Source organism: Lederbergia citrea (assembly GCF_018343525.1).
Taxonomy (GTDB): Bacteria; Bacillota; Bacilli; order Bacillales; family Bacillaceae_C; genus Lederbergia; species Lederbergia citrea.
In genome coordinates this window covers 1459148-1689833 of sequence record NZ_JAGYPH010000001.1, presented here as the reverse complement: position 1 = coordinate 1689833, position 230686 = coordinate 1459148, and the positions used below count along the sequence as shown (strand labels likewise).

Below are 230686 nucleotides of genomic sequence, written 5' to 3'. Positions count from 1 at the left end.
CACTAATAGCTGTTGTCATTATGCTTTTCGGACTTGGAATTGAGGTTCAAAGCGTACCGTTATTTATTTTGACGACGATTGTTACGAGTCTATCATTTATCGCTTTAATTCAATTCTTAGTTACTATGTTCGGAGATCCGGGAAGATTTATAGCTATCATCATATTAATCTTGCAGTTAACAACGAGCGCAGGGACATTCCCACTTGAGTTGATTCCACAGCAACTGCAGCCATTTAATACAGCATTGCCGATGACTTACTCTGTTCGGGCATATAAATCGGTCATTTCTAGTGGAGATTTCACTTTTATGTGGAAAAACCTAGGAATCCTAAGTGCGTATTTGGTTGGATTTATGATGATGACTGTTGGATTTTTTCATTATAAACATAAAAAACAATTCCAATTAGTAAATGAAATGTAAAAGAGGAGAAATTGAGCTGTCAGAGAAAGTCAATTAAGTTTCTGACAGCTTGCTTTCTTTTTTGATTCTCAACTGATAGATTTACCTTAAAGAAGAAAAAAAGATGTTCATGGTAAATGGAGTACATTTCGATTGCCCTTGAAGAAGAACAAATGTTGTTTTCGGTAAATGGAGTTCAATTCGATTTACCTTAAAGAAGACAAAATGATGTTCACGGTAAATGGAGTACATTTCGATTGCCCTCAAAGAAGAAAAAATGATGTTCACGGTAAATGGAGTACATTTCGATTGCCCTTAAAGAAGAAAAAATGATGTTCACGGTAAATGGAGTACATTTCGATTTACCCTAAAGACGAAAAAATGATGTTCACGGTAAATGGAGTACATTTCGATTTACCTTAAAGAAGAAAAAATGTTGTCCACGGTAAATGGAGTGCAGTTCGATTGCCCTTCAAGGAGAAAAAATGTGGTTCACGGGAAATGGAGTGCAGTTCGATTTACCTTCAAGAAGAAAAAATGCTGTTCACGGTAAATCGAGCACGGTTCCATTGCCTGTAAAAGTTAAAAAAGTGTTGTTCTCAAGAGAGGAAAAGCGGAAATCTGAAAAGGTCTGTCCAGAAAGTCAGTAAAAGGTGACGTACTGGACAGACCCCTAATTTTATTGTTTTAAAGCTGATTTAATGTCTTTAATAATTTGCTTGAATGGTACATCTGTGTTGCCGGGGTAGTCCGCGATGATTTCGCCTTTTTTATTTAATAGGTAAAAGCTGACTCCATGAATGACCTGATCATCATCTCTTGGTTTTTTAACAATGGTTTTGAAGTTCTTTGGAACATAATCTTCTATTTCTTCCTGAGTATAGCCCGTTAAGAAATGCCATGTGGAAAAATCGGCCGCAAATGCTTCCCCGTACTCTTTCAATACCTCTGGTGTATCAATTGCTGGATCAATGCTAAATGAAACAAAATGAACATCTTTAAGACCTGCATCTTTCACGTCCTGCTGGAGTTGACTCATATTAGAAGACATGGGCGGACAAACAGTCGTGCAATTCGTAAAAACAAAATCCGCCACCCATACCTTACCCTTTAAATCTTTAAGGCCGAATGGTTTCCCGTCTTGATCCGTATAATTGAAATCCTTAATAGGCGAGCCACTTTTGGCAGCAGAAGAACAAGCACTTAAAATAAGAATGGTAGAAAGTAAAATAAGTAAAGAAAATTTTCTCAAAAGATACAAACCTCCTATAATACTGCTACCACCATTATAACCGATAATAAAAGGACTTAAGACAAATCCGGTCAATGTTCAGAGAATAGCCAAATATATTCGACATAATTCGGGCCGTGCCTGTCACTTGTCGAATGAAGTTTACAAAAAAAGGAAGCCGTCATTCCGGCTTCCTAACCTTTTGTGAATTTTATGCTTTAACCATTTTTGTTTTTTTGGCTGGCATTTCTATTCGTTCTTTGCTCATCAAGAAGATGAAGATGAAGGCCAGCACTGCGGGAACTAGCGCCCACATAAATGTTTGTGCAATAGAAGAGGACAAGGAGTCCGTAATCTTTTCAAGGATAGGAGCAGGAATTTTCTCGCGTGTCTCAGGAGACAGAAGCGCACGTGAATCACCAAAGCTTCCGCCATTTCCCATTCCTGCGAACTCATCTGCCAATTTATTTTGAAAAAGATTTCTTTGAATAATTCCAAAGATCGTTATGCCAAGTGTCATTCCTAAGGAGCGAAAAAATGTTACCGATGACGTTGCTGCTCCGCGCTGTCTCATATCGAAGTTATGAATGGCTGACATACTTAATGTGGAGAATGAAAAACCGACGCCAAAACCTGTAATAATCATGAAAAGGGTAACGACAGACCTGGCAGTTTCCGGTGATAATGTACTTAATAGGAATACACCAGTGATGAAAAAGGCCCCAGAGCAAAGCATAATATTTCTATAGCTTGTTTTTGTCGTTAACAAACCGCCTAATTGACTCCCAAAAACCGAACCAAGCATCATTGGGGTTAAAATGAGCCCGGAATTTGTTGCGGTACCACCAAAAACACCTTGAACAAAAATTGGGATGTAAATCGTCGCGATAATAAAGGTAGTCCCATAAAAAAAGGCGATCGCATTACTAGTAGCAAATAATCGTTTTTTAAACATTTTAAAGGAGATAATCGGTTCCGCTACTTTTGTTTCAACATAGAGAAACAAAATAAAGAATACTGCGAACCCGGTAAACAAGCTAATAATGACACTAGAAGCCCAATCATATTGGTTTCCGCCAAGCTCAAGGGCGAACATTAAACAAACGACCGCTCCGACAAGGGTAAAAGCCCCCAACCAATCAATTCTTTGCTCCTTATGTTCAAGAGATTCCTTATAATAGAAAAAGACAAAAACAAATGAAAGAATACCTAAAGGAATATTTATGAAAAAAATCCAATGCCAGCCAATATTATCTGAAATATAGGCGCCTAGTAGAGGACCAAAAAGACTTGATAATCCAAATACCGCACCAAATAGTCCAGTCATTTTCCCGCGTTTCTCAGGAGGGAAAATATCAAAAATAATCGTAAACGCAATGGGCATCAATGCGCCGCCACCTACACCTTGAATGGCACGATAAATGCTGAGTTGTGTCATGCTTCCTGCAGTTCCGCAAAGAATAGACCCAAATAAGAAAACGGTTAATCCGAAAATAAAGAATCGTTTCCTTCCATACATATCGGATAATTTCCCGAAAATCGGTGTCCCTGCCATCACGGTCACTAAATATGCGGAAGTTACCCACACAAACTTATCAAAGCCGCCAAGATCAGCCACTATTGTTCCCATTGATGTCGCAACAATCGTATTATCCATTGCTGCCATCAAAATTGCCAGTAATAAGCCAGCGACGACAAAACCTAATTTACTCTCTTTTCCTACCATAATTTTCTTCCCTTCAATGGATTACCACACACATTCTATATGCTGTAGCGTACAGCAAATTCCCATTTTCTGCAACTTAATAAAATGTTAGAAGTTATGGTTGAATAAACGCGCATTTAGGTTAGATGAAATTATTTCTAGCAGCGCATTTTTACCAATATTTACATTCTATCTTTCAAATATTATTTCCATTATATTAAAAAAGTAAATTAATATTTTGGAGGAAACCAACTTGAAACGTATATTATCGATGATGTTAGCAGTTACTTTATTATTTGGCCTTTTTCCGGTTATGTCATTTGCATTAACCTCGGATGAAGTAGCTCCGGTTCTTGAAGACACCGGATTGACTGAAGAAGAACTTGAAGTATTTTTGTGGCATTATAATGATTCAAGCATTGAAGAAATTGGGAGAGTCATTGAGATTTACGATGCTTTAGGTGAACGCATCAATTCCAAAAATATTCAACAGCTGCTTACAGACTATGATTTTGCTTCTAAAGACGAGCTAGAAGAGTTTTTGATTGAAAACGATGAGCTTGAAAAAGGTCAGAAAATTGAAGATGTGTTTACATATATCAACTATCTGGACTTTATAATTTCTTTTTACTCTGACTACTCCACGCCAATCACAAATGAAAACCTTAATCAATTTCTAAATGATTACGAATTAACTATGGCAGAGCTGAAGGCACTTCTAAAAACAAATAATGATGCTATTGAAAATTATGAATCTATCGAAGACCTTGAGTTAGCTGTTATTGGCTACCTTGCCCAGCAAACGCTTGATCAATTTGGTATTACTGAAGAAGAAATGATGAATTTATTCAATCATTTTCTCAACCTGCAAATTGATGAGACTAAGGCTGAGGAGCAAATGAACAGCATTATGACTCGTTTAGAAGGTTATGTTAATTTTGAAAGCGCGAAAGATCTAACTGACGCCCAACTAGCGGAATTAGCCGATATTATGAAGGAAGTAATGTCATTCTTGCAGATTGAAGCCAAATATTATCTTTATAAAGATGGTAAAAAAATAAAAGAGGTTTCCTATCAAGATTTAATTAAACTTGAAACAACAAATGGTGCTGATCTGTTAATTGAGCTGTATAACTATGATGGGGTACTTTTAGCCGATATTATTTTGACAGCAGATTTATTCGGTTCGAAGGTAATTGACCACATTAAAGAAGTGGAAAAAGTGATTACTAAGCCGATTGCTAGACTTGCGCCAAAAGCTCCAAAAACAATTAAAGGTGCAAAAATGCCGAACACTGCGGGAAATTATGTTGAAGGTGCGGCAGCAGGGCTCGTTTTAATTCTTGGAGGATTGTTCTTAATCAGCAGACGGTTTGTGAAACATTCATGAGTCACAAAAAATGGCTGTTAACAATCACGGGCATCACCATGATGGCAGCTGGGCTTTACTTATTTGTCCAAAATACAAGTCCTTTATTGAAGGGAAATATAATAGAACCATCAGAGAAATCAAAAGTTGCCAGCGTCGCGAGTAAGCCTGTTGCAAAACAGTCTGAGAAAGATGATGTGCTCTATCCGAACCGACCTAAAAAAGGAGAGGAAATCGGTACATTATTCATCCCGAAGCTAGACGCAACATTGCCTATCATTCATGGAACAGATGAAGATGAATTGGAAAAAGGAGTTGGTCATTTTGCAGGTAGCGTACTTCCAGGAGAAAAAGATAACTCCGTGCTTTCAGGTCATCGAGATACCGTGTTCCGGAAACTTGGTGATGTAGGTGAGGGAGAATTATTAATTGTCTCTACATCTGCTGGTGAGTTTACGTACAAAGTAAGGAAAGTCCAGATTGTTGATGCCGACGATCGGACTGTCATTGTCCCTAAACCACGAGCCACCCTAACTGTGACAACTTGCTATCCTTTTTACTTCATCGGAGATGCACCACAACGTTATATTCTAGTTGCAGATTTAGTAGATAAAAAGACTTTGTGAAATAAGAGGAGCCCGTCATGATGGCTCTTCTTTTTTGAAAAGAAGAGCTATGCTTCCAATTAACAATAGAATTATAGTAGTTCAGCCCCATATTGCTCAAAGAGTTTTTTCATTGTTTCGGGATCTCGTTGCTCTGTGCTATGAATAGCATCGATCAAATCCCTAATTTGGGCAGTCATAATAATAAGATAACGAGCGGGTATTTCTTTTGGGTTCCAAAAGGTATGCGGTGTCCCACGTGGCACTACGACTCCATCATTAGCATGAGCCTCGATCGTTTCTTCTCCAATTTGGAATCCAAGTGTGCCCTCTAATACATACCATGCTTCATCATCCTCGTGATGAATATGTAGTGGGGCAATCCATATAGGTTCACTGCCTGGTGGTGTTCCGTCAGCAGTCCACTCTGCAAGGGCAATATTTGCTCCTTCTGGCATAAGAGTTTGTCCATTAACCGGAGCTCCCACGAAATCAGATACTGAAAGCTTAAACATCAAATATACCTCCTTATTGTTTCATTTTTCTAAATTAATAATATCCTAAACGGAAGTATCTTTCATCATTATTTTGTTTTTTAGTAATGTCAGTTTTTCTTTAATTTTTCTTCGCTCTTTCGTAGACCTAAAAAAGGTGCGGTTAATGATGAAATAAATCATTTCTTCAATAATGGCAAAAACAATTATTGGAATGATTAATATGAAAATCCATTTCCACATAAACAGTCTCCTCTCAAATTCCTCATGGTATGTATATTCATTTAAATACCCACTATTATCATTTTAGTATCATAAATTGTCCATAAAAAAATTAGAAAGCCAGCTGGATTATTGTAATGAATATTTACAGGAGAAGGAGTTAAGGGCATTGATACTGAACCGTCTTGGGTTAACTTTTCAAAAATCTCATCAATTAAATAATTTTCACCATTTGTACTATACTACCCTTGAGGTGAAAATGATGTACAAACTATTATCACATAATGATCTGGATGGTGTGGGGTGCGGTATTTTAGCCAAGCTTGCTTTTGGAAAACAGGTGAGAGTGCGGTACAATTCTGTTTCAAGTCTTGACCGTGAAGTAGAATGGTTTTTTGAAAATGATAACAAGGATACATTTTTATTTATTACGGATTTGTCTGTAAATGAAGAAAATGAAAAAAGGCTTGATGAATTTTATCAAGACGGGGGCAAGGTACAGTTGCTCGATCACCATAAGACTTCTTTGCATTTCAACGATTATGAATGGGGACACGTTGTAGTTGAAGATGAAGAGGGTAAATTAACTTCAGCGACTTCTTTATTTTATGAATACTTGATGACCCAACAACTAATCGAATCATCAGACGCCATTGCGGAGTTTGTTGAGCTCGTTAGACAGTATGATACATGGGAATGGAAGAAAAATGACAACCATGAAGCCGGACGGCTCAATGCTCTCTTTTTCCTAGTATCGATTGAGGAATTCGAAGAAAAAATGATCGACAGACTTAAAACAAGCGATCATTTCAGTTTTGATGAATTTGAAAAAAAGATTCTGGATATGGAAGAAAATAAAATCGAACGCTATATCCGCAGAAAAAGGCGAGAACTCGTTCAGACTGAAGTAGGTGATCACTTTGCGGGCGTTGTTTACGCGGAATCGTATCACTCAGAGCTTGGAAATGAACTCGGTAAAGAATATCCCCATCTCGATTATATCGCTATTTTAAATATTGGCGGAAAAAGGGTAGGATTTCGCACTATCCATGATCATATTGATGTGTCTGAAGTGGCGGGCCATTTCGGCGGAGGCGGACATGCGAAAGCGTCTGGTTGTTCTTTAACGAAAGAAGCTTACAAGCAGTTTGTCGTTGAAACCTTTCACCTTGAACCATTGCATGAGGATGCGAAGCGAAATCGTTATAATTTGAAAGGAGCAGCCTTCGGCTCACTGTATAAAAATCGAAAAGAAGAAAATTTTCTAATTTTCGAAGCTAATGAAGATGAATGGGTAATTGAAAAAAATAAAACAAAAATGGAACGGACCTTTTCTAGTTTTGATAAAGCTGAAAAATTTTTAAAAAGAAATTACGCAGCTTGGCTTGTTAGAGATGATGCTTTTGTTAATTACTTAATGGAAGAATTAAGAAATGCGAGGCGAAAACTGAATGAGGAATATTAGGACATAAGATTAAAACATCAATTATCTCATTGCAGGTCATGCCTGTCATCGTAACAAAGTGTTATAATTAAAAGAAAAATGGGTGGTGATCTAATGACCATGCCCCATGACTTTACAGATAAAAAAATCACTTATCAGGATTATCTTCATTGGAATCAAGATATCATTTGTGAGGCTATTGACGGTGTCATTTATAATATGACACCAGCTCCAACTCCGAGACACCAAGAAATAATAGTAAACTTAATTTTCGAATTTAAGACTTACTTGAAGGACAAAAAATGCAAAGTGTATACTGCACCTATTGATGTATGCTTATTTGCAAAAAAAGAGACCCCTCACGATAAAATAAGCAATTGGGTGCAACCAGATTTTCTTGTCGTCTGTGATAAAAACAAAATAGATGAAAAACGAATAATTGGTCCACCAGAATTTATTATTGAAATATTATCACCCTCTACTGCGAGAGCTGATCGGTTACTGAAATATAATAAATATGAGCAAGCCGGTGTTAAAGAATATTGGATTGTTGATCCCTTGAATGAAACAATTGAAATTTTCTTGCTTGAAAATGGCTCATTTCTACGAAGTGATGTCCTTACAAAAGAAGACACCGCTAAGGTTAGAATCTTTGATGACTATGAAATTCAGTTGAAAAATATATTTGCAGGCGATGAATACTAGAACCAGATTATAAAAAAATCAGTGTAGAGCATGTCTTTACATTGATTTTTTTTGTTAAGTGGTACACATTGGAAAGACTGTATTTGCGACAGTTTAGAAAGTAAGAAGCTCGATTTGGCGAGTTGGCCAGCGGAACTGGAAAGTTGAAAAGAATTTTGCAATGAAGGATAAAAAGGTTTCTGAAAAGTCCGTTTATAATTATAATTGATTAGTAGTTTATTGCAAAATTAGTTAATAGGATAATAACAAGAGGAGGGCATAATGCAAATTAGAAAGTTAAAGTTAAATGAAAAGCCGCCAATGGAGCTGTTGTTATTGGCAGATCCTTCTCGAAAATTTGTCAAAGATTATCTGGAAAGGGGAGAGTGTTTTATAGCCGAATACGAGAATGAAATAAAAGGTGCATTTGTTCTACTCCCGACAAGACCTGATACGGTGGAATTGGTGAATATCGCAGTTATCGAAAATCAACAGGGAAAAGGGGTAGGGAAACAGTTAATAATGAAGGCAATACAGATTGCCAAATTAAAAGGATATAAGATTATGGAGATTGGCACTGGAAATTCCAGTATAGGGCAATTAGCTCTTTATCAAAAATGCGGATTTAGAATCATAGGGGTGGATAGAGACTTTTTTATCAAACATTATTCGGAAGAAATTTTCGAAAACGGTATACAGTGTCGGGATATGGTTCGTTTAGCTCAAGATATATGAGATATAGTAAAAATTTGAAAATATAAAAATGATTTTAATAGAGAGGGACCATTCAATGCAGAAAATACAAGAAGATTATCAGAGCTTTGTTGAGGAAATGGGATGGGATGAATATGATTTAAAGGATTATCAAGGAAATCAAGTCTTTCTTTTATATATACATATGCTGCTAACTACTGAAGTCGCCGAGGTTGCAGAAGAGTTTAGGACTATGTTTTATGAAACAGAAAAAAATATAGCTGAAGGATACAATGAATTGGAAGCTATGGAGTTGGCAAAATGGTCAGTAAGAGACAATTTGGGTAAGGAGCTAGCTGATTGTCTAGCTTATTTACTGAAATTTGCTAATTATTTTGATTATGATTTAGAGAAGGAATTATATTCGAAATTAGACGAGATGAGAAGTACACGGAAATGACCACCTTTAGTTAAGCGATCGGTGATTTTTTTAGCTAAAATGTTGCCAAAACAAAGCACAAAATGACAGGATTAATTTAAAAAACATTGCTAGTATGTAGCTAGGGGAGTGAGTGGTATGGCATGGGTTGAATCTTTGCAGAAGGCAATCGAGTATATGGAGGATCATTTACTGGATAATATAACAATCGAAAATATAGCCAAGCAAGCGAATTCGTCGGCATTTCATTTTCAACGTACATTTTCAATATTGACCGATATGTCTGTCGGTGAATATATAAGACGTCGACGGCTAACGCTAGCAGCCGAGGAGCTAACAAGAACAAATGAAAAAATTATTGATATCGCCCACAAATATGGCTACGACACTCCCGAGGCTTTCTCCAAAGCTTTTCGTAGACAACATGGCATAACACCAACTGAAGCACGAAGAAATATTGGCAAGCTGAAATCTTATAACCGCCTGGTTATCCAGGTGAGTCTGAAAGGAGCGGAACCAATGCAATACAAAATTGTTGAAAAAGAAAATTTTCAAGTAGTTGGAGTTAAAGAAGAGTTTTCATGTAACAACGGAGAAAACTTTGTCGGTATTCCAAAAATGTGGGAAGAGGTTCACGAGAAGGGAACAGTTGATTTATTATCTAAGGTAAACAATGGTCAACTTAAAGGCATACTAGGTGTATGTGTTGATAAAGGTGCTTCCGAATCTGGGCAGTCAATCGATTATTGGATAGCTGCAGCATCTGAAGGTGATGTGCCAGAAGGGTTCCAAAGTTTAAATATCCCCGCTTCCAAATGGGTTATATTTGAAGTTCACGGTCCAATGCCAGATGCTATTCAGAACGTATGGAAACAAATACTTTCAGAATGGTTTCCATCAAGTGGCTATAAACATGCAGGAACACCAGACTTAGAGGTATATCCAGACGGAGACCCCTCTAGCCCTGATTATTATTCAGAAATTTGGATTCCGATAAAATAGATTGGTTTCATTAAAGTTGGCCGCGCCCATTTATTTGGTCGCGGATTTTTGTGCTTTTGACATACAATAGACGCCAAGTTTGCGTAAAAACTATGAAATTATAAAAATATGTAATTTTATTCCTAAAAATGGTAGAAAAGACACTATTGGTTTATGCTTAATGTTATAAACTATAAAAACATACTATAGATATAGGGGGATAATATGAAAAAATTACAAGGTAAACATGTCACACTGCTACTTATTTTTGCATTATTTATTAGCCTATTACAGCCGATTACTTCGAAAGCTGACTTTGAAGGGATCAATGATGCGATTCAGTTAGAGAAAGGTAATAAGAATAAGAGAGCAGGACTATTTGATGAGCCTGGACAAGTTCATTGGTATAAAATTATTCCAAGTAATAATGAAATCAGCAACGATACACATATGAGAATTAAACTAACAGGCAATTTTGAAGGAAATGTTTCGGTTTACCCTGATTTGGATAGGGCGAAAAAAGATGAAACATTTGATGCATACAGGGCTTATATAAGCAGTGAGACCCCTGCACAAATTGATATGCCACATGCGTGGGTTGGTCCGTATTATATTAGAGTGGAGTTTTTTGGCGAATATTTTGATGAAATGGGATTAGATGAAGATATTGACGAGCCATCCGAACCAATCATTTCCACTTATGAAATCGGATACGAAGGGGTTACACTCCCTCCATCAGATCTCATTGGAGAGGCTTGTCCAGTAGAACTAAGTTTAGCTAAAAAATCGTCTGGTGCAAAAATATTAACACAACTTCGCTTCTTGAGAGATAACCTGTTATCGAAAACAGAAAAAGGTGAAGAACTATCTTCTCTTTACTACAAGTTGGCACCTTATTTAGTGACTAAAATGGTTATGAACAAGCATGCTAGAGAGACTGTCTATGAAGGTCTTATCCAATTGAAACCGTTATTTAATGATTTGGTGGAAAACGGAGAAAACAGTAACTATCAATTCACAAAGCAAAACCAAGAAGCAATAAACGAGTTATATGATATTGTTCTAAATAATGTTCCTGATCACCTTAAAAAGGAAATTGAAGGTATTGCTAAGGAAATCGGACTAACTAAATTACAAGGGAAAAAGGTTTCTGTTGTTCTTAAAAATAATGGAATGGCTATTTCACAAAGCGATCCGAATCGGGTTATTGTTAAACTGAAAAAAGGCAAAACATTGGATTCTGTGCAGCAGAAAGTGGAAGCTAAAAAGCTAATTAAATCCTCGAAAATTTCATCATTAAAATTAAATGACAAAGTAGATGGTGAGACATTTGTTATGGAAGCCAAAGATGATCCTCAAACGATGGCTAAACAATTAACGATGTTTACGGAAGTTGAGTATGCTGAACCAGTCTATAAATACAATAAACTGAATGCAGACGTACAATATCCGTATCAATGGTCTTTAGAAAATACGGGACAAGAATTCGCAAAGGAAAATGCGGATATTCGATATGCAAAATTGCAAAGACTCCTAAATGGCAAGAAAATTAAGGAAGTATTAATTGCCGTTGTTGATACAGGTGTCGATTACACGTTAGCTGATTTCAAAGATAAAATTGATGACAATGGATATGATTTTGTTAGCCGTGACAACGATCCTTACGATGACGAGGGTCACGGAACACACGTCTCTGGTATAATCGCTGCAAGTTCAAATAATGGTTTTTCTATGGCTGGTATTCACTCCAATACAAAAATTTTACCTGTTAAAGTGCTTAATGCCGCCGGCGAAGGTGAATCAGATAAAATTGCTCTAGGGATTAAATATGCCGTCGATAAAGGGGCTAAAGTGATCAACCTCAGCCTCGGCGGTCCTAAGAGCAGGGTCATTGAAGAAATGTTGAAATACGCTGATTCGAAAGGTGTAACAGTTATTGCAGCAAGCGGAAATGATGGAGGGGCATGGTTAGATTACCCTGCTTCATCGCCATATACAATTGCTGTTGGGGCAACGAATAGTCTAGATATCGTTTCGGATTTTTCAAATTATGGTCGAGGTTTAGACATGGTAGCTCCTGGTAGGGAGATCCCAAGTTTACTCCCTAATGGAAATGTTACGTATCTTAGTGGCACATCAATGGCAGCTCCACATGTTGCTGCTGTTGCAGGGTTATTGTTATCGCAAAAACCAAAATTGAAACCTAGCGAAGTAAAGCAAATATTGACTCAAACTGCCAATGATGTTGCCGTTGATGAGGTAAACGAAGATTATTACGATGACGGAGATGTTCTGCAACCAGGATACGATAGAGTGTCTGGCTGGGGAAGATTAAACGCATGGGGCGCATTCAGTGCTATTGATTTAAATATCTCTGTAAATGAGTTATCGGATAATGATAAAAAAATCACCGGAACAGCAGTAAAAGATACTCAAGTTGAATTGAAGAACGGCAAAAAATCATTGGGGAAAGCGAAGGTAAAAGATAACGGAACATTCAGCATTACAATCAAGCCTCAAATGGCTGATCAAGTTCTTCAATTAATTGCTAAAAAAGGCGATGCTGAAACTACTGTAAGAGTGGTTGTAAAACAAACTCCGCCTCCGTCAATGCCGAAAGTAAACGCTGTTAGCGATCGTGACGAAGTAGTTACTGGGAAAGCAGATTCGGGTACAACAGTTAAAGTAAAAACAATAACAAAAACAAAAACAAAAACCACATCAAAAGTCATTGGAACGGCTACAGCTAATACTAAGGGTCAATTTCAAGTAAAAATCAAAAAACAAAAAGCCGGGACAACATTGTATGTTACGACGACTAGTATTTCCAAAAAAGAAAGTGAAGCAGCGAAAGTCGTTGTGAAGGACAAAACACCACCGGCAATGCCGAATGTAAAAGCAGTAAGTGATCGCGATCAAGTAGTATCCGGATCAACGGAAGCGAACGCAACGGTAACGGTAAAAAAGAACGGAAAATCAATCGGCACAAAAAAAGCTGATGTAAAGGGAAAATTCAAAGTAACGATAAAAAAACAAAAGGCAGGAACAGTTCTTTACGTTACGGCTAAAGACGCTGCGGGGAATGTAAGTAAGGCGAAAAAAGTAGTAGTGAAGGACAAGACACCTCCGGCCTCACCAAAAGTGAATGGTGTGACAGATAAAGATAAGTTCGTAACCGGAACAGCAGAAGCGAAGGCTATGATTGTGGTTAAGCTTAAAGGCAAAACGATCGCTTCAAAAAAAGCAGATGCAAAAGGTAAATTTAAAATTAAGATTAAAAAGCAAAAGGCGGGTACAGTCCTTTACGTAACAGCTAAGGATGCAGCAGGTAATATCAGTAAAGGTAAAAAAATCACGGTTAAAAAAATTAAAAAGTAATATAAAAAATTGCCCCGGACGCACGGGGCAATTTTTTTAGAGTATCATTAATTGGAAACCAACACACATTTTTAAAAGAGAATGGGTATAAAATCGTTCAAACAAAAACAAAAACAAAAAATAAATGGCGCAAAATGCTGATTTTAAATATTAAGAATGGATTTGATGTAATGGATACATATACTGATAAAAATGGTGAAACCAAAATAATACTTGAAAAAAATTTGTTGGATTGAAGGCGGTTTTAGATTACCGTCAAGGCCATTAAGGATAGGAAGGATGGAAAGATGAATATTTCTGAACTAAAACCTGAGGACCTGACTGATGAGTTAATGACAAGACTTTTATATAACGACATAAATGACGATCTGAACAAAGGGGATTGTATTTTTGTCTTTGGCAGCAGTAAAGCGGTTCAATACCGATTACCGAAAGCGATACAACTTTATAATGAGGGACGGGCTAATAAAATATTATTTTCTGGAGGCGCGGTATGGAACGGTAATGCGTTATCTGAAGCAATACTATTAAAAAACGAGGCGATGGAGCTAGGTGTGCCAGAGAAGGATATTTTAGTAGAAACAGATTCAACCAATACAAAGGAAAATATACTTGCTTCATTAATCATTTTAGACAGATTTTTTGAACTCCATAAAATTAAAAGGCTCTTGATCGTAACAGCTAGCTATCATATACGTAGAACTCATCTCACCTTAAAAACATACATGCCAAGTTGGATTGAGTATACACTTTGTCCGGCAGACGATCTAAATACAAAAAAAGAAAATTGGCATTTAAATAAGTATGGTAGGCAAAGGGTCACTGTAGAGGCTAACAAAATAATAAAATATATAAAACAAGGGGCAATAGTAGACGATTATATATCGTAAAATATGTTTTCAGGAACAGATTTATAGAGTCCACTCAAATAATGAACTTTTAATTAAGGAAATAAATATCTTACCATGAAGGAGAATAAAGGTTTATGGCTTTAAAAACAGAGTTCTCAGAATCTGAGCTAGCACAAATTTTGGCAAATTACAATCTAGAGAAATATATAGATGCCACACCATTTACAAATGGTACCGTGCAAACAAATATTAAAATAAAAACGTCAAAGGGTCAGTATGTGTTTAGATATTATGAAAATAGAACGGTAAATTCAGTCTCATTTGAAACGAACTTTCTTAGATACTTAAAGGATCATAACTTTCCTTGTCCGGCACCATTCAAAAATAAGTATGGAAGCTATGTTGGTATTCACAAACAGAAACCATATGTTATTTTTGAATACATGGAAGGGCAGCACATAAAAGAACCGAATGAAAATCAAAAAAAGCAACTCATTCAAAAAACAGCAGTGTTGCATCATATTAGTAAAAACTATACACCTATTTATATAGAAGATCGCTGGAATTATAGCATTGAACTTTGTCGTGATTTAGCTCAACAAGCATCGAAACGTATAAACACATCCAATTCAAAAGAGAAATTATCTTGGCTGGAAAATGAGTTGCTCAAATTAAATCTTCCGAAATCATTACCAATGGGTATTTGCCACGCTGACTTCAACTTTTCCAATATTCTCTATAAGGATGATCAATTTAATGCTTTGTTAGACTTTGATGACGCGAATTACACTTACCTTTTATTTGATTTGGTCGTCTTAATTGAATCTTGGGCTTGGCGGCATGATGTAGACAAACTACTAAATATGGAAGAAGCTAAAGAAATTATTATAGAATATTCAAAGCATAGGCGGTTAAGCGATATTGAAAAAAAGCATTTGTTTGATGTTTATAAATTGAGTATATTAATTGATTGTGTTTGGTATTTTGAAAGAGGCGATGTAAAGGATTTTTATGAAAAAAGAAAAATAGACTATCTGGATCAAATAGGCAGAGAGTTGTTCTACCAAGAACTATTTTGTTAATCAGGATAAGAAACTGATACATTTAGTACTTTCATTTTCTAATGTTCTTCTATTTCCTGACGTACCATATAAAAAAAAGTTTCGGTTTTTTTTGTTAAACCCAAATATTTTTGGTAAGACAAAAGAGGAAGGTGATGTAGTTTTTTCTCCGTAGCAACTGGAAAGCAATCATCTTTTTAAGCAACTTTTTATAGTAGATGACAAGCTACTAGATGGCTTAGAGTGCTGCAACCCCTCTTTTTTTCTAAAATTTAGTAAGGTTAATTAGGGATATGATTAAAATGATTCATAAGATCACTTAGTAATCCTGTGACAAAGCATCTAGCTCTGCCACCCTAATAGTCTACATCTTCATAATCTTTAGGCTGTGGTACCGGTTCTCCAGTTTTTCTATTATAAAAGTCATTTGCAGTTTGTCTCTCTTCTTGTCTTTCCTCAGTAATCTTTCCATTTTGTTTAACTTGTTTTTTCATGGTCATTCTCCCTTCGGGTTATTATATAAATGTAATATGCGCTTTTATTAATATTTCAACCATATATTCAAAAAATAGTTGCCAGCAATTGGGTAGAAGATAGTATATGCATTGTAATAAGTGAATTGTGGTAATATGAAATCGTGAGTAATCAGAATCCATAAAAGAACTAAAGCATTGAAAGAAGGAATATATGTGATTGTAAAAACAGATGAAGAATTAACTGGTCTTAAAGAAATCGGGAGTATAGTTGGAACCATTCGGGATGAAATGGTCCAGAAAACGAAACCAGGTATTACGACGAAGGAACTTGATGATTTAGCTGGCGAACTTTTTGATAAATTCGGAGCGTTGTCTGGGCCAAAAGGCGAATACGATTTTCCTGGGTTTACATGCATAAGTGTAAATGAAGAAGTGGCCCATGGAATTCCAGGGGAGCGCGTTATTCAGGATGGGGACATAGTCAATATTGATGTGTCAGGGTCGAAAAATGGTTATTTTGCTGATACAGGTATTTCCTTTGTTGTCGGAGAAGGGGATCCAATATTGTATGATCTTTGTGAAGTAGCGAAAAAAGCATTTGATGCGGGCTTGGCTAAGATCAAGGTTGGCTCCAAAAAAAGCGGAATTGGAAAAGCTGTCTATAGCACCGCAAAGCAACATGGTTTTACAGTCATTAAAAACCTAACAGGCCATGGCATCGGTCATTCATTGCACGAATCTCCGGATCACATCATGAATTTTTTCGATCCTTGGGACAACGAACTTTTGCAAGAGGGAATGGTCATCGCTTTTGAACCGTTTATTTCAAATGGGGATGAAGAGGTTTTGCAATTGGATGATGGTTGGACTTTTGTTACAGAAAATAAAAGCTCCGTAGCACAATATGAACATACGATTATCGTGACAAAAAATGGTCCATTGATCATTACAAAATAAAAATTGTTGGAGGATCCTTTCCCATGTATGAGGGATAAGGATCTTTTTATTTATTAGAAATAAACCAATCCCAAAAAACTAGTGACTCTGTAAAGCCACGTTCTATATAAATAGCTCGTAGATAAAAAGAGGTTATTCCAATATTTGTAACGAAGGTATTAATTAACTAAATAATTTAAGATAACCTCATGCTGTAAATATTGATTGAAAAAATTATAAAGAAATAGAGGAGATTATTTTGTCTTTCATTGTTAAACGACTAGCGCATATTCAACTAGCTGCGCCCAAAGGTAGTGAGGAGGCAGCTAGGGAATTTTTCAAAGGAATTTTAGGGTTTGATGAAATCGAAAAACCCGAGGAGTTAAGGAAAAAAGGCGGAGTCTGGTTTGGCTTGGGAAATTATGAAGTACATATCGGAATCGAAGAACCATTTTCCCCAGCTAAAAAAGCACATCCTGCATTTGAAGTAGAAAATATTGAGGATTTAAAGCTACATTTAATTAAAAATGGTGTGAAGATGATTGAAGATAAGAATCTTCCGGGAGCAATTAGATTTTATATTTCTGACCCTTTCGGAAATCGCATGGAATTTTTAGAGTGGATAAAAGAATAAAAAGATATGGTAGATTGTAACGTTAAAAAGAGCAGCCTATACCTTAGATACTTGTAACAACACTTTTGTCATTTTCAAGAATCCCCTTATTAAAAGAGGAAGAAGATAAAAAAGTAAACTCAAACATCGTGCCTTTCCCTACTGTGCTATCTACGTAAACTGTTCCTTTCATCGCTCGTATGATGCTGTATGCAACTGTTATTCCAAGTCCTGTGCCCATTTCACCCTTTGTAGAGTAATAGGGTTCTCCTAAACGGTCTAGTTGCTCCCTTGTCATCCCTATTCCTGTATCTTGAAATCGAATAATTACATTTGTGGGTGTAGATTCAGTTTCTACCGTTAAAATTCCGCCATTTGGCATCGATTCGATTGAATTCTTCATGATATTGATAAAACATTGATGAAACTTTTGTCGATCGCCTTCAATCATTTCTATCGTAGAAAATGTAGTAATTATTTTCACGGAATTTTTATCTGCAGAAGGCTGCAGCAAATTAATAATGTCCTGAAGCTCCACATGAACATTAAGTTGTTCCATTGATTCGATATAAGGATTAGAAAAAGTCAAATAATCTTGTATAATCCGATCAGCTGATTTTAGCTCGCTTTTAATAATGGAAAGATATTGAACCTGTTTTTCTTTTGGCATCGATTCTACTTGCAAAAGCTGGACGAAGCCGTTTGCTGCTGTTAGTGGATTACGAATCTCATGTGAAATAGCCGCAGCCATTTGCTCTACAGCCTCCAACCTTTTTGACTTCACGACATGCTGTCGTAGAAGGATCGTTTTATCCGTTTCTTCAATAATGACGGCAATCATTACAACCCCAAGAGGCTGAATGATTAAATAGGCAAGCCATACATCAAGAACAAGATAGGGCCCATTTATAAATTCGATTGGAATCGATTGGAAAATACCGAAAAGCAACGTTAATCCTACTGAAAATAATATTCGTTGTTTGGAAGAACGTTTTATAAACCACGGGGAAATACGCCAACATAGGAGGGTGACTCCCCCATAAAATATTACAGTTGAGAAGAATCCAAAATCAAAACCAAAAAAACCTCTAATGAAGATGGTTAATATCCCCAATAAAGGGCCGAGTCCCATATAAAGACCACCAATCATTATGGGGGTCCACCGTAAATCTAATAAAATATTATCAGATAATGGATATGTAAAGACATGGCAGATCAATAAACTAATAATAAAATAAGCAACGGCTGTCATTTGAACGGATCGTAGATTATTAGTTCTTTCAGCCCTTATTAAGCCAAAAAACAGTAATACAATTAACAAAGATAGGTTAAATAAAAAGTGTAGGGTTAATTGCAAGGGATTACCTCTCCTTGACCATCTTTTTAGGTAATATTACCTTTATTTCTACAAAATAACAATATTTTTTGGAATAATTTGGTTTAAAATTGAGGTTGAGTAAATTTGGACTAACGGTGCAAATTAGATGAATAAAGCTTAAAAGAAAATTGGAAAGTGGTTCCTTTTCCAATTTCACTGTGTACGTCAATTGTTCCGTTCATTGCCCATACGATACTATATGCAACCATTATGCCAAGTCCGGTCCCTTTTGCGCCCTTCGTCGAATAGTACGGTTCTCCTAACCGTTTAAGTTGAACCTTACTCATGCCTTTTCCCGTATCCTGGATTTTAATAATCATATCTGTTTGAATGGAATACGTTTCTATTAATAAATTTCCACCATTTGGCATCGATTCAATCGCATACCTAATGATATTTATAAAACATTGATGAAATTTTTGGCGATCACCTTTAATATGTCCTTTTGAAGAAAAATTGGTAGATACCTTAATAGAATTCAATTTAGTTAAGGGTTGCAGTATGTTTAAGAGATAAGCGAGTTCTTGATTAATATCGAGTTGCTCGACTGATTCAATTACTGGTTTGGAAAAAGTTAAATAGTCTTTAATGACTCTTTCAGCTGAGTCCAGTTCACCTTTTATAATAGAGAGATATTGATCTCTTTTTTCGCTTTCATATAGCCCTTCTTCGAGGAACTGAACAAAACCAATTGCAGTTGTTAATGGATTCCGAATCTCATGAGATATTGCCGCCCCCATTTGCTCAAGGGCTTCCAACTTTTCCGCCTTGACCAATTGTTGTTGCAAAAGAACATTTTTATCCATCATTTCAATAATATAGGAAATCATCGCAACACCAAGTGGTGGGATAACAATATAGGCAAACCACACATCCAATGTACGATGAGGGTGGCCTACGATTTCCATCATCATTAAAATTCCCAGACTTACGAATAAAGTGATACTGATTAAAAAAATAATGCGCTTTATAGAAGTAAGTTTCAAAAACCATGGAGAAATCCACCAGATCAAAAAGCTAAATAATCCATAGAATGCGACCACTATAAAGAACCCTAAATCAAACCCATGAAATCCGCGCATGATGATGACGCATAGTCCCAATATCGGACTTAACCTCATATAGAGTCCTCCGATCAAAAATGGAACAATTCGCAAATCTAATACTAATTCATCACTTAAACTATAAGAAAATAAATAACAAAGTATCAAAGAAATAACCAAATACAATAGCGCTGTTTTTTTATATAAACGAATTCTGCTAAATCTTTTAGGCAATATCAAACATAGGAAAAGCAAAATAATCAATAAGGTTAGATTAAAAAGAAAATGTATCGTTACATATTCCAAGGATATACCTCTTCGCTAATGGTTTTAGGTAAATACTACTATTATAGATACGAAAATACAATACTTTCTAAATACTTAGAATAGTTATAAAAGTGATATTTAAGGTTAAAAGTAGAATATTCGTTAGAAAATTTTGATAATAAACAGTATCAAGCCAACTCATACTGTTTTATAATTATTATATATTAGGCGACTTGGCGGTTTTTTCCAACTAAGTAATTTAGTGAAGTGAATTTAGATGGAAAAGAACAACCATTCTCGTTGTGTTCTGACGATTCAGTATGCTGGGACTGTCTTAGTTCAAAAAGCACTGCTAAAAAAATAAAAAAGGGGAAATTCAAATAACTACTATATGTTTGATTAGACATGGTGAAACTGATTGGAATGCTTTAGGTAAAATACAGGGAAAAACTGATATCCCCTTAAATAAAAATGGAATTCAACAAGCACAGGAATGTAGGGAGTTTTTGAAAGATTCTAAGTGGGATGTCATTATAACCAGTCCATTAAAGCGTGCCAAGCAAACTGCAGAAATAATAAATGAAGGTTTAAATGTTCCTTTGATTGAGATGGACAATTTTTCAGAAAGATATTTCGGTGATGCTGAGGGTATGACATTAGAAGAAAGATTAACGGCATATCCTGACAAAAATTATCCAAATCAGGAAGATAGATTATCCTTCATTAATAGGATCATGGCAGGGATAAAAACAATCAATCAAAAATATGGCAATAGAAAAGTATTGCTAGTAGTACATGGGGCAGTTATCAATGCAATATTAGCTACATTGTCAAATGGGAAAATCGGTTCTGGGAAAACTACTCTAATAAATGCTTGTATTAGCAACATACATTTCCATGAAGAGAAATGGGAGATTTTGAATTTTAATCAAGTTTCTCATCTGTCTAATTACAGTGATAAAGGAAGAATCTAAATTAAGAGGTGAAACGAATGGATGTACAACAAGCAGAAATTAGGATTGTCGTTGGAGCAGGAGAATATAATAATAATCCAGGTTGGATACATACTCAAGAAAAAGAAATCAATTTATTAGATGAGAATACATGGAGGAATAGATTTGATATTAATTCTATTACAGCTATTCTAGCAGAACATGTATGGGAGCATTTAACATATGAAGAAGGTATCAAGGCCGCCAAAATTTGTTATGAATTTCTAAAACCATCGGGTTATATTCGGTGTGCTGTCCCCGATGGATTTTTTCCAGATGAGACATATCAAAATGTTGTAAAAGTAGGTGGACCCGGCCCTAAAGATCATCCAGCCGCAAGTCATAAAATTGTACATACTTATAAGACATTGACAGAAATGTTTGAAGCCTCTGGGTTTCAAGTTGTATTACTTGAATACTTCGATGAACAAGGTAATTTTCAATGCAATGATTGGGATGGAAAGGATGGTATTATCTTTCGCTCAAAAAAATATGATCCTAGAAATCAAGGGAATAAGTTAGCGGCTCCTTCGTTAATAATTGATGCGATAAAGGTTAAATGAAGCAAATAGAAGACCCTGTATTGGATTTCCTTTTTAATAGTTTTGCTAAATGCAAGATGTATACTGGTGTAGGAATGCTGTTTTTCTTATTGAACCGTAAAAGGTAATGAAGGTATTTGTATTAATCATAAAGAATTAATTAAGAGTACGGCTGGCTATAATATCGTACATATTTACAAAAGGAGAAAAATCATATGAGTGAATGGAAAGAGTTGATACAAGATTCACAATCTAGATGGAATGAAAATGCTGAATATTGGGATGATTACATGGGTGAACAAAGCAACCAATTTCACCGTGAATTGATTAGGCCTTATACAGAAAAGTTATTAAACGTAAAAGAAGGCCAGACCATTTTGGATATTGCTTGTGGTAATGGAAACTTTTCAAGGAGACTTGCTGAATTAGGTGCAAATGTAATTGCTATTGATTATAGTCCTAAAATGATTGAGCGGGCAAAATTAAGATCTAAAGAATATTTAAACTGTATTGACTATAGAGTACTTGATGCGACGAATCATGGTTCTTTAATCGAACTTGGGAAACAAAAATTTGATCATGCCGTTGCAAATATGGCTCTAATGGATATTGCCGATATTACTCCTTTAATGAAAGCGCTCCAAAAACTGCTTAAGAAAAATGGATCCTTTGTCTTCTCAATCACACATCCTTGCTTTCAAACACCTCACATGCGAAAAGTACATGAAATAGAAGATATTGATGGCGATATTCATTCTAGAAACAGTGTCCAGATTTTTAACTATCTTAGTCCGCAGCCTTACGAAGCTATTGGGATAAAAGGGCAGCCCTCTCCACACTTCATGTTTCATAGGTCTTTATCATATTATTTCAATCTATCTTTTCAAAATAATTTTGTGCTAGATGGAATAGTAGAACCTTGTTTTAATAAAGAAAAAGAACCTAATAGATTTGATTGGTATGAAATTCCTCCTGTTATCATTTTACGTTTCAAGAAATTATAAACCTTCTTCAACGACTATTTATAAAATAAACGAAGGGAGTGAATTATTCTGGGATCCAGAATTATGCACCTAATTATAGCAAATGAAATTGCCAGTAGGGTTTCAATTAGTGATCGATACTCATTTTTAATGGGAGGGATTGCTCCGGATGCGGTAACATCTAAAGATTTTTCTCATTTTTTTAGGGGGGACCATCAGGATTTTTCAAGGTATATTGATTATGAAAAGTTCTTGAAGAAATATAGCTCATATAAGCAAATTAGTTATATTTTAGGCTATTACACACATCTAATCGCTGATGATTTGTGGTTAAAGGGTTTCTTTGTACCTTGGTTAAAAAACAGAATAGAAAATGATAAAAACATGGTTAGTCTTTATCATAATGATTTTCGATTATTAAACGGGAAATTATTGGAATATTATGGCGTTAATTTAGAGCCGATGAAAGAGTTAGAGAAAAGCGGTTCAATGATCGATTTAGAAGAGGTAACAATCAAGGATGTGAAAGAATTATTGCCGTCAGTATTTGAAGATATGGACTATGATCGGAATACCCTCCAGCAAAAATTAAATGTGTTTACCTTCGATCAAATAATTGGATACATAGAAACCTCTATAGAAAAAGGCATTTTTCACATTAAACCAATATTAAGTCAAACTTTACATTCATAAATATAAAAAGGTCGGCTGGGAAGGCGGATGATCTAGATGGAGCTTCTAGCTATCTTTCAAGCAATAAACTTATTCCTTCGGTTTTTGTTAGAACTTTGTGCACTTGCTGTTTATGGTTATTGGGGATTTAAAACAGGAAATACAGGTATTACTAAAGGTATATTAGGCATTGGGACCCCATTAGTAATAGCTATTATATGGGGGTTATTTGGATCTCCAAAAGCCACTATTCCACTATCGGCACCTCTTCATTTGTTATTAGAAATCTTTGTCTTCTTGATTCCCGTAGTTTTACTTTTTCTCCTTGGGACGGTTGGTTCGGCTTGGATTTTTGGATGTATCGTAATATTGAATAGAATACTCATGTACTTTTGGGATCAATAAGTCTGGAGATGTTGAGGCATACCGACAGACTGTTTTCAAAATATTTGGAGGGAATATCCGATGAAATCAGATAAATTAAGAATCGGCATTCTGGGCTGCGGTCCAATTTCACAAGCAGCACATATTGAGTCATGTAGAAAAGGTAGAAATGTAGAATTGTATGCATTATGTGATGCTGCAGAAGACTTGCTTTATAGGGTAGCAGAAATACATAGGCCAAAATTCACTTATACAAATTATGGTGAGATGCTCCCGAACAATGATATCGATGCAGTAATCATTGGAGTATCCGATTTTTTTCATGTAAGTGCCGCCATGAAAGCATTGAAGGCGGGCAAGCATGTACTAGTAGAAAAACCTCTGGGAGTAACGATCGAGGAATGTTTAGAACTTGAAAAAGTTGTGAAGGACTCCGGGTTAATTCTTCAAGTCGGCAATATGAAAAGGTTTGATGAGGGCATTTCAACAGCAAGAGATTTTGTTAAAAATGAAATGGGTGAAATGTTAGCACTGAAGGCGTGGTATGGAGATAATCACGCTAGATACACCCTTACTGATAATGTCATGCCAATCATAGAAAGAAGCGATCAATCCCTAAAACCTGCACGCGATGTGAAGGGAAATAAAAAACAATATTATATGCTTGGCCATGGCAGCCATTTAGTTGATACTGCAAGATTTTTTGGCGGAAATATATTGAGTGTCCAAGCTTACCATACAGAAAAGTTTGGTGCACATAACTGGTTAGCAACTGTTGAATTTGAAAACGGGAGTTATGGTCAATTAGATTTGTCGATTGGCGTAAGAATGGATTGGCATGAAGGATTTCAAATATACGGAGAATATGGAAGTGTAGTAGGAAAAACTTTTAATCCTTGGTTATTCAAGTCTAGTGAAGTTGATATTTTCTCTGCTAAAGATGGACAATTTCGTCGGCCTTTAGCTTCTGATGGACATTTTTATCGACGTCAGCTGGAGGGTTTCGCCGATACAATAATAGATCGAAAACCCATGACTGGAGCATCCATTGAAGATGGAATTGCGAATATGAGAGCAATGGTTGCCATAGCACATTCTGTTGAATCAGGAGAACGAGTTAAATTGTCAGATGTAAGGGGGGGATTATGATGGAGATAGGGATTCTTGCTAAAGAGTTTGACAGGCACAACGTGGTAGAGGTGATTCAAGCTGTCCAAGACTATGATATGAATTGTGTTCAGTTTAATTTATCGTGTGCGAATTTGCCATCTTTGCCACTTGAATTTGATAAGGATACTTTTGTAGATTTGGGAAGGACTATTCGAGAGTCTGGCATTGAAATAGCGGGACTATCGGGGACTTTTAATATGATCCATCCAGTCATGGATGTGAGAGAAAAAGGTCTTATAGCGTTGGAGAATTTGGCTAAAGCTTCTCGGTATCTCGGAACTAATGTCATTACTCTTTGTACGGGTTCTAGAGACATTAATAATATGTGGAAATTCCATCCTGATAACAATTCCAGAGAAGCATGGGAAGATTTGATTAAAATAATGGAACGAGCCCTTGTAATTGCTGAAAAATACAATGTTATTTTAGGTATTGAGCCTGAACTTTCGAATGTGATTAACACAGCTGAAAAAGGAATGCGATTGTTAGAAACTTTTCAAACTGACCATCTAAAAATAATTATGGACGGTGCGAATTTAATCCCGTTCGATCAAATAGATAAAATGCACTATTTACTAGATGAAGCGTTTGATTTATTAGGAGAAAATATAATTCTTGCCCATGCTAAAGACTTTTCGGTGGAGCAGCAGGAATTTGTTGCAGCGGGTAAAGGCGATTTAGACTATGAATATTATATTTCTCTATTAAAATCTTCTGGTTATAATGGACCTCTTATCTTGCATGGGTTAAATGAAGAACAAGTTTCTGAGAGCCACGCCTACCTAAAAGAGTTAATATAGTCAGTAAATGAGGCAAGGGTTGATCGTTTTAAAACTGCTTTAAGTTAAGAATACTTGAGTGGCTTGAAAGAGAGCTTGAGTGGCTTGAAAGCATGCCTGAGTGGCTTGAAAGAGAGCTTGAGTGGCTTGAAAGAGTGCTTGAGTGGCTTGAAAGAGTGCTTGAGTGGCTTGAAAGCATGCCTGAGTGGCTTGAAAGAGAGCCTGAGTGGCTTGAAAGAGTGCTTGAGTGGCTTGAAAGAGTGCTTGAGTGGCTTGAAAGGGAGCTTAAGTGGCTTGAAAGCATGCCTGAGTGGCTTGAATGAGTGCTTGAGTGGCTTGAAAGAGCGCCCGAATGGCCCGAAAGAATTCCCGATTAGCTTATAAAGAGCTTAAATGGCTTTTATTTTTCACTATTTGGAGGTATTTAATGAATGACTCCCCAGTAACAATCACTTTAGATAACGTATCTTTCCAGTTGAAAGAAATTCACAATTTTGATTGGCTTCAGGATGTAGGTGAAGTTTTTTGTGTTTTTGATCAACAAGATTCAGGCAATATATGCTTTGGAATCAAAAAAGATGGCATCAAAAAGTTTGTGAAGTATGCAGGAGCAAAAACATCGGAGTATTCAGGACATCCAGAAGAAGCGGTATTACGTTTAAAACAATCCATTTCTCTTTATGAAGAATTAAATCATCCCTACCTAGTACAGTTAATTGACCATCATGAAGTTGGTAATGGGTATGTGTCTATTTTTGATTGGTTTGATGGGGAGTGCCTGCATTCACATTGGTCGTTTCCACCGCCAGCTAAATATAATCATCCGGAATCACCATTTTATCGATACAAACAATTATCAGTTGAGACCCGTTTGGCATCATTTGATAGCATTTTACGATTCCATGTCCATGTAGAAAAAAAGAACTATGTAGCTGTCGATTTCTATGATGGAAGTATTCTTTATGACTTTAAAAACGATGTAACAAAGATTTGTGATATTGATATGTACCAGAAAAAGCCATATACGAACATGATGGGAAGACTTTGGGGTTCGAAAAGATTCATGTCGCCAGAGGAATATGAACTCGGTGCAGCGATAGATGAGAGAACCAATGTGTTTAATATGGGCGCTATCGCTTTTGGTCTATTAGGCGGGGAACTCGATCGTTCATTTTCTAAATGGGACGCAAGTAAGGAACTTCATGATGTGGCGATTCGTGCGGTGGATAAAAATAGAAGCAACAGATACTCGTCAGTTGAAGAGTTGTATTTAGCGTGGGACTCTGCATTAAAATGAGGGTGAAGAAATGGACATTGAAGCCTATATAAAGAAAATTGTTAAGGTCTTTGTTGAAGAAATTAATGATGATTTGGTTGGCGTTTATTTGCATGGTTCATTAGCGATGGGGTGTTTTAATCCAAATAGAAGTGATGTAGATATATTGGTCGTTGTTACCGAGGAACTTCCGATCAATATTAAAAAAACCATTATTAATAAATTACTAAAATTAACGAAAGGGAAACGTAATCAACTAGAAATGAGCATCATTTTAGAGCGATATGTAAAAGACTTTGTTTATCCAACCCCGTTTCAACTCCATTATTTTCATCCTCAATATTTGCAAGATGAAAATTTCATATGTGGCGGTGAAGGTTCAGCTGACCCTGATTTAGCGGGACACATGACGGTAACGTACCATCGTGGCGTCACGTTAGTGGGTAGGGAAATAAAAGATGTATTTATCCCAATTGATAAGCAGTTTTATTTAAATTCAATTATTAATGACATTAAGGACGCTTCACAGGAGATAAAAGGAAACCCAATTTATTTTACACTAAATTTATGCAGAGTAATGCAGTTCTTAAAAGAAGGGAAAGTTTCATCCAAAAGAGAAGGTGGGGAATGGGGGAAGATTAATTTACCGAAGAAATATAAAGAAATCGTTAGTCAGTGCTTAAATGTTTATAATGGAGAGGCTGAAGATATAGACATAAGTAACGAGAAATTAATTGAGTTCGCAGATTCGATGGTTGGAGAAATTAACAGATTAGCAAAACATACTAACAAATAGTTCATTATATAGATGCTTGTGAAAATATCCAGCCGTCTCGCCTATAAAATTTTTTTATAGGTGAAATTCCTATTGCATAGACTAATTAAATTAGTTAAAATGTTATTGAGGTTAGTTTGGTAAAAAGGGACTGTGATAAAAGATGAGAATAACGAAGATTGCTACAGTGTTTCAACTATCTTTTCTGCCTAGGATGTTTCCTGTTAATTGTTATTTTGTAGAAGAAGAGAATGAACTTACCCTTATTGACGCAGCTTTTCCGTACAGCACGAAAGCTATCATAAATGCAGCCAAAACGATTGGAAAACCAATAACAAATATAATAATTACTCACGCTCATGACGATCATGTTGGGGCTCTGGACTCGCTAAAGAATTTATTGCCTGATGTTCAAGTAAGTATTTCATCACGGGATGCGCTATTATTGTCTGGCGATTCCAGCCTTCTGCAACACGAACCAAACTCTCCAATCCGTGGAGGAGTTCCGAAAAAAATTAAAACTCGCCCGGACTTATTGCTCCAAGAAGGCGATCGTATTGGTTCTTTGGAAGTAATTTACTCACCTGGCCATACACCCGGATCGATATCTCTTCTTGATGTTCGAAATCGGAGTTTAATTGCTGGGGATGCTTTCCAAACTAGGGGAGGAATAGCGGTGTCGGGAAAACTTAAGCCGATGTTTCCGTTTCCAGCATTGGCTACATGGGATAAACTAACGGCTTTAAATAGTGCAAAAAAATTAAGAGGATTAAAACCGAATGTACTTGCGGTAGGTCACGGGAAGATGCTGGAACAACCAATCCATTATATGGATCAAGCAATAGGTGAAGCCGAATTAAAGCTCCAATATTCATAATAGGAGATGAATCTGAGATGTCTCGTCGTATGAAGATAGACTTGTCTATGATTTTACAAAAAGCTACAAAACTAGTTGATGAAAAGGGGATAGATCAACTCTCACTGGGGGAGTTAGCCGAAGAATTGGGAATACGTCCTCCTTCCTTATACAACCACTTGGATGGCCTAAATGAATTAAAGCAGAAATTGGCAATTCACGGACTTAAACAGCTTTATGAACACATGCTCCAAGCTGCAGTTGGGCGCTCTGGTGATGATGCAATCCACGCACTTAGCAAAGCTTATATTAAATTTGTAAGAACTCATCCAGGACTTTATGATGCAACCAATCGTTTTCCTGATTCTGCAGACAAAGAATTGCAGCAAGCCCAAGAGTCCGTGGTACAGCTTGTTGTCCAAGTGCTTCAGGCATACAATTTAAAGGAGGACATTACGGTTCATATGGTCAGAGGATTGCGGAGTATTTTACATGGATTTACTTCTATCGAACAAATGGGTGGATTTGGTATGCCACTAGATGTCGATGAAAGTTTTTCAATCTTGATCAATACTTTTATTAAGGGGATTCATTCAGTATCTGAAGCGTAAAGGAAGTGAAAAAATTGACTCAAGAGGAAATGATTTTACAAACTGAAAAATTCGTATTTCGTGAATTAAACGGGGAAGCCAGCGGTCATGACTGGTGGCATATTTATAGAGTTACTAAAATAACAAAAACAATTGCACAGCAGGAAAACGCAAATCTATTTATTTGTGAAATGGGAGCATTGCTCCATGATATTGCCGATGAAAAATTAAATTCAAATGAGGCAGAAGGTATTGAAAAAGTTAGAGAATGGTTAATTCATGTGAATGTGGATGAGACATCCATTTCAAGCATTATTGAAATCATCTCCACTATGTCATTTAAAGGTGGAGGGGGACCACCTATGAAAACCTTGGAGGGAAAAATTGTTCAAGATGCAGACCGCCTTGATGCAATGGGGGCCATTGGAATTGCTAGAACCTTTGCTTTTTCCGGAGCTAAAAATCAAATCATACATGATCCAAATATTAAGCCGAGAGAGCATGTAACAAAAGAAGAATATCGGACCGGAAAAACCACAGCAATTAATCATTTTTATGAAAAGTTATTAAAGCTTAAAGAGCTAATGAACACGGATTACGGTAAAAAACTCGCTGAAACGAAGCACCAATATATGGAAGAATATCTAGAGGTGTTTTTTAAAGAGTGGGAAGGGGAATGAGTGATTCGTTGATAGAGTTTTTTAAACGAAAAGAGTGCAGGGCACTTAGCCCAGCACTCTTTTCGTTTACTTTAATCATCCGTCCTTCAATAGTCGTGTTTACTTCTTTTAGCTTTTTCACATAGTTTACAAATGCTTCCAAATCAACAACATCAACCACTTGGTTTTTACCCTTTAATAACACTGTGAAATTATCCCCGCCACTAGCCATAAAATTATTCACTGTCACTGAATATGTTTTTGCTAGATCTATTGGTGTTCCGTCAGGTAATGTTATCTCAAGGATACGATCACCAACTGGACGAGCGTCGTCGTATTTTACTTTTAATCCTGAAATAGGCATGATTCTCGCCTTATCTGTCCACTGTTGGTTTAACAGCATTTTAACTTGTTCACCGGTTAAATCCATTTTCACAAGATCATTTCCAAATGGCTGAACGGTAAACAAATCACCCCATGTAAGGTCACCAGCTTTAAGGTCTGCGCGAATGCCACCTGGATTCATAAAAGCAAAATCAGTACCCGTTTGATCTCTCATGGAATCAGCAATCAGATTTCCTAAGGCAGATTCCCCGTCCGCATTTTGGTCCCTTGTAATTGCTTTAGGCGCATGGCCAACAACTTCATTAATAATTGGTGCAACATCTTCCTTATATTGATCAATCATTGCTTTAATTTCTGCATCAGGAGTAATTTTATCGCGGTAAGTTGTTACAATTTCCGCTTTTTTTGCTACGATATCTTTTGTTGTTCGATCGATTTCAATATCAACTGCTGAAAATGCTGTTCCGTATGAGTAAGACTGGACAAGAAGCTTATTGCCAACCATCGCATTCATATACGCATGATTATGGCCGCCGAAAATAATATCCACTTCATCGTCCACTTTATTAGCGATGTCGACGATTTCACCATCTGCTCCAGTACCATCCGATTTGGATACTCCCGGATTGTGAGCAAGGACAACGATTGCTTTGACACCTTTTTCCTTTAGTTCAGCAGTTGCCTTATTAATTGCCTCAACTTCGTCAGTAAAACGAACACCTTCAACACCGCTTGGAATGACGATGCTTGGCGTACTGGCTAGAGCAATGCCGATAAATCCAATTGGCACACCATCCACTTCCTTAATCACGTATGGATCAAGGATTGTCTCACCTGTTTTCTCATCAATGACGTTTGCTGCAACATATGGAAAATTCGCACCTTCGAATGGACCATATTTTTCAACTGTATTAGGATGGGAGCCTCCATGAATTAGGCGAAGCATTTCTTGAACGCCCTTATCAAACTCATGGTTGCCTAGTGTCCCTACATCAAAACCTAATTTATTCAAAAAGCGAATCGTCGGTTCATCTTGTAGAAGAGCCGATGTTGGCGGGCTTGCACCAACGACATCTCCTGCGTGAACAAGGAGTGTATTCGGATTAGTCGCTTTCCATTTCTTTAAATAAGCCGCAAGATACTCTCCTCCACCCGCATTAATACTCGCATTGTATGTGTCCAACTGTCCGTGAAAATCGTTAATTCCTAATAAATGAACCTTTACATGGGCATTTGATTTTTGCGGAAATTTATATGAATATTTAGCAAATCCGTTTGTCCCTTGACCGAGAAAACTAATTGGGTCATTTTCAGGAATTACTTTTTCCGCATCCGGTGAAGATTCAAATGTGACATGCAGATCCGCACCATTTATTCCGGAAAAACTCCAGTTGTTATCAGCGGTAGGGTCAATTGTTCCTGTTTCACTAATATAATCAATAATCACTTGGCGGTTTTCGTCGGGATAAATATTTGCTTCCTTGTTGTTTTTCACACCAGGGTATGTCGCAGAACTAGCTCGGTAGTTATTTGTCGCAACGATAAACTCTTGATTTTCATCGATTGGCTTGCCGGCGTATTGCAGGTTTTTAATCCGGTTTGCATTAGGTTGAATGATATTTCCGTCATTATCATATTTTGCTGGTTCTGTTACATCGATGTTATAGGATACTCCATCCATTACATCGTAGTTATATGTCGGGAAGTTATTATTAATCAGACTTTGCTCAGCAGATTTATTAGGATCAATTTGGTTAAATTGTCCTGCTGCCATTTCGAGCCATTCTTTTACATCGGCTCCTGTAACCTTCACATGAGCAACTGTATTTGGATACAAATAAAGGTCTGCAACGTTTTTGATCGCAATGGTTCCTTTTGGAATATGCGTATAATAGTTTGCGCCGTTTCGGCCGCCAGCTTTAAACGGTGCACCTACAGATAGAATTGGCAATCCTTCATTTGGCGTTCCTTCAATTTGTTTTTCTAGATACCATTTTTGTGCATTCGTCACGATTTGAATAGAAGGATCATCTTGAACTAACGCAAAGTAGCTGTGGATGTCTGCTGTTGTCTCACCAACAGGCTGGCGTACATAGTTTACTGTTCCTTCATGTTCTTTTTTGACAGCTTCTAAAATTTTCGGATCCGCATCCGCTAAGCTTTTCTTCGTATCCTTATCATAAATGGCTCTTAGTGACGCTAAGGCATCTATTACCTTCCAATCACCTTTTTCTTTCTTCAGCGTTAAGTCCATTACGCCTAAATGGCTTCCCCAGCTGCCAGGCATAATAACAGGCTTTCCATTAATTGTTCCTTTTTCGTAGTTAACTCCGGGTAAGCCTTGAAAATCACCAGGGAACAATTTATGGTTATGTCCGGAAATAATTGCATCAATGTCTTTGATTTTCGTAAGATCATATGCTGCATCTTCCTTAAATTCCTTTTGCTCGTCTTCACCTATACCAGAATGTGCAAGAGCAACGATGATGTCAGCTCCGTCTTTTTTCATCTTTGGTATAAATTCTTTAGCTGTTTCCACAATGTCTTTCGTAATGACTTTACCTTCTAAATGGGCCTTGTCCCATTGTGTAATTTGCGGAGTAACAAATCCAATGACACCAACGTTGATTTTTTGTTTCTTGCCTTGTTCATCAATAAATTGTTTCTTTAAAATAATATAAGGCTTGAAATAATTCTTGTTATTTTTCTTACCGTCGACTTTATAAACATTTGCATTTACATATGGGAAAGGGGCACCTGCCAACACTTTATCCAAATAGTCCAAACCGTAGTTAAATTCATGGTTTCCTACAGTCGCAGCATCATAGTTTAGTAGCCCCATCGCTTTAAAAACAGGGTGAACTTCACCTTGTTTAAGCTCGTCTACTTTCGCTTTATAATCGCCCAATGGGTTTCCTTGAATTAAATCCCCGTCATCGAATAAAAGTGTATTTTTAGCTTCTTTGCGCGCTTCTTTAATTAAGGTTGCCGTTTTCGCCAACCCAAATTCATCCGTCTCCGCGTCCTTGTAGTAATCGTAATTATACAAATGAGTATGAATGTCAGTCGTTCCTAAAATTCTAAGCTCAACCAGGTCTTTCTTCGTCTTATCCGGCTTCTCAGCATACGTAGATTGCGATGCCAATGGTAAAAATAGAACAGATATTGCAAGCAATGAAGCTAGTAACGGTTGTCCTATTTTCAGTAAGATGCTTCTCATACATATCCTCCTAATTAAAAGTAGTGGTGATTCATCATCATTATATAAGGGGGATATTGAAAGTGGTATCATAGTTTAAGAAACTATTTAAAAATAATGATATTTTACTATGAGAATTTCCGTAATTTTATAAAAGTGCAGAATAATAAGGTGTTAAGGGCTGTGCCAATAGTCCTTGGGGCAAAAAAATATTTTTGTAAAGTTAAGCAAAATAAAAAAAGAGCTTGAAAACGTGCAATAAACTTAGTATCCGTATTCAAGTAATTAACACAGGAATTTGTATCAAAAATGCTCAGAGCTTTTTTATGCTCTGAGCATTTTATATCTATCGGCTAATTCACTAAAGCTCAACTTTAGCATAAAGACTTCTTGAGGATTTCATTCCACTGAGATAAATAAAGTAAGTGCCCTTCGTCTTCAATAAATGAGAAAGTAGAATGAGTATATTTATCTCGAAGATACAGCGAAGTTGAAGGTGTCCAAATGTTATCCTTCCCACCTTGCCATATATTTACTTTTATATTGGAAGGGGGTGTTTTTATGGTAGTTATTTTTTTACACAATGCAAGAGCATCATAATAAACAGCGTAACCCTTATTATGATACGCCTCAACAGCACCTTTTGTAATAACATTCCGTATATTCAAGTCACTTACAATTCTTTGATCCTCTTCAACCATATCATTAATTGATTTTTGTAACGTAGTTTCCAAATTATTGGTTAGTTCCTTACTAAGTTTACTAAAAAAAACTTTTGTCATAAACGGAAAATATCGGTTCATATTCGATATCATTTTCCAATTTGAAGGTAAAATCTTCTTGGTTTCTTTACTATTTAAAGGGATGGCACTGCTAACTAAATTAAGAGAATTGACTTTTTCTGAATACTTGTCTGTGAAAAATTGACTATACAATCCACCTGCAGAATATCCAATAACGGAAACCTTTTGAATTTCTTTACTATCAAGTAACTCATTTATGTCATCCGCTACATCTTCCATCGAATATTTCCCATTTAAAGTTGACTCTCCATACCCTGGACGATTAACTGCAATAAAGTGAATATTGCTTTTCTCTAATGTTTTTGGATCGGGATGAATGGCACTGGCTGAGGAACCGAATCCGTGAAAGAAAATAACTGTATTTTCGTTTGTATCTCCATAACTCTTAAATGATAATTTACGATTATCTCGTAGATGAATATATGAATCTTTAAAATAGTGCATCGTTATTAACCTCATTTCATCTTTCTTATCTGATCATTTACACATCAGATAACATAATTCCTCCTATTTCAATCTCTTTTTTTCTTTCTTTTTATCATAAAATAAATTCCCGCACCAACGAGTAATAAAATTACGATAACCGGCAAGTTCCCAATAAAAAACACAATCAATTCTGAACCGGCGGCAAGTAAAAAGTTAATACTAGAAGCCAGTTGTTTTTTCGTTTTTTCCCATGTATCTAAATTTTCATTATCTATCCCCGGAATCCTTACGCTTTTTTCTATCATATAAATATCAATAGTAGAATAGGACGTTTGGTTTTCAAGGTATTTCATTTTCCCGACGATCACTTCAATTTCCTCTTGCACTTGGGCTAGATCGGAAGATATTTTTAATAAATCTCCTGTTTTGTTTGCATTGTTCATAAACTCAAGCAATCTTGCTTCTACAGCGCGTTTGGATTTCACCCTTGATTCAAGATCAACATATTCTTCGGTTACATCCTGCCCAGTCACATTGCGTTCCAAAACATTAATCGCTTCCTCTTCGGCATCTGTTAAAAACTTTTGAAAATACTTTTCAGGAACTCGAACCATGATCCGGCCACTGACTGTTTCATCGTTTTCGCGATACACATTCGATTCAACGATATACCCACCGTACTCATTCACCTTTTTCTCAATCTTCAATTGTGCCTTTTCAAGATTTTTAACATTTACCTGTAAATTTGCTTGGTGGATGATCATTCTATTTGTATTGATTTCACCGGACTTTTCTTCAACAGAATCTTCTGCCGTTGACTGATCCATTTCACTTTTCATTGCAATTTCATTTGAACCAGCTGAATCACTTTTGCCACTTTCACTTAAATCGCTTGAACTGCAAGCTGCCATTAGAACAAATAGGCTTGATAACAGTAAGATAAAGATTGATTGTCTTTTCATCAAATGCCCCCCAGTCTCTTTAATATGTAAGACGATTTTTTTAGAAAAAAGGTTACACTTTCCAAACGAGGGCTAACAAGGTATTTTAGCTTGAAAATAGAAATAAGGTAGGTAGTGGGGCTTAAATATATTTATGGGGTGATAAGGATATGTCGAAAACTAATAATATTGCTTTAGAATATTTAAGGGTTATTCAATTACGATTTCAAGACATGAAACGTACAGCGGAAAAGACATTTGACCAGCTAAATGATGAAGGGTTATTTTGGTTTCCAAACGAAAACTCCAATAGTATTGCTGTAATCGTAAAACATATGAGCGGCAATATGATTTCGCGCTGGACAGATTTTTTACATTCGGATGGTGAGAAACCGGATAGGGATAGAGACGGAGAATTCGAAAATACGATTTCAAGTCGAGAAGAACTTTATGAGGTGTGGAATAAAGGCTGGGATGTATTTTTTAATACTTTAAATACACTTACTGAGGAACAACTATCGCAAGAGGTCTTGATTAGAAGTGAGTCCCATTCTGTTATCGAAGCGATCGAAAGACAAATGTACCATTATTCCTATCATACGGGGCAAATTGTTTATATTGCTAAGCAGCTTAAAGATAATGGTTGGGAGAGCCTGACCATACCTAAAAAAGTAAAATAACGTAAGATATGGCTGTCACATTTGTGGCAGTTTTTAATTTTGAATTAGTAAGGTCTAATTAGATGATACGTCCTAAAATATGTCCACCGAAAAAGCTTTTAAAATAAATAACCAATGATATGATAATAGGAAGGGGGGAATCAAAATGATTGAGGAAAAACTGGACCGAATGGAAGACATGATGTCAACCTTAGTGAAAATGGTCGGCAATGTAAATAACGAGCAAAAATCAATCCGCAAAGAAATAGAATCAATGAAGTCAGATATTGAAGTGATGAAGACAGACATTGATACGATGAAGACAGATATTCAAGTGATGAAGTCAGATATTGAAGTGATGAAGACAGACATTAACGGGCTGAAACTTGACTTAGGAAAATTAAACGAAAAAAGTGATGAACGTCATCGAGAAATCCTAGAAAAATTACAAGAGTTAAGAATGGATCAAGATTTTATTTGGGAGAAAGGCGTTAAAAATGAAAGAGACATAGCATTATTGAAGAGACAAGTGGAAGCATGGCAATCCTCAAATATCTAATCCTTAATCCACATTTCTCCGCATTTATATACTTTCTTAAACATCAAATGCGGAAGAGGCCACGTTCTTACTTCCTCCACGGAAAATCCCCATACGTTATAACACCAAAATTAGGAGCTGAATGCAGCTCCTTTTCTTATAGCTACAGAGAAGGGATATCACGTCTGGTTATAGAAGCATATAAAGAATTTAAACCATTTAAGGGTCCAGAAAATATTTTGAAAAGATTTTATAGATGTCACAACCTACAGTGTTAAAAGGGGGGAGAAAATGTTGTTATTCCAAAAAGGTAACTTAAAAGTACGGGAAATACAATTAAAAGACAGCGCTTTATTGGTGAAATGGCTTTCCGATCCAAAGGTTCTTACATATTATGAAGGCCGAGACAATCCTTTTAATCTACATAAGGTAAATGAACATTTTTTTGATGATGATCAACAAGTAACTCGCTGTATTGTTGAATTCGATGGAGTATCAGTTGGATATATTCAATTTTATCAAGTAGATGAAGAAACAAGAATAGTATATGGTTATTCGCCTAATGAAGAACGCATTTATGGGATGGATCAATTTATAGGTGAAGTCGAGTATTGGAATAGGGGGATAGGTCAGATTCTTGTCAGTTCCATGGTGGAGTACTTAATTAAAGAAAAAAGAGCCGAAAAAATAGTGATGGATCCACAAACATGGAATGAAAGGGCCATTCGCTGTTATGAAAAATGTGGATTTGAAAAGGTGAAACTTCTTCCGAAAAATGAATTTCATGAAGGGGAGTATCGTGATTGTTGGTTGATAGAATACTATAAATAGCTATGGGGGACAAGCTTATGGGAGAAACAGTTTCTAAAAATATATGGGATTCTAACCTTTATGATGAAAAAATTAATTTTGTATCTCAGCTCGGTAAAGGGGTCGTTGATTTGCTAGATCCTCAAAAAGGTGAACGAATTCTTGACCTTGGCTGTGGAACAGGAGATTTAACTAATGAAATTGCTAAATCTGGCGCGATTCCTCTTGGCATAGATTTGTCAGAGCAGATGATTGAAACGGCCAAAATAAAGTTCCCTAATATCGAGTTTTCAGTGGGGAATGCAGTCAGCTTTAAATCCTCGCAAAAGTTTGATGCTGTGTTTTCAAATGCTGCCCTGCATTGGATGAAGCAGGCAGCTGAAGTGGCAGAGACAATATGGGAAGTTTTAAATCCAGGTGGCAGATTTGTCGCAGAATTTGGTGGAAAGGGAAATGTTGCTACGATTATTCATGGTGTTGATGTTGCACTTGCTGGGAAAGGAATGTCGGCTGCAGATAGAAATCCTTGGTATTACCCAAGCATCGGTGAATATAGTAGTTTACTTGAAAATCAAGGTTTTCGCGTTACGTATGCACTTCACTTCGACAGACCCACGCCGCTGAATGATGGAGAAAACGGGTTAAAGCATTGGCTGGATATGTTTTCAGATGATTTCTTTTATGACTTTAACACAGCAGCAAAGCTGGCTATGTATGAAAAAATTATGGCCGACCTAAAGCCTGAATTGTATAAGGATGGTACATGGTATGCGGATTATAAGCGCATCCGTGTGGTGGCTGTGAAGGAGTAATTACCATAAATCTAGTAAAAATCCCCCTATGAATCTATTCATAGGGGGTTACTGTATTATAATTGCAAATCATTACACCTATCGCACTTAGTTCCATAGCATTCATGCTGTTCAGCAATTTGCTCGCCGCATTCTGTGCATTGTTTTGGAGGTAGGTTTTTGAAAAAGTCGACTATACTCTGGATCATATCTTCACTCTCCCGTTGTTTTTTTGTTGCAACACTGTAATTAGTTTTTTATATTGTACTATAACAGAACTTTTCCCGTCAATACAAATTTCTAAACATGAAAAAATGGGCAGAATAAAGTATAGTAAATGTTATGGGACTATAGTTCAGGTAAAGGAGTGGAGCCCGTGAAGATTACGATTATTGGCCATTGGGGCGGTTATCCTAAAGCGGGGGAGGCGAGCTCGGGATATTTGTTGGAATACGATGGATTCAAGCTTTTGGTGGACTGTGGCAGCGCTGTATTATCACAGTTGCAGACATATATTAAGCCTGAGGAGCTGGATGCTGTGATTTTATCCCATTATCATCCCGATCATGTAGCGGATATTGGGGTACTGCAGCATGCGCTTTTGATTGGAAAATATGTGAACGGACATAGCAGAAATTTACCGATTTACGGGCATCCTCATGACACAGCTTCTTTCAATAGTTTAACGTATAAAGATATCACAACAGGAATTTCCTATGAGCAAGATGAGAAAATACATATTGGTCCATTTGAAATTGAATTTATTAAGACGAAGCACCCTGTCGCTTGTTTTGCAATGAGGGTTTCAGCAGGGGGGAAAACGCTCATCTATACAGCTGATTCCGCTTATTTTACGGAATTAGCAGAATTTGCGGAGAAGGCGGATATCGTCCTGTGTGAATCGAATTTTTATAAAGGAATGGACGGCGCTGCAGCGGGACATATGACGAGTGAAGAAGCGGGTACGCTTGCTGCGAAAGCGGGAGTTGGTAAACTAGTTCTCACACATTTGCCCCATTTTGGCGACCATCAGCAATTAGTGGCTGAGGCGAAAGAACAGTTTACGGGGGAAGTCGTTCTAGCTTCAATGGGGTTGAACTTATCCCTTTAGGGACAACCCCTAAATAAGAGGAGGAAATATTATGTTATTTATTGATAATCAAGGAATTACGGATCCACGGATCAATTTGGCGATTGAAGAGTACGCTCTTAAGAATTTGGATGTGAATGAATCTTATTTATTGTTTTATATTAATGAACCTTCCATTATTATCGGTAAAAATCAAAATACGATTGAAGAAATTAGTACTGATTACGTTGAAAAAAACGGCTTGCATGTTGTACGCAGACTCTCCGGAGGCGGTGCGGTTTATCATGATCATGGAAATTTGAACTTCAGCTTTATCACAAAAGATGATGGCGAGAGCTTCCTAAATTTTAAAAAGTTTACTGAACCAGTCGTCAATGCCCTGAAAAAACTTGGTGTTGATGCAGAAATGAAAGGAAGAAATGATATTCTGGTGGGCGAGCGAAAAATTTCAGGTAACGCGCAGTTCTCTACAAGAGGCCGGATGTTCAGTCATGGTACACTCATGTTTAATTCCGAAATTGACAATGTCGTTTCTGCTTTAAAAGTACGAAAAGATAAAATTGAGTCAAAAGGAATTAAATCGATTCGAAGCCGCGTTGCCAATATCTCTGAGTTTTTGGAAGAGGAAATGACGATCGAACAATTTAGAGAGTTGCTGCTACGCAATATTTTTGAAGGCGTTGACGACATTCCTGAATATAAATTAACTGATGAAGACTGGGAGAAAATCCATGAACTCTCTAAAGAACGCTACCAAAATTGGGATTGGAACTATGGAAGGTCCCCGAACTTCAATATTCAGCATTCGCATCGTTTCCCTGTTGGCCAAATTGAATTCCGACTTGATATTCATAAAGGACAAATCACAGATTGCAAAATATTCGGCGACTTCTTTGGTGTCGGTGATGTAGGCGAGATTGAAGAGCGTCTTACTGGAGTCCGCTACGAAAGATCTGAAATCGCCAAAGCTCTAGAAGATGTGGATATTAAACATTATTTCGGAAACGTAACAAAAGATGAAATTATTGAATTGATTTACTGAAAATTGAACGGATTACGCTAGCAAAATCACGGAAGAACTTTGGTCCGTGATTTTTTTTGCCTTTAGAAAAAGGTTTTTTCGCAATTGGTTAGAAATATTCATTTATAGTGGTTGGATATATATGCTTTAACTGGGGATAGGATAGTTGAAATCGCTGTTTGGATAGTTGGACTGAGGATTTGGACAGTTGCAAACGCGATTCGGACAGTTGGAGTCACGTTTCCGACAGTTGAAATTCGGTTCTCACCACATGAGTGAATATAAACCACTTTATAATAGGAAAGGGGATTTGAAATGAGCACTATTAATCTTGAAATCAACAATTATATTGCTTTTGTTACATTAAATCGTCCTGAATCATTAAATGCCTTCAATTATGAAATGCTATGTGAGCTTTCCCACACTGTAGAATTATTAAAAACGAATCCAGAAGCACGCATCGTTATTTTTCAAGGTGCTGGTGAAAAAGCATTTAGCGTTGGTGCCGATTTAAAAGAACGGAGAACACTTACGGAACAAGAAGTCCGCCGCAACGTGCAAAAAATTGGGGAAGTATTTCTTGCTATCGAAAAGCTTCCGCAGCCAACGATAGCTGTGATCAATGGTCATGCTTTCGGAGGAGGTATGGAATTAGCTCTTGCTTGCGATTTTCGATTCGCGGCGAAGGAAGCACTCATGGGGCTCACTGAAACGAGCCTCGCCATTATCCCGGGAGCCGGTGGAACGCAGCGACTGCCTCGGTTAATAGGAGAAACAAAAGCTTTGGAATTGATTTTAACGGCAAAAAGATTAACTGCTCGTGATGCTGCCGAATATGGCATTGTATCAACAGTTGCTGAACGTGAACATTTATTAGAAACAACCTTGACGTTTGCGCATTTGATTCTCGCGAATGGACCAATGGCAGTCCAGCAGGCGAAATTCGCCATTAAGACAGGGCTAAATGTGGACCTCCAAACAGGTCTTGAAATAGAGCGCAAGGCTTATGAAATCACGATTCCCACTGAAGATCGAGTAGAAGCACTTGAAGCTTTTAATGAAAAAAGAAAGCCGGATTTCAAAGGGAAATAAGTCGAGGTGCCAATATGAAAAATTATCATTGCTGCGCCACATGTATTCATTTTTCAGCGCAGAAAAAAGCGGGTAACATGATCTATCGCTGTGAACGCCTTGGTTTTACTACAAAAACCCATTACCAATTCAATTGCTGGGTTCCGAAAGAAAAAGTACGAAAACTAATGGAAAAAGAAAAATAAGTATCTGAAATACCGCTATTATTCTCTTCAACAACATCTTTCCCCATCTTGCCGAATGTACGAATCATGCTTATAATTGTTAAAAATTACTCAAGATAAAAGAGGGGGATTAAAAGGATGGAAGCTTCGGTGCCAAAAGTGAAACATATAGAATTTCGCCAGGGGCTTCAGGAGGGATTGAGCATTGCGATTGGTTACACTCCCATTGCGCTTACTTTTGGATTGCTTGCAAAAACGACTGGCTTAACATTGTTTGAAACGGTATTTATGAGTCTAGTTTTATATGCTGGAGCCTCTCAATACATAGCGCTGAATATGTTTGCACTTGGAACAGGTGCTGTAGAAATGATCTTAACGACTTTTATTGTCAATATCAGACATTTACTTATGTCTGCTTCACTCAATGAAAAAGTTGAAGATGAGATATCATGGAAAAAAGCAGTATATGCATTTGGTATTACGGATGAAACTTTTTCCGTTGCTGCTACAAAGCAAGATACTATTTCTACTGGCTTTTTATTTGGGCTTAATCTTATTGCTTACTCTAGCTGGGTTGTCAGCTCAGGGATTGGATACGCAATTGGTGCGGGGCTGCCGCAAGTATTACAGGAAAGTATGACGATTGCATTATACGCGATGTTTATTGGGTTGCTCGTTCCCTCCCTGAAAAAAAGTATGAAGGTTGCTTGCCTGGCTTTGCTCGCTGCAGCCTTTAATAGTATCTTCGTATTCTCAAAAATCATGAGTAGCGGCTGGGCGATCGTAGCTGCAACGTTATTATCCGCTATTCTGGTTGAAGTAGTAGAAACTATTAAAGATAGGGGGCGCACAAGGCATGAGTAATTCCATCATCGTGCTGACTATTATCGGGATGGGACTGGTCACCTACATCCCAAGAATGATTCCATTTATTATGTTCCGGGGGAAAGAACTGCCGCCTTTTTTACAGGGGGTTTTGAAAAATGTACCTTATGCCACCCTAGGAGCATTAATTTTTCCCGCTGTCTTCTTTATTCAAGAAGGTTCAATTATTCCTGGATTGGTTGGAATGGCAGCCGCTTTTCTCATCGCATTTCTTGGTGCTAATGTAATTTTCGTTGTGCTTGGTTCGATTGCTATACTCAGTGCTTATTCTTGGCTACTCTAAAAATCTTTAAAACAACGCCATCTGCCATGAAGTAGGTGGCGTTCGTCTATTTTCCTGTGAAATTTCCGGATATTTAATTTTAATTCGTTTTAATAAGACAATTAATAGTTTTTTTGAAAATGTTTGAAAGGATCTTTTTTATGTCATAATATGCTGTGATGAAAAAATCACGGAAGCTAGTTCTAATTAAAGCAATTTTTTCTACATATAATAAGAGATGGACAAGGGGGGAGAGCATTGATCAAAAAATGGGCGCTTAGGGCAATCGTCGCATATATACTTTTCGGTATTGCCATGTATGCGTATTTATTTTATTTAGCTGACACTTCTATTCCGGCAGCGCTTAAAGGCACGAAGGCAGACCCGGCTACTTTTTTAAATGCAAGGGAATTGATGCTGACCGAGGAATATTCAAAGATCCGCAATTTGATGTTTTTTCTAGCGACCCCGTATGAATGGTTATTTTATTATTTAATTTTAATTTTCGGGGTTTCAGCAGTTTTTGAACGCTGGGCAAATGGCACGGCAAGGTTTTTTGCGCTAAGAAGTGCGATTTACTTATTCTGGCTGTCAATTGCATCTTTCATTATCATGTTTCCGCTTAGCTATCTTTCCTACACAATTTCTAAATCATACAATATTTCCACTCAAGTTTTTTCATCGTGGATGAAAGATAATATCATTGAGTTTTGGGTGGATTATGCGATGATGCTCGTAATTGTCACCGTTCTATATGCTCTCATGAGGAAATTTAAAAAGCGTTGGTGGCTTGCAGCGTGGGTACTATCCATTCCTTTTTCAATCTTTATGATGTTCATCCAACCAGTGTTGATCGATCCACTTTATAATGATTTTTATCCATTAAAGGACAAGCAGCTTGAAGCGAAGATATTAGAAATGGCAGATGTGGCAAGCATTCCCGCTGAACATGTATATGAAGTGGATATGTCCAACAAGACGAATTCACTCAATGCTTATGTGACTGGTGTGGGTTCGAATTCAAGGATTGTACTTTGGGATACGACACTTGAGCGGTTAACGGATGAGGAAATCCTGTTCATTATGGCTCATGAAATGGGGCATTACGTTGAGAAGCATATTTATATCGGGATTGCGGGCTACATTCTCCTTACTTTTGTAGGACTTTGGCTTACAGCTAAGCTTATGGAGCGGTGGGTAAATAGAAGGGGCAAAGCCTGGAAGGTTGATAAAATGACCAACCTAAGCTCCTTGCCAGCGTTTCTCTTAATCACATCTGTGCTTTTATTCGCCGCAAGTCCGCTGACAAATTGGGTCTCACGCCATCAAGAGACGAGAGCTGACACGTATGCGATTAAAATGACCCATGATAAAGAAGCTGGGGTCAAAACCTTTCAAAGCTTGACGAAAGCAGGGCTCAGCCAAGTAAACCCGCCTTATTTAGTAAAAATCTTCCGTTACGGGCATCCGACCATGCTTGAGCGGATCAGGATGATTGATGAATATAAAATAAAGGGGAAATAATATAGGTCGAAAACAAAAACGAGGCTGTCTCCATTAAGAGTCTGATCACTCCTTTACAGAGTGACCAGACTTCTCATGGCGACAGCCTTAATTTGTCATGCTTTTATTGTCCTATAAGGTTTGTGAGCTCTTTTGAGAGCTTCATGAAGGCTTCTTTATCCTTCATATCAAGCGCACGATCAATGTCAATCCAAAGCTTTTCCTCGCGCTTTTGCTGCAGAAGACCGTTTAAGAAAAAATCAACATACCATTCCATTGCTTGTGCTTCATTTTGATTCTGGGTCATCGCATACTCTTTCAGCAATTCCTGATAAGACTTTCTCTTCTCCATCGATGATCACCCCTGAAACTTTTTTTAATTATACATGGAATGGGTGGAAAAATCAACAGAAGAGTGTAAATTTTCAGATGAATTACTTTTTTTAAAAATTAAAGTGAGAAAATTATCGAATTATTTCGAATTTTGGTGATATTTGGGTTTTTGTGTGATATGGTAATTTTGTACTAGTAAAATAAACCTAAGGAGGAGAATGAGAATGCAAGAAAACGAGAGAATGGTCGAAGAGTATGAAATTAATCCTCTTACAATGATGATTAAACCATTAGTAGATGGTAAAAAAACATACTCGGACATTTATGAGTTTGAAGAAAAGTATTTATCGCAGGATAAACCAATTCAAATTATTAAGAGAAGCTGTGACTATTTTGGATGCTCATTCGACGGAAGAAGAGAAGGGACGCGTAAATTAATTAATATTACCCACAAGGTACCCATCATTGTTGACCCTCATACATCGATATATTTATTTCCAACCACATCACCGTTTAATCCTGATTGTATTTGGATCTCTCATGATTTTGTCGAAGACTATCATAAAAGTGGCCCCTATTCTACCATAGTTCAATTCCAAAATAATGAAAAGTACGAAATTCCAATTTCGTTTTCATCATTCGGAGGTCAATTATCACGTGCCGCTATGCTACGGGTTAAATTTCAACAAAATATTGAGAGAATGGAAGGATTTCGCAGACGTTCTTCGAATTTTTATTTAAAGGCATCTGAATTCCAAAAACCATATAGAACTAAAAAGGATGAAATATAGGGAGCGCTTTTCACGCTTCCTTTTCTTTTTGACTCTGTTTTAACCGCTCTAATAAATAATAACGCATCAGCTCTTCTACTCTGTTCCGCAGCCTCGGATTAAAATAATTATGCTGTTCTTCGTAGCCCTTGTATAGAAATGTATACATCGTAAAGGCATCATCTGATTTCAACCGGTCCACTTTAATGCTGTTTTTATGCAAGTAGCGTTTTACTTCTGCAAGATCGACCTGAATCGCTTTCATCGTTTCCTCGATTAGTTCCAAATAGGGCTTTTTTAATTTAAATGGGCTTTTTTCTACTACAAGTAAATCCCGGTTCAATACCGAAAGAAGCATTGGTAAATAAATTGCCTGTTCAATCATATCCCGGTCATGCGTTGGAATTCTCGTCATTTGTTAGTCCTCCCCTAGTGAAAGAACGTGTGTTCGTATTCATTTTACTTAGAAAATGAAATAATAGCAAGCAGCAAATATTTACAAAAATTTTTCCCCTAATAAGCAGGAAAAATACTTAGAGTGTCGAAATATTTATAGTGGTAGAAAGTCAACATGAAAGGTGAGGTAAAATGAAAAAACAACAAGGAATTAAGCCAGAAGATTTATATGAACTGAAGTCGGTGGCAGATCCGCAGCTGTCTCCGAACGGAACGGAAGCGGTCTATATCCAGACGCATATTGACGAAAAGAAGAAAGACTATGTCTCCAATTTATTTTACATAAGCTTGAACGATAAAAAGCCTATACAATGGACCCACGGCGAACATAAAACAAGTTCACCTGTTTGGTCTCCAGATGGCAGCCAAATTGCATTTGTATCAACCCGTAGTGGGAAGCCGCAAATCTTTGTTCTGCCAAAAATAGGAGGAGAAGCGAAGCAGGTTACTGACTGTAAACATGGGGCAACTACTCCTGTTTGGTCCCCATGTGGAAAAAAGATTGCTTTTTCAGTGAAACTCGGAAAGGACGAAACAATTCTTGACCGCGTTGATCAAGATAAGAAAGAAGATAAGGAAGTTAAGCCGCTTGAAATTGACAATATGAAATATAAATCTGATGCAGGCGGATTTTTGGATATGGATCAATTTTCGCAAATTGCAATCGTGAATATTGAAACGGAAGAGTTGGAGCAAATCACGGCAGGAAAGGATCACTTCCAACTCGGATCTTGGTCACCTGATGGAAAATATATTGCGTATACGGCCGACCTATCAAAGGATAAAGATTTTTCTTTCATGAGCGATGTTTTTTTGCTTGACCTTGGAACAAAGGAAACGCGAAAGCTCACGGAAGGAACGGGTATGTTTTATCAAACATCTTGGGCGCCGAATAGCCAATATCTTGCATTCGTCGGAAGCGAAAGAGAATACGAAAATGCCACTCATGCAAAGTTGTGGATGTATGATCTAGAAAAAGACACGAAGACATGCATAACAAGCGATTTTGATGCACCCGTCGGTGACTTTGTTGTAGGCGATTTTCTCCAAGGTGTCTCAGCACCGCGCGTACAATGGCTGGAAGATAGCCAAAGCTTTTATTTCCAAGTGACAGATCATGGAAATACTTCGATTTATTTTGGGAATCTTTCAGGGGAATTATACCCGGCGATTAATGACGATCAATACGTGTATGGCTTCTCGCTCGATCCGAAAAATGATAAGGCGATTGTCGGTATTAGCAGTCCTACAGAGCCTGGCGATCTTTACTATGTTAATCTCTCAACAGGGGAAAAAGAACGCCTAACTGAAGTAAATGAAGAATTTTTGAAAACAAGAGAATTGTCTATTCCGGAAGCGATTGAATTTGAAGGAGCGGACGGCTGGAAGGTGCACGGCTGGATCATGAAGCCTGTAGGATATGAAGAAGGGAAGAAATATCCACTCATTCTTGAAATCCATGGTGGACCACATGCGATGTACGCCAACACCTACTTTAACGAGTTCCAAATTCTTGCTGCGGAAGGATACGCAGTACTTTTCACAAATCCACGTGGAAGCCATGGTTACGGTCAGAAGTTTGTTGACGCTGTGCGCGGCGACTATGGTGGTAACGATTATCGTGACTTGATGGCGGCTGTTGATTATTCATTAGAAACCTTTGATTATATCGATCAAGATCGCCTTGGCGTGACCGGAGGAAGCTACGGTGGATTTATGACGAACTGGATTGTCGGTCACACAAATCGCTTTAAAGCAGCGGTTACCCAGCGGTCGATTTCCAACTGGATCAGCTTTTACGGCGTGAGTGATATTGGCTATTATTTCACTGACTGGCAAATTCTCGCTGATCTTAACGACATCGAAAAGCTGTGGAATCATTCTCCGCTGAAATATGTTGACAATGTTGAGACACCACTATTAATCTTGCATGGTGAAAAAGACTTCCGTTGTCCTGTCGAGCAAGCTGAGCAACTATTCATTGCATTGAAGCACCGTGAAAAAGAAACGAAATTCGTACGCTTCCCGGAATCGAACCATGAATTGTCGAGGAGCGGAAAGCCGACTTTAAGAATCAACCGTCTTGAGTATATTAGAGATTGGTTTGTGAAATATTTGTAAAGGTGAAAGGCAGCTGGAGACAGCTGTCTTTTTTTGCTGAAGAATCTTTTCCCCTCCTAAATAATTATTTTGTTTGTTCCTGTTTAAATAGTTTGATTATTATGATACTTTAGTATTAGCTAATTAAGCGATAAGGGTATGAGAAAACTAAATTACTAGGAAGGGAGCGATAGATGATGTTGGCTGTACAAGGTGGGGCACCTGTTCGAACGAGACCATGGGCGCCGGAGTTCATTAGTTCGGAGGAGTTTGATGATTTAGAAAAGGAATATGTTCTTCGTGTTCTCGACAAAAAGAGGGTATTTCGTTTCTATGAGGAGGACATTTATCATTCGGAATCTTCACGATTAGAAGCCTTATATTGCAGGCGTACTGGGTGTAAACATGCATTAGCTGTTAATTCAGGTACATCAGCGTTAGTTTCAGCGCTCATTGGAGCAGGGATCGGTCCTGGTGATGAAGTGATTATCCCAGCATATACATATATAGCGACTGCTTCCGCGGTTTTAATTGCTCGTGCTGTTCCTGTAATTGTCGAGGTTGATGATACTTTAACTATGGATCCTAAAGCGTTTGAATTGGCTGTTAACGAGCATACAAAAGCAGTGATTCCTGTGCATATGAAGGGAGTACCATGCCAAATGGAGGAAATCCTAGACATTGCACAGAGACATAATTTGATTGTTATTGAAGATGTAGCTCAGGCAAATGGAGGATCCTATCGAGGAAAGCCTTTAGGATCTTTTGGTCATGCAGGTTGCTTTAGTTTCCAGCAATATAAAGTAGTTACTTCCGGCGAGGGCGGCATGGTTACGACGAATGATGATAATATTTATACACGAGCAAGCATATATCATGACTCCGCCTTAAGTTACTGGGGAACGAAAATGTTTGAAAATGTCCCATCCTTCCCCGGGGAAAACTACCGAATGAGTGAGTTAAATGCAGCCCTTGGCTTAGCACAATCACAAAAAATTGATTCCATTGTATCTAAATTGCACCAAATTAAAAAAGCAATTGTTAATGGAATTAAAACAATCCCCAATATTCAATTGCAAAGAATTCCGGATTGTGATGGCGATGTTTCATATAGTTTAATATTCTATTTAACTACTGCAGAACAAGCGAAATCTTTTTCCGATTATTTAAATGCAGAAGGAATACCTAATGGCACAATTTATAATAATGGTATTGCCGATCGCCATATTTACGTCAATTGGGATTATGTTTTAGAAAAACGTGGAGCCAGTTTACATGATAACCCTTGGACATGTGAAAGTTATAAGGGAAATGTTCAATATTCAAAAGATATGTGTCCTAACACATTAGATTTATTAGCACGCTCGATCAGTATTCCTCTGCATCAAAATCTGACCTTGGAGGATTGCCAAGACGCTATTGCAGCCATTAACAAGGTGGCGGAATTTTTTGAATAACGGCTGGAATAAAAACCTGTTCTATCCTATATGAAAATAAACTCAGTGGCTAACATCACTGAGTTTATTTTTATTCTCACTAACAGAATGACAAATCAAATCACGTATGATTGTAGTAGTTAGAAAATGGGTAGGATTAACACTAGGATAGATTGTACAAGCCTTCAATCATGATATAATTTAATATATTTGACTATTTTATGCCTGCACGCGAATTGAGGAATGACAATGGATTTGTTTTCATTTAAAGAATGGATCACGCTTGAACATATAATGGATATTATCGATCGATATCGCTCATTCGGTCCGTTGCCCGGAATTTTTCTACCGTTTCTAGAAGCTTTTTTGCCATTTTTGCCATTATTTTTGCTTGTCCTGGCAAATGCAAATGCGTTTGGTCTTGGCTGGGGTTTCTTGTTTTCCTGGATTGGCGCTTCTGCTGGTGCGTTTCTAGTTTTCCTGCTTGTACGGAGGTTTGGGGAGGCACGTTTTTTCCGTTTTTTGCATAGGAACAAACAGGTCCAAAATTTTATGAATTGGGTAGAAAAACATGGATTCGGTCCTTTATTTCTGCTGCTCTGTTTCCCGTTTACACCATCTGCCATAGTGAATATAGTCGCAGGGCTTTCAAGGGTTAGTGTCTATCAATATTTGCTCGCAACCATAGCTGGAAAAGCTGTCATGATCTTTATCATAAGTTTTATTGGCTACGATGTTGTTTCGCTGGTTACCAAACCGGTTAGGACAGGAATCGCTATTGGAGTCATCGCTATTCTTTGGTATGTTGGTAAGCAAGTTGAAGGCAGGATGAAGGAAAAAGTCCAAAATCGCGCCTAACTACTCTTTAATATCTCAGTTATTTAGTAAAAGTTGCCCCCGTAACGGCAGCTTTTTTGTCGTTAAGGTAATTAATTCAACAGGAAAATAAGGAATGTACGTTCGTAGGTTATCAATACTATGATATAATGGAAGTATCATATTTATCGTGAAAGAGCTAAGCATAAAAGGAGTTGAAAAGATGTCACTTCGTTTTGTTATCGGGCGATCTGGAACTGGAAAAACGACGATGTTTCTTAATGAAATCAAAGAAAGGCTGATTGAGGAACCCGATGGTCCGCCAGTTTTGTACATCGTTCCTGAACAAATGACTTTTTTATCTGAATATCGCTTGATCAATACACCTGGAATAGCGGGGATGATCCGTTCACAAGTTTACAGCTTTACCCGCTTGGCTTGGCGTATCCTGCAAGAAACGGGAGGAGCAAACCGCAGTCATATTTCTAGTACAGGGCTAAGTATGCTGATTAGAAAAATTATTGAAGATAATAAAGACGACCTAAAGCTATTCAAACAAGCGGCAGATAAAATGGGGTTTATTCAGCATGTGGAAGCAATGTTAGCAGAATTCAAACATTATTGCGTCCAGCCCGAAGATCTTATCCTCAAGCAAAAGGAACTCGCTTTCGGTGCATCCACTCGTGCGCTTGCAGATAAATTGCACGATCTTGAACTTATTTATAGCAAGTTCGAGCATGCCTTAATTGGAAAGTATCTTAATTCGAATGATTATTTGACTTTGCTTGCGGAGTCAGTTGAAACATCCAGTTATTTGCAAAATGCTGAAATTTATATTGATGGATTTCATAGCTTTACCCCTCAGGAATATATGGTCATTGAAAGATTAATGAAACATTGCAACAGGGTATCTATTTCGCTTGTACTTGATCGACCATATAAAAATGGCGCAATCCCTGATGATTTACAGTTATTCCGAATGACGGGTGAATCCTACTCTATTTTGTATGACATAGCCAGTAAGGCCGGCATAGAAATAGAGGATGATGTTTTTCTAGCAAAAAAACGACGATTCCAGGCTGAAAGCTTACAACATTTAGAGGCTCAATTCGATAAACGACCAGTAAAGGTTTTAAATGACCCAGCTGCAATTGAAATTCGGACTGCTGCAAACCGGCGAGCGGAAATTGAGGGGGTTGCCCGGGAAATACGGAAACTTGCCATGGAATCCGGGTACCGTTATCAGGATATCGCAGTGCTGATAAGGAATGGGAGTGACTATCAGGAAACGCTTGAGACTGTTTTTCATGATTATGACATTCCGTATTTTATAGACCAAAAACAGCCGATGCTGAATCATCCTCTTATAGAGCTTATTCGCAGTGCTCTTGAAATCATTAATGGCCATTGGCGTTATGAGCCGGTCTTCCGCGCTGTAAAAACAGATATGCTTTTTCCAGCTGGTACGAATCTCGATATGTTGCGGGAGCAGATGGACAGGCTTGAGAACTATGTTCTGGCAAATGGAATCAGGGGAGATAAATGGACGGATAAAGGGGCCACTTGGCATTACCGGCGCTTTCGTGGACTTGAACTTTCCAATTCGGCTCAAACAGATGCAGAAAGAGAAATGGAAATAGAAATCAATGATTCCAGAAATCTTGTGGCATCTCCGCTATTAAAGTTATCAAGGCGTCTGAAAAAAGCACGTAATGGCCGGGAACTTTGTGAAGCTGTTTATATGCTGCTGGAGGAACTCGACATACCAGGGAAGCTTAGAGAGCGGAGTGAAAAAGCAGAGGAACAAGGTCGATTGGTTGCTTCAATGGAACATGATCAGGCATGGGCTGCTGTTGTAGATTTACTCGACCAATTTGTTGAAATTCTTGGTGACGAAAATATATCTATTCAAAAATTTATTACCATTCTTGATGCCGGTCTAGAGGCATTGAAATTTTCATTAATTCCGCCTGCGATCGACCAAGTCTTTGTTGCAAACCTTGAATCATCCCGTCTTTCAAATATTAAGGCCGCCTTCGTCATTGGTTTAAATGATGGCGTGATTCCCGCAAAATCAACGGATGAGGGTGTTTTATCTAATGATGACCGCGTGGAATTGATCACAAGTGGATTGAGCATTGTACCTGGTAGCAAAAAAAGATTACTTGATGAAGACTTTGTCGCCTATAGGGCCTTTACGATAGCTGAGCACCGCCTCTACTTATCCTTTCCACTCGCCAATGATGAAGGAAAAACCTTGCTTCCATCTCCATATATTAAGAGAATAAAAGAAATGTTCCCGGAGGCAACGGAAATCAATCTTGTAAACGAGCCAGGAGAATTGGTCCATGATGAACAATTTCAATATATCTCTCATCCTGCTACATCTATTGCTTATTTAACCGCCCAAATGCAGCTGAAAAAGCGAAATTATCCAATGGCGGATTTTTGGTGGGACGTGTACAACTTTTACATGGACAACCCTGGTTGGAAACAAAAAGCACACCGAGTTTTGTCTAGTCTTTTTTATCAAAATGAAACAAAAAAGCTATCGGTAAAAACGAGCAAAGAATTGTATGGAAATGAAATTTTGGCAAGTGTATCGAGAATGGAACTATTCCATGGTTGCCCTTTCTCTCATTATACTTCCCATGGATTGCGGCTCCGTGAACGGGATATTTTCAGACTGGAAGCACCGCATATAGGCGATTTATTCCATGCTGCGCTGAAATGGATTGCAGAGGAAGTGACCGATAAAGGGCTCTCATGGGCAAGACTCACAAAGGAACAATGTGAATGGTTAGCGAAGGAGGCAGTATCGTATCTTGCGCCAAAACTGCAAAATCAAATTCTATTAAGTTCTAATCGCCATTTTTATATTAAGCGTAAGTTGGAGCAGGTGATTGGGAGAGCATCTCATGTACTAAGCAGCCACGCAAAATCAAGTGGTTTTGAACCAATTGGCATAGAACTTGCATTTGGTCCATCTAAGGAACTGCCGCCACTAGCTTTTACATTGAAAAATGGAACTAACATGCAGCTTCAAGGTCGAATTGACAGAGTGGATAAGGCAGAGGATGATAAGGGAGTTTATTTACGAGTCATTGATTATAAATCTAGTTCTAGAGCGCTGGATTTGAATGAAGTGTATCACGGACTCGCCCTGCAAATGCTTACTTATCTGGATATCATTATTACGCATTCCGACCGATTAATCGGCATGGACGCTACACCTGCAGGCGTACTGTATTTCCATATGCATAACCCGATCATCGATAGCAACAAAATTTTGACGCTCGATGATATTGAAAAAGAGATATTGAAAAAGTTTAAGATGAAAGGTCTTTTGCTAGGGGATCCAGATATTGTCAGACTCATGGACAACACACTAGAAACAGGGAGCTCTAGTATTGTTTCGGCGAGCATAAATAAAGACGGAAGCCTTTCCTCAAGCTCAAAGGCTAATTCGGCGAGCGAAGAAGATTTCGGGATTTTACGACAATATGTTCGAAACCTTTACAAAGAATCAGGGGATCAAATCATTTCAGGGCGGGTTGATATTGACCCATACAGGCTAGGGGATCGGACTCCTTGTCAGTTTTGTTCATACAAGCCTGTCTGTCAGTTTGACCAATCATTAGATAATAATAGCTATAGAATTATACCTCAGCAAAAATCACCTGACGTTCTTGCTAAGATTCGGGAGGAGGGAATAAAATTTGAAAACAATCATTCCGATTAAGCCAGAAGGAGTATCTTGGACGGATGACCAATGGAAAGCTATCTTGGCAAAGGACCAGGATATATTAGTAGCGGCTGCCGCGGGTTCAGGAAAAACAGCCGTGCTAGTAGAGCGTATCATTCAGAAAATACTAACGGAGGAAGATCCTCTTAATGTTGATCAGCTGCTCGTCGTTACTTTTACAAACGCATCTGCCGCAGAAATGAGGCATAGGATTGGAGTGGCACTTGAGAAAGCGATTGATGCGGATCCACTATCCACCCATTTGCGGAAACAGCTTAGCTTATTGAACAGCGCGTCTATCTCCACATTGCATTCATTCTGTCTTGATGTAGTGAGGAAACATTATTATATGGTAGATATCGATCCAGGGTTTCGCATCGCTGATCAAACAGAAGCGGATCTTCTCCGAGATGAGGTACTTGATGATTTATTTGAAACAGAATACGGAAAAGACGGAAATGAATCGTTTTATTTGCTTGTAGATACGTTTACCAATGACAGAAATGATGATGCTTTACAAGGACTCATTTCGAAATTATATGATTTTTCCCGGTCTCATCCTGATCCGGATGTATGGCTGGCTCGCCTTGTAGATTTGTACGATATCTCCGAAGAAGCAAGACTAGAAGAATTGCCTTTTATCAACATTTTGCAATATGACACTTCACTCCAGCTATCAGGAGCGAAAGAATTACTTCAGCAGGCGCTTGAAATTTCGAAAATGCCTGGTGGGCCAGCCCCACGCGCAGCAAATTATTTGGATGATCTTTCAGTGATTGAGCGGATGGAGGAAGCAGCCGTAATAAGCTGGGACAATCTATATAGTGCCATGAATAGCTGGTCATTTTCTCGTGCAAAAACATGCAAGGGTGATGAATTTGATCCACAATTGATTAAAGAAGCAGACGAGTTAAGAAAATCAGCTCGCAGTGCGCTGGACAAGCTGGCCAAGGATTTATTCTCACGCTCACCTGAAAGTTTCTTAAAAGATATGCGAGAAATGAAACCAGTTTTTGCTACATTAGTGGAAGTCGTAAAAGAATTCTCAATTCAATTTAAGCAGAAAAAAGCTGAAAAAGGGCTAGTGGATTTTTCCGATCTAGAGCATCTTTGTCTGGAAATTCTTGCTGAAAAAGAACATCAAGATGCTGATATCCTCCCTTCCGAAATAGCTCTCAGCTATCGAAATCAGTTTAAGGAAGTACTTGTGGACGAATATCAAGATACGAATATGGTGCAAGAAACCATTTTACGACTTGTATCGGCAGATGGTGAGTATGACGGCAATCTGTTCATGGTTGGCGATGTGAAGCAGTCAATTTATCGCTTCCGACTTGCTGAACCAAATTTATTTTTAGGTAAATATTTACGGTTTACGGCTAATGGGCAGGGGACAGGGCTAAGAATCGACCTTTCTCGCAATTTCCGCAGTCGGACTGAAGTGTTGGACGCTGTAAACTTCATATTCAAGCAAATTATGGGCGAAAAGGTCGGGGAAATTGACTATAACGAAGATGCTGAGCTCGTTAAAGGCTCGGGTTATCCTAACGATGAGCAGTTCCCGGTGGAAGTGGCGATTATTGATCAATCCGATGATTCGAGTGATGTCCGAGCGGGCGCTGAAGAAGTTCCACAAGGTGAGTATGATCGAGCTGAACTGGAGCAATCGAAGCTTGAAGCACGCTATATGGCGGAAAAAATCAAAATGATGGTTGAGGGGCAGAAGCCAATTTACGATCTGAAAACGGGTGCACAGCGGCCAATTCGTTACCAGGATATTGTCATTCTTGTTCGTTCCATGACGTGGACAGCAGATATTATGGAGGAATTCAAACATGCAGGCATACCAGTGTATGCGGATCTATCCACAGGTTATTTTGAAGCGACAGAAGTAACTATTATGTTATCATTGCTCAAAATTATCGATAATCCCGACCAAGATATTCCGCTCGCTGCATTGCTAAGATCACCAATTATTGGCTTGAGCGAAGATGAGCTCGCCTTTATTCGCCTGCAATTGCCTCAAGGGAGCTACTATGATGCAGTTAAAGCATTCATTGATACGGAGGTAGACCTAGAGTATGAAAATGCTAGGAATCAAGTTTCACAGTTATTTGGAAATCTAAGAAAGTGGCGGAATTTGGCAAGAAGCGGGGCTTTATCGGAATTAATATGGGAGCTTTACCGTGATACAGGCTTTTATGAATTTGCCGGTGGACTTCCAGGTGGAAAGCAGAGACAGGCCAATTTAAGAGCACTATATGACCGTGCAAGACAATATGAAGCTACGTCGTTCCGCGGGTTGTTCCGTTTCCTTCGATTCATCGAAAGAATGAGAGAAAGAGGAAATGACCTAGGAGTAGCGCGTGCCTTAGGGGAGCAGGAAGATGTTATCCGGATTATGACTATTCACTCCAGCAAGGGGCTTGAATTCCCTGTTGTTTTCGCCTGCGGGATTGCGCGTAAATTCAATATGATGGACGTGAACAGTAGCTATCTGTTTGATAAAGATTATGGCTTTGCTAGCAAATATATCAATCCTGAAAAAAGAATATCTTCCACTTCTCTCCCGCAGCTTGCGTTAAAAAGAAAGAAAAAAATGGAACTGCTAGCGGAAGAAATGCGCGTTTTGTATGTAGCGTTAACAAGGGCAAAAGAGAAGCTCTTTTTAATTGGTAGTGTAAAAAATGCGGAAAAAGAGAAACAGAAATGGTTAAAGGCAGTCAAACACCCAGATTGGTTATTAACTGATTATGATCGAGCAAAGGCTGCTTCTTATTTGGACTGGATTGGACTCGCACTCGTGAGGCATCAAGATTCACAAAGTATCCGCGAAGGTATTCAACTGCAATCGTTACAGGAAATTGCAGGTCATCCATCTTGCTGGAAGGTGGAGATTGTGCCAAGTGTCCTTTTTGCAGCGGAAGCCGAACTCGGTGATCAAGGTGATGATAGTTGGTTGGAAGCTGTGAAAGAAGGCCAGCCGAATTTAGGCGAATCGATGTACAAGGAAGAGGTAATCTCAAGGCTTAGTTGGAATTATGCTCATCCATTAGCAACAAGGCGGATGTCAAAGCAATCCGTTTCCGAGCTGAAAAGAATGGCGGAGATGAGAGATGAAGCAAGTGGTGTCCAGCTTATTAAACAAGCAAGCAACCATCTGTATGATAGACCTAAATTCATGCGGGGAAGCGGAGCTTTATCTCCTGCCGAGCGAGGAACTGCCATGCACACGGTCATGCAGCATATTCCGCTATATGATACACCAACGCTCACTTCTGTTGGACAATTGCTGGAAGAACTAATAGAAAAGGAGATCCTCGGACCTGAACAGGCAGAAGCGATATCCAGTGAACAAATTATTCAATTTTTCCAAAGTGAGATCGGGCAGATGATGCTGTCTGCTAAAAAGGTACATCGGGAAGTGCCATTTACAATGGGGATACCAGCACACCAAGTTTATTCTGACTGGGATGGGCTGGACGAAAATGTTCTCGTTCAGGGAATTATAGATTGTGTTATAGAAGACCGAGCAGCCGTCACATTGCTAGATTATAAGACAGACATGATTCACGGCAAATTCCCAGGTGGATTTTCTCAGGCGAAAACCATACTTGGCAAACGATACTCGCCCCAACTTAGCTTTTATGAGCGGGCTATACGAGAAATTTGGGATAAACCGGTGAGTGGTAAATATTTATATTTCTTTGATAGTGGAGATTTTCTCCAGATCAAATAAAGACAGTCCCACAGATTCCTCTACCTTTCCGACATACAAGTCGGGAGGGGGGATTTTGGGACTGTCTTCATTAATTATTTCCGATTGTCGGCTGGTCGATTAGATTTGTATCAAGTGTATTATTTGCGCTTGCAAGAGTCGCGGCGAAAACTATTGCGCCTACACTGTTGGATCCAGCACCGCTTGTTGTTTTCGTATTAGTCTTTGGTGAAATGACCACCGTGTCTCCGATATGAGCGACACCTCCGTTAACATTAAATATTTGGACCGGACCAATAAAAGCTGGCATATACATTCATCCTTTATTTTACAAATTCAAAAGATCACTTCTATTTACCGTACGGTGAATAAAGACAAGGGCTCAATTTCTTCTTTTCCTGGAAGCTGTCTAATATGAAGAACCCGGGATTCTAAATACACGTCATTTGTACTACCAATATGCATAATTGCTGAGGTAGAAATCCCCTCTACATGAATCTGTCCAACACGTATATTCGGAGATTCATTATATTTTCTGATCAAAGGAGGCGGTTCAGGTAAAGGAGGGATTGGAATGGGTTCCGAAAAAATAGGAAAGGCTTGAAAATTACCTTCATTCCCGAATTCGATCTCTTGCTTCCTTTGTACAGCAAGAATATTATGATTTGCTCTTAGTTGAACAGAATCACCTATCTCCAAAATACCGGTAAGAATTAGACTTTTTACATCTATAAATTGGACGAAAGAGTTTCGTTTCCACATAAGCGATCAAATCTAGGCTTCCGGAGCAAGAGGTTCAAAGGGTCCGATGATTAAGGATTCAGCTGGCGTATCAAAAGTTGAGGCCAGTTGAATCGTATTAGCATCTCCGACTAACAATAATGCAGATGTGGATATACCAATAATACGAATATCTCCAACACAAAGCTCTCGGTTTATTACATTAAGTTCCATTACTATTTCATTCCTTTCCTGATTGAGGCATTTGGGTTATAAATGCATGGACGGCCTTATTTATATCAGCAACTATTGTGTTATAAATGTTTTCAAACAATTGTTCTTCACTTTGTTCTTCATTTTGTTGTGAACCATAGGTATGAATATAATGATCGATTCGGGCCGGAATTTGTTTACGAAGATTTTCTTTCATATGTTCAATATTATTATTTTCAATCCTCATGCCAGTCTGATGTTCAGTATCATTGACAACTGTTTCTAGCTGATTGTTTAAATACTCATCTATTTTTTCAGAAAGAGGCCTTTTAAAAAATACACCTTTTAACGCAGGATTAACGATATTAGTAGGGGCTGGTGTTGGTACTGAAAATTCATCCATCGTGTTTAAATCGCTAGGATTTAATCCGATATTTAATGTGCCCTCCAAAGTTTCTACTTTCAATTGATCGAATTTATACTCTAGTCTCTCTACTGTTACAGAAGGCTTTTCTTTCAATTTCTTAATTTCGGTATTTAAAAGGGAAATAGCTTCCTTTAAACCACTTATTTCTTTCTGTTGGAAAGTCATATAGTCGTATAGCTGCTTAATATAGGAATGAACATCCAAGATTTATTCACCACACTTTCAATAATTCTTTTATAACGGTACAAAACTCGGTTGTTTTAATTCTTCGGCAACTACTGAAGGAGCACCTTCCACAGTCAAAGGAGCAGGTGCCTTTATTCCTGCTGTATTATATAAGTATGAGGCAGGCGTAATTACGCCTGCTGTCCCTATTTGTAATACAGAGGAATTCGTAATCCCACCGATCTTGAGTAGTTGGATATGAATGGATTGCTCAACATTAATAATCATGATTTCCTCCATTTAAACATTAAATGCAATTGGTTGATCTATTCCGTCACTATCATACGTATTCGTTGCAGAATAATCATTCCTGACATTTATATTTTCCCCCGTATTAAATGAACCAGAGCCTGCAAAAGTTTTTGATTGAGAAACAGGGTGAATTTGAAATACATCACCAATATTAAAAACAGCTCCTGAACTAACATATACCACTTGAACGGCTCCGACGAAAGCAGGCATGGCCGTTCACATCCTTTGTTAATATTAGTTTTCTTACGTCGCGCCCTAAAGCTTTCACCACTGTATTTTATGAAGAGAAAAAGAATTTGTGATAAAACTGCCTAGAAGTTAAAATGAATTTAGGAGATTCAAAGCTTAGCTTACAAATTTAGGAGGAAATAAAAGATGCAGCAAACTCTGGAGCCTATTGACTCGGCAGAGCGGATCCAATCGCTTGATGTGTTGAGAGGTTTTTCATTATTAGGGATTTTTCTAATCAATATGATTAGCTTCCATTCGCCATTCAGTTATTATAATCCATATGAATGGTGGAAATATGGGGACTTAACAGTATTCACATGGCTGGACATTTTGGTTCAAGGGAGCTTTTATCCCATTTTTGCCATGATGTTTGGTTATGGCATGGTGATTATGATGCAGCGCTCCAAAGTGAAAAATGTTTCTTTTTGGAAAATTAGTGTAAGAAGGCTGCTGATATTACTGTTATTCGGTGTGTTTCACGCTTTTCTCATCTGGTACGGAGATATTTTGATTACATATGCAGTTATGGGCCTGGTATTACTTCTATTTCTTAGGATTTCTGGGCCAATATTAATTAGTATAGGGGCTATCCTCTACATACTTCCCCAGTTATTTATTGGGGGAATGCTGATTCTAGCTTCATTATTCGATTCGGCATCCTTAGCCGATTTTTATGATATTGTCGGTCTACAGCAATCGGCAGAAACCTATGCTAATGGATCATTTTTGGAAATCACGGCACAGCGCTTTGCAGATTGGTCCGTCAATAATAATTTAGCAGGCTTTTTACTTTATCTCTTTATGATTTTACCGCTGATGATGGTCGGGGCAGGTGCAGCAAAACTTCATTGGTTGCAAAAGGCAAATCGCCAAAAGAAAAAATGGCTACTGATTTTAATGATTACTTTGCCACTTGGATTGGCAGCAAAAATGTTACCATTTTTCTTAGAAACAAGCTTGAGCATTCAATACATACAGGATACGATCGGTGGACCGATACTAGCTGTTGCCTATGTCGCGATTATTGTGTTGCTTATGTCAAATCGAATGATAGCCAAGCTGTTTAAGCCATTTGCATCCGCAGGAAGAATGTCAATCACCATTTATTTATCACAATCACTAATTGGGACTATGATTTTCTATAATTATGGACTTGGCTTATACGGGCAAATGTCAATGGCAACAGGAACGTTGCTAGCTGTTGCGATTTTCGCCATTCAAGTCATGGTTGCCGAAATATGGCTGACTAAGTTCAAATATGGTCCGGTGGAAAAATTGTGGCGCCTCTTAACTTATGGACGATAAAAGACAGAACGGAGTGGAAAAAATGAAATTCATGACATTTAAATGGAAAGATGCAGAAAAATATGGTGTAGCAAATGATGAAAAATCTTCTGTATGGGATATTGAGTCGCTTAGCAGGGACAGTAATATTCCTTGCCCGCAATCATTGATTGACGGAATAGCAGAAGACAGCATGTTTTTGAGTAAAATTAGTAAATTAATAGAGTGGGGAAAGGAAAATAATTCCGAGAATTATTTGATTCCATTTGCTGAAATAAGCTGGCTTGCTCCCATCCCGTCCTTGAGAAAAAATATTATGTGTGTAGGTAAAAACTATCGTGATCACGCGATTGAGATGGGAAGTGAAGCGGATATTCCAGAGCATGTCATGGTGTTTACAAAGGCACCTACTTCCGTCATTGGTCACAATGAATACGTCGATGCCCATCAAGAAATTACATCGGAGCTTGATTACGAAGGGGAGCTTGCTTTAGTTATTGGCAAAAAGGGAAAGAATATTTCGCAACAGCATGCCCTTGATCATGTATTCGGATATACCATTTTAAACGACATTACTGCAAGAGATTTACAGCAGCGCCATAAGCAATTTTTTATTGGAAAAAGTCTTGACGCATCATGTCCAATTGGACCGTGGATTGTCAGCAAAGAAGATATTGGTAATCCAAACTACTTGCAGATTACCACGAAGGTCAATGGAGAAATTCGTCAAAATTCTAATACAGAGCATTTTATTTTTCCAATTGAAGAAGTCATTTCTGTTCTTTCTCAAGGAATGACCCTAGAACCAGGGGATATTATTGCAACCGGAACGCCAGCCGGTGTTGGAAAAGGTTTTAAGCCGCCACGTTTTTTAAAACCGGGAGATGAAGTAGAAATAGAAGTAGAAGGGATCGGCATATTGAACAATATTGTGAAATAGCATGTTCAATTCTGTGACTGCAAACAAAATATGGTAAGATAAGAATTATGTTGCCATTACAATTGGCTTGTTTCAAGGAGGAGAATATGTATGTTTGATAACACTCATGCCCATATAACGACATGGGTTGTGGCACTGATTTTATTTGCTGTAGCACTATTTTTGCATAATAGCGGAAATAAAAAAGCAATGAAAATTGTCCAAATGATTTTACGATTATTTTATTTATTGATCATCGCAACCGGATTTATGTTATTTTCGAAGCATAGCAGCTATGATCCTGCATTATACGGGATTAAATTTCTCGGTGGAATAGTTGTTATCGCTATGATGGAAATGGTTCTTGTTCGAACGTCGAAAGGAAAAAATACCGGGGTATTCTGGGCACTCTTGCTAATTTCATTCATTGTCACCTTCTACTTGGGAGCAAAACTTCCACTTGGTTGGAATTGGTTCTCCTAATGAATAATTAAACCGCCATCGTGCGGTTTTTTTGTTGTCTTTAGGTGACATCTTGACTAAACTTCATTAAAATGAGAATTAAAGGATAAATTATCTAATAATGTCGAAAACAATAGAGTGGAGAGTGGCAGCTTGATAAAATCCTATGAACATACATATGAGAATGAACATGAATTGTTTAGATTTATTGAAGGACATAATTTTTCTTCTCAAGAATTTGTTTTTATTCAAGCAATTGTAACCAATCAAGCAGTCACTAGATTGAAAAATCTACTGTCACTCTGGTTGCCAAAAGCTATTTTCATATCAACTACTTCTCCTGATACTAAAAGAATCAAGTTTACCTTTACAATATTTAGAAATATTAATAAAAACATATTTTTCCACAATGAGACGATGAGTTTAGAACAGCAAAATGCCATGGCAATCATGCTAGGAAGTACTACACAGCAATTATCGAAGTTAAAGGTGATAGAAAAGGAAGTAGAAAGAATTGTTTATTTCGATACTGATACAGGCCTTCCAAATCGAATGAAATTTGAGGAAATTCTTAATGAGAGTTTAAAAATAGCTAAAACAGACAAAAAAAGTTTAATAGTTATGTTTCTTGATTTAGATCGTTTTAAAACAATTAACGATATGGTGGGCCATAATGCCGGGGACGTAGTTCTAAAAGAATTGGCAAACAGAATATTTGTGGAGCTACCTGAAAAAGCCCATATGGGAAGATTCGGCGGTGATAAATTTTCTATTATATTACCGGCCGGCAGCGGACCAGATCACGCGATAGCGTTTGGAAATAAACTAATGAAGAGTGTTCAAAAACCATTTCTTTTTGATAACCATGAGTTTTTTGTTACAGCAAGTGTCGGTATTAGTATGTATCCAAACGATGGCAATAATAATGTCGAATTAATGAAAAATGCTGATGCAGCTTTGAATCGTGCAAAGCTTCAAGGTGGCAGTACCATCGTTTTCTATGCAAATGAAATGAATAAAGAGACCGTTCAACGTGTGGAGCTCGAAAGAAGTTTGCGAAAAGCACTTGATAAGGGAGAATTTTTTATAGCCTACCAGCCAATTATTGATACTGATACTGGGGTTTTATCGTCTTGCGAAGCATTACTACGGTGGGAACACCCCGAATATGGTCTTATTCCACCATCCGTATTTATTCCAATTGCTGAAGAAACCGGGCTAATTCATCCACTTGGGAACTGGGTATTGAAAAATGCATGTAGGCAAATAAATACATGGCGGGATAAGGGGTTTGACGATTTAAGTGTTTCTGTAAATGTATCAGCCTATCAATTTAAGAATAAGCGTTTTACGGAAGAAGTTAAAACTGCGCTTGCTTATTCTGGACTTGAGGCAAAATACTTACATTTAGAACTAACAGAAAGTGCCATGCTCAATCATACTTTGGAAACGATTGGTACTATGCGGACTTTAGGGGATTTGGGAGTAAACTTCTCAATAGATGATTTTGGGACAGGCTATTCTTCCTTAAGTTATTTGAAGCACTTGCCTATTCACAGGCTAAAAATAGATCGTTCGTTCATTCAGCAATTTCGGAAAGATTCTCCGGATTTTGCTATCGTCAATGCGATTATGACGATGGGTCACGGGCTAGGCCTAAATATTGTTGCTGAGGGCGTAGAAACAGAAGAACAATTAGACTTGTTAACAGTACTTGGCTGTGATTATATTCAAGGTTATTTAATCGAAAGACCTATGGAGCCAAGCAAGTTTGAGCAATGGTATCGTAAATCTATGTTAAAAAAATCTGAAGAATTGACGAAGCAATACAAATAAGTTTAATCTTAATAGGCGTAGAAGATGTTAGGAGGTAGCGGATTTGTTTAAAAAAGCATTATGCTTCTTTCTTGCGCCACTTCTTCTTTTTTCCGCTTTTTCGGTAAAAGCTGACAAAAAAGAAGAACGTTTATGGCAAGATGAAGTTATTTATTCATTAATGGTGGACAGATTTAATAATGGTGATAACAAAAATGATTTTGATGTAAATATGAAGGATCCACTCAGCTATCAAGGTGGAGATTTTCAGGGAATTATCGACAAATTGGATTATTTGCAAGAAATGGGCTTTACCGTTATTCAGCTATCCCCTATTTTTGATAACGAGGAAGGCGGTTATCACGGAGAGTGGATAAAAGATTACTACAAGACAGAGGAACATTTTGGAACAATAGAGGATTTTGTGAGACTTGTGGATGAATCACATAAACGGAGTATGAAGATTATCCTAGAATTCCCGATCAAGGATTTAGATAGCAAAGAGATCCTTGAAGTTGCCAAATGGTGGGTGACCGAAACAAATATTGACGGTTTAAAAATAACAGATATTGACTATATGCCAATGACATTTTGGACAGAGTTTGCCTCGGAATTGTCAAAGTTGAAAAAGGATTTTTACTTATCTGGAGCAGCTGCTAACTTGAACGAGGAAATGATTAGCCAATATTTACATGCTGGCTTTACTAGTATGTTGGATGTCTCCTTAAATGAACCACTGAGAAATGTTTTTTCAAAACCAGATGTATCACTTGCTCCCCTTTTTGATTTATGGGAACAAAATAAGGATACTGCAGGGTTGAAGGAAGCATTTTTAGATAATCAGAATACAGAAAGATTTACGCGGGACATGGTAAATAATAATACTTATCCTGGTTCACGTTGGAAAATGGCTTTAACTTATTTATATACTCAGCCTGAAATCCCAAGCGTTTACTATGCTTCAGAAATTGCTGTTAATGGAGGAAAGGCACCCGAAAACACTCCGATGATGAATTTTCGAACTGATCAGGAGTTGATTGAGTATATTTCAAAATTGGGTAAAATACGACAAGACCAGATAGCACTTACAAGAGGCACGATGGAATTATTATACGAAAATAACGGGATGGCGGTTTTTAAGCGTCAATATGAATCCGATACGGTTGTAGTAGCGATCAATAGTACATCCGCGGATCAGACGGCAGTTATTACTGCTGATCAATTGGAGGATAATAAGGAACTCCGAGGTTTGCTAGGTACAGATATGGTTCGCAGCAATAATGGTGAGTACGAAATTTTCATTGAGCGGGAAGCTGCTGAGATTTATAAAATGACAGAAAAAAGCGGCTATAATATAACTTTCATCTTATCTATTTTTCTTATTTTTGGAGTATTTGCCCTGTTTATGTACATAGTTTGGAAGCGAGGGCAAAACCGTCAACCAGATAAATGATAATGACTTATGAAAAAAAGGCCGTGAAAACGGCCTTTTTTCTTATCCATTAATTACTTCTCCGCCATTAATATGGAGCATTTGGCCAGTAACATAGCTCGAGTCATCTGAAGCTAGATACACATATCCAGGACCCAATTCGGATGGTTGTCCTGGTCGACCGAGTGGCTGGGTGCCACCAAATTTGCTTACCTTTTCTGCATCGAAAGTTGCTGGAATGAGCGGTGTCCAAATAGGACCTGGTGCTACGCCATTGACTCGAATACCTTGTGATGCTAACGACTTAGCTAGGGACCTAGTAAATGAAACAATCGCACCTTTTGTTGATGAATAGTCTAGCAATTCCGGGCTTCCTGCATAAGCGGTAATGGATGCGGTATTAATAATGGAAGCACCCGTTTTCAAATGAGGCAAGACCGCTTTTGTTAGGAAGAAATAAGCATAAATATTTGTCCTGAAAGTCTTATCCAACTGAGCCTCAGTAATGTCCAATAGGCTTTTCTGCGGGTGTTGTTCAGCCGCATTATTAACGAGTACATCGATTTTACCAAACTCATTTATTACTTGATTTACAACATTGATACAATGATTCTCTTGTCCGAGATCTCCACGAATTAACAGGCATTTACGACCTTCCTGTTCGATAAGCTGCTTTGTCGTCTCTGCATCGTTATCTTCCTCTAGATAGCAGATAGCAACATCCGCACCCTCTTTTGCGAAATGAATGGCAGCAGATTTACCAATTCCGCTGTCTCCTCCTGTAACAATGGCGACCTTTCCGTCCAATTTCCCGCTCCCTTGATAGGAGGACTTGATTGATTCTGGCTCTGGATTCATCTTTGTTTCAACGCCGGGTTGATGTGTTTGTTCTTGTTTAGGCATCGTCTGCTTTTGCTGGTTATTCATATTATCACTCCTTAATAAGTTGAAAAAAATAAAAACAACGAAAGGATACATGTATGATATACCCGTTCGTTGTTTTTTTATTCCTTTCATGTCCCCAGCATAATCTTGGTTATCTGTAATTAACGAATTGTACCTCGATTGACAAATCTGCAGAACGAATGGCATTTATGACTTCTTGAAGATCATCCCGGTTTTTTCCTGTAACACGCACTTGATCATCTTGAACCTGACTTTTTACCTTTAATTTACTGTTTTTAATAATCATATTAATTTTTTTAGCATTATCCTTGTCTATCCCTTGGACAAGCTTTGCCCTTTGCCGAACTGTTCCACCGAAGGCGTTTTCCATTTTCCCATAATCTAGATTTTTGATTGGAACACCACGTTTGATTAACTTGCTGATCAACACATCTTTTAGCTGCGACATTTTAAACTCATCATCAGATACGAGAACAAGTTCATCATTTTCAAGCTTAATATCACTTTTACTGCCTTTAAAATCATAGCGTGTTTGAATTTCTTTCATCGCAGCATTGATTGCATTTGTTACTTCAGGCATCTCTACCTTGGAAACAATATCGAATGAATTTTCCTTTGCCATTTTATACCTCCACCGGTTCTTTTCTACCAATTATAGAGGATTAAGGCGGCATCAACAAGTGAGGCATTAGAAAACCCGGGAGAATGATTCCCGGGTGGCTTAAAGGTGATCTGTTTTTTGAGAATATTGATCTTTTCCTGCTTTTAAGTTCTTTTCACGTAAAATGTTTTTTTCTTCACGGGCTGCCTGGTTATCCCTTGCTTTCTTATCATTATCAGATGTATTATAACGCATGTACCTTCTCCTTTCGATAGGGATTTACATTAGTATCCCTTTTAGAGAGGAACTTATTAGGATTGTTTATCATTCAAAAAAAAGAGAGCCAATGTGCCAGGTCCTGCATGTGAAGCTACTACAGAGCCAATTAAATTAATGTAAAAATTCTTTGTTCCAAAACGCTCTTCTATCATTTTTTTGAGTTCTAGAGCTGTTTCTATGTCATCACCGTGGCTTATACCGACTGTCTGATTTTCAAGGTCAACTCCACGCTCATCCATTAAATCAAGCATTCTTTTAATCAGCTTTTTTTTGCCGCGGATTTTCTCCAAAGGAACAAGCTTTCCATCTTCCACATGAAGAAGTGGCTTTATATTTAAGAGTCCACCGAGAAATGCAGATGCCTTTGATAGGCGGCCGCCTTTAGCGAGGAAGTCTAAATCCTCAACTGTAAATAAATGCTCCATATGGGCGCAACGGAATTCGAGATCTTGAATGATTGCTTCTTTAGAAGCTCCCAATTTAATTTGTTCAGCCGCAGCGAGCACTAATAAACCGAATCCAAGGGATACACATTTTGAATCAATGATTGTTAAATCTAGATTAGGGTAATCTTCTTTTACTTGCTCATACATCATCACTGCCGTTTGATATGTACCAGAAAGCTCAGAAGATAAGGCAATATATAATCCGGATTCACCGGATTTAGCCAAATCGATAAAAAGCTCTTCGAAGAGTTGGGGTGAGGCTTGAGAAGTTTTAGGCATTTTTCCCGCCCGAATTTCCTCATATACTTGTTTGGGCTGGATTGTAAGTAAATCCTTATACTCTTCCTTGTCGATATGTACTTGAAGAGGAACTAATTGCACGCCATTTTCCTCAAAAAACGCTATTGGGAGATCGGATGCACTATCAGCATATAGTTTGATTGTCATAAAATTCACCTTTCGTGATAAAATAACTGGAATTAGAAGCTTGACTCAAAAACAATTCAGAAAATTATTCTTTATTTTTAGTGTACCGACTTTGTAAGAAAAGTACAATGGTCACGATGCTTTTTTACCTAAAAGAAAGGGGAAAGTAATGAAGCTCAAACAAATTTCTTTCAGGGAACAAATAAAATTAATCGCTGCTATCATTCTTGGAGCTTTTCTAACTGCTCTATCACTGAACTTTTTCCTAATTCCCGCAAATGTGTATGCTAGCGGATTTGCTGGAGCAGCCCAGCTCATCTCAAATCTATTGTCGGATTATACACCTATCCAAATATCTACAGGGATCTTATTGCTTCTTTTCAATATTCCAGTAGCCATTTTAGGGTGGATGAAAGTTGGTAAATCTTTTACACTTTATAGTTTTATCACCGTATTGCTGACTACATTTTTCCTTGAAATTCTTCCAGTTCAGCCACATACTGCCGATATTTTGCTTTATTCCGTATTCGGTGGTGTGATTGGTGCGGTGGGAATCGGAATAACATTAAAAATGGGTGCATCTACGGGTGGCCTAGATATTGTTGCCATGGTATTATCACGTATGAACGATCGACCAGTTGGTACTTATTTCTTCATTATTAATGCAATTATTATTATTACGGCAGGGGCGATATACGGATGGGACAAAGCCCTTTACACCCTTGTTTCTTTGTACGCCTCTACAAGGGTCATTGATGCAATCCACACGCGTCATCAAAAGCTTACTGCAATGATCGTTACGAAAAAAACGTCAGAATTGAAAGAAGCCATTCATTCGCGGATGGTCCGTGGCATAACGGTTGTTCCAGCAAGAGGAGCTTTTTCAAACGACCAAAACGAAATGATGATTATTGTAATCACTAGGTATGAGTTATACGATCTTGAACATATCATTAAAGAAGTGGATCCATATGCATTTACTAATATTGTCCAAACTACGGAGGTTTTTGGGTTTTTTCGAAAGGAATAGGGGGAAAAGCGGCGTTGATTAATTTTCGTGTAACAGTAAATGTAGAAAAAAACGAGGCGAAATTTATTTTCACTGCCATAAATCAGACCAACGCCGAGTTGGTTCTGGAATTTTCGACAAGCCAAATTTTCGATTTTATCATTTTCAATAGTGACGGACAGATTATATACCAATTTAGCGATGGAATGTTTTTTCTACAGGCTTTTCAATATGTGGAAATACCAAAAGGTCAAGAGAAGATATGGAAGGCAAAATGGAATTATCAAAAAGGGAGCAAGCGTGTAGATCCGGGAGAATATGTAGTGGAAGCTTTCTTGATTCCTTCAAGGATCAATGGTGAGCGTGTGAAACAAAAAATTACCGCAAGTGCAAAGTTTCATATTCCAGAGTAAAAACGGGAGCATAGGACCTGCTCCCGTTTATTGTTGCCATGCTATTTTAAGCTGTCAAGTGTCTGTTGGAATTCTCGCAGTTGACTTTGCTCTGCGAACGTCGTATTGGCATAAGCAGAGGATAAAGTATTTTTAGCGATCTCCATAGCACGTTGTTTTTCTGTTTCGGAACCTCCTGAAGAGAATACTTCCTGGGCTTGTTCAACAAAATGCCTCGCTTGCTGAAACAATTCGTTTTTTCCCACTATTCAATTCCTCCCAGCGATGATTCCTCCATGAACGCGATTTTTTTGTTTTCCGCTTCTTCTAAGGTAGAACGGTATGGAAAGCGCTCTGCATGTAATTGTACAGAGTTTTTTCCTTGATGGATAAAGCGCTTTGATTTGCTCCTTTTACCCAATCTTACAGCACCGCCTTTTTTTGAATTGGAAAGGAACGCTTATTGCTGCGTTCAAAGATTATTGTTTGTAACTTTGCCGAGAATGAAACGTGCAAGTAATGGCAAAATTGCTAAATGCCTTTCTTTGGAAAATTATAGGGTACAGTGATAAAATTTAAGTTGTAAAATTCCAAGGGGGTAGCATCGTGATACAAATTCATAAAGAGAAAGTAAAAGACATTCCGCTTCTTCATGTTGTAAAAAGTGGTTATCAGGAAAAGATGCTTCCGCTCGTTTTTTTTATACACGGATTTACCTCTGCGAAAGAGCATAACCTTCATTTTGCTTATTTGCTTGCAGAGAAAGGGTTTCGTGTCGTTCTTCCGGAAGCGAATTTACACGGCGAAAGAAATGACGGTCGAAGCAATGAGGAAATCGTGTTTGAGTTCTGGGATATAGTTACAAATACAATCAAAGAGATAGAAGTTGTTAAAGATGATTTTATTGCAAGAGGCTTGGTTGATAAAGAAAGAATTGGCCTTGTTGGCACATCAATGGGCGGTATTATTACGCTCGGTTCCTTAACACAATATGATTGGATAAGAGCAGCGGTCTGCTTAATGGGCAGCCCGAATTACGAAGGATTTGCGAGGGAGCAAATAGAACAGCTTCAAAAATCGGGAATAAAATTGCCATTATCTAACGAAGAGCTAGAGCAAGAATATTTCCGATTGAAGAAATATGATTTAAGTGCGCAACCCGAGGCTCTTGCAGGAAGACCGCTTTTATTCTGGCACGGAAAAAAAGATCCGGTTGTTCCATTTCAGCCTACATATGATTTTTATGAAAAAATTAAAAAGAATTATGCAAGAAATTCAGCTGATCTCGATTTTATTGTGGATGAGCAGGCAGACCATAAAGTAAGCAGGGAAGCGCTCCTAAAAACAGTTTCCTGGTTCGAGAACCATCTAAATCAACTGAACTAAATGTTTTTTTAACAAACAGGTCTTTTCAGTTTGATTTTCTTAATTGTTTGGTATGATAAAGGGAGAAGTTTTTTTGAAAGGAGTGTTGGAGATGGATGAGGCTTTGAAAGAAAATATATACGGCGCTCTAGAGCAGGTAATTGACCCAGAGCTTGGTATTGATATTGTGAACTTAGGACTCGTTTATGATGTTGACATGGATGATGCTGGTGTAGCTAAGGTCACGATGACACTTACTTCAATGGGCTGCCCGCTTGCAGGCGTTATCGTTGATCAAGTTCAGGCTGCACTTGCGGATTTGCCTGAAGTGAAAGAAACAGAAGTGGATATTGTTTGGAGTCCACCATGGACGAAAGATAAAATGTCACGCTATGCAAAAATTGCACTGGGCGTAACTTGATCATTCATATAAATAATCCGTTTGACCAATAATGGAACGGGAAAATATATAGCGGGGCGCCCCTTTCCGGGGAGCTGCGCTATTTTTATTTCTAAAGATGGGAGATGGGCAAAGTGGATATGAGTAGAATGACTTCAACTGTGCAGGAGGCTTTTGCAGAAGCGCAGCAAATAGCAGTTAGACATGATCATCCTGAAATCGATATTGTTCATCTTTGGCAAGCTTTTTTAGAAAAAAATGATAGCTTGCTTGGAAATATATATGAACATTTGGGTTTAGTGCGAAGCGAGTTACAATGGAAATTGAATAACCTCATCGAGAAAAAACCACAAGTGACTGGAGCGGGAGTCAAGGGCGGTCAATATTTAAGTTCTGACCTGCAAAATTTGTTAACTGCCACGGAAAAGGAAAAAAACATTTTCGAAGATGAATACCTTTCAGTTGAGCATTTTGCGCTTTCACTGATGGACCAAAAACATCATGAAATAACCAGTTTTTTACTTCAACATAGTATTACGAAAAAAAAGCTAAGAGAAGAAATTGAAAAGATAAGGGGGGGACAGCGAGTGACATCACAAAATCCGGAAGGAACGTATGAAGCATTAAAAAAATATGGAAGAGATTTAGTTGCCGAAGTAAAATCAGGAAAACTTGATCCTGTTATTGGACGTGATAATGAAATCAGGAATGTCATCCGTATTTTATCACGGAAAACAAAAAACAATCCAGTCTTGATTGGAGAACCGGGAGTCGGAAAAACGGCGATCGTAGAGGGGCTCGCACAGCGAATCGTCAGGCGTGATGTTCCTGAAGGATTAAAAGACAAGACGATTTTTGCATTGGATATGGGATCGCTTATTGCCGGAGCGAAATTTCGAGGAGAATTTGAGGAGAGACTCAAAGCAGTCTTACAAGAAATTAAAAATAGCGAAGGAAGAATTTTGCTGTTTATTGATGAAATCCATACGATTGTAGGAGCTGGAAAAGCAGAGGGATCGATGGATGCAGGGAATATGTTAAAACCGATGCTTGCAAGGGGCGAGCTTCATTGTATTGGAGCGACAACCTTGGATGAATATAGGCTGTATATAGAGAAGGACCCTGCGCTCGAAAGGCGTTTTCAAAAGGTAGTCGTTCCCGAACCGACTGTAGAAGATACGATTTCAATATTAAGGGGATTAAAAGAAAGATTTGAAATTCATCATGGCGTTAATATCCATGATCGTGCGATTGTGGCAGCAGCTACATTATCCGATCGCTATATTACAGATCGCTTTTTGCCTGATAAAGCGATAGACCTCGTTGATGAAGCCTGTGCCAATATTCGTGTTGAAATTGATTCTATGCCGAGTGAACTTGATGAAGTGACCCGAAGAGTCATGCAGCTGGAAATTGAAGAAGCTGCATTGCAAAAAGAAGAAGATGAAGCAAGCATTGCCAGGCTTGAAATACTGCAGAAGGAATTAGCTGATTTTAAAGAAAAAGCGAATGAAATGAAGGCAAAATGGCAGTCTGAGAAAGATGAACTATTGCATATTCAGGAAAAACGTGAAGAATTGGATAAATTACGCAGGGAATTGGAAGACGCGGAAAATCAATATGATTTAAATCGAGCAGCTGAGCTTCGTCATGGTCGAATTCCGGGAGTTGAAAAAGAACTGAAGTCGCTGGAGGGTTTACTGGCAGCTCACCAGGATGATGAGAACCGCTTGGTAAAAGAAGAGGTTACAGAAGATGAAATTGCGGACATCGTATCACGATGGACTGGTATCCCTGTAATGAAGCTAGTAGAAGGCGAACGTGAAAAGCTGTTACGTCTTGAAAGTATTTTGCATAAACGTGTCATTGGCCAAGATGAGGCAGTCGAGTTGGTCAGCAATGCAGTTCTAAGGGCGAGAGCAGGAATTAAAGATCCAAACCGCCCAATTGGTTCTTTCATTTTCCTAGGACCAACAGGTGTCGGAAAAACAGAACTGGCCAAAGCATTAGCTGAAACATTGTTTGACAGTGAGGAACATATGATTCGCATCGATATGTCGGAATACATGGAAAAGCATGCTGTCTCACGATTAATTGGCGCTCCTCCAGGCTATGTGGGATATGAAGAGGGCGGACAACTAACAGAAGCGGTAAGAAGAAAACCGTATTCGGTTATATTACTTGATGAAATTGAAAAAGCGCATCCTGAGGTGTTTAATATTTTACTTCAAGTGCTTGATGATGGAAGAATTACGGATTCGCAAGGGAGACGGATTGACTTTAAAAACACTGTGGTCATTATGACGTCCAATATTGGCTCAAATTTCTTATTGGATCGTGAGCAAGATGAAGATGCCGTTGATGAGAATACAAAAGAACTTGTTTTGGGTCAACTCCGAGCATCATTTAGACCCGAGTTCCTAAATAGAGTCGATGATATTATCTTATTCAAACCGCTATCTCTTGAAAATATTAAAGGTATTGTTGCGAAATTGGCAGAAGAATTGCAAACTCGCTTAAGGGAGCAGCATATTCAATTAGAGATAACGGAAGAAGGGAAAAAATTTGTGGCTGATGCTGCATATGATCCAGTTTACGGTGCAAGGCCATTGAAGAGGTATTTACAAAGCCATATTGAGACGAAACTTGCAAAGGAAATTATTGCTGGCCATGTCCATCCTTACGACACGGTTCTTGTTGATGCAGAGGACGGAGAATTGAAAGTATCAATAAAAAAATAAATAAACTCGCCGGCGACGGCGAGTTTATTAATGTTTTTCTATAGTTGGAGAAGGCAAAACTGCTGTAACGACTACTAGTAAAATGAAGGCGCCAATACCCAAAGTTGATCCTGTCGCAAAATTATACGGTACAGCCAACATTGAACCAGCAACATAAGTTAACATATGAATTAGAAGAAAAACCCATACAAAACCCCATACATATTTCATAAACGTTCACCCCGATTCAAATCGAAAATATATGTAATATCCTTATATTCATCAACATACCTCTAAAAGCATACCATAATCGTTCAAATTGATAAAGTGAAACTTCTATCAGTGGGCGCCTTTCCCACTAATAGTTAGTTGAACCAATCGGACATTTACGGACGGTTCCCCCAATACTATATATTGTTTAGTTCAAAATTTAAAAAGGGCGTTACTGTCCGTTGGATGTGGGATAAAGTGAAACTTCTATAAGAGACAGATTCCAAAGTGACAGGTCAGTCTTTAATTTAGCCGCATAGAATGAAAATATGGCTGAAAGAGAGGGGATGGACTTTATGAGAGGCGCAGTCGTTTTTGGAGCTCGGCAGCTCCTTGGTTATGAGTTTTGTGTCAAATTACTCGAAAAAGGTTACGCCGTTAATGCACAAGATTACGCATTTTGGCAAGATAGACAGCAAGAAGAAAAGTGGCTGTTTATCGGTAGAAATGCCAATCTCCAATATTTCAATATTGAGGATAGGGAAATAGATGAGACACTCAAAGAAATAGAGGAGTCGTCAAACAATCCTTTATATTACTTTTTTCCACTTACGGATTTTTATGCAAGTGATCGTCCTAAAATACATGAGCAGTTGGTCTTTCTTTTGAAAAAAATAAGTGTACGGTCGTCAATTTCAAAATCAATAATTGTGTTTGTACAACCGTCAGCGATAGGCAAATGGAACAGAAATTTTAGTTCTGAAATTGAAACTATAAAAAGAGATATGTGGAACAAGCAGGGTAAAATTATTGAGTATTGCATTCCCGTCGATATGTCAAAAGGAAACGGTAAGTTTGTATATTATCAAACAAACAATACACACGAATGGCAAAAACTTAAGATGAAGGAGCACTTAACAGATGTAACAGAACAAATAATTTCCCATTTAGAAGAAAAAAATCCTGATTTGATTTAGGTACTAAGGATTGGGTATTATTACCTTTTCAGATGTTGGTCCAAGGGTTAAAATAGACAGGGGTACCAGTCCAGAAGATAATCAATGAACATTGAAATAGGTAATATTATGCAGCAAGAAATAAAGGAGATGCTGTTTAGTGTTAAGGAAGCTAAGTGTTGCCATTATTATTTTATTTTTATTGGGGTGTTCTAACACATCTAATCCGGGGAAAATGGAACGTGCGGGTTTGCTAGTTCCTGAAACGATCAATGACCAAGTTTGGGGAACGAAAGGCTATCAAGGGTTACTTAAGGTCCAGTCAGAGTTTGGCATAGATGTTTTTTATAAAGAAGGTATTACTTCAAAAGCAATTACTGAGGGAGCTATTAGCGAATTTAGCCAAAAAAATGTCAACTTAATTTTTGGTCATGGAGAAGAATATGCGGAATACTTTGAACAACTGGCAAGCTCTTATCCAGACATTCATTTTGTAAGCTTTAATGGAGAAGCCAATTTACCGAATACGACAAGTCTTAGTTTTGACGGGTACGCCATGGGTTTTTTTGGAGGAATGACAGCTGCTCATATGAGTCCAAATAAAAAAGTTGGAGTGATTGCAGCATTTGAATGGCAGCCGGAAGTAGAAGGTTTCATCAAAGGTGCGATCATCGAAGAACCGGAAACAGAAGTATTCGTAGAATATACACAACATTGGAATGACGGAGAAATGGCTTTGAATTTACTTGATGAAATGTTGCTAAAAGGTGTAGACGTTATCTATCCTGCTGGTGACGGTTTCAATATTCCTTTAATAGAAAAAATTAAGGAAAAAGGCTTATATGCCATTGGCTATGTTTCCGACCAATCGGATCTAGGACAATCTACAGTCCTTACAAGCACTGTTCAACATGTCGATAAATTATATGAACTTGTAGCAAAAAAGTATGCAATGGGAGAACTGGAACAAGGCAATCAGCATTTTGATTTCAAGGATGGTGTAATCACTATGGGTGAATACAGCCCATTAGTTGATGAAGAGTTCAAACATTCAATTCAGACATACGTGCATGAATACATAGAAACTGGGAAATTTCCTTCAGAAAAATAAATATAGGATGATGTCCCTGTATATTGGGAACCATTTACAACCGGATACTCCGATGTTATAATTAGTACCAAGTCTTAATATATGATAATAGTTCTTGAATAAGGCAGGAAAGAAGGGGACAGCATGCATGCTGGAATAATCGGGGTTGGAAAATACGCTCCTGAAAAAGTCTTAACAAATAAAGATCTGGAAACAATGATGGATACATCTGACGAATGGATTAAGACAATGACTGGAATTGAAGAAAGAAGAATTGCATCCGATGATGTCGATACTTCTGATATGGCTTATGAAGCTGCAAAAAATGCAATTAATAATTCTGGAATAACTCCTGAAGATATCGATATGATACTTGTTGCTACGGTGACACCTGATCGCCCATTCCCTACAATATCTTGTATGTTGCAAGAGAAACTTGGCTGTAAAAAGGCATCGGCGATGGATTTAAGTGCTGCTTGTGCCGGGTTTATGTATGGTTTGGCTACTGCAAAGCAATTTATTGAGAGTGGTGCCTACAAACACATTTTAATCGTAGGTGCGGAAAAACTATCAAAGATTACCGATTGGAAAGACCGTAATACGGCTGTTTTATTTGGAGATGGGGCAGGCGCTGTTGTGATGGGACCTGTTTCGGACGACCGTGGAATTCTTTCATTTGAACTCGGTGCAGACGGAACGGGTGGCAGCCATCTTTATCAGGATGAATTCATCATAATGAACGGCAGAGAAGTGTTTAAATTTGCTGTTAGGCAAATGGGGGAATCTTCCGTCAATGTATTGGAAAAAGCAGGTCTGTCGAAAGATGATGTTGACTTTTTAATCCCTCATCAGGCTAATATTAGGATTATGGAAGCTGCTAGGCAGCGGCTTGATTTGCCTGATGAAAAAATGGCAAAAACAATCCGGAAATACGGAAACACTTCATCTGCATCGATACCAATGGCACTTGCCGATGAGTTGGAAGCTGGAAAAATCAAAGATGATGATATAATAGTAATGGTTGGATTTGGTGGCGGCTTAACATGGGGAGCCGTTGCCTTAAAATGGGGTCGTTAAAATATATTAATTATCTTTCTGTCTTTAAGAAGGAGTTGGAGCAATGATGAAAAGAAGAGTAGTTGTTACTGGAATAGGTGCTGTATCGCCTGTTGGAAATGATGCAACTGCATCATGGAAAAATGTCCTTGCAGGTAATTCAGGAATCGGCCCAATGACAAGGCTGAATCCAGATAATTATTCTGCAAAGGTTGCAGCAGAAGTTAAAGATTTTGATATAGAGAAATATGTTGAGAAAAAAGAAGCTCGGAAAATGGATCGATTTACCCATTATGCCTTGGCAGCATCGCTCATGGCAGTAGAAGATTCAGGCCTGAAAATTGACGATAGTAACGCGAACAAGATTGGCGTTTGGATTGGCTCTGGTATCGGTGGCATGGAAACATTTGAAAATCAGTTTGAGACTTTTCAAAAAAGAGGTTATCGCCGAGTCAGTCCGTTCTTCGTACCGATGATGATTCCGGATATGGCAACAGGACAAGTTTCTATTTACTTAGGTGCAAAAGGAGTTAACTCATGTACAGTAACTGCGTGTGCAACAGGCACAAACTCCATTGGCGACGCTTTTAAGGTCATTCAGCGCGGAGATGCTGATGCAATGATTGCTGGAGGAGCTGAGGCACCAATTACTCAAATGGCAGTAGCAGGATTCTGTGCCAATACGGCATTGACTACTAATCCCGATCCAAAAACGGCAAGCAGACCTTTTGACATGAACCGTGATGGATTTGTCATTGGTGAAGGTGCGGGAATCGTTGTACTGGAAGATCTAGACCATGCTTTGCAACGCGGTGCAAAAATTTATGCAGAAATCGTTGGTTACGGCTCCACTGGAGATGCCCATCATATTACAGCTCCTGCACCTGGAGGAGAAGGTGGCGCACGCGCTATGAAAATAGCCATAGAAGACGGAGATCTAGCGCTGGAAGATATCGACTATATAAATGCACATGGAACAAGTACTCCATATAACGATAAATACGAAACAATGGCGATTAAAGAAGTATTTGGCGAGCATGCGTACAAGCTTGCCATCAGTTCAACAAAATCTATGACAGGCCATTTATTAGGCGCTGCAGGAGGATTAGAGGCTATCTTCTCCGTATTGGCAATTAAGGAAGGGATCCTGCCTCCGACGATGAATTATGAAACTCCAGATCCTGACTGTGATCTTGATTACGTTGCAAACGAAGCACGTAAAGCTGAGGTCAAGGCAGTACTGAGTAACTCCCTTGGGTTTGGTGGTCATAACGCAACAATTGCATTTAAGAAATATGAATAAGAAATATTCAAGACATAATCGAGACACGGCCTTTTGTTGGCCGTGTTTCTTTCTTTTTCAGTATAAGTATGGTAACCATCTACCCTTTTACTAATAGAATATAGGGTGGAGGTGGTGGTTCATGGGGTAGTACCAACATACAAATGGCTTGAGGAATATTTTAGCCGGCCTTCTGAAATGTGCAAGATGGCTAATCCTGATGTGAAGGATGGAAATGATTTTTACAGATATTTAACTCAATTTGGTATGTATAGGCCTTCACGCGAGGCCTTACGATCAGTAGGAAAATTGGAAGAAGAAAAAGTCTGGGAGAAAATCGAAAACATATATACTAAATATCGAAAAAAATGGAGAGGCCCAGACGTTGATATTTATATTTTCCCAATCAATCAATCCAACCGAATGTTCATACAACAACTTAAAGGGCGTTCGGGGCTTGCCTTTCCACATAAGTTATTTTTGTTTATCTCAGACGGACTTGATGATAAAAACTTAGAAGCTCTCGTTGTTCATGAGTATCACCATGCAGCAAGGATGAATAATTATAAAAAGAATAATAATGACTATACACTGCTAGATTCTCTCCTATTTGAAGGGCTTGCAGAGCATGCTGTACTAAAATGTTGTGGTGTTGCGTATACAGCAGAGTGGACAAAACAATATTCACCGGACAGACTAAAATATTATTGGAACCATTCGTATGAACAAAACCTTCAAATAACAAGGGAAAACCGCTTACATGATGACCTCTTGTTTGGAAGAAGGAGAGTACCAAAAATGATGGGGTATTCAATGGGATATGAATTAGCCAAAGGTTATATTAAAAATAATCAGTTAACAATTATCGATTCACTAAAGATTCCATCAGAAAAGCTGCTAGTAAATAATAAATTTATTAGCGAATAAAACATTTTAGTCATCCAAGGATGGAAGGTTCAGATTTTCGATAACGGGTATATTTCTAGGTGATTTTTCATTCATTGATGGTCTCTGCTAACCGGCCTGTTGATTTCCGCTGCAGTTGCTCGCTTTACGCCGGGCGGGCGGTGAACCTCCTCGTCGCTTTGGCGAAGGCCACTGAAAAAGTCCTCTTAATGTAAGGGTCTTATGGATTACTGTTGATTTCCGCTCCAGGCGGACGCTTTCCGCGGGCGGTCGGTGAGCTTCCTCGTCGCTTCGCTCCTGCGGGATCTCACCTAGACGCGCTTTTCCCGCAGGAGTCGCCGCCTTCCGCTTCAATCAACGGAACCTGCTAAAAACAATATTTAAGCTTTATAGAACCTAAACAAAAAAGATATAATACCCTATACTCTAAGGGAATTATATCTTTTTTTCGTATATTTACTGTATATTCTCTGTTTCAAATGAATGGGAACTATGATAAAAAACCAACAACCAATGGTTTATTGTCCATTTATGGATATTTATGAATTAGTCAGTTCCACAGAATCATCTTTTGCGTAAAATTAACAACCTGGCTGACTTTTCATTTGTTTAAGATGAATAATTTTAATGGTTTGGAGAAGCGTCCGCTCGACTCCTGCGGGATCTGCGAGACAGCCGAGACATTAAAGGAGCGTAGCGACGAAGCGGCTCGGCGCTCGCCCCGCGGAAAGCGAGCGGTAAGCTTCGGAAAACCAGATCTATCTAATATAAACTCGCTTTTTCGAGTTTGTCTACGAAACCTTCCAAGAATGGAAGGTTATTTCTATTGGTGGTATGTCAAATTGGAAACAGCCATATATATCTATAGATGGACAAGCAGAAAAGAACTGTAAGAAAAACAAACAGGATGTGCTATATGATGCTGTTTAGAGGATTAATCTTTTTAATAGGTTTTGGGTTTGCTGTTTCCGGTGGTGTAAGTGTTATAGCCTACTTAAATTTAACAACAATGGGCAGGGATTTCAGGGAATATTTTAAATTTATTCTTTCAAGACCCGAATGCTATTTGCTGCTTATTGGTTTGGTTATGATTACAGTTGCGCTATATGCCGAAGACAAAAAAAATAGCGATGCGTAGTTATAGGAATAATTTTACTGCAGCCTGCCTATACTGATTGACAAATAGTTATGAAGTGAGGGGTTAAGGATGCTATATCTTCATGATGTTTGGGTTAATTGGTTCGAGGGGGAAGAGAACGGCTACAATGTTTGCCACTTCCATGAATGGCGTCGAGGAGTAGATGTAATCGAACTTCTTGATCAAGTGCCATTATTGTTGATAGAGCCTGTCTTATTCCACTATATCGAAAATAACATGGCAGAACTTCCACAGGCTTTATTGAATGATATTTATAAAAAAGCATATTTACGAAAAAATCATGAACGTGTGCAATTGGAATACTGTTTTGTCATTACAGATGGCAGGGGAATATTGGCGATTGATACGATTGGATACACAATACCTCTTAGAAAAAGTAGGTTAATCCCGCGCCAAGAACAGCTTGTGTATGAAATGATAGAGCAAAACGAGCCAACCACTTACAAATTTAAGCAGGAAATATCAAAGAAAGATCATCACATTTTGTCTCCTGAACCAGAATTGATGCACGGTTTAACGAGAAGGGAACGTCAATTAAAGCATTTAATGTTCATGGCCTTGGATCAGCTCTATGTTTCAAAAAACACTCCAGAAATCCGCTATTGGTACACGGAATGGTCTCCCCAACGATATAGGGAGATCCAAGAAATGGACTTTGAGGAGGTTTGGTGCAGCCTCTACGAAGAAACTAGAGTAGGTTGGACGGAGAAGCACCTTATGTTATGTGAAAATTTGGTTAAGGGTCAACCGTTTTTTGAAAAGCTTTGGGAATTGGAATGTGATCCAAAGGTGAATTAAAAAAGCACCCAATTGAATAATCGCTCAGAGATGGTAAACATGATTTCCATCAAACCAAAAAAAGCCTGAATCCATAAAGATTCGGCTCTTTTTGATTCATTATTATCTTTTCTTTCTTCCTAATCCCATCGCTGTTTCCATTTTCTTTAGCATTTTATTCGCTTTAAAAGCCGCTTTCTCAGCACCAGCATCAAGTATATCATCAAGCTCCTTTGACTCCACCAAATTTTTGAAACGGTCCTGAATTGGAGTGAGTGCGTTAACAACAACTTCTGCCAAATCCGTTTTGAACTCTCCATATCCTTTTCCTTCGTATTTAACTTCAAGCTCCTCGACCGTTTTATTTCCTAGGATGGAATAGATGGAAAGTAAGTTTGATACACCAGGCTTGTTCTCTCTATCAAACTTCACAATGCCTTCAGAATCAGTAACCGCACTTTTTATTTTCTTTTCAATTTGTTTTGGTTCATCAAGCAATGTAATGAAGGAGCGTTGATTCTCATCGGATTTACTCATTTTTTTCGTTGGCTCCTGCAAAGACATTACCCTTGCACCAATTTTGGGGATCCTTACTTCAGGTATTGTGAAAATGTCATTAAAGCGATTATTGAATCTTTCGGCCAGATCTCTTGTAAGCTCTAGATGCTGTTTTTGATCCTCGCCAACAGGGACAAGATTTGCACCATATAGTAAAATGTCTGCTGCCATTAAAGGAGGATACGTTAATAATCCCGCTGAAACGGCATCCTTGCCTGATGATTTATCTTTAAATTGAGTCATACGTTCCAACTCGCCGATATAAGCGATACATTGAAGCATCCAACCCGCCTGTGCATGGGCTGGTACCTCAGATTGTATAAATAGCGTAGCTTTATCATGATCAAGTCCTGCAGCAATATAAAGCGCTGCCAATGTCCTAATATTTTTTCTCAACTCTAACCTGTCTTGTGGTACTGTGATTGCATGTTGATCCACAACACAAAAATAACAGTCGTATTCATGCTGAAGCTCTACAAATTGTTTTATTGCACCTATGTAATTTCCTAGTGTGATGACTCCACTTGGCTGAATGCCAGAAAAAATTGTTTTCATTATTAAAGGCCTCCTTAAAATATAAAAAACCATCCATCCCAAAAATCAGGGAAGAATGGTTAAATGCCAGCACCAATATAAGTGCCAAACAGGCCGGCTCAAATGATGTTCATTTGGTGCTTCATTAACCACATATTACTTCATAATATTATAACTGCTGCGTTTATGACAATCAAGCCGGGGCTTTAGGTTCACGTGCAAATATGCGGATAAATACTCATTAGATATTAATTTCATTCTACATTAATCCTTGTTAGAATAAAGGATAAGGAAAAATCCGACAGATAAAGACAAGGAATAAGGAAGAGGAGAGATATTCATTGAGTTGGAAAAAGGTGATGGTAATAACAGGACTCTTAGCTTCGTTGCTATGGCAGCATCCAGCAGGAGCGGCAGCAGAAAAGGATAGGGCAGCAACTCATCATTCCAGAATGCTCGCCATTGAAAAAAAGGAGTTGCCCGCTGAGGCACCCCGATTTGTTTTTGATTCTGGATTGAAGTTTGAATATCCAGATGCGATTAGAGGCATATATGTAACTGGTCATTCGGCAGGAGGAAGCCGATTCAATGAACTCGTTAAATTAATCGATTCAACGGATTTAAATGCAATGGTTATCGACATAAAAGATGATTGGGGTAACATTACATATAAACTTCCTAAAGATTCCCCTTTTACGGATATAAGTCAAAATTTAATTAAAGATCCTCAAGCTATGCTAAAGCTTATGGAAGAAAAACATATTTACCCCATAGCTAGAATTGTCGTATTTAAAGACTCCACACTACCCAAAAAAAGACCAGACCTTTCCTTTAAAGACGGTAAGAAAATTTGGGTGAATGGTAGAGGCGAGTCGTTTGTCAATCCTTTTTTACAAGAGGTTTGGGACTATAATGTTGACATTGCCATCGAAGCAGCAAAAATGGGCTTCCAAGAGATACAATTTGACTATGTCCGGTTTCCGGAAGGCTTTGAAAACCGTGATGAACAACTAGTATATGGAATGGGAGAGTATAAGAAAAATAAAGAAGATAATATTCAAAAACGAGTCCACGCTGTTACAGATTTTGTTGCCTACGCGAGGGAAAAGCTTAAGCCCTACGGAGCAAAGGTTTCTGTAGATATATTTGGTTATACTGCAACTCTTCCTGAAGCACCCGGAATTGGCCAAAATTTCACTAAAATCTCTGAGAATGTAGATGTCATTTCTTCCATGATTTATCCAAGCCATTGGACAGGCTATTTTGGAATAGCCAAGCCTGATTTGGAACCATATAAACTGGTCAGAGAGTATGCAAAAGTGGAAAACGCTAAATTAAAAGAGTTGAAAAATCCACCAATATCAAGACCATGGATACAGGATTTTACCGCTTCTTACTTAGGTAGTGGAAATTATCAAGTTTATGGGAAAAATGAAGTGGAAGCACAAATCAAAGCGTTGAATGATGAAGGGATAACAGAGTTTTTGCTTTGGAATGCCGGAAATAAATATTCGCCAAACGTAAATTATACAATTGGAAAAAATACGAAAAAATAACCGCGCCAATATTGATTGGCGTTTTTTTATTTTTTTGAATGGAAATTAAAACTTAGGATATAGTAAAAGGGATGAAATAATGAAACATCATGTTTAATATGTATTAACTTGTGGTAAAAGATATATAAATATTTGTGGACTATAACAGCGGTCGCACTTTTATAGTAACAGATAACTAAATTCCCAAAAAACCTATTCAATCTGCTTGGAATAGTGTATAATACATAAGAGAGATTGTTTCATTATACTCATTTCAATGTAAATGATAATGCGACAAAAAATAAGGGGAATATCTTGTATTTCGAAATTCTTATTTCATGGAAGATTGAATATTTAAGAATTCTATTCTGAAAAGGAGTGTGAGTGACATTATGGTAACATTGTACACTTCACCCAGCTGCACATCATGTAGAAAAGCAAGAACATGGCTTGAAGACCAAAATATTCCATATAAGGAAAGAAATATTTTCTCTGAACCACTAAGCCTAGAAGAAATCAAGGAAATTTTAAGAATGACGGAAGACGGGACAGATGAAATCATCTCAACACGTTCAAAAATTTTCCAAAAATTAAATGTAGACTTAGATTCGCTTCCGCTTCAACAATTGTTTGATTTGATCCAGAAGAACCCTGGGCTTTTGAGAAGACCGATCATTTTGGATGAAAAGCGTCTCCAAGTAGGATATAATGAAGATGAAATAAGACGTTTCTTACCTCGTAAGGTAAGAACATATCAGCTGCGTGAAGCACAGAAAATGGTTAATTAAATAGAAATGAGGCTGTTCCGAAAACGCCTGGGAGCAGCCCCTTTTTATTTAATTAATAAAATTTTGAAAATTTCCTTGATTTTACTTCTTATGTTAGATAAAATAATCGAAACATGGATCAAGGAGATAGGCATTTGACGATTTTTTAAATGGGAATATCTTTTGTTTCCAATTTGGAGATGCTTATCATAAAATAAGAGTACAAGGAGAAATATACTCGGTACTTTTGGCATTGGCAGTATATTATATGCCTTGTACGGGATACAGATCCCTTCACCACCCTAATATAGAAGGGAGAGTTGATGTGTGGAAATTGAACGCATTAATGAAAACACAGTCAAGTTTTACATTTCATATGTTGATATAGAAGAAAGAGGCTTTGATCGCGAAGAAATCTGGTACAACCGAGAAAGAGGCGAAGAGCTTTTTTGGGAAATGATGGAGGAAATCCATCAAGAAGATGACTTTGTGCCGGAAGGCCCACTTTGGATTCAAATTCAGGCATTGGACAAAGGTCTGGAAGTGCTCGTGACAAAAGCACAAATCTCTAAAGATGGACAAAGATTTGAATTACCAATTCCAGACGAAAAGCTAAGGGACCTTCCCGTTGATGAGAAAATTGAAGAGATGATGGACCAACATTTTCAGATTAAACACTATGAGAGAAGTGCGGAAGATTTATTTGAATTCGTTTTAGCGTTTAAAGACTTTGAGGATGTATTATCTCTAGCTAGAATAAAGGGAGAGTCCACATTTGAATCAAAACTTTTTTCATATGAAAATCATTACTTTTTATATGTTAAGTTCCCAGATGAATCTGCTGATGAAGATGAAATTGAAGATGAATTGAGTCTTCTCCTTGAATATGGTATGGAAAGTTCCTATACAATTTATCGCCTGCAAGAATATGGGACAAAAATAATTGACGAAGATGTGTTTGAAACACTTAGTCAATATTTTGACTAAAAAAAACCGATTTCTAATGGAAATCGGTTTTTTTATTGGTCCAGCTTCAAGCTCTCAAGGTCAAATAAGCGATGATAATAAAAGTTGTCAGGGCTGAAACAAGGTGCTTGCACTTTTCTTATCAATAGAGGATTTAAACGCTTCCTTGTAGAATGAATAATGATAAAGAAGGGAAGTGATTTATTGTTAACCGCTTTAAATGAAGAAGGGCAGAGTTTGTCGCTTTTGTCCTCCATCTCCGAAAAAAATGTAAATAAAACGCTTCGCAGTCAACAGTTTTTTTGCCCCATTTGTCGAGAACCCCTTATTCTCAGAGCAGGAGAAATTCGAATCCCTCATTTTGCCCACAAGAAAAACTCCGATTGTACTTCAGCTTTCTCGGAACCCGAAAGTATCCAACATCTACAAGGGAAAAAATATTTATATGATTATTTTATGAAGCAAGGATTAACTGTCGAGCTGGAGTACTATCTGCCTAATATTAAACAGCGTCCCGATCTCCTTGTGAAAAATGGAACCGAGTTGTTTGCCATCGAGTATCAATGCTCTATTTTATCAAGGACGTTGTTACAAACGAGAACAGAGGGATATTTGAAAGTTGGAATCAGCCCGATTTGGATTATCGGAGGACTTCCCTTTCAGAAGAAACAAAATGATATATTCAAGATATCTGATTTCCATTGGTCTTTAGCCAAGCGAAGAGATGGATTCAATATGAGTCTTTTAAGTTTTCACACCGAAATGAAAAGATTTTATTTGCTATCAGAAATATCTCCTCTTTCATCGAGAAAAATCTTCGCCACATTAAGTTCAAAACATGTAAATGATGCAAATTTACCTCTACAAATACCAGTTGGACCACGCCGATCAAAGCAAACTATGTGGCTTCCAGAAAAAAGAAGATGGCTGAAAAATAAAGTTCATTATGGAAATATAGTTGATGATCCTTTTTTGAAGGCCATTTACGTTTCAGGAAATAACCCCTTTCTACTTTCGCCTATTATCGGCCTTCCCGTTCCTAATATGGAGTATTTTCAATCCCATCCACTTGAATGGCAGTATTTTATTTATCAAGATTGCTTAAGTAATTTATCAATTGGACAGCGTATTTCCCTTAAATATATTTATCAAAAATTAAGAATTAGAATGAAAGCTAGTTTCCTTTTAGAAAGAATTTTCCCTCTCGAAATAGAAGGTAATTGGGAATATGCCGTTAAGGATTATTTTTCCTTAATGACAGAACTGGAATATTTCATAAAAATAGGCGAAGACTTATTTGAAATGATAAAAATAATCACTATGCCAAAGACGATCGAAGAGGCGCTAAAGATGGAGGAGGCCTTTGATAAAAAGCTTGTATTATCGATTCGAAAAACAACGCGAACAAGTAATGGTTGTATCTTCTTCGGCATTTGAGCAGGATTTCCTAAAGATATGTAGAATAATTTATATGTAAAGGAACTTTCATATGTCGAAAGAAGAACAGTAGTGAACGGAGGATGGAAATGGCCAATGAAACAGCAGTAAAAACCTTACCCGCACGCTCAGAAATTTCAGAAGAAATGACATGGAGACTTGAGGATATTTTTTCCTCCGATGAAGCATGGGAGAAAGAATACGATGGCATAAAAGAAATCTTAAAAGATGCCGGTCAATATAAAGGGCAATTAAGCGAAAGTGCAGAAAAATTATTCGAGGCACTCGAATTTCAATCGATGGTATCGGAGCGGATGGGAAAGCTTTATACATACGCCCACATGCGCTATGACCAAGATACCGCTAATTCGCATTACCAAGGCTTAAATGCACGAGCTGAGAGTTTATATTCTGTTTTGGCAAGTGAGTTTTCCTATGTTGTACCTGAAATTTTGGCCATGGACGAAAGTAAGATTGCGCAGTTTATAGAGCAAAATGAAGATTTGCAGCTTTATAGGCAAGCGCTTGAAGAAATTAATCTTCAACGAGGACATGTTTTGTCGGCTGAACAAGAAGCCCTCCTTGCGCAAGCCTCTGAGGTTCTGGGATCTTCAAGCACAACGTTTGGAATGCTGAATAATGCTGATTTGGAATTTCCTGTCATTAAAGACGAAAACGGAGAAGAAGTCCAAATATCACATGGTAATTTCATTCGCTTTCTAGAAAGCCAAGATCAAAGTGTGCGGGAAGAGGCATTTAAAAAGGTTTATGAAACATACGGAGCATTTAGCAATACTTTTTCCAGCACGTTGGGCGGAGCTGTAAAAAAAGACAATTTTTATGCGAAAGCAAGAAATTATGACTCCGCAAGGCATGCTGCTTTAGCAGCTAATAATATTCCTGAAAGTGTCTATGATAATCTTGTTTCCACCGTTAATAAAAACTTACATTTGCTGCATCGCTATGTAAAGTTGCGGAAAAAAGTGCTGGGTGTGGATGAGCTTCATATGTATGACCTTTACACGCCGTTAGTTAAAGATGTGAAAATGGAGATCCAATATGACGAAGCACAACAATTAGTTATTGATGGACTAGCGCCGTTAGGAGAAGAGTATACAGGGATTTTGAAAGAAGGGTTTGAAAATCGTTGGGTGGATGTTGTAGAAAATAAAGGGAAAAGAAGTGGTGCTTATTCATCTGGAACATACGGGACAAACCCATATATATTGATGAATTGGCAAGATAATGTGAACAACTTGTTTACCCTTGCACATGAATTTGGACATAGTGTACACAGTTATTACACGAGAAAATCACAACCATATCCATACGGCAATTATTCAATCTTTGTAGCGGAAGTAGCTTCTACATGCAATGAGGCTCTTTTAGGCGACTACTTACTGAAACAAACAGAAGATAAGCAGAAGCGACTATATTTGATCAATCATTATCTTGAAGGTTTTCGAGGTACAGTGTTTAGACAAACAATGTTCGCTGAATTCGAACACTTGATTCATCAAAAAGCTCAAAACGGTGAAGCATTGACCCCTGACATGCTGACGAAAGAGTATTATGCTCTAAATAAAAAATATTTTGGTGAAGAAGATATTCATATTGATGAGGAAATCGGACTAGAATGGTCAAGAATCCCCCATTTCTATTATAATTACTATGTTTATCAATATGCTACTGGCTTCAGTGCAGCAACGGCATTATCGAAACAGATTTTAGAAGAGGGAGAACCAGCTGTTGAGCGCTATCTGGATTTCTTGAAAGCGGGAAGCTCTGATTATCCAATTGAAGTTTTAAAAAAGGCTGGAGTCGATATGACAACTGCTGAACCAATTGAAGCAGCATGCAAAGTATTTGAAGAGAAGCTTGCTGAAATGGAAGCATTATTATCAGAATAACGAAAAAAGCTGTCCCGGAAGGGCAGCTTTTTTTGGCGCTTGCGCTTTTCCTAGTCTAGCTCCAGCGCCTAGCCCCTCGAGGTCAAATAACCTGATTCATTAAAAGTCAGGACCGGACTTTCATTGCATCAGAACATTTGCTGGTCGGAGGCCCGCAGGATGCGGGTCAGAACGGCGTTGCCACAGGAGGTGGCGCCCTTAGCCGTTCTTCCATCCAAGGCGCTTGCGCTTTTCCTAGTGAAATCCTCTAAATTTGTTCCTCCCATTTATGAAGGACAGAAAGGTAAGCAATGCCAAAAAAAGAAGGGGGGAGGTTATATATATTGGAATCAAGTTCATTAAGCCAAGAATATTGATGAAAAAGCAGACAATAATAAAAGCAATCATCAAGAAAACTGCGATTTTCCTCATATTCCGTCTCCTTTGTCGTCGCTGTTAATATAACATATATGCCTATATCGACTGGAGCATGATTGTTTTTTGCGTCCATGCAAAAAACAATGCCTTAAAACATAATGTTTCAAGGCATTGTTTGGTTTCTGCTCGAGTTATATTTCCAAAAAGGTCCGTTCTTTGCGTGTATTTTTTGTGCTTTTTGTTGTAACTGTAATTGTTTCATTTGCCGCTCAATCTGTTGCGGAGACTGATCATAAATGACAGCAAGATCATGTGTTGCATTAATCGGATTAGAGGTCAAAAACAGTTCCAACGGGGGCATTTCTGCCGGCTTTGGATAACCCTCCAGCATTTCGGTAAGAATCTGAACGTATATGTCATATGAATACAAACCTGTAATTTTTAAGCCTTCATCTTCAATATTCTCGTTGAAAAATACCATTGCAGGCATTTCGGAAACTTCCATTTCCGATGTGATTTTTAAATCACATTGAAAGGCCTTTGCTGCACTTTGAGAATATATATCACCAATAAACTCATCTAAATCCAGATCTGCATTTTTTGCACATTGCTGAATGACATTAATATCCGTAATATCAGCATTCTCCATAAATAGCATTTCCTGTAAACGGCGAATAAAGCGAATACCTGCTCTTTTTCCTTGCAGTTCAGCTGCCTTTATACTGATGGCTGCTAAATGTGGTGTATACATAAATGGATCAGTTTGACAGTTCTTTACAGTTTTTTTTGAATGGATTAAATCTTTCTTGTTTTTGTTATTTAGCGAAGTGATTTGGCCACATAGGACATATTTAAGGATGAAATAGTCACCATATTCAAGTTGCAGCTTTTTAATAATGGGTGAAAGCGCCCAGCAATCCGTGCAAAAAGGGTCAATAAACAAGTAAATTTCCATAGGCTTATTATTCGTGTGCTGCGGATTTGGTGCCGACCATGTATTCATCAACTTAATTCACCTTGCGGATCATCCGGCGTATTGACCATATGTTTCGCAGTTAATGCAAGTCTTGAAAAAAAATGCTCGCGGAACCTTTCTTCAAGGCCAACCTCATCCATTGCTTCACTCATACATGAAAGCCATGCTTTAGCTCTTCTGGGTGTAACTTCATGTGGTAAATGGCGAGCACGCATCATCGGATGACCATGTTCTTCGGTATAAAGAGCAGGCCCTCCTAAATATTGAGTCAGAAATTGCTTTTGTTTTCTGGCAACTTCCGTTAAATCTTTAGGGAAAATGGGTATTAAGTCAGGGTGTTTTCCGACACGGCTGTAAAATTCATCTACGAGTACAGCAAGTTTTTCTGCCCCAATTGCGTCATACGGCGTCGCATGTTTCTCAACCATATGAATCGCTCCTTTATCTAAAATAGTATGTTCATTGTAGCAATCAGGTTGGGATAACTCAAACAAATAGCACTGTGTCATTTCGTGCAAATTTCCCATGCAAAAAAGCCCGGTTATAATAACAGGGCTTTAGTCATTTAACTGTAATACGTGCCAGTCACTTTTTTGACGTAACTTTGAGTTTCCTTAAATGGAGGAATGCCCCCGTATTTATCTACATTTCCCGGTCCCGCATTATAAGCTGCTAAGGCAAGGACAAGATTTCCTTCATACTTATCCAACATGTTCCGTAAATATTTACTTCCGGCCATGACATTTTGTCCAGGGTCAAATATATCTGTCACCCCAAGTCCGCGTGCTGTAGCAGGCATAAGTTGCATAAGTCCGGAGGCACCTGCATGGCTGACAAGTCCAGGGTTGAAATTTGATTCATGTTTAATGATAGCTTTAATAAGCTTTTCAGGAAGCTTGTACACCTCTGATGCCTTCTGAATAACTTCCTCGATACTTTTGGGGAGTATTTCCGTTTGTGCTTTCACAGATTCGGAAGCTTCTTTTGCATTGTTAGGAATTCCGATGGCGTTGGATATAGCTGTGTTGCTTCCTAAATTTTGCATACGATAGACCGCACCTAATGTGTTTATATTCATGACTTGGCTACTGGACGGTGGTGCTGGATGTATTAATTGTTGTAGGAGGTCCTCGAATTCTGAATTTCCACTGCTATTAAGACTTGTACTAACTTTATCGCTAGAAAATCCTCTTAACAACTGAATATCATGTAATGTCTTTAATTGTCCCAATGTATTCATAGCCATCCACCCTTTTAAAAACTTCTTTTATTTCTACCCTATTTTGGCGTGATAAAGCCTTCCTATTTTACTATCGGCTGGACGTCGATCGATGTTTAATTCTTCCAGTAGATGATTAAATGTTTCTTGACCTATATCCCAATCTATTGTTTCATATTCAATTTCAAAATCTTCTTGACCTAAATAAAAGCTATGGTCAAAAACAAGCAGGCCATTTTTGTATTTTGTTTCTGCTCTAGTAGTAGTTAGTGAACCAAATAGTTCAAGCGTTTTTACATCTATATTCATTGCCTCAATTTCATCCGCAACTTCTCCATCAGGGAATATGCTATTTGCTAAAAGAAGATTCGATTCTACATTACTTAGAGGTTGATTGATTTCTAATAGTCCTACTTTTGCTGGTTTTTTTAATGTTAGTTCAAAACCTCTTGGTAATTCTCTTACCCTTAACGCTGTATTTACATTCTTCAAAGCAAAATTTACTGTATCGAAATAGTGATTTTTTTGATTGAAAAACTGACTGCTTGAGATGTTAAATGTATGTAAAAGAAGCTGAAACTCAGCTTTGGTTACTATATTTTTAAATTCTATTTCTATATCTCTTGACACCGGAATCATCCTTTCCAATCGGGCTTCCCTATATTATTGCTTGATTCGGGCCTGTATTCAATCAAAAATGATAAAAAAATGAAATAAAAGGTAGCGAAACTTTAAGAAATTCCTGTTTGTGCTAAAATAAGGATGATTAATTCTTTACACCTTCATCCAATTAATTTCGTTTTATAATGAAGAGGTGACCGTATAATGAAACATTGGGATCAATTTTTAATTCCCTATAAACAAGCGATTGATGAATTAAAGATTAAATTAAAAGGCATGAGAAGCCAATTTGAACATGAGTATGAACACTCACCCATTGAATTTGTAACAGGGCGGGTTAAACCGGTAGCAAGTATACTCGATAAGGCACACCAAAAGAGGATACCTTTAGATAAGCTTGTAACCGAAATGCAGGATATTGCGGGACTGCGAATGATGTGTCAATTTGTCGATGATATTGAAACAGTCGTTAAATTACTGCGAAATAGAAATGATTTTCGAGTAGTTGAAGAAAGAAATTATATTTCCCATAAAAAGCCGAGTGGTTATCGTTCCTATCATGTAGTCATTGAATATCCAGTACAAACAATCAGCGGAGAGAAAAAGATTTTGGCAGAAATTCAAATTCGGACACTGGCCATGAACTTTTGGGCGACAATTGAACATTCGTTGAACTATAAATATAAGGGCCAATTTCCCGAAGAAATTAACACAAGACTGGAGAGGGCAGCGGAAGCAGCTTTCCGACTTGATGAAGAAATGTCGCAAATAAAAGAAGAAATCCAGGAAGCACAGGCTTACTTTAGTAAGAATAAAGAAGCTGTCAAAAAAATTGAAAAGAAAAATTATCAATAAACTACTTTAATGACAGCATGAAAGGGTGAGAAGATTGAAGTTTGCGATTACATCTAAAGGAAACCCGACATCCAATGCGTTAATGCATAAAATGAGAGCATATTTGCAGGATTTTGAAATGGTTTACGATGAGGATCAACCGGATATTGTCATTTCCGTTGGCGGTGACGGTACATTATTATATGCATTTCATCGATACAGTTCAAGGCTGGATAAAACAGCTTTTGTAGGTGTACATACGGGGCATCTCGGTTTTTATGCAGACTGGGTGCCGAGTGAAATTGAAAAATTAGTAATCGCGATCGCCAAAACACCTTATCAGATTATTGAGTATCCACTGCTCGAAGTGATGATTCGCTATCGTCACGGTGGAAAGGAAACGAGGTATCTTGCTTTAAACGAATCGACAGTTAAAAGTCTTGTGGGTACTCTTGTGATGGACGTTGAAATTCGTGGCGATCATTTTGAACGATTTCGGGGTGACGGATTATGTGTTTCTACACCGTCTGGAAGCACAGCATATAATAAAGCGTTAGGTGGTGCCATCATCCATCCATCGCTTCATTCCATTCAGCTTGCCGAAATGGCTTCGATCAATAATAGGGTCTTTCGGACTGTCGGTTCTCCGCTCATTTTACCCGAGCATCATACATTGGTTTTAAAGCCGGTCAATGCATTTGATTTTCATGTGACCATTGACCATTTGACAGTCATGCACCGCGATGTGAAGTCTATTCAATTTAAAGTGGCGAAAGAAAAGGTCCGCTTTGCCAGATTCCGTCCATTCCCATTCTGGAAACGGGTCCACGACTCATTTATTTCAGATGATTAATAAAGATTTGAAGCCATATTCACTGAAGTGGAAAATGGAAAAAAAAGATAATGGCAAGGATATTAAAGAATACTTATCTGAACAAAGTTTATCGAGGCGAGCACTATCCGATATTAAGTTTGCTGGCGGCTCAATCAAAGTGAATGGAAAGGAACAAACCGTTCGTTTTAGACTTCAAGAATTTGATGTGCTAGAAATAGTGTTTCCTCCCGAAGAGTTAAATGATCAAATGAAAGGTGAAAATATTCCACTTTCTATTGTTTATGAAGATCAAGATATTATCATCATTGATAAACCTCCGTTTATGAATTCAATACCATCGCGGGAGCATCCAACAGGTAGCCTAGCAAATGCACTTGTTCATTACTATGAACAGACAAATGTTCTAGCCGCTGTCCATATCGTTACAAGGCTTGATCGTAATACTTCTGGGCTTGTACTCGCTGCTAAACATCGCCATGCCCATCATTTGCTAAGCGTAATGCAGCAAAAACAAAGTCTATACCGTTTTTATGAAGCGTTCGCAGAAGGGGTTTTTGAAAAACAGTCGGGTTGTATTGATGCTCCGATTGGTAGGAGTCCCGATAGTATCATTGAACGGCAAGTAAGAACGGACGGCCAACGAGCAGTGACTCATTTTAATGTGGTAAACCAATTATCCCAATTTACCCACTTAAAACTACAGCTTGAAACAGGAAGGACACATCAAATTAGGGTTCATATGGCGCATGTTGGCCACCCATTGCTAGGTGATGATTTATATGGTGGAAACCAAGGGGAAATAGGGCGACAAGCTCTTCATTGTAAAGAGTTGCGTTTTACACATCCATTTAAAAAAACAGAAATGGTCTTTTATGCTTCACTGCCAATTGACATGAAAAGCATTCTGGAAAAAGGATAAAAGCGTTAAGGGTTGTCCCAACCGTAAGAGTGATGTATGCTCTGGGACAGCCCTTTTAACTGTGGAAAGCCTAATCAAAGGTTTTGAATTTCTCTTGTATAAACGGCATTGTGGAAGGAACAGAAACGGTTTCCATTTCTGGATAACGTAGAGCTGTCAACTTTCCACCAAACACAGCACCTGTATCAATATTAATGGTGTTTCCAATCTTACGCGGTTCTTTTACAGGAGTGTGGCCATAAACAATCAACGGATTTCCTTTATATTCTTTAGCCCAGTCAAGTCTGACAGGCATGCCATTGGAGAGAAATTCACCAGTAATATCACCATATAGAACAAAGGTTTTAACACTTTTATGATATTCACCAATATAATCTTCTCGAATTCCGGCATGGGCAATGACAAGTTTACCTTCATCCAAAATTTGATAGAAAGGTGATTCTTCATAAAGTTGCATAAATTGCCGTTTGTAGTGGTTTGCCTTTTTTCCGGTTAGTGCTTCTAGTTCAGCGACGGTGGTTTCCAGTCCGTGGGAAATTTGAACTTTTCTTCCGAGAAAAAAACGATATAGTTTATCACAATGATTACCGGGAACATAATAGGCATTCCTTTTCTTCCAAAGATTATAGACAGTTGCAATCATTTCAAGAGAGCTTGGCCCTCGATCGGTTATATCGCCGACAAAGCCAAGAATCCGGTTATTCTTATGTTTGGGCAGTCCATTTTCCCAATTATACCCAAGCTTTATTGTAAGAGCTTTAAATTCATTGAAACATCCATGCACGTCACCAATAATATCAATTTTCATCTTATCACCCGTTTCATAAGCTTTATTTTCATGAGCATCTGCTTATACCAAGCGCCCTGCGTATTGGATAATTGTAATAATGTGACTTCCCTTATGCAAAAATATTAGAGCCATCTTGTTTAATTTCTATTAATAATAACGACAAATCCAGACTAATTTGTTAGGATAATGAAGATGAATGGAGAGGAGTGGTCATAATGGAATTCAACGTCGATGAAAACGAAAAAATTAACGAAGAAATACTAATCCAGTCAATGTCCGATGATGATCTTCAAGCATTTAGGAATGAATTTATGAATCTTCATCCGTATGACCAGGCTCAATTTTATTCCAAACTTGAACAGGTCGACCGTATAAAAATTTATCATTATTTATCTCCGGATGAACTAGCTAACTTTTTTGAAGTACTAGAAATCGATGATAGCGATTATAAGGATATTTTGGCGGGAATGGAGCCGAAATATGCGGCTGATATGCTTGCAAATATGTATGCAGACAATGCTGTCGATGTGTTGAATAAATTGGATAAAGATCAAGTAGCCAGCTATTTGACCATAATGAATAAAGAAGATGCTCAGGAAATTAAAGGGCTTCTTCACTACGAGGAATATACAGCCGGTAGTATTATGACTACTGAATTTGTTGCAATATCAGCAAATCAGACAGTCAGATCAGCTATGTATATTTTGAAAAATGAAGCACCTAAGGCAGAAACCATTTATTATGTGTATGTAACAGATGATGATGGTCGGCTTGTCGGAGTTATTTCCCTTCGCGACTTAATCATCAGTAGCGATGACACAATGATCACCGACATTATGTTCGATAGAATCATCTCCATTTCAGTTGGGGCGGACCAAGAAGATGCTGCCAGGCAAATGAGAGATTATGACTTATTGGCATTGCCCGTTGTTGATTTTCAAAATCATTTACTCGGAATCATTACTGTTGACGATATTATCGATGTTATTGATGAAGAAGCATCGGATGACTACTCGAAGCTTGCAGGTGTCTCTGACATGGATACAATGGACCGAAATCCATTTTCTGCAGCTAAAAAGCGGCTTCCGTGGCTAATTATTCTCCTTTTCTTAGGTATGTTTACAGCAAGTCTTATCGGTCGTTTTGAAAATACATTAAGTCAAGTTTCCATCTTGGCAGTTTTTATCCCTCTTATAGCAGGTATGGCTGGAAATACAGGGACACAATCATTAGCTGTTGCTGTGCGAGGGATAGCAACTGGAGAGTTGGAAGAAATGAATAAAATGAAGTTAATCATGCGTGAAGCAGGGACAGGTCTAATTACAGGAACAATCTGTGGCGTTCTTGTTTCAGTTGTTGTGTACGTTTGGAAAGGGGAGCTGTTCCTTGGTTTTCTTGTAGGTATTTCTATTTTGGCGTCCTTGTTTGTGGCTACACTTGCTGGTTCTCTTGTTCCATTAGTTATGCATAGGCTAAAAATTGATCCTGCAGTAGCATCCGGTCCGTTTATTACAACGATGAATGACATTACTTCAATTTTAATTTACTTTGGTTTGGCAACACTGTTTATGAGTTATTTAGTCCATTAGAGGAAGCGGGAGAATCATCTATGGAACATGAGTCATCTTTGATCTCACTAGTAATCGTACTAATTGTCGCTTTTATTACTCCTCTTGTTCTCCATCGCTTTCGGCTAACATTTATGCCTGTTGTCATTGCGGAAATTATTATGGGGTTGATTATTGGTAAAAGCGGATTGAACCTTATTCACGAGGGTTCCTGGCTTACTACACTTTCTACATTAGGTTTTATTTTTTTGATGTTTTTAAGTGGATTAGAAATCGATTTTTCCGCTTTCAAATCTAACAAAAAGAAATTAGTCTTGGCAAATGGTAAGCATGAACCGAATAGACTCGCTGTATCAACTGTAATTTTTGCCGGTATTTTTCTTTTATCGATTGGATTATCCTATATATTTGTAAAAATCGGCTTAATTGATAATGTATTAATAATGACTTTGATTATTTCGACGATCTCATTGGGAGTTGTTGTTCCTACGTTGAAAGAAGCAAATATCATGAAGGCCGGAATTGGTCAAATTATTTTACTTGTTGCAGTAATTGCGGATTTAGTCACAATGATTTTGCTTGCAGTTTTTGTTTCTGTATCAGGAGACGGTAAAAGCAATATGTGGTTATTGCTCATTTTATTTGCAGCTGGGATTCTTTTATATTTTATAGGTAGGCGCTTTAAAAATAGATCTTTTGTTGAAGGGCTATCGAGTGGTACGGTTCAAATTGGTACCCGGGCAATTTTTACTTTAATTATTGTACTCGTCGCTCTTTCTGAAACTGTTGGGGCAGAAAATATTCTTGGTGCTTTTTTAGCAGGTACCCTTGTTTCGCTACTAAATCCGAATCAAGATATGGTTCGGCAGCTCGATTCATTTGGTTACGGATTTGTGATTCCCATTTTCTTTGTGATGGTTGGGGTTCATCTCGATTTATGGTCGCTTTTAAGTAATAAGCAAATGCTGTTGCTTATTCCGCTTCTACTCATCGCATTATTCGTGTCTAAGGTACTGCCTGTCCTAATTCTTAGGCGTTGGTATGACATGAAAACTGTAATGGCTTCCGCATTTTTGCTTACATCTACATTATCGCTTGTGATTGCTGCTGCAAAAATTGCGGAAAGGATTAATGTGATTACACCGGAAATGAGTGGTACGTTCATCCTTGTTGCTGTTATTTCATGTATCGTGACGCCAATTTTATTTAAAAAATGGTTCCCAAAAGAAAATGTACATGAAAGGAAGTTGAACGCAACATTTATTGGAGCGAATCAGCTAACCTTGCCGGTATCGAAAGAGTTGAATCCAGCTAAATACAAAACCACTGTTTTCCATAAAAAAATGGAAAAGGGAGAGTCTCAAATCGGGGATTCTGTGTTTAATATAGTTGAGCTTAATGATTATAAAGAATCCGAATTAGAAAAAGCGGGAGTATTCGAAGCTGACATACTTTTCATTTCTACTGGTGATGAAGAATTGAATGCTAGACTGGCAATCGCTGCAAAAGAACAGGAAGTGGATAGGGTCGTAGCCCGAATTGAAACCCCGGTGCTTGGAGAACCATTAAAAGAAAAAGAAATTGAAGTTTTTTCGACAATACTTTCAACAACGGAACTAATGAAAGCATTAATTGAAACACCAAATATTGCAGAAATCATGATGAATCGGGAAACGTCATTATATGAAATTCATATGTTGAATCGGGAATTTGACCGGATGACATTAAGGGAATTTCCGTTTATGGGAGATGTAATCGTTGTTCGTGTTTTCCGGGGAAAAGATTCCATCGTTCCCCACGGGGACACTGAGCTTCATATGGATGACAGGTTGATCGTTACTGGTTCGAAAGAATATGTTGATTATCTTATTCATGAGCTCCAATATAGTATATAGTTTAAGTGCAACTGTGATAAAGGGACTCAGCCTTTACAATCTTGAAAGTTATCGTGTATGATTATGACTAGGTACTAATAACATGTGATAACAAAAGTTCAAGCGCCATGATGACCTCTAGGTGTTGGAGCTGAACGTTATACTTAGGAGGATTAATGATGAATCTTTCAGTGAATGGAAAGACATTCGTGATTATGGGTGTAGCTAATAAACGAAGTATTGCATGGGGGATTGCACGCTCTCTTCATGAAGCTGGGGGAAGGCTAATTTTTACATATGCTGGTGAACGACTAGAAAGAAGTGTCCGTGAACTTGCAGATTCTCTTGAAGGAAATGAATCGATTGTTCTTCCATGCGATGTTACAAAGGACGAAGATATCGAACAATGCTTTAACTTGATTAAAGAGAAATATGGCCCTGTGCATGGTATTGCTCATTGTATCGCATTTGCTAATAAAGAAGAGCTTACTGGTGATTATCTAAATGTTACTCGTGATGGCTTTTTACTTGCACATAACATCAGCGCTTATTCACTAACAGCTGTTGCTAAAGCTGTTCAAAAGTTAGATGTTATGCCTGAAGGCGGCAGCATTGTTACAATGACCTACCTTGGCGGAGAGCGTGTTGTTGCAAACTACAATGTCATGGGTGTAGCAAAAGCATCACTTGATGCAAGTGTGATGTATTTGGCCAATGATCTTGGTAAACAAGGCATCCGTGTTAATTCAATTTCAGCAGGACCAATCAGAACATTGTCTGCAAAAGGCATCAGTGATTTTAATAGCATTTTGAAAGTAATTGAAGAAAAAGCACCACTTCGCAGGGCAACAACCCAGGAAGAAGTGGGTGATACGGCTCTATTTCTCTTCAGTCATCTATCAAGAGGAATTACTGGCGAAAATATTCATGTTGATTCTGGCTATCACATTTTGGGGAACTAAATCACATGAATGAAAACAACAGCTGTCACATTTAGTGGCAGCTGTTGTTTTCATTTTTGCGGGTCAGGAAGGCGAAGACATAAGGACGTGGCGACCTTAGCCGTTCTTCCATGGCAAGGCGCTAACGCTTTTGAAATATTTCCTAAGAAACTTAGACGTTAGTCATGCATACATATAACATGAAAAAGAAAATACGGGGGTGCCCCTATGGAGGAAAAAACAGTAAGGCAGAAAGGCGAGCCTTTATTATATATTCATCAGCCAGACTTTAATAAGCCGGAAATAATCATGCAGGATTATTTTTATTCGACTGAGAAAAAAGTTAAAGAAGAAAATGAAAAGATTCCAAAAAAGGAAGAAAAGAAAATAAAACAACAGCAGGTGCCAAATTTTAAGAAACCACATAATACCGAGATAAATAACCGACCAGTTGATGATCACGCTTCTAAAGAGGTGGTGCAAGAAAAAACAGTGAAACAGGAAAAGAAAAATGATCCTCCATTATCTGCAGCTAGTTATTTTCGAAGAAATTCATTAGCGCCAGCCAAAAAGCATTGGCATTTAACCCCGGTAAAATCCTTTAAGGAGATGTCCATTCAAGAAAAATTAAAGTATTTATCCGGTTTTCCAGTAAGCCAGCCTCCTTATCCATGTGAATTTGTTACAGCTAAAGATCAGTATCGTGGGACTTTGCTTAAATATGAAGGTGAGCAAATTTTCGTAAAAACTTTTACAGAGGAAGTGGCTGAGATTAAAGTTGACGATTTAACAGCGATAAAAATTATTTTTTAAAAAAAAGGAAATGGGGTATACCCCATTTCCTCCCTTAATGTCCAGTTATTTATTCGCAAATTTCCAAATCGGCATCAGCTATACACTGAACTGCGCAGAAGCAATGCAAATCTACAGTAATACAGCTGTTGCTGCGGGCCCAGTGACGTACTGAACATAGCTCATCAAAGTCTAGTTTCCCATTGTGAACTAGCTTTACAACCGTTTTTCTGTCTGACTTTAATGGAATAAGCACACGCAATGTGGCACAACAATTGTCAAACACATCTTCAACTCGGAAAAATACGGAAACGCATTTTCCATCATGACCTCTAAATAATGCTTTAAATAAATCTCCGTTTTTATTAGTTAATGTGAAGACACGTGTATCGGCACGTTCACGGGAAGGGCTAGCTAGCTCTCCGAGAGGCTCGATAAAACAATTAGATGTGCAGCGCATGCATTCTTCTTCTACAGCTTCATCTTGGATATCCTTGATAGCACGGACAACCTGGCAGACGCAGTTAAGATGGCAGCCGCAGTCTTTGTCATTGTCGTTATGATGATTATGATTATGATTATGATTGGACTCTACGTGTTCGTCGAATCTTTCCATTTCTTCAAATTCCATGGAATACTTCCTCCTTATCATTTTTAATGGATATTTACACTAATAACATATTAGAGTAAGGACAAATGAGTTACGGACATATGCCCTTAATTTAGGAAAATAGGCAATAAGGAAGTGAAAAATATGGATATTACATGGTTAAAATTTTTTTTAATAAGTATTGCAACTTTTCGCTTAACGAGATTAATTGTTTACGATCAAATTACTGCTTTCATGAGAGCGCCTTTTATGATGGATTATGAAGAAATTAATGAAAATGGAGAAAAAGAAGTATTTATCGTTGCAAGAGATAGTGGCCTGCGTGGATGGATAGGTGAGCTTTTAAGCTGCTACTGGTGTACAGGAATTTGGGTGGCCACTGGCCTATTTTTTCTTCAGTTGAAGTACCCTGCAGTTGCCGAACCTATCATCGTTATCCTTGCTCTTGCAGGAACAGCGGCAATTATTGAAACTGTCATGCAAACAAAAAACTCAATATGAAAGGGACATTTGGAAAACATTTTCCGGGAAGAATTCATAAAATAATGCAGGAGCATGAATGACAATATAAAGGGGAAGTGATGCAAATGAATAGACCACCTCGAAAACATAAACCGTCAGCTCCACCTAGAAGAAAAAAAGGAAATTGTGGCTGTGGCAAACCCATTAAAAAAAATAACTACTGAAAATATGTCTAAGTTCGGCTCACCACTTGAGCTGAGCTTATTTTTTTTGATTTAGTAGTGGTTTAGTTACTTAACTTATAATTTTGGCGAAATGGTGAAAAATATTAGTAGCATACGATTGCAGGAGGATTCCATGGATAAAAAGTTACTAATAAAAGTCGCAGCGTTATTCACCTTTTTGATTGCGGGTTGTACGAATCATCAAGAAAGCCGAAAAAGTGAATTGGCACTGATCAAGACTTCACGGCCTGCTCCAATTGAATTAAGTAATCGTCCACCAAATAGATCCATCGGATATCAGGTAAGAGAACAAATTAATAAAATAGACGGGATTTATGATGTGGCAGTGATTGAAGGAAAAAAAGATGTGATAGTTGCTTATAAGGTGAATCATCTTCATCGTTTTAAAATGAAAAAGATTGAAAAAGAATTGACGAAAAAACTCGATAACGAATTCCCCGAAGATAAATTTATCGTTTCCAGCGATTATAAAATTTTTCTGGAGGCTATTCGATTAAAAGAAGATCTTGAACAAAAGAATTTGTCTAATGAAGAGGCAGAAAAGCGCTTTAGAAAAATCATTAAATTAAAAAAGGAAATGACCTAATATGACCAGTAAGAATAAAACGAAAACGCCGGAACAAATTCAATACGATGTATTACAGAAAAAGCACGAACTCAAACGTCCTATTCTGAAAAACTGCATCCGGGCCTTTTTGGTAGGGGGGACAATTTGCTTGATTGGACAGGCGGTTACTTACTTTTACATTTATTATTTCGACTTTACGGAGCAGACAGCCGGCAACCCAACTGTAGCAACAATGGTGTTTTTCGCAATGCTCTTAACAGGTTTTGGCATGTATGACAGGCTTGGACAATTTGCAGGTGCGGGCAGTGCTGTTCCAGTAACCGGTTTCGGTAACGCTGTCATATCCGCAGCAATTGAGCATCGTACTGAAGGATTTGTATTAGGGGTGGGCGGTAATATATTTAAACTTGCTGGATCAGTGATTGTGTTTGGGGTCTTTTCAGCCTTTGTTGTTGCTCTCATTAAAACAATTATCATTCTATGGGGGGGATTCTAATGCTACAGGGCGCTCAAACGTGGGTTTTTAATAAACATCCGGTAATTTTGTCCACAGGCGTTGTTGGAGGACCCTTTGAAAAGGAATGTAGGCTCTCAAGTGATTTTGATAAGTTCCATGATGATTTATGGATGGGTCAAGATTCTTACGAGAAGGCACAGCGCGTTCTTCTTGAAGATGCTGTCCAAATTGCTCTTCGAAAAAAGGCGCTTAAAGAGGACGCAATTCAATTTTTCCTGGCTGGTGATTTGATTAACCAGATTACTCCCACAACCTTTGCCGCCCGGACAAACCAGATACCGTACTTAGGATTATTCAGCGCTTGTGCAATTTCAACACAAGGCTTGGCAATGGCTGCGATGATCATTAACAGTGGGGGTGCAAATTATATTTTAACAGGAGCAGCAAGCCATAATACCTCCGCCGAAAAGCAATTTCGATACCCGACTGAGTATGGCGGACAAAAGCCACCAACTGCTCAGTGGACGGCCACAGGTGCGGGAGTAGCTTTAGTAGGGGATGGGAACATCATAAATAGTCCACACCCAAGAGTGACATCAGCCACAATCGGAAAAGTAGTTGATATGGGACTTTCTGATCCATTTAATATGGGCGGAGCAATGGCTCCTGCCGCGGCGGACACAATCCAGCGTCATTTTTTTGATTTGAAAATCGATCCTTCCTACTACGACCTAATCATTACGGGAGACCTTGCAGAAATTGGGCGTAATGCTGTACTAGAGCTATTTAAGAAAAAAGGCTTGACGATAAACGAAAATACTTTTCACGACTGTGGCTTGCTTTTATATACAGATGAACAGGAAGTCTATGCCGGTGCAAGCGGACCAGGCTGTTCGGCAACTGTGATGTACGGGCATCTACTCAATCAAATGAAGGCAGGCGTACTTAAACGAATATTAGTCGTAGCGACAGGGGCCTTGTTATCGCCACTTTCTTTTCAGCAAAAAGAAACGATACCTTGTATCGCACATGCCGTAGCAATTGAATATATGTAACAGGGAATTAGGTCCTTGGTTCCCCGAAAGGAGGAGAAGTTGTGCTTGCAATGTTTTTTTGGGCATTTATCATTGGAGGATTGATATGTGTAGTCGGTCAACTTATGTTTGATGTGGCAAAACTAACTCCAGCCCACACTCTTAGTATTTTGGTTACCGTAGGTGCAGTGCTTGCCGGATTTGGCCTATATGACCCGTTAATTGACTTTGCGGGGGCAGGTGCAACGATTCCTATTACCAGTTTTGGAAATTCACTAGTGCATGGAGCCATGCTTGAAGCTGAGAAACATGGGATTGTTGGTGTAATGACTGGAATGTTTGAAGTTACCTCATCAGGTATTTCTGCTGCAATCGTGTTCGGATTTATTGGAGCTTTGCTCTTTAAACCGAAAGGGTGATAGGAATATTAACTAAATTTTTTTCTTGAAAAAGCTAACCGCCCAAACAGAATAGCCTCACTTCACATATTTTATAAGTGACTGAACAGAAGTGAGGTGAGTGTAGATGTTTGGTTATGGATATGGTGGCTTCGGCGGCGGCTGCTGCGGTTACGGCGGTTACGGCGGCGGTTACGGCTATGGCGGCGGAAGTGCGTTTGCATTGATTGTCGTATTATTTATCTTGCTAATCATTGTTGGCGCAGCCTTTGTTTGCTGATTAGTAAAAGTTAATAAAAATAGAGGGGGCCCTTGCAGGGATGCAGGGCTCCCTTAATGTTGTTGAAGAATCGGCATTCCGCATATGTGCTCACCTTTCAATACTCTGCTTCATATAATGAAAAGATGAAAAGGAGGGAGCGGCGAGAATGGAAAATCAATTTTTTAAAAACATCGAAAAGAAAACTGGTGTGAAAATGAATGATGTTTTTGAATTGGCGAACTCACTACAAAATGCGAATTTTAAAGATGAAAAAACAGTGCGATCCATAATTAAAAGAGTATCACAAATTGCCAATAAACCAGTTTCTAAAGAGTTGGAAGATAAAATGGTCCAATCGATTATTAAGGATGGCAACAAGCTAGATATGGGAGCTATTACGAAAATGATGAATAAAAAGTAAAAAAAGAAAAAGACTTGCAATACATCATTGCAAGTCTTTTTCTTTAGAAAATTACGTATGATGTTTAAATGCAGATTAGAAAGGGTATAAACCTAAAAACGTGAATGTAAAGGGGTGAATGAAATGGGGTATATTGCGCCAGTTCCACAATATCAATACCAGCAATATCAGGAGCGAGTCAAAACCAAGCCTAAAGTCCAAGATCCTTTTCCAATTACAGAAAACTGGAAGGCAGATTTGAACCCGAAATTTCGCAATGCATTAGAAGAAAATATAAAAGCCGCTTTTTATAAAGAAAATCCAAATAAACGAAAAGAAGTTATTCCGATTTACGAAAACTTTGAAGCAGGGAAAGGAAGGCATCTGAACGAATATGTGTAATTAAAACGAAAGGGATGCCTTCTAATGGAATTGAATCAAATATCTAATCATTGTTTTATGATTAAAGGAAATGTAAATATTGGCTATGCTGTTAAAAACGGGGCTGGACTTTTGATTGATACTGGATTAGATAAAAGTTCAGCAAAGAAAATCATCAAGTTACTAAAACAGCATAATCTCCCGCTTGATTATTGCATCGTAACTCACGGCCATGTAGATCATTATGGTGGAGCTGCCTTTTTACAAAGAGAGAAGGAAATAACGCTTTATGCTTCTAAGCTTGAATCCGCAATTATTCAGAATCCAATCCTTGAGCCTATATATTTATGGAATGGGGCGTGGCCAATTAAGGAGCTTCGGAATAAATTTCTAGAAGGAGAGGCAGCGGAAGTATCGGAAGTATTAATGGAGGGGGCTCAGGAAATTGGCCCTTTTACATTACAAGTCTTGAGCTTGCCAGGACATAGTTACGCGCAACTTGGGATATTAATGGATAATATTTTATTTGCTGCAGATGCCTATTTTGGTGTGCAGATTTTAAAAAAGCACAAAGTCCCATTTATTGTAGATGCGAATGCAACGATTGATTCCTTAGAAATGATCAATAAGTTAAGCTGTCACGGATCAGTTCCGGGACACGGAGACTTTGAGACTGAATTTCATCAGACAGTTCAAGAAAATATCCGGTGTCACAAGGAAATAAAAGCATATTTATTATCCGAAATAAAAGCTTCCAATAATGGCATCTCAATGGATGCACTACTCCAAATGATGTTCAGCCATTACGCTTTAACACCAGCTAATATTGGGTCATGGCTTTTATACAGGACGTCATTTACAGCTTACATATCAGCATTGATTGAAGAAGGTGGTATTACCATATCTATTGATTACAATAAGCTTTGGTTAAAATGCGTGTGAAAAAAGGCCTCAGATCCGTTAAAGGATGTTGAGGCCTCTTGCTATTCTAACTCTTTTTTCATCGTTTTATGGGGAATTCCTGCATCCATAAATTCATCAGAAACGATATGATATCCTAATCTTTCATAAAAAGGAATAGCTGAAGTTTGCGCATTTAGTTTCAAAACATTAATTTCACTTGCATGGGCATAATCTTCAATCGCATTCATCATTCGCTTTCCAGCGCCTGTCCCACGAAATGCAGGAAGAATACAGATACGCTCTACTTTTCCATTTCCGTCAATGAATCGGAATCTACCTGCTCCAATTGGCTGATCTTCATCATAAATGACGAAATGAGCGGCGTCGTCTTCGAATTCATCAATTTCCAATTCATAAGGGACATGCTGTTCCTCGACAAACACTTTTTTTCTTATGGTAAAAGCATCTTGCAGCTGTTCGTTTGTTTCGACTTTCACAACTTTCATCTATTGTGGATCCTTTCCGAGACGGAATGTTTCATATGCCGACCAAGACCCATTTTCCAACTGGTAAACAAGGTGGAAACGGTCAATTAATTCCTCATGGTCAACTCCCAACATCCTTAGAGAGCCATATACATCTGAATGTTCGTCATTTGATAATTTTTGTGCAATAGTAACATGTGGCACGAAAGGATGCTCGGGCTCTCCGCCTGGAAGCTGATCATATAAATCTTGATGCAATCCTCGTAGTTCATCCGTAAGCTCTGCCTTAAAATGGATCGTATTATTGATTGGCTGGAAAGAGCTTACCTTTCTAATTGTTAAATTAAAAGGTTCGTACTTTTTAGCGATTTCATCGAGTTTTTCAGTAATTTGTTCTGCAGGCTCATCCGATTCAAAAGCGTCTCTCAATGTTAAATGTGGGGGAATCAAAGCATAGTGTGGATCATATCGCTTTCGATAAGAATTAGCTAAATCTTGTAATTTTTTTGATGGGAATATAACGATTCCGTATTTCATCTTTCTTTGCCTCCCTTTTAGCGAACTTTTGTTTTGCCAATTATAACATTCAATATCACTATAGCAAATATTAGAAAAACTTCATATAGGGAAGATTGCTTCACGTTAGCCTAACATTTTTTGTAAAGCTCTTTTTACATCAGGCTGCCAATACTTCCAGGAATGGCCACCTTCAAATTCGTCATAAAAGGTATGAAAGCCTTTTTCCACAAACAAGTCATGAAGTTTTCTATTTGGCGTTAAAAAATCCCTGTTATTAGAAATTTTCACCACATCCTCTTCTTTGCCCACAACATGATATACATCCAGCAAGGATGGATCTCGATGACCCCGAACTGCTTCCAACACGGTTTCATCAACATATGGAGAATGAAGAATGACTTGTCCAAATATGTTCGGATATTTGATGGCTGCCATTAAAGAAACAGTTGCGGCAAGACTATCGCCCATAAGCGTACGACTTTTACCCATTGCGGTAGTCGGATATTCTTTATCAAGCCATGGCACAAGCTCATGGGCCAAAAACCGAATGTATGTCTGATTTTCTTTTCCGTTCGGATGATATTTGTTACGCCTATCTTCCACACTTTTATAATGTACTCCAACAATGATGATATTCCCTATTTCCCTTTTATCAAGCAACTCATCTGCAAATCGTGCCAGACGCCCCATTTGAAAATAATCTTTTCCATCTTGAACAATTAATAGTGAATATTTATAGAGCGGAGAAAATGAAGCGGGCAAATATACTAATAATGGCAATGTTTCCCCAAGAGCTGTACTATCAAACTCCACTTCATTGATTGTTCCTCGTGGCTGCACTTAAATTCCCCCTAATCTTGAAATATTATCGGATAATTGGAGATAATTTTACCATACACTACATTAAAAAGAGAAAAAAGACGTTCTATTTTTGATAACCTATAAAAATTTCCAATAACGATAAGAGGGGGATTACTATGAATAAGAAGAGACTTTTATTTAGTGCTGCCATGATTCTTTTATTGGGTATGATCATAGGAGCATGTGGTGAAAAGAAAACCGGCGATAAAAAAGAAAACGATGGCAAAATTAAATTACTTAGTATCGCAACAGGTGGGACTGGTGGTACATATTATCCGCTTGGTAGAGACATTGCCAACATGATTCAAGATGCCACTGGGATTGAGTCGAAAGCTATTACCTCTAATGGTTCGATTGAAAATATGAAGCTAATCAAAAAAGAAAAAGTAGAAATAGCGTTTACTCAAACAGATATTGCTACTTATGCGAGTGAAGGAACGATGATGTTTAACAATAAAAAGGTGGGAAATATGAGTGGGCTTGGCATACTTTATCCTGAATCGATCCAATTAGTAACCTTAGAAAAATCGGGTATTAAGTCTGTTGAAGATTTAAAAGGAAAAACAGTTTCGATCGGTGAAGCTGAATCAGGGACTCGTGCAAACGCTGAACAAATCTTGGAAATTTACGGTTTGAAAGCAGATGATTTAAAATCACGCTATTTATCATTTGATGATTCTGCCACAGGTATTCAAGATGGTACGATTGATGCGGCATTCATTACAGCTGGTACACCGACAGGAGCAGTTGAAGGCTTGGCTGCGACAGAAAAGCTTTTAATTGTTCCAATTGATGCAGATAAAATTGATGCGTTAATTGCTAAGTATCCTTACTATATAAAAGAAACGATTCCTACTGGAACTTATGGTTCAGATCATGATATTGAAACTGTAGCGGTTCCGGCAATGCTTGTTGTCCGGAGTGAGTTAACTGATAAGCTTGTTTACGATATGACAAAAGCTATTTTTGAAAACACGAATAAAATCGTCCATGCAAAAGGGAAGTCGATTAAAGCAGAAAATGCTTTGAACGGGATGGGAACTGACCTGCATCCTGGCGCGAAAAAATATTTTGATGAAAAAGGTGTTTCATCCAAATGAAAGTAAGGTATAGAAATAGACCGGCCATATAAGCCGGTCTATTTCTATATGGGTAAAAACTACCATTTTCTAATATTTTCAAAAACTTTTTAATATTATCCTAGGAGTTTAGTTCTAGGGATGAAAAGCCCACACTACTTTAAAAATTATAAAAATAAACGATATTTATAGTGGGAATTAAGGTAATAAGTGAATTACGATAAAAAGTTTGAATTGACCAAAAATATATTAGTATAGTACAATCACTTATAATGTATTTAAAAGATTACTATTTTTTAGAAAAAGAGATATATTTTATATTTAGAGAATGCTGGATTAGAGGGGGAAAACATGATTACTTTCGATAAGGTAGATAAGTTTTATGGAGATTTCCATGTTTTGAAAGAGATTAATCTAACCATCAATCAAGGAGAAGTAGTTGTTGTTATTGGTCCTTCCGGATCAGGTAAAAGTACGATGCTTCGTTGCATCAATAGGTTGGAGTCAATAACAAGTGGTTCATTAACTGTAAATAATGTTGAAGTAAATGATAAGAAAACCGATATAAATAAATTAAGACGTAATATTGGAATGGTTTTTCAACACTTTTATTTATACCCGCATAAGACTGTGTTGCAGAACATTATGCTTGCCCCAATTAAGGTGCTTGGCATATCTGAAAAGGAAGCAAAAGAAACAGCAGAGTTTTATCTGAAAAAAGTAGGAATTCCTGATAAGGCTAACTCTTATCCATCCCAGTTATCGGGTGGACAGCAACAACGTGTAGCCATTGCGCGGGGACTTGCGATGAAACCAGATATCATGCTTTTTGATGAACCCACATCTGCCCTCGATCCCGAAATGATCGGTGAAGTATTAGATGTGATGAAAGCGCTAGCAAAAGAAGGGATGACCATGGTGGTCGTGACCCATGAAATGAATTTCGCCAAAGAAGTGGCAGACAGAATTGTATTTATGGACCAAGGAGAAATTGTTGAAGAGGCAATACCGGCGGAGTTTTATGAAAACCCGCGCGAAGAAAGAGCGCGCATATTTCTCAGCCGTATATTAAATAATTAACAAAAAAGGGAGGAAAAAACATGAAAAAATTTATTAAATTGACTTTCATTTCTATGCTTGCAGTTATAATTCTTGCTGCTTGCGGGGGGAAAGATGACACAAAAACAGGCGATGCCGGTAAAAAAGAAACGAAAGACGTACTAGCTCAAATAAAAGAACGAGATAAAATCGTCTTTGGGGTTAAACACGACACTCGTTTATTCGGATTGAAAAATCCAAGTACAGGCGACGTGGAAGGATTCGACATTGATATTGCTAAATCGCTTGCAAAAGAAATACTTGGAGACGAAAATAAAGTAGAATTTAAGGAAGTTACTTCCAAAACTAGAATTCCGTTGCTAAACAATGGAGATATTGATGCGATTGTTGCGACCATGACCATTTCAGAAGAGCGTAAAAAAGAAGTAGATTTTACCGATGTTTATTTTGAAGCAGGACAGTCATTGCTTGTAAAAAAAGGCAGCAAGATTAAAGGGCTGGAAGATTTAAAGAAAGGAACAAAAGTGTTAGCTGTAAAAGGTTCTACTTCTGCAGTTAATATTCGTGAAAAAGCGCCAGATACGCAAGTATTAGAATACGAGAATTATGCGGAAGCATTCACTGCTTTGAAATCAGGCAAAGGTGATGCGTTGACAACAGATGATTCCATTCTTTACGGTATGGCAGATGAGGATCCTTCATTTGAATTGACTGGTGGAACCTTTACTGATGAACCTTACGGAATTGCTGTTAAAAAAGGTAACACAGATCTTGTGGACGAATTAAATAAGGCACTTAATGCGCTTAAGGATTCCGGGAAATACGATGAAATCAAGGATAAGTGGATTAAACAACAATAGTCTAAAAAATCGTTGTATTTTTCAGGATGAGCATTCATGCTCATCCTGATATTTAAGAGGAGTGGGGGCATGAATTTTTCAATTTTAACCGATAACCTAGATTTATATTTACTGGGTTTTAAATATACAATTATTGCCAGCCTGATTGCACTTATTTGCAGCTTTTTTTTAGGCGTCCTTATTTCACTCATGAGAATCGCCCCCTTTAAACCATTGAATTGGTTTGGCACTATTTATGTGGAATTTGTCAGAAATATTCCAGTATTAATTATTGCTTTCATTTTTTATCATGGATTAACTTCGATTGGAATTAACTTAGATGGACTAACAGCAGGGACGATAGCACTTACGATTTATACAGCTGCATTTATTGCCGAGGCCGTTCGAGCAGGAATCATGTCAGTACCAAAGGGACAGATGGAGGCGGCCCGATCTTCAGGCCTGACATATAATCAAACAATGAGAATGATTATTTTGCCTCAGGCAATTAAAATTGTCATTCCTCCGCTTGGCAATCAATTTATTAACCTTGTAAAAAATTCTTCTATTTTAGGGATTATTGCCGGTCTAGATTTGATGTATCAAGCGGACATTATCTCGTCTCGTACATTTGTAACTTTTGATCCGTATATATTCGTTGCTTGCTTTTATTTAATATTGACTATTCCTTTAAGTCTTGGCGTAGGTTATCTTGAAAAACGCCTGGCTAAGAGTAATTGAAGGAGGCTTAATGATGGATTTTGCAGGTGCTTATTCAACGGATCATTTAAAATTTTTATGGCAAGGTTTAGAAGTAACACTTCTAGTTGCATTAATTTCGATCATTTTAAGTTTCATTATTGGGGGAGCAATCGGCACAGCCCGATATGCACGGATCCCAATTATATCCAACATTCTTGCTATGCTCGTGGAAACGATTCGAAATCTTCCATTACTTTTAATTATTTTCTTTACTTATTTCGGGCTTCGAGAAGTCGGTTTGAAGATGCCGGTAACCATGTCTGTAATCGTTGCTATGACCGCGTTTCAGTCCGCCATGCTGTCCGAAATCATTAGAAGTGGCTTAAATTCCATTGAAAAAGGGCAAATCGAAGCAGCACGTTCTTCGGGGTTGAATTATATACAAACCCTTAGGCATATAGTCTTGCCTCAGGCACTACGACGTATGGTTCCACCAATTGTCAGCCAGTTTATCTCTCTTTTAAAGGATACATCTCTTGCCGTCGTGGTCGCTCTTCCAGAATTGACGCATAATGCGCAGATCATTTACGGCCACAAAGATGCATATGTTCTTCCAATGTTAATGATTTTGGCTTTTACTTACTTTGTTGTGAACTATGCACTCTCATTGGTGGCGGGAAGGCTAGAAGTAAAGAAAGGATAAAAAATGAGGGTGTCCCAACTATATTGGGACACCCTTATTTTGAATAGATTTTCGAGACTATTTAGTTTGACTTTTTCAGACGTTTCTACAAATTTTTTATCATTATTATGCTAATGTAGTAAAAAATATGAGTTAAGTAACTCGGAATGAGAATTGTTAGTGCAGATGTTACATAATGAAAGATAAATAGTGAACATCATTTAACATTGTGTATAATGCAAACATCGAGTGAAATAAGTAAAATTAACATAAACTTCAATCTTTTACGGTGATTCCAAAGTAGTGGTAATTTTGTAAGCGCTTCCTAATTATGTGGTAAAAAAGTAGATAATGTATTTACTTTAGATGTGGCTTTGATATTTGGGAAGGATTTTTTAGAAGGAGGTATTCTATTGTGAGTAACGCAAATCATTCGAGGATATTATTCGAAGATTTAAGTAAAAACTTTCAAGAAGTTCATCCGGGATTAACCAATCAGGAAGCCATAGAAGAATCAAATCGCTGCCTGTATTGTTATGATGCCCCTTGTATCACAGCATGTCCAACTGGGATTGATATTCCTGCATTTATCAAGAAAATTGCTTCTGGGAATCTGAAAGGATCAGCCAAAACAATTATGACCTCAAATCCAATTGGGGCAAGCTGTGCCCGTGTTTGTCCAACGGAGGAATTATGCGAGGGTGCTTGTGTCCTTAACCAATCGACAAAACCAATTATGATTGGAAATCTACAGCGCTATGCCACAGACTGGGCCATTAAGAATGAGCAAGTGTTGTTTACACCAGGTAAGAAAAACGGCAAAAAAGTAGCCATTATTGGCGGAGGGCCAGCAGGATTAGCTGCTGCTCGCGAACTTGGACTTTTGGGCTATGATGTCACTATTTATGAAGCCGAAGAATCTGCCGGTGGTCTGAACACATACGGAATTGTTTCTTTCAGACTTCCGCAAGAAATTTCCTACTGGGAAGTAAATCAAGTAAAGAGTTTAGACGTGAGAATCGTGACAAATACACGAGTCGGCATAGATATTTCAGTAGAAGAGATTCTTGAAACCTATGACACTATCGTTCTAGCAATCGGTATGTCTAGTGTTCCAAACTTAGGAATAAGCGGTGAAGATTTAGAAGGAGTATATGATGCGATCGAATTTGTTAAGGATACGAAAACAAAACCGATAACGGATCAGTATCTCGGTAAACGAGTAGTGGTGATCGGAGCAGGAAATACAGCGATTGATGGTGCCACTTGTTCCGTTCGTCTCGGTGCTGAAAATGTAAAAATTCTTTATAGACGTACAATTGAAGAAATGACAGCGTACGACTTTGAATATGAATTTGCAAAGCAAGATGGCGTTGAATTTAGATGGCTGACTGCCCCGAAACAAATCATCGGAAATGAACAAGGTCAGGTAATCGGAATTGAGTGTATCAAAATGGGGTTAGGTGAACCTGGAGATGATGGGCGACGACGTCCGGTGCCGATTGAAGGGTCAGAATTCATCCTTGAAGTAGACGTGGTTATAAAAGCGATTGGTCAATCAAGATATATAAAGCTCATTGAACAATTTGGACTAGAACATAATGGTGGAGTTGTAAACATTGATCATCACACATTTCAAACATCAAATAAAAAAGTGTTTGCGTGTGGAGACGTCATATTCGGAAAAGGACAAGGGGAAGCAATGGTCGTAACTGCTGCTCAGCAAGGTAAGGAGACAGCATATGCTATTCATAAATTATTATTTGGATCTGTCTCGGAAATAGCCTAATCAAAAATATGTTAAAAAAGCATTTTAGGGAGGTAAAAAAGTGGCAGATTTACGGATTAATTTAGCAGGAATTGAATCACCTAACCCATTTTGGTTAGCTTCTGCTCCTCCGACAAATTCTGGGTATCAAGTTCAACGTGCATTTGAAGCGGGATGGGGTGGAGCTGTTTGGAAAACATTAGGGGATCCAATATTAAATGTTTCATCGCGATTTGCGGCGATTAATTTTAACGGCCAGAGAGTAGCTGGTTTTAACAATATAGAATTAATTACAGACCGCCCATTGGAAGTAAACTTGAAGGAAATTTATGAAACGAAGAAACGTTTTCCAAATCACGCTATTATTGCCTCGTTAATGGTAGAGCCACAGCAAGAAAAATGGCATGAAATTGTAAAAAGAGTAGAGGATGTTGGAGTGGATGGTTTAGAGCTTAATTTTGGCTGTCCGCACGGGATGGCAGAAAGAGGGATGGGCTCTGCTTCGGGGCAAGTTCCAGAATTGGTTGAAAAACAAACATACTGGGTAAAGGAAGCAGCTCAAACGCCAGTGATTGTCAAGCTTACCCCAAACATTACGGATATTACTGCAACAGCTGAAGCTGCAGCCAATGGTGGTGCTGATGCAATAAGTATGATTAATACGATTAACAGCTTAGCTGGTGTTGATATTGATACTTGGGATACCATCCCACATGTAGCAGGAAAAGGAGCCCACGGCGGCTATTGCGGCCCAGCTGTCAAACCAATCGCCCTCCATATGGTTGGGGAATGTGCTAGAAATCCAAGAATCAATATCCCGATATCAGGAATAGGTGGTATTTCAGACTGGCAAAATGCTGTTGAATTTATGTTAATGGGCGCAACAGGTGTACAAGTTTGCACAGCGGCAATGCATCATGGGTTTAGAATTGTAGAGGATATGATTGAGGGATTAAATAACTACTTAGACAACAAAGGAATTGCCTCAGCTATGGATTTAGTTGGAAAATCAGTTCATAAATATTCTGATTGGGGTGACCTTGATCTCAACTATAAAATCGTTGCTAGGATAAACAATGATGTATGTATTAATTGCAATAAATGCCATATTGCGTGCGAAGATACGGCACACCAATGTATCGATATGTTGAAGGATGGAAATGGATACAACATTTTAAAAGTAAGAGAAGAAGAATGTGTTGGCTGTAATTTATGTTCTATCGTTTGTCCTGTTGAAGGTGCGATAGATATGGTAGAAATTCCAAGCGGACTCCCGCCAATGACATGGAATGAACGTCAAACAGCAATTGGTGCGATTGGGTGCAGTGTAAATACGGTTAGTAAATAATAAAGGGTGAAGGAGGAGAAGCATGAAAAAGGTAATAAAAAATGGAACAATTGTTACTGCAGCTGATACGTACACTGCTGATGTATTAATTGAAAATGGCATTATTAGCCTAATAGGAGAAAACCTGTCAACCCAAGGTGCAGAAGCCATTGATGCGGAAGGATGTTATTTGTTTCCGGGGGGAATAGACCCGCATACGCACTTAGAAATGCCATTTGGTGGTACGGTAACGAAGGATGATTTCGAAACGGGTACAATCGCTGCAGCCTTTGGAGGTACGACAACAATTATTGACTTTTGTTTAACAAATAAAGGTGAGCCATTGAAAGATGCAATCAAAACATGGCATGCAAAGTCAAACGATAAAGCTGTTATCGATTACGGATTCCATCTCATGATTGGCGAAGTGAACGATGCTGTTCTCAATGAACTTCCTTCTGTAATTGATGATGAAGGAATCACATCCTTTAAAGTATTTATGGCTTATAAAAATGTACTTCAAGCTGACGATGAAACACTATTCCGTACACTGATCGCTGCAAAAGAACTTGGGGCACTTGTTATGGTTCATGCTGAAAATGGGGATGTGATCGATTATTTAACAAAAAAGGCTTTAGAACAAGGTAATACGGATCCAATCTACCATGCATTAACGAGACCACCAGAAATGGAGGGTGAAGCGACTGGAAGAGCAGCAGCATTTACAGGTCTAGCAAACTCACAGCTTTATGTTGTTCACGTATCCTGTGCTGAGGCTGCTAGAAAAATTGCAGAAGCTAGAGATAATGGAATTGATATATGGGGAGAAACTTGTCCACAGTATTTATTATTGGATCAATCCTATTTGGAAAAACCTAATTTCGAAGGGGCAAAATACGTATGGTCACCGCCACTTCGAGAAAAATGGAATCAAGATGTTTTATGGAATGCTCTTAAAACTGGTCAACTCCAGACATTAGGTTCAGATCAATGCTCGTTTGATTTTAATGGTCAAAAGGATCTTGGGAAAGGTAATTTTTCCAAAATACCGAATGGAGGACCTTTTATTGAAGATCGAGTGAGTGTTCTCTTTTCAGAAGGTGTAAAGAAAGGAAGAATCTCATTAAATCAGTTTGTAGATATTACGTCAACAAGGGTAGCTAAATTATTTGGGCTCTATCCTAAAAAAGGAACGATTGCTGTTGGCGTAGATGCAGATATCGTAATCTTTGATCCAACAGTGGAGAGAACTATTTCTGCTGAAACACATCATATGTCAGTGGATTACAATGCATTTGAGGGATTGAAAGTTACTGGAGAACCGGTTTCCGTATTATCTCGTGGAGAATTTGTTATCCGTGATAAAAAGTTTGTTGGGAAACTTGGGGCTGGACGGTATGTAAAACGTGCTAAGTATGGTGCAAATAAACATGCAAAAGAAAGTGAAACATTAACTTTTTAAATTGGTACCTGTAGGTGGAGGAAATGAAGAATAATCCTCCACCTTTATCTAGGCTCCTTACACAATTATAATTCAGAAAATTAAGACTATATTGTGAAGAAGAGGTGTTTTTATGGAACAGGGCGGAAATTATTTGAAGTCTCCGGATTTATTACCCATTTCGAGTAAGGACAGAAACATTGGACCAAAAGGTTTTGCGGTCATTTGGGTAGGAATGGCGGTTGTTTTAGCAGCATTCGCAATTGGTGGTGCGGGAGTGCAAAGCTTATCCTTAGGATGGGTAATTGTTGCAACACTTATAGGATCTGTTGCCATTGGAATTTTCATGACCATAATTGGTGATATCGGAATTGAACACGGTCTTTCATTTCCAGTCTATATGAGAGCGCCATTTGGAACGATTGGAACACATATTCCATCCTTAGTGCGTGGGGTAACAGCAGCTTGTTGGTTTGGGCTGAATACGTATTTTGGAGCAACGGCAATGAATGGAATATTAAATTTACTATGGGGATTTAATAACTGGTTTATATGCTTCTTAATTTTTGCTATCGTTCAATTAGTAAACACGGCCCTGGGTATCAAAGCGATTGAAAGGTTTGCCGATTTGGCTGCGCCAACTATTATTCTCATTTCCGCGTGGATGTACACATCTCTATCTGATCAAGCGGCAGCCCAAGGCCGGGAAGTTTGGGGATGGGTGGAAAGTCCGGTTACAGGCGGTGCAGCAATCACAGCATTTATGGTTGTCGTCATGAGTAATATGGGCTTTTGGGCAACATTGGCTGCTGATATGCCTTCTTTATCTAGATTTTTTAAAGCACCCAAAAATGAACGAAATTGGTTCAAGCGAAATAAATCGCAAATTGTAGGTAGCATCATCGTCATGCCCATCGTAAATACATTCATGATCATTATCGGAGCAGTGGCTTACATTGCTGTTACTACCTTTGATCCGATAGCTGCACTGCAAGAAGCAGCGAGTGGCTTTGTTCTAGGAATCCTTCTGTTAATGATTGTGTTTGCGCAATGGTCTACCAATACTTCAGCTAATGTCATTCCAGCTGCTACGATATTCTCAAATGTAGGGGGGCCAAAATTGCCATTTTGGGCAGCGGTCATTGTAGCTGGTATTGTTGGTATCGCTGTTCAACCATGGAGTTTATTTGAAGTCATTATCCCAGCATTACTCATTATTGGAGGTATTCTGTCTGCCATTGTTGGTATTTTATTTACTGACTATTATGTCCTACGTAAAAGACGAGTGAATGTACATGATCTTTATGAAAACGATGGCCAATTTAAATTTATGAATGGATTTAACATGGCAGGAATGATTGCATGGGTCATCGGTGGTGTTGCTTCATATTTTATGCAAACATATTCTTTTATTGTAGGATTTGCCGTTGGTGCGGTAATTTACTATTTCCTAGCAAAGTATTGGTGGTTTGCGAAGTATAAACAAGCAGAAATTGAAGACCCAAATGATGAAAAATATTTGGGAATTACTGTAGGGCGTGACTGGTATATTGACGCTGAAGAAGATCCCGTAGTAGTACCAAAAACTATTACCCGTCAATTGTAATATTTTAATAAAGGAGCGAATAAAATTCATGTCCGAGTATCAAGACTTCTTACAAGAGAGAGACCGTATAGATTACTTAGTACAAGAGGGATATAAAATTAAAAATATTACTGAAAATTTGAGTGGTGCATTTGTACTTTTTGAAAAAAATATCGAGCCAAATGTAGAAAATGAAGTGTTACACATTCAAACCGCAGAAGGCAGGAAGTATTTTTCTGTTGTTTTGATAAAACAGCAAAAAGTAACAATATAGTGTTAAGTTAAAGAAGCTGGTAAACATCAAAAAGTGTTTATCAGTTTTTTTGTTAGTAACAAGTTTGGAAAAGATAGAAAATTCTCTCATATGCTCCCTTATTTCGTTTATAATAGGTAGGTAGGGGGTGCTTTAATTTTGAAATCTTATATTACAGTAAAAGACATTCTCCAAAGAAAGCATTTTGAAAGTATAGAGGTAATTGCCGGTACCGAAGGACTTGATCGTTTAGTTAAGTGGGTACATGTTGTGGAAGTTACCAATATCCGCAACTTATTAAATGGGAATGAATTAATTTTATCGACAGGCATTGCCTGGAAAGAAAAAAAAGAGCACTTCGTATCGCTATTAGAGCAATTAATTGAATCCCAAGCCTCTGGATTATGCATTGAAATTGGTACATATACTTCATCAATCCCTCAAGAAATAATAGATATTGCTAATAGAGCCCAGTTTCCTATTATACTATTTAATAAAGAAGTTCCATTTGTAGAAATCACTCAAGACATCCATGCACTCCTCATTAATCGTCAATACCAAATGATTTCAGATTTAGAAAGATATTCTCAAGCGTTAAATAAAAAATTATTAACAATTGAGCACTATGTTGAGATTCTTAAATTCATCCATCAATATTTACAAGTCCAAGTTACTATTGTTTTTAGTAATAAAGAAATACAATTTATTCCAGATGTTATAGAACATAAGCGAAAAACACTTCTTAATATAATAGAAATCAAAGATGCGGCTCTTAAAGCATCATCTCAAACAGCCCGGGTCCCTATTCATTTACTCGGCCGTAACTATGCGGAACTGATCATCATATCTGAAGAAAGATCACTAACCGAATATGATCAACTAATATTAGATAGAACAGGAACGGCTCTTGCTCAACTTTTCTTACGTGATCTTTATGTAGAGGAAAAACGGAGAGTAGAGGAGGTAGCATGGCTCACCGAGTGGTTAGATGGCGAGAAAAGCAAGGAGGCTATTAACGAGTATCTGGCTTATCATACTCCTAATATAAAGCCAAAAGGGGCAATCGTTTGCGTATGTAAGCTTGATACATATGAAAAGTATTCAAATATAGATTTAACATATTTCAAGCTTTATTTCAGAACTATTTTTGAACAACAAGGCTTTGCGCTATTTGCTATTGAAAAAAGAAACACCCTCGTTTTTATCATTATTAACGAAAGAAGTACCTCAACATGGAAAAGTAGAATGGAAGAAGGGATTCATAGATTAAAAAATTCTGAATCTCAAAAGAAAAATCATCAATTAAAACAATTGATCGGCATCGGAAAATACGAGTCAGAGTTAACGAATATCCATAAAAGCTATCAAACCGCTTTGGAAACAATCCGTATCCAAGCCAGATTATCAAGTGAATCTGAAAGTTGTTTTTATGATGACCTTCATATTTTTCGTATCATCTATTTGCTAAACAAACACTTGGACTTATCGGAAATTGCCCACGAATATTTAGAACCGGTAATTAATCATGACAAAAAGTACAATGGGAAGTTGTTTGATACTTTGAAAGCCTACTTGTCTTGTAACGGTTCGAAACAGGAAACCGCAAAGAGGCTATTTATAGTTAGACAAACACTATATCATCGCCTTCAAAAATTAGAAACATTACTTGGTGAGGATTTTATGGAACCCCGTAAAAGATTAGCAATTGAATTTATGATCGTATCATATGACTATTTAATATCGTCAAAACAAATAAAAGAAAAAGACCGTGAAGCCCATTAGCCTACTTTCCAGTAGGTTTTTTTCATTCATTATGTGGAATATATTCAAGCTGTTATTTTACAGAATGTCTAATGAAAGCACTTTCATAATAAGTGATAATGAATGTAAGGGAATTTTTTTAAGAGGAGGATGTGTATTAATGACAGTAATTAAAAAAGAAACAGTTGTATTAAAAAACTATATTAACGGAGAATGGGTTACTCCACAGGGAACGGAAACACTGGACGTACCAAATCCGGCTACTGGGGAAACATTGGCAAGGGTACCAATTTCCTCAAAAGCAGATGTAGCGCAAGCAGTAAATGCTGCGAATGAAGCATTTATGACTTGGAAAAATACACCCGTTCCGAAGCGGGCAAGAATACTATATAAATACCATTACTTATTAACAGAAAATCATGAAAAACTAGCCCGATTGGTTGTTCAAGAAAATGGAAAAGCATATAAAGAAGCGTATGGTGAGGTCCAAAGAGGGATCGAGTGTGTTGAATTTGCTGCAGGGGCTCCAACCTTAATGATGGGGGAGACTTTATCGAATATCGCAGAGGATATAGATTCGGAGATGTTCCGATATCCACTAGGTGTCATTGGGGGCATTACTCCATTTAATTTTCCAATGATGGTTCCTTTATGGATGTTCCCTCTAGCGATCGCATGTGGAAATACGTTTGTGTTAAAGCCTTCTGAACGTACTCCGATTTTAGCAACTGAACTTGTTGATTTATTCGAACAAGCTGGTGCACCAAAAGGAGTATTGAATATTGTTCAAGGTGCCCATGATGTCGTAAATGGATTGCTAGAAAATCAAGATGTAAAAGCTATATCGTTTGTTGGCTCCCAGCCAGTCGCAAAATATGTATATGAGCAAGCTGCTGCCCAAGGAAAACGTGTTCAAGCTTTATCTGGTGCTAAAAATCACCATGTTGTTATGCCGGATGCGGATATGGAAAAGGCTGTAACTCATATCATAAGTTCCGCTTTTGGAAGTGCGGGTCAGCGTTGTATGGCTTGTAGTGCAGTCGTTGTCGTAGGTGACGGTGATGAGTTTGTTGCAGCGCTGAAACAGAAGGCGGATGAGCTCATTATTGGAAATGGCTTAAATGACGAGGTATTACTAACTCCTGTTATTAGAGATACACATCGAGAAAAAGTATTGGATTATATAATGGCTGGTCTAGAAGAGGGTGCAACATTAATTCGAGACGGTCGAAAAGAAATGGATGAAATAAAAGAAGGGACGTTCTTAGGCCCAACTATATTTGATCATGTGACACATGATATGACGATTGCCAAAGATGAAATCTTTGCTCCAGTCCTAAGTTTGTTAAGGGCGAAAGATTTAGATGAGGGGCTTGAATTCATTCGCAAGTCACGCTACGGAAATGGTGCGACGATTTATACAAAGGATGCAAAAGCGGTAAGACAATTTAGAGAAGAAGCAGACGCAGGAATGCTAGGAATCAATGTAGGTGTCCCGGCAACGATGGCCTTTTTCCCTTTCTCTGGATGGAAGGATTCCTTCTATGGTGATCTGCATGTAAATGGAAAAGACGGCGTTAACTTCTATACTCGCAAAAAAATGATTACATCTAGATTTGACTATTGAAAAAGGGGTGGAAGGAATGACAAAAATTGAGCAAAGCGAAGATTTTCTAACAAAGGATAAAGATTATATTTGGCATTCAATGAAGCCGTATAGCCCTGATGCTACAATGATTGCAGAAAAAGCGGAAGGATCTTGGATAACAGATCATAACGGAGAACGGTTTTTAGATGCGATGTCAGGATTATGGTGTGTAAACGTTGGTTACGGTAGAACGGAACTGGCTGAAGCGGCATATGAGCAATTAAAAGAAATGGCCTATTTTCCGCTCACACAAAGTCATACACCAGCTATTAAACTCGGAGAAAAATTAAACGAAATGCTAGGCGAAGAATACGTCATATTTTTTTCCAATAGCGGATCCGAAGCAAATGAAACGGCTTTTAAGCTTGCGAGACAATATCATCAACAAAAAGGAGAGCACGGTCGTTATAAATTTATCTCAAGATACCGTGCGTACCATGGGAATTCGATGGGATCGCTTGCCGCTACTGGCCAGGCACAACGAAAATATAAGTATGAGCCATTAGCTCCTGGGTTCATCCATGTAGCTCCACCTGATTCTTATCGTTCTGAAGATAATGCAGATTGTAAGCCTCTGGACCTACAATCCGTAAAAGACATTGATCGTGTCATGACATGGGAGTTAAGTGAAACAATCGCTGGAGTGATTATGGAACCAATTATTACTGGTGGAGGTGTTTTAATACCACCTGACGGATATATGGCTGGCGTAAAAGAGATTTGTGAAAAGCATGGTGCATTATTGATTGTCGATGAGGTCATATGCGGATTTGGCCGGACTGGAAAACCATTTGGTTTCATGAATTACGGAGTAAAACCTGATATTATTACGATGGCTAAAGGGATTACAAGTGCCTATTTACCATTATCAGCAACAGCGGTGAAAAAAGAAATTTATGAAGCGTTTAAAGGATCAGAGGAATATGATTATTTCCGTCATGTAAATACATTTGGCGGAAATCCAGCAGCATGCGCGCTTGCACTGAAAAATCTTGAGATCATGGAGAATGAAGGCTTATATAACAGATCGGCAGAATTAGGGGATCATTTAAAACAAAGCCTCTCTGCATCTCTAAGAGAGCACCCTTTAGTTGGTGATGTAAGAGGAAAAGGGTTATTGGTAGGAATTGAGCTTGTAAAAGATAAGGCGACGAAAGAACCACTTGACGCAAATTTGGTAAATAAAGTGATCGTAGGTTGTAAACAAAAAGGATTGATCATTGGAAAAAATGGTGCCACCGTTGCTGGTTATAACAATGTGTTAACACTTGCTCCACCTTTAAATATTAAGGAGGAAGAGCTTGACTTTGTTATTAAGACATTAACTGACGAGATAGATGCTATATAGAATGTTGCTCAACTATCCTAGAGAGGTTGATGTAAATGAAAATTGGTGTACCAAAAGAAGTTAAAAATAACGAGAATCGGGTTGCTCTTACTCCATCTGGAGTTATTCAGCTTTCTCAGCATGGGCACCAGGTCTTTATAGAAAAAAACGCTGGACTGAATTCAGGTTTTTTCAATGAACAATATATAGAAGCTGGTGCCATCATTGTGGAGACGCCTGCTGATGCATGGGCATGTGATATGGTTATAAAAGTTAAAGAGCCAGTGCTGGAAGAATATCAATACTTTTACGATGGGCTCATATTATTTGCTTATTTGCATTTGGCAGCCGATCAGCAGCTTACGAAAGCCTTAATGGAAAATAACGTCGTTGCGGTTGCGTATGAAACTGTACAATTGGAAGACAAGTCGCTCCCATTACTTACGCCAATGAGTGAGGTTGCAGGGAGGATGGCTACCCAAATTGGTGCGTCTTTTCTTGAAAAGACGAAAGGCGGGAAAGGTGTATTACTCGGAGGTGTACCAGGAGTTAGTAGAGGTAAGGTTACAATTATTGGTGGTGGAGTAGTCGGAACGAATGCCGCTAAAATTGCTATCGGACTCGGTGCGCAAGTATCAATTATGGACGTTAGTCCTACTAGACTGCGAGAATTAGATGATATTTTCGGAAATTCGATTACCACTTTAATGTCTAATCCTTATACTATTAGTCAAGCGGTAGCCGAAGCCGACCTTGTAATTGGGGCTGTGTTAATACCGGGTGCAAAAGCACCTACATTGGTCTCGGAAAAAATGGTTCGGTCAATGGAAAATGGTTCAGTTATTGTTGATGTGGCGATTGATCAAGGGGGAATTTTTGAAACTGCAACACATGTCACAACGCACGCGGATCCAACATATGTGAAGCATGGCGTTGTTCACTATGCAGTTGGTAACATGCCAGGCGCTGTGCCTAGAACTTCTACAATCGCACTTACCAACGTGACAGTTCCATATATTCTTCAAATTGCAAATAAAGGGTATAGGCAAGCATTTAATGAAAATCACGCTCTTTTTAGAGGGCTGAATGTTATTCAAGGAGAAATTGTATTCGAAGGAGTTGCCAACGCACATAATCTACCGCTTGCTACCGTAACTAGTTGAAGATAGCTGAACAACATCAAATACCGGAACAACTAGTATATATCAGTTGTTTCGGTGTTTTTTTGTTGCTGTAGAACTTTATAACTCCTCGCCTACTATTTCAGTCCTTAAATACTATTTCTTAACTGGTAAATTTTCATAGTTTTTATTTATTAGGAAATATCTCTTGACTCAAATGTAATTCTATAGTATATTATTAATTGTCCAGCACATTACATAAACGTGATTCTGTAGCTCAGCTGGGAGAGCGCCACCTTGACAGGGTGGAGGTCGCTGGTTCGAGCCCAGTCAGAATCATACCACGAAGCCTAGAGCCATAACGGTTCTAGGCTTTATTATTTTACGCCAACAATAACAAAATAGTCAGTTGTTGACGAATTGTTGACGAATGAAATTTTTAAGCTTCTTTTCTGTTGAAAATAGCATCCAATTTTTCTGCTGCTCCTTCATCTGCTGATTGTAATGCATGGCCGTAAGTATCCATTGTAATTCTAATTCCAGAATGACCCAATCGTTTAGAAATAATTTTTGCATGGACTCCTTGATTGATCAGCAAGGTGGCTGAGGTATGGCGTAGCTCATGCAGACGTATAAATCTAATCCCTGAAGAATTAATAAATCTTCTCCACCATGTAGTCGGGGTGGTAGGGTAGAAGTGAGTCCCATCTTCGTTACAAAAAAGCCATTCATGTTTTTCTTCAATCCACTGATCCCTCATTTTCATTTTTTCCTTTTTCCAATGAAGTTGAAAAGCTCCTAATTCTTCTACAATCGAATCAGGGAGAGAAATGATTCTTATTGTTTTTTTAGTTTTCGGCTTCTTTATTATTGGTTTTCCGGATTTCCCACGAGTAATTGTTTGATTGATAGTAATGACTCCTTTTTCTAAATCCACATTTGACCATTCTAAGCCTAATAACTCTCTACGCCTTAACCCGGTTGCTAAAGCTAATGAAACAAATATTCTCCAATGAAAACTGCGGCTTTGAACAGCTTCCAGTAACAATTCAACTTCCTCTTGATCATAGACGTCGGCTTCCTTGGGTTCACTTTTCGGCTCTTCAACTGCCGCAACAGGGTTTTCTTTGATAATTTGCCAATCTTCCGCGCGCTCGAAAATATTATTAAACACTCTATAGATATATTGAATCGTACCTTCGGAAAGAGGTTCATCCTTACCGTCTAATCGTTTAATATCCGGGAGCCAATTCACAAGATGTATAGGTTTCAATTGATCAACTCGCATATGACCAAAATGTGGTAGTATGTGATTCTTAATATGGCCTAGATATGTTTCTAACGTTTGTTCTCCTAACGCTTTAATTGCGTACTTATTTTCCCAATCCTTCACAAAGTCTTTTATTAATAACTTTTCCGGTGCGATGTACTCCCCAGCCTCAACTTCCATTTGGAACTTCGCTAATTCCAACTCAAGATAGTCATTAAGTTTTTTCTTAGTCTTTAATAGGGCCTTATCTTCAATTCGAATGGTTCTGGTGCGCCTAATACGCCTTCCCTTTGCGTTATATCCAGCTTCAACAACCAAAAGCCATGAATTTTCCCCACGTTTTTGGAAACTAGCCAGTTTTATCGTCTCCCTTCATATAAAATTGCTGATTCTGCTACTCTTTGAAAATACAAAAATGAATTTTTCTTTCGGATCCATTTTTCCAATCTGTTTTCTGCAAACTCGTTTTCAACATTAAATATTTCTGCAATTAGACATGGCGCTTCAATCTTCCTTTCTGGCAGCCGAATTTTTTCTAACTTGAAGTGGATACACAAAAATGATAAGCGAAGTTTTTTGCCTGAGATTGCCGAAGAAGACTTAAGAATTTCAGTCCTAAACGAAATTGACCAACTATTAAAGGTTAAGAACATTTCAGATAAAGAAGTAGATGAACTATCCAACAAACATTTTAAAAGAGTGATGGAGAAATTAACTTTACAAGAGCTTGCTGGACTTAAAAGAATGATTGAGCTTCAACCAGTGAACAAACCCGATAATCCTGTAAAGAAGAAAGAAGAAGCAATTGAAGCTGAATTCACAGAAGTTAGAGAAGAACCTCCTGTAGAGCCGGAGAAACCATCAGCCGATGACATTAGCTTCGATGATATGCAAGAGGAATTCCCTTTTGATTAACACATTTAATGTCCTCCTTCCAGAGTGGATCTGGGAGGAGGCAAAAAATAAAGGGCATTTCAAACGTCTTGTAATCGAGTATATGCAGCGTTATCCGAATTACACAGTTAGGTATATATAAGGTAGATTGGCTGTTTGTGAGAGAAGATGAAAGGAGTAATCGGGGTGGAAAATAATCTGAATGCATCGGGGTTCGTGATCCAGCCCCGGTTGCAATTTAAACACTTACGAGACCAAATGTTGTTTCAATATTATTTATCAGTTGCAAGTTATAAAGAGTCAAATAACTCAAAGATTGGTCAAGTGATAATCAACATAAGTGAGATTAATAGACAGCTCGGGTGGACGAGGAAAGAGGTTTACGTTTCCTTGGACAGGTTAAAAGATACCGGTTTAATAGCAAGAGAAACTCTTCCGAACAACAAAGGAATTAGATTATCAATCAACTCTTACGAAACCTATCAGGACCTTAAAAATTACAAAAATAGGGGTCAACAAACCAAAAATGAGGGTCAACGAAATGAAGTTAGGGGTCAACAAGAGGTAGACGAAAAGCCAGTTACATCAAGTATTGAAGAGGGTGAAAGTATGACGAAGGGTCAACAAATCGAAAATAGGGGTCAACTTATTAATATAACAGCATTTATAAACAGCATTAATAACATCAATAAAACATTAAAAGAGTACATGGCATCGGCTCAGGTTAAAAACAAAAACTTGAGCACCACTGAAGAAATAGAAACCTTTGTTGATTTCGCTTCGCGAACCAACGCTCTGCCGCAAGGGGTTAATCAAAAATTACTTGTCTCTTATTTTGATTGTATTCGCCTTACAAGGCAGACATGCACTGTTTCAGCAAATATCCTAGTGAATTTCATAGACAAAATACAAAAGTATTCTGCCAACCAAATTAATTATTCTCTCTGGAAGCACATTGAAGATAATGACGACAAAAGAGAGACTTACACACTTGGAATCTTACGAAATGTTAAAGAACCGGAAGCCAGGCGAGGACTTATCAAACTCAAAAATAAGAGAGGCGGCGAGCGACTTGCAGAATCTGGCGGGAGTCATGAAGAGTTTCAGGAATACGATTTCGGTTTCTAGTAATCGCTGTGAAAACATTGACGTTGTTACAAAACAAAAATGTAATAGGCAACTGATGATTGAGGAAAGTAGAGAGTTTTGCTTCCGGTGCGAGGAAATCGCAAAAGAAGATTTGGCTATCAAAAATCAAAGTGAAGAGCTGATAAAGAATCGCGAAATCAATGAACTGCTGGATACTTTCAAGTCTGATAGTTTGATTAACGAGGATTTGCAAGAAGCAACTTTTGAGAATTACATACCGGAGACTTCATCGCAGAAAAAAGCTTTGCAAATAGCCAGAGATTATGTAAGAAATTTTAACAAAAAGAACGGCTTGATTATGGCTGGACGTACTGGGGTTGGAAATAGTCATTTGAGTGTTTCTATCTCCAAAGAGATTATCAAACGAAAACACACGTGCTTGTTTATCTCCATTCCGCGATTAATGACGGCGATCAAGGGCACATATCGGAAAGATAACGAACGGAACTGGATATCTTAAGGACCATCCAAACTGTTGATTTATTAATCTTTGATGACTTGGGTGCAGAACGTGAAGATTCTGATGACAAAGGAACAGCCTGGTCCAAACAAAAGATTTTTGAAATAACTGATGGCCGTGCAGGAAAATCAACTATTTACACATCGAATTACAGTGGTTCTGAATTAATCCAAATGTACGGAGAACGTGATTTTGGCAGGATGGTAAAATTCTGCAAAGCAGTCACGGTGACTGGAGAAAATTACAGACTTCGTAATTTCAGAAAAGGGGCGGTCTAATGATTAATCGGCTTATACACATGCTAATCATCACTATTGGTCAGTGGTCACAGTTTGGAGGGATTCAGTACGAGCGACAATTTGAGTCGATCATGAATCAGCTGCAAGAAGAACTAGGTCTTGATTGGGACGAAACTGTCAGTTTTCTTGAACATGTAATGGCAAATAAGGAGGATGCGGCGTGAACACTATAAAAACCTACGAAGACTGGCTCGCCTGGCAAAAAGAAGTTATCAGGGAAGAGGCAAAGGAAAGAACGGAATTATTGGAGAGTGAAAAATAAATGCAAAGGATGGCAGTTCAGGAATACCGAAAGATAAATCGGAATTCTCGATCTAAGTACGGCAATACAAAAGTAGAATTGGACGGGCATGTATTTGACAGCATTGCAGAATCTAAGTATTACCAGCAATTGAAGTGGCTGCAGGAACACGTAGAGATATTGTTTTTCCGCATGCAGCCTAGGTATTTACTCCAGGACGCTTTCGAAAAGGATGGCAAAAAACATAGACGCATCGATTATGTTGCTGATTTTAAGGTCCATCATAAGGATGGAAGCATCGAGGTTATAGATGTAAAAGGTTTTAAGACGGACATCTTTCGTATGAAAGAAAAAAATGTTTCATAAAAAATATCCGCATAAATTAACACTTGTTAAATACCAGAATGGGAGATTTGAAGAATTAGAGGAATGAAGAAATGAACTTACCCAGGCTACCATGATTGCCTATAGGGGAAGACGTATCTTTCTGCGTGAAATTTCGTCTTGCAGCACTTTTATATAATCACGTTCCAACTTATTGCTTTTTACCTTTCGATACAAAGATATTAATAGTTCATTGGACAACTCTTTAATTGACATTAGATTCAACTCCTTATAGACGAAATTATTATATCTACATAATTATTTTAGTCGAAATAGGAGAGAATGGGATGCTTTTTACAATTTATTTACAAAAGTATACAAAGTTTTTACAACGCAGCACGAACGCTATGAGTCGATTTTGACAGAAAGAGCGACACAAATAAAACGAATAAGTGAGAGAAATTCTTGGTTTTAGTGGGATGTTGAACTGGAAAATTTAGATGGTTAAAGAGCGCCGGGCTAAAGCGCTCTTCTTGAGGTGAGTAGTATATGTTTCGGATAATTTTGGTAGGTTCATAGCTTAATATTTGTGATGCACAAATGCTGTACCAACAATGATTAACAATATGAACAACACAACGATTAAAGCGAAATTGAATCCCATACCATGTCCATAGCCACTACCATAGCCACCATAACCTCCGCAGCATCCCATCATAATATCACATCCTTTTATATTGATCGCCATTCGAAAGGTGGTTAGTTTAGTTTATGTGAGTTGTAATGAAATGAGTGAGTGATAAGCGGACAAGGCGAAAAATGGTTGTGTAGTGGAGTGATGATTTAGACACAAATATTGCTAATGTCACATTCCGAATAAAGAGCGAAGGAGTGAACACGATGAAATACACAGGCATCTGCCATAAATGCGGTGAGTTTGTAAGACATGATGGAGGTAAACATAAACGAATTAAGGGTAATTGGCGGACGGAGCATAACAACTGCAAGGATAAGGAATAGGTGATTATACCATATCTGGGAGGGATTAGACATGATGCTACAAGATATAGAATTGACTAGTACAAATAGATTAGAAATTGATATAATGGAAATACCATCCAGTAGCGTGATTGTGATCTGCGATGGCAAAGCGAAATTGAGAGAGCTTCCTCCTTTCGGTGAATATAGAATTGTTACACATCAAGGGAAAGTGAAGCGCATGAGAAGGGAAGAGGGGGAGGAGTTTTAGTGAGTTTATCTGTACTCAGGAGAATGAAAGATAATAGTAGTAAAAATGCAAAACAATTAATGCTAAGAAGTAAAAATGACGATTATGGAATTCGAGAAAAGATAAAAAATAGAAATAGCTGGCTATTAGTGTTTGTCGTTGTTGTGTTTACAATATCGATTTCTGCGATAATAGTTTCTAAATTTATCATTAATGATGAAAGTATTAATCTTGATTTGGCAACTATCCTTAGTACATTATTAGCTTTTTTCTCTATATATTTGTCCGCTACTTTTTATTTTAAAGCGACGGAACAGAGTAATAATTTTTACGATCGTTCTTACAATCATACAAAAGATATAGCTGAATCCCTAAGTAATATGAGAGGGGAATTTGGGAAGTCTTTAAACTTTCTAGAAAAAAATAGTGACGCTATGAATCAGAGGTTTGATAGTATACCTTGGAAAAAAATATCAGAAACTGAAAAAAAATTAGAGGCTGTGGAAAAGGAAAAAGAAGATTCTATTATGAAGATATTAGAGGAAGCTGGTGTTGAAAAGAGTAAACAAGCCGAATATATACAAAAGCTTAGTGAACAAGAAAAACATATTAATAACTTAAACAATGAACTAAACATATTGAAGCATACAAATAATGCGAAAGATTATATAACTAATTATTTAATTAAATATATTTATGAGATCGGTCCAAATAAACTTATTGATGCTGAACCAAATTTTATTATTAAAATGTTTCATAGGTTTAGAAGAAATCTACCCGATAAATTAATGATATTACTAGCCGATGAAAAAATCATAGATTCATCGGGAAATCTTACTAAGAGGGGAATTGAGATTATTAAAAGTATAGCAATTGAAATAGCGAACTAATAGTTCTACCAGCTCACTGGAGGAAACGATGATAACAGCATTACGCTGTGTCATCTGTTGTCCTCTTTTTTATTTTTCGAAAGGAGTTGAAACTATGAATCTGCCACTAAAAGAACAACTGAAAGTTTGGAAGAAAGACCATGCTGAATTTAAGCAGCGTAAAAAGCCTAAAAAGCGTCGTAGCGATGTTTTAACAGAGTCGGATATAAGAAGCTTGATGGGGATGGATAGAGCTGTGTATGTGAGAGGAAAAGGGGGGCGTACAGGCAAAAATATTAATCGGAGGGATAAACATTGGATATTTCTCAATTAATTAATGATTACAACTGGATGAAAAAAGAGATTGCTAGATTGCATCGTATTATTTATGGATCTACAGTTCCGATGATTAAGTGGGGAGTCGCTCAATATGGTATTGAAGCTACGATGCCAAAGGGAAGTTCAGGAATGAGCGCGTCTGAATTAGATGCAATGGATTTACGAGAAAAAAGACAAATTGAACGATTAGAAACGTATCAAAGATATGTATATGCCTTGGAATCGGCAGTGGACATATTGGAGAATGAAAGACAGAAATTCATTTATGATTGCCTTCTTGATGAAATGACGTACAGGCAGATAGCGCTGCATCTGAATATGTCTAAGGATTTTGTCCAGAAGCAAAAGAACGACATTGTAAGACAAATTAGACAAAGTAGACAGATTACAGCTATTTTGACTATGGAAAAGTCTGCCGTGTAAAATGGAAGGGAGGGTCGGTGAGGTTTGGTTTTTCTGGCCGGAGCACTTATTACGTTAATTAGAGCCATCCTTCGGAGGCGTTTAAAAATTTATATCAATTTAATTTATATAATACGAATTTTATGGTCATAATATAGACAAGCTCTAGCGGTAACTAGAGCTTGATGTTTCAAGAAAATAAAAGAATGGCAAGTGCAATCAAAAGTAACTCCTTATCGCAATGTATAATCAACTTCACACGAGCACCCCCCTTCTTTTTTTGTAGTATTTACATAAAAGTTCGGGGGTATTCGAGTTCGATTAAAATCAATAGAAATTCGCTCCAAATCTGATAGTAAAAGTATCTTTATTTAGCAGGGATTTATCCTCTTTTGTCGAATATGTTCGATTAAAGGGGGAGAATGTATGGCAAAGCCAACCGTTGGTAACATGGAGTTTGAAAGCTTGATAAAGCATGTGAATGCGGATGATCCACTTCAAATTGTAATTAGATGTCACTTAATTGTTGAATCAAAATTAATTAAATTAATAGAATTGAGTCTAGAAAATAAAAATGAATTAGATGTAGAGAAATTAAATTTTCCTACAAAAGTTAATTTAGCATTCGCTTTAGGGTGTATTGAGGAAAAGTATTTAAAACCTGTGTTACTTAACATTAACTCTTTAAGGAATAAATTTGCGCATAATATAAAATATGAACTTTCTGAAAATGACGTTATGAAACTTTATAATAAAAACCCATCTTTAGAGTTAGTCTTGGAAAAAGGATTCAAAGAAAGGTCTTTACTAGATAGACTAAGGGCGGCCATTGCAATGACATTTATTGAACTTGACGTAACAGAAAAAGCGATTGAAGAAATAAGTACCTAATATTTTCGATTAACAGCACCCATATCGGGTGTTTTTTTGCGCTTAAAACACTATGGGGGTGGCGGTGATATGTAATGAAGTTAAAAAAGCTAACGCTGAAACAACAAGCATTTGCCTATTATTACATTGATTTGGGGAATGCTACGGAGGCATATTTAAAGGCTTATTACCTTTAATAATTACATTGTGGTTTGATGGGTTTTTTGAAGAAGTGGAAGGAGTCCTGGAGAGGGTGGATGATATTAATAAAATAGTGTGGGTACGAGAAAGAAGTAATGACTTGCACAAAATTGATTATGAAAAAATAACTAGTGTGGAATTTATTGACTAAAGGCCTTCTCGTTTATGTGAGAAAGGCTTTTTTATTATTCCACAACATTCCAATTACTGGTATATCCATTAATTGTTAAAACAGGTGGGGAATGCGGTATTAAAAATACCGCACGAACAATTATAATAATGCAGCTAGAGTATGCGTACAAAAAGCCGCGTTCTAATGAGTGGGGCAATTATTATTTATGTTGACGAATTGTTGACGGAACTCGTCAACAACTCTCATTTTTGTTCAGATTCAATCCTATGACCTTTTCACAAAACCTTATGTACCAAGGTTTAGCCCATTTTGTTCGGTCTTATTCGGATTAGGTTATCCACCTTGACAGGGTGGAGGTCGCTGGTTCGAGCCCAGTCAGAATCATACTTAAAAAAGCCTGTAGTCGTTGATAAATCAACGACTACAGGCTTTTTGTTTTGGATTACTAGGATGGACATACAGGAGATGTACGATAAAAACCCCTCAAATACGAGGGGCTTTATTATACTAAAATACAATCTGCTTCCAACTTAGGTGAGGCTACTGTACAAGAAACTTTTAGCGTTCCTGATTATCCTCTTTTATCGATAATCTACTTGTAAAACACTTTATCGACATTATATTTTGCTTTATTTGTATTGATTAAATATGTTTCGTAAATTTCGCGTTCCATGGGATCTTCAACAATGGAAACCGTGATTTTACTTACTTCGTCACGATGATTTTTTATCGGTGAAACTGAATCCTCAAAATGTTTCTTCACACGCTGCCTTAGTTTACGTGCCTTCCCTACAAATAATAGTTCACCACGATGATTAAAAAACTGAAAAATACCACCTTTATCACGGGGAATCTCATGGAAATCGATAAATCCATAAATTGGTTTGATTGCTACTTCTTCAGCAGATGTTTCCTGTTTGCGCTGAGTAATTGTTACATCAGCTGCCGGTGCTTTAATTTGAATCAAATTCATCACTTCCTCTGTTATCTTGATGGCTTATACTATCATAATGGCCGGAAATAATCTAATTATAGTAACATTTTTTTACCAGAAAGAGGGGCAATGATTGATCTGTATGAAGTATGAGAAAGGACTTGACTTTGAAATTACTCGTGCTGCTAGGGCAACAATTCAAGCAATTTAATCAATAAAAATGTTATAATCTGTATTATCTTAAGTTAATGATTTTTTTGATAATGGAGGTAAATTATGTCTCAAGAATATATTTTAGCACTAGATCAAGGTACTACTAGTTCGCGAGCCATTTTATTCGATCATCACGGTGAAGTTTTCCATACGGCTCAACAAGAATTCACTCAGTATTTTCCAAAGGCTGGATGGGTAGAGCATAATGCAAATGAAATTTGGAGTTCCATTCTAGCAGTTATCGCAGGTGTATTATCGGAAAAGAATATTAAGCCTGAACAAATTGCTGGAATCGGAATTACAAATCAACGTGAAACGACTGTGGTGTGGGATAAAAATACGGGAGATCCCGTATATCATGCAATCGTTTGGCAATCAAGGCAAACAGCTGACATTTGCCAGGAATTTAAGTCAAAAGGTTATAATGATGTTTTTCGAGAAAAAACAGGTTTGTTGATTGATCCATATTTTTCCGGAACTAAAGTAAAATGGATTCTTGACAATGTTGAGGGAGCTAGGGAAAAAGCGGAAAAAGGAGATTTGTTGTTCGGAACAATTGATACATGGCTCGTCTGGAAGTTATCCGGAGGAAAAGCGCATATTACTGATTACTCGAACGCCTCTAGGACGCTTATGTTTAATATTAATGATTTGAAATGGGATGATGAATTACTCGATATTCTAGGTGTTCCGGTGTCTATGCTGCCTGAAGTCAGAGAATCTTCGGAAATATATGCCCATACAGTCGATTACCATTTCTTTGGGCGGGCTGTACCGATCGCAGGAATTGCCGGTGATCAGCAGGCGGCACTATTTGGGCAGGCATGCTTTGAAAGTGGAATGGCAAAAAACACATATGGTACAGGCTGTTTCATGCTAATGAATACAGGGGAAAATGCGGTGAAATCGGAACATGGATTATTAACGACGATTGCATGGAAAGTGGATGGTAAAGTAGAGTATGCACTTGAAGGCAGTATTTTCGTAGCGGGTTCTGCGATTCAATGGTTAAGGGATGGGCTTCGAATGTTAAAAGATTCGAAGGACAGCGAAAAGTATGCGGCTCGAGTAGAATCAACAGATGGTGTATATGTTGTACCTGCGTTTGTCGGACTTGGAACACCGTACTGGGATAGCGATGTGAGAGGCGCGGTTTTCGGTTTGACACGGGGAACATCCAAAGAGCATTTTGTTCGTGCAACATTGGAATCTCTCGCATATCAGTCAAAAGACGTTTTGGATGCAATGGAAATGGATTCGGGGATTTCCTTAAAAACCTTGCGTGTTGACGGAGGTGTTGTGGAAAATGATTTCCTCATGCAATTTCAAAGTGATTTATTAGATGTTCCTGTAGAACGACCAATGATTAAAGAAACAACAGCATTAGGAGCGGCCTATTTAGCTGGTCTGGCAGTTGGATTTTGGAAGGATCGCTCTGAAATTTCGAAGCATTGGTATATAGATCATTCTTTCTCTCCGAAAATTGAAGAAAAGCAACGAAATGAATTATACGAAGGGTGGCAAAAAGCGGTCAAGGCTGCTATGGTGTTTAAATAATGAAAACCGGATGCGTTTTGGGCATCCGGTTTACTTTACTTTGGATTCATTACAAATACGTCTCCACGATTTTTCTAACGCGATCTATTCCTTCCCACATATCGCCAGGTCCATCATAAATTAATGTAAGGGATCCGTCGTAGTTAGCAGGTGCTAAAAGATCCAAACACTTTCGAAATTCTTCTTCATCGGGTAACCCCTCTGAATCAAAATTCGCTTTTGCATGTACAGATTCACTGTATGGGAGTATCTTAGCTATTTCCTCATATTTTGTAGGACCTCCGAAATTTCCAAAGTCTGTAGTTAAGCCAATTTGCTCATTTGAGCTCCGAACGATTTTCAGGCAGTTGTCTGCGGTTGATGTTAAAGAACGGAAATTTTCTGTAATAATGCCTACTCCTTTGGTTTTTCCATAGTCCACAAGTTCATTTAAGTAGTGTGTAGAACGAGCAAGTGCTTTCTCGTCCCCAGGGTCAGCATCTCCAGCAATAACCCTTACGCGTTCAGCACCAACTGTACTAGCAATGTCAATCCACTCTTTAATAAATTGCATATCTGCATCTCTACGAATTTCATCATCTGTTGTTAGATCACCGTAATCAATTAAAAGCGTATGTAATTTAATATTGGCTTCTTTACAAGCACTTTGTAATGCTTGTAAATAGTCGGATTCTGTATTTGGAAAATGAAAATGGCAAATCTCAAAGGCTTTGAATCCTTTCGAAGCTAATACCACAGGTAAATCTACAAGCTTTACTGTTTCGGGTTGAGGCTCTATTTGAACGCGATGTTTCTTCTCTCCTTCATCCCATACTGTCCAATGAAGAGGACCAAGATTTCTGTGTAAGCTCCAAGTGCTTAAAGAAAGATAAGACATTTCAAAAATCACTCCTTGTATTTTGAAAATCCACTTTATAATGGTGAAATTCCTTATGAATAGAATTCAACTAAATCTTTGAAATTCCTTTCTTGTGAAAAGAAATATTTTAGTTAATCAAGATGAGAGAAATAATTGTTATTTTCTAAATTTAACATAGAAGTCTGCCTCCTTCTTTGTTATCTTTGGAATATAGGATACTTGGGACAGTTTTCTCGATAGGAGCTGGTTATGCTGAATATTAAAGAAATCATTGATCGATTAAATAATGCAAAAATTCTCCCTTTTAAAATCACCGAATGGAAGGAATTAACCGGTGGAACTTCAAGCAGTGTTTGGATGTTATTAGGTGATAATAAAGAGAAATATGTACTGAAAAGTAATGAGGATGACGTGATCAAAGAGGAGTCTCAATTTTTAACAACTTATAAAAATGTTAATATGTTACCGGAAGTAGTATATGTAGGAGAAAAATACGAATATTTTATCTACAAATACATGCCCGGAGAAATAAATCCTGCAATGATCGACAAAACAGAAATGCTTACTAAGCTAGTAAATGAAGTTATTAGTAAATATCAACCACTAGGTGATAAGTGGGGCTGGACATGGGACTCACACCAAAATTGGAATGAATTTCTTTTGACTGAAATTGGTAATGCAAAAGAGATAGTTGGTCGGGTATTAACAAAAGATGATTTTCAGCTGGTCAAGCAATTATGTCAAAAGGATATTAGAAGAAATGGCGTCGAAAAAGCCTATCTTCTTCATGGAGATTGTGGGGTACATAACTTTTTACAAAAAGATGGAAAGCTTGTAGGTGTCATTGATCCGATGCCACTTGCTGGTCCGCCACTTTATGAGCTTGTGTTTGCTTTTTGTTCATCACCCGAACAGCTTACAATGGAAGTCATTTACGAAGCAGCAAGTATACTTCCGAATTTTCATATTAGTAAAATGCACTTGATAGAAGAAGTAATTATTGGGATATATATTCGGCTCCTTAGATGTATTTATCATCATCCACATGATTTACCCGAGTATTTAAACGCTTGGGTGTATTGGAATAGATTGCTTGAAAGGAGTGCGACTGTAAATTAGATGAATAGTAAAAATATCGTTTTTACAGGCGGTGGATCGGCTGGGCATGTAACCCCAAATATCGCGATAATGGAAGCATTGGGAAAACATTGGAATGTACATTATATAGGCTCGTTTAACGGAATTGAAAAAGAAATCATAGAGAGGACGAGCATTCCTTACAATGGAATATCAAGCGGTAAATTACGTCGTTACATGAGCAAGGAGAATGTTCTGGATATTGGCAGAGTAGTGAAAGGGTTTTGGCAAGCAAGGCGGTTACTAAAAAAGATAAAACCAAAACTTGTATTCTCCAAGGGTGGCTTTGTAACGGTGCCTGTAGTTCTAGCTGCAAAATCTCTCGGTATTCCCGTCTATTTGCATGAAAGTGATATGACACCAGGGTTAGCAAATCGAATTGCTATGAGATTTTCTAAAAAGATTTTTACATCATTTGAAGAAGCCGCCAGCCATTTTCCGAAAGAGAAAACGACCGTTGTCGGCTCGCCGGTTCGAAAATTATTATTTGAAGGGAATGCAAGTAAAGGAAAGAGATTTCTTGGGTTCGAAAAAAAGCTGCCTATTTTGACAATTATGGGCGGCAGTCTTGGCGCAAAAAGGATAAATGAAGAGGTTCGTGGTTTGCTTCCAGCACTTACAAAGCAATTCCAAATTGTTCATATTTGTGGAAAAGGTCAAATTGATCGTACATACTTGAGTCATCCTGGTTATCGCCAATTTGAATATATTTCAGAAGAACTTCCCGACATTTTGGCTGCAACTAATTTGGTGCTGACGAGAGGCGGATCGAATTCAATCTTTGAATTCCTATCCCTCCGTATTCCTATGCTCATTATTCCGTTGACGCTTTCTCAGAGTAGGGGCGATCAAATTTTAAACGCGATTTCATTTCGTGATAAAGGTTATTCATTAATGTTAGAGGAAGAAAACCTAACTCAGGAAGTTCTCTTAGGTCACATCATTGAGTTGCGAGAAAAAAGCGAACAAATGAAGAAGGCAATGGCCGCTTTTCCCGCCAGCAATGGAGTCGCTTCCATTGTAGAAGCAATTGAAAAAACGAGATACTATAAATGAGAGGAAGGGTATTATTCATGGACGTCTATTTTATCACTGGTGCCTCTAAAGGTATTGGTCTGGAGTTAAGTAAACAACTGATAGAGGAAAATCATTTCCTAGTTTGTACGGCACGAACACGGAATGAAGAACTACTTCAACTTGCGAAAGAAAGGAAATGCCAACTCGTTTTTCTACAATCCGATTTGTCCGAGACGGAAAAAATTGGTGGGCTGATGGACGAGATGATCGGTCTACTTCCAGATCAAGCAAGGTCGGTTACGCTCATCAATAACGCGGGTGTCATTGATCCTATCGGGAGAACGGAAGACAATGATCCGGCTATGATTGCAAAAAGTATTTCCGTCAATTTGACTGCGCCGATGATTTTGTCTTCAACATTTATTAATAACTTAATGAATCATAAAATTGTTAAGAAAATCATTAATATATCATCAGGTGCAGGTCGACATCCATATTCAGGCTGGAGCAGCTATTGTGCAGGAAAAGCGGGGCTTGATCATTATACTAGGGTGGTTGCTGAGGAACAGAAAAATGTGCCTTATGGTGTTAAAGTCATTTCGATTGCACCGGGAATTATTGATACAGGAATGCAAGAGAAAATTCGCATGAGTGACGAAAAAGACTTCGTTTTACTCGACCGATTTAAAGGTTATAAGGAGCAGGGACTCCTTAGTTCTCCGGAAGAAACGGCACGTAAGCTCATACATGTAATCCAAAATGATCATTTTACTGAAATGGATGATATTCTTGATTTGCGAAATTTTTAAACAAGTAATTTAATCATATGAGAACATAAATAGAACCGCCATCTCCTTGTTTGAGCATGACGGTTCTATTTGTATTGTGTCTAAAATTTCCTCGGATCCTTTTCATTCGGCGCTCTTTGAGGCTCAATATCCCTACCATTTTCCTTCTTTTTTTGCTGTTCTACAGAATCGTTATCTCTTCGCTTTTCATTTGCAGCCACTATATAATCCTCCTTAAAAATAGTTCTATATAATAAGATTCCCTAAACTTTGATAAAAATAACAAGATAAGGATGAGATTTTTTCTTTCAAAATGGAAATTGAACTGGGTTGTGAATTCCCGGAATAAAATGAAAATAGAGAAAAATGGAATTTAATTATTGCAATCGCTTCCATTGATATGTATATTAAGAATATAAGGAACCAAAACGTTTCGGAGGAAAAAATGACTACTATAAAAGATATTGCAAGGATTGCCGGAGTATCTATTACTACAGTATCACGAGCATTAAATGACTATTCAGATGTTAGTGAAAATACACGACAAAGAATCAAGGCAATCGCAAAGGATTTGAATTATAGCCCGAATGCTCATGCACGCAGTTTAGTTACAAATAAATCCAAAACTATTGGCCTGCTTGTATCGGATATAAACAAAGGAATGGTAAAAGACAACTTTTTAGTCGAAATTTTGTCAGGAATAGACCATTTCGTGGCTCAAACAGATTATGACCTTGTATTATTTAGCACAAATTCTACTAAACAACGGGAAAAGACATATTCCCAGCTTTGTCGTGAACGTAGGGTCGACGGTGTAATCCTGCAGGGAATAAAAACAGAGGATCCTTATTTAAGGGAAGTTATCGAAAGTGATATTCCTTGTGTATTAATCGATATTCCAATTGAATCATCAACAGTAGGATATGTTACAACGGACAATGTAATGGGCTCGAAAAAAGCTGTTGAATATTTAATTCAACTTGGTCACGAAAAAATCGCAATGATGAATGGACATAACTTTGCATTTGTTAGTCAAAGCCGTCTAAAGGGCTATTTTGAGGCATTGAAGGAAGCGCATCTATCTGTCAATTGGGATTGGATAGTAAACGGGGCATTTGATGAAGGTATAGCGGAAAATGTGGCAACCAATCTCTTAACTAAACACCCGGAGATCACCGCAATATATTGTGCAAGTGATTTAATGGCTTTAGGAACAATGAAAGCAGCTAAAAAACTCGGTATTAACATTCCGGAGGAACTATCTATCATTGGTTTCGATGACATTTTATTAGCCTCTTATGTCTCGCCGCCATTAACGACGGTTGCTCAAAATAAATCTGAAATGGGCTATCAAGCTGCTAAGCTTTTAGTCGAAATGCTTGAAGACAAAGATGTTTCACATGCAATCTCCTTAGATACGAAACTAATTGTACGAGAATCATCTGGGGTAACCCAACAAAAAATCAATTAAATCCGAAACGATTCGGAAAACGGGTGATCTTAGAATAAAAGTAGTTAAGGTTGAGTCGAGAAAAAACAGTGAAAGTCTTTTTTAGTTTGTTAGTAGTAAATACTACTTTCAATATAATTAATATTAGTTAAAGGGGGAAATGTTGGATGAAAAAGCTTGGAAAAACGTTATTTGCTTTTTCTTTATTGGTTGTTTTACTCTTAGCTGCATGCAGCAAGGATGCGAGCAATGAAAGCTCGGAAGGTGCAAAAGGCAGCAACGAAAAAGGTAAGGATAAACAAATCACATTGCGAGTTGGAACTTGGGAGGGTGGCGATGGACTAGCGATGCAACAAAAAATCGCTGATGATTATATGGACAAAAATCCCAACGTGAAAATTGAAATTGAATCCGTTCCAGATCAATATGGTACGAAAATTCTTACTCAAATTGCAGCTAATGATGCTCCAGATATTTTCCAAATCGGTGATGGCGACGTAAGATTGTTTATGGAAAAAGGTGGTTTAGAGAATTTAACACCATTTGCAGAAGGAAGTAATGGCATTAATTACGATGACTATTATGAAAACGTTTTAGAAGTCGGGAAAATTGATGATAACTTATATACAATGCCAAAAGATTATAGTACTCTTGCTGTTTTTTATAATAAAAAATTATTTGATGAAGCAGGGGCTCCTTATCCAGAAAAAGGTTGGACATGGGAAGAGTTTAATGATGTTGCAAAAAAACTTACTAAAGTTGAAGGGAAAAATGTTGTTCAATGGGGAGTTTCATTACCGGGAGCTAATCAGCGATTCCTAATTCCTCTTTTATATGGCTATGGTGGAAGCCTTATAAGCGATGATGGTGAGAAATATGAAGGTTATATGAATAGTGAAGGTTCCAAAAAGGCTCTTCAGTTGTATCATGATATGTATTTTAAAGATAAAATAACACCTTCTAATGCTGACTCAGAAGCTTTTAAAGGTGTGAATTTATTCGAAACAGGAAAAGTGGCAATGGATATTATGGGACGATGGCCATTAACTGGTTATCTATCAAATCCTAATCTGGATTTTGGAATTGTAGATTTACCAGAAGGTCCTTCAGGGGAAGTAAATAGTATTTTTTATGCGGGTTATGGACTTTACACTAAATCTGAAAACAAGGATGCGGCTTGGGATTACCTGAAGTTTTTAACAGGAGCACCTGGTTCTAGCGTCTTCGCTGATCATGCATTCTCTGCTGTTAAATCTGTTGCGGAGGAAAAAGGACAAACGACTGATCCATTACAAAAACCGTTTGTGGATGGAGTAGCAAACGTTCAAATGTTCCCTGAAAGATTAAGCCCATATTATCAAGCAACAGGGAGTAAAGAATATTCGGATATGCTAGAAAGGCTAATGTTAGGTGAAAAAATGGACATTAGCAAGGCACTTGATGAGACTGCAAAAAAATCTGAAGAGGCATTAGCGAAAGAGAAGAAATAAATTTAGAATATTTATCTGGATAAGGTGAGTCATCATTGCTCACCTTATTTGGGTAAAAATGAGGTGTACTATGAATAAAGAAAGAGAAATGGCAAATTTAAATCATTCAATGATAGGTAAGCAGACTTCAACAAAAAAACGTTTGTCAGCTCGAAAAAAAGAAGGGCTTACTTTTTATCTTCTAATTTCACCTTGGATATTAGGATTTTTATTCTTTATTTTAGGACCTATGATCGCCTCCCTTTATATTAGCTTTACAGATTGGGATTTATTAACGAGTGCCAAATGGATAGGTCTTGAAAACTATCTTACGGCTTTTACGGACGATAAACTATTTTGGCAAGCTCTTAAAGTAACAATGATTTATTCGATTTTTTCTGTACCATTAGGTTTAGTTGTTTCGCTCGGAGTAGCTTTACTTTTAAACCAAGCTGTTGCCGGGATGAGGTTATTTAGGACTATCTATTATTTGCCGGCTGTAGTAAGTGGAGTTTCCGTCATGGTGTTATGGATGTATATTTTTAATCCGCAAATTGGTTTGTTAAATACGGTACTCGGTTATTTTGGAATACAAGGTCCTGGCTGGATTTTTGATCCTAAATGGGCTCTCCCATCCATGATTATTATGAGCTTATGGAGTGTCGGTGGAGGAATTATTATTTGGCTTGCTGGATTAAATGGGATTCCTGATGATTTATATGAAGCGGCTGATTTAGACGGTGCAAATAGATGGAGAAAGTTTCTGCATATTACGGTACCTATGCTAACTCCAACAATTTTCTTTAATCTAATCACAGGGATCATCGGAGCATTGCAAACATTTGGTCAAGCCTATGTCATGACAAAAGGTGGGCCACTCAATTCAACTTTGTTTTTTAATTATTACTTATTCCGAAAAGCTTTTGAGGAATTTGATATGGGGTATGCTTCTGCTTTAGCATGGCTGCTGTTTATTTTAATTTTTATATTTACCCTTCTTGTTTTCAGATCCTCTGCAGTCTGGGTCTACTATGAAGGAGAAAGGAAATAAAAATGTCTACTTCCAAAAAAATTACTAAAAGTAGGAAAACACCAGGTAAAATTATCCGAAAAATTACATGGCAATCCTTTATTTACTTATTATTAATATCAGGCGCAATGATTATGCTCCTCCCTTTTTTCTGGATGGTGTCAACTTCTTTAAAAGAGTCATGGCAAGTATTTTCTTGGCCACCTAAATGGATACCCGATCCAATACGTTGGGACAACTATATAACGACATTTAGTTCGTTACCCTTTGGAAAATGGCTTGTTAATACAGTAATCATTACTTTTTCTACAATTATCGGTACATTACTTTCTTGTACTTTGGTAGCGTACGGGTTTGCACGTTTTCGTGCACCAGGTCGTAATGCATTATTTATCCTAATGCTTGCCACAATGATGCTGCCGGGTGCTGTAACAATGATACCTGTCTTTTATTTATTTAAAAGTTTAGGTTGGATTAATACTTTCTTGCCATTGATCGTACCATCATTTTTCGGAAATGCCTTTTTCATCTTTTTATTGCGGCAATTTTACATGACGATCCCTACTGAGCTAGAGGATTCAGCAAAAATTGATGGTTTAGGTACATTTGGCATCCTTTGGCGAATTATTATTCCGTTAACATTACCAGCTTTGACGACTGTAGCTATATTTCAGTTCAATGGAGCATGGAATGACTTCATGGGTCCATTAATTTATTTAAGCAAACCAGATCTTTATACATTAGCTTTAGGAATTAACTTCTTTAAAAGTCAAAATAACGTTGAATGGAATTATTTAATGACAGCTTCAGTAGTAACAATGTTGCCGTCTCTAATCATTTTCTTTATAGGGCAGAAATATTTTATTGAGGGTATATCACTAACCGGAGGATTAAAGGGATGATAGGAGGATTGAAATGAATATAAAAGAGGACTTGAAACCTTTGGCAGTTGAAAATTTTCAAGAAAGTAAAAAAATAATAAATACAAATATTCAAGATTTATATATATGCGCAGGAGACCGTGCCCATGTCATTGGAGCACAGAGTGGTTTATTCCCAGATTTCGGTCATCATGTAAAGGACGAGATGGGTGGCGTTTGGTCTCATCCTATTAAACTTTTAGATGGATATTGGCTAGGATTTTCACAAGAAGACGGAAATAATGGGGTAAATTGGCTTAAAGAGGCAAATGAATTTCATAACTATCCTTATTACAATGAACATGATTATGAATTGGCGAATAATGATCTGCAAGTGATTAGAAGACAATTTTGTCCTGATGGTTTACAAGGTGTGGTAGTTACCTATTTTATTACAAATACAAGTGATGTAAACCGTAAACTTGATGTTTCCTTTTTAGGTAGAACCGATCTAAGTCCTGTATGGTTTTCTGAGAATTTAGGCATAAAAGATGGTTTGGATGTTGGAAGGTTGGATGAATCGGCAGGGATCTTCATCGGAAATGATAGTGAAAATCCTTGGTATGTAGTATTTGGAGCTGATCGTCCATTCCAAAAAGGGAAGCAAGATCGTCACTTATTTGGTCCTGAGGAAACTGCCGGGCAGGGTATTTCCGGGTTATTAACGTATGAAGATGTAGAGATACAAAAAGGCGATACGATTGAATTGAATTTTTTTATTGCTGGATCAAATATTTCTGAGGAATCTGCACTACAAACTTTTGCTACGATCAAAAATCAACATAATCGCTTATTTGAAGCGAAAAAAGAACGTTACGAGAAAATATTAAATAAAACAATGATTAAGATTCCAGATAAACATTTAGAAAAAGTGTTTAATTGGAATAAATTTCATATGGATTGGCTGACGATGGAAGTCCCCGAAGTTGGCCGTGGACTCGTAGCAGGGCATCCAGAATATCCTTGGTGGTTTGGCTGTGATAATAGTTATGCCCTCTTAGGAAATCTGCCAATAGGAAATCTTGAATTGGCTATTGAAACATTGGATTTAGTGCATAATGTTTCGGAAAACGAAAATGGAAATGGTCGAATCATTCATGAAGTTTCAACATGTGGTGCTGTAGCTAACAAAGGAAATACACAAGAAACACCGCATTTTATTATGTGCGTCTGGGAAACTTTTTTATGGACTGGGGATTATGAGTTTTTAAAACGGATGTATCCAACAGTGAAAAAAGGGATTGATTGGATTTTCAATGAGATGGACCCTGATGGGGACCTACTCCCAGAGGGATATGGCATTATTGAAATTGAAGGGTTAAATGTAGAATTAATAGATACTGCGGTTTATTCATATGGAGCCCTAAATGTAGGTTCTTTAATGGCTGATATGTTTGAAGAATCCTCATTAGCGGAACATTATCGTGGATTAGCAAATAAACTTAAAGAAACGATTAATCAAGAAATGTGGATGAATGAAGAGAAGCTATATGCGGATGCCATGGCAACACCGAAATTGATTTTAAGCAAAATAGATTTGTATATTGATAGAGCTAAAAATGATCATGCGATAAATGCTGTAAAAGATCTCGAACAAATGAAAGAAAAGATACTTAACATTAATGATCAAGAGAAACAACTCCCATGGTTATTTAAAAATTGGGTTATTAATACACCAATGGAATTAGGACTAGCACCAAGGGAACAGGCAATTCCTGCGTTAAACAGAATGGGAACTGAAGAATTTACTGGACAATGGGGGACCTACTTATCAGGGATGTATCAAACAGCAATGATGACGATATCAACTGGTGTTCAGGCTGTAGCCGAATGTAAATATGACCGGATTGATGAAGCAATGAGATACGTTAATTTAATTGCTAGCACATTTAATCAAAGATTACCTGGATCAATCTCAGAAATGTCACCTGATTATGGGTGCTTTGTACAAGCATGGACATCATACGGACTCGTTTGGCCATTACTAAGCCATGTATTTGGCATACAGCCTAAAGCACATTGGAAAGAAATTACGATAAGGCCAAGATTACCTAAAAGCTGGGATCATATATCTCTAACCAATTTAGAAATCGGTACAGGAGATAAAGCTAATGTATGTTGTGTGTCGATTTTAAAAACAAAAGATAATGATAAATATAATATCTCTTTAGAAAAAGAAGGTTGGAAAATTATGATAGACCTTCCTGATCAACGTTATAAAAAAGTGTTATTAGATGGTCAGGAGGTCACACCAATAAGAAAAGAAAATGGGATCATTATTTTGATAGAAAATGCAAGTAATCACGAGATTCAGGCTTTATATGAATAATCAACGATCTGGGGATATAAAGTTCGGGGATAAGTAAGATTAACCTGCCTATAAGGAGTGCAGTTGAAGAATGGGAAATCGTTATATTGGTAAACTGTATACTTTTTGTGAATGGGTAATGAGAATTGCCTATCTCAATATATTATGGTTTTTCTTTACTTTAGTTGGACTTGTTATTTTAGGAATTACTCCGGCAACAGCAGCAATGTTTTCAGTAACAAGGAAATGGATCACCGGAGAATCAGATATTTCTATTTTTAAAACATTTTGGCAAGTATATCGGGTTGAGTTTTGGAGATCGCAAGTTTTCGGGTTGATCTTTTTAATAACCGGATTGATTTTATTCGTCGATTATAAATTTTTTACGAGCCCAACAGGAGCAAACTATATATGGCTGAAATATATGTTCGTCATTTTAGTCTTGGTGTATTTGAATTTATTATTTTACACTTTCTCGTTGTTTTCACATTACAAACTATCATTTAAAACTTATTTTAAAAACGGATTATTAATGAGTATTTTCTATCCGATTCATAGTTTTTTAATGATTGCTGGATGTATTTTCGTCATTTTGTTCGTTATTAATTTTCCAGGACTCTCACCATTCTTTAGTGTAAGCATGCTAAGTTTATGGATAACGGTAATAACGCATAGCGTGTTTGCTAAAGTTGAACAGCGTAAAAGATTGTCGGATGAAAAAAATCTGGTCAGTGAGTGAAATCATAAGCATAGAAAAAATATCAAAAAAAGGTGAGTGGATATTCATGAAGATTGGACTACTAGGATTACCTACGGAAGAGACTTTTAAGAAGGCAAAGGAAAAGGGATTGGAATTTGTAGAATTCAGTATTAACGTGGAAAGCAATGTAGATCAATTCCTTAATGATGTTCATGAAATTGCCGACTGGAGTAAGAAATATGAAGTGGGGGTTCAATCAATAGGTCGTTGGGGATCAGACCGATTGGATTCTAAGGGAAATATAATAGAAGAAGAGTTGAAAATATCTTATCAATTAGTCGATGCGGCCAGTGTCCTAAATTGCGAAAATTTTGTTGCCGGCTGTAATTACATAAAAGAAATTTCCTATTATGAGAACTGTACAGCAGCAATTGAATATTTTTCTAAGCTGATCGATTATGGTAAAGAAAAAGGTGTAAAGATTTCAACTTATAATTGTGATTGGAACAATTTTATTGATAATGAAATGGCATGGACCATCATTCATGGATATTTACAAGAGTTGGGAATAAAATATGATCCATCCCATTCTCGTTATGGAGGACGTGATTATTTAAAAGAAATGAGGGATTGGGGAGAGCGCTTTTACCATGTTCATATTAAAGGGTCAGTTATTATTGAAGGTGCAAGATTTGATGATCCTCCAGCAGGCCTAGACCAAACAGATTGGAAATCTTTTATGGCTGTGCTTTATGCTAAGGGCTATGATGGCGGTCTTAGTATTGAACCCCACTCACATAATTGGGAAGGGGAACTTGGGGAAAAAGGCGTTGATTATACAGTTGATTTTATGAAAAGGTTGTTAGTTTAGTAATCGATAGATAAATCTGATTTAATATCCGGAAAATGCGGTGATAACATGTCTTTTGGCATTCTATGTAATGGAAAATGGTTTACGAGAGAATCTTTTTTTAGCCCTTCAAAAAAGGTAGTAAAGAATTCAGATGGGAGCACCGAAGTAGTAACAACATATACAGATAAAGAGATTATCGTTTATTATCATGTGAAACGATATCTTGATGTAGAAGAGTCTTGGTTAATCATAGAAAACATTTCTAATCATACAATCAATATCGAAAGAGTAGATACAATCTTTGATGAAGTTAACCTAAATCATAAAAAAATCACTTACTTTGAGAGTGCATGGGGAAATGAGTATCAACCGATTAAGAAAAAAATTACGGATACTATTATTTTAGAGAGCCGATTAGGTCGATCATCGGCAAGTATCCATCCATTTGTACTATTAGAAGATGAAGAAGACTTAACTTTGTTGACTGTTGCTTGGTCCGGAAATTGGATTTTGCGTTTTGAACCAAGTCACGATGCTTTGAATATTAGCGGAGGGCTGTCCGATTGGCAGTTTTCTAAATTGCTTTTGCCTAAAAAACAAATGGAGAGCGTCCATGTTTTACAGACCGCTACAAAAACGAAAGATATCAATGTTGTATCTAATCAATTATCCCGGTTTGGAACAGATATTTGGTATCCAAAGACTGATCAACTAAAGCAACCACTCGTAGAATGGAATCACTGGTGGACATATGAAGATGTCGATATTAACGAAGAAGTATTTAAAGACAATATTAATATAGCAAAAGAAATAGGGATTGACGTATGTACACTTGATGCAGGATGGTTTGGCCCTAGTAATAAAAATACTGAATGGTTTGATTGGCGCGGAGATTGGGAGTTGGTCAATAAGGAACGCTTCCCTTCTGGCATCAAACATTTATCTGCTTATGTTCATGAAAAAGGGATGAAATTTGGATTCTGGTGTGAAATAGAGGGGTTAGGAAAGCATGCCAAAATAAGGGGAAAACTTCCATCACTTCCGGCAAAACGTGATGGGAAGGACCTAGGGTATGTATGTTTCGGTAATCCGGAGGCACAACGATGGGCTTTCACAGTTCTAGATAAGATCATTACAAACTATCAATGTGATTGGATTAAATTGGATTTTAATCTTAATCCTGAAGCGGGTTGTAACCGTATTGATCATGGTCACGATGCCGGAGATGGTTTATATGAACATTACCAAGGATACTATTCTGTTCTTAATAGAATTCGTGAAAAACATCCCGACATCATACTAGAAAACTGTTCATCTGGTGGGTTGCGCACAGATTTAGGAATAATGAAACATACACATTTGAATTTTCTAAGTGATCCCGATTATTCTTTACATAAATTTCAGGTGTTCTGGGCTGCTACGATTCTTTTAGCTCCTTCAAATGCTTTGCATTGGATATGGTCTAAATCAAGAGTGAATGATGAGGGCGGATACCCATTTCCACCATTGGATTTAGAAGAGTGTACAAAGAAACAGTTAGATTTTCATATGCGTGCTGGGATGCTTCATCGCTTTGGATTTTCGCATCCATTATCTAATTATAGTGATCAGGTAGTTCAAAAACTTAACCTATATATTCGTTTTTATAAAGAAATTGTTCATCCATTTATAATGAACGGGGATTTATATCGCCTTACTGGACAAACAATAAACAGTGGAATCGATGGAGATTTATGGAGTGCGTATCAATATGTATTATCTGATCAAGGTAAAAGTATCATTTTTAGTTTTTGTATGGATGAAATAAATCTAGAAAGAAATCTATTGTTACATGGATTAAATCATGATAACAATTATATAGTGAAGGATAGCGATAGCAACGAAGTAGGAATGTATTCCGGGAAAGTATTGATGGAACAAGGGATTACTATAAAGGCCACAGAAAAGTGGGAATCTCATATTTTACTTGTAGAACTGGAAAACTAAACGGATTTAGATATTTATTAAAAAAGCTTCAAACCTTGAGCCACATAGTTTGAAGCTTTTTTCTTATCCCTGAAACTTTTTTTCATAATGCGCCAAAGCCAGTAATGGGAAAATATATTGATAGCTATGGTAGTGGATATAGAAACCGCCGCCCATACCCTGTCCAACAGGGTAATCAATAGTCCAATCGCTTTTTTCATAGGAATCGAGCAAGTAAGCAATTCCTGCATTAATATTCGGTGAAGGCTTATCCGCAACCGAGATGAGTGCATCTAGCGCCCAAGCGGTTTGTGTTACGTTGCTCGATCCAAGGGGGATGTAAGTATTATTTAAATCACTTTTGCATGACTCACCCCAGCCACCATCTCGATTTTGAATTTGTTTTAACCAATTTACCCCTTTTTGTACGTTTTTATTTTGGGGGTCAACACCTGATGCAATAAGGCCGGTTATCGCTGCCCAAGTTCCATAAATATAGCAGATTCCCCAACGGCCATACCATGAACCATCCTTTTTCTGATCGTGAAAAAGCCAGTCTATTCCACGTTTCATTACATCATTTGTTTTCGGTAAATTTGTGTAACCACCAAAAAATTCTAGGGTTCTGCCTGTCAAATCTGCGCTACTCGCATCTGACAGCAAAAATCGTCCACCTTCAATCGGAAGCATTTTCAACCATTTTTTATCGACATTTTTTTCAAAGGCAGGCCATCCACCATCATCATTTTGCATGGCTAGTGCCCACGCCTTACCTCTGTCCCAAGCTTGGCGCAACGTTGGCTCAGTTTCAACGAGATTTGCAAAAGCCCTTAGTGTTGCCGTTGTATCATCGACATCAGGATCGATCGTATTGACATCTGAAAATCCCCATCCTCCAGGTAAAGCGGTAGGATTATGAATTACCCAATCTCCATATTTATATTGTTCTCGTTCTAATAAATATTGATTTGCCTTTGTGATCATTGGATCTGTTGGGGGAATCCCCGCCGTTTGAAGTGCAAAGCTGATTAACGATGTATTCCATACATTTGCAGTCGTATATTGCATGTGAGTATAACCGTTAATCTTGCATTTCATCGATTTTATACCATTGATCGCATTTAAGATTAATGGATCGTTTTTTGAGTATCCGAGAGAGAGCAGAGCAAAGATCATTAAAAACGTGGAACTGAAATAACTAAATTGGGTTCCATCAGGTTCAATATGGTTTAGCATATATTGTTTGGCTCGATTAATTGCCATAGAATGAATATATTTGGGCAAACCTACAAGATTTTTTATTCCCTCGCTTATGAGCGAAAAAAACCTTTTCGATTCACGTGTTTCCGGCCAGTTGAAAAAATCATCTTCTCTGGAAATATATAGATCGGTAAGCTTAGGGCTCCTTTTTGTTTTTTTGCTATATTTCTTTGTAGCTAAAATCATAATCGGTGCAAGATTGGATCTGCCAAAATTAGAAATGTCATAAAAGTTGATTGGAAAGGAAGGCGGTAAAAGGATCATTTCAACAGGGATAGGAAAAAAAGCTGGCCATGGAATTTGTCCTGTTAAGGCAAACATAATTTTTGCTAGCATATGGGATTTTTCGATTCCGCCGTTTGCTAAAATAAACTTTTTAGCCCGTTGTAACCGTTTATCCTCCTTTGGATAATAGCCAGAATATCGAAGTGCGTATAAAGCTTCGACTGTAGCGTTTAAATTCCCATTTCCTTCATCATGAAAAAGCTTCCACGCACCATTTTCCTCCTGCTTGCTCAATATCCTTTCTGATAATTCTTGGATTAAGTCTTCATCATTTATTTCCAGTGTGCGTAATAAAATGATCATATAAGTGTCTGTTGAGACTCCTGTATCAAATGGATAGTCCCATGAACCATTAGGTGTCTGCGCTGCCTTAAGCTGTTGGACAATATGACTGATTAAATTTTCAGTACGATTCACCGCCACACCATCTCCTATAAAAAATCATTCCTTCCTATACATATTCCATCATGAAAAAAAGAATTCTTATTGGAGGTGAGGAGATATTATTTTCCTGAAAAAGCTTGGTGGAAAGAGGAGGCTGCCGGGAAATTTACTTGAGATTAAAGCTGATTTACTGAAAAAGCAACATAACTCTCTAACGGGAGAGCAAGTGTTGTCTAGAGATGATGATCAGCTTCTTCGTGAAATACGGCTGAAAACAATTCAGTTGAATGCAAATAATGTAACGCGAACGAAGGCCTATCTCGACTTTTATCGATGCCATCCGGAAATTCACTGGGCATTCCTCGGTCATATGGTTTCAAGAAATGGGGGATGGAATATGACGGATTTAAAGGGCGATCTTCTCTCGAGGCTTATGAATGAAAAAACAAGAGAAACATTTTTTTCTTTTTTGGAACGTGGAAACTGGCTTATTTTTCAGGATGCCTATCCGCAGTTTTTACTTTATCGGGAGTGCTTGAGGCAGAATCGCAACCTATTCTACTTATTGCCTTATTTGAACATTTCCGTATTTATGGAAGTGATGTGGAATCAATTTTGGAAAAAACGGGACTGTTATCTTCTTGCTATAGCTTTAATCATTAATGAACAAAGCTATTTGGAGAAAAGAATCGTACAAAATCCTCTTTATAAGAATAAGGTGTTGCACAAGTTCGAGTTTGTAGTACAGGATCTTCTATCATTCAATCATATTTTGTTTCCATTCGAAAGAGGAGGACACAAGGGAGAGAAAACAGCACTTAGCGGACAAACTTTACGGCATTTCGACTCATTACATGAAAGAATCATGCTTGGGAAGAGGCTGTACAGCTTACTATTCTATCATAAAGAACAATGGGAAAAGGCCTTTCATTGGGCTGTTTCCCATCCGCATACAGGATCTAGGAAGGACTATTGGCAAGATGTGTTTAATGATGTTAACGACGGGCTTCCAGGAGCTGCTTTTACTAGGCGGCTGAAGGGGTGCAAGTTGAGAACGGGAGCGCATAGATTATTTAGTCCTAAACTTGAGTATGCCTGGAAGAATGTAGAGCATAAGGAAGCAGAGCTTGGAGATTGGTTTAATCATTGGAGGATAGTCGAGTATTTACAAGAGGACAAAGAAATAATTAAGGGAGAGATTGTAGGTGAATACTGTGAAACACTTGAGAAACTCGAGCTTGTCGCCCTTGCCAAGAAAGCGATTTTTAGTTAGCAAACTTTCGTACATTACTACAATCTTATTCGCATCTCTGTTCGGAACATATTTAGATCTTTATTTAGTAGGAAAAAACATATATGAATTTCCCATCCGTCCTTTTCCAACTATTTTTTCAATAAATATAGCCTTTACAATGGCTGGACTACCTTTTTTAACATGGATGTTTCTATTTGTAATGAATAGGATAAATAGATGGAAGAGGTTGGTTCTCATTTTTACACTCAGTATCATTTGTCCAGCAATTGAAAAAATGTCGGAGCATTTTGGATTATTTTTTCACAGTGAAAAATGGAGTCATAGCTATTCTTTCTTTGGATACTTTCTTTTCCTTATTATTGTTTGGTCTGTTTTTAAGTGGTGTAATAGGGGGAAACAAGGAGCCTTTCCACCATTATCTTCCATATGAATAAATATGCAATAATATTGATAAAATATTAAATTAGTACTTGTAAATTAGTAGTAATGAAGTTATTATACTTATAAAGAATACATAAAAGAGGGGTTAGTAAAATGTCATTTTCATTAAAAAAGTCATTATTCGCCATTGTGGCCAGCTGTGTCCTACTTTTAGCAGCATGCGGGACTAATAAGGAAGATGCAGGTAATAAAGAAAACGGAACAGAAGCCAAAAAAGTATTAAATGTTGGAACAGAAGCAACTTTTGCTCCATTTGAATTTATGGACAAAGGGGAAATAACTGGCTTTGATATTGATCTGCTAAGTGCAGCAGCTGAAGAGGCGGGTTATGAATTGAAAATTGAAAATACCGGCTGGGATGCCATGTTAGCCGGATTGCAAGGCAAGCAGTTGGACATCGGTATGTCAGGAATTACAATTAAAGAAGATCGACTAAAGACGTATGATTTTTCGGTACCATACTTTGAGTCCACTAGTATGATTGCTTTTAATAAAGATGTGAAGATTAATAGTGCAGAAGATTTAAAAGGCAAGAAAATTGGTGTTCAAAATGGTACGACAGGCCAGTATTCAGCTGAAGATATCGTTGGGAAAAACTCATCAGATATATCTAAATACGAAACAGCCGCCTTAATGTTCCAAGCGCTTCAAAGCAAAAACGTTGACGCTGTAGTCACAGATATCGCGGTTGCGCTTGAATATGTGAAAAACAATCCTGATAACGGAGTACAAACGGTTGGGGATAAACAATTTGACGCAGAGTATTATGGATTTGCTTTCCAGAAAGGAAGCGAATTGACAGACGAATTTGACACTGCACTAAATAAATTGTTTGAAAACGGGAAATATGAGGAAATTTATAAAAAGTGGTTCAATGAAGAGCCCAATTTGAAATCTTTACAAGAAGCTGCAAATCTATATAAGTAAAATTTCAGAATTAAGTTTTACTGTCTGTTACATTGTGAGATAATGATGGCATATGCGGCTGTCCACTTCAGGCTATAGCCTGTGGACGGCCGTTTTTGCTGACGAAAGGTGGATAAGCCATGGATATTCGATTTGATATTATAGTAGATTACATGCCATTATTTTTAAAAGGAACGCTTTTGACGATTGGCTTGGCCTTGGCAGGAGTTACGATTGGGCTTATTTTTGGTCTGTTGATTGGCCTTGGGAAAATGTCGTCAAACCCCTTGATCCGATTTCCGTTTGTCTGGTACATTAATATTTTCCGGGGGACACCATTTCTCGTCCAAATTTTGCTTATTCACTTTGGTGTAGTACCGTTATTTATGACTCCGGCAAACCCAATTGTATCAGCAATCATCGCATTATCATTAAACTCAGCAGCCTATATTGCTGAAATTTTCCGTGCGGGAATCCAGTCGATCGATAAAGGGCAAATGGAAGCTGCACGTTCACTTGGCATGAGCCATGTACAGGCAATGAAACTTGTCATTTTACCTCAAGCTGTAAAACGTATGATTCCTCCGCTCGGAAATGAGTTTATTGTTTTACTAAAAGAAACATCGCTGGCAGCTATTATCGCAGCACCTGAACTTATGTATTGGGGGCGTGTTGCAGGCGGACAATATATGCGTGTATGGGAGCCATACCTTACAGCAGCAGCGATATACCTGGTATTGACCTTATCACTTACTTATTTGATGGATTACATCGAAAGGAGAATGAAGACTGAATGATCTCTGTAAAAAATTTAAAAAAGTCATTCGGCGACAATGAAGTACTGAAGGATATTTCACTAGAGGTTAAACCACAGGAAGTTGTCGTTGTTATAGGACCATCAGGATCAGGAAAATCGACATTTATTCGCTGCCTGAATTTATTAGAGTCGGTTACCGGTGGTAATGTATTTGTTACTGGTAAGGACTTGACTAATAAAAAAACCGAAATTAATGAGATTCGAAAAGATGTCGGAATGGTGTTTCAACACTTTAATTTATTTCCGCATAAAACAATTCTTGAAAATATCACTCTTGCTCCAATCAATGTAAAGGGTATGAAAAAGCAGGAGGCTGAGCAAAAGGCGCTTGAGTTGCTTGCGAAAGTAGGTCTGTCTGAAAAAGCATCCGCCTATCCAGATTCCTTATCAGGCGGTCAGAAACAGCGGGTTGCTATTGCGCGTGCACTTGCGATGGAACCAAAAATCATGTTATTTGATGAGCCAACATCTGCACTTGATCCAGAGATGGTCGGTGAAGTGCTAGAAGTAATGAAACAACTTGCTGAAGAAGGCATGACCATGATTGTAGTTACACATGAGATGGGCTTTGCTCGTGAAGTGGGTGATCGGGTCATTTTCATGGACAATGGCTATATCGTTGAAGAAAACGTTCCTCAAGAATTATTTTCTAACCCGCAGCATGAGCGTACAAAAGCATTTTTAAGTAAAATCCTTTAAGGGCATCGTGTAAATTAATAATCAAGAACAAATAACAGTCCGCTTTAAAACTTCTGGCGAACTGTTTTTCTTTTATATTGCAGGATTTTGCGTGTCTTTGTCGAAATACATTGAGTGAGGTAGATAAATACGTATTAATATGGAAGAAGAGATACGATAAATGCAGCATATTATTTTTATTTTTACCGACATTATATTACCGGTTTTTGTTTTAATTGCAATTGGTGTACTCTTGCAAAGAAAATTCAAATTGGATATGTATACGCTTGCCAAGTTAAATATTTACTTTTTAAGTCCTGGCTTAATATTTATCAAATTATATGATAGCTCATTTTCACTATCGTTATTTTTTAGCGTCATCCTGTTCTGTTCAGCTTTTGTTGCGGTGTTGTTTTTTTTGAGTGCTGCTACAGGCAGGATTTTAAAGCTAAATGAAAAAATGAAGCTCTCGTTTTCAAACAGTGTTATGTTTTATAATTCGGGGAACTACGGCATACCAGTTAATGATTTAGTGTTTAAACAAGATCCATTTGCCATGTCCATTCAAATAGCAGTCATGGCGTTTCAGAATACTTTACTTTTTTCTTACGGTGTTGTCGCAATGAATTCCATTAATACTGGAAAATTAAAGGCAGTGCTGGCCTATTTTAGAATGCCTTTATTTTACGCCATGTTCTTAGGAATCTTATTTAATGTATTGAATATATCTTTGCCTAATTTCATATTAACACCTGTTACATATATTTCTAACTCGCTCATTGCGATGGTTTTGTTAACCTTGGGAGCTCAAATTGCTCATATTAAGATTTCACTTACATATGTTCCGCTTTATTTAAGCATTATTTATCGCTTAATCATCGGTCCATCCATTGCTCTTGTAGCTTTACTTTTTCTCGGGATTGATGGAATCATCGCACAGGCATTACTTATTTCTACAGCGATGCCGACTTCTGTAAACAGTGCAATCATCGCACAGGAATATAATAGTGAGCCTGAATTTGCTGGACAGACGGTAATTGCTTCCACCTTATTTAGTTCATTTACATTAACCTTTGTTATTTATATCGCTTTAATTATATTTTGATATCATCATTAGATAAATTGCATAAGAAAGAAGTGGTCTATATGAAAAAAAGCTTAAAAGAAACGTTAGCTCCAATGGATAATTCGGAAAAAATTCAATATATTTGGCATTATTACAAGTACTTTATTATTGGTGCTATTGCCCTGGTGCTTTTTATAACTTATGCGATTTCGAGTGTAGCCAATAAAAAGGAAGACGTGTTGAATATTGTCATGATGGCCGACTCCGTTAATCCAGATGAAGTGGACAAGCTTAAAGAAACTCTCTCTGAAGAACTGTTAACCAAAGAGGTACGAGAAAAATCAAATATCCGGATTCAAACGATGCAAACATCCAGTGACCAGATGGATATGCAGGCGGGCGTTGAATTTCAAAAGATGGCAGCCGAGTTGTCAGCTGGTTATATTGACATTTTCGTCGTTGACAAAGAGTTTTTCGAAAACATGAATGAAGGCCAGCTTTTATCTTTTCAAAAATTAAGTGGAATGAAGGATTTGCCTTTTCAAGAAGATCACGTTTATCACTCTAAGGCTAACGAAAAAGAAATAACTGGCGTAAATATTTCTGAGATTCCTCTCTTAGTCAATGTTATCCAAGGTCAAGATAAAGTCCTTTGTATGCCAGCCAATGCTAAAAATACGGAATACATTTCGCGATTTCTTAACTTCATTATGAAGAGTGAATAGAAAAAAGGGGAGGCGATTATGAAAATATTCATTACTGGCGCCAATCGCGGGTTGGGACTAGCACTTGCGTCAACGGCCGTTGAAAGGGGACATACCGTTATCGCAGGTTCGCGTGATGGCGAGAATCCAACAGGTAAGTTAAAAGTGCTCCAAGAACGCTTTCCAGACAAGGTGTTATCCGTGTCCCTAGATGTTACTTCGGAACAATCAATATCAATCGCAGCTAATCAAATAATGGAGAAAGAGGGATCAATTGATGCGATTATTAACAATGCAGGTGTCCTATATGAACGAGATGCAAAAATTGAGGATTTGGATTTCTCATTATTAGAATTGACAATGAATGTAAATCTGTATGGTCCAATGCGTGTAATGAAACATTTCCTTCCTTTACTTAAGCAAGGAACCAATCAAACAGTTATAAATATATCTTCTGATGCAGGAAGTATCGCAAATGCTTACGGCGGAGATTATCCATATGCGATATCAAAAACCGCATTAAATATGTTTTCCAAACAGTTGAACCACTATCTATCCAATCAGCAAATAAGAGTATATGCTGTTCACCCTGGCTGGATTAAAACAGATATGGGGGGAGATAAAGCACGGGGATCACCTATTGAGACGGCCAGTAATCTATTGGATATTCTTGAAAAGAAGAAGGAAATTGATCGTGATTTATTCTTCATTAATCATCGGGGAGAAGCAATGCCATTATGACATTAAAAGCTGAGCTACCATAAAGTGTGAGTCAGTTCACTTTATGGTAGCTCAGCTATTTTATATCTTACTAGATCTCCAAAGTCCTTTTTAGAAAATGTTCAACAGAAAAAGCGCCTACTCCTAATGCGTTTGCAGGAAATGTTGGATTAGAAAATTGAACATTCACTTCAGTTTGGTGGGAAGTCATTGCATGTTCTTTAACGAAATTTTGTACACATGTCTCCATCCATGCTTTTGCACTTGATAATTTATTCCCGATTATAATTTTTTCGGGATTTAAGGAATGGATGATGTTCACAAGGCCAATACCAAGATTTGCTGCAGTCTTTTCTAAAAGGAATGCAGCTTTTACTTCGTTTTTTTCTGCAAGCTCAATAAGGCGATCGACACATGTTTCCTCATCCTCAATTAATTTTGACTGTAAGGCATTTTTTATTAAAAATTGTTCTGAAGCATATAATTCCCAGCATCCGAAGTTTCCGCAGCGGCATTTATCACCGTTCATATTAATGGTTATATGGCCAAATTCCCCGGAAAATCCGCTAGCACCTCTGAATAATTTTCCATTGATGATGATGCCTGTTCCAATACCAATACCTGCACTAATATAAACGAGATCCAAAACATGTTTACCAAGTCCAAACATCATTTCACCGTACGCCCCCGCGTTAGCTTCGTTTTCGATGATAACTGGAATCTTAAAAAAAGCTTCTATTTCTTTTTTTATAGAAGAATTCTTCCATCCAAGATTAGGCGCCAGCAATAAAGCACTGTTTTGATCAACTATTCCGGGAACGGCGATACCGATACCTATGATTCCATACGGGGAGGGAGGAGCATTTGTTATTAATTCTTCAATATCGGCTTTTACATGATCCAATGTCACATCAATAGATGATCCTGTATAGGAATGCCGCTTCTGAAATAAAATGTTTCCCTCCAGATCTGTTAAAATCCCGGCAATGTAATTTACGCCAAGATCAATTCCAATCGAGTAACCAGCTTGCTCATTGAATTTCAACATAACAGGACGTCTCCCGCCACTAGATGTCCCTGGACCAGTTTCTAAAATAAGTTTATCTTCAATTAACTCCGACACCAATGAAGAGACAGTGCCTTTATTTAAGCCAGATTGTTGAGCTATATCTGCACGAGAAAGGGGGGAATGATTTTGAATTAACTGTAAAACTACTGATTTATTTTCTCTTTTAATTAATTGTTGATTCCAAGTTAGCTTCATTTTGCAATTCTCCTTTAAATCACCAAGACCAGTAAAACATGCATTTCACTATAAAATATATATTATCATAAGACTTTGTTTAATGGATAGACAAAGTGAACTTTTACATGTATACTTTTGTTAGAGCATGGCTTTTGGAGAAACTTTCCTTATAAATATGTAAACGCCATCATTTATTAATCTATTGGGGGTATCATTAATGGCTTATTTCGAAAATGTCAGCAAAATTCAGTACGAAGGACCATCTTCAAGAAACCCGTTTGCTTTTAAGTATTACAATCCAGAAGAAAAAATAAATGGACAATCAATGGAGGAACTTCTGCGTTTCTCAGTTGCTTATTGGCATACGTTTACCGCTGATGGTTCAGATCCATTCGGAGTTGGAACAATGGTTCGCCCGTGGGATAAATTCAGTGGTCTTGATCAATCCAAAGCACGTGTAGAGGCAGCTTTTGAATTGTTTGAAAAACTAAATGTGCCATTTTTCTGTTTTCACGATTCAGACATTGCTCCTGAAGCTGATACGTTAAAGGGAACCTATGAAAATCTTGATATCATTACTGCTATGATCAAAGATTATAAGAAAGATAGTAAAACTAAATTGCTATGGAATACTGCAAATATGTTTACACATCCAAGATATGTTCATGGTGCGGCTACTTCAAATAATGCCGATGTTTACGCATTTGCCGCGGCAAAAGTGAAGAAAGGTCTAGAAACTGCAAAAGATCTTGGTGCAGAAAACTATGTATTCTGGGGCGGTCGTGAAGGCTATGAGACTCTATTAAATACCGACATGAAGCTTGAGCAGGACAATTTGGCGCGCTTCTTCCATATGGCAGTCGATTATGCAAAAGAAATCGGCTTTGACGGCCCTTTCCTAATTGAGCCGAAGCCAAAAGAGCCTACAAAACATCAATATGACTTTGACGTGGCAACTGGGATTGCTTTCTTGAAAAGTTATGGCCTTGATCAGCATTTTAAATTTAATATTGAGGCGAACCATGCAACACTTGCCGGTCATACATTCGAACATGAATTGAGAGTTGCTCGTATTAATGGCATGCTCGGATCCGTGGATGCGAACCAAGGTGATACTTTGCTTGGATGGGATACAGATGAGTTCCCGACAGATCTTTATTCTACAACATTGGCCATGTACGAAATTTTGCAAAACGGTGGATTAGGCAAAGGTGGCTTAAACTTTGATGCAAAAGTGCGAAGAGGTTCCTTTGAGCCGGAAGATTTATTCCATGCACATATTGCCGGTATGGACAGCTTTGCTATTGGTTTGAAAGTTGCCAATAAACTACTTGAAGACAGAGTATTGGAAGATTTTATTGCTGATCGATACGGAAGCTTTACAGAAGGCATCGGGCTCGACATTGTTGAAGGTCGAACAGACTTTCATAAACTAGAAAAATATGCATTGCAATTGGGCGAAATCAAAAACCGTTCTGGAAGACAAGAGCTTTTGAAAGCTACGGTCAATCAATATTTATTGGAAACTCTTACTAGTCAAAAGCTAATAAACTCGTAAATTCTTTTTGAGGCTGTCCTAAAACATAAACCCAACCCTACACATTAGGGAGAAGGTTACATAGGGGACAGCCTTGTTTTAGTTATTCTATCAATTAGATAAGGATGGGGAGAAATGAAATATGTAATCGGAGTTGACCTTGGAACAAGCGCAGTTAAAATTCTGCTAATGAATCAACATGGTGATGTCTGTCATGAAGTGTCGAAATCCTATCCACTTATTCAAGAGAAATCTGGCTATAGTGAACAAGATCCAGAAGAGTGGGTAGAAAAAACAGTGCAAGGTCTTACTGATATTGTAAAGAATTTCGATGGAGATATTGAAAATATTGAAGGAATTAGCTTTTCCGGACAAATGCATGGCCTTGTTTTACTTGACGAATACCATCATGTACTTAGAAATGCTATTCTTTGGAATGATACGAGGACAACAAAGGAATGCCGCTTGATTGAGGAAAAGGTCGGGATAGATAAACTTTTAAAAATTACTAAAAATCCTGCATTGGAAGGTTTTACATTGCCGAAGCTTTTATGGGTAAAAGAAAATGAACCAGAAATTTTTGCGAAAGCAGCAGTGTTTCTTCTTCCGAAGGATTATTTGCGATATCGACTAACAGGGCTCATTCATAGTGAATATTCCGATGCAGCGGGAACATTGCTTCTTGATGTCAGCGAGAAAAAATGGAGTAAAGAAATATGTGATTCGCTAGGAATTGATGTCAATCTCTGTCCTCCATTAGTTGCGTCACACACACAGACTGGAACAATTACAAATGAAATCGCCGTTGAAACAGGGTTAAGCGAAACAGTTAAAGTATTCGCTGGCGGAGCAGATAATGCATGTGGTGCGATTGGCTCGGGCATTTTATCGGCAGGAAAAACATTATGTAGTATTGGAACGTCAGGAGTCGTCCTCTCGTATGAGGAAAAAGGTAATCAAGATTTCCAAGGAAAAGTTCATTACTTTAATCACGGAGAAGCGGATGCTTTTTATACGATGGGTGTGACTTTGGCAGCAGGGTACAGCTTAAGCTGGTTTAAGGATGTATTTGCGGAAGCTGAAGATTTTGATGCTTTACTGCAAGACATCGATCAAGTACCCATTGGCTCAAATGGATTGCTTTTTACTCCGTATTTAGTAGGTGAAAGGACACCTCATGCAGATTCAAATATAAGAGGAAGCTTCATAGGGATGGATGCTTCACATAAAAGAAGTGACTTTGTTCGTGCGGTTCTAGAAGGTATTACATTCTCTCTTAATGAGTCGATAGAAATATTTAGAGAAAATGGAAAGAAGATTGAGACGATTATTTCTATTGGTGGGGGAGCGAAAAACAGACAATGGCTACAAATGCAAGCAGACATATTTAATGTAGATATAGTCACACTTGCAAGCGAACAAGGCCCTGGAATGGGGGCAGCAATGCTTGCCTCATATGGTTGCGGTTGGTTTGATTCACTACAGGAATGCGCACAAAAATTTGTGCACCTCGTTGATACTTATCAACCTATTAAAGAGAATGTGGATATGTACAGTAAACTGTTCCCGCTCTATCAAGATGTTTATACTAGTACAAAAGCACTGAATGAGCAGCTAGAGGAATTTAGAAACTAACAAAGATATTGACTGTTACTATTTACAAAACGACTAGAAGAGCTATAATGAAATTATTGGATTTGTTTGAAATCTTATAAAATAGGCAGAATGGGATTTTCCTTGCTATTAGGAGGGGCAGAATATCAAGTGAAGCTCATGGAAAGAGAAAAAGATTGTATCTTTGCTTCTAAAAATTCAGAAGTCATTATTAGGCGGTCATTAAAGGGCGTTTTTCTTGATGTGTCGCCATCTGTCAAAACTGCTTTTGGATATGATCCCGAGAACCTAATTGGTAAATCTTGTTTTGATTATATCCATTCTGATGATGTTGGCGATTTCCTATCTCCACTAGCCAAGGGTGAAATCGAAATAGCTACTTTTACTTATCGTGTTAAACATTCGGGCGGCCATTATATATGGATAGAAACAACTGCAGTTGCTGTAAAGAATCCGCACTCAAACATTCCAATAGAAATTCTTTCGATTGGACGAGACATTACAGACCGAAAGAAAACATATGATCAGGTGATCGAAGCAGAGAACCTATCTGCCATCGGCCAGCTTGCAGCAGGCATAGCTCACGATATTCGGAATCCGCTGACTACGGTAAAAGGCTTTCTTCAATTAATGGGATCTCAGAAAGAATTTAACAATGAATATTTAATTTTAATGCAAAATGAAATTGAAAGAATCGAACAAATTACAAAAGAATTGATGTTTATTGGTAAGCCTTCAGTTAATAACTACGAACAATTAGATATCATTAAGATATTAAAGGAAGTTACGATGCTACTGAAACCGGAAGCAATTAGCAACAATGTGAGCTTTGAATATAGTGGTATGCACATTCCGGTTTTCATTGTATGTGAAGAAATAAAGGTTAAGCAAGTTTTTATGAATATAATTAAAAATGGGATTGAAGCAATGGGTTGTAAGGGTGGAACTTTAACACTCGATGTAACAATCAACAATCAAGAAAATAGAGTAGTTATTGCTATCAGTGATGAAGGATGCGGCATATCCCAAGATGATTTGGAGAAAATAGGCGAACCTTTTTTTACAACAAAAGCAAAAGGCAATGGCCTCGGCTTAATGATGTGTAATAAAATTATTCAAGAACATAATGGAAGTATAGATGTAACGAGCGAGTTGAATCAAGGTACAACCTTTAAGATAGCACTTCCAAAATCGGCAAAATCAGGCATGATCGCTATATAAAAAAGAATTACCGCCACCCCTTTCCGAATGCCTACTGGACAAGAAAGGTGAGGGCGGTTTTATTTATTTTCCTACTGAGATATCTGTTTTAAGCTTTATTTCCACATTTCCGGCAAGGGCTCTTGATATCATGCAGCTTTTTTCAGCTTTTTCCGCAAGCTTTCCTGCCATGTTTATCTGTTTTTGTTCGCAAGCTTGAGGTAAGATAATCCGTGGTCGATGAATAATCGTCTTATATGTAATAACTCCCTGCTCAACTTCAACAATTCCTTCTGATTCCATTGAGAGACTAGAAACAGGAATAGAAGCACGCTCTAACATGGCGGCCAGCGTAATAATGTAGCATGTAGCAGCGGCACCGAGCAGCATCTCATCTGGATTTGTTCCTATTCCAGGTCCGTCCATTTCCGGAGGGATGGATACTTCTGTTTTTAAATTACTCGCTTCAATTTCCCCTACACTATTTCTGCCCCCAGGCCAATCTGCTTTTAAGAAAAAAGAATGTAAAGCCATCTTACATACCCCCAATTCAAGTAGCTAATGATATGATTATATCATCTTTACCAAATAACTTGGACTTTGGGGTGACTCACCCCGATAGAAGGGAGATAGAAGAATGGGGAATTTACCACAAATAAAAGAAACGATTATGTTGATTAGAGAGTTAGTCTCAATACCGAGTCCGTCCGGAAATACTAGTAAGGTAATCGATTTTTGTGAGCAATATTTAGAGGGGCTTGATCTAGAAATAAAGCAAAATCGAAAAGGTGGACTGCTAATAACAATCCCCGGGAAAGATAATGACCAACATCGGATGCTTACTGCCCACGTAGATACACTTGGAGCGATGGTCAAGGAGATCAAATCAAACGGAAGATTGAAGCTTGCAATGATCGGCGGTTTCCGCTGGAATTCCGTTGAAGGTGAATATTGTAAGATTGAAACTGAATCGGGCAATACATATACTGGTACTATCTTAATGAAACAAACATCGGTTCATGTGTATAAAGATGCTGGAGAAGCAAAAAGAAATGACGAGAATATTGAAGTTCGAATTGATGAAATGACAAATAGTGAGGAAGAGACGAGAAAGCTTGGCATCAATGTTGGTGATTTCGTATCCTTCGATCCTCGAGTGCAAGTAACCGAAAGCGGCTTTATTAAATCTCGTCATCTAGATGATAAAGCTAGTACGGCAATCTTGCTCCGAATGATCAAGTGGATTAAGGAGGAGGAAATTGAACTTCCCCACACGACTCACTTTTTAATCTCCAATAATGAAGAGATTGGCTATGGAGGTAATTCGAATATCACTCCTGAAACGGTGGAATATTTGGCTGTTGATATGGGGGCGCTTGGTGAGGGACAGTCTTCTGACGAATATACAGTGTCTATCTGTGCCAAGGATTCGAGTGGTCCTTACCATTACGGATTGCGGAAGCATCTTGTTAATTTAGCAAGAAAGAATAATGTCGAATACAGGGTAGATATATATCCTTATTATGGCTCTGATGCATCTGCAGCTATTAAGGCAGGCCACGATATTGTCCATGGCCTGATAGGTCCCGGAATTGAGTCATCCCATGCCTTTGAAAGAACACATGAATCTTCCCTTATTAATACCGAGAAGTTACTATATGCATATGTGCAGTCGCCTATAACTAATTATTAAATGGAATAAACCTCAATCAAAGTATAAAAGGATTGAGGTTTTTTTAATTTTCAATTGAAATCCACCCTATCTAGGAATATGATAGAAAAAGACTGAAAAACGGAAGGAATTATTTATATGGCAACTACATTGAAGGCAGAAGTGGAATCTAGAAGAACATTTGCAATTATTTCTCACCCGGATGCCGGGAAAACAACAATGACTGAAAAACTATTATATTTTGGCGGAGCTATTCGAGATGCTGGAACAGTAAAAGGTAAGAAAACAGGAAAATATGCTACGTCCGACTGGATGGAAATTGAAAAACAACGGGGAATATCAGTTACATCTTCGGTAATGCAATTTGATTACGAAGGGTTCCGTGTGAATATCCTCGATACACCTGGACACCAAGATTTTAGTGAAGACACTTATAGAACTTTAATGGCAGTAGATAGCGCGGTCATGATTATCGACTCAGCGAAAGGTATAGAGGAGCAGACGCTGAAACTGTTTAAAGTGTGTAGAATGCGTGGTATTCCTATTTTCACTTTTATTAATAAGTTGGACCGCCAAGGACGTCCACCATTGGAATTACTGGCTGAACTTGAAGAAGTCCTAGGAATAGAATCATATCCGATGAACTGGCCGATTGGGATGGGGAAAGAGTTTTATGGTATTTATGACCGTTACAACAAACGAATCGAACAATTTCGTGTAGAAGATGGCGACAGATTCTTGTCCTTGGATGAAAATGGTGAAGTTATTGGCGACCATCCATTAAAAGAATCGGATCTATATACTCAGGCTTTAGAGGAAATTATGCTCTTAGACGAAGCAGGTAATGAATTTTCTGCAGAGAAAGTAAATAATGGAACGTTGTCGCCAGTTTTCTTTGGGAGTGCATTGACCAATTTTGGCGTCCAAACTTTTCTGGAAACGTACTTGCAGTTTGCTCCTCCACCGCAACCGCGTATGGCAAACGAAGGAGAAATTGAAGCTGCAGCAGAAGGGTTCTCAGGCTTTGTGTTTAAAATTCAAGCAAATATGAATCCGGCGCATAGAGATCGAATAGCTTTTATTAGAATTTGCTCGGGTCAATTCGAGCGAGGCATGAATGTGACACTCGCAAGAACAGGTAAACAAATTAAACTTTCACAATCAACCCAGTTTTTGGCGGACGATCGAAGTACAGTGAATGCGGCTGTCAGTGGTGATATTATCGGGCTTTATGATACAGGCACATATCAAATTGGCGATACGCTTTACGAAGGCAAACGAAATATTCAGTACGAAAAATTGCCTCAATTTACACCTGAATTGTTTGTCAGAGTATCGGCCAAAAACGTCATGAAGCAAAAAAGCTTTCACAAGGGTGTGCAGCAGCTTGTGCAAGAAGGAGCTATCCAACTTTATAAAACATACAGGATGGAGGATTATATCCTCGGTGCTGTTGGTCAGCTCCAATTTGAAGTATTTGAACATCGGATGAAAAATGAGTACAATTCCGATGTCATCATGGAGTCGATCGGTTCTAAAATTGCTAGATGGATTGAGAATGATAAGATTGATGAATCGCTATCAAGCGGGCGCAGTATGCTTGTAAAAGATCGCTATGATAAACCATTATTTTTGTTTGAAAATGAATTTGCACTTCGCTGGTTTCAGGATAAAAATCCAGAAATCATTCTTAGCAATCCAATGGATGTTAATAGCTAAACCTTTTTCAGAAGAAAACACGGCCTTTCAAAGCCGTGTTTTTTATCTGTGTTTATATGGCAACGTTGTAGATGTAAAGCCGATAAACACGAGTAGAGTCTGCACTTTTCATATAATTCGTACTCGCATACTGATATAATAAAACTGTGAAAAACTGTAAGTACATAAAGAGGTCGAACCGGAAGGAGTTAAATAGTTATGAATTTGAGCAATTTTTCTATAAAAAGACCTGTTTTTACAATTGTAACGATGTTTCTTGTGATTATTCTCGGCATCGTTTCGTTGTTGAAAATACCGTTGAAGTTAATACCGGATATCAATCCACCTGTAGCGGTTGTCGTCACGTCTTATGAAGGTGCAAGTCCCGCTGAGGTCGTGGAAAAGGTGACGAAGCCGCTTGAGGCAAGCCTTGCGACACTTCCTGGAATAAAAAATGTCCAATCTATCTCTAAAGAGGGTTCAAATTTAATCCTTCTCGAGTTTTCTTGGACAACTTCGATAGATGATGTTCAAAATGACGTGCTTCAAAGAATCGATCAAACCCCTATTCCTTCTGATGCTGGAAAACCAAGATTTTTGAAATTTGACCCCGCACAGTTTCCCATCATTCAATTATCACTTAAAACGGACAAAGATGAAAAAAGTCTTCGTATATTAGCGGATAAGTTGACGAGTGAGCTCACTAGAGTTGAAGGAGTAGCGAGCGTAAATGTCACAGGTACATTAATAGATGAGATAAGAGTGAAGATTGATCAAGAACAATTGAAGAAATATGGACTTTCTCAGTCTGATGTGGTCAGTATCATCCAGGCAAATAATATTTCTATGCCTGGTGAAACAGTGCTTACTGAAGGAAAAGAGCTAACAACTCGAATTATTAGTATGGTTCATTCAGCTGATGAAATCGCCAATCTTGCAGTTACGGTCAATCCGATTACGGGTAAAAAAATTAGGGTGAAGGATGTTGCTAAAGTTGTACAGCAGGAGGAGCAATCAAATACGATTACTCGGACAAATAAACAACCATCAGTTCTCTTAAGTGTTCTTCAGGAAACAGACGCCAACACATCAGAAGTTTCAAGGGATTTTCAAAAAGAACTGAAGAATCAATTGAAAAAAGAACAATATAAAGGCATTGATTCCGATATTTTGTTCGACCAAGGTGATTATATAAGAATAGCAATCGGCAATATAGCTTCTTCCTTAGTTTTCGGCGGGGCACTTGCCATGTTAGTCTTGTTCTTGTTTTTACGGAACATTAAAAGCCCGCTTATTATTGGTGTTGCAATTCCATATTCTGTCATCGTTACCTTTGTGTTAATGTATTTTGCTAATTTTGCATTGAATATTATGACACTAGGAGGATTAGCTCTCGGAATTGGAATGCTTGTCGATAATGCTATCGTTGTTATTGAAAACATTTATCGACATCTTTCTATGGGGAAAGATCCAAAGACAGCAGCACGTGAAGGCTCTAAAGAGGTAGCAGGGGCAATTACGGCATCAACATTGACGACTGTAGCTGTTTTTCTCCCAGTGGTCTTTATTAGTGGACTGCTTGGTCAATTATTCAAGGAGTTTGCATTTACGATTTCTTTCAGTTTATTTGCATCATTATTTGTTGCATTAACAGTAATTCCGATGCTGGCCAGTAGATTGCTTAAGAAACCTGAGGGTGACTACGAAGCAAAAAGGCGTCGCTCTAAATCTTTGAATATGCTTGAACGTTCAATTCGCTGGTCTTTGCGACATAGAATGATCGTATTAATGACTGCCATATTGTTATTTGCAGGTGGAGTTTTAGGCCTGACTACTGTAGGGATGCAATTTTTACCCCCAACAGATGAAGGGTTTTTCAGCATTAACGTTAAACTAGAAAATGGAGCTGCCATAACAGAAACAGAAAAAGTCATTCATGCAATGGAAGAAAAGCTGAAGGTTGAAAAAGATGTTGATGCATACGTCAGTTTGATTGGATCCACCCAGGAGGCTACTTTTCAAGGTAATGGAATGGCGAATACAGCAGAGGTATATGTAAAATTAAGACCGCTTGAAAATCGAAGCCAATCACTGTTTGAAATTGTTGATACAATCAAACCAGTACTTGAAAAAGAAATAAAGAAGGTAAACGAGAAGGCTGAACTGCGTTTTAACGTACAAGCTGCATCTGGTATTACCCCGCAGACACTGACATTTAATGTGAAAGATACAAATAAACAGCGGTTGGAGAAAAGTGCCGATAAAATCTATAAAGTCTTAAATAACATAAATTACGTAACAGACTTATCGACCAGCACAGCAGATACAGTAGAAGAAATTCAAATTACCATCAATCGTGATGCCGCCTTTGACTCTGGCCTGGCTCCCGCGCAAATTGCAACGATTGTCAACGACGTGACAAGAGGGGTACAAGCATCGCAGGTCATTTCCGAAGAGTCCGATGTATATAGTGTATTTGTTGAATATGATGAGGAAGTCACTAGAAATATTAATAAATTAAAAACTTTATTAATTAAAAAACCTGATGGAAAGTATGCAAAATTAGGGGACGTTACGAAAATTGAAATCGGCACAGGACCTGTGGAAATTCAGCGGATAAACCAACAGGATTCTATTGAATTCACACTCAAATATAGTACAGAAACTAATCTCGGTACGATGACAAAAACGGTAGAAAAAGAAATAGCTGAGTTAAATCTTCCAAGCGAAACAGAAATCACATTTAGCGGTGAAACAGAGCTAATGAAAAACTCAATTAATGATATGATTATGGCTTTTATTTTGGCAATTGTTCTCATCTATATCGTGATGGCTGCACAGTTTGAATCCTTCAAATATCCGTTTGTTATTATGTTTACTGTTCCATTAATGGTGGTTGGTGTGGCAATCGCTCTTCTTGCTGCTCGTATACCTCTCAGTATACCTGCTTTGATCGGAGTGATTATTCTAGCAGGCATCGTTGTCAATAATGCGATTGTCATTGTTGATTACATCAATCAGCGAAAGCAGGCGGGGCTTTCTAGTCTTGAGGCACTTGTCGAATCTGTAAAAGATCGTGCTCGACCGATTATGATGACGGCTTTAACAACGATTCTTGGTCTTGTTCCACTTGCCTTGGGAATCGGTGAAGGTACTGAAATGAATCAGCCGATGGGAATTACAGTGATTGGTGGGCTTGTGAGTAGTACTCTATTAACATTATTTGTCATTCCAGTAGTGTATAGTTTATTTGATCCCGAAACTAGGAAGATGAATAAGAAAAAGAAACGCATTCAATCTTATGATGAAGGGTTTAAAAAATAATAATAGAACGAAACAATATTATTGCACCATTAGCATTCATCAATTATAATAAAATAAACATCATATATTTGACTTTCAGTCAAAGGGGAGTAGCGGTAGGTGAGATCGAGTCGATCCACCTAAAACAAAGTCGTCATTTCGTGAAGTCATTCACCGGCTTTGTTGGCATTACATATGTCAAGCAAGACCTTTGCCCATTAGGCAGAGGTCTTTTTGTATTTCATTTTCAATCAAAAATATCTGCCTGTGGGGATGTTAAAAGTAGAACGGGGGAATTTTTTGATGGAAATGTCAATGTTTTTAGAGTATGCGTGGGTATTACTTGTATTGATTGGTTTAGAAGGTATTTTGGCAGCAGATAATGCAGTGGTCATGGCAGTTATGGTTAAGCATTTACCGGAAAAACTTCAAAAGAAGGCTTTATTTTATGGATTATTAGGTGCTTTTATTTTCCGCTTTGCGGCCTTGTTTCTAATTACATTTCTCGTTAATGTTTGGCAAATCCAGGCGATTGGCGCAGCATACTTAATCTTTCTGGCTGCTCATCATTTAGTGAAAAATCGTAAGGCAAATCCTGTTAAAGTTAAAAAAGTAAAAAATGGTAAAAGTAATTCTTTTTGGATGACGGTTCTTAAAGTTGAAATAGCCGATATTGCATTTGCAATTGATTCGATGCTTGCTGCGGTGGCACTTGCCGTTACATTAAAACCAACTGGTTGGTTTCATGTTGGTGGCATCGACGGAGGGCAATTTATCGTCATGCTCCTAGGTGGATTAATTGGAGTTGTTATCATGCGTTTTGCGGCCACTTCATTTGTTAAGCTCTTATCAAAATATCCAACACTGGAAACAGCAGCTTTCTTAATTGTTGGGTGGGTTGGAGTAAAGCTGACTATCTTTACATTGGCGCATCCAAATGTACAAGTATTAAATGAGCATTTCCCGGAATCAGCGGGATGGAAAATGACTTTTTGGATTGTCTTGATCGGGATCGCGGTTGGAGGCTACCTAATCTCGAAGAAAAAAGAAAAAGCTGTTTTTCAGGAAAGTAATTAGAAAATAAGCTGTCCCAGAGTGGGACAGCTTATTTTATTCTTGATTTCCTCTAAGCTGAGATTGTGCCTGTTGAACTAATCTTTTCGTAATTTCTCCGCCAACTGAACCGTTTCCTCTTGCGACTGTATCTCCGCTAAGCGTTACGCCAAATTCTTGGGCAATTTCATACTTCACTTGATCCATATATTGTTCAATCCCAGGTACAAGCAGCTTATTACTTTGTCTTGCCATATAAGACACCCCTTTACTTGTATTTTGTTACGTATTCGTAGTATGGATGTATTAGTATAAAAGCATAACTGGGAAATGGATTCTGGATTGGAATGAAAATGCAACCGTAGAATTATTACTAATTCAATGATTAATTTTGCATTTTTCTTTTCTTTATATCTTTTTTTCATTAAGATAGAAGAATGATGTTTATGATAGGGGATAACAGCCATCATGCGACGCCTACAAAGATATAAATTGACCAAGCTTACACCTTTTCGAATCCTTGTTTCTTATTATTTTTTTACAGTAGCTCTCTCTGCTGGACTTCTTAGCCTTCCTTTCGCCCGGAAGGTAGATGCTGACTGGTCCTTCATGGATGCAATTTTCACGGCTGCCAGTGCTGTAAGTGTTACCGGGCTAAGTACAATCAGCATTGCTGATACATTTAATGTGTATGGCATTTTCCTGCTCATGTTGGTTCTGCAAATTGGCGGAATTGGAATTATGACAATTAGCACATTTTTTTGGCTGTTTCTTGGAAAGAAGATTGGATTGAAACATCGACAGTTGATTCGAACCGATCAAAATCAGATTAATTTAGCAGGACTGGTTGGTCTACTTAAACAAATTGTATTTTTGATCTTGCTTATCGAAGCAATTGGTGCGCTTGTACTTGGAATGTACTATTTAAATTACTTTCATACATGGCAGGAGGCATTTCTTCAAGGGCTATTCGCTTCCGTCAGTGCCACGACAAATGCAGGTTTTGATATTACAGGTGAGTCGCTCATACCGTTTGCGAAAGATTATTTTGTCCAGTTTGTTACAATGCTTCTCATTATACTAGGAGCCATTGGTTTCCCAGTATGGATTGAGGTAAAGAGATTCCTTCTTCATAAAGATGAAAAAGTTAGATTCCGCTTTAGTTTATTTACAAAAATAACGACTGCCACCTATTTTTTACTTTTAGTCGTTGGAACATTGATCATTTTTATTTTTGAATATAATGGTTATTTTGCCGATAAGTCTTGGCATCAATCCTTTTTTTATGCTTTGTTTCAGTCAACAACAATGAGGAGCGCAGGCCTTTTAACGCTGGATATAAATCAATTATCCATTTCAACCATTCTTTTTATGTCTACACTTATGTTTATTGGTGCTTCACCAAGCTCAGTAGGTGGGGGGATTCGGACAACAACATTTGCATTGAATATCCTTTTCCTCTTTCATTTTGCTAGGGGAAATACAACAATTAAAATTTTTAAGCGTGAGATCCATCAGGAAGACGTAATCAAGGCATTAGTAGTCTTAATGCTTGCAGTAATTCTCTCGGGTACTTCAATATTATTGTTATCAATTACAGAAGACGCCAGCTTGATTGCCATTATTTTCGAAGTCGCATCTGCGTTCGGAACTTGCGGTGCATCAATGGGAATCACACCATATTTAACGGATTTTGGTAAATCACTCCTTATATTATTAATGTTTATCGGTAGAATTGGAATTTTATCGTTTTTGTTTACAATGGCAAGCAATGAAAAAGCTCCCGACTATCATTATCCTAAGGAAAGAGTGATTATAGGTTAATGAACATTTACATAAATTTATTTTGCTTCAGGAGGAGAAAAAATGGAAAAGAAAATTAGAATTGGAATAACAGGTTATGGAAATTTGGGAAAAGGAGTAGAAGCAGCAATTAAACAAAATCAAGACTTGGAATTGGTTGCTGTTTTTTCACGCCGCGACCCAGCCAGTGTTGGTGTAAAAGATCCGAATATTAAAGTTCTACCGATATCTGAAGCGGAAAATTACAAAAACGATATTGACGTGATGATTTTATGTGGCGGTTCGGCCACGGACCTTCCTGAACAAGGGCCGGCGTTCGCCACACACTTTAATACAATTGATAGCTATGATACACACGCAAAAATACCGGCATACTTTGCAACGATGAATCAAGCGGCAAAATCCTCAGGGAAAACAAGCATTATTTCTGTTGGTTGGGATCCAGGGATGTTCTCCATGAACAGGTTGCTTGGAGAAGCGATTCTGCCAGTAGGCGAAACATATACATTTTGGGGAAAAGGTTTGAGTCAGGGGCATTCAGATGCCGTCCGTCGTGTTGATGGTGTGAAGGCAGCGGTCCAATATACGATCCCAATTGAGGAAGCTGTAAACCGAGTAAGAAACGGAGAAAACCCAGAGCTGTCAACAAAGGAAAAGCATCTACGAGAATGTTTCGTCGTTGCCGAAGAAGGGGCAGACAAATCTAAAATAGAAGAAACAATCAAAACGATGCCGCACTACTTTTCAGATTACCAAACAAAGGTGAATTTTATCACAGAAGAAGAACTTCATGCTAACCACTCAAAAATGATGCATGGTGGTTTTGTGATCAGAAGTGGGGAAACAGGTAGCGGGAATAATCAAATCGTTGAATATTCGTTAAAACTCGACAGCAATCCCGAATATACTGCTAGCGTCTTAACTGCTTATGCAAGAGCGGCATACAAAATGAATCAAGAAGGACAGGCGGGTGCAAAAACGGTATTTGACGTGCCAATTGGACATCTATCACCTAAATCTCCTGCTCAACTAAGGAAAGAATTATTGTAGACATCAAAAACCGGCGTTATACGCCGGTTTCAGACTGTAGACAAACTCGAAAAAAACGAATTGTTTACAGTCTTTTTTTTTATTGGATAGAGCAGGTTTTCCGAAGCTTACCGCTCGCTTTCCGCGGGGCGAGCGCCGAGCCGCTTCGTTGCTGCGCTCCTGCAGGGTCTCGGCTGTCTCGCTTATCCCGCAGGAGTCGAGCGGACGCTTCTCCAAACCAATAAAGGACTATATTTTACTTTTCGACATCACAGCTTCAACCATTTCATTTACCAAGTGTGTGTAATGATACTCTGGTATGAGTGCTTTAATATCAAAAATCACTTGAATTTAACATTTATTATAAGGTTTGAGTAGGGGCTAATAGTCTTTTTGTGTTCTTTTTTCCTCAGTCTGTGGAAGAAGTACCAATTGGGAGGTATAATTTTCATTAGTGATCATTTAATTGCTCATAAAAATCGTCCCTTTCTTAAATGGTGTGTAGTAACTTTATTTTACTAAAAAGGACGATTTTTTTGTGTTCTTCTCTAAAAAAATGGCTATTTCAAAGCCAAACTTTCATATTTTGCACTCTGTTGATTGGAGTGGAAGGCGCGAAGACTCCTGCGGGAGTACGGGGCAGGGGAGACCCCGCAGGAGCGAAGCGACGAGGAGGCTCCCCGGCACGCCCGCGGAAAGCGAAGCGCCTGGAGCGGAAATCAACGGACCCATTTAACTGCCGAAAAATTTAAAATAAGAGGGGCTACCAAAGGTCAGTTACATGACTTTTTGAACAGCCCCCCTTTTGTCTTCAATCTGAAACCGGCGTTATACGCCGGTTTTTGTTTGTCTTGTTTTATTATCTAGTGAATATATAGTTGAATTTCCATTTGTTGGTTCAAAATAGATAAGCCCATATGAAGGCGTCTCGATGATTTTACCAGTTTCTATATAAGCAGCAAGGTTGAATGGAAATAATTCAATTAAAGTGTGCTTATAAAGCTCTCGCTCATTCAAATTCAAACTAGCGAATTCTTTTCCAATAATCGAATGGTCATTAAGTATGGTAGCATAAAGATCAGACCGTTCTTTTTTATCAAGCGGGCTTTTCCACCATGCTTTACGAGGCTTATAACGCTGATTTACTAAATAATCGTATTTCATCAATCCTTCAGCAATTTCGGAGTTTGGAATTTGTTTCTCATGAAGGAATTGCTTCAGTCTTCTATATAAATCTTCAAGCTGGTGACCGATTCGGGACCAACCTTGTTGATCCCAGTACGTCCCAAACTCTTGGAAAAAGTCAAATGGCGTTTCAAAGCTTTTGGAAGTTAAATATTCTACTGTATGGTCCATTCGGTGGTCGTTCCAATACTTTTCCAACACATCTTCAACTTGTTTAATCCTTACAATATCATCAAAATCAAGGACGTTGTTTTCAAGTATTTCATATGGTGAATGATCCATATAGATATAGCCATACTGCTTGGCTTGAATTCTTAATCCTGTACCACGAAGCATTTTTAAAAAACCGAGCTGCAGCTCTTCTGGTCCAAGCGCGAATACATCGTTAAATGTTTGCCGGAAAGAATCGTAGTTTTCCTCAGGAAGGCCGGCGATTAAATCAAGATGTTGGGCAATTTTCCCGCCTTCCTTAACCATCGTCACTGTACGAGACAGCTTTTCAAAACTTTGCCTTCTTTTGACAAGTTCATTGGTTAGATCATTCGTGGATTGAACGCCTATTTCAAAACGGAATAATCCCGGTGGTGCCTCTTTATTTAAGAATTCGATAACCTCAGGTCTCATAATATCGCCAGTGATTTCAAATTGGAAGACTGTACCTGGCCGGTGCTCGTCAATTAAAAACTGGAACATTTCCATTGCATAGCTTCGACTAATATTAAAGGTTCTGTCGACGAACTTGATTGTTTTTGCACCGTGATCCATTAAATAAGTAATATCTTCTTTAATCTTATCCCGGTTAAAGTATCTAACCCCCACCTCAATGGAGGATAGGCAAAACTGACAACTGAAAGGACAACCCCTGCTTGTTTCGATATAAACAACACGCTTGGATAAGTGAGGAATATCTTCGGGAAATCTGAAAGGTGAAGGAAGTTCACGCAAGTCAATCTTATTGCGAACGGTATTTATAACAGGCTTCCCGTCTCTCATAAAGCCAATTCCATGGACATCTTCAATTTTTCTGTCTCCACTGAATGATTCTAACAACTGCTTAAATGTTTCTTCACCTTCACCCATAACTATGCAATCGACCTGGGGAAGTCTTTTAAGCCAGTAAATGACATCATAGGACACTTCAGGGCCACCTAATACGATTTTCACTTCCGGAAGTATTTTTCGAATGTTTTCAACTACTTTAATAGTCTCTTCTATATTCCAAATATAGCAGCTGAATCCGATCACATCAGGTTTTTTTGTAAATAGGTCGGTAACAATATTCATTGTTGGATCTTTAATCGTATATTCCGCAAGTTCTATATCATAGTCTGGTGCAGCGTATGATTTTAAATAACGGATGGCTAAATTTGTATGGATATATTTTGCATTAAGTGTACTTGCAATAATTTTCATGAAAAAATACTTGCTCCTTTTCGCTGATACTCATTCCTACCCATTTTACAGGACTTATACTAAAACCTCAACGTATGGAGAAAATGTAAAATAGTGCGAAAAATTGAAGGAGTTTTATCATAAAGGTCGAATTTCCTTAATAAAGGAAAAACAGCCCGAAATTGGGCTGTTAAAGGTTATAACCTTTATTCATTTTGGACCTTTCCTTTTGGCTCTTTAAGGTTCTCTTTGAAATCGTATATTGTCTTTTTCCACCTTGACCACCTCAGCTCAATAATCGGTTGTGCGGCAGTGGTTACTACTTTACTGGATAGAAAGAGGGTGAGTAATAATGTCAAAATTAACATGATAAAGATTGTTTGTGAGTTATTTAAATAGGCCTCTATGTTACTGCCTCTGAATGTACGAACAATAAACCCGTGAAGCAAATAAACATAAAGTGTATTGCCCCCCCATTTTGTAAAAAAGACCCTTCTACGCGGTACGAAAGCAAAAAAACTTCCAATCATAATAAAATTAATACCGTAAATACTCATTCGCTTTAATAATCCAATTGCTGAAATTGATTCTAAGTGGCTATAAGGTTTAGAACCGAGCAGCCATTGCTCATTCAATTCTGGGAAATAAATAATTCCTAAAGCGACAATCATTATGGTTATTGCGGCCAGTAGTTTACCGGGGCGTGTCGTAATTGCCTGGAAATGCTCCTTTTTCAAGTAATATCCGACTAAGAAAAAAGGAAAGAAAACAAAGGTCCTTGAAAGACTTAGGTAATTTGAAATCCAATCTGCATATCCTACTGCTAGCCCGATCGCAAAAGCAATCACTAACGAATGTATAGGCTTTAATTTATTGAATATAAGTAACATGATATTCCAACAAAACAAACTGATCAGAAACCAAAGCGACCAATGAGGATTGAGTATATCAACCTTGAATATTGATTTACTGAATAAAAAATAATAAAAAATCGAATAGATGAATTGAAAAATAACATATGGAAGAATTAACTTTTTAGTGATTTTTCCTATATAACCTGACTCATAAATTCCTTTAGCGAAAAATCCTGAAACAAGAATAAATGCTGGCATATGAAATGTGTAAATCAATTTATAAAGATTAGAAATTAAGTTGTCTGAGTCAATATACGATTTAAGCAAATGCCCAAACACGACGAAAAATATTAATATGAATTTTGCATTATCAAAATAATAATCTCTTTTTGTCATCAACATCACCAGTTTCATAGTTGTTGGCGTTATTTTACCCTTGAATGACTCAGATAAACATTACGATTTCTTAACGATTAAGTGACAACTATTAAAAGCGTATGATCACATGGAAAATCAAATTTTTACTAGATGTGGTGAAAATAAGGGTAATATGAAAGAAATAGGAGTCAAATTGGCAGAAGTTGTAATGACAATTGTTACAGATGAACGACGAATTGTTAATAAGTAGTGACAATTCACGAAAAAAATGTCTAATTTTGCGAATCTATTTACAATTAAAAATATAGCTGAGATAATGACATAGTTGAGTTTTTAAGGAGTATATAATTGGAGGAGAAAAATAAATGCATTGTAGAGGCAAGGAGCAAATAAGATTTTTACTGCGAATTCAAGAGAAGCGTGATGAAATGTGTTTACATGGAGAGAAACATGGATTATGTGCGGCTATTACAATTGCTTGCAGCCGAGAGCTCGATTCTTTATTAAATGAATATTACCAACTATTTCAAGCAGAAAAATACACCAAGACTCCCAGCAGGGTTCCACGCAAAGCCGGTATTAATTTCTATATTAAACAACAAAGATTATCCTCTGCAAAATAACTATTTTTCACCGAATTTTTAAAAAAGAATGTAAAAATGAAGGATTAAAACAATCTATGTCGAATATTACCTCTATACTAAATTTTTGCTTCTTAATATATACACAAATATTATAGAGGAGAATGATTGTATCGGTAAAGCTACATAGCAATGATATTACTAAAAAAAATAGTTTATTATTGAACAGAACAGTTCGATGGGGATCCAATGGACAGTTCAAAAGTAAAAATTGAAAACTTAAAAAAGCTAAAGAAATAATTTACTAGTGCTGAAACTCCGATTAAATCGGGGTTTTTTCATAGTTTAACTTATTAAAATAAGAAAGGTCTGAATAAAATGGTTGAACATGTTGAACTAATTGTCGACGCACAAGCAGAATTAGGAGAGGGACCATCATGGGATGCTGAATCTAAAGTCTTATATTGGGTTGATATTTTAGGAAAGCAAATTCATACATATGAACCTTCATCTGGAAGTACAGGCATTATCCAATTGGATGAGCATATCGGTGCTGTAGTGCCAAGAAAAAACGGTGGACTTGTTGCAGTGCTTCAAAGCGGATTTTATTTTATTGATTTGCCATCTGAACGTTTAACCTTTATTGAAAATCCTGAAGAACATTTGGAAAATAATCGATTTAACGATGGAAAATGCGATCCTAATGGAAGGTTTTGGGCTGGAACAATGGCTTATGATGGTGCAGAAGGACAAGCGAGCCTATATTGTTTTGAGCAAGGGAATCACGTTAAGAAAGTATTGGATAATGTGACTATCTCAAATGGGATTGCTTGGAGTCCTGATTTTAAGACTATGTATTATATTGATACTCCAACAAGACAAGTAGTCTCATATGACTATGACATGAAAACTGGTGAAATCTCAAACAAACGAATTGCTGTTGTTATCCCGCATGAAATGGGAGGACCGGATGGAATGACATCCGATTTAGAAGGAAATATATGGATCGCCCATTGGGGAGGTTTCCAAGTGACACGATGGAATCCAAAAACTGGAGAATTACTTGTTTCAATTCCCATTCCCGCACCACAAGTAACATCATGTGTCTTCGGTGGAGAAAATCTTGACGAATTATACATTACAACAGCTAGAACAGGACTGGATCAGGAAACATTAGAGAAATACCCACATGCAGGTGGTCTTTTTCGTGTGAAAACAGGGATAAAAGGTTCTGATACTTTTAAGTTTGGGTAAGATTTATGAAATTTCTTTTTTATAGGACTAGAACACTCCAAATTGGGTAAACTCTCCAAAAGATTAAAATGGAGGGTCCCTATTATGGAAGATCATCAGCTAAGTTTGCAAAACAAAGTAGCTATTATTACAGGAGCGGCGTCAGGCATTGGAAAAGCTGCCGCATTGAGATTAGCAAAAGCGGGAGCTGCAATCGGACTGCTTGATCTAAAAGAAGAAAAGGCAGAAAAAGTTAAGGAAGAAATTATACAACTTGGTGGTAAAGCCTTTATTGTTGATGTAGACTTATCTGATCCAAAACGTGTTGAAAATGGTATCAATGAAGTAGTAAGTGAATTTGGACGCTTGGATATCGTTTTTGCCAATGCAGGAATTAACGGTGTTGTCACGCCAATTGAAGATTTTTCTCCTGAAGACTGGGACCACACATTGTCAACTAACTTAAAAAGCACATTCTTAACAGTAAAATACTCCATACCCCATTTAAAGAAAAATGGCGGAAGTATTATTATTACTAGTTCCATCAATGGAAATAGAAAGTTTTCAGGAATCGGGATGTCAGCATATAGCAGTTCCAAAGCAGGTCAAATGGCATTTGGAAAAATGGCAGCTTTAGAGCTATCAACATATAAAATTCGAGTCAATATTATCTGCCCCGGAGCAATCGAAACAAATATTGGCGAAAACACACATCCGGATCAGGAAAAACTGAAGAAAGTCCAAATTCCTGTAGAATATCCCGAGGGCAGTCATCCTCTTGAAGATGCCCCAGGTAAACCAGAACAAGTAGCAAATCTTATCCATTTTTTGGCGTCTGATGCATCGAGCCATATTTCTGGGTCTGAAATTTACATTGACGGAGCAGAAACATTACTTTAATTACTATATGAGAAATAGAGTAGGCGTATAGAAAAATGCCTACTCTATTCATGCTCTTTATATACACTTCATACATTTATTTGGTAAACTTAGGAAGGGGGTCATATTCTATAAAAGGAACTGATTGTATGAATAAAGAAGAAGAGGAATCATTGAAATTATTTATTGTTCTATCACGTGCGTATCGATCGCTGAATGAGTCAGTCAATGTTCACATTTATAACTCGGGATTAAATCCGACAGAATTTGCCGTCTTGGAACTGCTATTTCATAAAGGCAAACAACCACTTCAGCAAATAGGAGGAAAAATCCTCCTAGCAAGCGGCAGTATTACATATGTTGTTGATAAGCTTGAAAAGAAAGAATTGGTTAAAAGAACAGCAAGCGCTAGTGATCGTAGGGTTACCTATGCTGAGATCACTGATAAGGGCTATAGATTTATTGAATCTTTTTTTCCGGAACATGCAAAGCGAATCCATAACTTAGTTTCAATACTTAATCCTGATGAAAAAGAACAAGCGGTTGAATTACTTAAAAAGCTCGGTTTATCGGTTGAAAAAAATAAAAACTAGTTGGAGAGGTGGATGAATAATGAAATTTGAAGAATATACATACAAACGGCCAGATTTGGAACAGATAAAACTACAATTTGACGAAGCACTTGAAAAATTTAATGGTGCCAAAAATGTTGAACAACAAAATCAAGCTATAAAAGTTATTAATGAGATTCGCAGTGATCTTGGCACGATGTTCAATCTTTGTCATATTAGGCATACAATTGATACGGAAGACGAATTTTATGAACAAGAAAATGACTATCTTGATGAAGCTGCACCAATTGTTGATGGATTAGTATCCCAATATTATGAGGCCCTTGTCCATACACCTTTTCGAGCTGAGCTTGAAGAAAAATGGGGAAACCAGCTTTTTGCACTTGCAGAAGCACAATTAAAAACATTTTCCCCCGAAATTATTCCACTCTTACAACAGGAAAATAAGTTGTCATCTGAGTATACGAAATTGGTGGCCTCCGCTAAAATTATGTTCGAAGGAGAAGAAAGGACACTTCCGCAATTGCAACCTTTTGCTGAATCACAGGATAGAAGCATGAGAAAACGAGCAAATGAAGTTAAATTTAATTTCTTTCAAGAACATAGTGAAAAATTCGATGAAATCTTTGATAAGCTAGTAAAAGTGCGAACAGAGATTGCTTCCGCTCTAGGGTTTCGTAACTTTGTCGAGCTAGCATATTATAGAATGGCGAGAACGGATTACGATGCATCAATGGTTAAAAAATTCCGCGATCAAGTAAAAGACCATATTGTTCCACTTGCGACAAAATTATACGAGCGGCAGCAAGAACGAATTGGTGTAGAATCATTGACTTATTATGATGAAGGTTTCAAGTTTACCTCCGGAAATGCTGTTCCAAAAGGTTCACCTGAATGGATTATTGAAAATGGCGCAAAAATGTATCATGAATTATCTGAAGAAACAGGAAGCTTTTTTGATTTTATGACGGAAAGAAACCTGCTTGACCTAATCGCAAAAAAAGGCAAGGCAGGGGGAGGATATTGCACCTACATTGAAAATTATCAGTCGCCATTTATCTTCTCCAACTTTAATGGTACTTCCGGAGATATTGATGTATTGACTCATGAAGCGGGGCATGCTTTCCAAGTGTATTCCAGCAGGCATTATGACATTCCTGAATATACTTGGCCAACATACGAGGCATGTGAAATTCATTCAATGAGCATGGAATTTTTTACGTGGCCTTGGATGGAATTATTCTTTAAAGAAGATACAGATAAATATAAATACTCACATTTAAGTGGAGCATTGTTATTTCTTCCGTATGGTGTGGCAGTTGATGAGTTCCAACATATCGTTTATGAAAATCCAGATTTTAGCCCAGCAGAGAGAAAGCAAGCATGGAGTGAGTTGGAGAAAAAATACTTACCTCATCGGGAATATGAAGGTAATGACTATCTGGAACAAGGTGGCTTTTGGCAAAGACAAGCTCATATTTATAATGACCCATTTTATTATATAGATTATACGCTAGCGCAAATTTGTGCGTTCCAGTTTTGGAAGAGATCGCAAGATAATGCTGAAGAAGCATGGAAAGATTATGTATATCTATGTTCACTTGGAGGAAGTAAATCATTTACTGAGCTTGTAAAAGAAGCAAATCTAATATCACCATTCGAAGACGGCTGCGTTGAATCTGTTGTAGGAACAATTCAACAATGGCTGGAAAGTGTGGATGACAAAAAATTATAAGAAAAAGAGATTGCCGAACTAGGCAATCTCTTAGATTGAAGACAAAGGCAGTTGGAATGAGCCCATTCCAACTGCCTTTTAAAATTTTTTAATAGTTTTGCTCTATAAATCACTATTATTAAGGAATAAAGGTCTTGGAAATGGATAAAGAAGTTGAAATTAATTGCAGCGTCCAATTTACGAGCTAAATGGGCTTATGAAACGATGTTGTTCAATTGTAAGAATTTCTAATTGGTCACGTTCATGATTCTGGTTTCTTGTCATGTTTTTCATTACTTCGAGGTTAGTCTTAATTTCCATTATAAAAATAAAAGTATATAGAAAAGTGAAATGTATCATTTTATTGGTTTGGAGAAGCGTCCGCTCGACTCCTGCGGGATCTGCGAGACAGCCGAGACCCTGCAGGAGCGTAGCGACGAAGCGGCTGGGCGCTCGCCCCGCGGAAAGCGAGAGGTAAGCTTCGGAAACCTACTCTATCCTATAAAAAAACTGTAGACAACTCGTTTTTTCGAGTTTGTCTACAGTCTGAGAGATTGCCGAACTAGGCAATCTCTTTTTTATTAACAATGATATTGTTATTGTTTAATACAGCAATTAATGTTTTTTCTTCCGGGTGATCCAATATATAATCAGCAATTTGATCTTCCAGCTGTTCTTGAATGACCCTGCGAAGCGGGCGGGCACCAAAGGAAGGATGGTATCCAAGTTCGACTATTTTATCTTTAACTTCATCCGTAATATTTAGTTCAATCCCTTGTTCCAGGGTTGTCTGTTGCAGTTCTTCTAACAGAAGATCAACAATGGAAAGGAGATGATCCTTTTCAAGATTATTAAATTCAATAATACTATCAAATCGGTTTATAAATTCGGGTTTGAAGAAAGATCCAAGTGAATCAAGAATACTTGTTTCTTTAATCGCATTGCTTCGATCAAAGCCTACATGAATTTGTTTAGTTGCGGTACCAGCATTACTTGTCATAATAATGACCGTATCTTTAAAGCTGACTGTTCTTCCTTGACTATCAGTAAGTCGGCCATCTTCCAAAATTTGAAGGAACATGTGCTGCACATCAGGATGAGCTTTTTCTATTTCGTCAAGAAGCACAATGCAATACGGGTTTCTTCGTATTCTTTCAGTCAATTGACCTGCTTCATCATGTCCTACATAACCTGGAGGTGAACCAATTAATTTAGAAACACTATGTTTTTCCATATACTCACTCATATCAAGGCGGACGAGAGCCGTTTTTGTTCCAAATAATTCTTCTGCAAGCGTTTTGGTCAATTCTGTTTTACCGACCCCAGTAGGTCCAACGAACAAGAATGAACCAATTGGTCGATTTTTTGCTTTTAATCCGGCTCTGCTGCGTCGAATGGCTTTGGCAATTTTTTTCACGGCTTCATCTTGACCAATTACTTTTTCCGTTAGACTTTGTTCAAGATTTTTCATTTTTTGCTGTTCTGCGCTTTGAAGCTTGCCGACTGGAATGCCGGTTTTTTGTTCGATGATTTCGTGAATATGCTCGATTTCAACATCTACTTTAGTAGAGGAAGAAACAGCATTCATTTCTTTTTCCAGCTCTAGCTCCTCATCACGAAGTTTAGCGGCTATTTCATAATCTTCTTTAGATAGCGCAGTTTGTTTTTCTTTTTCAATTTCTGCAAGCCGTTGCTGTATTTCTTCCTTATTCGTTTCTTTTATTGACAAATTTAACTTCGATCCTGCTTCATCCATGAGATCAATTGCTTTGTCCGGAAGGTAACGGTCTTGAATATATCTGCTTGAAAGCTCAACGCATGCCTTAAGAACTTCATCACTATAGCTGACCTGATGATAGCTTTCATATTTATCTTTTAATCCCGTCAAAATTTCAAGTGCCTTTTCAGCGGAAGGTTCGCCTACTTGCACAGGCTGAAAACGGCGTTCAAGCGCTGCGTCTTTTTCTATTTGTCGGTATTCTTTCAAAGTGGTTGCACCAATTACTTGAAGCTCTCCGCGGGCGAGTGCAGGTTTTAAAATATTCCCAGCATCCATTGAGCCCTCGGCGGATCCCGCTCCAACTAGAAGATGAATTTCATCAATAAATAATAAAATGTTTTTTCGTGCTTGTAATTCTGAGATTAATTGCTTCATTCTTTCTTCGAATTGGCCACGAATTCCTGTATTAGCAACAAGAGATGCAACATCGAGCAAATACACTTCTTTGTTTTTCAATTTAGGAGGAACATCCTGCTCAATAATTTTCAATGCCAAACCTTCTGCAATCGCTGTTTTCCCGACACCGGGTTCACCGATCAATACTGGATTATTTTTATTTCTGCGATTCAATATTTCGATGACTCTTTTTATTTCCTCATCACGTCCAATAACTGGATCAATCAAGCCTGCTTTAGCTGCATTGTTTAAATTTCGTCCAAATTGGTCGAGGAAGCCATTATTTCCGTGTGAAACAGATGTTTCCCCAGTATCTGGGTATTGGTCGTTCGTTGGGTGGTTTTGAGGCATGGAAAAATTCTTAAACATATCCTCAAATCCTGAACCTAATTGGGGACCATTCATAGAAGCTCCTAATTTTTCCCTTTCTGTTGCATAGCAATCAGAGCATAAAGGTAAAGTTTGTTTATGACCATTAATATTTAAATGGAGATGAATGTTTGCGCGTTTATGTGAACATTTGCTGCATAACATGAATATCAATCCTCCGACTATTTTTATTGACTAATTTTGACCAATGGAATAAAAGGTAAGTCGAATCGGCATATTATGTTTGACCTAATTCGACCTTATGAACCTATTATACACTGACCTATTTTGACTTTCAAGTTATTTATCAATTTTTTGGATTTTTTTTCACCTTCATTCATATGGTTAACAATGAAGAGGGGCGATATATTGAAAAAATGGACAAGTGCTTTTCAAGTGGCTGCAGTATATGTGGGGACAGTTATTGGCGCAGGTTTTGCAACAGGAAGAGAGATCGTTGAATTCTTTACAAGGTTTGGATTTTTTGGTTTTCTAGCTATCCTTCTTTCAGGTTACTTATTTATTTATCTTGGCGCTAAGATTATGGTGAAGGCAATTGAAATTCGAGCAACATCATTTGAGGAATTCAACGAGTATTTATTTGGCAAGAAACTATCAAAAGCGATGAATATCTTTACGATGATCATGCTGATTGGAGTATGTGCAGTCATGCTTTCTGGTGCGGAAGCCTTATTCTCGGAGCAGTTGGGATTTGCTCGTTCAATCGGGACCTTCCTAACAATTACACTTGCAATGCTTGTGATGGCAGTTGGTGTCCAAGGATTGTTTGCGGTCAATATATTTGTTGTACCCATATTAATAGTTTTTAACTTCTTAGTCATGTGCACATCAATTACGAGTCATCATTTCTTGGAGAATTTTCTTTTTACGCCAGATGGAATAGAAAGCTGGAAGGCCGGAGCGGCAGCTTTTTCCTATTCTGCACTTAATCTTGCTCTTGCTCAAGCTGTTCTTGTCCCCATTGCAATCGAGATTAATGATATTGCAATTGTGAAACGGGGGGGACAAATAGGTGGTGTATTATTGACTTTAATATTGATCTCCAGCCATTTCACTTTAACAACACTTCCTGATCCAGTTGTTTTTGATATTCCAATGGCAGTCATTGTGAAAGAGGCAGCTGCCGGTATTTATTTTATCTATCTCTTTATTATTTTTGGAGAAATATTTACTTCTTTGATTGGAAATATGTATGGGCTTGAAAGGCAAATTCGACGTTACGCAAAAATCGGCAGTTTATGGATACATGGCGGTATTATTATCATTGTATATTTCATTAGTCGAATAGAGTACGGCACTTTATTAGGTTTTTTATACCCATTATTCGGCTACGTCAGCCTTGCTTTTTTACTGCTTCTTTGGACGAAGCCTTCATCGATAAACAATTAAAGAGGCCTTCCCAAATTATTTATTAAGCTTGGAAAAGCCTCTTCTTTATTATTACTTTTTTTCAATTGTTTCTGCCATCTTCAAGAATGGATCTAAATGGTTTTCTTCAGATGTAGTAAAGATCGTTACCTTTAAAATCCAATCCTCTTTTTCAACAAGGTAAGCCGTTACAAGCTCATTATTCTTCTTAAATTGATAAATGCGTGCATCTGCAAGCCACTGATTGCCGTTCTCGTCTTTAATTTGCTTTACTTCCTGACCAACAGATTCAAGCTGTTCTCTAACATTAGCTGCTGCATCGTCCATTGTTACATCACCCGGTAGCAATTCAATCCGCATAAAGTGGCTGTCATTTTCTTTGTAGTAAAGAACATCTGTGTATGGTTCCTCACCGGTCAGTTCATATTCAGGGAGTAAATAAAGCGAGTAGTCAAGATTGTCACTCTCTTTCAGAAAAGCTGTTTCTTCTTTTTTACTACCGTTAACCTCGTAAGATAGGTTCATTTCCATTAACCGAATTTTGTCTGAAACCTGTGCATCATTCTTTTCTTTGTCTTTAGCTGATTCTGGTTCCTCACTGTTTTTTACTTCTTTTTCCGTAGTGTTTTGCTCAGTTTGGTTTTCTCCGTTTCCGGTATTTTTCTTCGATTCTTGTGCGGTTGTACCGCAAGCAGCCAATAATATTAATGAAAAAAGAGTGGCGGTCAATAGTCTTGCCCATTTCAACATGCTGTCTTCCCCCTTAAGTGATTAAGTCCCTCGATTTGTTAGACGTATTTGGAAAGAAAATGTTACATTTTACAAAATCTTGGTATGTTTATTAAGAAAGCGGAAAAATTACTAATAAAAGTAAATCAAACATCAAATGAGAAATAATTAACAGTGGAATACTTCGTTTCCAAGCATACAGTATTCCCCATGCGATCCCACTCACAAATGCAGCTACGATAAGGATAGGATAACCAGAAAAACAAAAGGCAGCTGCGTTTAGGGATGCTCCAATAAAAATCGCAAACGCTGTATTCATATACCTCATTAATCGTTTTAGGATAAACCCCCGCCAAAATATTTCTTCGCCTGGAATGATGACAAATATCAATACTAGATAGTGCCAAACCCATTCCAGTTTAAACTTAACATAAATCTTTGAAACCTGATTGTCAAAAGTCCCTGGAATAAATGAGAAAATCCAGCTCCCAACAAAAAATAGTACATAAAGGAGAGCGCCTGAGAGGATCCCATATAAAAAATACTGTTTTGTTGGTGCCTCATCATCGATTTTCTCATTAATTATTGTGAAACTGATTAGAAACAACATTGTTGCAGTGTATAAGTACCAAAACACTTGTTTGCCGTCGAAAGTAATATATATTAGCAAATATGCTAAGAAAATCCCGGCAAGCAATTTAATATCTATCATGCTTTTTTTCATTTTTAATTCCTTTCAAAGGGTAGAGTCATTGCTTGATCAACATTTTATCAAAATTGGTAGGAGGCTGCCATGGGGGAGCATTTTTAAAATTATTCAAAAAAGAAAAATTGCAAGCGATAGCGCTTGCAATTAAACATTTACAGATTCTTTAATAATCTTGTAGTTTTTATGGTTAACAACGGTTTTTTCTTCCAAGTCATAATCACGATAATTTTCCATGTAAGTTAAATCAACAATAACAGAGTTTTCATTTACCTTTTCAACAATTCCTTGAAGGCCATCTTTAAATTCAATTAAATTTCCAATTTCTGCAATTTTCAACAGCTTTCTCCCCCTTGCTTTTTTATCTACTTTCATTACATTTGTTCATAGTTTGCACTATTTTCCATAAAAGTGCAAGATGAAAAGATGTATATATAAATGATATTTAGAGAATAGAAGTGTATGTCTCGGACTAGTCAGAAATTGTATAGAAAATTAAGGGTGAATTTGGAATAGTTTGGTTATAAATGAGTGGGTTAAAATTACGAAAATTAGGGTATTATTCTTTTATTATATTTTTGTTGCTGTTTGATTGACGAAACCGATAAAATTAGCTACTTTTGTATAGAGAACTCAATTTCTATTGAGAAAAAAGGAGACGATTTTATGTTGGAGAAACAATTTACAGTTATAGCAGACACAGGTATTCATGCTAGACCTGCTACACTACTTGTACAAACAGCAAGCAGATTTTCATCAGATATTCAATTGGAATATAAAGATAAAAAGGTAAATCTTAAATCAATCATGGGTGTTATGTCACTTGGGATTGGAAAAGATGCTGAAATTACGATTAGTGTAGATGGTAACGATGAAGCAGATGCACTAGCAGGTATTGAAGAATTATTTAATAAAGAAGGGCTTGCGAAATAATGTCAACAATTTTAACAGGGATAGCAGCATCAAGTGGAATCGCAATCGGTAAAGCATACCGACTTGTTGAACCGGATCTAACATTCAAAAAAACAGCTATCTCAAATGCCGAAGAAGAGATCAATCGTTTTCAGGCCGCTATAGATGCCTCAAAGGATGATCTTCAGGCGATTAGAAATAAAGCAGCGGTAGATCTAGGGGAAGATAAGGCAGCGATTTTCGATGCCCATCTTCTCGTTTTAAGTGATCCGGAACTTCTATCATCTATAGAAGATAAAATTAAAATGGACAAGTCAAATGCGGAGAATGCTCTAAAAGAAACGGCAGATATGTTCATCTCCATTTTTGAACAAATGGATAATGAATATATGCAAGAACGCGCCGCAGATATTAAAGATGTTTCCAAACGTGTACTTGCTCACTTATTAGGAGTTAAAATTCCCAATCCAGGCTTGATTGCTGAAGAAGTTGTTATAGTAGCGGAAGATTTAACACCATCTGATACAGCACAATTAAATAAAGAATTTGTAAAAGGATTTACAACCGATATCGGCGGAAGAACATCACACTCTGCAATCATGGCAAGATCTATGGAAATTCCAGCAGTTGTTGGAACAAATAGTGCTTCAACTACTATTCAAGATGGTGATTTAATCATTGTAGATGGTGTAAATGGTGAAGTACATATTAATCCGACTCCGGAAGTTGTGGAGAAGTATGAGGAAGTTTATCATAATCTGGAATTACAAAAGAAAGAGTGGGCTTTATTAAAAAATGAAGCGACTATTTCTAGTGATGGGGTTCATGTTGAACTAGCTGCAAATATTGGATCACCACAAGATATTGAAGGTGTTCTTTCAAACGGTGGAGAAGGCGTGGGTCTTTATCGTACAGAATTTCTTTATATGGAAAGAAATCAGCTTCCAACCGAAGATGAACAATATGAGGCATACAAAAAGGTGCTTGAAAATATGGAAGGTAAGCCGGTAGTCGTACGAACACTGGATATTGGCGGAGATAAACATCTTCCATACTTAAGTCTTCCTTCAGAAATGAATCCTTTTCTAGGTTTTAGAGCAATTAGGCTTTGTCTAGAAGAAACGGATATTTTCCGTACTCAGCTACGTGCACTATTACGTGCCAGCAGCCATGGAAATTTAAAAATCATGTTCCCAATGATTGCAACGTTAGATGAATTTCGATCTGCGAAGTCAATTTTATTGGGAGAAAAACAAGCTCTTGTTGAAAGTGGGCACAATGTAGCTGACAATATCGAGATTGGTATTATGGTTGAAATCCCTTCAACAGCAGTTTTGGCCGACCAATTTGCTAAAGAAGTTGATTTCTTTAGTATAGGGACGAATGATCTAATTCAATATACAATGGCTGCAGACAGAATGAATGAGCGTGTTTCTTACTTATACCAACCATATAATCCTGCAATCTTACGTTTGGTTAAAATGGTTATTGATGCCGCACATAAAGAAGGTAAATGGGCCGGAATGTGTGGAGAAATGGCAGGAGATGAAATCGCAATCCCGATTTTACTTGGACTTGGGCTTGATGAATTCTCTATGAGCGCTTCATCAATTCTCAAAGCAAGAAGCCAAATTAAACATCTTGATCAAAAAGAAATGAAGCAGTTAGCTGAAGAAGCATTAAAAATGCAAACAGCTGATGAAGTTATGGAGCTTGTCAAAAAAACAACTTCATTGTAATCAAAATGTAATATTAATTAGGTGTATATATTCGAAAAAGGTGGTATAAAATAGTAATCATGATTGATTTGACGAATTTCTAGTCATTTCATTCTCATTTTTCCCCCTTTTTATCCGCTTGACCATTGGTCGGGCGGATTTTTTTGTTGAAATGAATAAACTTTTTAAAAGAAGAAATTTAGTTTGAGGGATGGGATTAATTTTCATTATTTTGAAATAACGGGCAAATTGACAATGTTTTATCCGCGATTGAAGAAAATAAAGATGTTTTGATCACTGGCAATCAAGGAAGGCAGACGCTTGAGCTAATTACTGGAATCTATCACTCTGCCAGTCTAGGCAATTCAGTTAAGCTTCCATTAGAATAAAAGAGTCCATTTTATACACGTCAGGCAATTTTGAAACATGCCACTCAATTTCACGACCAGCTTGGAAAATTTCTAAGACAATAAGATCACTACTGTTGGCAATTATTAAAATTGTTATAATTAGAAGGAGGAAATAAATATACAAGAAAATCTTCTTGAAAGGATGGTGGAATACTCATGATTGAAATGGAAGGATTGCATCATATTAGCCTTTCTATTACCAAATTGGAGGAGTGTAAAAAATTTTATGGTCACATCCTAGGACTCCCAGAATTAGATCGTCCGAACTTTGATTTTCATGGAGCTTGGTATCAGATCGGGCATCAGCAACTTCACTTAATTGTTCATCCAAAGTCTAATACGATAAGGAAGGAAAATAACATCGATACAAAAGATGGCCATATTGCCATTAGAATAAAAGATTATGATGCTGCATTAAAGTGTTTACAGGAGAATCGAGTACCCTATAAAGAAAACAAGGGCAGTAAAAGTGGCTTTAAACAAATTTTCTGTATGGATCCAGATTATAACCTGATTGAGTTAAATGTAGATCAAGATTAATAATTCTTTAACGATCTGATATTTACCAATTGGAAGGTTCGAATGCGTTTCGATGCCCCTTCGAGAGTGAAAATTGTGGCTCAAGGTAAATGGCCGGAATACCATGAGTATAGTGAAACGAAATAAATATATAATGCCATATCATGATAGAGACTGTCCAAAAGTCTACTTTAGGGACAGCCTCTTTTTTGCATGTGACAATAGTAAAATATCCTTGATAACAAAGATAATGATATAATGTAAGAAAATTACGCGAAAGGAGAATTTTGATGCAACTTGGATTACAAGGGAAAAACGCTCTTATCGTTGCTTCCAGTCAAGGCTTAGGGAAAGCTATTGCTGAGCAATTTGTCAAAGAAGGTACAAATGTAATGCTTGCAAGCAGAAACGTGGAGCAACTGAAAGCGGTACAGTCTGAATTGGAGAAATTAAATGGAGGAAAAGTGTTTTGGGTCCGTTGTGATATTACTGATCCCGAGGAAGTTAAAAATATGGTAAAACAAACAGTCGATGCCTTTGGTGGGCTTGATATATTAATTAATAATGCGGGAGGTCCTCCGGCGGGAGGTTTTGAAGACATGGACGATGAGGCATGGCAGAAATCATTTGAATTAAACTTGTTGTCCTATATTAGAATTATTAGAGAGGCCCTTCCTCATTTAAAGAAAGCAGGCGGGAGGATTATTAATGTCGCTTCATCTTCTATACGTGAACCTATTCCAGGCTTAATTTTATCTAATACATTCAGGATGGGCATTGCCGGATTGTCAAAAACACTTGCCGATGAATTAGCCCCATACGAAATTTTAGTCAATACCATTGCGCCAGGCAGAATAGCCACAGAACGAATAAAACAATTAGATGAATCTAATGCAGATAAGCAGGGTATTACCCCGGAACAGGCCGCTTCATTGGCTCGGGAAAGCATTCCCTTAGGAAGAGACGGAAGACCAGAAGAATTTGCTAAAGTCGTTGTCTTTTTAGCCTCGGAAGGAAATACATATATGACGGGAAGCAGTTTCTTCGTTGACGGTGGAAAGCTAAGGTCTGTTTAATTAATTATCGGCAAGACGATGCCCCGATTTATTCGGGGCTAAACTAATTTACATAGAAGGGAAATAGAAAAAATGAATGAAATAAAAAAAACAATTGGCTTTATAGGTTTAGGTGTGATGGGAAAAAGCATGTCCCGAAATTTGTTGGGTGCGGGATATGAGGTGCTTGTATACAGTCGGACAAAGGAGAAATGTAAAGATATTTTGGCAGAGGGGGCAATCTGGAATAATACAGCTAAAGAAATAGCTGAAAACGCCGATATTATCATTACGATGGTTGGCTATCCCCACGATGTAGAAGAAGTCTATTTTGGAAATGAAGGAATCTTTACATCAGCGAAAAAAAGTTCCGTACTAGTGGATATGACTACATCCACTCCTACTTTAGCGAAGAAAATCTATGAGGAAGCTAAAAGGAGCGGCCTATATGCATTAGATGCGCCGGTATCTGGTGGTGATGTCGGAGCCAAAAATGGTACTCTATCGATTATGGTAGGAGGAGACCGTCCGATCTTTGATGAGCTTTTTCCGATCTTTGAGATATTAGGCGGAAATATTGTTTACCAAGGTGAAGCGGGAGCGGGCCAACACACAAAAATGTGCAACCAAATAGCGATTGCGTCTAATATGATTGGTGTTACTGAGGCGCTCGTATATGCAAAAAATGCCGGGCTTAATCCAGAAAGTGTTTTAAAGTCAATCGGAAGTGGAGCGGCGGGCAGCTGGTCTATGGCTAATTTAATTCCACGGGTATTAAAGGAAGATTATTCACCTGGATTTTTTATTAAGCATTTTATTAAAGATATGGGAATTGCCTTAGAAGAGGCAGAGAAAATGAATCTCCAATTACCGGGATTAGAGCTAGCAAAAAAGATGTATGACACACTGGCTTCCCATGGAGAAGAAAACAGTGGTACACAGGCATTAATTAAATATTGGAACCATGGATATCATCTATAAATTTTAATACGTAAATCATAACAGAGGCAGGGTAATAAATGGATAAGAGCTCAGGGGTTTTGTCGGATAGTAGCACAAAGGAACTTGAAATAATTGAATTCGAAATGAATAAAAATAAGTTTGGGATTAATGTTGTAAAGGTGAGGGAGATTATACAACCCTTGCCAATTACCCCTATTCCACATGCACATCGAACCATTCTTGGAATCATTCAGCTTCGCGGAGAGGTGCTGCCAGTTATCAGCTTGGAGCAAGCATTAAATCTTTCACCAGTAGAAAATTGTGACCTGACAAATGAAAAGTTTATTGTGGCAGAACTTAATGATCAAAAAGTAGTGTTTCATGTTCATCATGTTACTCAAATACATCGGATCCCATTGGATATGGTTGAAAAACCTTCTGAACTTTATGCAGTTGATCGTTCTCAAATAATTGGGGTAATTAAACAAGCAGAAGAAATCATATTGCTTATTGATTTTGAAAAAATTATTAAAGATATTAATCAATAAGCAGGCATATAATAAAATCAAAATTTGAGCCCGGATACTCCATTATTACCAAGGAGGACCCGGGCTTATCAATTTAGAAGAAGCTATCACCCAGTTTTTTAAATACAGGTTTCTGTGGATTCGTTGACCTTGGATTTTTGTCTTCTTTTAGTCCCGTGTATTCTTGAAGAAGTTGTTTTGCTAAATTAAGTGACATCCGTGTTTTAGGATTTCTGGAATATTGATCGAGATGACCAAGATGAGGTAGGTGCTCAAAGTCTTCTTTCGTAGGCGGGATATGGAATGTATAATCACCGCATTCAACTAACACATCAGATTGCTGTTGGCTAAATTTTGGATTTCGAGAAAAATGGAGGCCGGTTTTAGTTGCTTTCTTTTCTTGAATCATCTTATTAAGAGCATTTTTTTTAAGGGTATATAAAAATTTGGGGTTAATAGCGGTCTTGGCATGACGGTTTACGGTGAAAATCGCCTGTGAAAGGTTTGATACAGTAAGTTCCATCTTTTGTTTTGCCTGAGAATCCATATAAAGAACACCTTTCTATTTATAATAAAAGACTGAATTATAAATATTGTATCATTAGTAACGTTAAATAGAAAGAATTGATCTTCAAGATATCTTAAAGGTTAAAAGGTAAAATATGAACGATATAAACAGACTTTTCCCTGCAAAACAGCTTGCTCTTGACGTAAAAGTAGTTCTTGTAAAAAGTTTGTCAGTAATGATATATTTGCAATAACCTATTATGCAAGTCAATATTTAGGAGTTTTTAGTGAAGGAGATGTTGGAATGCAAAAAAACAATCAGTTTGAAGCGATTTTCCTCCCTTCTAAATCTGGCATTGTCAAAATATTTATATATGGATTTCAGCCTTACGGATCGTGGGGGCAAGTGTTTGCATCAATGAATGACATGTCTGTTAACGTAAAAGGCTATAATCGAAAGAAGACGATTATACGAGCGATAGCTAAACTGAATGAGTCATTATTAAATATGAAAGAAGATTAAAAGTAGGCTTAGCCCTACTTTTTTTTATTTCGCTAGACATGCTATAATAATGAGTGAATATTCATTCAGTTTAAAAAAGGAGGGGAAGAATTGAAAGGGAAAACTGTCATTATTACAGGTGGTTCAAGTGGCATGGGCAAGTATATGGCGAAAAAGTTTACTGAAGCAGGCGGAAACGTAGTTATTACAGGTCGGAATGAGGAGCGTCTTCAGGAAGCGAAAAAGGAGATATTAATAGAAGGAGGAAGTTTATTTACCATTCAAATGGATGTTCGTAATCCAGATGATGTAAAACGAATGGTTCTGGAGACCGTTGAGCAATACGGTACCATTGATTTTTTAATAAATAATGCCGCGGGAAATTTTATTGTCCCTGCCGAAAAGCTTTCAATCAACGGGTGGAACTCAGTTATTGATATTGTGTTGAATGGCACCTTTTATTGCAGCCGTGAAGTAGGCCTATATTGGATTGATAACAACATAAAGGGCAGTATTATCAATATTGGAACAACGTATTCTTGGGGAGCTGGAGCAGGTGTTATTCATTCTGCCGCAGCGAAAGCTGGAGTCTTGTCCATGACGAGAACACTAGCTGTGGAGTGGGGCAGAAAATATGGAATTCGGGTAAATGCTATTGCTCCTGGACCCATTGATCGTACCGGTGGCGCTGAGAGGTTATGGGAATCAAAAGAAGCCGCAATGCGGACAATTAATAGCATTCCTCTTGGAAGATTGGGAGAACCGGAGGAGATAGCTGAGCTTGCCTATTTCTTGCTCAGTGATCATGCTGCTTATATAAACGGAGAGTGCATTACAATGGATGGAGGCCAGTGGTTGTATCAGCATCCTTTTTAGGCAATCTTTAATAGAAAAGTAACATGATACAACTAAAGAGCAGGAAATAGAACTTATGACCTAGGTAAGAGTTCTTTCTCAAGGGTACAGTAATATTGTATTGAAAATTATTACTGATTTCTACCAGGATAGAGATTCTTACTTGGAGGGACATCATTATGGTAAAAAAACTACTCTATACTTGTATCATTTGCTTTATCACCTGCATGATTACTTATGTTCCGGTACAAGCCACTGAAAATGAAGAAGAGTACTTTAGATTTGTGGAGGATGCTTTTCATGCTCAAGTTTCACTCAGTGAAAAGGAAAGGGACTTAGCAGAAATAAAAAAAATTCTTCAGCCATACTTAACAGGGCAACTCTCTAATAAGTTTATTAAAGAAAATGTAATTAAAACTGACAAAGGTTACCAAGCTTTTGGGTCGGATTTTGCTCCTCATTATGTCCCTTTCTTTTCTTACAATGAAAAAACGAAAGTCGTAAAATATGGCGAAGATGTGTATGTTTTTGAATATTTCGGGGATAAAGATGGACCCGTAAGTTATGGAGATCATTATATGGGCGTGAAAATATCCGAGGTGAATGGAAGTTGGAAAATTTCAGAAGTCCTTTCGGAAATACCTAAATCCATTACTGAAAGGATTGAACCACATCAAATAAATAAGGAGCTAGATACCGCTCTAAAAAGCTTAAATACTCATTTTTATTCTGTACGTACCCCAATCTTAATGACAATGCATTTCCCACATTTGTTTTAAAAGCATATACACTAAGCTGTCCTTTACGGGGCAGTTTTTTTTATGTCCCTTTCCAACTAAAACTTTCACTTTTGTAACTTTGGTATTTGCAATCTAGCTGCAATCTCTTTTATAATTGTTTTGTCTTTCCAAAGAAAGGAGTTTGAAAATGTCACAACTAATTAGTATTATTCAACGGCTTCAAACGATGCAAAATGCGGAAGAACATGAGGAAGTTCAGCAAAGATTATTTGAGGTCAACGGAAAAACTTTATGCCAAGTAAAGTATTTTCCAGCATCAGGCACTTTTGAAGTTGAAGAATATGACAAAGACAATAATAAACAAAAGTATCAATTCGATGATATTGATATTGCTGCAATCGAAATTTTCGACATTGTCCAGGAAGAAAAAAATCCTTCCTAGGATTCACATTGCAATGGATAGAAATTTAATCTGCAAATACTTCAGGAATGACATTTTCTAATCCGAACTATGTTAAAATGGAAGGGAAATGATTATAAAGAGATGAGGGAGTTTGCCGATGATTTCCTTGCAAAGCCATGAATTCATGGATCCCAAAGTCAGTGACTATATAATTCCATCTGAAAAAGTGGCTCACGTACAAATTGGAAATAGCCTTGAGCATGCGCTTCTTGTATTAACTAAAAGCGGATATTCAGCCATCCCAGTTCTTGATGCCCGTTTTAAACTTCATGGATTAATAAGTTCTGCGATGATAACGGAATCCATACTTGGATTAGAGCGGATTGAATTTGAGAAATTAAGCGATAAAAAAGTGGAAGATGTGATGGCTGTTAAAATCCCAGTTATCTCACTTGACGAGCAGTTTGAAAAAGCACTTGATTTGCTGATTGATCATCCTTTTTTATGTGTTGCTGATTCTGAGAGCTACTTTGAAGGGATTTTTACAAGAAGAGCGCTCTTAAAAGAGCTAAAAACACACGTGAAAAAGTTGAATCATTTTTATATTTAATAAACGGCTCCCACTTTTGGGAGCCGAATCTTTTATTCGGAGGATTACTGATGGCTTATGGTGTTCAGGCAGCAACGGGAGAGACTAAGCGTTTTTACGTTTTACTTTCTGTTATGATGGCGATGTTTATGGGGGCTATTGAAGGGACAATCGTTGCCACTGCCATTCCTGCCATTGTTGGAGATTTAGGAGGATTTTCTTTATATAGCTGGGTCTTTTCATCTTACTTATTAATGAACACGGTTACAGTCCTTATATATGGAAAACTAGCAGACGTATTTGGACGCAAGCCAGTCATTACCTTTGGTATTATTATTTTTCTCGGTGGCTCTATTTTATGCGGCCTCGCAGGGACGATGGAGCAGTTAATTATTTACCGTCTTATTCAAGGACTTGGAGCTGGTGCTGTCATGCCTATAGCCACCACAATTGTAGGAGATATATATACAAAGGAAGAGCGGCCCAAAATACAAGGTTATTTATCAAGTGTTTGGGGAATTTCTGCTATTATGGGGCCAGCAGTTGGCGGATTGCTCGTTGAATATGCCAGTTGGAGATGGGTTTTTTGGGTGAATATCCCACTAGGAATTGTTGCTATCGCTGGTATTTGGTTATTTTTGCATGAAAAAACAGAAATAAGAAAACAAAAGATAGATTATAGTGGAGCGTTTCTTTTAACCGTATCTATTTCTGCATTAATGATTATCCTTGTAGAAGGTGGAGTAAGATGGAGTTGGATTTCGTTTGAAGTCCTCGCGATTATATCTGTTTCCATTGCGGCTATTATATTATTTGTTTTTCAGGAAAGAAAAAATCCTGAACCAATGGTCCCTTTTGAATTATGGAAGTCCCGATCGATTTTAATTGCGAATGTAGTTTCCTTTACAACAGGCTTAATGTTGATAGGGATTTCAAGTTTCTTGCCAGCTTTTGTACAAGGTGTCATGGAAAAAAGTGCAACAATAGCGGGCTTTACCTTAACAGCCATGTCTATTGGTTGGCCAATCGCGTCCACGATTGCTGGCAGGTTTATCTTATCAATCGGTTTCCGTGCTACTTCAGTTATCGGAGGGGTTTTTCTTATAATTGGTGGATTCCTCTTTATTACAATTATCCCAACTGCAGGACCTATAGGAGCTGCTGTGGCTTCTTTTTTCGTTGGCGTAGGAATGGGGCTCACCTCAACTTCTTTTATCGTCCTTATTCAAGGAGCTGTAGCTTGGAAGCAGAGAGGAATTGCGACGGCGTCTAATATGTTTATGCGTAATCTCGGAAATACAGTTGGAGCAGCATTGTTTGGGGGCATATTAAACGGCCAAATTATTAGATATTTTTCTCGGGAGGGAGGAGAAATAGGAAAGACACTCACACTAGATTCTACAAATGCTTTATTAAATGAGGAAGAAAGAATTCATCTTGGACCAGATGTAAAAGAGCTGCTACAAAACGGACTTGCGTTTTCCCTTCATACTGTGTACTATGCAGTTTTCATATTTGCCATTATTAGCTTTCTATTTATCTTTTTTCTACCAAAAACGGGCAATGAAAAGGTTAACTAAATCATATTTAAAGGAGCTGCTATGTCTTTTTTAGATTTGCAACTGCTGGTTGTTCTAGCTCAGGAATTAAATATGCGAAAAGCCGCGGAAAAGTTGTTTGTATCCCAACCGGCACTTTCTCAGCGGCTTCAGAATATCGAAAAACAATGGGGCACTAAGCTTTTTATTCGAACGCAAAAGGGGGTTCTGCTTACGCCTCCTGGTGAAATTATTATTAAATTTGCCAATGAGATACTCGAGAACCAAGAGCGCGTTAAGGAAGAAATTCAGGAGCTTGACTCTGAAGTACATGGTACGTTAAAAATTGCTTGTGCTTCAATTGTCGGACAAAACTGGCTACCGAAGGTTTTGAAACAATTTGTAAATACATATCCGCACGCGAAAATTTCGCTGATTACCGGGTGGAGCAGTGAAATTTTAAAAAACCTATATGAGGGTGAGGTTCATATTGGTATTGTCAGAGGTTTAACGGATTGGAAGGGATCTAAATTCCACCTCTTTGAAGACAGTCTTTATCTTGTTGACCGAGAAATTAGAAAAATTGAAGAGGTCATGGAAACGGACAGGCCATTTATCCAATTCAAAAGCGACTCTAATTATTATCAAGAGATTCAAAACTGGTGGCATCGCCAATTTCAAACGGTTCCAAAGCGAACGATTGTCGTCGACCAAATTGAGACATGTAAACAAATGACCTATAACGGTATTGGCTATGCAATTTTACCTGCTATTACATTAAGCGGCTCAGAAAAAGATGTATATAAAATTCCGCTTATGGACGAACGAAACAAGCCAATTAAACGAGATACTTGGCTGCTTGGCTATGAATCCTCGTTTGAGCTTAGGCAAGTACAGGCATTTCTTGATATTGTTCAGGAATATATAAAAAATGAGAAAGATTATTAAATCCGTCCCAGGAAGGGGCGGATTTTTATTGCCGGAAAACTGGCTCTGTTTATTTTTAAGGATGATAATATTTGTTTTTATAAAGATAGGGTATTAGTATATGAATAAAGAGTTCAATTTTAGGCGATAATAAAATGTGTATTTTTAGTTACGATAATAAATGTTTGTTTACATTTATTATAAATAAACTTGACGGAATTTACTAATATGTATATAATATTAATTGTGAGTAGTTAAGTAGTTGAGAAATGATACGTCATTTTCTCAATTGTATATTAAACATCATCGGAGGGATTTTTTTTATGGCTGAACGTATGGTAGGTAAACAGGCACCTCGCTTTGAAATGGAAGCAGTAATGCCTAATAAAGAATTTGGTAAGGTAAGTCTAGAGGAAAATATGAAAAACGATAAATGGACTGTGCTTTTCTTCTATCCAATGGACTTCACATTTGTATGTCCAACGGAAATTACTGCACTTTCAGATCGTTACGATGAGTTTGAAGATCTTGATGCAGAGGTTATTGGCGTATCTACTGATACAATCCACACACACTTGGCATGGATCAAAACTGACCGCAAAGATAACGGTCTTGGCGATTTGAAATACCCATTAGCTGCAGATACAAACCATGCTGTTGCGAGAGAATATGGCGTATTGATCGAAGAAGAAGGAATCGCACTTCGTGGCTTGTTCATTGTTAGTCCTGAAGGAGAATTAATGTATTCCGTTGTGAACCATAACAATATTGGTCGCGACGTTGATGAAACTTTACGTGTTCTACAAGCTTTGCAAACAGGCGGACTATGCCCTGCAAACTGGAGACCAGGTCAAAAAACACTAAACGTATAAGAAAAAATGGCCACAATATGTGGGCCTAAATGGGACAGGCACTTTGTGCCTGTCCTTGATATATGAAAAATAATGAATGAATAGGGGAGATTCAATATATGAAACTTCGTGAACCAATGCCAGAGCTTGTTGGTGCAACAGAATGGTTGAACGGACAAGTGACTAAGGATGAGCTTGTTGGAGAGAAACCAACATTATTTCATTTTTGGTCCATTAGCTGTCACCTTTGTAAAGAAGCAATGCCTCAAGTTAATGAATTCCGTGATGAATATGAAGGGAAGTTAAACGTTGTCGCGGTCCATATGCCAAGATCTGAAGATGATCTTGATTTGGAAGAAATTAAGAAGGTTGCTTCAGAGCACAGCATAACACAGCCCATCTTTGTTGATAGTGAGTTGAAGTTTGCAGACGCTCTGGAAAATCAATATGTACCAGCTTATTATGTGTTTGATAAAGATGGTAAACTTCGCCACTTCCAAGCGGGTGGAGGCGGCATGAAGATGCTTGAAAAAAGAGTTAACCGTGTCCTTGGTGAAGTGGAAAAAGCATAAATGTTCATATGTTTGCATTGACGCCCATATTATTTCAAGGGCGTCTTTTTTTTTTTTGCCAAATTGCCATTCGTTAATAAAATCAGTCTTTTGGAGTAGGGGGTTTCGTGAATTGGAATGAAAAGTTAAAATAATAAGAAAAAACACTGGAAAAATATTTCGGAAGCCGATATATTAGTTAGTACGGCCAATTGCCGCTAGGGGAGGGAATTGTATGGAGACATTTAAGAAATTAAGACAATATTACTGGCCATACAAACAATACTTTTTCATATCGATGTTTTTCTTACTATTTGTGACGGCGATCACGGTAGTTTATCCGATCATTCTTCAGGTAACGATTGATGAAGTAGTATTGAAAGGTCAGTACGGATGGATCCCTATACTAACATTTGGGTTCATCGCCATTATGGTTGTTAAAGGCATTGCAACATTTGTCCAGCAGTATGTTGGTGAATTATTTGGTATAAAGTCTGTTTACAGTATGCGGAATGCTTTGTATGAAAAGCTACAGTTTTTGCCTTTTCGTTATTACGATAACGCAAAAACAGGTGATTTAATGTCGCGACTGACAGCCGATGTAGAGTCTTTTAGGTTCTTTTTATCTTTTGGATTTTCAGAATTGTTCCGCTTTATTTTAATGCTTGGTGTTTCATTTAGTGTTATGTTCTATTATTCCGTACCGCTAACCTTTGCAACAATGATTTCATTGCCTTTTTTATTTATTGCTGTTTTTAGATTTGATAAGGCAGTTCACCCTGCTTTCCGCGGTGTTCGAAAATCATTTGGTAAACTGAATACAAACGTACAAGAAAATTTATCGGGGATCAATACCGTTAAATCATTATCGAGAGAAGACTTCCAAACTGGTAAATTTAATGATTCTAACGCAGATTACAAAGATAATATGATTTCGACTTCGAATATTTGGGCCAAGTATTTTCCCCTGATGGAATTCCTTGGTAATGTCTGTGTCGTAGCGCTGCTTTCTTTTGGAGGATATTTAGTCATTAATAAATCTTTGTCACCAGGTGAACTTGTTGCTTTCTATAGCCTTGTTGGATATATTTTATGGCCAATCATGAGTCTTGGTTTTACGATTAATATGTTTTCCCAATCAAAGGCTTCTGGTGAAAGGCTCCTTGAAATCTTGGAAGCGAATGAAGAAATTTACGATCCAGAAAATGCTTATGCACCGTCACGTCTTAAAGGTAACGTCGAATTTAAAGATGTAACGCTAAGATACGCAGGCGACGATAATGCTGCGTTAACTAATATTAGTTTTAAAGCAGAACCTGGAAAGATTATTGGGTTGGTGGGAGCAACGGGATCGGGGAAAACAAGTATCACTCAACTTATCACCCGATTTTATGAACCTGAATCAGGCGAAGTTTTAATAGATGGAAGAAATGTAAACGAATACTCGTTAAAAGCATTGAGAGGCAATATTGGTTTTGTTCTTCAAGAAAGCTTCCTTTTCTCATCAACGATTAAGGCCAATATAGCATATGGGAATCCAGACGCAAAGATGGAACAAATTATTGATGCAGCTAAAAGGGCTGATGCGCATGAGTTTATTATGGAGCTGCCTGAAGGATATGACACAATTTTAGGCGAGCGGGGCCTAGGACTATCAGGTGGACAGAAGCAAAGAATTTCAATTGCTCGTTCCATATGTCTTGATCCAAGTATTTTAATCCTTGATGATGCTACAAGCGCGGTTGATATGGAAACTGAATTCAAAATTCAAGGTGCGCTTAGGAACGTAATGAAAGGACGTACAACATTTATTATCGCCCATAGAATCTCTTCATTGAAACACGCTGATGAAATTCTTGTCCTAGAAGATGGGAAAATCGTTGAAAGAGGCAAGCATGAACAGCTTATTCATAATGGTGGATTATATGAACGCGTATACAAAATACAATTTCAGGATCAGCAAGCAATATTGCAAGGCCAGAGAGGGTGAGGCAAACAATGGAAAAAACGAAAAAAATAAATCCGCTTGTGCTTGAGCGATTCCGCTATTCAACGGATCAGGTCATTGACAAACCATTTAACTGGAAGCAGATGGGGCGTCTTATTGGCTATTTGAAGCCATATGCAAAGACCCTTTTGCCAGCCTCCATTATTACTGTTCTGATCTCGACCGCAGTCAGACTGATTATTCCTATATTAATTGGGGTCTATGCCCTTGATAAAGCGATTAATGAGCAGAAGAATATTACTTTTTTGATGACGATCGTAGCCATAATTGCCGCTTTATATGTCTTATCATATGTGGCAAATATTTATCGAATTAAATGGAGCTATGAGCTTGGCCAGGGAGTCATTTATGACTTGCGTAAGCATGTATTTACACATGTACAAGGCTTGTCACATCGATTTTTTGATCAGCGTTCCGCTGGATCAATACTCGTTCGAATCATGAATGATACGAACTCCTTGCAGGAGCTGTTTACAAACGGTGTCATTAATATTTTTATGGACTTATTAATGCTTGCTGGAGTTATCGTAATCCTCTTTACATTAAGTCCACAGCTAACACTTGCTGTGTTGGTCATTTTACCATTAATGTTTTTTATTTCGACTACTTTACGAAGAAGTATTCGAAGGGCATGGCAAAATATGAGAATTAAACAAGCAAAATTAAATTCTCACTTGAATGAAAGTATACAGGGTATTCGTGTCACTCAAAGTTTCACTCAAGAACAGGAAAATATCGCTTTTTTCGATGGCGTGAATCATGAAAACTATGAAGCCTGGCAAGTTGCAACAAAGAAAAGTGCGTTTTTCCGCCCGCTTGTAGAATTGACGAATGCAATTGGTACAGCAGTTTTAATTTGGTTTGGTGCCCATTTGATTCAAAGTTCAAGCTTATCCCTAGGAGAATTTGTTTCCTTTGCTTTTTACCTCGGGATGTTTTGGGAACCTATTTCGAGATTGGGTCAAGTGTACAATCAGTTACTTGTAGGCATGGCTTCTTCCGAGCGTATTTTTGAATACTTGGATGAAGAGCCGATTGTTCATGAGAAAAAGGATGCGATTAACATAAAGGATATTGAAGGTCGCATCAACTTCAATCAAGTTGAATTTTCATATGATGATACGCGGAAAGCATTAAAGGGAATTACGTTAGAAATGAAGCCAGGGCAAACGATAGCCCTTGTTGGTCATACTGGATCAGGGAAATCGACAATTGCCAACTTGATTACACGCTTTTATGATCCGACTGCGGGATCTGTACAAATTGATCACCACGATTTGCGTGATATTTCGCTTCAAAGTCTTCGCCATCAAATCAGTATTGTACTGCAAGATACGTTTATATTCTCAGGTACCATCATGGAGAATATACGTTTTGGAAACCCGAATGCGTCTAATGAAGAAGTAAAAGCGGCAGCAAGAGCAATTGGAGCAGATAAGTTCATTAATAATTTGCCGAATGGATTTGACACTGAGGTGGAGGAGCGCGGAAATATCTTATCAGTAGGTGAACGGCAGCTCCTTTCATTTGCTCGAGCACTTTTGGCCGATCCAAGAATTATTATATTGGACGAAGCAACAGCGAGCATTGATACTGAAACAGAAGTTCAAATTCAACATGCTTTAAAGACTTTACTAAAAGGCAGGACGTCGATTATCATCGCTCACAGGCTATCGACAATTAGAGATGCCGACAAAATATTCGTTCTTGAAAACGGCCAAATTATTGAAGAAGGCGATCACGAATATTTAATGGAGCATAAAGGTGAATACTATAGGCTTATTAAGGCGCAGTTTAAGGTAATGGAAGCAATTTGATGAAAATAATGTGAAAACAAGAAACGATGAAAAGGAACCTTCCGATTAATTAGAAGGTTCCTTTTCATTTTAGATATTTAAATGTTCGGCTTCGATAATTCTTTCAGGATGTGAGTAGATGTTTAGCTGATTACGTCTTACAAAACCTACAACTGTTATACCAAGATCAGCAGCTAAATCAATTCCTAGCGTTGTTGGAGCTGACTTAGAAATAAGAATTCCAGCACCGATTTTTGCGATTTTAAGAACTACTTCTGATGAAATTCTTCCGCTAAAAACAACCGCTTTATCCCCAAGAGGGATGTTGTGGTGCAAGCAATGGCCGTATAATTTATCTAATGCATTGTGACGCCCCACATCGGAGTAGCTAATAAGCAAGCCTGAGATTGTACATAATGCGGCATTGTGGACACCGCCCGTTTGCAGGAAATCTTGCGAGCTTTCCTGCATTTCCGACATTAGTGCAAAGCATTGGGCTATCGAAATTTTTTGTCTGCTCATGACTGTTTTAGCAGTCCTAGCATCATTATGGAAATAAAATTGTCTGCTTTTTCCGCAGCATGATCCAATCATCCGTTTAGAATAATATTCTTTATTAATTGATTGTTTGACTTTGAGCTCGACATAAGCAAAACCACGAACCTCATCAACTTCTAAAATATCGATATCGTCCTTCAACCTGATAATCCCTTCAGAAGCCAAAAATCCAATGACAAGTTGCTCCAGATCTGTAGGACTGCATACGATTGTAGCAAATTCTTCACCATCTACATAAACAGTAAGTGGAAACTCGATAGCTGCTACATCAACCGTTTCGATTAATTGGCTGCCATTAAACTTGATAGCCTTTAGTTCATCTTTTATTCTTTCACTCATATGAACATCTCTTAGCTAGGTTCGATTTCAAGTTCCTCATTCCTTTTTTCCACGTATTTCGTATCTTTATATGCATTGAAGGTTTCTGCCTTTTCAACCATGACACTAATATTATATTCGGGGATGCCCGCAAATTTTTCATATACGCCCTTTTGCAATAACACATTTCCTTCAGGCCAGTACACGGAAATATTTCCGCGCCTTGTATTAGCGTATTTTGCCTTGCCGTGAAAAGTTCCTTGTTGATTGTGGACTACAATCGCTTCGTTTTCTAAAATGCCATGCTCCTGCGCATCTTCCGGATGAATGAGAACATCATAGCGATCTGCTGCATTAAACGGATCGGTTTCACTGTAAATCATCGAATTAAATTGCTTACCACGCCTTGATGTAACATAGAATTGTCCTTCAGGTTTTCTTAATTCAGGTAGTTCAATCGGAATTAAATTCCCCCGTCCGTCTTCCGTTGGACAAATTCCCCCTTCACATAGCCATGCACCCCCCCATTGAAATACATCGCCTTTGTCTTTCAAATGCTGTATTCCGTCATAATTCCGGTTCGCCACAGCAATTTCAGCACGAATTTGCTCACCCTCCGTAAAATGAAGCAAATGCTTTTGTTCAGGCTTTACAAGCGCTGCTAATTCAACATAAATTTCCCACTCGGAGCGCGCTTCCTCAATGCGCGGACCTTTTATTTCAGGCGAAAAATAAACCATTCGCTCTGTAGAAGTAGATGTGCCACCTCCACGTTGCTCGTACCTTGTCATTGCTGGCAAAACGATTACTTCTTCCTTGGCATCAACAAGAGTCGATGTGTTTAAGATTATATCTTGGTGTACACGAACATCTACATTTTCTAAACATTTTTTCATAAAATGGGGATCAGGCATCGTCTCGAGGAAATTACCACCTGAAGTATAAAAAACTTTTAGTTTTCGTTCATGATCTTCCGGAAGTACGGCATTTTCTAATGAAACGCCAACAATATCACCTTGCCATTTTGGAATATCAAAGCCCCAGATTTTTTCCATACGATCAATATTTTCTTCGTCAAAATCGCTTCCTGGCAGAACAAATGGATCTGCTCCCATTTCACCTGAACCTTGAACGCCGGAATGACCACGAATTGGCATGACACCGCAATGTTCACGGCCGATGAATCCTTGTAAAATGGCTAGGTTGGCAACTTGCGAAATATTGTCTGTTCCAAAGCGATGCTGCGTTAAACCCATCGACCAAACAAAAACACCACTTTTGGACTTTGCAAGCAAAGTTGCGAATTCAAGCATTCTTTCTTTTGAAATGCCGGAAGATTTCTCAAGCTGTTCCCAATCTTGATTTTCAATATGGTTACGTAAATTTTCCAACCCATTCGCATGTTCCCGGATAAAATTATGGTCAAGGGCTGATCCCGGATTCTTTTTCTCCATTTCAAACCAATGTTTCATGACACCGTTCATAAACGCAATATCGCCGCCAATATTTACTTGATAAAAGTCATCGGCAATTTTTGTTCCGAAGAGAGCAGAGTCCGGAATAGAAGGAACCCAGTAACCATCCATGGCAGGCTCTCTATATGGATTAATACAAATAATTTTTGTTCCTTTTCGTTTTGCGGCATACATATATTTCGTTGATACAGGCTGATTGTTTGCGGCGACGGAACCCCAGAAAATAAGGACATCCGTTCCAATCCAGTCTTGGTAATTACAGCTGGAAGCCCCGATCCCTATTGAGCGTTTTAATGCTGTTTTACTAGGAGAGTGACAAATACGGGAAGCGTTGTCAATATTGTTTGTTCCTATGAATCTAGCAAGTTTCCCCGCTGTATAATAAACCTCATTGGTTATCCCCCGAGCAGTCAAGAAAAAAGCTAATTGCTTCGGATCGATGCTTTTAATTTTATTTGCAATTTTATTTAATGCTTCATCCCAGGATATTCTTTTGAATTTATTTTCTCCAGGCTTGCGTGAAAGGGGATATGGAATCCGTCCCAATTTTCGTAAGTCCGTACTATCCATTTTACGGAGTTCGTCAATATCAGCATGGAGGATTTCTCCCTTAATTGCGGGCATAGTGTTTAATCTTAGTACATTTAAACGAGTTGTACAAAGATGCGGTCCAGTCAATGTTTGATCATAAAGACCCGACACTCCAAGTGCACAGCCATCACATACACCTTGGGTCAATATCCGGTATGCATAAGGAAGGTTATCACGATTTTCCAAGACAACCTTCAGCGTATCTCTAATATGTTTCGGTTTAACTTTACCGAGACCAAACGGAATGGGGCTGACCCAGTGTTTTGGATCGGGAGTCATTGGGAGCTTAATCGGTCCATTGTGTTTTGTTTTACCCATTTTGATCATCCTTTCAAATTGAAATAAATTATTGAAAAAACCACCATAAAATCACCTATCTTATGATAAGGATAATAGGGTGGTTAGTCTTTAACAGGAGCGCTGCCAAGTGCCAATCCTAATGTAGTGATTAATATTCAATTGTGTTTATCTTTACTGTTAAATTTTTGTTCTAGGTCCTGATCAAAAACAAAGATGGACATACCTAAATCTTTATCGATATCAATATCAACAAAAAGGTCGATAAATTTCGCGCCGAGAAATTCTTCCATTTCGATTGGATGATTTTTCCGGTACATCTCCTTGACCATTTCCGTTCTTGCAGCCCGAACCATTTGTTTGCCATACTGAGCTGCTACAATGAATTTTTCCACAGGGGATAAATTGCCTTCCATTTCACAGATAGCCCAGTTTTTACAGAAAGTAGTTTTGACTTGGCTTGGACCTTTTCCCATATGGCGTTTCCTAAATGACCTGACTATATTACTAAATTCCGCTTCATAATTCATTTGACTAACCTCTTACTATAAGCTTTTACTATTAGTCTATCATGATTGTATAAGATCACAAGAGCGGAATGTAATCTTAGGCTAATCTTACTGGCTTATTTGCTACAGAGCTTTCCTTTTTCACCTTTTTAATCTCCAGCCTGATAGCAAGGGAGACGACAAGAGCAATTACAAACAAGCCGGAGAAAAACATGAGACTATTTGCGTAGCTTCCTGTTGCATCCTTCATCCATGCTGCAAACATCGGACCAGCAAGTCCAGCAGCAGCCCAAGCGGTTAAAATATATCCATGGATAGCGCCTAGTTGCTTAGTTCCAAATAAATCTCCGATATAGGCCGGAATGGCAGAAAATCCGCCACCATAACATGTATAAATGATTGCTAGCATGATATAAAATAAAATTGGAATCGTTGTGAATGGTAATAATGCAAATAGAATAATTTGCATTGCAAAAAACGTTGTGTACGTATTTGGACGTCCAAGATAGTCAGATGCTGATGCCCATCCAATTCTTCCAAAACCGTTAAACAAACCCAAAACTCCTACAAGAGCTGCAGCCTCAGCAGTACTTAATCCGATGCTTTCTTGGGCAAGGGGCTTGGCTGCGGATAGTATCGCAATCCCACATGTCACATTGATAAAGAGCATAATCCATAGATAATAGAAACGCGGTGTCTTAATCGCCTCATTAGCTGTTAATTGTGACAGGTCTGTTGCTACCTTGCCCGCTTTTACTTTTTCTTTAAAGCCTTTAGGTGCCCAATCAACAGGTGGCTTTTCCAAGTATAGAGATGACACAGTCATCACAATAAAATAAGCGGCACCAAGAATGAAAAATGTATTTGCAATACCGACGGACTTAATTAATGAATCCATGATTGGACTGCTTATGGCAGCTGCAAAGCCAAAGCCCATAATTGCTAGACCTGTCGCGAATCCCCTACGGTCGGGGAACCACTTTACAAGAGTCGAGACAGGGGCTATATAGCCAACTCCCAAACCAATTCCTCCAAGTACTCCGTAACATATATAAAGTAATGGTAGCGATTCCAATTTAACTGCGAATCCGGATCCAAAAACTCCAATGCCGAAGAAAGTAGCTGCAAGTAATCCTGCTTTACGAGGACCGTGTTTTTCTACAAAGTGACCTAAAAATGCTGCGGATAAACCTAGAAATAAAATCGCTAAACTGAATGTGAGCTGAACCTGGCTTGCAGACCATTGAAATTCGTCCATCAGCGGGGTAGTGAAGTTGCTCCACGCATATACCGACCCGATAGAGATGTGAATTCCGACCGCTGAAGTAACAATAAGCCAGCGGTTTTTAATCTTTCCGTTCAAATAAATCCCTCCCACTTACTTTTATTATAAATCGACAATTTTACAAAGGAGAACCTCAGTAGAAAGTACCGACTTATTGGACATTCAAAACTCACCAATATAACCGAATTTTTTGTCTTTTGTAATAATGGAAAATTCCTCCATATAGTAACATGTTTGAAGAATAAAAGTAAATATTAATTTTGTTAAAATATAGCAACTACAAACTAACAATTGGAAACTACTTTATGATTTCTAATAAACAAAGGGTACGAAAAATGAACGTGTATAAGTTTACAAGAATAGTAGAATGGGTAAATTCTAACTAGTGGTAGAAAAAAGGAGGGCATTACTTTGAGTGAAAGACATGTAATTGGATACTATGATACTGAACAAGAAGCTGTAAATGCAATTGAGCAATTGAAAAGAGAAGGCTATCGTACAGAAGATATTTCTGTAATCAGTAAAAACCGTGAAGATGTAGACCATATTACGGAAGAAACAGATACAAAGGCTGCTGAAGGAGCGGCAACTGGTGTAGCAACCGGAGGAGCGCTCGGTGGATTAGGCGGAGTTCTCGCCGGCCTTGGAGCACTAGCGATTCCAGGAATTGGACCTGTTATTGCAGCGGGGCCAGTTATTGCAGGGCTAACCGGAGCTGCAGCTGGCGCTGGAATAGGCGGTCTTGCTGGAGCATTAATTGGAATGGGTATTCCAGAAGAAGATGCCCATCGCTATAATGATTATGTGAATGAAGGTAAAATTCTCGTGCTTGTGGATAAAGAAACCAGAGGCCCAGTCCTGTAATAAAAGAAACGAACCCCCTATATGGCTAGGGGGTTTCAGATTGTCGATAAAGGGTATATTTCTCGGCAATTTTTCATTAATTGATGGTCTCTACTAACCGGCCTGTTGATTTCCGCTCCGGGCACTCGCTTTCCGCGGGGAGGCCCGGGAGCCTCCTCGGCGCTTTGGCGCCTGCGGGGTCTCCCGTGACCTCTTGATCCCACAGGAGTCGAGTGCCCTCCGCTCCAATCAACAGGGATGCGGACCAACATAAGTATTGCAACACACTTTTTCTAACCTGCTAAGTGTGTTGCAATCTTTTTTATATTTTGACAGTCTGCAGCAAGGAGAGCCTGTTCACTTACATTCTTCAATTCCCGTAACTGGCAGTAGCGAATCCCATGCAGCTCTTTTGGGCCTGCGAAGCTTCGCTCAATTTTTTCCTATCTAAATTTATAAAGCATTTTTCCCGATTTAGATAAGCGATTTAACCTGACAATTTCCTTGTGCTCCTCACATACATTAAGGATCCGTAGTGATTTGTTTTTTATCAAAGGTAGTGAAATGAGGCACTCCTGTATGAAAACTGAAACCTAAAAACCAACGATAAGCCATATTGCTTTCAATTTCTTTAATTGTTTGACGCATCGAGCGAATTCCGAATACATACTGAATAAACGTCATCTTAATTAAAACAACGGAATCTATACTACGCCGTCCCAATAAGGAATAAAGGTCTTCGACCAACGGGTAAATGAAGTTGAAATCAATTGCAGCGTCCAATTTGCGAACTAAATGGTCTGGTGGAACAAGTTGTTCAATTGTAAGGATTTTTTTTGGTTTCTTGTCATCATTTTCCATCACCTCAAGGTTAGGCTTACTTTCCATTATAAAAATGAATGAGTATATAGAAAAGTAAAACGTAGAATTTTATTGGTTTGGAGAAGCGTCCGCTCGACTCCTGCGGGACCTGCGAGACAGCCGAGACCCTGCAGGAGCGTAGCGACGAAGCGGCTCGGCGCTCGCCCCGCGGAAAGCGAGCGGTAAGCTTCGGAAAACCCACTCTACCCCTATATAAAAAGACTGTAAACAACTCGTTTATTCGAGTTTGTCTACAGTCTGGAACCCCATATTAACTAGGGGGTTTTTTCAATTAAAATGAAGGATTTCTTGTTATTATGTGCTAACTCCTGGACATGCTATAATTAGTTTTATTAAAGGATTGATTTTTTGAAAGCAGGGGATTGAAAGATGGAAGCTGGTACAGTTGCAACACTCCGGGTTGTAAGGGAAGCACCATTCGGATTTTTTTTAACAGATGAGTATGAAGATGTGCTATTACATCACACCGAAATAGCCGATGATATGGATATTGAACTTGATCAAGATGTCGAGGTATTCTTATATCAGGATCACGAGGGGCGGCTTTCAGCAACATTTACAATACCGACAGTCCAAATCGGAAAATATGATTGGGTTGAGGTTGTTGAGATAAAAAAAGGTCTCGGAGTATTCGTCAATATTGGGTTAAGGAAAGATATTCTTGTTTCAATGGATGATTTGCCTGAGTTGTTTCATTTATGGCCCAATGTAGGAGATCGACTTTATTGTTCATTAAAAACGGATAGTAAAAATAGGTTATTCGGTAAGCTAGGCACGGAAGAAGTGATGAGGGAGCTGGCTGTTCCCGGCGATCGCAGCAAATTCAATAAAAACGTAAGTGGACATGTTTATCGACTTCTGCTTGCAGGCTCATTTATTATTACCGACGAGGGGTTTATGGGGTTCATTCATGAATCACAGCGCGGTGAAGAACCTCGCTTAGGTCAAAAAGTAGAAGGGCGAATAATCGATATTAAAGAAGACGGAACAGTTAACGTCTCTTTATTGCCGCGTAGCTACGAGCAAATCGATACGGACGCCGATAAAATTTATGAATATATTCTTAGCAGGGGCGGTTCTATGCCGTACGGAGATAAAAGCCTGCCAGACGAGATAAAAAAACGGTTTAATCTAAGTAAGGGTGCATTTAAGCGAGCAATTGGAAAACTAATGAAAGAAGAAAAAGTCACCCAAAAAGATGGATGGACACATATAAAGGAAAAGTAATTAAATTTTTCACGAAAAAACAAGGGGCGAGTAATAAACCGTCCCTTGTTTTTGTGTTTATTGAATTAACTTATTTAAAAACCAAGAAGCGATTGTAAAGTAAGTAATTAAAGAAAAAATATCATTTACTGTTGTAATCAATGGTCCCGAAGCCACTGCAGGATCAAGTTTAAATTTATATAAAATAAGAGGAATGACTGTACCTGCCATAGTCCCCAATATTAAAGTCAACAGAAGAGAGCCACCAACAACGACTCCTAAATAAACATTTCCTTGCCAGATGAAAGCGATGATAGAAATGAGGAATCCACATGTAACGCCAATCATTAAACTTACCCAAAATTCTCGTAAAAGTAATTTAAACACCGTTTTAGAATCTATATCTTTTTCAGCAAGCCCACGAACGACTACTGCCAATGATTGTGTACCGGTATTTCCTGTCATTCCGGCGATTAAAGGCATAAAAAATGCTAATGCGACAACTTTTTCCAATGTTGCTTCAAAATTTGAAATGATGCTTCCGGAAACAAGGCCAATAAATAAAAGAATAATAAGCCACGGAAGTCTGCGTATTGCAGCTGTGAACGGTTTGGTGTCAAAATCAATTTCTTTGCTTGTAGCTGATAGTTTAGTGTAATCATCGCTCGTTTCATGAATAATAATTTCAACCATATCATCAAACGTAATCATACCCACAAGTACACCATCGTCGTTTGTAACAGGAAGGGCTGAAAAGTCATAATGCTTAAGAAGACGTAGAATTTCAGCTCGTTTTGTAGAAACAGTAACACCAATTACTTGTTTTAGCATGATATTATTTAAAATTTCACTCCGGTCAGCAAGAATTAAGTCTCTGTAGGAAACTAATCCTATTAACTTACCGAGATCATCAACGATATATAAATGATTAATACTTTCAGAATAAAGTGCCAATGTTTTAATCTTTTCGATCGCTTCTGCTACAGATAAAAATGCACTAATTGAAATATAACGGTTTGTCATTAAGCTACCTGCTGAATCAACCGGATATTCGATCATCTTTTTTATATAACTTGCATCGTTCTCTTCCATTTCTGCAAGAAATACTTCCAAATCTGCTTTCGGATATTTTCTAAGTAGCGTGTTAAGAACCGATGTATCAAGTAAAGCTAATATTTTATTTGCTTTTTCAGGTCCAACTTTACTTAAAAGTTCAAGTTGATGTGTTTGATTTAACTTTTGCATCATACTTGCTAAGGTAGACTCCTCGAGATGATGGAGCAAAGCTGCCCGATGGCGTTCAGGAAGACTTTGAAAAATTGCAGCCATATCAAAAGGACGCTTTTTTTCAAATATTTCATTCATCTCTTCATATTGCTCAGATTTTAGTTTTTCTATGACCAGTAAGGTCTCTTCTTCGTCTATTTTTTTTGTAATCAAAAGTTGCACTTCCTCTCAAGACATCATTGCAGGAATAAAGACATTAGTTTAAACCCCGTATATATTTAAACCCCGTTTGTCACCATTTCAAACATAGACGAAAAAACAATATCAGTCTCAGGACCTAGATAAAAATCAAGCTCAGGCTGGTTAAGCATTTAAAGATATTCCTTTAAAGTTAAGGCATAGGAAATGAAGGGAGGAAAACAAAATGAAAAAGTTTTTACTAATTACGGCTGCTGTAATTTTGGCCATCATTGCACTGTCTAGCCTTGGCCACATTATTGGGATGGCAATCAGTCTACTGATTGTGTATTATTCCCTGAAACAATTTTTGAAAACAGAATCGACATTATGGAAGGTGGTATGGGCGTTAATCGGCTTAATCGGTTTTTCCGGATTATTGGGCAGTTTACCGGCTATAGCAGGTATTGCTGCAGTTTACATTCTTTACACCGGATATAAAAACTGGAACAAAGAAGATGTAGCAGCCCCTAGCCAAGATGATGACCCTTTTTCTGGCTTTGATCGCCAATGGAATGAACTAGAAAATACTAAATAACAAGGAGAGAAAGAATGATGAATAATTTATTAGAGAAAATAAAACAATCAATTGCTGCAGATTTTAATGAAGTAACAACAACTCATAAAGAAAGAAAACAAAATCCAATTTCACTTTTAAACAAATATGTCCGCGAAAGTGAAGGTGAAGTAGAGAAGGCTGCAAAATTAATCGAAAGACAAAGAATGTTAAAAAATGAGTTAAATAAAGAAATGAAGCTTGCCCAAACTTTGGCAGATAAGCGAAAGGAACAAGGAAGATTGGCAATAGCGGCTGGTGCTGATGAACTAGCTGAAATCGCCTTGCACTATCAAGCACAAGCTGAGCAACAAGTGGAACGGCTTCAGCGCTCCTATGAAACAGCATTACAGCAGTTATCCGACTTAGAAATGAAGTTTGAAGAAATGAAATTAAAAGTTAAAGATATGCATATTAAGAGGCTTGAACTGATGGGAAGGGAAAATGTTCTATCGATGAAAGAAAAAATGAATAAAATCCTTGACGAGTCGGAATTTGGTAACGCCGCTGAGAACTTTGAAAACATTGAAACGACGATGAAACAGCAAGAAACAAATATGGATGATAAATATGAAATCACGGTATTTGACGCGAAAATTCAACAACTGGCAAAAGAAATAAATAATGAAGAAAAACTAAAGGCAGCTAATGAAAACGTGATACAATAAGGTTTAAAGAAAGGCGTAAATATTATGCCTTTCTTTCCTCTATTATTGAAAAAAAGCGCAAGCACACTAGTTGCCAGGACGACACATATACAATAATTCATCTAAGGAAGGAGGGGAAGAAACATGAAAAAAATGAGCAAAACGAGCTTAATCGGCTGGTTTATGTTAATTACTGCAATTGGAATGGGCTTAGAAATCCTTCTTAATTGGCGGTTGTTTATTCCCCTATTGATTGGTTGTTTTCTCATTTACAAAGGAAAAAGTTCAAGTAAAAATCGAAATGTATACTTAATTATTGGGCTTTCTTTGCTAGCCATCCCTATTCTATCATCTGCCTTTTTAAAATTCTTTATCTTTGCGGCTGTGATTTACGGACTTATAGAATACTCCAAATCTAAGAAGCAAGCCCAGAAAATTATTGTAGAAACGATCGAACCGGAACCAAAATCATCTCAAATAAAAAAGAAACGGCCATTTATTAAAAATATGTTTGTCGGTAGCCAAAGAGTAGTGAATGAAGTATTCGAATGGGATGATATCAACATTCAGTGCGGATTTGGTGACACAGTCATCGATTTGGGCATGACCATGCTTCCACAAGGAGAAAGTGTAGTTGTTATTAGAAACTTGGTTGGAAACATTCAATTACTCGTTCCTTTTGATGCGTCAGTCGTAATCAATCATTCGTCTATAAGTGGAAAACTAAAAGTGTTTAATGATGAAACTGAATTATTCAATTCTAATATTATTTATTATCCCGACAGTGGACAACAAACACTTCGAACAATAAAAATTATTACGAATGTTTTAGTTGGCAATGTTGAGGTGAAGCGAATATGAGAATCCATAAAACCTTCTCTATGTATTTTGCTTTGACGGCCCTCATTTCGTCTTTATTTGTGGGAGCTTCGTTATTGTTCCTTATCGATGCTAACTGGTATGATGCTTTATTACAGAAAAAAATATTCTTGATCCCGAGCGGAATTTTTATTTTGTTAGCATGTGTTTTATTCGGTGCTGTAACAGGGTGGATCATTGGAGCGGCAGTTCATCATAAAAGTGAAGAAATCGGAGCAAGTCTATTAGAAATAGAACGAGGGAATTATGAGATTGATTTGTTCGGATTAAAACAGAAAGATGACTTATTAACGATTTGGCAAAGAATAGAAGGGATTTCCAAGCGCTTTAAAGAACAGACAAAGGTATACCAAAACCTCGCCAACGAACGAGTGGAGTGGAATAACCAATTAAAAGAGGAAGTGCTGACGAAAGAAAGAAATAGACTTGCGCGTGAACTGCATGATTCCGTTAGCCAACAATTATTTGCAGCAACAATGTTACTGTCAGCAGTCAATCAAAATCCTGATCCTTCAAGTGAAACAGCCATAAAGCAACGCAAGCTTGTCGAAGACATAATAAATGAAGCACAAACTGAAATGAGGGCATTATTATTACACTTACGACCCATTCAGCTGGAGGGAAAAAGCTTAAAAATAGGTATTGAGGAAGTCTTGTCTGAACTCACTTCTAAACTCCCTCTGGATGTCATATGGAATATTCAGGATGTCAAATTAGATAAAGGAGTAGAGGATCATTTATTTCGGATTGTTCAAGAGGCTGTTTCAAATACTTTAAGGCATGCTAAAGCTAGTTTACTAGAAGTTACTTTGAAGCAGATTAATCAAGTAGTATTTTTGAAAATAATGGATAATGGCCAAGGTTTTGATGTCAATCACTATAAAACAGGTTCTTACGGATTGACTAATATTAAAGAGCGGGCATCTGAAATCGGTGGAAGCGCTAAATTGATTAGTATTATGGGAAAAGGATCAAATATCGAAGTGAAAGTACCAATCTTATTGAAAAAGGATGAGGATGATGATTAGGGTACTCTTAGTGGATGATCATGAAATGGTAAGAATTGGTGTTTCAGCGTATTTATCTGTGCAATCGGATATAGAAGTTATTGGGGAGGCGAGTGACGGTGCTAAAGGGGCGGAAATGGCGCTATCACTTCTTCCTGATATTATCTTAATGGATCTCGTCATGGACGTGATGGACGGTATAGAAGCAACGAAATTAATTTTAAAAGAATGGCCTGAAGCTAAGATTATCATCGTAACAAGTTTTTTGGATGACAATAAGGTCATTCCTGCACTGGAAGCAGGAGCAGCCAGCTACATATTAAAAACTTCTAAAGCTAATGAAATTGCAGATGCAATTAGGGCAACCCACAAAGGACAATCTGTCCTGGAGCCTGAGGTAACTGGAAAAATGATGGCCAGAATGAAAGAAAAAAAATTGCCGATTTTACATGAACAATTAACGAACAGGGAACATGAGATTCTTTTACTCATTGCTGAGGGAAAGACGAATCAGGAAATAGCCGATCAGTTATTCATTGGATTAAAGACAGTGAAGACACATGTGAGCAATATATTAAGCAAACTCGAAATACAGGATCGTACTCAAGCGGCAATATATGCTTTTAAAAATCAACTTGTGAAAAAATAGCCATGTTGATTCTTTTGCCGACTTCCACCAGTCGAGTAGCTATGCTAAAATAGCATCAATCGTAAGAGTGGGGGAATAGTTTTGAAAAAACAATTTGCAGTCATTGGACTCGGGCGTTTCGGCGGGAGCATTTGTCGGGCGTTATCCGAACAAGGGATGGAAGTATTGGCGATGGATAAAAATGAAGATCGCGTTAATGAATTCGCTTCAATTGCCACACACGCTGTTATTGCCGATACAACAGATGAAAATGTTCTGAAAAATTTAGGTGTAAGAAATTTTGACCATGTTATCGTAGCAATTGGGGAGGACATCCAATCAAGCATTTTGACGACCCTTATGTTAAAAGAGGTAGGTGTAAAACACATAACCGTAAAAGCACAAAATGATTACCACGAAAAGGTGCTTCGAAAAATCGGTGCCGATCACGTTGTACACCCCGAAAGAGACATGGGAAGAAGAATTGCCCATTATATTGTTTCTAACAATGTTCTCGACTATTTAGAATTATCAGATGAATACAGCATTGTGGAAATTAAGGTAAATGAGCTACTTGATGGCCATTCACTTATTGATTTGGATGTCCGCGCCAAATACGGCTTGAACATAGTGGCAATCAAACGAGGTAGGGAAATCATCGTGACTCCTCCTGCGGAAGATCCGCTACAGAAAGAAGATATCCTAATCATCATTGGCGCGGACTCAGATATAAATCGGTTCGAGAAAAAAGTAATGGAATAAAAATAATGGAGCTACCCGATTATACGGATAGCTCCATTATTTTTTATACTTCCATAATAATCGGTAAGATCATTGGTCGGCGTTTTGTTCTTTCATAAAGGAATGGGGTCAATGTATCAGTAATTTCATTTTTGATTTCTGACCATTGTGTTGTTTTGCGGTCCATGATTTTGTTTAAGTGTTTCCCAATCATTTTTTGTGCTTCATTGATCAAGTCACCTGATTCTCGCATATACACAAATCCACGAGAAATAATATCTGGCCCTGCCGAAATTTTATATTGATCCATATCGATTGAAACAACGACGATTACTAAGCCTTCTTCAGATAGAATTCTTCGGTCACGCAAAACGATGTTTCCGATATCTCCAATTCCACTACCATCTATATAGACAGAACCGGAAGGGATTTTTCCTGCAACTTCTGCTGAATGATCACTAAGAGCAAGCACTTCGCCATTATCCATGATAAAACAATTCTCTTCAGGCACTTCACAATCGATTGCTAATCGTGCATGCATCTTTTGCATCCTAAATTCACCATGGATTGGCATGAAGAATTTAGGCTTCATAAGGCGTAGCATCAGCTTTTGTTCTTCTTGACCTCCATGCCCTGAAGTATGGATATTGTTCAAAGAACCAGCAATTACATCAGCGCCCGCTCTATATAATAAGTTAATCGTTCTATTTACGCTGATCGTATTTCCTGGAATCGGCGAGGAAGAAAAGACAACTGTATCACCTGGTTGAATTTGGATTTGTCGATGAGTCCCATTAGCAATTCTTGATAATGCAGCCATTGGCTCACCTTGACTTCCAGTACATAGAATAGTCACTTTATTAGCAGGAAGACGATTCAATTGCTGAGTAGTAATAAAAGTATCTTTCGGCGCGCGAATATAGCCAAGCTCTTGACCAATTTCAATAGCTGCATCCATACTTCGACCGAAAACAGCAACTTTTCGTCCATTAGCTACTGCTGCATCTGTAACCTGTTGCAAGCGATGAATATTCGAGGCGAATGTAGCAAAGATCACTCGTCCATCGACTTTACGAAAAATATCATCAATACTATCACCAACACGTCTTTCAGACATTGTAAAATGAGGAACTTCAGCATTTGTACTATCAGAAAGCAGGCACAGTACTCCTTCTTTACCGATTTCAGCCATCTTTGTTAAATTAGCCGGTTCTCCAACTGGCGTGAAATCAAATTTGAAATCGCCCGTATGCACAATATTACCAGGTGGTGTTTTCACGACAATTCCATACGAATCCGGGATACTGTGTGTTGTACGGAAAAATCCAACAGATGTTTTTCTGAATTTAATAATGTCATCTTCATTAATTTCATGAAATTTCGTTTGGCGTAAAAGCCCATGTTCTTCCAATTTATTTTTAATAAGGCCTGTCGCCAGCTTTCCAGCATAAATCGGAATATTAATTTGGCGAAGTAAGTAAGGGATCCCGCCAATATGGTCTTCGTGACCATGTGTAACGAATAAACCCTTTATCTTGTCTACATTTTTGACTAAGTAAGTATAGTCGGGAATAACATAATCAATCCCAAGTAATTCATCTTCAGGAAATTTAATTCCCGCATCAATTAAAATAATTTCATCTTGAAATTGTACGCCGTAAGTATTTTTGCCGATTTCACCTAAACCGCCCAAGGCGAAAACTGCTGTTTGGTCATTTTTTACAAATTTCATTTGTTATACATTCTCCTGTAGTTTAAAATTTTCACTTTGTTTTTCATAATCAAGGTGTGAGCCTTCCAATAACTGAACCAATTCTATATTGTATGGGCGGTCTTTCAATTTGTAACGGACGGCACGCTCATTTTCTGCTTCGATATACAATGTTTTTGTTTTTTCGCGAACTGGCATTTCAATCTCACTATCTTGGTAATATACTTTATAGATCATCATCATTCTCCTAACTCCGTTGTAATAGTGTATTTGATAATATTAAAATTGGCAGGCTATTTCAATTAATAAAGAATAAGCCCTCCGAATAAAACAGAGGGGCCTGAAGGAAAGCAATTGATTCTTACGCAATTGTTTTTTTTCTAAGCAAATCTTTCCACTGTTTTAAGAGCTTTTTACGTAGCTTCTTTAACATTGTGGATCACTCCTTATACTCTATTTTAACCGATACTTGACTAAAGTAAAAGCAACTTAGCCGTAGAAGTCTGCTTTTTGTGCATCTTTTTTGTTTTTATTATATGCTTTGTTCATAGTATCTATCATGGACAATAGCTGGAAAAGCGAATGTTACCATATTTACTCATTGAAATTAACGTTAGGAGAGAAAAAATGAAGAAAATTGTTTTTTTTGATATTGATGGAACATTGCTAGACGATGATAAAAATCTCCCTGTTTCAACTAAAGAGGCAATCAAAACATTGCAAAAGAACGGAATCTATACTGCAATCGCAACTGGCCGTGCTCCCTTTATGGTCACGAAATTACTTCAAGAGCTAAATATGGAATCATACGTATCCTTTAATGGACAATATGTTGTATTTGGAAACGAGGTTGTCTATACAAACCCTTTATGTTCAATTAATCTAAAAAAGCTAGCAAAAGAAGCATCGATCCATAATCACCATCTAGTTTATATGAACGAATCAACTTTAAAGTCGAATGTTAAATATGATCACCGCATAAAAGAAAGTCTCGAAAGCTTGAAAATGGTTCATCCAGAACATGACCCAATGTTTTATGAAAAGACCGAAATTTATCAGACTTTGTTGTTTGCAAAAGAAGGAGAAGATGAATATTTAGAAGCATTCGAGGACGATTTCACTTTTATAAGGTGGCATGAGGATGCGCTAGATGTTGTTCCAAAGGGTGGCTCCAAAGCTGAAGGGATTAAAAAATTAATTGCACGTCTAGGCTTCAATATGAAAGATGTTTATGCATTTGGAGACGGATTGAATGATATTGAGATGCTTAAGACTGTCGGTACAGGTGTGGCGATGGGAAATGCACTTAAGGCGGTTAAAATGTATGCGGATTATGTAACAACCAATGTTGAGAATGACGGGATAGTGAATGGATTAAAAGCGGTTGGCCTATTATCAGATACCTTTGAAACGATTAATCAGTGAAGTAAAAGATAAAAATCCGGGAAGACCCGGATTTTTATCTTTCCACTGGAATAGCGTTTTCGGGAAGCTTAAATGGATTGTCCTTATCAATATGATCATAGAACATCACTCCATTTAAATGATCTAGCTCATGCTGAAATGCAATTGCAGGGAGACCGCGTAAGCGAAGTTTTACCTCTCCGGCATCTATGTCAAATGCTTTTATAGTAATCCTAGCATGACGAAGTACATATCCAGGAACATTCCGGTCAACGGACAAGCACCCTTCTCCCGTAGTTAAGTACGATTTTTCTACTGAATGACTGATGATTTTTGGATTAATTAATGAGTAGTGAAATTTATTTCCTTGGTCATCCTTAAGGCGAATAGCAAACATTCTTTTCGAAATATTAATTTGCGGCGCTGCGAGCCCAACTCCAGGCCGCAATCCGTATTTTTCGCTTATTTCGGCATCTTGACTGTTAATTAAGTATTCCTGCATTCTTTTTAAGGTGTTTATATCATCTTGTAAAGGAGGCATTTGTACTTCTTGTGCCACCTCCCTTAATACTGGGTGGCCTTCACGGACGATGTCTTTCATCAGAATCATATTTATCACTCCTATATGTACGAATATATAAAAATTAGTGTATCAAATTGAAAGTAAAAGCGGTATAAATAAATATTATTTCAAAAAATCTTTATAAACTTGCTTGTTGTCAAAAACATCATATCTCGGTATAGTATGATTGGAAAGAGTTAGGAGGAATTCGATGAATAAATTACATATTTTCGTTATGGTTTTCGTATTTTCTTTCATTATATCAGGTTGTGCATCTCCAGAGGAGAGTATATACGAGACTGTGGAAGCAACTGCTGTAAAAGAAGAAAATTTTGATAAACAGCAAGAGCCGCTAGCAGAGCTAGAAGCAGCAGAGAAATCCTTGTTTGATAAAATTATGGCTTTAGGGATGAAAGAGTTCGATCAAATTACAAAGCTTGCTGATGAAGCTTTAGTAAATCTAGACAAAAGAGAAGAATTTATGAAAAAGGAAAAAGAATCACTTGATGCGTCAAAAGAAGAATTAAACAAAGCTACTGAAGAAATTAATAAAATTAAAGATAACGAATTAAAAAAGCAAGCTGAAGAAATGCAACAATTAATGAATAATCGTTATAAAACCCATGAACAATTATATTCAGCATATTTGTCTGGATTATCTGAGGACAGAAAAATTTATCAATTGATAAAAGATAAGAATTTGAAAATGGAAGATTTAACTGACCAAATTGAAAAAGCCAATCAAGCTTATGAAAGTGTATTTGAATTAAATAGCCAGTTTAATGAGCAAACTGAAAAGTTGAATGAGGCTAAAATAAAATTTTATAAAAATGCTGGGATTAATATAGAAAAATCAAGCTGAAGATCAAAAACGACGGCAACAAACGTAAAAAACAGAAAACGGCAAATTATGCTGTTTTCTGTTTTTTATTTTTTAAAACTAAATCTAATGTATAACAGATAAATAAATTATTTTGTTTATAAAACAGAGTTGGCCGTTTAGTTAGTACAGTATTGAATTAACAATCGAATATATCAAACGTATTTCGACTATCAAAGCAAATTCATTGACGAGTACACTGTTTTCATGTACTCTAAAGTGTGAAAAACATTGTATTATATTTTTTTGTAAAAAGATTAGTACAGTTTTTTTTTCGGAATAGGAAAGTTTTTCTGTTTTTCTTAATGGAAAATGTGGAAAACCTATATTAATGTGAAAACCGGAACATCTATAGTCCTGGAATTAAAGGGCAATCTATATATGTCCGTCATCAAATAATAGGAAATAGAAAGGATAGGTGGCTTCAATGGCTTCTAAAACAAAGAAGGCACAATTCGACGCGGTTAAAACGCTCGAAAATATTGAAAACCAATTTACAATGGTTCAAGTTTTGAATGAAAAAGGGGAAATTGTTAATGGCGCTTCTGTTCCTGAGTTGTCAGATGAGCAACTAGAAGAATTGATGCGTCGCATGGTATATACAAGAATTCTTGACCAACGCAGCATCTCTCTTAATCGCCAAGGCCGTTTAGGTTTCTATGCACCAACTGCAGGCCAGGAAGCTTCTCAAATTGCTTCTCACTTTGCACTTGAAGAAGAAGACTTTGTTCTTCCGGGATACAGAGACGTTCCTCAAATTGTTTGGCATGGTTTGCCACTTTATCAAGCGTTCTTGTGGTCTCGCGGACACTTCAAGGGAATGCAAATACCAGAAGGGGTAAATATCACACCGCCGCAAATCATTATTGGGGCTCAAATTATTCAAGCAACAGGGGTTGCACTTGGATTTAAAAAGCGCGATAAAAAAGCGGTCGCTATTACATATACAGGCGACGGTGGATCTTCACAAGGGGATTTCTACGAAGGAATTAACTTTGCCGGAGCATTTGGAGCGCCAGCTATTTTTATTGTTCAAAATAACCAGTTTGCTATCTCAACACCTCGTGAACTCCAAACTGCTGGTGCAACGATCGCACAAAAAGCCGTATCTGCTGGAATTCCGGGAGTTCTTGTCGATGGTATGGATCCACTTGCGGTATATGCAGTTGTTAAAGAAGCTCGTGAACGTGCAATTAATGGCGGAGGTCCAACATTGATTGAAACAATGTGCTACCGTTATGGTCCACATACAATGGCTGGAGATGATCCAACTCGCTATCGTACATCAGATGAAGATAATGAATGGGAAAAGAAAGATCCATTAGTTCGATTCCGTACGTACCTAGAAGGTAAAGGGATTTGGAACGAAGACAAAGAAAATGCTGTAATTGAACAAGCGAAAGAAGATATTCAAAAAGCAATTAAAGAAGCTGATGCAACGCCAAAACAAAAAGTAACTGATTTAATTTCGAATATGTTCGAAAAACTTCCAGTTAATTTGGAAGAACAATATGAAATTTATAAAGAGAAGGAGTCGAAGTAAGCCATGGCGCAAATGACTATGATTCAAGCTATCACTGATGCGCTTCGTACGGAATTGCGCAATGATGAAAATGTTCTTGTTTTCGGTGAGGACGTAGGGGTAAATGGCGGGGTTTTCCGCGCAACAGAGGGATTGCAAAAAGAGTTTGGAGAAGAACGTGTTTTTGATACTCCACTTGCGGAATCAGCAATCGGCGGTCTTGCCGTTGGGTTAAGTACTCAAGGGTTCCGTTCGGTTCCAGAGATTCAGTTTTTTGGATTTGTGTATGAGGTAATCGACTCTATTAGCGGACAAGCTGCACGCTGGAGATACCGAACAGGCAATACAATGAACACTCCAATTACAATTCGTTCACCATTTGGTGGTGGGGTATTTACACCTGAAATGCATGCTGATAGTTTAGAGGGACTAATGGCACAACAACCAGGTTTAAAGGTTGTTATTCCATCAACTCCTTACGATGCAAAGGGATTATTGATATCTGCTATTCGGGACAATGACCCTGTTATTTTTCTCGAGCATATGAAATTATACCGCTCATTCCGTCAGGAAGTACCTGAAGAGGAGTATACAATTCCTCTTGGAAAAGCTGATGTTAAACGTGAGGGTAACGATTTGACGATTGTTACTTATGGAGCGATGGTTCATGAGTCAATCAAAGCTGCTGAGGAACTAGAAAAAGAAGGTCATTCTGTAGAGGTTATCGACCTGCGAACAGTTAGTCCGATAGACATTGAAACAATCATTGCATCTATTGAAAAAACAAATCGTGCAATTGTAGTACAGGAAGCACAAAAGCAAGCGGGCGTTGCAGCGAATGTTGTAGCTGAAATTAACGACCGTGCAATTCTTAGCTTAGAAGCACCAGTATTGCGAGTAACTGCTCCGGATACAGTTTATCCATTTGCCCAAGCAGAGCCAGTATGGCTTCCTAACCACAAAGATATTATGGAAACAGCAAAGAAAGTTCTTGAATTTTAATACAACATGATAAAAGCAATGAAAATTGTCATACAGGAGGTAGAATGAATTGTCATTTCAATTTAAAATGCCTGATATAGGTGAAGGAATCCATGAAGGTGACATCGTCAAATGGTTTATTAAACCAGGTGACAAAATAGAAGAAGACGACACGCTTTGCGAAGTACAAAACGACAAAGCTGTTGTTGAACTGCCGTCTCCAGTAGCGGGTACAGTTGAAAAAATCCATGTCGAAGAGGGAACAACTGCTACCGTTGGTGATGTACTGATCACATTTGACGCACCAGGATACGAACACTTACAGTCCGAAGATGATGGGGCAGATGCGGAAACAGAAGCAAATGTTCAGTCAACGGCAGAAGCAGGTCAAGAAATTCAAAAAGAAGAAGCGAAGCAGGATGATCAAGCTGGAAGCACAGGTGCTGGAGCACAGCCAGCAGTTGAAGAAGCAGAAGTTGATCCTAATAAACTAATCGTAGCCATGCCTTCCGTAAGAAAATATTCTCGTGAAAAAGGCGTGAATATTCGAAGTGTATCCGGTACAGGTAAAAATGGACGGGTCCTTAAAGAAGATATTGATGCATTCTTAAGCGGCGGTCAAAAGACAGCGGAAGCAGCTGAACAAGTACAAACGGCACCTGCTGCACAAGCGGAAGAAACTAAAGCCGCAGCAGCACCAGTAATCCCAGAGGGCGAATATCCAGAAACTCGCGAGAAAATGAGTGGTATCCGTAAAGCAATTGCTAAAGCAATGGTAAATTCTAAACATACTGCACCACACGTAACGCTTATGGATGAAGTGGAAGTGTCCGCGCTTGTTGCACACCGGAAAAAGTTCAAAGAAGTAGCAGCAGAAAAAAATATTAAGCTGACATTCCTTCCATATATTGTGAAGGCACTTGTGAGTGCTATGCGTGAGTTCCCTATTCTCAATACTTCAATTGATGATGCAACTGATGAAATCATTCAAAAGCATTATTACAATATCGGAATTGCTGCAGATACGGAAAAAGGCTTATTAGTACCTGTTGTCAAACGTGCGGATACAAAATCTGTATTTGCGATTTCACAAGAAATTAATGAGCTTGGAGCTAAAGCACGCGATGGCAAGCTTGCACCAAACGAAATGAAAGGTGCTTCATGCACAATTTCAAATATCGGTTCAGCAGGCGGACAATGGTTTACTCCGGTCATTAACCATCCTGAAGTTGCGATTTTAGGCGTGGGTCGTATCGCTGAAAAACCTGTAGTGAAAAATGGTGAAATTGTAGCTGCTCCTGTGTTAGCATTGTCATTGAGCTTTGATCACCGTGCGATTGACGGTGCAAGTGCCCAAATGGCGCTAAACCAAATTAAGCGACTATTGAATGACCCTGAACTTTTATTAATGGAGGCGTAAAACAATGGTAGTAGGAGATTTCCCAATCGAAACAGATACAATTGTCATCGGTGCGGGCCCAGGCGGATATGTAGCAGCTATCCGCGCTGCCCAGCTTGGCCAAAAAGTAACGATCGTTGAGAAAGGAAGCCTAGGAGGAGTTTGTCTAAATGTTGGATGTATCCCTTCAAAAGCTCTAATTGCTGCATCACATCGTTATGAAACAGCTTTGAATTCAGAAGATGTTGGAATTAAAGCGGAAAAAGTAACAGTTGACTTCTCTAAAGTCCAGGAATGGAAAGCGGGAGTTGTTAAAAAGTTAACAGGCGGAGTAGAAGGCTTGTTAAAAGGTAACAAAGTAGATATCGTTCAAGGTGAGGCTTACTTTGTAGATGAAAACAGCCTTAAGGTTATGGATGAAAATTCATCGCAGACGTATACATTCAAAAATGCTATTATTGCTACTGGATCTCGTCCGATTGAACTTCCAACCTTCAAATACTCTAAACGAGTTCTTGATTCTACAGGAGCATTGAACTTGGATGAAATTCCTGGAAAGCTTGTTGTGATCGGTGGAGGCTATGTTGGTACGGAGTTAGGTACTGCGTATGCAAACCTCGGGTCAGAAGTAACGATTCTTGAAGGTGCAGACGATATTCTTAGCGGTTTTGAAAAACAAATGACTGCTCTAGTGAAGCGTAACTTGAAAAAGAAAAAAGTTGAAATTGTTACAAAAGCTATGGCTAAAGGCGTTGAAGAAACCGAGAACGGCGTTACAGTTAAATTTGAAGCAAAAGGTGAAGAAAAAACAGTTGAAGCGGATTATGTCCTTGTTACAGTTGGACGGAAACCGAACACTGAT

236 protein-coding genes, 1 tRNA gene, 2 pseudogenes and 1 riboswitch (2 of these 240 cut by a window edge) are annotated in these 230686 nt (G+C 37.8%); of the genes and pseudogenes, 175 read left to right on the top strand and 64 right to left on the bottom strand.

The features are described from left to right. Together KHA88_RS08740 and KHA88_RS08735 are read left to right on the top strand one after the other, a co-directional pair. Positions 1-422, top strand: partial view of a YhgE/Pip domain-containing protein gene (locus KHA88_RS08740; protein ID WP_213096297.1) — the end only. 1816 nt of this gene lie to the left of the window's left edge; the window shows 422 of its 2238 coding nt (coding positions 1817-2238); its start codon lies off the left edge, out of view; its stop codon occupies positions 420-422. Positions 423-850: 428 nt separating this feature from the next. Then, the gene (locus tag KHA88_RS08735) at positions 851-1051 is read left to right on the top strand and encodes a hypothetical protein (RefSeq protein ID WP_213096298.1); all 201 of its coding nucleotides are present in this window, start codon (positions 851-853) and stop codon (positions 1049-1051) included. Positions 1052-1080: 29 nt separating this feature from the next. Here KHA88_RS08735 and KHA88_RS08730 read toward each other — a convergent pair whose 3' ends face one another. Together KHA88_RS08730 and KHA88_RS08725 are read right to left on the bottom strand one after the other, a co-directional pair. Beyond that, positions 1081-1653 carry an SCO family protein gene (locus KHA88_RS08730; RefSeq protein ID WP_213096299.1) on the bottom strand — a complete coding sequence of 191 codons (573 nt, stop codon included), beginning with the start codon at positions 1651-1653 and terminating at the stop codon, positions 1081-1083. Positions 1654-1843: 190 nt separating this feature from the next. Next, positions 1844-3358, bottom strand: a complete 1515-nt coding sequence (locus KHA88_RS08725; RefSeq protein WP_213096300.1) for an MDR family MFS transporter — start codon at positions 3356-3358, stop codon at positions 1844-1846. Positions 3359-3590: 232 nt separating this feature from the next. On the opposite strand from KHA88_RS08725, the gene KHA88_RS08720 reads away from it, so the two are divergent. Then, the gene (locus KHA88_RS08720; protein WP_213096301.1) at positions 3591-4727 is read left to right on the top strand and encodes a processed acidic surface protein; all 1137 of its coding nucleotides are present in this window, start codon (positions 3591-3593) and stop codon (positions 4725-4727) included. Next, positions 4724-5332 carry a class D sortase gene (locus KHA88_RS08715; RefSeq protein ID WP_249305898.1) on the top strand — a complete coding sequence of 203 codons (609 nt, stop codon included), beginning with the start codon at positions 4724-4726 and terminating at the stop codon, positions 5330-5332. Before KHA88_RS08720 ends, KHA88_RS08715 begins: the two co-directional genes overlap by 4 nt. A 71-nt stretch (positions 5333-5403) precedes the next feature. Here the strand turns inward: KHA88_RS08715 and KHA88_RS08710 are convergent, their stop codons facing one another. Further along, the gene (locus tag KHA88_RS08710; RefSeq protein ID WP_249308200.1) at positions 5404-5826 is read right to left on the bottom strand and encodes a cupin domain-containing protein; all 423 of its coding nucleotides are present in this window, start codon (positions 5824-5826) and stop codon (positions 5404-5406) included. Between the two features lie 45 nt (positions 5827-5871). Further along, positions 5872-6048 (bottom strand): hypothetical protein, encoded by a 177-nt coding sequence (locus KHA88_RS08705; protein ID WP_213096302.1) that lies wholly within the window; start codon positions 6046-6048, stop codon positions 5872-5874. Positions 6049-6289: 241 nt separating this feature from the next. On the opposite strand from KHA88_RS08705, the gene KHA88_RS08700 reads away from it, so the two are divergent. From KHA88_RS08700 to KHA88_RS08665, 8 genes are all read left to right on the top strand, one after another. Further along, positions 6290-7492 (top strand): DHH family phosphoesterase, encoded by a 1203-nt coding sequence (locus KHA88_RS08700; RefSeq protein WP_213121757.1) that lies wholly within the window; start codon positions 6290-6292, stop codon positions 7490-7492. A gap of 78 nt (positions 7493-7570) precedes the next feature. Next, a complete protein-coding gene (locus KHA88_RS08695) occupies positions 7571-8176 on the top strand; it encodes a Uma2 family endonuclease (RefSeq protein ID WP_249308202.1) in 606 nt (201 codons plus the stop codon). Between the two features lie 261 nt (positions 8177-8437). Next, on the top strand, positions 8438-8890 hold the full coding sequence (locus KHA88_RS08690) for a GNAT family N-acetyltransferase (RefSeq protein ID WP_213096303.1): 453 nt from the start codon (positions 8438-8440) through the stop codon (positions 8888-8890). A 55-nt stretch (positions 8891-8945) separates the two neighbouring features. Further along, positions 8946-9308, top strand: coding sequence for a MazG nucleotide pyrophosphohydrolase domain-containing protein (locus KHA88_RS08685; RefSeq protein WP_213096304.1), 363 nt, complete (start codon positions 8946-8948; stop codon positions 9306-9308). Between the two features lie 117 nt (positions 9309-9425). Then, on the top strand, positions 9426-10289 hold the full coding sequence (locus KHA88_RS08680; protein WP_213096305.1) for an AraC family transcriptional regulator: 864 nt from the start codon (positions 9426-9428) through the stop codon (positions 10287-10289). Between the two features lie 204 nt (positions 10290-10493). Next, the gene (locus tag KHA88_RS08675; protein WP_213121713.1) at positions 10494-13646 is read left to right on the top strand and encodes a S8 family peptidase; all 3153 of its coding nucleotides are present in this window, start codon (positions 10494-10496) and stop codon (positions 13644-13646) included. Positions 13647-13933: 287 nt separating this feature from the next. Further along, positions 13934-14536 (top strand): YdcF family protein, encoded by a 603-nt coding sequence (locus KHA88_RS08670; protein ID WP_213096307.1) that lies wholly within the window; start codon positions 13934-13936, stop codon positions 14534-14536. 95 nt (positions 14537-14631) lie between these two features. Next, on the top strand, positions 14632-15579 hold the full coding sequence (locus KHA88_RS08665) for a homoserine kinase (RefSeq protein WP_213096308.1): 948 nt from the start codon (positions 14632-14634) through the stop codon (positions 15577-15579). Positions 15580-15914: 335 nt separating this feature from the next. On the opposite strand, the gene KHA88_RS08660 is transcribed toward KHA88_RS08665, so the two are convergent. After that, positions 15915-16052, bottom strand: a complete 138-nt coding sequence (locus KHA88_RS08660; RefSeq protein WP_213096309.1) for a hypothetical protein — start codon at positions 16050-16052, stop codon at positions 15915-15917. A gap of 195 nt (positions 16053-16247) precedes the next feature. Between KHA88_RS08660 and map the strand changes: the two genes are divergently transcribed. Both map and KHA88_RS08650 read left to right on the top strand, forming a co-directional pair. Continuing rightward, positions 16248-16991 carry a type I methionyl aminopeptidase gene (gene map, locus KHA88_RS08655; protein WP_213097784.1) on the top strand — a complete coding sequence of 248 codons (744 nt, stop codon included), beginning with the start codon at positions 16248-16250 and terminating at the stop codon, positions 16989-16991. Between the two features lie 238 nt (positions 16992-17229). Beyond that, positions 17230-17604 (top strand): VOC family protein, encoded by a 375-nt coding sequence (locus tag KHA88_RS08650; RefSeq protein WP_213096310.1) that lies wholly within the window; start codon positions 17230-17232, stop codon positions 17602-17604. 43 nt (positions 17605-17647) lie between these two features. Here KHA88_RS08650 and KHA88_RS08645 read toward each other — a convergent pair whose 3' ends face one another. Further along, complete coding sequence (locus KHA88_RS08645; protein WP_213096311.1) at positions 17648-18940, bottom strand: ATP-binding protein; 1293 nt, start codon at positions 18938-18940, stop codon at positions 17648-17650. 110 nt (positions 18941-19050) lie between these two features. Further along, positions 19051-20082, bottom strand: coding sequence for an ATP-binding protein (locus KHA88_RS08640; protein WP_249308209.1), 1032 nt, complete (start codon positions 20080-20082; stop codon positions 19051-19053). A gap of 569 nt (positions 20083-20651) precedes the next feature. Between KHA88_RS08640 and KHA88_RS08635 the strand changes: the two genes are divergently transcribed. From KHA88_RS08635 to KHA88_RS08575, 13 genes are all read left to right on the top strand, one after another. Beyond that, on the top strand, positions 20652-21245 hold the full coding sequence (locus tag KHA88_RS08635; RefSeq protein ID WP_213097785.1) for a histidine phosphatase family protein: 594 nt from the start codon (positions 20652-20654) through the stop codon (positions 21243-21245). A 17-nt stretch (positions 21246-21262) separates the two neighbouring features. After that, complete coding sequence (locus KHA88_RS08630) at positions 21263-21826, top strand: class I SAM-dependent methyltransferase (protein ID WP_213096313.1); 564 nt, start codon at positions 21263-21265, stop codon at positions 21824-21826. Between the two features lie 194 nt (positions 21827-22020). Continuing rightward, positions 22021-22809, top strand: a complete 789-nt coding sequence (locus KHA88_RS08625; protein ID WP_213096314.1) for a class I SAM-dependent methyltransferase — start codon at positions 22021-22023, stop codon at positions 22807-22809. 63 nt (positions 22810-22872) lie between these two features. Beyond that, positions 22873-23481, top strand: coding sequence for a zinc dependent phospholipase C family protein (locus KHA88_RS08620; RefSeq protein WP_346729024.1), 609 nt, complete (start codon positions 22873-22875; stop codon positions 23479-23481). A 36-nt stretch (positions 23482-23517) separates the two neighbouring features. Beyond that, the gene (locus tag KHA88_RS08615; RefSeq protein WP_249308214.1) at positions 23518-23865 is read left to right on the top strand and encodes a YrdB family protein; all 348 of its coding nucleotides are present in this window, start codon (positions 23518-23520) and stop codon (positions 23863-23865) included. A gap of 60 nt (positions 23866-23925) precedes the next feature. After that, complete coding sequence (locus KHA88_RS08610; RefSeq protein WP_213096315.1) at positions 23926-24993, top strand: Gfo/Idh/MocA family protein; 1068 nt, start codon at positions 23926-23928, stop codon at positions 24991-24993. After that, a complete protein-coding gene (locus tag KHA88_RS08605; protein ID WP_213096316.1) occupies positions 24993-25814 on the top strand; it encodes a sugar phosphate isomerase/epimerase family protein in 822 nt (273 codons plus the stop codon). The genes KHA88_RS08610 and KHA88_RS08605 overlap by 1 nt, the downstream gene beginning before the upstream one ends. Before the next feature lie 92 nt (positions 25815-25906). Then, positions 25907-26116: a hypothetical protein gene (locus KHA88_RS08600; RefSeq protein ID WP_213096317.1), complete on the top strand. Its 210-nt coding sequence runs from the start codon at positions 25907-25909 to the stop codon at positions 26114-26116. A gap of 104 nt (positions 26117-26220) precedes the next feature. Continuing rightward, positions 26221-27090 (top strand): protein kinase family protein, encoded by an 870-nt coding sequence (locus KHA88_RS08595; RefSeq protein ID WP_213096318.1) that lies wholly within the window; start codon positions 26221-26223, stop codon positions 27088-27090. 10 nt (positions 27091-27100) lie between these two features. Beyond that, entirely contained in the window at positions 27101-27865 is a 765-nt protein-coding gene (locus KHA88_RS08590; RefSeq protein WP_213096319.1) for an aminoglycoside adenylyltransferase domain-containing protein, read from the top strand. Between the two features lie 142 nt (positions 27866-28007). Further along, positions 28008-28721 (top strand): MBL fold metallo-hydrolase, encoded by a 714-nt coding sequence (locus tag KHA88_RS08585; protein ID WP_213096320.1) that lies wholly within the window; start codon positions 28008-28010, stop codon positions 28719-28721. A gap of 17 nt (positions 28722-28738) precedes the next feature. After that, positions 28739-29311 carry a TetR/AcrR family transcriptional regulator gene (locus KHA88_RS08580; protein WP_213096321.1) on the top strand — a complete coding sequence of 191 codons (573 nt, stop codon included), beginning with the start codon at positions 28739-28741 and terminating at the stop codon, positions 29309-29311. A 14-nt stretch (positions 29312-29325) separates the two neighbouring features. After that, positions 29326-29970 (top strand): HD domain-containing protein, encoded by a 645-nt coding sequence (locus KHA88_RS08575; RefSeq protein ID WP_249308335.1) that lies wholly within the window; start codon positions 29326-29328, stop codon positions 29968-29970. Here the strand turns inward: KHA88_RS08575 and KHA88_RS08570 are convergent. The 3 genes from KHA88_RS08570 to KHA88_RS08560 form a co-directional block, all read right to left on the bottom strand. Beyond that, positions 29948-33514 carry a bifunctional 2',3'-cyclic-nucleotide 2'-phosphodiesterase/3'-nucleotidase gene (locus KHA88_RS08570; protein ID WP_213096322.1) on the bottom strand — a complete coding sequence of 1189 codons (3567 nt, stop codon included), beginning with the start codon at positions 33512-33514 and terminating at the stop codon, positions 29948-29950. The two genes, KHA88_RS08575 and KHA88_RS08570, sit on opposite strands and share 23 nt — an antisense overlap. A 353-nt stretch (positions 33515-33867) precedes the next feature. Beyond that, positions 33868-34740, bottom strand: coding sequence for an alpha/beta hydrolase (locus tag KHA88_RS08565; RefSeq protein ID WP_213096323.1), 873 nt, complete (start codon positions 34738-34740; stop codon positions 33868-33870). A gap of 68 nt (positions 34741-34808) precedes the next feature. After that, positions 34809-35684, bottom strand: a complete 876-nt coding sequence (locus tag KHA88_RS08560) for a DUF4349 domain-containing protein (RefSeq protein WP_213096324.1) — start codon at positions 35682-35684, stop codon at positions 34809-34811. Between the two features lie 149 nt (positions 35685-35833). Between KHA88_RS08560 and KHA88_RS08555 the strand changes: the two genes are divergently transcribed. The 4 genes from KHA88_RS08555 (at position 35834) to KHA88_RS08540 (ending at position 38482) form a co-directional block, all read left to right on the top strand. Beyond that, positions 35834-36343, top strand: a complete 510-nt coding sequence (locus tag KHA88_RS08555; RefSeq protein WP_213096325.1) for a DUF1572 family protein — start codon at positions 35834-35836, stop codon at positions 36341-36343. Positions 36344-36488: 145 nt separating this feature from the next. Beyond that, complete coding sequence (locus KHA88_RS08550; RefSeq protein ID WP_213096326.1) at positions 36489-36881, top strand: coiled-coil domain-containing protein; 393 nt, start codon at positions 36489-36491, stop codon at positions 36879-36881. Between the two features lie 273 nt (positions 36882-37154). Then, positions 37155-37691 carry a GNAT family N-acetyltransferase gene (locus KHA88_RS08545; protein ID WP_213097789.1) on the top strand — a complete coding sequence of 179 codons (537 nt, stop codon included), beginning with the start codon at positions 37155-37157 and terminating at the stop codon, positions 37689-37691. A 17-nt stretch (positions 37692-37708) separates the two neighbouring features. Then, positions 37709-38482, top strand: coding sequence for a methyltransferase domain-containing protein (locus tag KHA88_RS08540; protein ID WP_213096327.1), 774 nt, complete (start codon positions 37709-37711; stop codon positions 38480-38482). Between the two features lie 56 nt (positions 38483-38538). Here the strand turns inward: KHA88_RS08540 and yhfH are convergent, their stop codons facing one another. Further along, a complete protein-coding gene (gene yhfH / locus KHA88_RS08535) occupies positions 38539-38670 on the bottom strand; it encodes a protein YhfH (protein WP_213096328.1) in 132 nt (43 codons plus the stop codon). A gap of 167 nt (positions 38671-38837) precedes the next feature. Between yhfH and KHA88_RS08530 the strand changes: the two genes are divergently transcribed. From KHA88_RS08530 to KHA88_RS08505, 6 genes are all read left to right on the top strand, one after another. Next, a complete protein-coding gene (locus tag KHA88_RS08530) occupies positions 38838-39572 on the top strand; it encodes an MBL fold metallo-hydrolase (RefSeq protein ID WP_213096329.1) in 735 nt (244 codons plus the stop codon). A 31-nt stretch (positions 39573-39603) separates the two neighbouring features. After that, positions 39604-40593, top strand: coding sequence for a lipoate--protein ligase (gene lplA, locus KHA88_RS08525; protein ID WP_213096330.1), 990 nt, complete (start codon positions 39604-39606; stop codon positions 40591-40593). A 294-nt stretch (positions 40594-40887) separates the two neighbouring features. Next, positions 40888-41664: an enoyl-CoA hydratase-related protein gene (locus tag KHA88_RS08520; protein WP_213096331.1), complete on the top strand. Its 777-nt coding sequence runs from the start codon at positions 40888-40890 to the stop codon at positions 41662-41664. A 302-nt stretch (positions 41665-41966) separates the two neighbouring features. Next, on the top strand, positions 41967-42692 hold the full coding sequence (locus KHA88_RS08515; RefSeq protein WP_213096332.1) for an AzlC family ABC transporter permease: 726 nt from the start codon (positions 41967-41969) through the stop codon (positions 42690-42692). After that, positions 42685-42996, top strand: a complete 312-nt coding sequence (locus tag KHA88_RS08510) for an AzlD domain-containing protein (RefSeq protein ID WP_213096333.1) — start codon at positions 42685-42687, stop codon at positions 42994-42996. The genes KHA88_RS08515 and KHA88_RS08510 overlap by 8 nt, the downstream gene beginning before the upstream one ends. Positions 42997-43233: 237 nt before the next feature. Then, on the top strand, positions 43234-44499 hold the full coding sequence (locus KHA88_RS08505) for a M48 family metallopeptidase (RefSeq protein WP_213096334.1): 1266 nt from the start codon (positions 43234-43236) through the stop codon (positions 44497-44499). A gap of 103 nt (positions 44500-44602) precedes the next feature. On the opposite strand, the gene KHA88_RS08500 is transcribed toward KHA88_RS08505, so the two are convergent. Next, complete coding sequence (locus KHA88_RS08500; RefSeq protein WP_213096335.1) at positions 44603-44830, bottom strand: IDEAL domain-containing protein; 228 nt, start codon at positions 44828-44830, stop codon at positions 44603-44605. Between the two features lie 205 nt (positions 44831-45035). Here KHA88_RS08500 and KHA88_RS08495 point away from each other — a divergent pair, with 205 nt between their 5' ends. After that, a complete protein-coding gene (locus KHA88_RS08495) occupies positions 45036-45602 on the top strand; it encodes a competence protein ComK (RefSeq protein ID WP_213096336.1) in 567 nt (188 codons plus the stop codon). A 10-nt stretch (positions 45603-45612) separates the two neighbouring features. On the opposite strand, the gene KHA88_RS08490 is transcribed toward KHA88_RS08495, so the two are convergent. Further along, positions 45613-45996 (bottom strand): YhjD family protein, encoded by a 384-nt coding sequence (locus tag KHA88_RS08490; protein ID WP_213096337.1) that lies wholly within the window; start codon positions 45994-45996, stop codon positions 45613-45615. A 173-nt stretch (positions 45997-46169) separates the two neighbouring features. Between KHA88_RS08490 and KHA88_RS08485 the strand changes: the two genes are divergently transcribed. The 5 genes from KHA88_RS08485 (at position 46170) to addA (ending at position 57873) form a co-directional block, all read left to right on the top strand. After that, positions 46170-48158, top strand: a complete 1989-nt coding sequence (locus tag KHA88_RS08485; RefSeq protein ID WP_213121712.1) for a S9 family peptidase — start codon at positions 46170-46172, stop codon at positions 48156-48158. 176 nt (positions 48159-48334) lie between these two features. Then, a complete protein-coding gene (locus KHA88_RS08480) occupies positions 48335-49594 on the top strand; it encodes a DegT/DnrJ/EryC1/StrS family aminotransferase (RefSeq protein WP_213096339.1) in 1260 nt (419 codons plus the stop codon). 228 nt (positions 49595-49822) lie between these two features. Then, complete coding sequence (locus KHA88_RS08475; protein WP_213096340.1) at positions 49823-50431, top strand: TVP38/TMEM64 family protein; 609 nt, start codon at positions 49823-49825, stop codon at positions 50429-50431. Positions 50432-50612: 181 nt separating this feature from the next. Beyond that, positions 50613-54131 (top strand): helicase-exonuclease AddAB subunit AddB, encoded by a 3519-nt coding sequence (addB, locus tag KHA88_RS08470; RefSeq protein ID WP_213096341.1) that lies wholly within the window; start codon positions 50613-50615, stop codon positions 54129-54131. After that, positions 54109-57873: a helicase-exonuclease AddAB subunit AddA gene (gene addA, locus KHA88_RS08465; protein ID WP_213096342.1), complete on the top strand. Its 3765-nt coding sequence runs from the start codon at positions 54109-54111 to the stop codon at positions 57871-57873. Before addB ends, addA begins: the two co-directional genes overlap by 23 nt. A 70-nt stretch (positions 57874-57943) precedes the next feature. On the opposite strand, the gene KHA88_RS08460 is transcribed toward addA, so the two are convergent. From KHA88_RS08460 to KHA88_RS08435, 6 genes are read right to left on the bottom strand one after another with little or no spacing between them, the layout of a single operon-like run. Continuing rightward, positions 57944-58162 carry a spore germination protein gene (locus KHA88_RS08460; protein WP_213096343.1) on the bottom strand — a complete coding sequence of 73 codons (219 nt, stop codon included), beginning with the start codon at positions 58160-58162 and terminating at the stop codon, positions 57944-57946. Positions 58163-58206: 44 nt separating this feature from the next. Next, positions 58207-58614, bottom strand: coding sequence for a spore germination protein GerPE (locus tag KHA88_RS08455; protein ID WP_213096344.1), 408 nt, complete (start codon positions 58612-58614; stop codon positions 58207-58209). A 12-nt stretch (positions 58615-58626) separates the two neighbouring features. Next, positions 58627-58806, bottom strand: coding sequence for a spore gernimation protein GerPD (locus KHA88_RS08450; protein WP_213096345.1), 180 nt, complete (start codon positions 58804-58806; stop codon positions 58627-58629). Positions 58807-58813: 7 nt separating this feature from the next. Continuing rightward, positions 58814-59416 carry a spore germination protein GerPC gene (gerPC, locus tag KHA88_RS08445; RefSeq protein WP_213096346.1) on the bottom strand — a complete coding sequence of 201 codons (603 nt, stop codon included), beginning with the start codon at positions 59414-59416 and terminating at the stop codon, positions 58814-58816. A 30-nt stretch (positions 59417-59446) separates the two neighbouring features. Next, positions 59447-59665 (bottom strand): spore germination protein GerPB, encoded by a 219-nt coding sequence (locus KHA88_RS08440; protein ID WP_213096347.1) that lies wholly within the window; start codon positions 59663-59665, stop codon positions 59447-59449. Positions 59666-59677: 12 nt separating this feature from the next. Beyond that, a complete protein-coding gene (locus KHA88_RS08435; protein WP_213096348.1) occupies positions 59678-59899 on the bottom strand; it encodes a spore germination protein in 222 nt (73 codons plus the stop codon). Between the two features lie 165 nt (positions 59900-60064). Here KHA88_RS08435 and KHA88_RS08430 point away from each other — a divergent pair, with 165 nt between their 5' ends. The 5 genes from KHA88_RS08430 (at position 60065) to KHA88_RS08410 (ending at position 65853) form a co-directional block, all read left to right on the top strand. After that, positions 60065-61225 carry a DUF418 domain-containing protein gene (locus KHA88_RS08430; RefSeq protein ID WP_213096349.1) on the top strand — a complete coding sequence of 387 codons (1161 nt, stop codon included), beginning with the start codon at positions 60065-60067 and terminating at the stop codon, positions 61223-61225. 22 nt (positions 61226-61247) lie between these two features. Continuing rightward, the gene (locus KHA88_RS08425) at positions 61248-62144 is read left to right on the top strand and encodes a fumarylacetoacetate hydrolase family protein (RefSeq protein WP_213097790.1); all 897 of its coding nucleotides are present in this window, start codon (positions 61248-61250) and stop codon (positions 62142-62144) included. Between the two features lie 90 nt (positions 62145-62234). After that, on the top strand, positions 62235-62606 hold the full coding sequence (locus tag KHA88_RS08420; protein WP_213096350.1) for a YisL family protein: 372 nt from the start codon (positions 62235-62237) through the stop codon (positions 62604-62606). A 132-nt stretch (positions 62607-62738) separates the two neighbouring features. After that, a complete protein-coding gene (locus tag KHA88_RS08415; protein WP_213096351.1) occupies positions 62739-64421 on the top strand; it encodes a putative bifunctional diguanylate cyclase/phosphodiesterase in 1683 nt (560 codons plus the stop codon). Between the two features lie 43 nt (positions 64422-64464). After that, entirely contained in the window at positions 64465-65853 is a 1389-nt protein-coding gene (locus KHA88_RS08410; protein ID WP_213096352.1) for an alpha-amylase family glycosyl hydrolase, read from the top strand. 42 nt (positions 65854-65895) lie between these two features. Here the strand turns inward: KHA88_RS08410 and KHA88_RS08405 are convergent, their stop codons facing one another. From KHA88_RS08405 to KHA88_RS08390, 4 genes are all read right to left on the bottom strand, one after another. Beyond that, positions 65896-66759 carry an SDR family oxidoreductase gene (locus KHA88_RS08405; RefSeq protein ID WP_213096353.1) on the bottom strand — a complete coding sequence of 288 codons (864 nt, stop codon included), beginning with the start codon at positions 66757-66759 and terminating at the stop codon, positions 65896-65898. Positions 66760-66868: 109 nt separating this feature from the next. Beyond that, on the bottom strand, positions 66869-67360 hold the full coding sequence (locus tag KHA88_RS08400) for a YajQ family cyclic di-GMP-binding protein (RefSeq protein ID WP_213096354.1): 492 nt from the start codon (positions 67358-67360) through the stop codon (positions 66869-66871). 99 nt (positions 67361-67459) lie between these two features. Further along, positions 67460-67594, bottom strand: a complete 135-nt coding sequence (locus tag KHA88_RS08395) for a DUF3941 domain-containing protein (RefSeq protein ID WP_213096355.1) — start codon at positions 67592-67594, stop codon at positions 67460-67462. Between the two features lie 56 nt (positions 67595-67650). After that, positions 67651-68511, bottom strand: coding sequence for a DegV family protein (locus KHA88_RS08390; RefSeq protein ID WP_213096356.1), 861 nt, complete (start codon positions 68509-68511; stop codon positions 67651-67653). A 148-nt stretch (positions 68512-68659) separates the two neighbouring features. Here KHA88_RS08390 and KHA88_RS08385 point away from each other — a divergent pair, with 148 nt between their 5' ends. Both KHA88_RS08385 and KHA88_RS08380 read left to right on the top strand, forming a co-directional pair. Continuing rightward, positions 68660-69520: a YitT family protein gene (locus KHA88_RS08385; protein WP_213096357.1), complete on the top strand. Its 861-nt coding sequence runs from the start codon at positions 68660-68662 to the stop codon at positions 69518-69520. A gap of 14 nt (positions 69521-69534) precedes the next feature. Then, positions 69535-69912, top strand: a complete 378-nt coding sequence (locus tag KHA88_RS08380) for a BsuPI-related putative proteinase inhibitor (protein WP_213096358.1) — start codon at positions 69535-69537, stop codon at positions 69910-69912. 41 nt (positions 69913-69953) lie between these two features. Here KHA88_RS08380 and KHA88_RS08375 read toward each other — a convergent pair whose 3' ends face one another. Then, positions 69954-70157, bottom strand: coding sequence for a DUF3813 domain-containing protein (locus KHA88_RS08375; RefSeq protein ID WP_213096359.1), 204 nt, complete (start codon positions 70155-70157; stop codon positions 69954-69956). Next, positions 70157-70312 carry a competence protein gene (locus KHA88_RS08370; RefSeq protein ID WP_213096360.1) on the bottom strand — a complete coding sequence of 52 codons (156 nt, stop codon included), beginning with the start codon at positions 70310-70312 and terminating at the stop codon, positions 70157-70159. Before KHA88_RS08370 ends, KHA88_RS08375 begins: the two co-directional genes overlap by 1 nt. A gap of 185 nt (positions 70313-70497) precedes the next feature. On the opposite strand from KHA88_RS08370, the gene yjfP reads away from it, so the two are divergent. The 3 genes from yjfP to clpB all read left to right on the top strand — a co-directional run bounded on the left by yjfP (position 70498) and on the right by clpB (position 74397). Further along, on the top strand, positions 70498-71277 hold the full coding sequence (yjfP, locus tag KHA88_RS08365; RefSeq protein ID WP_213096361.1) for an esterase: 780 nt from the start codon (positions 70498-70500) through the stop codon (positions 71275-71277). A gap of 91 nt (positions 71278-71368) precedes the next feature. Next, positions 71369-71677, top strand: a complete 309-nt coding sequence (locus KHA88_RS08360) for a metal-sulfur cluster assembly factor (RefSeq protein ID WP_213097791.1) — start codon at positions 71369-71371, stop codon at positions 71675-71677. 113 nt (positions 71678-71790) lie between these two features. After that, positions 71791-74397 carry an ATP-dependent chaperone ClpB gene (gene clpB / locus KHA88_RS08355; RefSeq protein ID WP_213096362.1) on the top strand — a complete coding sequence of 869 codons (2607 nt, stop codon included), beginning with the start codon at positions 71791-71793 and terminating at the stop codon, positions 74395-74397. Positions 74398-74424: 27 nt separating this feature from the next. Here clpB and KHA88_RS08350 read toward each other — a convergent pair whose 3' ends face one another. Next, a complete protein-coding gene (locus KHA88_RS08350) occupies positions 74425-74607 on the bottom strand; it encodes a DUF2929 family protein (protein WP_213096363.1) in 183 nt (60 codons plus the stop codon). A gap of 308 nt (positions 74608-74915) precedes the next feature. Here KHA88_RS08350 and KHA88_RS08345 point away from each other — a divergent pair, with 308 nt between their 5' ends. The 7 genes from KHA88_RS08345 (at position 74916) to KHA88_RS08315 (ending at position 81833) form a co-directional block, all read left to right on the top strand. Continuing rightward, a complete protein-coding gene (locus KHA88_RS08345; RefSeq protein ID WP_213096364.1) occupies positions 74916-75563 on the top strand; it encodes a hypothetical protein in 648 nt (215 codons plus the stop codon). Between the two features lie 139 nt (positions 75564-75702). Beyond that, positions 75703-76653 (top strand): BMP family ABC transporter substrate-binding protein, encoded by a 951-nt coding sequence (locus tag KHA88_RS08340; protein ID WP_346729026.1) that lies wholly within the window; start codon positions 75703-75705, stop codon positions 76651-76653. A 123-nt stretch (positions 76654-76776) separates the two neighbouring features. Next, a complete protein-coding gene (locus KHA88_RS08335; protein ID WP_213096365.1) occupies positions 76777-77709 on the top strand; it encodes a beta-ketoacyl-ACP synthase III in 933 nt (310 codons plus the stop codon). A gap of 43 nt (positions 77710-77752) precedes the next feature. After that, positions 77753-78991, top strand: a complete 1239-nt coding sequence (gene fabF / locus KHA88_RS08330) for a beta-ketoacyl-ACP synthase II (protein ID WP_213096366.1) — start codon at positions 77753-77755, stop codon at positions 78989-78991. Positions 78992-79105: 114 nt separating this feature from the next. Beyond that, positions 79106-79897, top strand: a complete 792-nt coding sequence (locus KHA88_RS08325; protein ID WP_213121711.1) for a DUF2268 domain-containing putative Zn-dependent protease — start codon at positions 79106-79108, stop codon at positions 79895-79897. An 847-nt stretch (positions 79898-80744) separates the two neighbouring features. Next, positions 80745-81014, top strand: a complete 270-nt coding sequence (locus tag KHA88_RS08320; protein WP_346728935.1) for a YuzI family membrane protein — start codon at positions 80745-80747, stop codon at positions 81012-81014. A 69-nt stretch (positions 81015-81083) separates the two neighbouring features. Then, positions 81084-81833 (top strand): YjbA family protein, encoded by a 750-nt coding sequence (locus tag KHA88_RS08315; RefSeq protein ID WP_213096368.1) that lies wholly within the window; start codon positions 81084-81086, stop codon positions 81831-81833. Positions 81834-81935: 102 nt separating this feature from the next. On the opposite strand, the gene trpS is transcribed toward KHA88_RS08315, so the two are convergent. Continuing rightward, entirely contained in the window at positions 81936-82928 is a 993-nt protein-coding gene (trpS, locus tag KHA88_RS08310) for a tryptophan--tRNA ligase (protein ID WP_213097794.1), read from the bottom strand. Positions 82929-83245: 317 nt separating this feature from the next. On the opposite strand from trpS, the gene KHA88_RS08305 reads away from it, so the two are divergent. From KHA88_RS08305 to pepF, 5 genes are all read left to right on the top strand, one after another. Further along, a complete protein-coding gene (locus KHA88_RS08305; protein ID WP_249305889.1) occupies positions 83246-84460 on the top strand; it encodes a putative glycoside hydrolase in 1215 nt (404 codons plus the stop codon). 371 nt (positions 84461-84831) lie between these two features. Then, the gene (spxA, locus tag KHA88_RS08300; protein WP_213097796.1) at positions 84832-85227 is read left to right on the top strand and encodes a transcriptional regulator SpxA; all 396 of its coding nucleotides are present in this window, start codon (positions 84832-84834) and stop codon (positions 85225-85227) included. Between the two features lie 306 nt (positions 85228-85533). Next, complete coding sequence (mecA, locus tag KHA88_RS08295) at positions 85534-86193, top strand: adaptor protein MecA (protein WP_213096369.1); 660 nt, start codon at positions 85534-85536, stop codon at positions 86191-86193. A 159-nt stretch (positions 86194-86352) separates the two neighbouring features. Then, positions 86353-87609, top strand: a complete 1257-nt coding sequence (locus KHA88_RS08290) for a competence protein CoiA (protein WP_213096370.1) — start codon at positions 86353-86355, stop codon at positions 87607-87609. Positions 87610-87698: 89 nt separating this feature from the next. Continuing rightward, entirely contained in the window at positions 87699-89519 is a 1821-nt protein-coding gene (gene pepF / locus KHA88_RS08285) for an oligoendopeptidase F (protein WP_213096371.1), read from the top strand. A 234-nt stretch (positions 89520-89753) separates the two neighbouring features. Here the strand turns inward: pepF and KHA88_RS21535 are convergent, their stop codons facing one another. The 5 genes from KHA88_RS21535 to KHA88_RS08265 all read right to left on the bottom strand — a co-directional run bounded on the left by KHA88_RS21535 (position 89754) and on the right by KHA88_RS08265 (position 92701). Further along, positions 89754-89906 carry a hypothetical protein gene (locus KHA88_RS21535; protein WP_488153873.1) on the bottom strand — a complete coding sequence of 51 codons (153 nt, stop codon included), beginning with the start codon at positions 89904-89906 and terminating at the stop codon, positions 89754-89756. Positions 89907-90039: 133 nt separating this feature from the next. Further along, entirely contained in the window at positions 90040-90879 is an 840-nt protein-coding gene (locus KHA88_RS08280; protein ID WP_213096372.1) for a ClpXP adapter SpxH family protein, read from the bottom strand. Beyond that, positions 90879-91280, bottom strand: a complete 402-nt coding sequence (locus KHA88_RS08275; protein ID WP_213096373.1) for a globin domain-containing protein — start codon at positions 91278-91280, stop codon at positions 90879-90881. Before KHA88_RS08275 ends, KHA88_RS08280 begins: the two co-directional genes overlap by 1 nt. Positions 91281-91417: 137 nt before the next feature. Then, positions 91418-92092: a lytic transglycosylase domain-containing protein gene (locus tag KHA88_RS08270; protein WP_213121710.1), complete on the bottom strand. Its 675-nt coding sequence runs from the start codon at positions 92090-92092 to the stop codon at positions 91418-91420. Positions 92093-92125: 33 nt separating this feature from the next. Next, entirely contained in the window at positions 92126-92701 is a 576-nt protein-coding gene (locus KHA88_RS08265) for a CYTH domain-containing protein (protein ID WP_213097797.1), read from the bottom strand. Positions 92702-92896: 195 nt separating this feature from the next. On the opposite strand from KHA88_RS08265, the gene yjbM reads away from it, so the two are divergent. The 3 genes from yjbM to KHA88_RS08250 are packed head-to-tail and all read left to right on the top strand — an operon-like array spanning position 92897 to position 95280. Then, entirely contained in the window at positions 92897-93547 is a 651-nt protein-coding gene (yjbM, locus tag KHA88_RS08260; RefSeq protein ID WP_213121709.1) for a GTP diphosphokinase, read from the top strand. Between the two features lie 34 nt (positions 93548-93581). Further along, positions 93582-94379, top strand: coding sequence for an NAD kinase (locus KHA88_RS08255; RefSeq protein WP_213107304.1), 798 nt, complete (start codon positions 93582-93584; stop codon positions 94377-94379). Further along, positions 94372-95280: an RluA family pseudouridine synthase gene (locus KHA88_RS08250; protein ID WP_213107303.1), complete on the top strand. Its 909-nt coding sequence runs from the start codon at positions 94372-94374 to the stop codon at positions 95278-95280. Before KHA88_RS08255 ends, KHA88_RS08250 begins: the two co-directional genes overlap by 8 nt. A 70-nt stretch (positions 95281-95350) precedes the next feature. On the opposite strand, the gene prpE is transcribed toward KHA88_RS08250, so the two are convergent. Continuing rightward, positions 95351-96088, bottom strand: a complete 738-nt coding sequence (prpE, locus tag KHA88_RS08245; protein WP_213107302.1) for a bis(5'-nucleosyl)-tetraphosphatase PrpE — start codon at positions 96086-96088, stop codon at positions 95351-95353. Between the two features lie 197 nt (positions 96089-96285). Here prpE and mgtE (KHA88_RS08240) point away from each other — a divergent pair, with 197 nt between their 5' ends. From mgtE (KHA88_RS08240) to KHA88_RS08225, 4 genes are all read left to right on the top strand, one after another. After that, positions 96286-97659, top strand: a complete 1374-nt coding sequence (gene mgtE / locus KHA88_RS08240) for a magnesium transporter (RefSeq protein ID WP_213096378.1) — start codon at positions 96286-96288, stop codon at positions 97657-97659. A gap of 20 nt (positions 97660-97679) precedes the next feature. After that, positions 97680-99533 (top strand): monovalent cation:proton antiporter family protein, encoded by a 1854-nt coding sequence (locus KHA88_RS08235; RefSeq protein WP_213096379.1) that lies wholly within the window; start codon positions 97680-97682, stop codon positions 99531-99533. A gap of 158 nt (positions 99534-99691) precedes the next feature. Continuing rightward, positions 99692-100474: an enoyl-ACP reductase FabI gene (gene fabI, locus KHA88_RS08230; protein WP_213096380.1), complete on the top strand. Its 783-nt coding sequence runs from the start codon at positions 99692-99694 to the stop codon at positions 100472-100474. A 207-nt stretch (positions 100475-100681) separates the two neighbouring features. Continuing rightward, positions 100682-101266 carry a CotO family spore coat protein gene (locus tag KHA88_RS08225; RefSeq protein WP_213096381.1) on the top strand — a complete coding sequence of 195 codons (585 nt, stop codon included), beginning with the start codon at positions 100682-100684 and terminating at the stop codon, positions 101264-101266. A 49-nt stretch (positions 101267-101315) separates the two neighbouring features. On the opposite strand, the gene KHA88_RS08220 is transcribed toward KHA88_RS08225, so the two are convergent. Beyond that, a complete protein-coding gene (locus tag KHA88_RS08220; RefSeq protein ID WP_213096382.1) occupies positions 101316-101876 on the bottom strand; it encodes a CotY/CotZ family spore coat protein in 561 nt (186 codons plus the stop codon). Positions 101877-101999: 123 nt separating this feature from the next. Here KHA88_RS08220 and KHA88_RS08215 point away from each other — a divergent pair, with 123 nt between their 5' ends. From KHA88_RS08215 to KHA88_RS08175, 9 genes are all read left to right on the top strand, one after another. Beyond that, a complete protein-coding gene (locus KHA88_RS08215) occupies positions 102000-102356 on the top strand; it encodes a DUF1360 domain-containing protein (protein ID WP_213096383.1) in 357 nt (118 codons plus the stop codon). A 318-nt stretch (positions 102357-102674) separates the two neighbouring features. Next, on the top strand, positions 102675-103148 hold the full coding sequence (locus tag KHA88_RS08210; protein ID WP_213096384.1) for a sporulation protein: 474 nt from the start codon (positions 102675-102677) through the stop codon (positions 103146-103148). Position 103149: 1 nt separating this feature from the next. Beyond that, the gene (gene spoVAC, locus KHA88_RS08205; protein WP_213096385.1) at positions 103150-103626 is read left to right on the top strand and encodes a stage V sporulation protein AC; all 477 of its coding nucleotides are present in this window, start codon (positions 103150-103152) and stop codon (positions 103624-103626) included. Further along, entirely contained in the window at positions 103626-104642 is a 1017-nt protein-coding gene (spoVAD, locus tag KHA88_RS08200) for a stage V sporulation protein AD (RefSeq protein ID WP_213096386.1), read from the top strand. Before spoVAC ends, spoVAD begins: the two co-directional genes overlap by 1 nt. A gap of 41 nt (positions 104643-104683) precedes the next feature. Further along, entirely contained in the window at positions 104684-105040 is a 357-nt protein-coding gene (gene spoVAE, locus KHA88_RS08195) for a stage V sporulation protein AE (protein WP_213096387.1), read from the top strand. 106 nt (positions 105041-105146) lie between these two features. After that, complete coding sequence (locus KHA88_RS08190) at positions 105147-105299, top strand: YjcZ family sporulation protein (RefSeq protein ID WP_213096388.1); 153 nt, start codon at positions 105147-105149, stop codon at positions 105297-105299. A gap of 148 nt (positions 105300-105447) precedes the next feature. Next, the gene (gene spoVIF, locus KHA88_RS08185) at positions 105448-105702 is read left to right on the top strand and encodes a sporulation-specific transcription regulator SpoVIF (protein ID WP_213096389.1); all 255 of its coding nucleotides are present in this window, start codon (positions 105448-105450) and stop codon (positions 105700-105702) included. Positions 105703-105825: 123 nt separating this feature from the next. Continuing rightward, the gene (locus tag KHA88_RS08180; protein ID WP_213096390.1) at positions 105826-106083 is read left to right on the top strand and encodes a hypothetical protein; all 258 of its coding nucleotides are present in this window, start codon (positions 105826-105828) and stop codon (positions 106081-106083) included. Between the two features lie 24 nt (positions 106084-106107). Next, positions 106108-107004: an MBL fold metallo-hydrolase gene (locus KHA88_RS08175; RefSeq protein ID WP_213096391.1), complete on the top strand. Its 897-nt coding sequence runs from the start codon at positions 106108-106110 to the stop codon at positions 107002-107004. A 41-nt stretch (positions 107005-107045) separates the two neighbouring features. Here KHA88_RS08175 and KHA88_RS08170 read toward each other — a convergent pair whose 3' ends face one another. The 3 genes from KHA88_RS08170 to KHA88_RS08160 all read right to left on the bottom strand — a co-directional run bounded on the left by KHA88_RS08170 (position 107046) and on the right by KHA88_RS08160 (position 108809). Continuing rightward, positions 107046-107471 carry a GNAT family N-acetyltransferase gene (locus tag KHA88_RS08170; protein ID WP_213096392.1) on the bottom strand — a complete coding sequence of 142 codons (426 nt, stop codon included), beginning with the start codon at positions 107469-107471 and terminating at the stop codon, positions 107046-107048. Further along, positions 107472-107987 (bottom strand): YjcG family protein, encoded by a 516-nt coding sequence (locus KHA88_RS08165; RefSeq protein ID WP_213096393.1) that lies wholly within the window; start codon positions 107985-107987, stop codon positions 107472-107474. It lies immediately after the preceding gene. Positions 107988-108092: 105 nt separating this feature from the next. Continuing rightward, the gene (locus KHA88_RS08160; RefSeq protein ID WP_213096394.1) at positions 108093-108809 is read right to left on the bottom strand and encodes an alpha/beta hydrolase; all 717 of its coding nucleotides are present in this window, start codon (positions 108807-108809) and stop codon (positions 108093-108095) included. A gap of 137 nt (positions 108810-108946) precedes the next feature. Here KHA88_RS08160 and KHA88_RS08155 point away from each other — a divergent pair, with 137 nt between their 5' ends. From KHA88_RS08155 to KHA88_RS08085, 15 genes are all read left to right on the top strand, one after another. Beyond that, a complete protein-coding gene (locus KHA88_RS08155; RefSeq protein ID WP_213096395.1) occupies positions 108947-109930 on the top strand; it encodes a TAXI family TRAP transporter solute-binding subunit in 984 nt (327 codons plus the stop codon). Positions 109931-110260: 330 nt separating this feature from the next. Continuing rightward, positions 110261-110989 carry an amino acid ABC transporter ATP-binding protein gene (locus KHA88_RS08150; RefSeq protein ID WP_213096396.1) on the top strand — a complete coding sequence of 243 codons (729 nt, stop codon included), beginning with the start codon at positions 110261-110263 and terminating at the stop codon, positions 110987-110989. Positions 110990-111009: 20 nt separating this feature from the next. Beyond that, the gene (locus tag KHA88_RS08145) at positions 111010-111828 is read left to right on the top strand and encodes a transporter substrate-binding domain-containing protein (protein ID WP_213096397.1); all 819 of its coding nucleotides are present in this window, start codon (positions 111010-111012) and stop codon (positions 111826-111828) included. Between the two features lie 69 nt (positions 111829-111897). Continuing rightward, the gene (locus tag KHA88_RS08140; protein ID WP_213096398.1) at positions 111898-112548 is read left to right on the top strand and encodes an amino acid ABC transporter permease; all 651 of its coding nucleotides are present in this window, start codon (positions 111898-111900) and stop codon (positions 112546-112548) included. Positions 112549-112561: 13 nt separating this feature from the next. Continuing rightward, positions 112562-113212: an amino acid ABC transporter permease gene (locus tag KHA88_RS08135; RefSeq protein WP_213096399.1), complete on the top strand. Its 651-nt coding sequence runs from the start codon at positions 112562-112564 to the stop codon at positions 113210-113212. 394 nt (positions 113213-113606) lie between these two features. After that, positions 113607-114980: an NAD(P)-dependent oxidoreductase gene (locus KHA88_RS08130; RefSeq protein WP_213096400.1), complete on the top strand. Its 1374-nt coding sequence runs from the start codon at positions 113607-113609 to the stop codon at positions 114978-114980. A 40-nt stretch (positions 114981-115020) separates the two neighbouring features. Then, positions 115021-116307, top strand: coding sequence for an NAD-dependent dihydropyrimidine dehydrogenase subunit PreA (gene preA, locus KHA88_RS08125; RefSeq protein WP_213096401.1), 1287 nt, complete (start codon positions 115021-115023; stop codon positions 116305-116307). 22 nt (positions 116308-116329) lie between these two features. Continuing rightward, the gene (gene hydA / locus KHA88_RS08120; protein ID WP_213096402.1) at positions 116330-117748 is read left to right on the top strand and encodes a dihydropyrimidinase; all 1419 of its coding nucleotides are present in this window, start codon (positions 116330-116332) and stop codon (positions 117746-117748) included. A gap of 112 nt (positions 117749-117860) precedes the next feature. Next, positions 117861-119333 (top strand): NCS1 family transporter, encoded by a 1473-nt coding sequence (locus KHA88_RS08115; protein ID WP_213096403.1) that lies wholly within the window; start codon positions 117861-117863, stop codon positions 119331-119333. Between the two features lie 28 nt (positions 119334-119361). Beyond that, positions 119362-119586, top strand: a complete 225-nt coding sequence (locus KHA88_RS08110; RefSeq protein ID WP_213096404.1) for a hypothetical protein — start codon at positions 119362-119364, stop codon at positions 119584-119586. 138 nt (positions 119587-119724) lie between these two features. Then, complete coding sequence (locus tag KHA88_RS08105) at positions 119725-121347, top strand: PucR family transcriptional regulator (protein WP_249308225.1); 1623 nt, start codon at positions 119725-119727, stop codon at positions 121345-121347. A 139-nt stretch (positions 121348-121486) separates the two neighbouring features. Beyond that, positions 121487-122953, top strand: coding sequence for a CoA-acylating methylmalonate-semialdehyde dehydrogenase (locus tag KHA88_RS08100; protein WP_213096405.1), 1467 nt, complete (start codon positions 121487-121489; stop codon positions 122951-122953). Between the two features lie 16 nt (positions 122954-122969). Next, complete coding sequence (locus KHA88_RS08095) at positions 122970-124322, top strand: aspartate aminotransferase family protein (RefSeq protein ID WP_213096406.1); 1353 nt, start codon at positions 122970-122972, stop codon at positions 124320-124322. A 35-nt stretch (positions 124323-124357) separates the two neighbouring features. Then, positions 124358-125464: an alanine dehydrogenase gene (gene ald / locus KHA88_RS08090; protein WP_213096407.1), complete on the top strand. Its 1107-nt coding sequence runs from the start codon at positions 124358-124360 to the stop codon at positions 125462-125464. 224 nt (positions 125465-125688) lie between these two features. After that, a tRNA-Val gene (locus tag KHA88_RS08085) sits at positions 125689-125761 on the top strand. 100 nt (positions 125762-125861) lie between these two features. On the opposite strand, the gene KHA88_RS08080 is transcribed toward KHA88_RS08085, so the two are convergent. Then, positions 125862-127049, bottom strand: a complete 1188-nt coding sequence (locus KHA88_RS08080) for a site-specific integrase (RefSeq protein WP_213097800.1) — start codon at positions 127047-127049, stop codon at positions 125862-125864. Positions 127050-127268: 219 nt separating this feature from the next. Between KHA88_RS08080 and KHA88_RS08075 the strand changes: the two genes are divergently transcribed. From KHA88_RS08075 to KHA88_RS08050, 6 genes are all read left to right on the top strand, one after another. Continuing rightward, positions 127269-127607, top strand: a complete 339-nt coding sequence (locus tag KHA88_RS08075) for a hypothetical protein (RefSeq protein WP_213121708.1) — start codon at positions 127269-127271, stop codon at positions 127605-127607. Positions 127608-127772: 165 nt separating this feature from the next. Further along, positions 127773-128714, top strand: coding sequence for a hypothetical protein (locus KHA88_RS08070; RefSeq protein ID WP_213096409.1), 942 nt, complete (start codon positions 127773-127775; stop codon positions 128712-128714). Further along, positions 128680-129195, top strand: coding sequence for a P-loop NTPase family protein (locus tag KHA88_RS08065; RefSeq protein ID WP_213121707.1), 516 nt, complete (start codon positions 128680-128682; stop codon positions 129193-129195). Before KHA88_RS08070 ends, KHA88_RS08065 begins: the two co-directional genes overlap by 35 nt. 38 nt (positions 129196-129233) lie before the next feature. After that, the gene (locus tag KHA88_RS08060) at positions 129234-129473 is read left to right on the top strand and encodes a P-loop NTPase family protein (RefSeq protein WP_213096411.1); all 240 of its coding nucleotides are present in this window, start codon (positions 129234-129236) and stop codon (positions 129471-129473) included. Then, positions 129473-129658, top strand: coding sequence for a hypothetical protein (locus KHA88_RS08055; protein ID WP_213096412.1), 186 nt, complete (start codon positions 129473-129475; stop codon positions 129656-129658). The genes KHA88_RS08060 and KHA88_RS08055 overlap by 1 nt, the downstream gene beginning before the upstream one ends. A 107-nt stretch (positions 129659-129765) precedes the next feature. Then, the gene (locus tag KHA88_RS08050) at positions 129766-130101 is read left to right on the top strand and encodes a DUF1064 domain-containing protein (protein ID WP_249308231.1); all 336 of its coding nucleotides are present in this window, start codon (positions 129766-129768) and stop codon (positions 130099-130101) included. Between the two features lie 99 nt (positions 130102-130200). On the opposite strand, the gene sda is transcribed toward KHA88_RS08050, so the two are convergent. Further along, positions 130201-130335 (bottom strand): sporulation histidine kinase inhibitor Sda, encoded by a 135-nt coding sequence (gene sda, locus KHA88_RS08045; protein ID WP_249308233.1) that lies wholly within the window; start codon positions 130333-130335, stop codon positions 130201-130203. 304 nt (positions 130336-130639) lie between these two features. Continuing rightward, positions 130640-130777, bottom strand: coding sequence for a YjcZ family sporulation protein (locus tag KHA88_RS08040; RefSeq protein WP_283247424.1), 138 nt, complete (start codon positions 130775-130777; stop codon positions 130640-130642). A gap of 333 nt (positions 130778-131110) precedes the next feature. On the opposite strand from KHA88_RS08040, the gene KHA88_RS08035 reads away from it, so the two are divergent. The 7 genes from KHA88_RS08035 to KHA88_RS21435 all read left to right on the top strand — a co-directional run bounded on the left by KHA88_RS08035 (position 131111) and on the right by KHA88_RS21435 (position 134119). Then, entirely contained in the window at positions 131111-131308 is a 198-nt protein-coding gene (locus KHA88_RS08035) for an XtrA/YqaO family protein (protein WP_213096413.1), read from the top strand. Further along, complete coding sequence (locus KHA88_RS08030; RefSeq protein ID WP_213096414.1) at positions 131308-132177, top strand: hypothetical protein; 870 nt, start codon at positions 131308-131310, stop codon at positions 132175-132177. The genes KHA88_RS08035 and KHA88_RS08030 overlap by 1 nt, the downstream gene beginning before the upstream one ends. Before the next feature lie 28 nt (positions 132178-132205). Next, on the top strand, positions 132206-132490 hold the full coding sequence (locus KHA88_RS08025) for a hypothetical protein (RefSeq protein WP_249308234.1): 285 nt from the start codon (positions 132206-132208) through the stop codon (positions 132488-132490). Beyond that, complete coding sequence (locus tag KHA88_RS08020; RefSeq protein WP_249308238.1) at positions 132472-132918, top strand: sigma-70 family RNA polymerase sigma factor; 447 nt, start codon at positions 132472-132474, stop codon at positions 132916-132918. Before KHA88_RS08025 ends, KHA88_RS08020 begins: the two co-directional genes overlap by 19 nt. A 405-nt stretch (positions 132919-133323) precedes the next feature. Continuing rightward, positions 133324-133788, top strand: a complete 465-nt coding sequence (locus KHA88_RS08015; protein ID WP_213096415.1) for a hypothetical protein — start codon at positions 133324-133326, stop codon at positions 133786-133788. A 74-nt stretch (positions 133789-133862) separates the two neighbouring features. Further along, positions 133863-133964 carry a terminase small subunit gene (locus tag KHA88_RS21160; protein ID WP_213096416.1) on the top strand — a complete coding sequence of 34 codons (102 nt, stop codon included), beginning with the start codon at positions 133863-133865 and terminating at the stop codon, positions 133962-133964. Further along, positions 133940-134119 carry a YolD-like family protein gene (locus tag KHA88_RS21435; RefSeq protein ID WP_430413697.1) on the top strand — a complete coding sequence of 60 codons (180 nt, stop codon included), beginning with the start codon at positions 133940-133942 and terminating at the stop codon, positions 134117-134119. The genes KHA88_RS21160 and KHA88_RS21435 overlap by 25 nt, the downstream gene beginning before the upstream one ends. A gap of 574 nt (positions 134120-134693) precedes the next feature. Here the strand turns inward: KHA88_RS21435 and KHA88_RS08000 are convergent. Further along, positions 134694-135074: a nucleotide excision repair endonuclease gene (locus KHA88_RS08000; RefSeq protein WP_249308240.1), complete on the bottom strand. Its 381-nt coding sequence runs from the start codon at positions 135072-135074 to the stop codon at positions 134694-134696. Positions 135075-135311: 237 nt separating this feature from the next. On the opposite strand from KHA88_RS08000, the gene glpK reads away from it, so the two are divergent. Continuing rightward, on the top strand, positions 135312-136805 hold the full coding sequence (gene glpK, locus KHA88_RS07995; RefSeq protein ID WP_213121706.1) for a glycerol kinase GlpK: 1494 nt from the start codon (positions 135312-135314) through the stop codon (positions 136803-136805). A gap of 49 nt (positions 136806-136854) precedes the next feature. On the opposite strand, the gene KHA88_RS07990 is transcribed toward glpK, so the two are convergent. Further along, positions 136855-137682, bottom strand: a complete 828-nt coding sequence (locus KHA88_RS07990; protein ID WP_213096420.1) for a sugar phosphate isomerase/epimerase family protein — start codon at positions 137680-137682, stop codon at positions 136855-136857. Between the two features lie 231 nt (positions 137683-137913). Here KHA88_RS07990 and KHA88_RS07985 point away from each other — a divergent pair, with 231 nt between their 5' ends. From KHA88_RS07985 to KHA88_RS07975, 3 genes are read left to right on the top strand one after another with little or no spacing between them, the layout of a single operon-like run. Then, positions 137914-138783, top strand: a complete 870-nt coding sequence (locus KHA88_RS07985; protein WP_213096421.1) for a phosphotransferase — start codon at positions 137914-137916, stop codon at positions 138781-138783. After that, positions 138784-139857, top strand: a complete 1074-nt coding sequence (gene murG, locus KHA88_RS07980) for an undecaprenyldiphospho-muramoylpentapeptide beta-N-acetylglucosaminyltransferase (protein WP_213096422.1) — start codon at positions 138784-138786, stop codon at positions 139855-139857. Between the two features lie 17 nt (positions 139858-139874). Continuing rightward, complete coding sequence (locus KHA88_RS07975) at positions 139875-140627, top strand: (S)-benzoin forming benzil reductase (protein WP_213096423.1); 753 nt, start codon at positions 139875-139877, stop codon at positions 140625-140627. Positions 140628-140707: 80 nt separating this feature from the next. Here the strand turns inward: KHA88_RS07975 and KHA88_RS07970 are convergent, their stop codons facing one another. Further along, positions 140708-140827 carry a 3-methyladenine DNA glycosylase gene (locus KHA88_RS07970; RefSeq protein WP_249305885.1) on the bottom strand — a complete coding sequence of 40 codons (120 nt, stop codon included), beginning with the start codon at positions 140825-140827 and terminating at the stop codon, positions 140708-140710. A gap of 224 nt (positions 140828-141051) precedes the next feature. Between KHA88_RS07970 and KHA88_RS07965 the strand changes: the two genes are divergently transcribed. The 8 genes from KHA88_RS07965 (at position 141052) to KHA88_RS07930 (ending at position 151322) form a co-directional block, all read left to right on the top strand. Then, on the top strand, positions 141052-142077 hold the full coding sequence (locus KHA88_RS07965; protein WP_213096424.1) for a LacI family DNA-binding transcriptional regulator: 1026 nt from the start codon (positions 141052-141054) through the stop codon (positions 142075-142077). Positions 142078-142223: 146 nt separating this feature from the next. Next, positions 142224-143546 (top strand): ABC transporter substrate-binding protein, encoded by a 1323-nt coding sequence (locus KHA88_RS07960; protein ID WP_213096425.1) that lies wholly within the window; start codon positions 142224-142226, stop codon positions 143544-143546. Positions 143547-143616: 70 nt separating this feature from the next. Then, a complete protein-coding gene (locus tag KHA88_RS07955; protein ID WP_249305883.1) occupies positions 143617-144576 on the top strand; it encodes a carbohydrate ABC transporter permease in 960 nt (319 codons plus the stop codon). A 2-nt stretch (positions 144577-144578) separates the two neighbouring features. Then, positions 144579-145457: a carbohydrate ABC transporter permease gene (locus tag KHA88_RS07950; protein ID WP_213096426.1), complete on the top strand. Its 879-nt coding sequence runs from the start codon at positions 144579-144581 to the stop codon at positions 145455-145457. Between the two features lie 13 nt (positions 145458-145470). Then, the gene (locus KHA88_RS07945) at positions 145471-147804 is read left to right on the top strand and encodes an amylo-alpha-1,6-glucosidase (RefSeq protein ID WP_213121705.1); all 2334 of its coding nucleotides are present in this window, start codon (positions 145471-145473) and stop codon (positions 147802-147804) included. Between the two features lie 70 nt (positions 147805-147874). Further along, the gene (locus KHA88_RS07940; protein WP_213096429.1) at positions 147875-148522 is read left to right on the top strand and encodes a YesL family protein; all 648 of its coding nucleotides are present in this window, start codon (positions 147875-147877) and stop codon (positions 148520-148522) included. 46 nt (positions 148523-148568) lie between these two features. Beyond that, entirely contained in the window at positions 148569-149354 is a 786-nt protein-coding gene (locus tag KHA88_RS07935) for a sugar phosphate isomerase/epimerase family protein (RefSeq protein ID WP_213096430.1), read from the top strand. Positions 149355-149402: 48 nt separating this feature from the next. Beyond that, complete coding sequence (locus KHA88_RS07930) at positions 149403-151322, top strand: alpha-galactosidase (protein ID WP_213096431.1); 1920 nt, start codon at positions 149403-149405, stop codon at positions 151320-151322. A 63-nt stretch (positions 151323-151385) separates the two neighbouring features. Here KHA88_RS07930 and shc read toward each other — a convergent pair whose 3' ends face one another. Next, entirely contained in the window at positions 151386-153263 is a 1878-nt protein-coding gene (gene shc / locus KHA88_RS07925; protein ID WP_213096432.1) for a squalene--hopene cyclase, read from the bottom strand. A 193-nt stretch (positions 153264-153456) separates the two neighbouring features. Between shc and KHA88_RS07920 the strand changes: the two genes are divergently transcribed. The 8 genes from KHA88_RS07920 to KHA88_RS07890 all read left to right on the top strand — a co-directional run bounded on the left by KHA88_RS07920 (position 153457) and on the right by KHA88_RS07890 (position 159838). Then, positions 153457-154503, top strand: a complete 1047-nt coding sequence (locus KHA88_RS07920; RefSeq protein ID WP_346729165.1) for a DUF2515 family protein — start codon at positions 153457-153459, stop codon at positions 154501-154503. Next, positions 154436-154915: a CBO0543 family protein gene (locus KHA88_RS21155; protein WP_346729164.1), complete on the top strand. Its 480-nt coding sequence runs from the start codon at positions 154436-154438 to the stop codon at positions 154913-154915. Before KHA88_RS07920 ends, KHA88_RS21155 begins: the two co-directional genes overlap by 68 nt. A gap of 104 nt (positions 154916-155019) precedes the next feature. After that, a complete protein-coding gene (locus tag KHA88_RS07915; protein WP_213121704.1) occupies positions 155020-155853 on the top strand; it encodes a basic amino acid ABC transporter substrate-binding protein in 834 nt (277 codons plus the stop codon). A gap of 119 nt (positions 155854-155972) precedes the next feature. Further along, entirely contained in the window at positions 155973-156629 is a 657-nt protein-coding gene (locus KHA88_RS07910; RefSeq protein ID WP_213121703.1) for an amino acid ABC transporter permease, read from the top strand. After that, a complete protein-coding gene (locus KHA88_RS07905; protein ID WP_213107274.1) occupies positions 156626-157348 on the top strand; it encodes an amino acid ABC transporter ATP-binding protein in 723 nt (240 codons plus the stop codon). The genes KHA88_RS07910 and KHA88_RS07905 overlap by 4 nt, the downstream gene beginning before the upstream one ends. Positions 157349-157508: 160 nt before the next feature. Further along, complete coding sequence (locus KHA88_RS07900) at positions 157509-158432, top strand: AEC family transporter (RefSeq protein WP_213096436.1); 924 nt, start codon at positions 157509-157511, stop codon at positions 158430-158432. A 41-nt stretch (positions 158433-158473) separates the two neighbouring features. Continuing rightward, complete coding sequence (locus tag KHA88_RS07895) at positions 158474-159118, top strand: hypothetical protein (RefSeq protein WP_213096437.1); 645 nt, start codon at positions 158474-158476, stop codon at positions 159116-159118. 18 nt (positions 159119-159136) lie between these two features. Further along, on the top strand, positions 159137-159838 hold the full coding sequence (locus tag KHA88_RS07890; RefSeq protein ID WP_213096438.1) for an SDR family oxidoreductase: 702 nt from the start codon (positions 159137-159139) through the stop codon (positions 159836-159838). A 70-nt stretch (positions 159839-159908) separates the two neighbouring features. Here the strand turns inward: KHA88_RS07890 and KHA88_RS07885 are convergent, their stop codons facing one another. After that, positions 159909-161081 (bottom strand): ROK family transcriptional regulator, encoded by a 1173-nt coding sequence (locus tag KHA88_RS07885; protein WP_213121702.1) that lies wholly within the window; start codon positions 161079-161081, stop codon positions 159909-159911. A 199-nt stretch (positions 161082-161280) separates the two neighbouring features. Here KHA88_RS07885 and xylA point away from each other — a divergent pair, with 199 nt between their 5' ends. From xylA to KHA88_RS07870, 3 genes are all read left to right on the top strand, one after another. Continuing rightward, complete coding sequence (gene xylA / locus KHA88_RS07880; RefSeq protein ID WP_213096440.1) at positions 161281-162621, top strand: xylose isomerase; 1341 nt, start codon at positions 161281-161283, stop codon at positions 162619-162621. Between the two features lie 114 nt (positions 162622-162735). Continuing rightward, positions 162736-164235, top strand: coding sequence for a xylulokinase (xylB, locus tag KHA88_RS07875; RefSeq protein ID WP_213096441.1), 1500 nt, complete (start codon positions 162736-162738; stop codon positions 164233-164235). A gap of 66 nt (positions 164236-164301) precedes the next feature. Beyond that, complete coding sequence (locus KHA88_RS07870; protein WP_213121701.1) at positions 164302-165435, top strand: ATP-binding protein; 1134 nt, start codon at positions 164302-164304, stop codon at positions 165433-165435. 63 nt (positions 165436-165498) lie between these two features. Here KHA88_RS07870 and KHA88_RS07865 read toward each other — a convergent pair whose 3' ends face one another. Further along, positions 165499-165948, bottom strand: a complete 450-nt coding sequence (locus tag KHA88_RS07865; RefSeq protein ID WP_213096443.1) for an OsmC family protein — start codon at positions 165946-165948, stop codon at positions 165499-165501. A gap of 103 nt (positions 165949-166051) precedes the next feature. Between KHA88_RS07865 and KHA88_RS07860 the strand changes: the two genes are divergently transcribed. The 4 genes from KHA88_RS07860 to KHA88_RS07845 all read left to right on the top strand — a co-directional run bounded on the left by KHA88_RS07860 (position 166052) and on the right by KHA88_RS07845 (position 173164). Next, a complete protein-coding gene (locus KHA88_RS07860; protein ID WP_213096444.1) occupies positions 166052-167107 on the top strand; it encodes a M42 family metallopeptidase in 1056 nt (351 codons plus the stop codon). 117 nt (positions 167108-167224) lie between these two features. Beyond that, complete coding sequence (locus KHA88_RS07855; RefSeq protein WP_213096445.1) at positions 167225-168805, top strand: peptide chain release factor 3; 1581 nt, start codon at positions 167225-167227, stop codon at positions 168803-168805. Positions 168806-169003: 198 nt separating this feature from the next. Further along, positions 169004-172108, top strand: a complete 3105-nt coding sequence (locus KHA88_RS07850) for an efflux RND transporter permease subunit (RefSeq protein WP_213096446.1) — start codon at positions 169004-169006, stop codon at positions 172106-172108. Positions 172109-172180: 72 nt separating this feature from the next. After that, positions 172181-172350: riboswitch (yybP-ykoY riboswitch) on the top strand. A gap of 40 nt (positions 172351-172390) precedes the next feature. Continuing rightward, the gene (locus KHA88_RS07845) at positions 172391-173164 is read left to right on the top strand and encodes a TerC family protein (protein ID WP_213096447.1); all 774 of its coding nucleotides are present in this window, start codon (positions 172391-172393) and stop codon (positions 173162-173164) included. A 33-nt stretch (positions 173165-173197) separates the two neighbouring features. Here KHA88_RS07845 and KHA88_RS07840 read toward each other — a convergent pair whose 3' ends face one another. Beyond that, the gene (locus KHA88_RS07840) at positions 173198-173395 is read right to left on the bottom strand and encodes an alpha/beta-type small acid-soluble spore protein (protein WP_213096448.1); all 198 of its coding nucleotides are present in this window, start codon (positions 173393-173395) and stop codon (positions 173198-173200) included. A 213-nt stretch (positions 173396-173608) separates the two neighbouring features. Between KHA88_RS07840 and KHA88_RS07835 the strand changes: the two genes are divergently transcribed. Further along, positions 173609-174964 (top strand): TrkH family potassium uptake protein, encoded by a 1356-nt coding sequence (locus tag KHA88_RS07835; protein WP_213096449.1) that lies wholly within the window; start codon positions 173609-173611, stop codon positions 174962-174964. 42 nt (positions 174965-175006) lie between these two features. Beyond that, entirely contained in the window at positions 175007-175993 is a 987-nt protein-coding gene (locus tag KHA88_RS07830) for a diaminopimelate dehydrogenase (protein WP_213096450.1), read from the top strand. An 807-nt stretch (positions 175994-176800) separates the two neighbouring features. Here the strand turns inward: KHA88_RS07830 and KHA88_RS07825 are convergent. Then, complete coding sequence (locus KHA88_RS07825) at positions 176801-178570, bottom strand: B12-binding domain-containing radical SAM protein (protein ID WP_213096451.1); 1770 nt, start codon at positions 178568-178570, stop codon at positions 176801-176803. A gap of 185 nt (positions 178571-178755) precedes the next feature. After that, positions 178756-179799: an acyltransferase family protein gene (locus KHA88_RS07820; protein WP_213097808.1), complete on the bottom strand. Its 1044-nt coding sequence runs from the start codon at positions 179797-179799 to the stop codon at positions 178756-178758. 347 nt (positions 179800-180146) lie between these two features. Here KHA88_RS07820 and KHA88_RS07815 point away from each other — a divergent pair, with 347 nt between their 5' ends. The 5 genes from KHA88_RS07815 (at position 180147) to KHA88_RS07795 (ending at position 184781) form a co-directional block, all read left to right on the top strand. Continuing rightward, positions 180147-180404 (top strand): aspartyl-phosphate phosphatase Spo0E family protein, encoded by a 258-nt coding sequence (locus KHA88_RS07815; RefSeq protein ID WP_213096452.1) that lies wholly within the window; start codon positions 180147-180149, stop codon positions 180402-180404. Between the two features lie 336 nt (positions 180405-180740). Next, the gene (locus tag KHA88_RS07810) at positions 180741-181616 is read left to right on the top strand and encodes an SMP-30/gluconolactonase/LRE family protein (protein ID WP_213096453.1); all 876 of its coding nucleotides are present in this window, start codon (positions 180741-180743) and stop codon (positions 181614-181616) included. An 84-nt stretch (positions 181617-181700) separates the two neighbouring features. Next, a complete protein-coding gene (locus tag KHA88_RS07805; RefSeq protein WP_213096454.1) occupies positions 181701-182495 on the top strand; it encodes an SDR family oxidoreductase in 795 nt (264 codons plus the stop codon). 128 nt (positions 182496-182623) lie between these two features. Then, complete coding sequence (locus tag KHA88_RS07800; protein WP_213096455.1) at positions 182624-183067, top strand: MarR family winged helix-turn-helix transcriptional regulator; 444 nt, start codon at positions 182624-182626, stop codon at positions 183065-183067. 19 nt (positions 183068-183086) lie between these two features. Then, a complete protein-coding gene (locus KHA88_RS07795) occupies positions 183087-184781 on the top strand; it encodes a M3 family oligoendopeptidase (RefSeq protein WP_213096456.1) in 1695 nt (564 codons plus the stop codon). A 541-nt stretch (positions 184782-185322) separates the two neighbouring features. Here the strand turns inward: KHA88_RS07795 and KHA88_RS07790 are convergent. Next, positions 185323-187470 (bottom strand): ATP-dependent Clp protease ATP-binding subunit, encoded by a 2148-nt coding sequence (locus tag KHA88_RS07790; protein ID WP_213121700.1) that lies wholly within the window; start codon positions 187468-187470, stop codon positions 185323-185325. A 204-nt stretch (positions 187471-187674) separates the two neighbouring features. Here KHA88_RS07790 and KHA88_RS07785 point away from each other — a divergent pair, with 204 nt between their 5' ends. Then, on the top strand, positions 187675-188715 hold the full coding sequence (locus KHA88_RS07785) for a YkvI family membrane protein (protein ID WP_213121699.1): 1041 nt from the start codon (positions 187675-187677) through the stop codon (positions 188713-188715). Positions 188716-188766: 51 nt separating this feature from the next. On the opposite strand, the gene KHA88_RS07780 is transcribed toward KHA88_RS07785, so the two are convergent. The 3 genes from KHA88_RS07780 to KHA88_RS07770 form a co-directional block, all read right to left on the bottom strand. After that, on the bottom strand, positions 188767-189444 hold the full coding sequence (locus tag KHA88_RS07780; protein ID WP_213096459.1) for a hypothetical protein: 678 nt from the start codon (positions 189442-189444) through the stop codon (positions 188767-188769). Between the two features lie 91 nt (positions 189445-189535). Beyond that, positions 189536-190135 (bottom strand): CPBP family intramembrane glutamic endopeptidase, encoded by a 600-nt coding sequence (locus KHA88_RS07775; RefSeq protein WP_249312941.1) that lies wholly within the window; start codon positions 190133-190135, stop codon positions 189536-189538. A 141-nt stretch (positions 190136-190276) separates the two neighbouring features. After that, the gene (locus KHA88_RS07770; RefSeq protein ID WP_213097809.1) at positions 190277-190468 is read right to left on the bottom strand and encodes a YkvS family protein; all 192 of its coding nucleotides are present in this window, start codon (positions 190466-190468) and stop codon (positions 190277-190279) included. Between the two features lie 327 nt (positions 190469-190795). Between KHA88_RS07770 and KHA88_RS07765 the strand changes: the two genes are divergently transcribed. The 6 genes from KHA88_RS07765 to KHA88_RS07740 all read left to right on the top strand — a co-directional run bounded on the left by KHA88_RS07765 (position 190796) and on the right by KHA88_RS07740 (position 196233). Beyond that, positions 190796-191062, top strand: a complete 267-nt coding sequence (locus tag KHA88_RS07765; protein ID WP_213096461.1) for a phosphocarrier protein HPr — start codon at positions 190796-190798, stop codon at positions 191060-191062. Beyond that, positions 191062-192780 (top strand): phosphoenolpyruvate--protein phosphotransferase, encoded by a 1719-nt coding sequence (gene ptsP / locus KHA88_RS07760; RefSeq protein WP_213096462.1) that lies wholly within the window; start codon positions 191062-191064, stop codon positions 192778-192780. Before KHA88_RS07765 ends, ptsP begins: the two co-directional genes overlap by 1 nt. 545 nt (positions 192781-193325) lie before the next feature. Continuing rightward, positions 193326-193709: a VOC family protein gene (locus KHA88_RS07755; protein ID WP_213096463.1), complete on the top strand. Its 384-nt coding sequence runs from the start codon at positions 193326-193328 to the stop codon at positions 193707-193709. Positions 193710-193978: 269 nt separating this feature from the next. Continuing rightward, positions 193979-194764 carry an SDR family oxidoreductase gene (locus tag KHA88_RS07750; protein WP_213096464.1) on the top strand — a complete coding sequence of 262 codons (786 nt, stop codon included), beginning with the start codon at positions 193979-193981 and terminating at the stop codon, positions 194762-194764. Positions 194765-194836: 72 nt separating this feature from the next. Then, on the top strand, positions 194837-195724 hold the full coding sequence (locus KHA88_RS07745) for an NAD(P)-dependent oxidoreductase (protein ID WP_213096465.1): 888 nt from the start codon (positions 194837-194839) through the stop codon (positions 195722-195724). A 38-nt stretch (positions 195725-195762) separates the two neighbouring features. Continuing rightward, a complete protein-coding gene (locus tag KHA88_RS07740; RefSeq protein ID WP_213096466.1) occupies positions 195763-196233 on the top strand; it encodes a chemotaxis protein CheW in 471 nt (156 codons plus the stop codon). 73 nt (positions 196234-196306) lie between these two features. On the opposite strand, the gene KHA88_RS07735 is transcribed toward KHA88_RS07740, so the two are convergent. Continuing rightward, a complete protein-coding gene (locus KHA88_RS07735) occupies positions 196307-196759 on the bottom strand; it encodes a YkyB family protein (RefSeq protein ID WP_213096467.1) in 453 nt (150 codons plus the stop codon). Positions 196760-197023: 264 nt separating this feature from the next. Between KHA88_RS07735 and KHA88_RS07730 the strand changes: the two genes are divergently transcribed. The 11 genes from KHA88_RS07730 (at position 197024) to KHA88_RS07680 (ending at position 207500) form a co-directional block, all read left to right on the top strand. Continuing rightward, positions 197024-197242, top strand: a complete 219-nt coding sequence (locus KHA88_RS07730; RefSeq protein ID WP_213096468.1) for a hypothetical protein — start codon at positions 197024-197026, stop codon at positions 197240-197242. A 90-nt stretch (positions 197243-197332) separates the two neighbouring features. Continuing rightward, complete coding sequence (fadH, locus tag KHA88_RS07725) at positions 197333-198097, top strand: 2,4-dienoyl-CoA reductase (protein WP_213121698.1); 765 nt, start codon at positions 197333-197335, stop codon at positions 198095-198097. 158 nt (positions 198098-198255) lie between these two features. After that, positions 198256-198855, top strand: coding sequence for a DUF3993 domain-containing protein (locus KHA88_RS07720; RefSeq protein ID WP_213096470.1), 600 nt, complete (start codon positions 198256-198258; stop codon positions 198853-198855). 148 nt (positions 198856-199003) lie between these two features. Then, complete coding sequence (locus KHA88_RS07715; protein ID WP_213096471.1) at positions 199004-199258, top strand: YkuJ family protein; 255 nt, start codon at positions 199004-199006, stop codon at positions 199256-199258. Positions 199259-199376: 118 nt separating this feature from the next. Then, positions 199377-199829, top strand: a complete 453-nt coding sequence (gene cbpB, locus KHA88_RS07710) for a cyclic-di-AMP-binding protein CbpB (RefSeq protein WP_213096472.1) — start codon at positions 199377-199379, stop codon at positions 199827-199829. Between the two features lie 50 nt (positions 199830-199879). Beyond that, the gene (locus tag KHA88_RS07705) at positions 199880-201388 is read left to right on the top strand and encodes an MDR family MFS transporter (protein WP_213121697.1); all 1509 of its coding nucleotides are present in this window, start codon (positions 199880-199882) and stop codon (positions 201386-201388) included. A 21-nt stretch (positions 201389-201409) separates the two neighbouring features. Further along, positions 201410-202294, top strand: coding sequence for a transcriptional regulator CcpC (ccpC, locus tag KHA88_RS07700; protein WP_213121696.1), 885 nt, complete (start codon positions 201410-201412; stop codon positions 202292-202294). A gap of 302 nt (positions 202295-202596) precedes the next feature. Beyond that, the gene (locus KHA88_RS07695) at positions 202597-203145 is read left to right on the top strand and encodes a peroxiredoxin (RefSeq protein ID WP_213107246.1); all 549 of its coding nucleotides are present in this window, start codon (positions 202597-202599) and stop codon (positions 203143-203145) included. Between the two features lie 98 nt (positions 203146-203243). Continuing rightward, a complete protein-coding gene (locus KHA88_RS07690) occupies positions 203244-203696 on the top strand; it encodes a TlpA family protein disulfide reductase (protein ID WP_213107245.1) in 453 nt (150 codons plus the stop codon). Between the two features lie 214 nt (positions 203697-203910). Continuing rightward, positions 203911-205665, top strand: coding sequence for an ABC transporter ATP-binding protein (locus KHA88_RS07685; RefSeq protein ID WP_213121695.1), 1755 nt, complete (start codon positions 203911-203913; stop codon positions 205663-205665). An 8-nt stretch (positions 205666-205673) separates the two neighbouring features. After that, positions 205674-207500: an ABC transporter ATP-binding protein gene (locus KHA88_RS07680; protein ID WP_213121694.1), complete on the top strand. Its 1827-nt coding sequence runs from the start codon at positions 205674-205676 to the stop codon at positions 207498-207500. Between the two features lie 69 nt (positions 207501-207569). Here KHA88_RS07680 and fdhD read toward each other — a convergent pair whose 3' ends face one another. From fdhD to KHA88_RS07660, 4 genes are all read right to left on the bottom strand, one after another. Then, positions 207570-208376: a formate dehydrogenase accessory sulfurtransferase FdhD gene (fdhD, locus tag KHA88_RS07675; RefSeq protein WP_213121693.1), complete on the bottom strand. Its 807-nt coding sequence runs from the start codon at positions 208374-208376 to the stop codon at positions 207570-207572. A gap of 11 nt (positions 208377-208387) precedes the next feature. Next, on the bottom strand, positions 208388-210739 hold the full coding sequence (locus KHA88_RS07670) for an FdhF/YdeP family oxidoreductase (protein WP_213121692.1): 2352 nt from the start codon (positions 210737-210739) through the stop codon (positions 208388-208390). 137 nt (positions 210740-210876) lie between these two features. Then, positions 210877-211248 (bottom strand): Na-translocating system protein MpsC family protein, encoded by a 372-nt coding sequence (locus tag KHA88_RS07665; RefSeq protein WP_213121691.1) that lies wholly within the window; start codon positions 211246-211248, stop codon positions 210877-210879. Positions 211249-211324: 76 nt separating this feature from the next. Next, positions 211325-212578 (bottom strand): L-lactate MFS transporter, encoded by a 1254-nt coding sequence (locus KHA88_RS07660; protein WP_213121755.1) that lies wholly within the window; start codon positions 212576-212578, stop codon positions 211325-211327. A gap of 345 nt (positions 212579-212923) precedes the next feature. Between KHA88_RS07660 and KHA88_RS07655 the strand changes: the two genes are divergently transcribed. Beyond that, positions 212924-213376: a general stress protein gene (locus KHA88_RS07655; protein ID WP_213096482.1), complete on the top strand. Its 453-nt coding sequence runs from the start codon at positions 212924-212926 to the stop codon at positions 213374-213376. Positions 213377-213648: 272 nt separating this feature from the next. Here the strand turns inward: KHA88_RS07655 and KHA88_RS20955 are convergent. Together KHA88_RS20955 and KHA88_RS07650 are read right to left on the bottom strand one after the other, a co-directional pair. Continuing rightward, positions 213649-213879, bottom strand: a pseudogene (locus KHA88_RS20955) (transposase); the annotation flags it as partial. Between the two features lie 13 nt (positions 213880-213892). Next, positions 213893-214216 (bottom strand): annotated as a pseudogene (locus tag KHA88_RS07650) (transposase); the annotation flags it as partial. A gap of 390 nt (positions 214217-214606) precedes the next feature. Here KHA88_RS07650 and KHA88_RS07645 point away from each other — a divergent pair. After that, positions 214607-215464, top strand: a complete 858-nt coding sequence (locus KHA88_RS07645) for a CvfB family protein (protein WP_213121690.1) — start codon at positions 214607-214609, stop codon at positions 215462-215464. A 57-nt stretch (positions 215465-215521) separates the two neighbouring features. Here the strand turns inward: KHA88_RS07645 and mgtE (KHA88_RS07640) are convergent, their stop codons facing one another. Continuing rightward, on the bottom strand, positions 215522-216883 hold the full coding sequence (gene mgtE, locus KHA88_RS07640) for a magnesium transporter (RefSeq protein ID WP_213096484.1): 1362 nt from the start codon (positions 216881-216883) through the stop codon (positions 215522-215524). A gap of 211 nt (positions 216884-217094) precedes the next feature. Here mgtE (KHA88_RS07640) and KHA88_RS07635 point away from each other — a divergent pair, with 211 nt between their 5' ends. From KHA88_RS07635 to KHA88_RS07610, 6 genes are all read left to right on the top strand, one after another. Then, positions 217095-217445 carry a lmo0954 family membrane protein gene (locus KHA88_RS07635; protein WP_213096485.1) on the top strand — a complete coding sequence of 117 codons (351 nt, stop codon included), beginning with the start codon at positions 217095-217097 and terminating at the stop codon, positions 217443-217445. A gap of 17 nt (positions 217446-217462) precedes the next feature. After that, positions 217463-218131, top strand: coding sequence for a PspA/IM30 family protein (locus tag KHA88_RS07630; RefSeq protein ID WP_213121689.1), 669 nt, complete (start codon positions 217463-217465; stop codon positions 218129-218131). A gap of 123 nt (positions 218132-218254) precedes the next feature. Continuing rightward, a complete protein-coding gene (liaF, locus tag KHA88_RS07625) occupies positions 218255-218971 on the top strand; it encodes a cell wall-active antibiotics response protein LiaF (protein ID WP_213121688.1) in 717 nt (238 codons plus the stop codon). Further along, positions 218968-220017: a sensor histidine kinase gene (locus KHA88_RS07620; protein WP_213121687.1), complete on the top strand. Its 1050-nt coding sequence runs from the start codon at positions 218968-218970 to the stop codon at positions 220015-220017. The genes liaF and KHA88_RS07620 overlap by 4 nt, the downstream gene beginning before the upstream one ends. Further along, complete coding sequence (locus KHA88_RS07615) at positions 220010-220645, top strand: response regulator (protein ID WP_213096489.1); 636 nt, start codon at positions 220010-220012, stop codon at positions 220643-220645. The genes KHA88_RS07620 and KHA88_RS07615 overlap by 8 nt, the downstream gene beginning before the upstream one ends. A gap of 81 nt (positions 220646-220726) precedes the next feature. Continuing rightward, positions 220727-221386 (top strand): potassium channel family protein, encoded by a 660-nt coding sequence (locus tag KHA88_RS07610; RefSeq protein ID WP_213096490.1) that lies wholly within the window; start codon positions 220727-220729, stop codon positions 221384-221386. A gap of 43 nt (positions 221387-221429) precedes the next feature. Here the strand turns inward: KHA88_RS07610 and rnjA are convergent, their stop codons facing one another. Further along, a complete protein-coding gene (gene rnjA, locus KHA88_RS07605; RefSeq protein ID WP_213096491.1) occupies positions 221430-223097 on the bottom strand; it encodes a ribonuclease J1 in 1668 nt (555 codons plus the stop codon). A 3-nt stretch (positions 223098-223100) separates the two neighbouring features. After that, complete coding sequence (locus KHA88_RS07600; RefSeq protein WP_213096492.1) at positions 223101-223313, bottom strand: DNA-dependent RNA polymerase subunit epsilon; 213 nt, start codon at positions 223311-223313, stop codon at positions 223101-223103. A gap of 390 nt (positions 223314-223703) precedes the next feature. On the opposite strand from KHA88_RS07600, the gene KHA88_RS07595 reads away from it, so the two are divergent. Beyond that, complete coding sequence (locus tag KHA88_RS07595; RefSeq protein ID WP_213096493.1) at positions 223704-224501, top strand: Cof-type HAD-IIB family hydrolase; 798 nt, start codon at positions 223704-223706, stop codon at positions 224499-224501. Between the two features lie 34 nt (positions 224502-224535). Here the strand turns inward: KHA88_RS07595 and def are convergent, their stop codons facing one another. Beyond that, complete coding sequence (gene def / locus KHA88_RS07590) at positions 224536-225090, bottom strand: peptide deformylase (protein ID WP_213096494.1); 555 nt, start codon at positions 225088-225090, stop codon at positions 224536-224538. A gap of 163 nt (positions 225091-225253) precedes the next feature. On the opposite strand from def, the gene KHA88_RS07585 reads away from it, so the two are divergent. The 5 genes from KHA88_RS07585 to lpdA form a co-directional block, all read left to right on the top strand. Next, positions 225254-225904 carry a YkyA family protein gene (locus KHA88_RS07585; protein WP_213096495.1) on the top strand — a complete coding sequence of 217 codons (651 nt, stop codon included), beginning with the start codon at positions 225254-225256 and terminating at the stop codon, positions 225902-225904. A 445-nt stretch (positions 225905-226349) separates the two neighbouring features. Then, complete coding sequence (gene pdhA / locus KHA88_RS07580; RefSeq protein ID WP_213096496.1) at positions 226350-227465, top strand: pyruvate dehydrogenase (acetyl-transferring) E1 component subunit alpha; 1116 nt, start codon at positions 226350-226352, stop codon at positions 227463-227465. A gap of 3 nt (positions 227466-227468) precedes the next feature. Next, positions 227469-228446: an alpha-ketoacid dehydrogenase subunit beta gene (locus KHA88_RS07575; RefSeq protein ID WP_213096497.1), complete on the top strand. Its 978-nt coding sequence runs from the start codon at positions 227469-227471 to the stop codon at positions 228444-228446. A gap of 49 nt (positions 228447-228495) precedes the next feature. Beyond that, complete coding sequence (locus tag KHA88_RS07570) at positions 228496-229845, top strand: dihydrolipoamide acetyltransferase family protein (protein ID WP_213096498.1); 1350 nt, start codon at positions 228496-228498, stop codon at positions 229843-229845. Positions 229846-229849: 4 nt separating this feature from the next. Continuing rightward, a protein-coding gene (gene lpdA / locus KHA88_RS07565) for a dihydrolipoyl dehydrogenase (protein WP_213096499.1) crosses the window boundary here: on the top strand, positions 229850-230686 show its 5' portion. It continues 573 nt past the right edge of the window; 837 of the gene's 1410 nt are visible here — the first part of the coding sequence; the start codon lies at positions 229850-229852; its stop codon lies off the right edge, out of view.

What these genes read in the sequence shown, in the direction of transcription:
- KHA88_RS08735 (WP_213096298.1), top strand. Translation starts at nt 851, where the DNA reads ATGGAGTGCAGTTCGATTGCCCTTCAAGGAGAAAAAATGTGGTTCACG.
- KHA88_RS08725 (WP_213096300.1), bottom strand. Translation starts at nt 3,358, where the DNA reads ATGGTAGGAAAAGAGAGTAAATTAGGTTTTGTCGTCGCTGGCTTATTA.
- KHA88_RS08715 (WP_249305898.1), top strand. Translation starts at nt 4,724, where the DNA reads ATGAGTCACAAAAAATGGCTGTTAACAATCACGGGCATCACCATGATG.
- KHA88_RS08710 (WP_249308200.1), bottom strand. Translation starts at nt 5,826, where the DNA reads ATGTTTAAGCTTTCAGTATCTGATTTCGTGGGAGCTCCGGTTAATGGA.
- KHA88_RS08705 (WP_213096302.1), bottom strand. Translation starts at nt 6,048, where the DNA reads ATGTGGAAATGGATTTTCATATTAATCATTCCAATAATTGTTTTTGCC.
- KHA88_RS08700 (WP_213121757.1), top strand. Translation starts at nt 6,290, where the DNA reads ATGTACAAACTATTATCACATAATGATCTGGATGGTGTGGGGTGCGGT.
- KHA88_RS08695 (WP_249308202.1), top strand. Translation starts at nt 7,571, where the DNA reads ATGGGTGGTGATCTAATGACCATGCCCCATGACTTTACAGATAAAAAA.
- KHA88_RS08690 (WP_213096303.1), top strand. Translation starts at nt 8,438, where the DNA reads ATGCAAATTAGAAAGTTAAAGTTAAATGAAAAGCCGCCAATGGAGCTG.
- KHA88_RS08685 (WP_213096304.1), top strand. Translation starts at nt 8,946, where the DNA reads ATGCAGAAAATACAAGAAGATTATCAGAGCTTTGTTGAGGAAATGGGA.
- KHA88_RS08680 (WP_213096305.1), top strand. Translation starts at nt 9,426, where the DNA reads ATGGCATGGGTTGAATCTTTGCAGAAGGCAATCGAGTATATGGAGGAT.
- KHA88_RS08675 (WP_213121713.1), top strand. Translation starts at nt 10,494, where the DNA reads ATGAAAAAATTACAAGGTAAACATGTCACACTGCTACTTATTTTTGCA.
- KHA88_RS08670 (WP_213096307.1), top strand. Translation starts at nt 13,934, where the DNA reads ATGAATATTTCTGAACTAAAACCTGAGGACCTGACTGATGAGTTAATG.
- KHA88_RS08665 (WP_213096308.1), top strand. Translation starts at nt 14,632, where the DNA reads ATGGCTTTAAAAACAGAGTTCTCAGAATCTGAGCTAGCACAAATTTTG.
- KHA88_RS08660 (WP_213096309.1), bottom strand. Translation starts at nt 16,052, where the DNA reads ATGAAAAAACAAGTTAAACAAAATGGAAAGATTACTGAGGAAAGACAA.
- KHA88_RS08640 (WP_249308209.1), bottom strand. Translation starts at nt 20,082, where the DNA reads ATGAGGTTAAGTCCGATATTGGGACTATGCGTCATCATCATGCGCGGA.
- KHA88_RS08630 (WP_213096313.1), top strand. Translation starts at nt 21,263, where the DNA reads ATGGATGTACAACAAGCAGAAATTAGGATTGTCGTTGGAGCAGGAGAA.
- KHA88_RS08625 (WP_213096314.1), top strand. Translation starts at nt 22,021, where the DNA reads ATGAGTGAATGGAAAGAGTTGATACAAGATTCACAATCTAGATGGAAT.
- KHA88_RS08620 (WP_346729024.1), top strand. Translation starts at nt 22,873, where the DNA reads ATGCACCTAATTATAGCAAATGAAATTGCCAGTAGGGTTTCAATTAGT.
- KHA88_RS08615 (WP_249308214.1), top strand. Translation starts at nt 23,518, where the DNA reads ATGGAGCTTCTAGCTATCTTTCAAGCAATAAACTTATTCCTTCGGTTT.
- KHA88_RS08610 (WP_213096315.1), top strand. Translation starts at nt 23,926, where the DNA reads ATGAAATCAGATAAATTAAGAATCGGCATTCTGGGCTGCGGTCCAATT.
- KHA88_RS08605 (WP_213096316.1), top strand. Translation starts at nt 24,993, where the DNA reads ATGGAGATAGGGATTCTTGCTAAAGAGTTTGACAGGCACAACGTGGTA.
- KHA88_RS08600 (WP_213096317.1), top strand. Translation starts at nt 25,907, where the DNA reads ATGCCTGAGTGGCTTGAAAGAGAGCTTGAGTGGCTTGAAAGAGTGCTT.
- KHA88_RS08595 (WP_213096318.1), top strand. Translation starts at nt 26,221, where the DNA reads ATGAATGACTCCCCAGTAACAATCACTTTAGATAACGTATCTTTCCAG.
- KHA88_RS08590 (WP_213096319.1), top strand. Translation starts at nt 27,101, where the DNA reads ATGGACATTGAAGCCTATATAAAGAAAATTGTTAAGGTCTTTGTTGAA.
- KHA88_RS08585 (WP_213096320.1), top strand. Translation starts at nt 28,008, where the DNA reads ATGAGAATAACGAAGATTGCTACAGTGTTTCAACTATCTTTTCTGCCT.
- KHA88_RS08580 (WP_213096321.1), top strand. Translation starts at nt 28,739, where the DNA reads ATGTCTCGTCGTATGAAGATAGACTTGTCTATGATTTTACAAAAAGCT.
- KHA88_RS08570 (WP_213096322.1), bottom strand. Translation starts at nt 33,514, where the DNA reads ATGAGAAGCATCTTACTGAAAATAGGACAACCGTTACTAGCTTCATTG.
- KHA88_RS08565 (WP_213096323.1), bottom strand. Translation starts at nt 34,740, where the DNA reads ATGCACTATTTTAAAGATTCATATATTCATCTACGAGATAATCGTAAA.
- KHA88_RS08560 (WP_213096324.1), bottom strand. Translation starts at nt 35,684, where the DNA reads ATGAAAAGACAATCAATCTTTATCTTACTGTTATCAAGCCTATTTGTT.
- KHA88_RS08555 (WP_213096325.1), top strand. Translation starts at nt 35,834, where the DNA reads ATGTCGAAAACTAATAATATTGCTTTAGAATATTTAAGGGTTATTCAA.
- KHA88_RS08550 (WP_213096326.1), top strand. Translation starts at nt 36,489, where the DNA reads ATGATTGAGGAAAAACTGGACCGAATGGAAGACATGATGTCAACCTTA.
- KHA88_RS08540 (WP_213096327.1), top strand. Translation starts at nt 37,709, where the DNA reads ATGGGAGAAACAGTTTCTAAAAATATATGGGATTCTAACCTTTATGAT.
- yhfH (WP_213096328.1), bottom strand. Translation starts at nt 38,670, where the DNA reads ATGATCCAGAGTATAGTCGACTTTTTCAAAAACCTACCTCCAAAACAA.
- lplA (WP_213096330.1), top strand. Translation starts at nt 39,604, where the DNA reads ATGTTATTTATTGATAATCAAGGAATTACGGATCCACGGATCAATTTG.
- KHA88_RS08520 (WP_213096331.1), top strand. Translation starts at nt 40,888, where the DNA reads ATGAGCACTATTAATCTTGAAATCAACAATTATATTGCTTTTGTTACA.
- KHA88_RS08515 (WP_213096332.1), top strand. Translation starts at nt 41,967, where the DNA reads ATGGAAGCTTCGGTGCCAAAAGTGAAACATATAGAATTTCGCCAGGGG.
- KHA88_RS08510 (WP_213096333.1), top strand. Translation starts at nt 42,685, where the DNA reads ATGAGTAATTCCATCATCGTGCTGACTATTATCGGGATGGGACTGGTC.
- KHA88_RS08500 (WP_213096335.1), bottom strand. Translation starts at nt 44,830, where the DNA reads ATGGAGAAGAGAAAGTCTTATCAGGAATTGCTGAAAGAGTATGCGATG.
- KHA88_RS08495 (WP_213096336.1), top strand. Translation starts at nt 45,036, where the DNA reads ATGCAAGAAAACGAGAGAATGGTCGAAGAGTATGAAATTAATCCTCTT.
- KHA88_RS08490 (WP_213096337.1), bottom strand. Translation starts at nt 45,996, where the DNA reads ATGACGAGAATTCCAACGCATGACCGGGATATGATTGAACAGGCAATT.
- KHA88_RS08485 (WP_213121712.1), top strand. Translation starts at nt 46,170, where the DNA reads ATGAAAAAACAACAAGGAATTAAGCCAGAAGATTTATATGAACTGAAG.
- KHA88_RS08480 (WP_213096339.1), top strand. Translation starts at nt 48,335, where the DNA reads ATGTTGGCTGTACAAGGTGGGGCACCTGTTCGAACGAGACCATGGGCG.
- KHA88_RS08475 (WP_213096340.1), top strand. Translation starts at nt 49,823, where the DNA reads ATGGATTTGTTTTCATTTAAAGAATGGATCACGCTTGAACATATAATG.
- addB (WP_213096341.1), top strand. Translation starts at nt 50,613, where the DNA reads ATGTCACTTCGTTTTGTTATCGGGCGATCTGGAACTGGAAAAACGACG.
- KHA88_RS08460 (WP_213096343.1), bottom strand. Translation starts at nt 58,162, where the DNA reads ATGCCAGCTTTTATTGGTCCGGTCCAAATATTTAATGTTAACGGAGGT.
- KHA88_RS08455 (WP_213096344.1), bottom strand. Translation starts at nt 58,614, where the DNA reads ATGTGGAAACGAAACTCTTTCGTCCAATTTATAGATGTAAAAAGTCTA.
- KHA88_RS08450 (WP_213096345.1), bottom strand. Translation starts at nt 58,806, where the DNA reads ATGGAACTTAATGTAATAAACCGAGAGCTTTGTGTTGGAGATATTCGT.
- KHA88_RS08440 (WP_213096347.1), bottom strand. Translation starts at nt 59,665, where the DNA reads ATGATTATTAATGTTGAGCAATCCATTCATATCCAACTACTCAAGATC.
- KHA88_RS08435 (WP_213096348.1), bottom strand. Translation starts at nt 59,899, where the DNA reads ATGCCTGCTTTCGTCGGAGCCGTTCAAGTGGTATATGTTAGTTCAGGA.
- KHA88_RS08430 (WP_213096349.1), top strand. Translation starts at nt 60,065, where the DNA reads ATGCAGCAAACTCTGGAGCCTATTGACTCGGCAGAGCGGATCCAATCG.
- KHA88_RS08425 (WP_213097790.1), top strand. Translation starts at nt 61,248, where the DNA reads ATGAAATTCATGACATTTAAATGGAAAGATGCAGAAAAATATGGTGTA.
- KHA88_RS08420 (WP_213096350.1), top strand. Translation starts at nt 62,235, where the DNA reads ATGTTTGATAACACTCATGCCCATATAACGACATGGGTTGTGGCACTG.
- KHA88_RS08405 (WP_213096353.1), bottom strand. Translation starts at nt 66,759, where the DNA reads ATGAATAACCAGCAAAAGCAGACGATGCCTAAACAAGAACAAACACAT.
- KHA88_RS08400 (WP_213096354.1), bottom strand. Translation starts at nt 67,360, where the DNA reads ATGGCAAAGGAAAATTCATTCGATATTGTTTCCAAGGTAGAGATGCCT.
- KHA88_RS08395 (WP_213096355.1), bottom strand. Translation starts at nt 67,594, where the DNA reads ATGCGTTATAATACATCTGATAATGATAAGAAAGCAAGGGATAACCAG.
- KHA88_RS08390 (WP_213096356.1), bottom strand. Translation starts at nt 68,511, where the DNA reads ATGACAATCAAACTATATGCTGATAGTGCATCCGATCTCCCAATAGCG.
- KHA88_RS08385 (WP_213096357.1), top strand. Translation starts at nt 68,660, where the DNA reads ATGAAGCTCAAACAAATTTCTTTCAGGGAACAAATAAAATTAATCGCT.
- KHA88_RS08360 (WP_213097791.1), top strand. Translation starts at nt 71,369, where the DNA reads ATGGATGAGGCTTTGAAAGAAAATATATACGGCGCTCTAGAGCAGGTA.
- KHA88_RS08350 (WP_213096363.1), bottom strand. Translation starts at nt 74,607, where the DNA reads ATGAAATATGTATGGGGTTTTGTATGGGTTTTTCTTCTAATTCATATG.
- KHA88_RS08345 (WP_213096364.1), top strand. Translation starts at nt 74,916, where the DNA reads ATGGCTGAAAGAGAGGGGATGGACTTTATGAGAGGCGCAGTCGTTTTT.
- KHA88_RS08335 (WP_213096365.1), top strand. Translation starts at nt 76,777, where the DNA reads ATGCATGCTGGAATAATCGGGGTTGGAAAATACGCTCCTGAAAAAGTC.
- fabF (WP_213096366.1), top strand. Translation starts at nt 77,753, where the DNA reads ATGATGAAAAGAAGAGTAGTTGTTACTGGAATAGGTGCTGTATCGCCT.
- KHA88_RS08320 (WP_346728935.1), top strand. Translation starts at nt 80,745, where the DNA reads ATGGACAAGCAGAAAAGAACTGTAAGAAAAACAAACAGGATGTGCTAT.
- KHA88_RS08315 (WP_213096368.1), top strand. Translation starts at nt 81,084, where the DNA reads ATGCTATATCTTCATGATGTTTGGGTTAATTGGTTCGAGGGGGAAGAG.
- spxA (WP_213097796.1), top strand. Translation starts at nt 84,832, where the DNA reads ATGGTAACATTGTACACTTCACCCAGCTGCACATCATGTAGAAAAGCA.
- KHA88_RS08290 (WP_213096370.1), top strand. Translation starts at nt 86,353, where the DNA reads ATGATAAAGAAGGGAAGTGATTTATTGTTAACCGCTTTAAATGAAGAA.
- pepF (WP_213096371.1), top strand. Translation starts at nt 87,699, where the DNA reads ATGGCCAATGAAACAGCAGTAAAAACCTTACCCGCACGCTCAGAAATT.
- KHA88_RS21535 (WP_488153873.1), bottom strand. Translation starts at nt 89,906, where the DNA reads ATGATTGCTTTTATTATTGTCTGCTTTTTCATCAATATTCTTGGCTTA.
- KHA88_RS08280 (WP_213096372.1), bottom strand. Translation starts at nt 90,879, where the DNA reads ATGAATACATGGTCGGCACCAAATCCGCAGCACACGAATAATAAGCCT.
- KHA88_RS08275 (WP_213096373.1), bottom strand. Translation starts at nt 91,280, where the DNA reads ATGGTTGAGAAACATGCGACGCCGTATGACGCAATTGGGGCAGAAAAA.
- KHA88_RS08270 (WP_213121710.1), bottom strand. Translation starts at nt 92,092, where the DNA reads ATGAATACATTGGGACAATTAAAGACATTACATGATATTCAGTTGTTA.
- yjbM (WP_213121709.1), top strand. Translation starts at nt 92,897, where the DNA reads ATGAAACATTGGGATCAATTTTTAATTCCCTATAAACAAGCGATTGAT.
- KHA88_RS08250 (WP_213107303.1), top strand. Translation starts at nt 94,372, where the DNA reads ATGATTAATAAAGATTTGAAGCCATATTCACTGAAGTGGAAAATGGAA.
- prpE (WP_213107302.1), bottom strand. Translation starts at nt 96,088, where the DNA reads ATGAAAATTGATATTATTGGTGACGTGCATGGATGTTTCAATGAATTT.
- mgtE (WP_213096378.1), top strand. Translation starts at nt 96,286, where the DNA reads ATGGAATTCAACGTCGATGAAAACGAAAAAATTAACGAAGAAATACTA.
- KHA88_RS08235 (WP_213096379.1), top strand. Translation starts at nt 97,680, where the DNA reads ATGGAACATGAGTCATCTTTGATCTCACTAGTAATCGTACTAATTGTC.
- fabI (WP_213096380.1), top strand. Translation starts at nt 99,692, where the DNA reads ATGAATCTTTCAGTGAATGGAAAGACATTCGTGATTATGGGTGTAGCT.
- KHA88_RS08225 (WP_213096381.1), top strand. Translation starts at nt 100,682, where the DNA reads ATGGAGGAAAAAACAGTAAGGCAGAAAGGCGAGCCTTTATTATATATT.
- KHA88_RS08220 (WP_213096382.1), bottom strand. Translation starts at nt 101,876, where the DNA reads ATGGAATTTGAAGAAATGGAAAGATTCGACGAACACGTAGAGTCCAAT.
- KHA88_RS08215 (WP_213096383.1), top strand. Translation starts at nt 102,000, where the DNA reads ATGGATATTACATGGTTAAAATTTTTTTTAATAAGTATTGCAACTTTT.
- KHA88_RS08210 (WP_213096384.1), top strand. Translation starts at nt 102,675, where the DNA reads ATGGATAAAAAGTTACTAATAAAAGTCGCAGCGTTATTCACCTTTTTG.
- spoVAC (WP_213096385.1), top strand. Translation starts at nt 103,150, where the DNA reads ATGACCAGTAAGAATAAAACGAAAACGCCGGAACAAATTCAATACGAT.
- spoVAD (WP_213096386.1), top strand. Translation starts at nt 103,626, where the DNA reads ATGCTACAGGGCGCTCAAACGTGGGTTTTTAATAAACATCCGGTAATT.
- KHA88_RS08190 (WP_213096388.1), top strand. Translation starts at nt 105,147, where the DNA reads ATGTTTGGTTATGGATATGGTGGCTTCGGCGGCGGCTGCTGCGGTTAC.
- spoVIF (WP_213096389.1), top strand. Translation starts at nt 105,448, where the DNA reads ATGGAAAATCAATTTTTTAAAAACATCGAAAAGAAAACTGGTGTGAAA.
- KHA88_RS08180 (WP_213096390.1), top strand. Translation starts at nt 105,826, where the DNA reads ATGGGGTATATTGCGCCAGTTCCACAATATCAATACCAGCAATATCAG.
- KHA88_RS08175 (WP_213096391.1), top strand. Translation starts at nt 106,108, where the DNA reads ATGGAATTGAATCAAATATCTAATCATTGTTTTATGATTAAAGGAAAT.
- KHA88_RS08170 (WP_213096392.1), bottom strand. Translation starts at nt 107,471, where the DNA reads ATGAAAGTTGTGAAAGTCGAAACAAACGAACAGCTGCAAGATGCTTTT.
- KHA88_RS08165 (WP_213096393.1), bottom strand. Translation starts at nt 107,987, where the DNA reads ATGAAATACGGAATCGTTATATTCCCATCAAAAAAATTACAAGATTTA.
- KHA88_RS08155 (WP_213096395.1), top strand. Translation starts at nt 108,947, where the DNA reads ATGAATAAGAAGAGACTTTTATTTAGTGCTGCCATGATTCTTTTATTG.
- KHA88_RS08150 (WP_213096396.1), top strand. Translation starts at nt 110,261, where the DNA reads ATGATTACTTTCGATAAGGTAGATAAGTTTTATGGAGATTTCCATGTT.
- KHA88_RS08145 (WP_213096397.1), top strand. Translation starts at nt 111,010, where the DNA reads ATGAAAAAATTTATTAAATTGACTTTCATTTCTATGCTTGCAGTTATA.
- KHA88_RS08140 (WP_213096398.1), top strand. Translation starts at nt 111,898, where the DNA reads ATGAATTTTTCAATTTTAACCGATAACCTAGATTTATATTTACTGGGT.
- KHA88_RS08135 (WP_213096399.1), top strand. Translation starts at nt 112,562, where the DNA reads ATGGATTTTGCAGGTGCTTATTCAACGGATCATTTAAAATTTTTATGG.
- hydA (WP_213096402.1), top strand. Translation starts at nt 116,330, where the DNA reads ATGAAAAAGGTAATAAAAAATGGAACAATTGTTACTGCAGCTGATACG.
- KHA88_RS08115 (WP_213096403.1), top strand. Translation starts at nt 117,861, where the DNA reads ATGGAACAGGGCGGAAATTATTTGAAGTCTCCGGATTTATTACCCATT.
- KHA88_RS08110 (WP_213096404.1), top strand. Translation starts at nt 119,362, where the DNA reads ATGTCCGAGTATCAAGACTTCTTACAAGAGAGAGACCGTATAGATTAC.
- KHA88_RS08100 (WP_213096405.1), top strand. Translation starts at nt 121,487, where the DNA reads ATGACAGTAATTAAAAAAGAAACAGTTGTATTAAAAAACTATATTAAC.
- KHA88_RS08095 (WP_213096406.1), top strand. Translation starts at nt 122,970, where the DNA reads ATGACAAAAATTGAGCAAAGCGAAGATTTTCTAACAAAGGATAAAGAT.
- ald (WP_213096407.1), top strand. Translation starts at nt 124,358, where the DNA reads ATGAAAATTGGTGTACCAAAAGAAGTTAAAAATAACGAGAATCGGGTT.
- KHA88_RS08065 (WP_213121707.1), top strand. Translation starts at nt 128,680, where the DNA reads ATGAAGAGTTTCAGGAATACGATTTCGGTTTCTAGTAATCGCTGTGAA.
- KHA88_RS08055 (WP_213096412.1), top strand. Translation starts at nt 129,473, where the DNA reads ATGATTAATCGGCTTATACACATGCTAATCATCACTATTGGTCAGTGG.
- KHA88_RS08050 (WP_249308231.1), top strand. Translation starts at nt 129,766, where the DNA reads ATGGCAGTTCAGGAATACCGAAAGATAAATCGGAATTCTCGATCTAAG.
- sda (WP_249308233.1), bottom strand. Translation starts at nt 130,335, where the DNA reads ATGTCAATTAAAGAGTTGTCCAATGAACTATTAATATCTTTGTATCGA.
- KHA88_RS08040 (WP_283247424.1), bottom strand. Translation starts at nt 130,777, where the DNA reads ATGATGGGATGCTGCGGAGGTTATGGTGGCTATGGTAGTGGCTATGGA.
- KHA88_RS08035 (WP_213096413.1), top strand. Translation starts at nt 131,111, where the DNA reads ATGATGCTACAAGATATAGAATTGACTAGTACAAATAGATTAGAAATT.
- KHA88_RS08025 (WP_249308234.1), top strand. Translation starts at nt 132,206, where the DNA reads ATGATAACAGCATTACGCTGTGTCATCTGTTGTCCTCTTTTTTATTTT.
- KHA88_RS08015 (WP_213096415.1), top strand. Translation starts at nt 133,324, where the DNA reads ATGGCAAAGCCAACCGTTGGTAACATGGAGTTTGAAAGCTTGATAAAG.
- KHA88_RS21160 (WP_213096416.1), top strand. Translation starts at nt 133,863, where the DNA reads ATGAAGTTAAAAAAGCTAACGCTGAAACAACAAGCATTTGCCTATTAT.
- KHA88_RS08000 (WP_249308240.1), bottom strand. Translation starts at nt 135,074, where the DNA reads ATGAATTTGATTCAAATTAAAGCACCGGCAGCTGATGTAACAATTACT.
- glpK (WP_213121706.1), top strand. Translation starts at nt 135,312, where the DNA reads ATGTCTCAAGAATATATTTTAGCACTAGATCAAGGTACTACTAGTTCG.
- KHA88_RS07990 (WP_213096420.1), bottom strand. Translation starts at nt 137,682, where the DNA reads ATGTCTTATCTTTCTTTAAGCACTTGGAGCTTACACAGAAATCTTGGT.
- KHA88_RS07985 (WP_213096421.1), top strand. Translation starts at nt 137,914, where the DNA reads ATGCTGAATATTAAAGAAATCATTGATCGATTAAATAATGCAAAAATT.
- murG (WP_213096422.1), top strand. Translation starts at nt 138,784, where the DNA reads ATGAATAGTAAAAATATCGTTTTTACAGGCGGTGGATCGGCTGGGCAT.
- KHA88_RS07975 (WP_213096423.1), top strand. Translation starts at nt 139,875, where the DNA reads ATGGACGTCTATTTTATCACTGGTGCCTCTAAAGGTATTGGTCTGGAG.
- KHA88_RS07965 (WP_213096424.1), top strand. Translation starts at nt 141,052, where the DNA reads ATGACTACTATAAAAGATATTGCAAGGATTGCCGGAGTATCTATTACT.
- KHA88_RS07960 (WP_213096425.1), top strand. Translation starts at nt 142,224, where the DNA reads ATGAAAAAGCTTGGAAAAACGTTATTTGCTTTTTCTTTATTGGTTGTT.
- KHA88_RS07955 (WP_249305883.1), top strand. Translation starts at nt 143,617, where the DNA reads ATGAATAAAGAAAGAGAAATGGCAAATTTAAATCATTCAATGATAGGT.
- KHA88_RS07950 (WP_213096426.1), top strand. Translation starts at nt 144,579, where the DNA reads ATGTCTACTTCCAAAAAAATTACTAAAAGTAGGAAAACACCAGGTAAA.
- KHA88_RS07945 (WP_213121705.1), top strand. Translation starts at nt 145,471, where the DNA reads ATGAATATAAAAGAGGACTTGAAACCTTTGGCAGTTGAAAATTTTCAA.
- KHA88_RS07940 (WP_213096429.1), top strand. Translation starts at nt 147,875, where the DNA reads ATGGGAAATCGTTATATTGGTAAACTGTATACTTTTTGTGAATGGGTA.
- KHA88_RS07935 (WP_213096430.1), top strand. Translation starts at nt 148,569, where the DNA reads ATGAAGATTGGACTACTAGGATTACCTACGGAAGAGACTTTTAAGAAG.
- KHA88_RS07930 (WP_213096431.1), top strand. Translation starts at nt 149,403, where the DNA reads ATGTCTTTTGGCATTCTATGTAATGGAAAATGGTTTACGAGAGAATCT.
- KHA88_RS07915 (WP_213121704.1), top strand. Translation starts at nt 155,020, where the DNA reads ATGTCATTTTCATTAAAAAAGTCATTATTCGCCATTGTGGCCAGCTGT.
- KHA88_RS07910 (WP_213121703.1), top strand. Translation starts at nt 155,973, where the DNA reads ATGGATATTCGATTTGATATTATAGTAGATTACATGCCATTATTTTTA.
- KHA88_RS07905 (WP_213107274.1), top strand. Translation starts at nt 156,626, where the DNA reads ATGATCTCTGTAAAAAATTTAAAAAAGTCATTCGGCGACAATGAAGTA.
- KHA88_RS07900 (WP_213096436.1), top strand. Translation starts at nt 157,509, where the DNA reads ATGCAGCATATTATTTTTATTTTTACCGACATTATATTACCGGTTTTT.
- KHA88_RS07895 (WP_213096437.1), top strand. Translation starts at nt 158,474, where the DNA reads ATGAAAAAAAGCTTAAAAGAAACGTTAGCTCCAATGGATAATTCGGAA.
- KHA88_RS07890 (WP_213096438.1), top strand. Translation starts at nt 159,137, where the DNA reads ATGAAAATATTCATTACTGGCGCCAATCGCGGGTTGGGACTAGCACTT.
- KHA88_RS07885 (WP_213121702.1), bottom strand. Translation starts at nt 161,081, where the DNA reads ATGAAGCTAACTTGGAATCAACAATTAATTAAAAGAGAAAATAAATCA.
- xylA (WP_213096440.1), top strand. Translation starts at nt 161,281, where the DNA reads ATGGCTTATTTCGAAAATGTCAGCAAAATTCAGTACGAAGGACCATCT.
- xylB (WP_213096441.1), top strand. Translation starts at nt 162,736, where the DNA reads ATGAAATATGTAATCGGAGTTGACCTTGGAACAAGCGCAGTTAAAATT.
- KHA88_RS07865 (WP_213096443.1), bottom strand. Translation starts at nt 165,948, where the DNA reads ATGGCTTTACATTCTTTTTTCTTAAAAGCAGATTGGCCTGGGGGCAGA.
- KHA88_RS07860 (WP_213096444.1), top strand. Translation starts at nt 166,052, where the DNA reads ATGGGGAATTTACCACAAATAAAAGAAACGATTATGTTGATTAGAGAG.
- KHA88_RS07855 (WP_213096445.1), top strand. Translation starts at nt 167,225, where the DNA reads ATGGCAACTACATTGAAGGCAGAAGTGGAATCTAGAAGAACATTTGCA.
- KHA88_RS07850 (WP_213096446.1), top strand. Translation starts at nt 169,004, where the DNA reads ATGAATTTGAGCAATTTTTCTATAAAAAGACCTGTTTTTACAATTGTA.
- KHA88_RS07845 (WP_213096447.1), top strand. Translation starts at nt 172,391, where the DNA reads ATGGAAATGTCAATGTTTTTAGAGTATGCGTGGGTATTACTTGTATTG.
- KHA88_RS07840 (WP_213096448.1), bottom strand. Translation starts at nt 173,395, where the DNA reads ATGGCAAGACAAAGTAATAAGCTGCTTGTACCTGGGATTGAACAATAT.
- KHA88_RS07835 (WP_213096449.1), top strand. Translation starts at nt 173,609, where the DNA reads ATGCGACGCCTACAAAGATATAAATTGACCAAGCTTACACCTTTTCGA.
- KHA88_RS07830 (WP_213096450.1), top strand. Translation starts at nt 175,007, where the DNA reads ATGGAAAAGAAAATTAGAATTGGAATAACAGGTTATGGAAATTTGGGA.
- KHA88_RS07825 (WP_213096451.1), bottom strand. Translation starts at nt 178,570, where the DNA reads ATGAAAATTATTGCAAGTACACTTAATGCAAAATATATCCATACAAAT.
- KHA88_RS07820 (WP_213097808.1), bottom strand. Translation starts at nt 179,799, where the DNA reads ATGACAAAAAGAGATTATTATTTTGATAATGCAAAATTCATATTAATA.
- KHA88_RS07815 (WP_213096452.1), top strand. Translation starts at nt 180,147, where the DNA reads ATGCATTGTAGAGGCAAGGAGCAAATAAGATTTTTACTGCGAATTCAA.
- KHA88_RS07810 (WP_213096453.1), top strand. Translation starts at nt 180,741, where the DNA reads ATGGTTGAACATGTTGAACTAATTGTCGACGCACAAGCAGAATTAGGA.
- KHA88_RS07805 (WP_213096454.1), top strand. Translation starts at nt 181,701, where the DNA reads ATGGAAGATCATCAGCTAAGTTTGCAAAACAAAGTAGCTATTATTACA.
- KHA88_RS07800 (WP_213096455.1), top strand. Translation starts at nt 182,624, where the DNA reads ATGAATAAAGAAGAAGAGGAATCATTGAAATTATTTATTGTTCTATCA.
- KHA88_RS07795 (WP_213096456.1), top strand. Translation starts at nt 183,087, where the DNA reads ATGAAATTTGAAGAATATACATACAAACGGCCAGATTTGGAACAGATA.
- KHA88_RS07790 (WP_213121700.1), bottom strand. Translation starts at nt 187,470, where the DNA reads ATGTTATGCAGCAAATGTTCACATAAACGCGCAAACATTCATCTCCAT.
- KHA88_RS07780 (WP_213096459.1), bottom strand. Translation starts at nt 189,444, where the DNA reads ATGTTGAAATGGGCAAGACTATTGACCGCCACTCTTTTTTCATTAATA.
- KHA88_RS07775 (WP_249312941.1), bottom strand. Translation starts at nt 190,135, where the DNA reads ATGATAGATATTAAATTGCTTGCCGGGATTTTCTTAGCATATTTGCTA.
- KHA88_RS07765 (WP_213096461.1), top strand. Translation starts at nt 190,796, where the DNA reads ATGTTGGAGAAACAATTTACAGTTATAGCAGACACAGGTATTCATGCT.
- ptsP (WP_213096462.1), top strand. Translation starts at nt 191,062, where the DNA reads ATGTCAACAATTTTAACAGGGATAGCAGCATCAAGTGGAATCGCAATC.
- KHA88_RS07755 (WP_213096463.1), top strand. Translation starts at nt 193,326, where the DNA reads ATGATTGAAATGGAAGGATTGCATCATATTAGCCTTTCTATTACCAAA.
- KHA88_RS07750 (WP_213096464.1), top strand. Translation starts at nt 193,979, where the DNA reads ATGCAACTTGGATTACAAGGGAAAAACGCTCTTATCGTTGCTTCCAGT.
- KHA88_RS07745 (WP_213096465.1), top strand. Translation starts at nt 194,837, where the DNA reads ATGAATGAAATAAAAAAAACAATTGGCTTTATAGGTTTAGGTGTGATG.
- KHA88_RS07740 (WP_213096466.1), top strand. Translation starts at nt 195,763, where the DNA reads ATGGATAAGAGCTCAGGGGTTTTGTCGGATAGTAGCACAAAGGAACTT.
- KHA88_RS07735 (WP_213096467.1), bottom strand. Translation starts at nt 196,759, where the DNA reads ATGGATTCTCAGGCAAAACAAAAGATGGAACTTACTGTATCAAACCTT.
- KHA88_RS07730 (WP_213096468.1), top strand. Translation starts at nt 197,024, where the DNA reads ATGCAAAAAAACAATCAGTTTGAAGCGATTTTCCTCCCTTCTAAATCT.
- KHA88_RS07720 (WP_213096470.1), top strand. Translation starts at nt 198,256, where the DNA reads ATGGTAAAAAAACTACTCTATACTTGTATCATTTGCTTTATCACCTGC.
- KHA88_RS07715 (WP_213096471.1), top strand. Translation starts at nt 199,004, where the DNA reads ATGTCACAACTAATTAGTATTATTCAACGGCTTCAAACGATGCAAAAT.
- cbpB (WP_213096472.1), top strand. Translation starts at nt 199,377, where the DNA reads ATGATTTCCTTGCAAAGCCATGAATTCATGGATCCCAAAGTCAGTGAC.
- KHA88_RS07705 (WP_213121697.1), top strand. Translation starts at nt 199,880, where the DNA reads ATGGCTTATGGTGTTCAGGCAGCAACGGGAGAGACTAAGCGTTTTTAC.
- ccpC (WP_213121696.1), top strand. Translation starts at nt 201,410, where the DNA reads ATGTCTTTTTTAGATTTGCAACTGCTGGTTGTTCTAGCTCAGGAATTA.
- KHA88_RS07695 (WP_213107246.1), top strand. Translation starts at nt 202,597, where the DNA reads ATGGCTGAACGTATGGTAGGTAAACAGGCACCTCGCTTTGAAATGGAA.
- KHA88_RS07690 (WP_213107245.1), top strand. Translation starts at nt 203,244, where the DNA reads ATGAAACTTCGTGAACCAATGCCAGAGCTTGTTGGTGCAACAGAATGG.
- KHA88_RS07685 (WP_213121695.1), top strand. Translation starts at nt 203,911, where the DNA reads ATGGAGACATTTAAGAAATTAAGACAATATTACTGGCCATACAAACAA.
- KHA88_RS07680 (WP_213121694.1), top strand. Translation starts at nt 205,674, where the DNA reads ATGGAAAAAACGAAAAAAATAAATCCGCTTGTGCTTGAGCGATTCCGC.
- fdhD (WP_213121693.1), bottom strand. Translation starts at nt 208,376, where the DNA reads ATGAGTGAAAGAATAAAAGATGAACTAAAGGCTATCAAGTTTAATGGC.
- KHA88_RS07670 (WP_213121692.1), bottom strand. Translation starts at nt 210,739, where the DNA reads ATGGGTAAAACAAAACACAATGGACCGATTAAGCTCCCAATGACTCCC.
- KHA88_RS07665 (WP_213121691.1), bottom strand. Translation starts at nt 211,248, where the DNA reads ATGAATTATGAAGCGGAATTTAGTAATATAGTCAGGTCATTTAGGAAA.
- KHA88_RS07645 (WP_213121690.1), top strand. Translation starts at nt 214,607, where the DNA reads ATGGAAGCTGGTACAGTTGCAACACTCCGGGTTGTAAGGGAAGCACCA.
- KHA88_RS07635 (WP_213096485.1), top strand. Translation starts at nt 217,095, where the DNA reads ATGAAAAAGTTTTTACTAATTACGGCTGCTGTAATTTTGGCCATCATT.
- KHA88_RS07630 (WP_213121689.1), top strand. Translation starts at nt 217,463, where the DNA reads ATGAATAATTTATTAGAGAAAATAAAACAATCAATTGCTGCAGATTTT.
- liaF (WP_213121688.1), top strand. Translation starts at nt 218,255, where the DNA reads ATGAAAAAAATGAGCAAAACGAGCTTAATCGGCTGGTTTATGTTAATT.
- KHA88_RS07620 (WP_213121687.1), top strand. Translation starts at nt 218,968, where the DNA reads ATGAGAATCCATAAAACCTTCTCTATGTATTTTGCTTTGACGGCCCTC.
- KHA88_RS07615 (WP_213096489.1), top strand. Translation starts at nt 220,010, where the DNA reads ATGATTAGGGTACTCTTAGTGGATGATCATGAAATGGTAAGAATTGGT.
- rnjA (WP_213096491.1), bottom strand. Translation starts at nt 223,097, where the DNA reads ATGAAATTTGTAAAAAATGACCAAACAGCAGTTTTCGCCTTGGGCGGT.
- KHA88_RS07600 (WP_213096492.1), bottom strand. Translation starts at nt 223,313, where the DNA reads ATGATCTATAAAGTATATTACCAAGATAGTGAGATTGAAATGCCAGTT.
- KHA88_RS07595 (WP_213096493.1), top strand. Translation starts at nt 223,704, where the DNA reads ATGAAGAAAATTGTTTTTTTTGATATTGATGGAACATTGCTAGACGAT.
- def (WP_213096494.1), bottom strand. Translation starts at nt 225,090, where the DNA reads ATGATTCTGATGAAAGACATCGTCCGTGAAGGCCACCCAGTATTAAGG.
- KHA88_RS07585 (WP_213096495.1), top strand. Translation starts at nt 225,254, where the DNA reads ATGAATAAATTACATATTTTCGTTATGGTTTTCGTATTTTCTTTCATT.
- pdhA (WP_213096496.1), top strand. Translation starts at nt 226,350, where the DNA reads ATGGCTTCTAAAACAAAGAAGGCACAATTCGACGCGGTTAAAACGCTC.
- KHA88_RS07575 (WP_213096497.1), top strand. Translation starts at nt 227,469, where the DNA reads ATGGCGCAAATGACTATGATTCAAGCTATCACTGATGCGCTTCGTACG.